The sequence below is a fragment of the Paraflavitalea sp. genome (assembly GCF_059502485.1).
In genome coordinates, this window is record NZ_JCACET010000004.1 from 1 (window position 1) to 230,686 (window position 230,686).

Genomic DNA, 230,686 nt, shown 5'->3' on the forward strand with positions numbered 1-230,686 from the left:
CAATAGCCCTGGAAGTAAAAACCGGGGACAAATAATCCATAATAAATAGTTATCCGTTATTCAGTTTAAGTCTAATACACTTCGCTCATAAAAAGAAGGAATCTCAGATCAACAGATGTGGTTGACCAATCAATTAGTATAATCCTGAATGTAGAATGAGTTGGTTGGGTAGGGGTACGAAGCAAGTTCGGAAACCTTACTTTTCAAGCTTAAAGCTCCTTCAAACTAAACGTTTGGCCGGATATAAAAAAACGTATAATCACGGTTTTTTCATCGGGATCACTTTCCTGGCCGGGGGCAAAAGAGGGTATAAGGATATAACTCTTGGTGAATGAATTAATTAGAGCTATTTCTTTTTGGATAAAGCATCAATTATTCCTTTCCTGTATTCGGGGTCTTTTTCGGGTAGAGAGATGGTTTTCGACGCTTCATCTATGTTCAGGAATAGCTCAGGGTTATCGTCATCGGTTGAGAAAAAGAGCTTGGATTGGGCCGCTATCCAGGTGCCAGGTTTAGAAGTATCTACCATGGCTTGAAGGTTTGTATAGGTAACGGTCGCGGAATCTATGAAGACAGGCCCATTGTGCACCAACCCATATATGTCGGCCAGCGACCTCAGGAAATTGTTGCTGGTATCTCCCATAGTTATAAATGTCGCTCCGTCTGAAACAAAGTGTTCTTTTTTACCGGCTCGTTTGAATTTCAGCCAAAAGCCTACAGGCTTTCCCTTGTAGATAGAAAGTATTTTATACCGGCTGTATTCTTTATTTGAATTATCAATGCTATCTATGTTTAACGTGATATCTCCATTTTCCACTATCATTTCGGGAGTGATTGCGGGTTGTGGAGGTGCAGTGTCCGGTTGTTTAGTTTCCGGACTGTTGCAGGAAATGATTGCTATCAGGATCAAGCCAAGAGTTAAAAGCTTTTTCATGCAACTAAAATAATATTTTAAGGCTTATTTTTCTAGTTCAAAAGTTCCTTCACCCTTGTTTTGATGTACCCATTTTGTAAATACTGGTACAGGTTCTTGCCGGGACAATCAGTTTGGGTAGAGTGATCTTTGTGTGAGGCAATCGTTTCGTAGGGGATGTTGTATTTTTTAGCGCTCCAGGCAATGAGTTTTGTAAGTGACTCCAGTTGTTTTTTAAGGCACCACCTGTTTTTCGAAATTACCTACACAGCAAATCAATAAGTGTCCGGAAGGATCGTATTCTGTAGCTGTTTCTCCTACAGTATTCACATTCCTGCCTTCATAGATCGTACCGTCAGGCGCAATGAGAAAGTGGTAAGGGATATCGATCCAGTTCCTGTCTTTACCCATCCCCCAGGTTTGTACATTTTTAATATGTTGTGTTGCATCTTTGGCAGAATCCCATTCTACGCCTTCGTGGTGTATGGTAATTCTTACAGGAGTTTGTTGTTTGAATGGCCTGGGTGCTGCTGCGTTCCATCCTGCACGGGGTAGGATGACCGGCGCATTGGCTGCTATCTTGATCGTGTTCTCTATTTCTTTGAAGGTGCTTTCATTGCCGGTTCGGTCAACAGCTGTGACTACTATATACGTTGGCATGTTTTTGTCGGCAGGCAATTCGAAGAGGGTTGAGCGATCGTTGCGGTTCAGTATTTTGTAACGCCAGCTGTAGTTGCCCGCATTGTCTTTGTATTTTCCATATACTACATAGTGGAATACATCTTTTTCGTTGGGATGTGTCCAGCTAACTTGTACAGCGTTGCCTAATTGATCGAGTGTTACAACAGGAGCTTCGGGCGCCTTGTCATCCAGCCAGGGGCTGGCTGGTATTAACGCCTGTTTTTTGTAGGGGCCATTGAGGATGCCATTGATCATGTTGGGATTTTTGGTGAGCTGTGATATGCTCCAATGGATGGCGCCTGTGCTGTTGGGTTGCATGCCACGGGTGGTCATGATCTGACCAATGATCTCATTGACATTCCTGATGCTGGTATCGGTGCCCACGCTTATGCCGGGCCATAGGTGACGGTTCATCGTGTTTTCGCCTGCCCACCAACCTAATAATATGGGAAAGCTTTGGAACTGGCGACTAATGGGCCAGTAGAGTTGGGGTGAGAAGTAATCTATCCATCCTTTGTTCAACCATAGTTTGGCATCCGCATAGAGTACATTGTACTGATCAAATCCTGCTACGTATTCAGGATAGCCGGGACGCCAGATGCCAAAGGGACTAAGTCCAAATTTCACGTGTTTCTTTTCTGTCTTGATCTCTTTGTATAAACGCTCGATGAATTTGTTGACGGCGTCGCGGCGCCAATCGGCTCTTTCGAGTTTGCCGCCACCAGCTTTGTAAACTGCATAGCTTGCACTATCCGGAAAGTCGGCTCCGTTGTTATAATCCGGGTATGGATAGAAGTAGTCGTCGAAATGTACACCGTCTATGTCGTAACGTTTTACGATATCCATTACTACTGCGGCTGAATGATCTTGCGTGCCTTTGAGGGCAGGATCGAACCACCAGTAGTTGCCTTGTTTGAGTTTCACTACCAGCTCGGGTCTTTTTTTGACGATGGAGCTATCTGTTACTTCTCCGCCTACCGTATGGTGTGCGCGGTAGGGATTGAGCCATACGTGCATTTCGAGCCCACGGTCATGTGCGGCATCTGTCCAGAATTGTAATGGATCATAATATGGATTGGGTGCTTTGCCTTGTGTGCCGGTAAGGTAATATGACCAGGGTTCTAATGAGCTTTGGTATAAGGCATCGGCCTGTGGGCGTACCTGAAAGACCACAGCATTGAAGTTGTTTGCTTTGAGGAAGTCGAGCAGGGTGATGGCTTCCTGTTTTTGTTGCTCGGTAGTAAGTCCGGGCTTGCTGGGCCAGTTGATATTGGCTACGGTGGCTACCCATGCTGCGCGAAATTCGCGGGCTGCTTTAGGTGTTGTAGTGGGTGACGGGAAGGGTTGTTGCACCGCTGTTTGTTTGGATGTGGTACATGCCTGCAATAAACAAATGGTGGCAATGGCTGTAGTAAGAGATAGTAGTTTGTTTGGCATGGGTTAAAGATACTGGTAGCAGTTGTTGTATGTTATGATGAGTATTAATTTCTCTTAAAAATGTGCTGTTATGTGCGGGATTTGGCGAGGGCAGGGTTGTGTGAAGAATGCTTTTAGTGGGTTGGGTTACAAGAACCGGCAATTGTATTGCAACCAGTAATGTAAATTAGTGTTTTGTTATGGCGAAAGAATCGGCTGAGATAAACCCTGCGGGTATTGTGCTTTCACGGCAATCTGATGTGCCGCTGTATTTGCAATTGTATGAATCGTTTCGCAGGATGATCATAGAAGGCAGGTTGCGGCCGGGCGACCGGTTGCCTGCAGGCCGTAACCTGGCTAAAGAGTTGGGCGTAGCGCGCGTGATCGTGAGTCAGGCTTACGAGCACCTCGTTTCGGAGGGTTATGTATTGGGCAAAACCGGTGCTGGTACTTTCGTGGCCGATCAGCTGCCCGATCATTTATTGAATGCCGGAAAGCGTAATGCTTCTTCCATAAAAAAGCCGGTTGCTCAAGCGGCTGCGGCTGTTGAACCTCCTGTGGATATGCAAGCCGGCAGCCGCATTGGCGCCACTGCTTTTCAGATGGGCATGCCTTCGCTCGATCAGTTTCCTTATAAGTTATGGCACCAGGTAGGTAATGAAGTGTTGAAGTCGCTGAAGCAGGCGCATCTTGGTTATGAAGATACGTTGGGCTATTGGAACCTGCGCAAAGCTATTGCCGCTTATCTGCGTATTTCACGTGCTGTTGTATGTGAGGCAGACCAGGTGATCGTAACTACTGGTTCGCAACAGGGGCTTAATCTTGTTGTGTCTTGTTTATTAGAACAGGGTGATCAGGTGTGGATGGAAGATCCGGGTTATCATGGCGCCCGTATCGCTTTTTCTACAGCAGGTGTTGTGCTGTGTCCGATACCCATTCAGCACGATGGATTAGATGTGGCGTATGGCGTTGAGTATTTTCCGGATGCGAAGCTGGCTTATGTAACGCCTTCTCATCAGTTTCCGATGGGATGTACTTTATCGGCTTCGAAACGTGAGCAGCTGCTAACATGGGCGCAGACACATAATAGCTGGATACTGGAAGATGATTATGACAGTGAGTTTCGGTATGAAGGCCGGCCTTTACCCAGTCTGCAAGGTATGGACACTGGTGGCCGCGTTATTTATTCCGGCACTTTCAGTAAGGTATTGTTTCCTGGTTTGCGACTTGCTTATATCGTGTTGCCTTCAGCCAGCCTGGTAAGCAGGTTTAAGAAAATAAAAGACAACCAGGACCGGCAATCACCGGTGATGGACCAGCTCATGTTGTGTGCTTTTATGGAAGGCGGCTATTTCGTGCGGCATATCCGCAAGATGCGGTTGTTGTATGCCGAACGGCAGCAACAGCTGATCAGCCTGCTGCAGTTGCATTGCAAGGATTATTTACGTATAAGTGTTGCTCCTTCCGGTATGCACCTGCTTTGCTGGTTGCCGGAGGGTATCGATATCGTAAAGTTCAAGGAGGCCATCCATCAACATCAGTTGATGGTGACTTTTGTAAACAGTTTTACGTTGCAGCATCACAAGTCTCCGGCTATCCTGCTTGGGTTTACGGCTTTTACAAAGTATAAGTTAAAGGTAGGCGTGGAAAAGCTATTGGCCTGCCTGGAAGGTTCAATGCCAGTTTGAGTGTCTGTTCTTTCCTATGCTTGCGTGAGTACTTCTTTCAGTTTATTCAGCATAAGCTCCCATGCATTTTTTGTACGGCTTACATAAGCTTCCCACTTCGGGTCCATTTCGTGAGTGAGTTCAATGAGGCAACCTTTTTCTGTAGGGGTAATGTCGATATAAACAATGCTTTCGTCTACTGATTCTCCTTCTATGCCCCAGGTAAATACCAGTTTGTTGTAGGGCTGTACTTCGAGGTAGGTTCCGATGTGGTTGATCTGCATTCCCTGCCGCTCTACGAGGAAGCTAAAATGACCTCCTTCGCGAGGGTCAGTTTTTAGATGTATGATCTTTTCATCGCGTATGGCAGGTCCATACATCCACTGTGAAAGTAGCTCTGGGTCGAGCCAGGCATTGAACACTTCTTCTGATGGTACGTGTATTTCGTTGGTGGCAGTAACTTTCAACCGGTTACCTGCATTGTTTGGCTGGTTCATATCGTTACTTTTTTTTGTGTTTTTTCTCCATAAAGGTTTTTAAAGAGCCGAGTCGTTCATTCCAGAATGTCTGGTAGGTGTTGACCCAGTTGGACACTTCTGCCAGTTTTTCCAGTTTGGCTTCGCAGTAGCGCTCACGACCTTCCTGTTCTATAATTACAAGGCCACACTCGGCCAATATTTTCATGTGTTTTGAAATAGCAGGCAGGCTCATATCGAAGTTGTTGGCCACTTCGCTCAGGGTTGACCTTTTTTGGGCCAACATATCAATGATGGTTCTCCGGGTGGGGTCGGCAATGGCCTGGAATACATCTCTTCTCATAAGGGGTGTTGTTTAATACTTAACCGATCGGTTTACAAATATAGTAAAGTAAACCATTCGGTTTAATGATTGGTAGGAATTTTTTTTAGACCCAGGTCCGGCGAATAGAGTTACTTGACTGCAAGTCAGGCCGCTCCAGGCGGCCAGACTGCATAATGGCCTTATTGGTTTTGGGAAAATGGACCTAATGGGGTAAGGGAGTGGCGATTAGTTTTGTTGCTGTAACGAATCAATCAAAAAAAGTATAGCCATGAAAATTGATCAGGTTCATCAATCAAATGCGGCAACATCCCTGGGCGATACGCCTATTATTGCCGCTACAGATCCTCATCCGCGTAAACGGGTGAAGGTGTTGGATACTGAAATGAGTTATGTGGATTCCGGCGAGGGAGAGCCCGTGGTTTTCCTGCACGGTAACCCTACTTCTTCTTACTTGTGGCGCAACATTATTCCCTGGTTGAGCAAGTATCGCCGCTGCCTCGCGCCTGACCTCGTGGGTATGGGGCAATCCGGTAAATCGCCTGGTGCAGCTTATCGTTTTGCCGATCATGTGGCTTATCTCGATGCATGGTTTGAGGCTGTAGGGCTGCGGGAGAACATCGTGCTTGTGTTGCACGACTGGGGTTCTGCACTTGGTTTTTACCGGGCCTTCCGTTTTCCTGATCAGATCAAGGGGGTCGCTTACATGGAGGCGATTGTGCAGCCAAGGCTGTGGAGTGATTTCCCTGCCGGCCGGGACGCTATCTTCCGGGCGCTACGTTCGGAAAAGGGCGAGCAAATGGTGCTGCAAGACAATTTCTTTATCGAAACAGTGTTGCTTAAGAGTATTATCCGCACACTTAGTGTTGAGGAAATGGATGCTTACCGGGCACCGTTTCAACACCCGGCAGACAGGCTGCCCACCCTGTTGTTTCCGCGTGAGATACCTATCGAGGGTGAGCCGCCGCATATTGTATCTATTGTAGAAGAGTATGGCAAATGGCTGGCCGGCAGCCAACTTCCGAAGTTGCTAATATCTGCGGCTCCCGGAGCGTTGCTGACCGGCCGGGCGCTTGACTTTTGCCGGAGCTGGCCTAATCAACAGGAAGTATCTGTGAAAGGGATTCATTATATTCAGGAAGATTCGCCGGCGGAGATTGGTGAAGCGGTAAGAGAATTTGTACTAAACATAGATTAATCGTTGTTATTATGGAAAGGAGATTGGATTATGCGCAGCTTTTTCTGCGGTTGGCTTTAGGTGTTACGTATCTTATTCCGGGGCTTGACAGGTTTGGGGTGTGGGGACCACCCGGTGGCAATCAGATTAGTTGGGGAGATTGGGCTCATTTTTCTACCTATGCACACCAGGTTATGGGCTTCTTACCTTCGGGTCTGGCCGAGTTGCTCGCGATTGTGGCATCGGTAAGTGAGATCATATTTGGTGTGCTGCTGCTGGTGGGTTTGTTGACGAGATGGGTGGCTTTGGGCAGTGGTGTATTGTTGTTGTGCTTTGCGTTGAGTATGGCTATTTCTTTTGGTATTACGGCTCCTGTCAATTATTCTGTGTTTACTGCCAGTGCGGCAAGTTTCCTGCTGACTTGCATTCCGGCATACCGGTGGAGTGTGGATGCGTGGCGTTCACTGCAAACAAAAACCAGTTAGTGTTATGTTCCTAAAGATCGCTCATAGCTATCGGGCATCGTTTTCCAACCTGAGCCGGGAGACCTGGTTACTGAGTTTTATCATTTTGATCAACCGGGCAGGCACGATGGTGGTGCCTTTTATGAGTATGTACGTGACGCAGAGCATAGGACGAAGTGTGGCTGATGCAGGCATCGTGATCACGTTGTTTGGTGTAGGGTCTGTGCTGGGTTCGGCAACCGGTGGATTTGTGATCGACAAGATCGGCTTCAGGCCGGTCCAGATCGTTGCTTCTATTACCGGTGGATTGTTGTTCATCCTGTTTGGCATGATCGACAACTTTGCCGTATTGTGTGTATTGACGGTGGCTGTTAGTTTTGTGGCCGAATCTTTCAGGCCGGCAAATATGACTGCCACTGCCGTGTATTCAACACCTGAAAATCTTACGCGGTCGTTTTCACTGAACCGGCTGGCTATGAATATTGGCTGGGCTGTGGGTAGTAGCATGGCGGGTGTACTGGCCGCTATCAATTATCACCTGATGTTTTGGGTAGAAGGTTGTGCCTATATCATTGTGGGCTTGCTGGTGATCGTGTTGTTGCCGCGCAGCAAACAGGTCGCTGCAAAAGCTACACCTGCCGACTCATTGAAGGCTACGTCGCCGTGGAAGGATAGTTTTGTTGTTCGTTTTTTAGTGCTGGCTACTATCTATATGACTTGTTTTACGCTCATGTTCCGGCTCGTGCCTGTTTTCTGGAAGGAGGAGTTGCATATTAATGAGTCTATGATCGGTTTGTTGCTGGGTTTGAATGGTGTGATCATTGCATTGTTTGAGATGGTGCTGGTACGCCGTTGGGAAGGAAGGCGGAAGCATTTGTATTATATCGTGGCTGGCGTGTTGCTTACCGGCGTGGGCTATTGTTGTTTGTTATTGCAATGGTTGCCTGGTGTGTTGATTGCTACGGGTGCGGTGTTGTTTCTGACTGTAGGGGAGATGATGGCCATGCCTTTTATCAACTCCATGATCATGCAAAGGGCTAATGATCTTAACCGGGGTAAGTATGCTGCTGTGAGTGCGTTGTCATGGTCAGTGGCCAATATTATTGGACCGCTGTTGGGCGCCTTGGTGGTGGTGCAAGGTAGTTATCTTTTGTTGTGGGGCATGCTGGCAGGGTTGTGTGTGGTATGTGCTTTTATTTTTAACCGGCTGCGGGACAGCAATACAGAGCGTGCTAATCAAGGTTAATGGAAGGGATAAATTACTTATCAGATAATAACGATATTCGGTCTTATGAAAATGTTTGCCGTTATCTTCTTCTTTTTCCTGGCCGTGATACCCTGCTCGGCCGTCCTCAAAGTGGCCTGTATTGGCGCCAGCATTACATATGGTCATGGTATCGATAACAGGGAGCAAAATTCTTTTCCTGCACAGCTGCAGGTGCTGCTGGGCAAGGAATATATGGTGAGTAATTATGGCGTGAGTGGCACTACGCTGTTGCGCAAAGGCGACCGGCCTTACTGGAATACTACTCAATACCAGGCTGCGCTGAATAGCCTGCCGGATATTGTTATCATCGACCTGGGTGGTAATGACAGTAAGATGATCAATCGTGTGCGCCTGGGTGAGTATGAAGCTGACTATGTTGCTTTTATTCAATCTTTCCGGCAATTGGCTGCTCATCCCCGCATTGTATTGTTGTTGCCTATTCCTTCCTGGCTTTCTGATACTGCGCAAATCTATGACCGGGTTATTGTAAAGGATATCATTCCCCGTATTCAGCGGGTGGCTTTTAATGAGAAGGTAGAAGTGGTGGATATGCATTCGCTGTTTGTTGACAAGGCTGATCTTGTGCCCGACAGGATACATCCCAATGCTGTAGGCGCCACCATTTATGCGAAGCGGCTGTTTGAATTGGTTAGTGCGAAGCGCGATACTGCTTTCGATATCTTTCCGCGTATTCCTATGCAAATAAAGGAGAGCAGTTTTTACGGGTATGCCTGTGCTGACTTCTCTTTTTTGAACAGAAACTGTAAAGTGGTGAAACCCAAGTGGACTGCATCCAATCGTCCCTGGGTGTGGCGGGCCAGGTTCTGGGGGCATGAGCCGCAGGCTGATATCGCTTTGCTGGAGCGTGGTTTTCATATCGTGTATTGTGATGTGGCAGAATTGTTTGGTAACCGGCAGGCTATTGCCACGTGGAACTCTTTTTATGCTTTGATGATAAAGCATGGCCTTGCAAAGAAGGTAGTGTTAGAAGGTATGAGTCGTGGCGGTGTGTATGCTTTCAACTGGGCTGCAGAAAATCCTACGCGTGTAGCAGGTGTGTATGTCGATAATCCCGTGCTTGATCTGAAGTCGTGGCCGGCAGGGTTGGGCAGGTTGCCTGCATATCCTAAGGAGGCTGCCTTGTTCAAAGCGGATTATGGATTGACGACCGATGAGCAAGTGAAGCAATTCAAAGGAAGCCCTATCGACAAAGTAGATAAGATCGTAAAAGGCCGGTATCCCATTTTTATTCTTTGTGCCGATGCTGATGAAGCGGTGGCGGTAGAAGAGAATACCATCCCGTTTGAAAAGAAGGTGAAAGAACAAAAAGGTGATATTACTGTGATCTATAAGCCAGGCGCTAAGCACCATCCGCATAGTTTGCCGAACCCGACGGTGATTGTAGAGTTTGTGCTGAAGGCGGTGAGGACTTTGCAAAAAAAGATTTAGTCAGGCCGCTCAAAGCGGCCAGACTACTCAAAGCCTCGCAGAGCAATTAACAAAAGTGGGTTTTCTTATTTCGTGGTACTTTCGTTGCTTAAAGATGACTGATGGCGAAAAAGAAAGCTGGCTCAACGACTTTTGCTGACCGGGTAATCGACTTTAACAAACATGTGCATTTTGAAGGGAAGCTTCCTCCGGGTATTCGCATTATGAATCCTTTCCGTGAGGATTCTACCATCATTCCTATTTCTTCTGCATTCTATAAAAAGTTCTACGACGATAATAATGTCCGTCACCTGATCCTCGGGATCAACCCCGGCCGGTTTGGCGGTGGGGTGACCGGTATTCCTTTCACCGATACCAAGCGTCTTAAAAGTGAATGTGGAATTCCCTACTCCGGTAAGGAAACGCATGAGCCTTCTTCTGTTTTCGTGTACGATGTGGTTAATGCTTTTGGGGGCGCCAAAGAATTTTACAGCAAGATCTATATCAACTCCATGAGTCCGCTGGGCTTTACTTCTATTGGTCCGAACGGGAAAGAGATCAACTATAATTACTACGACAGTAAGCCGCTCACCGATGCTGTTTATGATTTTATGGTGGATAATATCCGGAAACAGATTGATTTGGGAGTAAAGACGGAAGTGTGTTTTTGTTTTGGTACGGGCAAGAATGAAAAGTTCTTACAGCAGCTGAATGATAAGTTTAAGTTCTTTGGCAAGATCGTGGCGCTGGAGCATCCGCGGTTTATTATGCAGTATAAGCTTAAGAGTAAGCAAGTGTATATTGATAAGTATTTGAGGGCGTTTGGCGAAGCGATGGATTTATAAGTTACTCATCATCGAATCGTTTGAGGAGTTTGTCGAGTTCAGATTTGGAAAGGTGGATATCGAGGCCATCACCAGGTATAAAGTTCTTTTCTCTAAGTTGCTTGAGGGTGCGGTTAAGGCTTCTGACCGTGATGGCGAGGTAGTCGGCCAGGTCTTTCTTAGATAATGGCAAATCCTGGTAGGAGAATAGCGAGAGTAGTTTTAATAGTGTGTATTCTATCGGATAGAGCTGCTGATAGGATACCCTGATGGCCAGTTGACTCACACGTGTGGCCAGTTCTTTCAGGATGAGCTTATTTAATGTTGCATTGGTTTCCAGCAATTGTAAAAAGTGTGCACTGTCTGCTTTGTATACGATCAATTCGGTTACTGCCTCCACGGTACTCAATATCGACGAACCCGTCAACAGTTCCAGCTCTCCCATCACTTCTCCTTCGCCAAAGAATTCGAGTATGTAGTCTTTCGTATTATCTTCAGTAATATAGCATTTCACTATTCCCTGTTTGATAAAATAAAGGTGGCGGGCTTTCTCATCCTGCCTGAAAAGTTTCTGCCCCGGTTTAACGGAGTGTTGCTGCATGCCGGGCAGTTGTTCTATAAGCTGTAGTAATTCCTGGTTGGTTCTTATCATGTTAATGGGCTGGGACAAATGTCCTATCTTTTTTTGGAGTGTCCTGTATTTTGCGTGAAATTTTAGTAATGTATGTGGACCAGCCGAATCCTGATAACGGTTTTAATATCTCTTTGTATGTTAGCCTGTACTGAAAAACAGCAGACCGATGTGGCAACCTTGCCTAAGGTAGAACTGCATCACCACCTGGACTGCTCACTCAGTTTTGAAGTGGTGCAAAAGCTCAATCCTGCTATTAGTTACGATGTTTACCGGCGTGATTTTGTTGCTCCTGCCAGGTGTACGGACCTGGCTGATTACATCACCCGCGCTATCAAGGCGGTGGACCTGATGCAAACTGAAGAGCAGCTGCGCCTTGTAACGCTGGATGTTATCCGGCAATTAAAGAAGGATAATGTGATCTATGCCGAGCTGCGCTTTGCCCCGTTGCAACACTTGCAAAAAGGCCTTACGTCCGAGCAGGTAGTGAGGGTAGTGAATGATGCGGTAGAGGAGGGCGTGCGGCAGACTGGTGTACAGGTAGGTGTTATCCTTTGTACACTCAGGCATTATTCCCGAATGCAAAGTATGGAAACAGTGATGTTGGCAGAACGTTTTAAAGGCACACACATTGTGGGCTTTGATATAGCGGCTGATGAAGCTGGCTTCCCTATCGACAACCACACCAGTGCTTTCAACTATGCTCATGAAAAGGGTATTCCCTGCACGGCTCATGCCGGTGAAGCCAAGGGCGCTGCCAGTGTGTGGGAAACGCTGGAACATTTTCGTCCTTCACGGATTGGTCATGGGGTACGTAGTATGGAAGATCCTTCTTTGATCGCTTACCTGAAAAAGCATGGTATTCACCTCGAGGTTCGCCCGACCAGTAATATCCAGACGGCTATTTATGATAGCATTGCAAACCATACGGTTGATAAGATCTATCAATCGGGCGTGTCTATGAGTATCAATACAGATGCGCGCACCATATCAGATGTAAGCCTTGGTTCAGAGTACCAGTTGTTGGAGCGAGTGTTTGGCTGGGAGAAGGCGCATTTCCTGCGGTGTAATTTAGAAGCAATCGATCATGCGTTTACGAGTGAAGAGAATAAACGATTGTTGAAGGAGAAGTTGATCGTGGGATACAGATAGCGGGTTGGAAGCGATTTAGTCAGGCCGCTCAAAGCGGCCAGACTATGCGAACTAAATCCTACAAGTCTCATAAAACGATAGAACGCATTCCTTTACAGCCGGGTTGCGCTCTGCGAGGGTTTTAATCTCGCAGAGCGCAACCCGGCTGTTTTTTGTGGGGAGTTGATAAATGTCATAGGTTAGGTGGTGGGAAATAAACAATTTTGTGCCTGAATCATTATACTTTAAATGGTCTATATGAAAATTGAACAGATCTATACAGGTTGCCTGGCGCAGGGTGCTTATTATATCCAGAGTGGGAAGGAAGCGGCTATTATTGACCCGCTGCGGGAAGTTCGTCCTTATATAACGAAGGCGGCAGCGAATGGGGCCTCCATCAAGTATATTTTTGAAACGCACTTTCATGCCGACTTTGTATCGGGACACGTAGATCTTGCCAAAGCCACTGGCGCCACGATCGTTTATGGCCCGCTGGCCAATCCTTCTTTTGCGGCGCATATTGCTTCGGATAATGAAGTATTCAGGATCGGTGATGTAACCATCAAGGTGTTGCATACACCGGGCCATACTATGGAGTCTACTTGTTATTTACTGTATAACGAAGACGGCAATCCTCTTGCTTTGTTTTCGGGTGATACGCTTTTTATTGGTGATGTTGGCAGGCCCGACCTCGCACAGAAGGCGGCTCATATGACACAGGAAGAGCTGGCTGGTACCTTGTTCGACTCACTACGCAACAAGATCATGCCGCTGCCTGATGAGGTTATTGTTTATCCTGCCCATGGCGCCGGCTCTGCATGTGGCAAGAATATGGCGAAGGAAACCTCCGATACGCTGGGGCATCAAAAGCAATTTAATTATGCATTGCGTGCCAATATGTCCAGGGATGAATTCATTGCCGAAGTAACAGATGGCTTATTGCCTCCTCCTGCTTATTTCCCGCAGAATGTGCGCATGAATAAGGAGGGGTATGAGAATATCGACCAGGTGTTGAAGCAGGGTACTCAGCCACTGGGTGTAGATGCGTTTGAAGCTGCTGCCAATGAAACGGGAGCGCTCATGCTGGATACACGTGCGCCGGAAATCTTTGCACAAGGATTCATTCCCAACTCTATTAATATTGGTATCGACGGCAGCTTTGCTCCGTGGGTAGGTGCGCTGATCACAGATATTCATCAACCTATTCTCATTATTGCCGATGAAGGGCGTGAGGAAGAGGTGGTAACCAGGCTGGCGCGTGTGGGTTATGATAATTCCATCGGTTATTTAAAGGGTGGTATCAATGCCTGGAAGGATGCTGGTAAAGAGTTGGACCTGATTGAATCTATTACGCCTGCTGAACTGGCTGAACGATTGAAGCGTGATCCCAACGTGCTTATTGCTGATGTACGTAAGGAGAGTGAGTTTGCTACTGGCCATATTGCAGGGGCAGAGAATACGCCGTTGGATTTTATCAATGACCAAATTCAAAAGCTCGACAAGCAACAAACCTGCTATGTGCATTGTGCAGGTGGTTATCGGTCCATGGTCTTCAACTCTATTTTAAGGGCGCGGGGTTTCGATAAACTCATCGATGTGAAGGGGGGCTTTAAGGCGATCAAAGATTCGGGCTTGTTTTCGATCGGGGAAGGAGTTTCTCCCACTTCTATGCATTAATTTGCTCTGCATGAATAGTTTTATTGAGCTTATCAGGCAGCCCTGGCCCTGGTACGTATCGGGGCCGTTGATCGGGTTGACAGTACCGGCATTGTTGCTGCTCGGCAACAAGCATTTCGGTATTTCTGCCAACTTGCGTCATATCTGTGCTATGTGCTTTCCGGCTAATATTCCTTTTTTCAAGTACGATTGGAAAAAGGAGTGGTGGAATTTGTTTTTAGTAGCAGGGGTATTGTTGGGTGGTACTATTGCTTCCTGGTTATTATCAGATCCCAATCCGGTGCAGGTAAACCCTGCTCTTGCGAGTGAGTTGGCAGGTTATGGTATTCATAATTATCAAAGCCAGGTGCCGGTTGAATTGTTCAGCTGGGGCCAGTTGTTTACGGTACGTGGGTTGCTGATGATGGTGGGTGGTGGCTTCCTGATCGGGTTTGGTACCCGGTATGCCGGGGGCTGCACCAGTGGTCATGCTATTACCGGGCTGAGCATGCTGCAATGGCCTTCGCTGGTGGCTACTGTTTGTTTTATGGTGGGAGGGTTGGTCATGGCGAATTTTATTTTACCAATTATCTTATCCTTATAGGTTATGCAACCAATTGCCGATACTGATTTCGAAATGCGCTCGCAGGATACTATCTGCGTAAATGAATCGCAGCTTTCGCATAAGTGGTATCACCAGTTGAAATACCTGGTGATAGGAATATTGTTTGGTATTGTGCTGGTGAAGTCGGAAGTGGTAAGCTGGTTTCGCATTCAGGAAATGTTTCGCTTTCAGAGCTTTCACATGTACGGTGTTATCGGCTCGGCCGTAGTGGTGGGCATCATCTCTGTACTAATTATCAAGCGGTTTAAGATCAAAACCATCTATGGTGAACCGGTTCAGTTTCATAAAAAGCAATTTAATAAGGGGCAGGTTATTGGGGGATTGTTGTTTGGGCTTGGCTGGGCCGTTACCGGCGCTTGTCCGGGGCCGATATTCGCACAGATCGGCACGGGCGCCACTGTGGCGATCGTTGTGTTGCTCAGTGCGGTTGCCGGTACATGGGTGTATGGCAAGGTGAGAGACAAGTTACCGCATTAGAAATTCTTATATATGGGCAGCGTGGTTGTATTGTGTATATTAGGTGGATGCAAGTAAAACGTATTCCCGCTCTTGTTTTTCTCCTCTTTTTTATTGTTCCTGTTTTTGGTCAGGTATTGAATGACAGCATTGCGCTGGCTCGTATAGTTGCAGCCAGCAAGCGTAATAGTGCTGTTCCAGGGGCTATTACTTACCTGTCTGATGTGTATGGACCAAGGCTGCTGGGCACTGCTAATTACTATTCGGCAGCCCGCTGGGCAAAAGACAGGCTGGCTGCTTATGGCGCAGACTCCGTATTTTTTGAATCTTTCGATGCGCGTCACCGCGGATGGAATGTTACATCCTTTAATATGGAGATGACTGTTCCTACCTATATGCATTTACTTGCTTATCCGCTCGCTTATACAAGGAGCACCAAAGGCGTTGTGTCTGCTGAAGTTATTTATATAGAGCATACCGATAGCATCCGGAACCTGCGTGGAAAGCTGGCTGGTAAAATGGTATTGCTGGGTGATGGGTTTTCTTCTTTTAATGCTTTACAGCGTTTATCAGGTGAGCGGCTTTCAAAAGAGGTACTGCAACAGGCTGCTGCTAATCCCGATCCCAATGACTTGCTGATCGGCTACCATAGCAGGCGTTCTACGCAGGATGCTATCGCCTGGCAGGAACGCCGGAGAACAGATCTTCAACAGTTTTTTGAGTTTTGCGACCGGGAGGGTGTTGTGGCGCTTGCCGAAGCCAGCGATTATCCCTATGGTATTTTGCACAGTGATGGCAATCATCATGTGCCTTCTTATATAAAACAGGGAGATATCAATCCTGTTCCTTCTTTTGTGGTGGCCAATGAACATTTCGGCAGACTGGTGAGGATCATCAAAGCAGGTGTAAAGCCTGTGGTAAAACTACAGCTCTCCACTTCTTATAATTATACGCCGGCTTTTAATGTGAATGTAGTAGCCGATATCAGGGGAGCTGATAAGGCTTTGCAGGAGCAGCAGGTAATTATTGGCGCTCACCTGGATTCATGGCACGGTGGAACGGGTGCTGTTGATAATGCGGCCGGTTGTGCTGTGATGATGGAGGCGCTACGCCTATTGAAAGCGGCGGGGCTACAGCCGCGCCGTTCTGTGCGATTGTGTTTATGGGGCGGTGAGGAGCAGATATTTGCCGGTTCGCGTGTGTACGTAAAGAACCGTGTAGGCGATCTGCATCGTGATAATCCCGGACCCGACTATAATCGTATTTCCGCTTATTTCAATCTCGATAATGGCACTGGCAGGATACGTGGTATTTATGCGCAAGGGAATGGATTGGCAAAACCTATACTCGAGGAAATGCTGCAACCTTTTGCTTCTTCTAACTGCAATACAGTAACACTTCAGAATGCCAACCAGACCGATCATGAGTTATTCGATGCTTTGAATGTGCCGGCTTTTCAATTTATTCAGGACCCGTTGAATTATATCTCTGCTGTCCACCATACCAATATGGACGTGGCAGAATATGTACAGCAACAAGATCTTCAGGAAAGCGCTATCCTGGTTGCTTATTTGGTTTATAAGGTGGCCATGCGGGATGAGCTTTTGCCGCGCAGGGAGTTTATCAGTGTGGAGCCTTCGCTGAAAGGGAATACGTTGTTTTTCCTGGAAGGATTTAAGAATGCCCGATCGGTTAGTCTTGTAAGTGATTTCAATAACTGGAATATGTTTGGTACGCCGCTGGTTAAAACAGACAGTGGATGGATGTGCCGTCTTAACCTGAAGCCTGGCCGCTATTTGTTTAAGTATATAGTTGATGGTGATTGGACGGCTGATCCCAAAACGCCTGCAGATAAATTGTTGCGGGATGGAAAGGGGCATGCCGGGTTGACGGAGGTTATTGTTGAGTAGTTGATGTGTAGTTGAAAGGTTTATATGTTGATAAGTTGATAAGGTATGTGTTGTTTATATATTATAAGCTATCCGGGAGGGTAGCTTTTTTCTTTTATATAATTGATTGGTATTGGGGCAGTAGTGAAGGTTTTGTAATGGGTTGAAAATATTCTTTCTATTGAAGTGTAATATTCTTTCGTGGTTGTATACATGCGAATGGTTGCAAGTAATCTCAGAAAAATATTCTAATATTTCTGTTGTAACAATTGTTACGCACTACACACTGATGTAGCATAATGTTCGATTGAACACTTCTTTCAAGATGCTACTTTAATTATTACATAAACTCTTAGTTCCATGCTTAAAAGTTGGAAGCATCTGTTTGTGAAAACAGATGAACCTAAAGCTGGAAAGGATGAAGCTGCCGAAGCTTTTTCTTTCCCGGCCAGTGAACCTATTGCCCCTGCTGTTGCTGCAAACAGCTTTGCTTCTACGCCAACACCAGCGCCCGTGGGCGATCCGGTGGTGAATGAAGTAATAGAAGTGTATGAATCAGGATTAGAGTCTATCAACATGCCTGGTTATGACTTCTATGAATTTTACAAAGCGATCAGCAGTACCGGTCTTTCGGGCGAGCATACTTATCAGTTAGCTTACCAGATGGCCAGGTCGATGGACAAAACCATTACGGTGCAAAAGCTGATCAGTGACGCTGAATTCTATATCAGCAAGATAAATGAGGTGCACGGGCAGTATGTAAGTCAGGGGCAGGCTAAGCTGCGCTCACTGGAGGAAAAGAAGAAGGCTGAACACGGGCAGCTGCAGGGTGAGATCGATCAGGGCGCTACACGGATCGCGCAATTACGTGCGGAGCTTCAACAGTTGGAGTCGGCGGTGAATCAAAAGAAAGCTCTGTTGTCGAAGATCGACGAAGGCTTTCTGCCGCAGGAAAAGGCTATCCGGGAGAAGCTGGCTGCCAATGACACCGCGAAAACGGTAAGCATCCAAAAGCTGCAATCCATCCGGGAGAGTATTGCCCGGTTCATTAAACAGTAAACCAATAACAACCAATAATCATGTCAGTAGAAACTAACAAGGTGCTTGAACTGCCTATCCTCAAGCACTTCGAAAAAAGCCAGATCTCCTTCAATCCAAAGAATTGGCGAAAGGGAGAGAAGGGTATTGCCTGGGTGATAGGCCTTGTTCTGTTGGGTACGATAGCCTGGGGTTTGTACCAGTATGTTTTGCCCATTGTATTTACCTGGATCGGTCAGATGCTGGGCGCTATTGCAGCGGCTGTGCTGGTGATCGCTTTCTTCATCATGCTGCCAGTAATCGTGAAAGCGATGAAAAAGTTGTCGCGGTCTACGCACAAGATGCTTATTCGCCACGATCCCTTTGGAGAGCTGGAAGAGCAGAAGGAAAAGATGGTTCAGAACCGGGTACAGTTCAAAGAAGCAAAAGCCAAGATCAAAGCGATCAAAAATAACATGGAGGCTGAATCTGTCAAGGCGGAGAAGGAAGCGAAGGATTACCAGGATAAGGTGGTGGGCCTGCAATCGAAAGCAGCTACTACCAAACAGAAGATGCATGAACTGGAGCAGAAGAAGGGTGAAGCGGCGAAGGAACTCGACGAGTATGTGGACCTGCAAACGAATATGATGAAGACGCTGAGTGAAGCACAACGTGTAAGTCATATGCTGAACCAGAGCACTGGGCTTGTACGCAAGTACGGTAGCCGTGCCCACGTGATCGGTAAGCTCGACAGGAAACTGAATATGGTAGATACTGCCATGGAGATCAAGATAGCCGACTTCGAAGTGAGTATCGATATGCTGAAGAAAGAATATGCTTTTGCAGAGGCTGCCCGCAGTGCTACCGAGCAGGCAAAGAGCGCCATGCTGTTTACCAAGGGCTGGGAGCTGGAGTATGCGCTGGATGTAGTGACGAATACCATTGCTATCGACCTCGCTACTACACAGGAGAACCTGGTAGACCTCGATTCGCTGACGAGTCAGTATTCGCTGGACAGTGATGAACTGTATACGAAGCTTGACAAGCTGGCTGATCAGATCCGTACAGATAACTATGATATTCCTGAATCTAAAAAATATACTAATCCAAATTATAAGCTGTCGCCTGAAGACAGGCAGGAGAGCAAAGGATTTGGAGACATTTTCAACTAAAACCTTTAAATACTAAAACAATGAAATGGTCTAATCTCACTTTATTTTCCAAATCACTGATCGCCTTGGTAGTTGCCGGCGGCATCGGTGGTGCGGTTTATTTTCTCTCTCCCGGCTTGCGGGTGGATGAATCCAAAGCTGTGGAGAAACTAAATGTTTCTGATAAGGATGTCAATAATGTTGTTACCTCGGCCGAGTTGCCCGTGCCTGGTGAGGAAGCTTCTTCAACAGTGGCTTCGAAACCGGTGGTAAAAATAGCGGGGTATGCATGGAATGCTCAATCGGGTATTATCGTTGCGAACGGTGGACCTAAAACGACGCAGGGTTCTATCATGGAAAAGAATGGCGTGAATGTAGAGATCATTCGCCAGGACTGGTTGTCGGAGTTGAGGAACCTGCAGATGAAGTTCGTAGAGGAGTTTGATAAGGGTAATAGTTCTCCGAAAGAAGGTGCTGCTGGCATTATCATCATGGGTGATGGTGTGCCTTTCTATATCAGTTCGGCGCAGCAGGCGCTGGATGATAAGTATGGCGCGGGTAAATACCAATTGCAGGCCGTAGGTGCCGTTGGTTTGAGCTATGGCGAGGATAAGCTGATCGGGCCTCCGAGCTGGAAGATGAACCCGCAATCTATGAAGGGTGCGCTCGTATCGGCTGTTATCGGTGACGGTGACTGGGTGACGGCGGTGAACTATGCTTCTGCCAACGGTATCAAGATCAACCCTGATCCTTCCACTTATGATGCGGAAGCTGTGAACTTCCTGGCTTCTGCGAATGACGACTATATCGAATCGGCCAAGGAGCTGATCAAGTCTCAAACGCAGGGGTGGACTGTGCCACTGAAAGAAGTGAAGGCTGGCAAGCTGACGGGTAAAACCATCGACAAAAAAGTAGACGGTTGTGCTACCTGGACGCCTGGTGACAAGATGGTGTTTGACGCGCTGAATGGTTTTACAGACGTGGTATCTACCAAAGAATTCAATAACCAGATGGCTACGACCATTATTTTCCTGCGCCAGTGGGCGGAAGGTAATAAAGCGGTCGTGAGCAATATTCTTAAATCGGCTTACACTGCTTCAAACCAAATGAAGCAATATGATAGCTGGCGTAAGAAGGCTTCGCAAACGACTGCCAAAGCTTTCAACATGGAAACGCCTGAGTACTGGTACAACATGTTTAAAGGCCAGCAAGGTGAGAAGGGTGGTGTGTCTTATAATATGGGTGGTTCAAGGGTGTTTAACCTGGCTGATGCCAACCAGTATTATGGTATTACCGATGGTACGAATCGTTACAAGGCCGTGTATGACCAGGTTTCGCGTTACCTGAAGGACTTGAATCCTGCTGGGTTTAACCAGAACGTAAAGCGTATCGTGCCTTATGAAGAGGCTGTGAACCTATCGTTCCTGAAGGACGTGAAGGATATCGATGCAGGCGCTTCTTATACGGCCGACTATTCCAAGAAGGCTACCAGTGTGGTGGCTTCGGGTGAATGGCGCATCAACTTCGATCCGGGTCGTGCCACTATCCGTCCTGAAGGAAAAGATGTGCTGGAGCAGATCTATAACCTCCTGGTGCAGGCGGAAGATAGTAAGCTGGAGCTGGTTGGCCACACCGATAATACCGGTACGCAGGATGGTAACTATGCTTTGAGCACTGCGCGTGCAGAAGCTGTGAAGAGTTACCTGATCCAGAAGGGTATTCCTGCCAATCGTTTCCAAAAGATCGATGGTAAGGGTCAGGATGAGCCGATCGCTGATAACAGTACTGGTTCTGGTAAGGCGCAGAATAGGCGCGTAGTAATCAGCCTTCTTAAATAATAACAAATGGAAATAAAAAAATGGCTGCGGCCTTTCGAGTCGGTAGACAGGAAGCAGCAGTTGCTGATCGGTGGGATATGGCTGGTGCTGGTATTGGGTTATTGGTTTTTGTCTTCGGCGGGGAACAAGCATTTGTTCCCCACGCCGGGACAAGTATGGGATGGCTTTAAATCACTGTATAATGAAGGGCTGGTGGTGCATGTTTTTAGTTCGCTCGGCCTGTGCTTACAAGCCACGTTGCTTTCGATCGTGGTGTCGCTGGTGATCGTCTATTTGTCACCGCTGCCTGCATTGAAACCACTGGCCCATACTTTCAGTAAGCTGCGTTACCTGCCGCTCACCGGTATTACTTTTTACCTGGCAATCCTGGTAAGGGATGCGCGTACGATGCAGATCAGTGTATTGTTCATTTTTATGAGCCTGTATTTCATCACTTCCCTGCTGGCTGTATTGAAGGACATTCCTTCTTCGGAGATCGATCATGCGCGTTCGCTCAAATGTAGCCGCTGGGAAGTATTGTGGGAGGTAGTGATCAAGGGTCGTATAGATTATGTGATCGATGTGCTGCGCCAAAACCTGTCTATCACGTGGATGATGCTGGTAACAGTTGAATCTATCCTGGTGGCGGCCGGTGGGTTGGGTGTGCTGATCAAGAACAGCGATAAGTTCATGAACCATGGACGTATTGTGGCGCTTCAACTGGTGATTCTCGTTGTCGGTTTGCTGCTCGACCGAGCATTGCAGCTTGCCCGGAAAACATTTTTCAAGTATTCAACTTTTTAATGGATATGGCAATTCCTTACGAACAAAAAGATACTATTCTTCACGTAGAGAACCTTACTGTTGCTTACGGCGACAAGGTGATTCTGCAAGATGTAAACTTATTGGAGAAAGACACGATACGCGAGGGTAAATCGCAAGGGCAGGTGATTGCTGTGTTGGGACGATCAGGGAGGGGTAAATCAACTTTGTTCCGTACCCTCACAGGTTTAGAGAAACCTGGTTCGGGTAAGGTGCTCATCCCTGATTATTCCAAGCCTGCCGGCAATGGAAGGCAACCAGCCAAGCTGGTGCAGGAGGGTGATGTTGGTTTCGTTAACCAGCAATACACATTGTTCCGTCACAAAACGGTGTATCAGTCTCTGTGGTTTGCCTTGCGCAAGAGTACTATGTCGAAAGAGGAAAAGGAAACAGAGATCATGCACTACCTGAAGGAGTGGGGTCTGGAAAAGAACAAAGATCAGTACCCCAACTTTCTATCGGGTGGTCAGCGTCAGCGTACGGCCATCCTGGAGCAGTTGCTCAGCTCAGGTTATTACATGGTGTTGGATGAGCCTTTTTCGGGTCTGGACATTGGAAACATCATGAGCGTGAAGAAGGCATTTGAGCTGATCAGTCAGCGACATGACTTGAACACGATTATCTTCAGTACGCATGACATTGAGCTGGCAGTGGAGCTGGCCGACTCTATTTACATTCTCGGTTATCCAAAGGATGAAGGTGGCAATACTGTTCACGCAGGTACTGTATTAAAACATTTCGACCTGAAGCAGATAGGTCTTGCCTGGCATGAAGGGTTGACTACATCTCACCTCGAATGTGTGCAGATGATTAAGGAAATTATGTTGAGATCATAAGTAGGCAAATATTGAACCAATAAGAAGACATATTGGAATGATGACCGGAATGTCCTGAAATGACCGGTCATTTCAGGACATTTACGGCCATTTCGGTCACCGTTTTCACAAACAGCCCACTTCAATAGTAAATTTGCTAAGACAGAATAGCAGGACAGAAAAGTTGAATTGAAGAAGCCTATACCAAATCCTGAAGCAGCAGATGAGCCGGGGTTATACCGTACACAAGCCGTACTTAAGCCGTAGTAAAGCCGTACTAATCCCGTATTAATAGCACAACAAGTCAAAAAGAGCCATTTTCACTAAAAACGGCTGGGATGCTGGCGCCCCTGCCTGTTGTGAAATAGCACGCTCGTATTGTTATTGCTGCTTTTGTATGATCAAGCCCTGCTCAGGAACCCATTTGTCGTATTCCATGTACGTGGCAACGTTACGGGCGGCTTCCTGGCCACGTATTTTCGCTACGAGGTGTAAAGCGCCGTCGATGCCTGCAGAGATACCAGCAGTTGTAATAACCTTACCGTTATCAACAAACCGTACGTCCGACAATACTTTGGCCGAAGGCACAGCCTTCTTCAGGTTCTCGATGCTTGAGTGAAATGTTGTGACTGTCAGATTGTTCAATAGCTCTGCTTTACCCAATATAAATGCGCCGGTACAAACGGAGAAATAGTAGTCGGGCGTAGGTTGCCGCTTCAACCATTCTATTACTTTCGGATCATTGTAAGCATTGCCTGCATTACCACCGAAGAAAGCGATGATATCAGCTTTGGGAGCATCATCGATACTATAATCGGGAATTATTTTTAATATTCCCTGGGAGGTGATGGGTTCTTTGGTTTTGGAAACCGTAAAGACCTTAAACTGCGCATAGGAAAATACTTCCATAGGTCCTGCAAAGTCGAGTACTTCCACGCCATCCTGCAGGTAGAAGGCTACTGTTAATTTTTTGGCTTTCATGGTTTGTTTGCGTTCTTCAGGTGTTTGTTCAATGAGTTTCATACCGCAATGAGGACAGGTTCCGGCTGCTTTGAATTCAAGATTGTCGCAGTCGCTGTTGCAGGGTGGGCAATACCAGGCTTTCTGTTGTTGGGCTGTCAATGGAGTGCAGCCCAACAATGATAAAACAAGGATAAGAAAGTGGAGGATGTTCTCTTTCATGGCTATTATTCTTTGTGTAAAAGTAGTAGCAGCAGTTGTTGCAGACCGGGACAGGTTAGCGCAGTATCGGGACATTTTGAGTGCAGTGTCTGGAGTCGGGCGTTCAGAATCGTAGGACGCAGTTACTTTTTTCTCAGAAGCTGGCGGAGTTGGTTGGTGCTTTTGAGGCCACACTGGTTAGCAGTGGCCTGCATCGTATGGCCTTCTTTTATCAGCTGTTGAGCACGTTCTGCGCGGAGCTGGTCGAGATACTGGCTGATGGAGATGTTGGTTGTTTTGCGGAACAGGCGTGTGAGGTTACGGCCGCTCATGTGTACCTGTTCGGCCAGTTGTTCTATGTTCCATTTCTTTTCCAATGATTGAGACAGGAGGTCCTGGGCTTTGTGTATGCGTTCTTCCATGTGGTTACGATGCTGCATAAAGGCGCTTAGCTGTGGATCGGAAGGGTTCCTGCGTATGTATACCACTACTTCTTTGGCTATCTGCGTGGCAAAGTGGGAGCCGAAAAGTTTTTCCAGGAGGTACAAGGACAGGTCGATACCGGAAGCTACGCCCGCACTGGTGTATATGTTGTCCGACTGCACAAAGAGGCGGTTTTGTTGTAAGCGGGCTTGCGGATAACGTTGTGTAAATCGTTCGAGGTATTTCCAGTGGGTAGTGCATTCTTTGTCATCAAGCAGGCCGGCTTGCGCCAGCAGAAAGGCGCCGGTGCATACCGAGCAAATGATAACGCCTTTATGGTGTTGATCGATCATCCAGCGTTGGAAGGCCTTGGATGTTGTGGTGAGGAAACGATCGTCGAGCAGCAGGGTCGCGTCGAGGCCGGGTACAAATATGATATCGCCTTTATGTAACTGTAGTGTATGAAAGTCGGTAAGGTGCGCAAGCCATAACTGGCTGCTGCTTTCTATAGCAGTTTCTTCTGTATGGATGTTGCAGAACCAGGAGGTAACAGGCGCTCCGTAGCTCAGGGCTTCATAGAAAACGTGGGCAGGGCCGGTTATATCCAGCAGATGAACTTTGGGTGGTATAACAAATACGACTTGTACGGCTGCTTTATTGGCCTGTTGCATATAGTGCCATAAAGGTATAAACTTTACAGTATCTCTACACCAGCGGCCCTGTAGGGCGCCAACAGTTCGTGGGTTGGTTCCAGCTCGGTGATGAGGGTGTCCAGGTGGTTTACCGGGCAAAGCTGTACAGGTCTTACTGTATTTAGCTTTTCTGATTTGCACAGGCCTATTACTTTCTGGGAATTTTCAACCATGGCTTTTTTGATCTGTGCTATTTCCCAATCTATTTCACTGATACCGTTCTGGGCGTCGATGGCCTGTATATCAAGCAGGCATACATCTGCTTTTATCTGTTTTATTTTGGCAATGGCTTCGCTGCCTACGGTTAGTTTTCCATTCTTGGACACCTTATCGCCTATGATGATAACCTCGATGGAGGGGTGGCGGGTAAATTCAACAATGGCTTGTATGCTTCCTGATATGAAAGTGGCTTTGAGGTCTTCGGGCAGGCTGCGCGCCAACTGGGCAGTAGTGCTGCCACCACTGGTCATGATGAACATACCCCGGTGGATGAGTCTGATAGCTTTTTGAGCAATGAGTTTTTCGGGGAGAGCTATTCCATGGTCGGGCACTGCTTTTTCCTGTTCAGGCAGTGTCGTGGGCTCTTCGGTATAGTTAAGTGACAGCGCACCTCCGTGTACTTTGATCAGCTTGCCTTTTTCGGCCAGCTCCTGCAAGTCGCGGCGAATGGTATCTTCCGACACATTCATTTTTTGTGAGATATCGGCAGAGATCACTTTTTGGTGTTCGGTGATCTGTTGGAGAATGTAGGCTTGTCTTTCTTTTTTAAACATACTGCCTGAGTTGTATCGATTTTATAACTGAAGCTATGTGCAGTTTATTGTAATTGCCAGTCAGATTGAGCCATTTGCGGAGTGGATTGAGTAATCCGGGCTCCGGATGGACATTAATTTTTCCTGGGCTGTAATTTTTTTAACAGTAGTTCTTTCTTGCTGCGGGATACATCTACTGATGAGCCATCGCTCATGATAAGATTTCCTCCTTCGCCTTTAATGTATTTACGTATTTCGTTGAGGTTAACCAGATAGGAGTGGTGTACCCGCATGAACATGGCATCTTCGAGCATTTCTTCTATTTCTTTGAGTGTACGTGAAACGGTGATCTTTAATTTGTCTTTCAATGAAATGATAGTGTAGTTACTGCTGGAAGCGCAACTGATGATCGTATCCAGCGGAACCAGCTGCAACCCTTCCATAGTGGGGAGGGCCACCTGGTTGACCTGATGGGACGGCTGGTGTAGTTTCTGCAACAGTATCTGTAATTGCTGCGGCAAAGGGTGCTGCAGGCGGTTGACTGCTTTTCTTACTGCTACCTGCAGTTCACTGCGGTCGATAGGTTTTAACAGGTAATCGAGGGCGCTGAACTTAATGGCTTTAATAGCGTATTGATCGTAGCTGGTGGTAAATATGAGATCGAAATCTATACGTGGCAACCGCTCTAATAATTGAAAGCCATTCATGTGAGGCATTTCTATGTCGAGAAAAACCAGTTGCACAGGGTGGGTAGTGATGGCGGTAATGGCTTCTGCTGCTGACTGGCAAACGGCTTCGATGGTCACCTCAGGACAGTACTTTTCCAACAGGGTGCTGAGCACTTCGCAACAATAGGGTTCATCGTCTACTATGATGGCTTTGATCATGATGGTTTATCCAACTGTTTCCTGTGTAAATTCTTTGTACCTGATCTCTACTGTTACCCGGGTACCGGTTATATTACCTGTTTCTTCTATGACGTCTTCAATGCTATAAAAGGTTTGTACAGACCGGTCTTCGTTGAACAATGCCAGCCGGTCGGCGGTCAGCTTAATGCCCAATGATTTTATTTTTTCGGCTGATTTGCTTTTGATCTCGGCTGCCCGGGCTCTTCCTACTCCGTTGTCTTCAATAGTGCAATTTAGAATATTATTACGCATGCTAAATGATATGGATAGTTGCCCATGCCCTTCTTTATGCATAAGGCCGTGCCAGATGGCATTTTCACAGAAAGGTTGTAGTAACAATGGAGGCAGCAGGATATTGGATGGTTCGATATCGTTATTATAGATAATGCTATAATCAAATGTGTTCTTGAAACGCAGTTGCTCCATTTCGAGGTAGAGGCGCAGCATTTCTATTTCATCTTCCAATACAATAAGCGGCTTTTGAGAGTTGATGAGTACCAGGCGAATGAGCCGGGAAAACCGGGTAAGGTAATCGGAAGCTTTGTCGGGTTCGTTCTTAAGGATAAAGCGATTGATGGAGCTCAGGCAGTTGAAGATGAAGTGGGGGTTCATCTGAGCGCGAAGGGCCTGCATTTCCAGCTCGGTAGCGCGGTGCTCCAGGTCTTTGTGTATTTTTTCGTTCTGTAATTTTTCGTTCTTACGTTTCAGAGAGACATTTCCTAATATCACCAGGCTGAAGAAGGCCAACAGTAATAAGCCTCCTATAAGAATATTCCTTAATAGCTTGTTTCCTTTGAGTTTTTGTTCGCTGATTAGCTTCTCCTGTTCCAGCAATTTTATCTGGGCTACTTTTTTATCATCTTCTGCAATACGCCGGAACTCGAATAGTTTTCCCCTTAGCTGGTCGTTCAGGACCGCTTCCTTCATTTGAACATATTGCTTATAGTAATAGAATGCTTGCCCTGGCTGGCGTTCTTCTTCGAAGACGGTGTAGAGGAGCTGGCAGGCTTCGCGGATATTGAGGCGGGCATTTTTTTCCTGTGCTATATTCAGGGCTTCACGGGCATAGTGTTTCGCTTGCCTATAGTCTTTTTTAGCGAAGTATACTTTGCCCAATCCCAGCATGGAGTACATCAATATGTGTTTTTCTCCTCCTTGCTTCAGGATATTGTACAGGTAAGTGAACTCTGCCTGTGCTGAATCGTATTCTTTCCGAAGCAGGTAGTATTCTGCTATGCGCCATTTGGTCGACTTGCTGCCGGGGTTGCCGTTAAAGCTTTGCTGGTAGAAATAAAAAGCGGAATCGAATTTTTGCAGATCGCAATAGACGTCGCCCATGCATTGCGAAAGGTGTCTGTAAGCCCAGTGTATTTTGCCCGGCTTGTAGTCATAGGCTTTTTTGTAATATTCCAACGCGCTGGTATGATCACCAATGTTTCGATAGGATTTACCTATTTCCACAAGCGACAGGACAATGTTGGAGCCATCGTTGATCTCTTTGCTGAGTGCGAGTGCCTGCTGTGCTATTTCAAATGCTTTTTCATAATTACCCTGGTTGCCGTAGATGCTGCTCATGGTCATGACTGCATCTGATATCTCTCTCTTTTTATTGAGTTGCTTAAAGTAATGAATGGACAGGGTGATGGTTGATATAGCCTCGTCGAAATTGCCCTGGTACCAGAGGGCTTGCCCCATGCCTCTGTGTCCCAGGGCTATGAAGGTGTCGTTGCGGAGCTCTGTGGCGAGCTGTGTAGAGTGCCGGTATTTTTCAATTCCTTCTGTGGGCCTTGATAGTTGCAATAGCAGGTTGCCATACAGTTGAGTGGCTATGCATAGCCCCATTTTGTAGTTGTACTTCCTGGCGGCATCCTCAGCCTGTTGTGCATATATAATTCCGGAGTCGGATTTTATGACCCCGGCAAAGGTATAGCGGGCTGTAAGTCTGTTAAGCAAATCAACGCGTTCAATGCCGGTAGTAAAAGGCAGCTGCGCTTTCAGTTGTATCGTGCGTTCATCATCCTGCTGCTGGGCAGTTGTTTTGGTGGAAAGCCATGGTATGAATAATGCAAGTAATAACAGTTTTCTCATAAAGTATCCCGCGATGGTTTAAAGCTAACTATTTAATTGCGGGTTGGGGGTGCAGAATGAGCCGTTTGCGGCCGGTGGTCATAGTTGGTGCCAACGGGTGAGTTTCAGAGCGAAAGGAGGGCTGCTACGGGAGTATAATATGCAATATTGTTGCAAATATTGATAAATGCCTTATTTTTGGCTTCTAAACGGATGTATTATGAATAATGATTTATATGATGTGATCATTGTTGGAGGCAGTTATGCCGGGTTGTCTGCGGCCATGGCGTTGGGCAGATCGTTGCGCAAGGTGCTGGTGGTGGATAGCGGGCTGCCTTGTAACCGGTTTACGCCTCATTCGCACAACTTTATTACGCAGGATGGAGAGCAGCCCGCTGTAATAGCAGCGAAGGCGCGGGTGCAGGTGGAAGCGTATGACTCGGTGCAGTTTGTTCAGGGCCTGGTAAAGGATGCCTGGAGGGAAGGGGATCAATTTATCGTGCAAACTGCCAGTGGTGAAACGTATAGTGCCTTGCGATTACTTTTCGCAACAGGTATCACGGATATTATGCCGGCCAATCTGCCGGGCTTTGCGGAATGCTGGGGCATCTCTGTGGCGCATTGTCCTTATTGCCACGGGTATGAAGTAAGGGGTAAGAAGCTGGGTTTATTTGGCAATGGAGAGCTGGCGTTTGAGTTTACCCGTATGCTGTATCAGTGGAGTAAAGACCTTGTGTTGTTTACGAACGGACCTTCCACCTTAACGGCGGTTGATGACAGCAAGCTGCAGTCGCATAATATCTCCATTGTGACAACGCCGATAAAGCAATTGCTGCAGTCCAATGGTCATGTGCATGGTGTAGAGCTAACTGATGGCTTGGTAGTAAACGTGGAAGCTATTTTTGCTAAACCTGCTTTTCATCAACAATGTGATGTGCCTGCGAAGCTGGGTTGCAGGTTTACTGATCACGGGCATATTGAAACGGATGATTATGGCAAGACAAGCGTGCCGGGTGTATACGCGGCAGGTGATAACAGTAGTTTCTTCCGGTCGGTAGCAGGTGCTACGGCGGCTGGTAATAAAACAGGTGCCTGGATCAATAAGGAGTTGATAGAAGCTTATTTCTAATGATGGTGCATAGCCATGAAAAGTCATAAAACAAAAAGCGTCCCGCCAATTAGCGGGACGCTTTTCTTATGTAGAGAAGTCTCTTTATTATCTTCTGTCTGCCAGTTTAGCCAGCAGTTTCAGTATTTCGAGGTATAACCAAACGATGGTTACCATCAGGCCAAATGCGCCATACCATTCCATGAATTTAGGTGCTCCCTGGCGTGCTCCCTGCTCGATCATATCGAAGTCGAGGATCAGGTTGAGTGCGGCAATTGCCACAACAACGAGGGAGAATATGATGCCGATGGTGCTGCCTTCATGAATGAAAGGGATGGTAACTCCGAACAGGCGAAGCACCATTGATATAAGATAGAATACAGCGATACCTACAGTAGCTGTGATGACTACTGATTTGAATCTTTCTGTAGCGCGGATAACACGGAAGTGATAGAGTGCATACATGGATATTACCACACCAAAGGTGAGGCCTACAGCCTGCATGACAATATTGGGTGCTATTTTAGCAAAGGCAAAGTTGAAATAAGAAGAGATAGCTCCTAAGAAGAAACCTTCCAGTAATGCATAGATGGGTGCTGTGTAGCCGCCCCATTGTGGTTTAAAAGTGGTAACCAATGCAAGGATCAATCCTCCGATGGCTGCTCCTATCATATAAGGAACCACATTTACGCCAGAGGCTGCCATTTTCCAGGCAAGGCCTGCGGTTGCCAGGGCAAGAATCATGAGGATCCCAAACTTGTTGAGGGTGCCACGCACTGTCATTGAATCTGCGTGTGGTGTTGCAATCGTACGATCGAAGATCTTTTCACTTAACGCCGGATTGCTGGATTTGAAAAGGGCCATAATTGTTCTATTTTATTTGATCAAGATACAAAATTAGCAGAAATATGTGAAGCAACAAGTTTAAGGGGTTGAGTAGCAGGAATTAACATAGTTTTTTATACTATTTGAGCAGCATAACGGTCCCTTTGAGGGGAAGCACCTTTCCTTCGTTGCAAATGACCTCCGCTACATATACAAAAGCGCCGGATTCGGGCACCTGCCCTTTTACTTTACCATCCCACCCGGCATTTTTATCGTTGGGCGAAAAGTTCTCTCTGTTGAACACCATTTGTCCCCAGCGATTGAAAATACGCAGGCTTTTTATTTTCGAAAGGCCATATCCCTTGATGTAAAAGAAATCGTTGTTGTTGTCTCCGTTCGGTGTAAAGGCATTGGGGATATGTACTGATCCTTTACCACAGGTAACAAAGATTCTTATATCATCTGATGCCTGACAATTGTATTGGGTGCTTACGGTGAGGCGATAAGAAATCTCTTTGTCTGCAATGAGGCGGGGAGTACTGCAAGTATTACAGCTAAGCCCCGTAGATGGTTGCCAGTTGTAGCGGATCACATCAGTGCTGGTGGCTGGTCGCAGATCAACGATCTGTCCGGCTTCTACGGAGCGGTCGGGGCCGAGATCGACGGTGGGAATGTCGCCCACTATGACTTTAACAAAGCCCGTGTCGTTTGGACAGGTGTTGGTGCTATAACCTACAATCTGGTATAGGGTGGTTATCTGTGGCGAAGCCCAGGGAGAAGCGATTGTGTTATCGCTGAGACCAGTGGAAGGGGTCCATTCAAACTGACGGGCATTGCCTGTGGCAGAGAGGCGTGTGCGGTCGCCGCGACAAATGATGGCATCGTTGCTGTGCTGCAAACTTACTTTGCTGTCGGCATGGATCATAATGCTATCCTTTTGTACACAGCCAAAATTATTGGTAACCTCCACGTAGTAACGGGTACTGGTATTGGCCGTCGCTACCGGGCTGGACGATGCAGGATTTGTAAGATTGGTTTGCGGCCACCAGTTATACTGTATACCATCGCTGGCATGGAGAGGCACCAGGCTACCGATACAAACGGTAGTATCTTTTGGTGATGCCGCCGGAACAGGAAGTGGCCGAATGGTGATCGCCGTGTCGGTGGTTTCCTGACAACCATATTTCGTATTGACTGTGAAGGTCAGGAGGTGATTGCCGGCCTGCGGAAAGTAGTAATATACGCTGTCTTTATTACCGATGATTGTATTGTCGAGCTGCCAGGTGTAATTGATGATGCTGTCTTCTGAGTTAATGTTTGCGGTATAGGCGATACCTGTTTGGGCACACTTTTCAATGGCTCCCACAATATTGAAGATTGGTTTAGTATAGATCTTCACGGGTTGTGTTATGTTGAAGGTGTCCGTGCAGCCCGTATTGCTAAAAATAACCAGTGAAGTTGGGTAGGCGCCGGGAGTAGCATAGGTGTGCGTGGGGCTCGCAGTCGTATAGGATGTATTATCGCCCATATCCCACTTCCAGCCGGCAATGCCGAAATGAGCGGAGGAGCGATCCTGGAAAGGTATAGTCCTGTCATCACCGCACCGGATGGCATTACTGATCGTGTAATCGGCTACCAGTGAGTCGGTAATGATGCGATGTGCGGCAGAGTCCGTGCATCCATGAATAGTGGTGGCAGACAATGCGATGATATGTGTGCCTGCTGTAAGGGGACGGGATAGCTGTGCATTGTTACCTGCAAAGGAGCCATCGATATACCAGGCAAGTTGCGCAACAGGGTCTGCGCTACGAACCTGGCTGGTGAATGTTTTATCGCCGGGACTGCAATAGATGCTGTCGGCCTGGAAGTGTGCTTCGGGTTGCTGGCGAATGCTTACCCCATTGGGCATAGTAAGGGTGTCGATGCATCCATAGCGGCTTTCCACGATGAGTGATACGGTGTAGTCGCCATCAGTGGTGTATGTATGAGCGGGGCTCTCAGTGGTATTGGTTTGATTATCGCCAAACAACCACTTGTAGGATACTGTGCCAAACGCTGTTTGCGAAAGATTGGTAAACTGTATTGTTCTGTCGGTAAGACAGCGCAAGGGTCTGTCGATAGAAAATAAGGAACGTGCGGAATCGACGATAACCGTATCGGTAGCTTTGAGGGTGTAGGGACACCCTTCCGGACTTGTCAGGATTACGTTGGGCAAATACTTGCCTGCAATGGGATAGGTGTGCAGGACTGATGCGTCCTGTGAAGCCTGAACGGGCGTGCCATCGCCATAATCCCAGGCATAGGAGCTGATGTTGCTTCCGGTAACCTGCATGGGTAGCTGGTATGGGGTACAGCCAATGGCTGGCCCTACGGAAAGCTGGCCTATTGGTCCTTTGACCCGAATGACACGGGTAATGGTGTCAACGCATCCGCTCACTCCTTTGATCATCAGTGTGACCGGATAGAAGCCTGGAACGGCATAAATGTGTGGTGCAGGGTCTTTATCGGTAGAGCCTGTGCCGCCATCTCCAAAATCCCAGACATATTGGTTGGCGTAAAGTGAGCTGTCATAAAAGCTGATGGCGATGGGGGCGCATTTGCTGGTGTCGCCTGTGATGAAATCTGCTTTGGGCTTTACGAGTTTGATATAGGCAGCCGTGGTTGTGCTATCGGCGCAACCGTTTTCGTCTACAACTACCAGCTTGATGTCATATTCTCCATTGGTGCTGTAGGTATGAGAAGCGCTGTAGGTATTGGTTGATGTGCCATCTCCAAAATACCAGGTGTAGCTGGCGTTGTAGGCAGCGGATTGATTATACAGGTATACATTGGTGCTGCCACATTTCAGTGTATCGTAGCTAAAGAAGGCAGCTTTGGGTTGATAGCTTTTGACATAGTTGTTGTAAGTAGCCGTCGCTTCGCAACCGGCTGCATCTTTTATGTTGAGGGTAACGTGCCATGCACGGTAGTAGCTGTTGTTGGTGTAAGCATGGCTGATGGCCGTATCCTGTGTTGTTGTATAAGCAGGCGTTCCATCGCCGAAATTCCAGGTCCATTCAATGATTGGGGTTGTGCCATTTTGGACGGACGTATCCGTGAATATCGTAGTAATGTTTGCACCGCAGGTAGTAAGCGGGGTTCCCACAAAGCCAGGTAAAGGGCCTTTTACCCGGATCGGGATGGCATACTCCAGCGAATCGAAGCATCCCAGCTTGTCTTCTATAATAAGTTTTACATAGAACGTTCCAGTATCGGCATAGGTATGTGTGGTATTTCCATTAAGGTAGCGACCATAGTTAAGGAAATAATTCCTGTTGTTGATCGTGTAACGAGGGGTACCATCTCCAAAATCCCATGTATAGTTTTTGATGTTGGAAGAGTCGATGCCTATGGTAGCAAAATTGACGGTCTTATTGCGGCAGATATCGGTAATGGAAGGGACAAAGTTGGCTTTCTCATCTATGATGATGGCTCGTACCTGTGCTGTCGACACAATATTGGTGATCGTGTCGCGCCTGGTAATCGTGACAGTATATTTTTTGTCGGTAGTGGGAAAGGTATGTGTAACGGGATTCAACGGAGATGTTGTATACAAGGGCGAGCCATCACCAAAGTCCCAGCTAAGTGGTGTTGAATTGGTAACGGTATCTGTAAACACAACGGTGTACTTATCGTCACAGTCTTTACCCAGTGTGAAGCCACCTCCGCCTCCACCGCCGCCCCCATCAGAGCCATCGTCATCGCATAGGTCAATGACGCTTACCGGTTTAAGGGTGGAGCTATCGGTACAGCCTTGCTGGGTAATGATCCGGAGCCGGATATTATAAATGCCTGCTGCGGTATAGGTATGCGTGGCATTATCAACAGTAGTAACGAGAGGTGGCCCATCGCCAAAATTCCATACATAGCTCACAACAGGATCGGTGATGTTGCTGAGCCGTGCTGTTGCTTTCACTGGCAATGGCCGGCATCCATTGGGCGGGGTATAGGTAAAGTCTACAATTGGTTTTACGATACGGATGGTGTCCCGCTTTTGCATCACAGCCGTACAGCCTGTGAGTGTATCTGTGACAGTAAGCGTAACAGTATAGTAGCCGGGAAACCGGTAGGTATGAACAGGATCTAATACGGTAGCGCGTGGCGATCCATCTCCAAAATTCCAGTCATAGGTGAGGTTTGTTGTTGGCAGGGTAGTATTGGTGAATCGCACCGCAAAGGGTGTATCGCAGGCTATGGCTCTGTCGACTGTGAAGTTTGGCTGAGGGCCGGGCCTTACAGTAATGGTGTGCAGGGCTGTATCGTTGCAACCTGCATAGTTGAAGGCCACCATCGTTATTTGATAAGTGCCGGGTGTAGTAAAAGTATGTGCTGTATTCTGACCGTATTGGATGGCGCCATTATCCGGGAAAAGCCATTTGACTGTATAGATAAAAGCTGCCGGTGTAATGTTTGCTGCAAAGTTGGTAGTTGTATTGGCGCATACATTCGCAGGGGCCGTGATGGCTGCCGTGGGTTTTCCGGCAAGGATACCATTGTTGCCTGAACGGGTGTAAGTGCTCACACAGTTTGTGCCATTCCTGGCTGTAAGGGTTACTGTAAAAGCGCCGGTGCTGGTATAGGTGTGTGAAGGATTAGGATCAGTGGAAGTTTGTCCATCACCAAAGTCCCACTCATAGGTGATGCTACCACCTCCGGTAGAGGTATTGACAAAATTGGCTGTGAACGGCAGTTCGCAACTGCTGTTGTTGGGAATGGTAAAGGAGGCGTTTACTTTGGGATATACTTTGATGTATTGTGGCTTGATGGCTGCTTCGCTCTCACATCCCCAGCTATTGGTTACAATAAGCGATACATTGTAGTTGCCATTCACGTTGTAGGTAAAAGATGGATTTGGTTGGCTGCTGCCACCTGCTCCGAAATCCCACAAGTAGTTGGTGATGGAGCCGGTTTTGGTAGTGGCGGCATTGGTGAATTGTACAGCATGCGGAGAACAGCCTTCCGTTTCATTGGCTGAAAAGTCTGCTACAGGTTTGGGGTGTACAGTTATGATATCCTGTTTGGTTTTTACATCTCCATTGGCAAAAGTTACTGTAAGCGTGACGTTGAACACCCCATCGGTGAGGTAGTTGGTGCCTACCGTCGCAGCGCCATTATTGATGATGGTGCCGTTTCCGAGGTTCCAGTCGCGCCTGATAACGGTGCTGCCGGTAGAAGCATCAGTAAAATTGACACCACTGAGTGGGACACAGCCTGCTATTTTATTAATGGAGAAGTCCGCTGTGGTTTGGGAAAAGGAGGCTGCACCTATCAATAGCAGCCCCACGCATAGGATAATATGCATGAGCTGTTTACTGATACCGATAGATGCAACCTGGTTTCCCATGATCAATAGCTTAGCCTGGTGGGTTTATTGAATAATGAGTTTATCATAGAAGATGTTGTCTCCTTTTTGGTCTGTTGCTGACAGCACGTACATACCTTTTTGAATACCGTTGAGGTAAATAGTAGTGGTGGTAGTACCAGGGTTTATGTTGCCGGTCCATACGCGTTTGCCGATGGCGCTGGTAAGTGTCAGTTGTACCCTGGTTGTAAAAGGCTGTGTGATGGATAGGGTAACCTTATTCGATGCCGGATTGGGTGCAAAGCTGATGAGCGGCCTGCCAGTTCCATTTACAGTGATCGTAACGATGCGTGAATAGTCTGATCTGCCATCGAAATCAATTTGCTTCAACCGGTAATAATTGCGACCTGTAGTGAATTGACCCGTAGTATGGCTGTAGCGGGAAATACTGTTCGTATTTCCTTTGCCATCCACTTTCCCGATCTTATTAAAGTTGACGCCATCGGTGCTGTATTGTATTTCAAACTCTTTATTGTTCTGTTCCTGGGCTGTGGACCAGTCGAGGTGAATAAGCTCATTTCTATAGATGCCCGTAAAGCTGAGGATGCTCACGGGTAATGACGCCAGAGAATACATGGTCATAAATGTATAGGCCGTATCCATAGTCCCTGCCTCATCGGTTACATGCAGTGAAAAGCCCCGGGTTATAAAACTATCTGCATCAGCTTTGATAAGCTTATAGGGTACATTGTCTATGGTTACAGAGTCGCCGGTGTTGTTGAACTGCCAGGAGCCTTGATTGTTGCCAGTGCCTGTGTTTACAGTGTAGACGTTCTGTGCCTGAAAGTTGAATTGCAGCGCTGAGTAGTCGGTTTGGTTGCTGGTAGAATCTTTATGAAAAAGAGAGATATTGGTTGTCTGGTATACGGTATTGACTGCTTTTATTTTCCAGGTTTTGTTGAGCAGTGCCTGCTGTTGTGCCACGGTGGTGCTGCAGAGCAGGAACAGCGTGGCTATAATAGATGTTACTTGTTTCATGATGTATAAATAGGAGGTGGTAATTAGTTGTTTTGCTGGAAGGTTTTTTTGAGGCGGAGATCGATGTTCTTGAAGAGGATAGAGCCTACGACCACGTTGCCGATGGCATTCATGCGCCCGGCAATGTTAGGGCCACAATAGCTAATACCCGTGCCAAGTGTAACTACCTTTACTTTACCACATTCTTCTACGAGGTAGCGAAATACTTTGCCCGGATAAAGGAAGTGGCCAGGCTGCGTATAGTTGGTAAATGTTAGATTCTTGTCATCAGGAAATATCCATACCAGGTCATAAATGGGAGAGTTGAGTTTGTTGCCACACAACGTATTGTCGACCGTTGCGTCGTACAGTGCCCGGTCGTTGATCATAAAGGGGCTGTTGTATAAACGATAGGAACCGCAAGCTTGTACATCGGGTGGATTGATGGCCATTTGTTCTTCCATCCAATGTTCCCGGCTGTGGTTGTCGACCCACTCACTCACGAATGGTATTTTGGCATTATTAGGGGATACCTTGTTGAGAAGTGCGAGGGCCGGCGTGAGTACATCGGATATGTATTTGATGCCTCCCTGTGGATTGGTCTCGAAATTGGCGGGGTCCCACGCAGCTATTTTGTCTTGTACCACACTGGTAACGTAGTCTCTGTCCGTAGTGCTAAGAAAAGCAGGAGAAAGGTTGTCATATGGGAAATCGAGTGGTGTTGGCGCTGTAAGAGCCACGTTCGATTTCATGAGCTTGTAGATATACTGTGCGTTGCAGTTCTTGCCATTAGGCCCATCTTGTGAGCACAGTTCCGTTTCCAGCTTGTAAGCATGGTAATCCTGGCTTTGCGGTGTATAAAACTTAAGTGCGTCTTCTATAAAGTTGAGGCCCGGCTGGTTGCAGGAAGTATAGTTAACAGAGTCGATTGATAATGGATAATTTCTGCCAAGAGTGCTGCGCATGATACCGGCGCTGGTGGCTATCCACTGAATGGAATCTTTTTCCGATATGCCTCCATATATCTGGTTGGAGATAAGTGCTTGGTTTGCGGTTGTGTATAGCGTATAAGAATTGACGCTGTTTACAGGACCAGTGCCGCCATACACGATAAGGCCCTGGCTTGTACCAATAAATACCTGCCCAAGTTTGTTGCCCCAAATAGCATTGGGATTGAAGGTGGTGCCGGCCGGCAATATACAGGATAGGGTTTGGCTATTGAGGAAGATCCAGTTGGTACCTCTTCTAACGGCAAATCCTTTTCCTGCGCTGATGGTGGTCCATATATCGCCTTTAGGGGTTACATACAATCCGTTGAAGATGCCACCCTGCGGTATGCCAATGTCTGCAAAAGTGAATGCTGTGTTGCTATGGTTACCATGCAGGTCATATTTTATTAACCTGGCAGGGAATGAAGCACCGTTTTCTGCTGTGTAGGCTGCTACGTTTATCCATACTCCGTCAGTGTCTGATGCTACCGAGTATACGTTCCTTGCTTGTGGCGTTTCTGTAGGGCCGGGATTGCAGGTGGCTGCAGGGTAAGGAAACTCATAGGGTTCTATTCCGTTCCTGTAATCCTGCCAGGTTCCTTTGGAACGGAAGATGGTGTTATTGACCGCTTTGAAGGAAACGGTGCCAGGTGTGAGAATGTATTGGTCGCCTGTATTGATCTGGTGGTATTTGTGAGCGCTCCATACGCCACCGTTGACGTCTATGGCGAGTCCTGCGCTATTAAGCGTGCCGATGCCATCACGTTCGAGAAAATCGAAGCAGCGTGCATTTCTGTCAGGTGAATAATGTTGGAGGGCAAGGCTGTTGATGTCGATACGTTCTATTCCTCCCAATGACGCGGTAAGCCCACCCCTGCCATTATGGCCTACCCACATATTCCCTGCCTTATCTGCTGCAAGCGCCTGTATGTTGAACTGGCTGGTAGCGCCTATTTGTGAAAACTGTGCAGCAGGATTGCCTGCTTTGTTGAGCATGTATACACCAGTGCTGTTGCCTGCCCAGATATTGTAATTGGAATCGACGGCGATGCAGGTAAAGGATTGCCCCGGATTGTAGGTGGTGATCTGTGTCTGTGCAATAAACGGAATACAAAGAAGGATGAGTAAACAGGATCTCATGATTACGATTTGGGTGAAAAACAATTATTATGTCAATGGTTTTCACGGACCTCCCGTTGCTGGGTGGGCAGCATTTTAAAAGCGGGATTTCATAAGATGAATGAACTGGCGGGAAAGGGGGTGAAGGGTATTAGCAAAAAGCAAGCGGGTAATAAAGGCCAATAATCAATGTGCAACCTGATCTATAGTAGCGGGTGCATGCTGTGGTTGAATATTTTACTGACCGGTATTTTGAAAAGAAATGTTCGCGTTGCGTTGTAGTGAAGACGTGATGATTGGTTCATGGGTCGGGAATTAGTTTTGATACATGAGTGCGAAGATATATAAGTTTTTATCGGATGATGAATGCTGCGGGGATTAAATTATTCTAATCCATCATAAGAGGCGTTCATCAGATGTGTATGGGTGTCTACAGCTGGTTTATTTGCAGAAGTACATCGCGTATCTGGGTAAATTTCGTCCAGGGAATGAAGTGATTGCCGCCTGGGATGATGAGTTCGTCAATGTGTTTGGCGTTTATGAGTAACTTCTTCGCATAGGCCACATTGCCAGGTGGCACCCAGGTATCGGATGCTCCATGAATAAAGTAAACGGGGCAGCTGATGCCGGCAAACTCCTGTTGGAGTTGTACAAGGTCTTTTTTGAGGTACCAGAGTTCTTTGTTGGAGGGACGGAAGGCGCCGGGGACGAAGTAGTTTAATGGGGTTTTGTATAACCAGGGTCGCCATCTCTCTGGCTTTTCTTCTGCGGGGTCTACAGAGCCAGAGATCATCACGAGGCCCTTGATCAATACCGGATTATCAGCCGCCAGTTGGATGATCAATGGGCCTCCCAACGAATGGCCTGCGAGATAGACTGGCTTATCATTGTTGATCTTTTCCAGTACCGGGCTGATGAGCTCCGATTGGCGTGTGAGGTGTTCAGGTTGCCCGAAATCGCTGTACCCAAATCCTGGCCGGTCGATAGAGATCATGCGATAGTGTTGCAGTAATGCGCTATCCTGCATATAACCGGCAAATGCATCCCAGCTTCCAGGAGTACCGTGTATAAAAACGATGGTGGGCAGGGTGTCGTTTCCGGTAGTAGCAAAGTGTATATTCCTGCCTTCTACTTTTTGTGTGGTGAAGTGTAGTGGTACTCCTTTCTGCTGAAAGCGTTTTATCATTTCCTTATCAGCAGTCCGGAATGTCATGCATCCCTGGGCCACTACCAGCCATACGATGATAAGGATGGTAAGTACCATAACTGATCGCTTCATGAGACGTTTCATGCTTTTTCTACAGTAGGATGAAGATAATGAATTGCTGAAAAGCGACAGGCTGCCTGTTGGGGCAGCCTGTGGTATATGCATTACATCTAAACGATTAGTTTAGTTCTTTTTTTGTGGTGGGTTTGGATTGGGCGGACGTCGATCGTCTTTTTTAGGTTGTTGTTGCTGTTGACGATTGTCTCGCCGTTGCTGCTGTGGTGGTCGCTGCTGGTTGTTGCCCTGGCCGCCACCCTGACCTTGTTGAGGTCTTTGTTGTTGACCGCCTTGCTGGGGCTTTTGCTGCTGGCCTCCTTGTTGACCGGAGCCGCCACCTTGCTGCTTATGTTGTTGTCCACCTCCTTGTTGTTGACCGCCGCCTTGCTGTCTGTTCTGTTGGTTTTGTGGACGTTGTTGCTGTTGCTGGCGATTCTCTTTATGCTGGTGTTTCTTTTTCTTCTCGGCTCTTTCCAGGGTGCGCAAGCTGATCTGTCCTACCAGATCTGCATACTCTGGTTCTACCTCCTTGGGTTTGGAACTGGTGACCTCTACCGCTTCGAGCTGATCGGGTATAATGCCTTGTGCGTTGAGTTGTTTGATCTTACGCACTCTTTCTATCGTAACAGGATATTGCTTGTTGCTATCAGGCAATACATACCACATCAGGTTCTTGAAGATATCTTTTTTGATGAGCGTGGCGTTGCCTTTACCTACCTGGATCATATCTGCATTGTCCGGGAAATGCTGGAGTGCATCAAGATAGGTATCCAGTTCGTAATTGAGACAGCATTTCAAACGGCCGCATTGACCGCTGAGTTTGCTTTGATTAATAGAAAGGTTCTGGTAGCGGGCGGCAGTCGTATTGACTGATTTGAAATCAGTAAGCCAGGTGGAGCAACAGAGTTCGCGGCCACAGCTTCCGATGCCTCCTACTTTGGCGGCTTCCTGGCGGGCGCCTATCTGGCGCATTTCTACTTTTACTTTGAATTCCCGGGCAAGGATCTTGATCAGCTCCCGGAAATCGACCCGGTCATCGGCAATATAGAAGAAGGTGGCTTTACGGCCATCGGCCTGTATTTCCACTTCACTCATTTTCATGTCCAGGTTGAGCTGCTTGGTAATAGCCCGGGATTGTATGAGGGCGTCTTTTTCGCGGGCTTTATTCTGGTGCCAGATCTCGATGTCTTTATCGGAGGCGCGGCGCAGTACTTTTTTCAGGTCGGAATCGTACTCGCTAACGTTCCTTTTCTTCATTTGCATGCGGACAACTTCTCCTGTGAGGTTCACTTCTCCTACATCGAATCCGCTGATGCCTTCTACTGTTATCAGGTCTCCTTTTTCAAAGTGCTGGATAGTGGTATTGCGGAAGAAGTCTTTCCGGCTGCCCTGGTTAAAGCTTACCTCCATGACTTTGCAAACGGTATCCTGATCGCTGATTGGCAGGTTCATAAGCCAATCGTAAGCATTCATCCTATTACAACTGCCTGTGCTGCAACCTCCATTGCTTTTGCAGCCAGCCACTTTTCCTGTGGTTCCACATGAACTACATCCCATTCTATGAGTAATTACGATGAAAAAAATTGTTGACGGCTACCGGTAGCACATGTAGGGAGGTAGTATTGCAAGCGTTCATTTATAAGTGTATTGTATACTGCCCTTTGAACGACGGGTATACAATATTTGGGTCTGCCTGCCTTAAACCGGTAGTTGTTACCTGGCAGGAGAGACGTTACGCAAATTGCAACACAAAGTAATATAGCGAAGTAAGATAACCTGGTAAAACGCTCCTGTTACACAAATCCACCCGCTACAGCCACTCCCTGCAAATCCTTACACCTCAGGCCGATTTACAAATATAGGTGATTAAGTGTAAAACATTACATGAGCCGGGCGACCTGCTTTCGGGCGACTATATGGTATAGCTTGATGGTGAGGGCCAGGAAGAGCATTTTGGCGTTGGCATTGCGTTCTATGTAGTAAGCGGCCTTGTCCAGCTCCTCAATGATGGCCTCCATTTGCTCAAAACCGGCGATCTTATTGAGCCTTAATGCGAAATCCCGTTCATTATCAGGTAGATATACGCCATCTGTGCCGATTGCCTGCAATCTTATGGCCTGTTCGAGGAGGTGGGTGAAGTAGAGCAGGAACTGTTTTTGTTTTTCCCGGCCCAGTTTGCTGATCTCATCGATCCACTTGACCTGGGCGATGGGGCCGTTCTTAAGGATGGAGTTGAGCCACTCACGCAGGTGGGATTGCCAGTCTTCTCCGGCATGTTGTACAAGCTGGAGGGCCTCCCGGTAGTTGCCGGCAGCGATAGAGGCTACGGGCCTTGCCTGCTCGGGGGTACAATTGGCCCTGGCGATGAGGGCTTCCGTGATGGCCTCTGTTGCAATGGCCGGTATTTTGACCAGCTGGGTGCGTGACAGGATGGTGGCCAATATCTGGGATTCGTTTTCGGCTACCAGGATAAAGAGGGTGTCGGGTGGCGGTTCTTCAATGAGTTTCAACAACTTGTTGCCTTCATTGCCCAGGTATTCCGGCATCCAGAGTACCAATATTTTAAACCCGCTTTCAAAACTTTTGAGGTTGAGCTTGCGGATGATCTCGTTGCATTCGTAGGCGGTAATATTACCCTGTTTGTTCTCTGCGCCTATGTGCTGGAGCCAATCGTAGGCGTTGCCATAGGGTGTTTCGGTAAGGAATTCACGCCATTCTGTGATATAATCTGTGCTCACCGGTTTATCACCTGGTTTGCGGGGGATGACCGGATAGGAGAAATGAATATCAGGGTGCACCAGCTGGCTTGCCTTTTGACAAGAGGGGCAAGTGCCGCAGGCGTCTGTAAGTTGTACATTATCAGTTGGAAGTGGTTCTGGTTCACCGAAAAGGGAGGGGCCGGCGAGGGCTGCCTGTTTTTTGCCGTTTACCTTTTCACAAACGACATATTGGGCAAAGGCGATGGCCAGGGGCAGGGCGCCGCTGCCTTCTTTGCCGAGGAAAAGTAAGGCGTGGCTAAGGCGGTTTTGCTGTACCATTCCAGCCAGGTGTTCTTTGATCTCTTGCTGCCCGATGATATCCTTAAAAGACATGGGGCGAAGATAGGCGTAAAAAATAAACCGTTCGCAGTGGTAGCGAACGGTTTAAAAATCTTCCTAACGGAAACGACTTCAACAGAGGTCTTAAGTAGGATATCCCGGATTATCGTCGTGTGTTTGAGCTAAAATTCATTCTTGAGGGTCTTCGCTCCAGGATAGGGCTTTAGTCAATGGATATCAGGATTTCAGCGGTGGTTCCTTCATGGATATTTTCTTTTTCGTTCTTCCCAGGAATTGGATGTGGTCTTTCTTGGTTTTACCGGATCTGGTTTTTTCGCTGGTATTGGACCTTATTAGTTCTCTGGTCTATTGGACGTTTTGCCTTTCAGAGATATTGGATCGTTTCAGTGATGTAAAGTTGTTTAATTGTCAGGACAACAGTAAATCTATTCGGCGAGTGGATATTTTCCTACGATTTTTGGCCCTATTTGGCTGATGTTGCCACAGTGAAGCCGGTATCAGGCTCATTATCAGTGATTTGACAATAGTCAAACGAGCGGGGGTAAGTGGTGAGAATAGGGCCTAAAAGCAGGCGGCGGATACCATGTATCCGCCGCCTGTAAGTATATAATGAATGTAGAGAGCTTAGTTCAGGTACTTGGTCAGCTCTTCGCTCATCGGTTTTGTCCTGCTGGGGATCACGGCGATCAGCTTACCATTCTCATCAATCAGGAACTTGGTAAAGTTCCATTTGATGGGATCTTCAACGCCCAGCTTTTTAGCTTCGTCTGTCAGGTATTTAAACAGGGGGTGGATGTCTTCTCCTTTAACGGATACTTTTTCTGCCATGGGGAAGGTTACGCCATAGTTCTTTCTGCACACTTCTTCGATATCTGCAGCGGTACCGGGTTCCTGGTTAGCAAAGTTGTTGGCGGGGAATCCTATGATCACCAGCTTGTCTTTGTACTTGTCATAAAGTTGTTGCAACTCGGTATACTGGGGAGTAAGGCCGCATTTGGAAGCGGTATTTACCACCAATATTTTCTTGCCTTTGTATTTAGCGAAGTTGATAGGGTCTTTACCTTCAAGGGAAGGGACCTTAAAGTCATAAATAGAAGTAGCTGCAACCAGCAGCAGCGAACAAATCAGCAGGCGTATCATGATGTGAGGTTTTAATGATAATAATCTATACAAAGATGGTGCTTAATTGGTTGCTCGCCTTGAAAAATTTACGGCTAACTAATGAGATAGTATATTATTGTTTTTCATAACATCCGAGATCGGGGAGGCCGACCGGGCGGGGATTTCCATCGAGATCGATAATGGCTGATGAAGCTACTCCTTTGTTCAATGCTGGTGATCCATCTTTCAGGCGGAAGCTGTAGAATCTTTTTTGTGTATCGATGCTATCGAATGCCGGGGCTTCATTGGCGATGATATTGTTGGCTGTAATGTTGCCCGGATTGGTTTTTAGCTTCCACAGGCAGTTTTGAAAGCTTACGTTGAATGTACCATTGCCTTGTTTGGCGGTTATGACCTCATTCTCCACGGTGCTGTTATCGGCCCAGAAGATACAGTTGCTGAAGCTGGCAGTAAGATTGCCTGTTAAGACTGTATTGCCGTCCCGGATAAAATCTGTTACCTGCAATACAGGGTCTTTATGCTGAATGAAGTTATTGGAGTATGCTACTGATGTGCAATGATTGAAGTTGTAGGTGCCACCCAATGCCAGTATCATGTTTTTGCCGCAATTGCTGATGAGACAGTTTTGTGCCCTGATATCGGATTGCACGGCGAGTATGCCTGCATCGTAACAATTATCGATGATGGATTCGCTTATCGTGACTTTGGGATTGGCATTGGTAGAAGGACCGGTAGTGATAATGCCCTGGTAGGCGTTTTTAATGACGGTGTATTGGAGTTGGTTGTCTTTGCTTTCTCCTCTGAAGTAAATGCCTGGCCATGCGCCGGGATAATCGCGATAGGGATCGTCGAGGCGGTCACTGCGGAATATGATCTTTGTGCTATCGTATTTTTCGCCGATTGCTTTGAGGGTTCCATCAACGAGGAAGGGGGCATCTGCATGTAAGTAGATGCGACATCCCTGTTGCATGGTGAGGGTGACATTGGTATCTATCTGTATGCCTCCGAGGATAACATAGGGTTTATCGTTAGTCCAGGTTTCATTGGCAGCAATGAGTCTTGATCGCAGGAAGTGAGCATTTTGTCCCCAGGCTTCCAACTGTACCCATTTTTCCTGGTTGTTGTATTGTATGTGGATGCTGTCTTTTAATACGAACGGAAGGTTTTCTACTGTAGGATCTATTTTAACGGATACGAAGACGTATACGCTGTCATTGGCTTCGATCTCGATGTTGTTTACTGCAGGGCCAGGTGTTCCGTCTACATTGATCTTAAAGACTGAGTTGATCCCGCCGGCGATGGATACGTTCCGGAGCTTTAGTTTCTGGTCGTTGTCGTTAAAGATGCGGAAGTAGTGGGTGACTGATCCAACGCTTGTAAATACGGTATCAAAGTGTAAGGTATCGGCTGATGTGCTCAGGTTGGCGTTGCCGGTGATGAATGAATCCTTTTTGCAGGCGGTAGCGGCAATGGTGACGATCAATATTAAGGCCAATAGTTGCTTCATGCAGATTGCTAAAGTAATACTTCTTATGGTTTAACGTATATCCGGGGTATTAATTGTTGCCAGCTATCCGGTGGCAAAGGCCATGGTGGCAATACTGAGTTTTACCTCGCCTGCAGTCAGCAATGCCCGCCCACAGGCTTCAAGGGTAGCGCCCGTGGTTACCACATCATCTACTAATAACAGGTGTTTACCCATGATCGTGGCTGGTTTCATTACTGCGAATTTGCCTTCCATATTCTGCCATCGTTGTATCCTGCTCTTACGGGTTTGTGATTCGGTAAGTGTTGTTCTTGTAACAACATCTTTCCATACCGGAAGCTCCAGGACTTCAGCGATGCCTGCGCATAGCAGTTCTGCCTGATTGTAGCCCCGCTTTCTTTTCCGGACATCAAAAAGAGGTACTGGTACTAAAGCATCGGGCATGGTAAAATGACTGGACGTTTGCAGTGCTTCGCCTATGCGCCTGCCAAACCAGGCCCCAATGTTTTGCCTGTTGTTGTATTTAAACTGGTGCATGATTTCCTGCAGCATCGAATCTTTGGTAAAATACACGTAGCTGGTAGCGTCGATCAATGGTAACCTTCCCCTGAATTTTTGCTGTAAGGGGTTGTCTGCATATAAATGAAAATTGGTAACCGGCAGTTGGTTGATGCAAGGGAGACAAAGGATCTGTTGGTTGCTTAATACATCGGTGCCGCAGCCTACACAGCAATGAGGAAAGAAGAGATGCAGGAGCGATCTGGCGGTTTCGGTAAATTTCATAGCAATACAGGCTTCGACCTGCGAGCGACGAGCTTTGAGCAATAGTTCGTCGCTCGCGGTTTATCAACTTACGAAATAACTGCGCAACTGGTTTTAAGCTTGCGGTCTGAAGTTCACAACTTGTCCCGCCAGGCGGGAGCTTGCAGCTATCTTAAAACAGGTATTGGTATACTTCGTCCACCCGGCCCATGCTTATTACTTCGATGTTGAACTTCTGCAGGTTGAGGCCTTTCTGGTTATAGCGCGACACGACTATTTTTTCAAATCCCAGTTTTTCTGCTTCGGCAATACGTTGTTCTATTCGATTCACGGCCCTGATCTCACCGCTTAAGCCAACTTCTCCTGCGAAACAGATCAGATGAGGAAGGGGAACATCTTCATAAGAGCTTAACAGGGAGCATAGCACGGAGAGGTCGATGGAAGGATCTTCTACTTTGAGCCCTCCGGCTATGTTGAGGAATACATCTTTAACGCCAAAGTGAAAGCCTCCTCTTTTTTCCAGTACAGCCAGTAACAGTTGCAGGCGCCGAAGATCGAAGCCTGACACCGTGCGTTGTGGTGTGCCATACACTGATTGGGTAACGAGGGCCTGTACTTCTATCAATAAGGGACGCATGCCTTCAATAGTGGCTGCTATGGAAATACCGCTGAGGCGATCTTCTTTCTGTGATATCAGTATTTCACTGGGATTGTTGACGCCGCGCATGCCTTCGCCAGTCATTTCATAGATGCCAAGCTCTGCTGTTCCACCAAAGCGGTTTTTAATGGTGCGCAAGATGCGATAGGTGTAGTGTCTGTCGCCTTCAAATTGTAATACTGTATCGACCATGTGTTCCAGTATTTTTGGGCCTGCTATAGCGCCATCCTTGGTGATGTGCCCAATGAGGAACACGGGTATATTGGTTTCTTTGGCAAAGCGCTGAAACTCGGCTGCCGATTCCCGTATTTGTGAAATGCTACCGGGTGATGAGTCTATATAGGGTGATTGTATGGTTTGAATGGAGTCAACAATTACCAGTTGGGGTTTTAGTTTTTTTATCTCCTGAAAGATGGTTTGTGTGGAAGTTTCAGTAAGCAGGTAGAATTGATCGTTCTGAATCTTTAAGCGGTCTGCACGCATTTTGATCTGCTGATCGCTTTCTTCTCCACTTACATAGAGGATCGTGATATCTTTTAAGAGTAATCCTATCTGCAGGAACAGTGTTGATTTTCCTATACCTGGTTCTCCTGCTATCAATGTGATGCTTCCGGGAACTATTCCTCCTCCTAATACTCTGTTGAGTTCTGCATCTGGTGTGATGATTCTTTTTTGTTCGGGTGTAGTTACTGCATGCAGTGCTATTGTTTTAATTTCTTTCTTGTCGTCGTGAAAGTTTTTCCAGTTGTTCTCTTTTTGGGAAGTTTCTTTATGTATGACTTCTTGCACAAAAGAATTCCAGGTTCCACATGAAGGACATTTGCCGAGCCATTTTGCGCTTTCATATCCACAGTTAGTACAAAAGAATGCCGTTTTAACTTTACTCATGCGATAAAGTTAGTGGTATAAAAAGAATTGAATGTTTGATTAAAAAAAGTTGTGTGAAAAAGTGATCGTTGATGTGATGTTGTGAAGTAGTTTTTTATGCGCAAAAAAGATGTAAAAAAATGCGCGAAAAAAGTGTAGTTAACGATGCAGAATTTTTTAAAAGTAAAAGGGCCAACATTGCTGTTGACCCCTTACTTACTAACCCATTAAATTCTTGCACTAAATTACAAATAAGCGCCACATAACAAAATTATTTTTTAGGGTTGTGAATAAATTTTAACCCCCTTTTCAGGTATACGGGAACGATGTTCTGGAAGTGTGTAAGTTGATGATAATCAATATATAATAAACATATTAATATTTATGGGTAAGTCTTTGTGATAAAATGTCAGCAATTGTCTTTTATCAACTTTTGCGGTGACAAAATGCCCCTTTTTTGTGTGCTTAAACCGACAAAAAAACACCTCAAAATGGTTGGTAACCGTTTTGATGTACAGGTGTTATATAATATAAAATAGCACAAAAAATGACACCATCAATTCTGATTATTTCTTTGATTTTTTTAGGTATCAGTATGCTGGTTTCAGGGGTGCTGAAAAGCAAGTTTACGGCGTATAGCCGGGTACCTCTTTCTGCCGGTTTAACGGGCAGTCAGATAGCCCAAAAAATGCTTAAAGACAACGGCATATATGACGTGAAAGTGGTATCGGTTGACGGCTTTTTAAGCGACCACTATAACCCTGCAACCAAGACGGTAAATCTCAGTCCGGACGTATATAATGGTACCTCGATTGCGGCTGCGGCCGTAGCAGCGCACGAATGCGGTCACGCAGTACAGCATGCCACTGCTTATCAATGGCTTACGATGCGTAGCCGCCTGGTGCCGGTAGTGCAGTTCAGCTCCGGTATCGTACAGTGGATCCTGCTGGGTGGGGTATTGTTAATCAATGCTTTCCCTACCTTATTATTAGTAGGTATTATCCTTTTCGGGTTGACCACTTTGTTCTCTGTGATCACCCTACCTGTTGAATTTGACGCCAGCAAGAGGGCCCTGGCCTGGCTGGAGCGTACGAACGTCACCAATAGGCAGGAGTATCCCAAGGCAAAGGATGCGTTGAAGTGGGCTGCTATGACTTATGTGGTGGCTGCCGTGGCCTCCGTTGCTACCCTGGTGCAGTATATTCTCATCTTCCTGGGCGGTAGCCGGGACCGGGACTAATTCCGAAAAATTTTCTGAAACTTTTAGCAAATTGATAGAAAGCTGTGCAGCAACCTGCACAGCTTTCCTGTCTTGTTAGCGTGCTTGCGCCTTTCAGCCATAGGCGCCTACCTCCAAAATTTATAAAAAGAAGCTTTTTTCCGGCCTTCGGGCTTTTGTGAGCCCGCTCTGGTCACCATATCTAACTGCGCCGGGTTGAACCTGCTACGAGTCCCGGCTATCAATAACCAATGCTAACTGTGACGCTAACTCCGGCCTTCCTGCCGGAGTTTTTTTTATTTGTATTTGTCCCGGACTTATATGCGTGGTGAATACCGGGTTTTTTAATGAATTCAGGAGGCCAAATACCGTGTAAGGGAAGAAAAAGCTCAAAGTCGCTGCACACTTATTGCCCAAATCTGCACACTTACAGGCCAAATCTACACGGTTATAGGTTTGTAGTAGGAGGAATGATTGTCCGTACTTAATTTCACGACGACTTAATTGTCTGATTCCACGAGAGTTTCTGGTTCGCCTTTCTATAGTCTATCGGGTACTCCCTACGGTACCCGATTTTTTTTGCCAAACACTTATTACACGAATTTTATGAGTTGCACGAATTGAAACTATGCAGGCTATATGCTTACATAGATCGCGAAGCATTACTTGTTGGGGAGAGGATGGCTTGTAATAGATTAATTGTCGCGTAATGATCGCGATCAGTACAGATGCGTCTGTGTAATGGTTACAGTTTTATTTCTTCTTCGTGTTTATCGAAGAAGTGGAATTCTGTGAGGTGATAGTTGGTGTTTTCGATAACCTTGATCTTTTGCCCGTACTTCATGCGCCATTTCCATTGTTTTGAACGGAAGAGCCAGCCTCCTTTTGTAAGGTAAGCGTGCATGATGGGGTGAACTACCAGCGTAAGGTCTTTATGCTGGTGGGTAATGAGGTAGCTCATGTTCTTTTCTATTTCATCTTCGAGGAGCAGGGTAGATGAAATTTTACCAGTGCCGGCACAGGTAGGGCAAACTTCCTGTGTATTGATGTTCATCTCCGGCTTCATGCGTTGCCGGGTGATCTGCATGATACCAAATTTGGAAATTGGTAACACTGCATGCTTGGCTCTGTCGGGCTTCATGAATTCTTCCATGGCCTCCAGCAGCTTTCGCTTATTATCGGGCAGCTTCATATCGATAAAGTCTACCACGATAATGCCGCCCAGATCGCGCAGGCGAAGCTGGCGTGCTATTTCGGCTGCGGCTTCGAGGTTGGTTTCCAGGGCATTCAATTCCTGGTTGTTGCCAACGCTTTTGTATCCGCTGTTTACATCGATTACATGGAGTGCTTCTGTGTGCTCTATGATGAGATAGGCGCCACTTGGCAGGTTCACTGTTTTACCAAATGCTGCTTTCACTTGTTTGGTGATGCCAAACTGATCGAAGATGGGCAGGCCATTGTGGTAAAATGCAACGATATCGGCCTTTTCAGGAGCGATGCGTTGTATGTAGCTCCGGGTATCATTATAGATATTCCGGTCGTTGATCACGATCTTGTTGAAGTCCTCATTGAGCAGATCACGCAGGATGCTGGTGGTCTTTGTTTGCTCGCTGAGTATTTTGGCTGGTGCTACAGCTCCTTTGAGGTTGTGCTGTATAGCTTTCCAGGTTTCTACCAGCATGGAGAGGTCTTCATGCAGTTCTGCCGTGTTCTTTCCTTCTGCAGCTGTACGAACGATCACACCAAAGTTCTTTGGCTTGATGGCTTCGACGATCTTCTGCAGCCGTTTGCGTTCATCGGCTGAATGTATTTTCCGGGAAACTGCTACGATGTCGTTGAAAGGAGTGATGACCACAAATCTACCGGGCAGGGATATTTCGCAGCTAAGGCGTGGGCCTTTGGCGGCGATGGGCTCTTTAAGGATCTGCACCAGTATATTGGGCTTACCGCTTAATACCTCATTGATCTTGCCGGTCTTGATGATCTCGGGCTCTACCTGGAAGGTTCCGAAGTCGAAATCTTTACCGTTGTCATTGATGGCCTGCTGGGTGAATTTCAATAACGAGCGGGCGTATGGGCTAAGATCGGTATAGTGGAGGAATGCGTCTTTTTCGAAGCCTACGTCTACAAAGGCAGCATTGAGGCCAGGAATGAGTTTTTTCACCTTGCCGAGATAAAGGTCTCCCACGGCAAAACTGGCATCCGCTTTTTCGTGATGCAGTTCTACCAGCTTTTTATCCTCTAACAAGGCGATTTCTACGCCCTGAGGTGCAGCATTTATAATAAGTTCCTTATTCAAGCGTAACATCTTTATACCGTCTTACCAATCATCACACAAGGAAGGCGCTGAAGCGGAATTATTTGTCAAATATCCATTCGTTCAGGGATTGCAAGCAGCAGGTCTGTAAATAAATGACAAATAATAAATTCAGCTAAAGAAGGAAAGGGGCCCCGTGGTTACGGGACCCGTTGCAAGAAGATAAACGTTAGCGGTTTTTCTTCTTATGACGGTTCTTTCTCAGTCTCTTTTTACGCTTATGCGTCGCAATTTTATGACGCTTTCTTTTTTTACCACAAGGCATAGAACACCAATGATTTTTAATTAACTAATAAGTTTAAGCTTTGCCTTCATCTTATGGTGGGGATGAAGGGCTTTCGGAAAGGTTTTATTTCTTTAACGAGTTGATACGCTCGTCGATATCCTTTTCGAAGCCCGGGTCTTTGAGGAGTTTTTTACCAGCTGTATACCATTTGATGGCATTGGTTTTGTCTCCTTTCCGTTCGCAGGCATCTGCCAGCATCAATATAGCTTCCAGGTTAGTAGGCTCATGCTCTACTACATGGTTTAACCTTTCTATTGCTTTGTCCAATTGTCCGGAAACGAGACCTCCCACAGCCAGCATAAATTGAGCATAGGTATTATGCGGATCGCGGTCGGCTACTTCACGAATTAACTGAATTCCCTGCATCGGGTTGTCGCTAATGCCTCCGAAGAGGTAGCAACTTCCGAGTCCGATCTTAAGGGAATCGTTGGCCGGATTTAATTCTAAAGCCTTCTCAAACAACTCTTTAGCTTGTAAAGCCATCCACTTCTTCAGGGCGGGTTCTTCCTGTCGGCGAACACCGTCTAAATAGAATTGGGCAGCAAAGGTGAGGTTTTTTTGAGAATTTTCCAATTTAGCTGCATTCCCTGTATACCAGGCGTAGGGAAGCAGCAGGTGTGCGGAGTCTCTCCAGAAGTCTGCCAACTGCCGGAATACCTTTATCTGCTGTTCTTTCACGTCGCCGCGAACAACAGCAGATTCAAGCTTACTTACGTGAGCTTGCTGGGATGGAGTGAGCTTCTGGCGGGAGGCCGCCAGGATTGTCTCAATGTCCAATTGTCCCGCAGCAGCGGTAGCTGTTGCGGGCCTGGTGTTATCTTTAGGGGGGATGGTTCTGCCAAAGAAATAAAGCAGGCAGAGCAGCATTACGCCGCCGCCTACTAAGATCATCTGCTGCTTTTTCACAAATCAGTGTAATTTAATGAGCAGCAAATTTACATCTCATCATCGGGGTTTGGCTGATCTTCTTTGACGGATTGTAATTTTTTAACTTCTGCCACAAATTCTTTGGCAGGTTTGAATGCAGGAATGAAATGTTCAGGGATGTGTACCGCAATGTTTTTCTTAATGTTGCGGCCGATTTTAGCAGCTCGTTTTTTAGTAATAAAGCTGCCAAACCCACGAATGTAGATGTTTTCTCCTTGGGATAAGGTATCTTTCACTTCCTTGAACATGGTCTCCAGCGTAACCAAAACATCAACCTTGGGAATACCTGTTTTTTCAGATATTTGGTTAACGAGGTCTGCCTTTCTCATGTCGTTGAATTTTTAACGGGTTTTCAAAATATTATTTACTTTAAACGGCAATTGTCACTAAATCAATTCTTTACTCAAATTAAATGTTAATTCGCACATTTGCAAGAAAAGGTCTAAATAATTGATATTGAGGGGTATCAATTTTCATGCCGGGTTACAGTTAACCCCTCTCATTATCAGAATGTTATATATTCAATATTTACCATGAAACCAATATTCACTGAAAAGCTTTTAGCGTGGAATAAAGCCCAAAATACACGCTCCATGCCCTGGAAAGGGGAAAAGGATCCTTATAAAATATGGTTGAGTGAGATCATTTTACAGCAAACAAGAGTAGAGCAAGGACTGGCTTATTATGAGCGTTTTATTGATGCGTTTCCAACTATTAAAGATCTTGCTAAAGCACCTGAAAAGAAGGTATTCAAGTTGTGGGAAGGTCTTGGTTATTATACGCGTTGCAGAAATCTTATTGCTACTGCTCAGAAAGTTGTGCATGATTACAAAGGGAAATTTCCTTCTACTTATGATGAGATTAAAGAGTTAAAAGGTATTGGGCCTTATACCGCTGCTGCTATTTCTTCTTTCGCTTTTAATGAACCGAAAGCTGTTGTTGATGGTAATGTACAACGTGTGATAGCGCGCTATTTTGGTATTTCGACTCCTATCGATACTACATCGGGCAAGAAGATGTATCAGGAGCTGGCAACAGCCTTGCTTGACACTGAACAGCCGGGCATTTATAATCAGGCTATCATGGATTTCGGTGCTGTGATCTGTAAGCCGCAAAATCCATTGTGCACTGTTTGTCCGCAACAATCCGATTGTGAAGCATTTAAGCACAATTTAATAAAGCAGTTACCCGTCAAGGAAAAAAGCCTTGCCAAGAGGGAGCGTTGGTTCTATTATTTTGTTATTCAGTATCAGAACAAGCTGTATATCCGGCAGCGGACTGAGAAAGATATCTGGCAAGACCTGCATGAGTTCGTTCTGTATGAAGCCAGCAGCCCCGTTCAGGAAATGTTCCAGGAGCTGCCTTTCTTAAAAAAGCTGTTTGGCAAGCAGGCATATTCGGTCAGTCATATTAGTAAAGTTTATCATCAGCAGCTAACTCATCAACTTATACATGGGCAATTTGTTACTGTTACTGCGCTGAAGCCTGTAGCGGCATTAAAAGATTTCATACAGGTTGATAAAAAGCAATTAAAAAAGTATGCTTTTCCGCGTCTTATCAACACGTTCCTGGAGGAGAAAAGCTCGCTGGCACAGTTATTTTAATGTGTTGAGTATGATTTGAAAATGCTCCCCCGTATTAACACTTAGGGGGCCAAATAATTGGCATAATATCTATAAAAAAAATTAACTTTAAGAGTAAATAAAACCGGTAGACGATTTCTAACAATAAACTCATCTTTTATGAGAGGCGTTAACAGGGTTATGCTCATTGGCAATTTAGGAAGGGACCCGGATGTACAGTACCTGGAAGGTAATATCGCAGTAGCAAAGTTTCCCCTGGCGACCACTGAAACATTCAAAGACAGAGCTGGTAAGCTTATTTCTCAGACTGAATGGCACACGGTGGTACTATGGAGAGGATTGGCAGAGTTGGCCCAAAAATATCTTCATAAAGGAAGCCTGGTATACATTGAAGGCCGTTTGCGTACCAGGAGTTGGGAGGATAAGGAAGGCAATAAGAAGTTTGCTACCGAAGTGGTTGGTGACAACCTTATTATGCTGGATAAAAGAACTGATAGTTCAGGCCATCATGGACCTCATACCAATACACACGGTGAAAATATTGAAGGATTCAACGCTGATATTCCCCCGCTGGGTGAATCCTCGCAAGACCTACCTTTTTAATTGCGGACCCGGGATTAAAAGGATTCGCGGATTAAAAACCTTATAAAGTTGCCGGTAAATCCTTTTGATCGTTACAGCGCATCATAATATTTTTGCACAAAATTTGTTTATAAGGGGCAGGTTATTGACCTGCCTTTCTGATGCGGCCTGTAGACTAAACCGCCGGTCATGTTGATCGATCATTGTTAACAAAAACCAATTGCTTTGGATAACCCTTTCCGAGGTTTGTTATTAGGTGAAGCGTGGCAGCCTGTATTGCTGGCGGTCAACGTACAAGCCACTACTATATTGTCTGCCGTAGTACTGTTCCTGTTGCTGCTTTCTTTCTTTATATCGGGGGCCAAGGTTGCCTTTTTCTCACTGACATTCCGGGATGTGAACATGCTCAAAACCAAGCAGGATTCGGGCTGGAAGCGCATTGCCAATTTGCTGGAGGAGCCCCGGGCGCTGCAGGCTTCTCTCATGATCGCCAATACGCTGATCAATATTGCCATCATCATTCTCGCTAATTTTCTTATCGATCCCATATTTACTTTCAAGCAGGATAGCCTGGGTTTAGAGCTCTTTGTATATTTTATCAAAGTGCTGGTTATCTGTAGTGTGATCGTGTTGTTTGGAGAGGTCTTGCCCAAGGTGCGGGCCAACCAGAATAACCTACGTTCGGCTTATGAATCTTCTTTTCTGGTGGAGGTGATCTATTATCTTTTTAAGCGCCTGGCCGTTTGGCTTGTCAACTTTTCTGACCGGGTGGAAAAGGCGTTTGGAGGGAAGGCTTCCCGGGCCAATATACAGAAGCAGCTGGAGCAAGAGATCAGATCTACCATTCATGAGGAGGAAGAACAGCGTATTCTCGCGGGTATCTACAAGTTTGCCAATATTACGGTTAAACAGGTAATGCGTACCCGTCTGGATGTACATGGTATAGAGCATAATGCTTCTTTCAAACAACTGAAGAAAGCGGTGGAAGATCTGCATTACTCACGTCTGCCAGTGTATAGGGGGAGTCTGGATGATATTCTGGGGATCATTCATACCAAGGATCTGATCTCACATCTTAATGAGCCGGATAGTTTCGACTGGCAGAGTCTGTTGAGGCCTCCATATTTTGTACACGAGCAAAAGTATATAGAGGATCTATTGACGGAATTCCAAAGCAAGCGTATTCACTTTGCTGTGGTGGTGGATGAGTTTGGGGGTACGAGCGGCATTATTACGCTGGAAGATATTCTCGAAGAGATCATCGGGGAAATAAAGGATGAGTTTGATGAAGAGGAATCGGGCAATAAGAAGATCGATGATGCAACTTATATTTTTGAAGGCCGCACGATGATCTATGATGCCTGCGGTATTATGAATTTGCCGGCAGATACATTTGACCAGGTGAAAGGTGAAAGCGACTCTCTGGCGGGGCTAATCCTGGAGTTGGCGGGCGAGATCCCTAAAGCGGGAGATGTGGTGCCCATAGGAGATTTTGAGTTTACTATTCTTGAGGTGGACCGTAACCGGATCAAAAAGGTGAAGGTGACAATCAAGCCCGGGACAGTGTAATAGAACATTATAATAATCACTGATTAATAGTATGAAGAACAGATCCATTTGGTGCTTACTTGTTTTATGTATCCTGGTTGCCTGTAACAGTGATTATTCTATTAAGCGGCGTGGATATTATAAGATCGATTTCCCTCCTCATCAATATCAGTCATTCGACCAGCCCGGTTATCCTTATACTTTTGAATATCCCATTTATGCCAAGGTGATAAAGGATACTACTTTTTTTGAAGGTAAGCCTGAGAATGATTATTGGATAAATGTTGATTTCCCCCAGTTTAACGGAAAGATCTACATCAGTTATAAAGCGGTTGGTGCTAATAACCTTACAAAGCTGGTGGACGATGCGTTCAAAATGACGTATAAGCATACTTCTAAGGCAACTGAAATAACGGATTCCCTGATAAGAACCCCTAAGGGTATCAGTGGCCTGTTTTTCAATGTGGGTGGCAATGCTGCAACTGGTAAGCAGTTTTTTGTCACGGATTCTGTAAGGCACTTTTTGCGGGGTGCTCTGTATTTTGATGCTACTCCCAACGAGGACTCTCTGGGCATTGTATATGATTTTCTACAAACTGATATGAAGCACCTGATCAATTCACTGCAGTGGAAATAGCTGGCTGAAAGTCCTTTCTTGTGACAGAAACCTATTAATACGATTGCCTGCTTTCTTTTGGCATTCCGGCCAACTTATTTTATTTTTCGCTTTATCTGACACAACCAAAACTACGTACATGAAAAGTGTGTTCCTGTTACTGCTGGGACTTTGTATCGGCGCTACGCTCACAGCGCAAATGCCCCTCGAGGATAGTTTAAAACGTGGCCTGGCGCAGGCTACCAATGATCAGGATAGGATCAGCAACATGGCGGGGCTCGCTGTTTACTACATGGGGATCAATAACAAGCTGTCGGATAGTTTTGCCAATAAAATGCTGGAAATCGCTGAGGTAAGCCGTGACCGGAAGTTGATGGTCAAGGCTTACATCAATAATGCCCGCCGTTATTTGGATTTTGCCGGTACCAAAGAGGCTGCGGGCCGTGGGCTGGAGTTTTCTACCAAGGCGCTCGAGCTGGCTAAAAGCAGCGGTTTGGATGATTATACTGCTATAGCCTACGTTTCTCAATCAAGAGCATACCGGGTTACGGGTGAAATGGACAAGGCATTGAATGCAAGTAACCTGGCCGTTGCAACGGCAGCTAATAGTGATAATGATTCTGCAAAGGCTGTATCGTACATGTCGCTGGGTACTATTTATTTGCTGAAGAATGAGAAACTACTGGCCTTTCGTAATTATCTCGCAGCGCTCGATATTGCAGAAGAAAGCAAAAATTATTCACTGCTCCGCAACGCTTATTCCAATCTTTCTACTTTTTATACTACACTCAATGATTATGAAAAGGCTAAAGACTTTGAGTTTAAAAAGGTGGCTTTGCAACGGGCTAATAACCGGAAGTATGATCTGGTAGAAACTTATAACAGTATTGGGACTTTGTATAGAAGTGATAAGCAATATGACCTGGCAGAGAAGTATTATGAGAATGCTATTGCGCTTGCTGACAGTATAAAATTTGGGGTATATAAGTTGAATTCTTACCTGAATATTGTGAACTTATACCTGTTTAGTAATCAATATCAAAAGGGGTTGGATTATTTCCAGTCGCACCAGGAGTTAAAGGATTATATTCTTCGTGGCGGAATGGATTTCTTCCTTTACCAGGGATACGGCACGATGTACACTTTTTTGGATAAACTGGATTCGGCCAATTATTATTTTAAGTTGGCGGAACCTGGTTTTGAGACCCGTGCTACCAAGATCAATAAGTATCTTTTTTACGGTAATTATGGATTTTATTTCCGTAAGCGTGGTGATTATGATAATGCAATCTTATATTGGCAAAAGGCCAAACAAGTGGGTGATGAGGTAGGAAGTATCGATCTTCAACAACAGGCTGTCCGCAATCTTGATTCATTGTATCAATGGAAGGGTGATTTCAAGAATGCTCATGTTTATACGAATTTGTATTACGAGTATAAGGACAGTTTGCAAAAGCTGGCCAAGGAAAAGGATCTGTTATCGCTCGAGATCGATAATGAGAACAAGCGGAAGGAGCGGGAGGCGAAGCAAAAGGAGATCGAATTGACGCGCAAGCATAATATCCAGTATTTGGGCATGGTAGTGGCTATTGCTGTTATTTTCCTGTTGCTGGTGATGGCAGGTATTTTCCGGGTATCCAAGACCACCATCAAGGTGCTTGGGTTCTTTGCTTTTATTTTCCTGTTCGAGTTTATTATTCTGCTGGCTGATCACAAGATCCATGACCTGACGCACGGGGAGCCATGGAAGGTGATGTTGATCAAGATAATATTGATTGCCATGCTGTTGCCGCTGCACCACTGGCTGGAAGAGAAAGTGATCCATTACCTCACTTCGCAGCATTTGTTGCTGGTTAAAGGCAGAAACTTTTATGATAAGGTGTTCAGGAGGAAGAAAGGGCATGGTTCTTTGGAGAATGTGTGAGTGGCCCTGCTTCGTAATTTAGTTGTAAATTTGTACGGTAAAAACTAATTCTCTTGATAGCAGTCGATAATGTATTAATCAGTAATGAGGTGGTGGAAGCGCAGTTTGTGTGTGATCTCGTCAAGTGTAAAGGCGGGTGCTGCGAGGAAGGTGATGCGGGAGCGCCGCTGGAGGATGCCGAGCTGGACCTGATGATAGAGTTGTACGATAAGGTGAAGCCCTACCTTTCGAAGGAGTCAATAGCAGAGATCGAGCGGAAGGGTAAGTATGTTTACCACCGCGAGTTTGGCTGGGTAACGCCTACGCTGGGTAATGATAATGAGATCTGTGTGTATGGTCTCCGCGATTCCAAAGGGGTCATTAAGTGTGCCTTCGAACAGGCTTATAATGATGGCATTATCGGTTGGAAGAAGCCTATCAGTTGTCATTTTTTCCCCATTATACAGAAGAACGGTCGCAAGGGTGATTTCGACCGGATGAATTACGAGCCGAGGGAAGTGCTGTGTAAGCCTGCTTGCAGCCTCGGTAAGAAATTAAAGGTACCCGTGTACCAATTCCTTAAGGAGCCTATCATTCGCAAATATGGTGAAGACTTTTACCAGGCTTTGGACCAGGTAGCCAAAGATTATTTTGTAGCGAAGCAGGCAGAGTAACCATGTTTTTCACTCCATAACAGGCATCATGAGCGATATTGTTTCAACCTTCATGGCCAAAAGCACGGTAAAGGCAGCAGACCTGGAGCACCGGCGCAAGGTGAATTTCAACATCAGCAAGTATAATGCTACGGTACCGCTGGGTAAGCAGCAGTTCTCCAATGTGCACCTGGCGAGGGAGCGTGCCAAGAATATAAAGTGGCGTGCGATCGAGATGCTGGACGTGTACCTGGAAGAGTTTGAAGCTAATCTTATGAAGCGGGGTGGTAAGGTGATCTGGGCTGAAGATGCTAAGCAGGCGCTGGAAGAGATTGCCAAAATCTGTGAAGAGAAGAACTGTAAGACGATCGTGAAGAGCAAGAGTATGGTGACGGAAGAGATCCATCTCAATGATTTCCTGGAAAAGAAGGGGATTGAAAGTGTGGAGACTGACCTGGGTGAATATATTCAACAGCTTGATGGCGAGCCTCCTTATCATATCGTGACTCCGGCCATGCACAAGAGCAAGGAAGACGTTGCGAAGTTGTTTTACAATAAGCTGCACACGGCGCCTAATCTTACTCCCAGCCAGTTGACACTGGTAGCCAGAGAGAAGCTGCGCACGAAGTATGTAGAGGCTGAGATCGGTATTACCGGCGCTAATTTTATCATTGCTGATATTGGTGGTATTGCGGTTACGGAGAATGAAGGTAATGCCCGTTTGAGTTGTGCTTTTCCCAAAACGCATATTGCTATTGTAGGGATCGAGAAGATCATTCCGTCTATCAATGATCTTGGATTGTTCTGGCCTTTGCTGGCCACGTATGGTACAGGTCAGCAGGTTACTGTATATAATAGCATCGTGAGCGGCCCACGGCAGCCCGGTGAAACGGATGGCCCTGAGGAGATGTATGTGATCCTGCTGGATAACGGGCGTACGAATATTCTTGCTAACGAGAAGACAAGGGAGAGCCTCTACTGTATTCGCTGTGGCGCTTGCTTGAACGCCTGCCCGGTTTATAAGAATATTGGTGGCCATGCTTATGGCACTACTTATAGTGGTCCGATTGGTTCTGTTATCACTCCCCATCTTAAGAAGATAGATGAATGGAAGCATCTTAGTTATGCTTCTTCTCTGTGTGGTAATTGCACGGAGGTTTGTGCTGTCAAGATCAACCTGCATGAGTTATTGCTGGAGAACAGGCACGAAGCTGTGGAAGAAGGGGCGGCCGGATGGGCAGAGAAGATGGCGTGGAAGGCCTGGAAGATTGCCAGTCTAAACCGGAAGTGGATGAATAAAGGGAATGAGAAGATGAAGAACTGGATGGTGAATAAGGCATTCAAGGGTTGGACCGCTCACCGCGGGCCGCTGGATTTTGCCCCTAAAACTTTCAATGAGCAATGGCAGGAGCTTCATGGTCCTCCCAGTAAAAAATGACAATATTATTTAGCAGGAAGTCAACTTTATCGGTTGACTTTTTTATTTTGTGCAACGGATGCTGCTTTATTGCAATACTATCTCTCCCCGACTGCTATATATTGTCGACTTTTTCAGCAAGGAATTGTTTGAAGCGCCTATCTCCATTACAACAGAAAGCCTTGTTTTTGAGCAGTTCAATGGCCCTAAACTGAACTATTCTTCTCAGTCCTTACAGGGTGAGAGCTTGTGTATTCAGCCTACCGGATTGCTTTTTGAAAGTGGTATTCAACCTCAATCGATCCATTGTTTCAAGGTTAATGGTCGTACTGCTTTTTTTGCCACCACCGGGGATCTTCCTTTTGACATTTTCGCTGCTTCTTTTTATTTGCTCAGCCGGTATGAAGAATACCTGCCGCATGAGAAGGATGAATATGGCCGGTACGCACATATAAATTCGTTGGCTTTCCGGGAGGGTTTCCTGGACCAGCCATTGGTGAATTACTGGCTACTTTATTTTAAGGAGGTGCTGGCGCAAAAGTTTCCCGGGATCCTGTTTCGCAAGAAGAACTTCAAGTGTATTCTTTCTTATGATATCGATATTGCCTGGTCGTATTTGCATAAAGGGTTTGTGCGTACGGCAGGTGGTTTTGCACGCTCGATCCTGAAGGGCAGGTGGTCGGAAGTAAAGGACCGGTTGGATGTGTTGCGCAGGGTGAAGAAAGATCCTTATGATTGTTTTGAATGGCTGGATGCGCTGCATCTGTATTGCCGTTTACGGCCTTATTATTTTTTCCTGGTAGCCCGCAAGCAAGTAGGGTACGATAAAAATACTCCTACAGAGGTAAAGCCCTTTCGACAGCTCATTGAGTATTATGCCCGCACTTATAAAACTGGCATTCATCCTTCCTGGCAAAGTGGTGATGACGTCGATCTTTTGCGGGAAGAAAGGGAATGGCTGGAGGTGGTGGCTGATACGGAGATCATCCGCAGTCGTCAACACTATATACGGTTTACGTTGCCGGATACCTATCGTGAATTAATGAAGGTGGGTATTGAAAAGGATTTCTCTATGGGTTATGGCAGTATCAATGGTTTCCGTGCTTCTGTTTGTTCTTCTTTTGCCTGGTATGATCTGCAGCAGGAAGTAGCTACTTCTCTACTGATCTATCCGTTTTGTTTTATGGATGCCAATTCTTTTTATGAGCAAAAGGATTCTCCGCAAGTGGCTTACGCTGAGTTGATCAGGTATCATGAGCAGATACGTAAGCTGAATGGTATGATGATCTCTATTTGGCATAATTCTATTCTCGGCACTGATGTGAGTTTTGCCGGATGGCGGGAGATGTTTGAGTTGTTCATGCGAGAGACTGTGTACTGGGATGCTTATCAGGATTGATGAAAGTGTGAGAAGCCGGTTATTTGTTTTTTCTATAGGCCTGATTGATCAGGTGTACTCCTAATAAAGTAATAGCCCCACCTACGACGATGAATACGGTGAGTTTTTCATCAAAGATCAGTGATCCCAATACTACCGCTACTATTGGATTGATGTATGCATAGATAGACACCTGTTGTGTGGGCAGGTTTTGCAAAGCATAGAGGTAAGCAATGAATGAAATGACTGAGCCAAAGATGGCCAGGTAGGCTATAGCGGTCCATGACTGCCAGGGGATTTCCTGAATGGCTACTGTTTGACCGCTGGCTATCGCGATCACGCTTGTCAGGATGCCAGATATGAGCATTTGCAAGCCCAGGCTGAAGTAGGGATTGAAGGCGGCGGCTTGTTGCTTGGTGTAGAGTGTGCCGAAGGCCCATGTCCATGAAGCAGCAAGGGAAAGGAGGATGCCGAAGCGAAACTCGGGTTGCAGGAAATCGGCGAGGTGCTCATAGAAGATAACGCATACTCCTGTAAAGCCCAGTAGCAGTCCCATGACTGCCTTGCCTGGTATGCCTGAACGGACCGTAAACATATTGATGATAACAATCCATAAAGGAAATGTAGCGGCTATGATCGATCCCAGGCCTGCTGATATATATTTCACTCCCCATGTAGAGAGGCCATTGCTTAATGCAAAGTTCAACAGGCTTAGTATGATAATTGGTCCCCATTCTTTGCCGCGTGGTAATGTGCGCCCTTTTCCCAGGAAGAAGATCACATAGAGTAGTCCTCCGATAGATTGGCGAATGCCGGCCAGTTGTAATGCTGGCATGTGTTTGACGCCCTGCCTGGAGGCTATCCACGTAGTGCCCCAAAAAAAGCACACCATTCCTAACGCAAACAGGGCCTTGAATCGGGTGCCTTTTTGTTGTAGGAATGGTGTTTTATGGGTTGGGTCGGTCATTCAGGCTTTAGTGCTTGAAGTGGCGCATGGCGGTCATGACCATGGCCAGTTTGTTTTGCTGGCAATATTCAATGGAGTCTTTATCTCTCACTGAACCGCCGGGTTGTATAAAGGCTACGATCCCTGCAGCGTGGCTCATCTGTACGCAATCGTTGAAAGGGAAGAAGGCATCGCTGGCCAGTACTGCTCCGTTGAGATCGAATTTAAATTGGTTGGCTTTTTCAATGGCCTGGCGTAAGGAGTCGATACGGCTGGTTTGTCCGCATCCTTTTCCGATGAGTTGTTTGTTCTTTACCAGCGCAATGGCATTTGATTTAAGGTGCTTGCACACCAGGTTGGCAAAGGCCAGGTCGTCTTTTTCTGTGGCTGTAGTATCACGGCCGCCCACTTCTTTCCATTCTACATAGTTGCCTTTGTCGGCGCCTTGTACTAATACGCCATTGAGTACTGATTTGTATTCTTCTGCTTTGGTGAAGGGTGCTTTCTGTTGCAGCAGGATGCGGTTTTTCTTTGACTTCAGGATGGTCAGGGCATCTTCATTGTATGATGGGGCGATCAATACTTCAAAGAAGATCTCGTTGATGGCTTCTGCTGTTGCTTTGTCGATCGTACCGTTGCATACCAATACGCCGCCGAAAGCGCTCTCAGGGTCTCCTGCCAATGCAGCATCCCAGGTTTCTTTCACGGTGCCGCGGGAAGCGATGCCGCACACGTTGGTGTGTTTGATAATAGCGAAAGTGGGATTGCCACCGCCTTCAAATTCACTGATGAGCTGTACTGCTGCATCTACGTCTACAAGGTTATTGTAGGAGAGTTCTTTTCCGTTGAGCTGATCGAACAGTTGTTCGAGGTTGCCATAGAATACGCCTGTTTGGTGAGGGTTTTCACCGTAGCGCATTGTTTTGGGATTGGGAATGGACTCTACGAAATATAATGCGTTTTCGGGGTTGAAGTATTTGGCAATGGCCACATCATAGTGGGCCACGATCTCAAATGCTTTGGCTGCAAAGGCTCTGCGCTGTTCGATGGTGGTGGTGCCTTGCTGGTCTTTCAGCAGTTGTTCGAGGTGTGCATATTCGCTTTTAGCGGCGATAACGACCAGGTCTCTGAAGTTTTTAGCGGCTGCGCGAATCATGGATGGGCCGCCAATGTCGATCTTTTCAATGATCAGCTTTTCTTCGCTGGTGCTGGCCACTGTTTCTTCGAAGGGATAAAGGTCTACGATTACGAGGTCCAGCTCAGGAATGTTGTATTGCTTCATTTCCTGCAGGTCGGTTTCATTGTCGCGACGTCCGAGGATACCTCCAAATACTGAAGGGTGAAGTGTTTTAACCCGTCCGCCCAGGATGGAAGGGTATGTGGTGAGGTTTTCTACTGGTACTACAGGAATACCGAGCTTTTCAATAAAGCTTTGGGTGCCGCCGGTAGAGTATATAGTAATGCCCTGCTTGTGCAGCTGCTGTACTACGGGTTCCAATCCATCTTTGTAAAAAACTGAAATGAGGGCAGACTGTATCTTTTTTGTCATACAACTTAAATTTTCTAAGCGGGTTTTGTAGTGGGAGTGGTTCTCTACTACAAAATGGCCAGGTAAATGTTTTGAGAGGCGCAAAGGTAACTTAATGCCGGCTCAAAACAAAAGCGTCTCTGCCCGTCAGGAGGCACCTTGGTTGTGTATTTTATTGTTTATCAGTTTTATATAAATATGTTTGAGACCTAAATATTGACAATCTGCCATTGGACAGCTATGCCGGTGAGCAGGAATAGCCAAATGGCGCCCAATGCTGTAATGAGGGCAGTATTTCTTTTGTGTAATAGCCAGCTGGCGAATCCTCCGATGATAATATATAATAATATGGCCTGTGGCAGGTTGAGCTGTATATCGTTGGTTGTATTGTAGGGTATCCGGGTGACTGCTTCTATAAAACTGTTCAACAGGTTGATGAACCAGGTGAGTAGCCAGCCGATGGCTTTTGCTGCAAAGGGGATAAAGGACACAGCACACAACACAAGTTCACCAATCAGTATAATGCTTGAAAGCGGGACTGCCAGCAGGTTGGTGATGAGAAAGAGGTTGGGGAATTGATGAAAGTGGTAGATACTGACTGGCAGGGTAAGTATTTGTGCGGCGATGGTAATGGCTATCAGTTTCCATCCCTGGTCAAGGTACTTATTGCGAACATAGATGCTGTTGTATAGGGGCTTCATGAATACCAGGATGCTGAGAACGGCAGCATAGGAAAGCTGAAAGCCTACATCCCAGCAAAGCCAGGGATCATAACATAACAAGAGAAACGCCGATGCTGCTAATGAATTGTATACGGAGGAGGGGTGTGGCAGCTGGTTGCCAATAATGAGGCAGGTAAACATGATAGCTGAACGCAAGACGGATGGGGATGCCCCGGTCAGTAATGCGAATAGCCATAGGGCAACTATAAGGATAATGGGTTTAGTCCACCGTTGCATCCATCTTTTGTGGACCCGATTGAATAATAAAAGGAGGAGACCGTATATTATACCGAGGTGTAACCCTGAAACTGCAATCACATGTACGACGCCAGTGTTGATATAAGATTGTAAAAGCTGCTTGTCGAGGTCATTTCTATAACCAATTAGGATAGCTTCTGCTAATCCGGCTTGCTTTTTGTCAGGGATGTTTTCCCGGATGATATCGAGCACTTTTTTACGGGTATAGAACAGTACTTTTTTTACGGGGTTAATCTGCTTTTTTTCTGCAACTGTGTATTCCTTTTCACATAAATATATCTGGTGGTACATGCCTTTGTATGCGCAATATTGGGCATAGTTGAAGCCAGTTTTACTGCTGATGTTGCTAATGGGTGAAGGTGGTTTAACAAAGATTAGTTGATCTCCGTAGTTCAATCCGGCGGATAGTTTTTCCTTTTTTAGGTATAGCAACAGCCTGCCTTTTAATACATGTTGTTTGCCATCTTTTATGATGGCTTTTATAGTGGCTGTAGTGCTGTATGTTTTTGCTTTTTCTGTGAGGGGTTCTTCGATGGTTGCAACCAGGGTATCTCCTGCTGTGTAATGATGGGTGAACCATTGCGATTGGTGCCTTATATCTTTGTATAAGGTTAGTAATAATCCTGCTGCTAATAATAGTCCATTCAGGAGTATTCCAAAGAGGTAGCGGTATCTGAATTGCAGTGGTATGGAAAGGCGGGAAAGCTGCGCCAGGCCAACTATACAGCCTACAGCGAGGGACCAGTTGATGGCGGGAGACAGGTCGCTATACCATTGAATTAGAATACCTATTGTAAAGGGGGGAATAAATCGTAAAAAAGGGGCTTCTTTCCAGTCAAATAATCCGGGCGAACGCATACTAAATAAAGCTAAACTCTGTTTAGAAAAAGGGCATTATTGCCTTACTGGTATTGAGATGAGGAGAAGAAAAAAGCACCACTTCCACCGCCCAGGCGAAAAAAGAGGATAAGGTAATAATGGTAATGGAAAATATGGTAGTTGCGGTGCTTTAGAGTCAGGTTGGGAAGATCAGAATAAAATTTCCTCAAGTTATTGTCGTAACAAATGCCTTGAGGAAATCTGTCGGCTGGCTTTCACAGGAGTATTGGATTTTGAAAAACGGGATGATAGCAACTCTCCAGTATCTAATTTCAGACAAATAATTAATCTACCCATACAATCGGCTTTTTATTAATGACGGGATTTTGGGCAGTTGAATAGCGGGGGTGGCAACCCCGTTTTTTTACGGGGTCGGTATCCCGGGATTTGACGGTTTTATGTCTGCCTGTTTAACGGTTTTTTGCCGATGTTTTTCACGTGACTCCTTGAATTACTTCAATTTACGAATAATACTAATTTGTAATTATTTGGCTAATACCCTCTTGTAGCCGAAGAACTCCGTCGTGGCTGATTAATTTTACATCGTTATCAAAATCATTCATGTTTAAATCCCCCAAGCAATGACTACTATTGAAAAAAAATCCTTAAAGGTTGGTCGCTTTGTTGACACAAACCATGTAGACACCGTAATCCGGAATTACAAGAGAGAAAGATGGGTACACAATTCAGAGCATATTGGTAAGGAAGATTCCCTGAGTGTATGGTATAGTGTAGAAGATCTGGAAGCGTTCATTGAAAAGATAAAGACTCATGGTGGTGACGGTGTGAGAATGTATTTTGGCGCTTATCCCGAGAATTTCGATAAAAAGCCTGAATACAGCAGCCGCCAGACTATTGTAATGGTTGCTACGCGTAGCAAGGACACCGACGCAGGTATTGCCAACAAGGACCTGTATGTTAACCCCGGCCAGATCCTGGCTTATAACGTGGGTACTATTTGTCCTCCCACTTGTAACAATGGCGGTGGTACCAGCAAGCCTTCCGGCAGTCCTGACAGCCCAAGTGGCGATGACTGGGGCGGCATTGGTGTAACCATTGTTGACCGTGGTCCTAAAGGTTTGACGATTCTTTAATCGACATATTATAAAAGAAGAGCCTCCGGTATTCCCCACCGGAGGTTTTTCTTTTTAAGGGGGTGGTGAAATATGCTATATTGAGGTGCCATGAACTTTCCCGTAACTGTATATTTTGAATTCATCTGCCTGATGTTTTCGCTTACGCTTTACTTCCGAAGGGGCATACCGCTGTATCTGAAGCTTTTTCCTCCTTTTCTTGTTATTACAGTAACTATATAGATCATAGGCTGGATCCTAAGAGGGAAAGAGATAGATACTAGTTTGATGTATTTTCTTTTTATTGCTTTCGAGTTTGTGTTTTATCTCTATATGCTGTATTGTGTCATTCGAACGGCGAAGGCTAAAAAGGCCATTCTCTCTATGGTCTTTATTTATACTATTCTGGCGTTGTTGAGTATTTTCATTTTTGAGGTTAATGTATTTCCTTCTATATCTTATTCTGTGGGCTGTTTGCTTATAGTGGGGGTGTGTATCTATTATTTTTACGAGTTGTTTCATTACCCCTCTTCTGCGAGCTTGTTGCGGGTGCCGGCTTTCTGGATCTGTACCGGATTGTTGTTCTTCTACATTTGCAGTTTCCCGTTGTTTGGGTTGTATAAGCTTTTGTATTCTGCTTCAAGTACTATTATGAATAATATCAGTACGATCCTGGATGTGATGAATGTGTTTCTGTATACGTTCTTTACTACTGCTTTTTTGTGTGGCATCAGACTCAGGAGGGTATCTTTATAGGTAAGTATTTTTAACCGGTCATTACCGGGGGATTTATATTTTGTAATTTGCCGTCCTTCCATGCCTTCACGGGTATCGTTAACAGCTATAAGCACATGAATAACCAGGGCCAGGATCTTTTTATTATCATTATTATCGGCGGTATATTGGCTGTCGCTGTGGTGATTTTTATTATCACTATGGTGTTTTTATACCAACGCAGGCAGCATCGTCATGAGAAGGAACTGACCAAAATGAAAGACCAGTATGAGCAGGAGGTGTTGCGTTCTCAGCTGGAGATCCAGGAAGAAACTTTCAAGATGATCGGTCAGGAGTTGCATGACAATATTGGTCAGGTGTTATCTGTGGTTAAGCTGTCGCTGGCTATATTGCCTATCGATAAGGAGCATGAGGCGTATGAGCCTATTCTTAATTCGCGTCAGATATTGAATAAGGCGGCGATCGATCTATCGGACCTGACGAAAAGCTTGCATAGTGACCGGATCGCTCAAATAGGATTGGTGGAAGCTATCCGGTTTGAGCTGGAAAGTGTACGCAAGAGCGGGCTGATGGAGGTGGATTTTGGGGTTGAAGGTCCGGAGCTTCATTTTGACGGCCAGAAGTCGATCTTCCTTTTCCGGATGTTCCAGGAAATGTTGAACAATATTCTAAAGCATTCCCAGGCCAGTAAGGTAATGGTAAACCTTGATTTCCCAGAGGACGATAAATTTATTCTTACCCTGGCGGATAATGGCGTGGGTTTTGACGTAGAAGCCAAGAGAAATTCAGTGTCTTCTTCCTCCGGTGTTGGATTAAAGAGTATCTTCAACAGGGCAAAGCTGATTGGTGCTGACCTGGATATGAAAAGTACGCTGGGGAAGGGAACTACTGTTACCATTCGATTATCTTTGCCTCAAGAAAGTTAAGCACTCTCCCCATGACAGTTGGTAAACAAATACAGGTAGCGGTTGCAGATGATCATACTCTGATGCGTAAAGCATTGGCGAGGTTGATCAGCACCTTCGAGAATTACACTATATTATTTGAGGCTGATAATGGCTCGGATGTAAAGGATAAGATCAGCAGGCATATTATTCCGGACATTCTTTTGCTGGATGTGAATATGCCGGGTATGGATGGTTATGAGACCGTAAAATGGTTGTTCAAGAACCACCCGCACATTAAAGTGCTGGCTTTATCTATGTCGAGCGATGAAAGTACTATCATCCGCATGCTGCGGTTAGGCGCCAAGGGCTATATTATGAAGAATACGGAGCCTGAGGAACTGAAGATGGCGCTGGATTCGGTAATGGAAAAGAACTTCTATCTTTCTGAATATATCTCCGGCAAGATCATCAGTGGACTGCATAAGGATATCGATCAGCCTGATGAGCCTGTTTCTTTAACCGAGAAGGAAAAAGAGTTTCTTCAGTGGGTCTGTTCGGAGCTCACCTACAAAGACATCGCGGCTAAGATGTTTGTAAGCCCCCGTACGGTGGACGATTACCGTAATTCCCTGTTTGATAAGTTAAAGGTGAAGACGCGGGTAGGGTTGGTGTTGTATGCCATCAGGCATGGTATGGTGGAAGCTTAAGGGGTTATTCATCGCCATTCAACAACTTTTTTGCATAGGCTATCTGCCCAATGTGGTAGATGTTGTGTTGTATATATCCATGCAGCATATATCCTACATTGTACTTACGTCCTCTTACTGTTGATGAAAGGATCGTGTCATCCTTTTGGTTTAATAGCTCTATAATGCGTTTATTGGTGGCTTTGAATTCAGCCACTCCATTTTTCCAGGTATGGATAACTGGGTCTATCTCGCGCCAGTCGTTGACCTCGAACCAGGCGACCTCTTTTTCAGGGGTTCCTTCGAGGCTGTTTTGTACAAACTGTGCCCAGGTGATCATGTGGTATAAGAGTTCAATAAGGGCATGACCCTTTTCGTCGGGATTGACGAATACTGTGGTGGGGTCAACTTCTTTGAAGAGGCTATACAGGGAACGGCCAAACCAAGGTTCTCCATCGAGGGTTTCCTGCAGGTTGGTGATGATGTATTGTATTTCTTTATTCATAGTATTAGTTTGTCTAAAGTTAGCATTGTATAAAAATCATTCCAACAAAAAAGGTGAGTCGCTCTTAAACGACTCACCTTTTTTTGTTGGCAGTATATGTTGTTATTTTTTATCGAAGTTTTCTTTCAGCCACGCATCGAGGGTGCCCGCTTTGTCGGCGTCGATGGCTTTCTGGAGGTCTTTGTTTTTCTTTACGTCTCCACCGAGGTTGTAGGTATTGATCATGCTTTTGACGCCGGCGAGGTATCCTTTGTGTTCGTCTTTGTCATAGTTATTTTCCAGCACCCAACGTGCGTAGCCAGCCATGAAAATCAACATCAGGTTTGGGTTTTTGTCGGACAGCTTCATCACCAGTGGCCTTACGTTTACTGTTACAGTAGGGCTACCAGTTAGCCACATCATAACGAATGCGTTTACCTGGATGCGTTTGTCGTCTTTTTTATTGATGGGAGTGGATTCGAGCCATTTGGCTGCTTTGATAATATCCTGCTCATATTTAGTATGGTCGTCCTTTGTATCAAGTTTTACGTTTTCGGGTACTTCAAATTCCTGAGCAAATGCGGTGGTTGTAAGCAGGAGTGCGAGGCAACAGGTGAGGGTGATATACAATCGTTTCATTGTAAGGGTTTGTTGGTTTCAGGTAAGATACTGTTTCTGGTTAAAATACATAAAAAAAGAGGATATCTTTTTGGGATATCCTCTTACGTCATTCTATAGATGCCTGTGCTTATTTGCTCAGGTACATGCTTCTGTCTTTATACAACTGGCGGAAGTAAGGATCGCGCAGGTCTTTAATGAAGCGGATGGCTTCGCCGGTTGATTTCATTTCGGGACCTAACTCTTTGTTAACTCCGGGGAATTTTTCAAAGCTGAATACGGGTTCCTTGATCGCATAGCCTTTGAGGCGTTTCACCACTTTCAGGTCACGGAGCTTTTGTGCGCCGAGCATTACTTTGGTAGCGATGTTGAGGTATGGTATCTGGTAGGCTTTAGCGATGAATGGTGTGGTACGGGAAGCGCGCGGGTTGGCTTCGATCACATATACTTTACCATCCTTGATGGCAAATTGTATGTTGATGAGTCCCTTGATCTTAAGGGCGAAAGCGATCTTCTTGGCGTACTCTTCCATTGTTTCCACAATCAGGGGCGACAGGTTGAACTGGGGCAATACGGCGTTGCTATCACCGGAGTGGATACCTGCGGGCTCGATGTGTTCCATGAGGCCCATGATGTGTACGGTTTCTCCGTCGCAGATGGCATCGATCTCTGCTTCCTGACAACGATCGAGGAAGTGGTCGATGAGGATCTTATTGCCGGGGATGTGTTTCAACAGGCTTACTACCGCGCTTTCTACTTCATCGTCGTTGATCACGATCCGCATTCTTTGTCCACCCAATACGTAGCTGGGACGAACGAGTACAGGATAGCCTACTTTATTGGCTACTTCTATTGCCTCGTCTACATCGTAGGCTGTACCGTAATCGGGGTAAGGTATTTTGAGTTCTTTCAGCAGGTCGCTGAAGCGGCCACGATCTTCGGCAATGTCCATGCTGTCGAAGGAGGTTCCGATGATCTTAATGCCTTTTTCGTTCAGGCGTTCTGCCAATTTGAGGGCTGTTTGACCACCCAACTGTACGATCACGCCTTCTGGTTTTTCCAGTTCGATGATTTCCCAGAGGTGTTCCCAGAATACCGGTTCGAAGTAGAGCTTGTCGGCCATATCGAAGTCGGTGGAAACGGTCTCGGGGTTACAGTTGATCATGATGGCTTCGTAACCGCATTCTTTGAGGGCGAGGAGGCCGTGTACGCAGCAGTAGTCGAATTCGATACCCTGTCCGATACGGTTGGGGCCTGAGCCGAGTACTATTACTTTCTTTTTCTTGCTTGGTATGCTTTCGTTGGTGTTACCTGTTTCGAAAGTGGAATAGAAGTACGGGGTTTTGGCCTCGAACTCTGCGCTACAGGTGTCTACCATTTTGAATACGCGGGTGATGCCGGCGGCTTTTCTCTTCTCATAAACAGCTTCGTCGTTGCCATCCTGCATGATCAAAGAGATCTGTTGGTCGCTAAAGCCGAGGAATTTGGCATCTTTCAGCAGGGCTTCCGGCAGGGTAGCCATTTTGTATTTGGCTATTTCCTTCTCCATGTTCACGATCTTCTGGATCTCGTTCACAAACCAGCGGTCGATACCGGTGGCTTTGGAAATAGTGCCTACGGATACACCCAGCATGAGGGCATCTTTAATACGGAAGATGCGGTCCCATTTCGGGGTCTTGATGTATTCGATCAATTCTTCGGCATGCATACGGCTGTGGCCGTAATAACCGAGGCCCACAGCATTGTTCTCGAGGCTTTGACAGGCTTTCTGGATGGCTTCTGTAAAGCTTCTTCCGATGGCCATTACTTCGCCTACACTCTTCATCTGCAATCCGAGGGTATCATTGGCTCCTTTGAACTTGTCGAAGTTCCAACGGGGCATTTTCACAATCACATAATCGAGTGCGGGCTCAAAGTAGGCGGAGGTGGTTTGGGTGATCTGGTTTTTCAGCTCATCCAGGTTATATCCTATGGCCAGTTTGGCCGCTATTTTGGCGATGGGGTAACCGGTTGCTTTGGAGGCAAGGGCAGAAGAACGGCTTACGCGGGGGTTGATCTCTACAGCGATCAGGTCTTCTGTTGCGGGATCGAGGGCAAATTGTACGTTGCAACCGCCGGCGAAGTTGCCGAGGCTGCGCATCATTAGGATGGCTTTGTCGCGCATTTCCTGGAAGGCGGTATCGCTCAGGGTCATGGCGGGCGCTACAGTAATTGAGTCGCCGGTATGTACACCCATCGGGTCCACATTCTCTACCGTACAAATGATGGTTACGTTGTCGTTCTTATCGCGCAGGAGTTCCAGTTCGTATTCTTTCCATCCGAGTACGGCTTTCTCAACCAATACTTCATGGATGGGGGAGGCTTTAAGGCCTTTGTCGAGTGCTGCTTCGAGTTCAGACTTGTCGTGTACGAACCCGCCGCCTGTACCGCCGAGGGTAAAAGAAGGGCGAATTACGAGGGGGAATCCGATGGCCTGGGCAAACTCTTTTCCTTCGAGGAGGGAGTTAGCTACTCTGGAAGGAGCTACGGCCATGCCGATCTTTACCATGAGCTGGCGGAATTTCTCCCGGTCTTCTGCGGTATCGATGGCTGCAATGTCCACGCCGATCATGCGGCAGTGGTATTTCTCCCAAACGCCAAGCTCTGCGGCTTCCTTGGCCAGGTTGAGGGCTGTTTGTCCACCCATGGTAGGCAATACGGCATCAATCTGGTTTTCTTCCAGGATCTGTTCAATACTTTCTACTGTTAAGGGGAGCAGGTACACTTTATCGGCCATCATAGGATCGGTCATGATGGTGGCGGGGTTACTGTTGATAAGGATCACTTTGATCCCTTCTTCCCGAAGGCTGCGGGCAGCCTGGGAGCCGGAATAGTCAAATTCACAAGCTTGTCCGATGATAATGGGTCCTGAACCGATGATTAGTACTGACTTGATCGAGGTGTCTTTGGGCATCTTCTTTTACGCTGTTTTTTATCTTTTTTGAAAAAATTCCCGGTCTTACTGGCGGGATAAATTGCGCAAAAGTAAGGGGATGGAGGAAATAATGCGGATTATTTTTTAATTCATGGCAAAGTTGACGTTTTTTGAAGGAGAAAGAAAGGGGGAGATAAGTGATAGAAGAGATGGGCCTGGCATTGATCAAGAGGGGATGGGGGACGGGGCTGGTGAGGAGGGCTTGGGAAGCTAAGTCCGGACAATGTCCGGATAAGGTCCGGATAACCTCCGGAAAAGGTCCGGATAAGGGTCAATTCAAGTAGCCTTTTTGCAAGGCTGGCAAAAATGAACAATCAGCAGCGATGGGGCCAGTATGGGCATAAAAAAAGCCTCTACCACCGGCAGAGGCTATATTTTGCTGGTTGGAATTAATTTGAATGTGATCAGTTAGCATGAAAAGCAGCAATCTCGATATCGTCCAATGCTACACCACCCTGGCGAACGATTTTCTTTTCTTCTGCCAGATGACGCTTTTCCTCAAAACGACTCTTGATACGAAATACCCATTTCTGCTTTGCTTCTGTTCCCTTAAACATCCCGACTATGGACCCTACCGTTAATGCCAGTAGTAACACCGTCCTGTTACGTATCGTACTCATAAAACACAGGTTGTAGATTTATACTTTCATTTCCTATATACTTAGACAATTTATATACGCCAAAAGCTGTTCCAAGGTTCATAAAAAACCATACCACTAAGTGGGTATTTTTGAAACTTAACATACTTATAGCGATTGGTTGTCTCCTGTATGTTTATACCCATTGCCGTGCCGGGTAACCCGCTTGTTGAACTTTTAATATTAGTTTAATATTGGCTGCTCAAACAGGGCTTTTTACTAACTTAATTCTAATGCAATTAGTCGTTTTTTATTCATGTGTAGTAAACAAAACGAGTGGATGGTAGTCTATTTCCAGTGAACTGACTATTTCCTGATTTGGGATGTTGTGTTCCGGATTCTGGACGGTTTCGTTGTAGTTTTGCGCTCTACTACTAACTCATTAAATGATCAGACAGGATGCGTGTATTGGTTTTTGTTTTATGGTTGTGTTGTTCGCTGTGTTTGCAGGCCCAGGTTTTCCCTCCGACGAGTTACCCGCAGGGTTATTTCCGTAACCCCCTGGCGCTTCCCATGGACCTCAGCGGCAACTTTGGCGAGTTGCGGCCTAATCACTATCACATGGGGCTTGACCTGAAGACGCTGAAGGTCGAAAATCATCTTGTGTATGCAGCTGCAGATGGGTATATATCCCGGGTAAAGATCGAGCCGGGTGGTTTTGGCCGCGCCATTTACATCAATCACCCCAATGGTTTTACTACATTGTACGCTCACCTCAATGACTTCAACCCAAAATTGGAAAACTGGGTAAAGGAGCAACAGTATGCTCGTGAATCGTGGAATGTTTTTCTCGAATTAACGCCTGACCAATTCCCCGTAAAGAAAGGGGACTTCCTGGCCTATAGTGGCAATACCGGTGGCTCTCAGGCGCCGCACCTGCATTTCGAAATCAGGCGTACGGCGGATGATGTGAATGTAAACCCTATGTTGTTCGGTTTTCCACTTGCTGATAATACTGCTCCCCGGATATTGCGGTTGGCTGTATATGACCGGACTAAGAGTATATACGAACAATCGCCCCGCCTTATTCCTGTAAAGGCCAATGGTAATAACTACTCTACGACGCCTGGCTTGCTTTCGGTTGCTTCGCCCAAGGTAAGTTTTGCCATTACGGCTTTTGATACGCATACCGGTTCTTCGAATCTGAATGGTATTTATGAAGCGCTGTTATACGTAGACGACCAGGTAGTGACTGGTTTCCGGATGGATAACATCAGTTATAATGATACCCGCTATCTCAATGCTCATATCGATTACCGCACCAAATCGGCTGGTGGCGCCTGGTTGCAGCATTTAAGTGATCCACCCGGTTATATCAATTCGATTTATAAGGAGGTGAATGGGAACGGGGCTATCGATATCAGTGACGGAGGAGTGCACAAGGTGCATATTGTGGTAAAGGATGGTTATGGAAACACGGCTACGCTCGATTATTCGGTGCAGTACAACGGATCGCCCGTGGCGCCGGTTGTCAATGATGCCAAAATGTTCTACCCTTTTATGCTGGATGGTTTCGAGTCGGAGCATTGTGAGTTTTATATCGGTGAGCGTTGTTTGTATGATTCGGTACATATACGACATAGTGAGGGTGCCAATACGCATCCGCAGGGTGTATCCAATGTACATACCATCGGCGCTTCTACTATTCCTTTGCAGGAGGCGTTCCTGGTACGTATTCAACCAAGCCGTCCGTTAAGTGTTAGTGAGCAGCAGCATACTTTAATGCAATGGACCAGTGGCAGCTGGAATGGTGTGCAAAGGGTGGAATGGAAAAATGGCTGGGCTTCTGCCCGGTTCCGGGATTTTGGTTCTTTCCGGCTGGTGACGGATGATGTGCCTCCGCAGATCAATACGCCCGGCCTGACTGATGGGGCCAATCTTAGTAAGGCCAGCCGCATTGTTTTTTCGGTGACGGATAATATGGGCCAGGTGAAGAATGTGCGTACGTTGCTGGATGGTAAATGGCTCCGGTTTACTAATGATAAGGGGCGTTCTTTTATTTACCGGTTTGATGAAAAGTGCCTGGCGGGCCCGCATGAGTTGGTGATCAGGGCGGAGGACGAGGCAGGGAATAAAGTGGAGAAGGCGATCCGGTTTACGCGATAGGTGTTAGCATTTAGCTATTAGGTATTAGCTAAAGGCTAACAGCCAATGACTAATAGCTTTTTGATGGATAGAACATTTTCAATTGTCTAATTTTTCAATTAATGGTTACATTACAGGTAGGGGATAAGGCGCCCGCATTCAAGGGCAAGGATCAGAATGGGAAGGCTATTTCATTGGCTGACTTGAAAGGCAAAAAGGTTGTCTTGTATTTTTATCCTGAGGATGATACGCCTACCTGTACGGTGCAGGCATGTAACCTGCGTGATAATTACGGGCTGTTGAAGCAGGCGGGTTTTGAGGTGCTGGGTGTGAGCCCCGATGAAGAAAAGAAACATAAGAAGTTTGAGGCTAAGTATAATCTCCCTTTTACTTTACTGGCCGATCCTGAACACAAGATCATCGATAAGTATGGTGTTTGGGATGAGAAGCAATTGTATGGCCGTAAGTATATGGGCATTCTGCGCACTACTTTCGTATTGGATGAGAAGGGCATCATCCGTAAAATATTCCTTCGTCCCAAGAATAAGCAACATGCTGAGGAGATTATTGAAGCATGGAAATCTCTTAGTAAGTAATAACCGGCAATCGGCAGTCGACAATCGGCAATGCATTTGCTTCGATAATAGTATCCAATAGTACTTTTCTACTCTCCCCACTTTCAGTAACATATCGCACATCTTCGGCGATTGTACAGGCTTCTTGTGCAATGCATTTTTGCATTGTCATTGAGACAATTCCTATTAATCAATTATCAACAAGGTTAAACTTTCAATTATGAAGCAAGTACGATTTTTTTCCGGAATGTTATTAGCGGCTACTGTATTCGTGGCCAGTTGCAGTAAGGATGATGACGATTATAATGATCATCCTGCTCCCCCTCCTCCTGCTCCCAAGAGTACCGTGGTAAGTGCATCGGGTGATCTGACTGCTGCTCTTACGCAGTTCAGGACGCTGTTGGGCGATCCATTAAATGCCACTCCGGGCCAAACTGGCGGCCGCCGGGAGATCAACTGGGATGGCGTTCCTGCTGCCAATACGAATAACAATACTTTCCCTTTTGATTTCTTCAATAATAAGGATGCTGGTGGACCTGCCGGCCGCAAGCGTGGTCTTGAATATGCTACCAGTGTCGTGTTGCGTGTAGATAGTACTAATTATGCAGAGATCGATGCTTCTTATGCCAATGAGTTCAAGCCTTTCAGCGGTAAACGACTTTTTGCGCATGCCAATGGTACTACTAATGATGTGTTTTTTAAAGTGGCCGGTACTAATACAGATGCGTTTGTAAAGGGTTTTGGCGTGATATTCTCCGATGTGGATGATGCCAATAGTACTTCGCTGGAGTTTTTCAGTGGTAGTAAAAGTCTGGGTAAGTTCAAAGCGCCTGTGCGTACTGATGCGAATGGTTTTTCTTTCCTGGGTGTTTTCTTCCCGGATGATAAGGTCACTGCTGTAAGGATCGTGAGTGGTAATGGTGTGTTGGCGGCTGGCGCCAAGGATATATCTGCCGGCGGAACGAAGGACTTAGTGGTGATGGATGACTTCTTTTATTCGGAGCCGGTGGCTAAGAATTAATGAAAGGCATCGAGGCAACAAGGCATAAAGGCAACAAGTTATAAGTAGAAAGGCATTAGGATCAATAGTTTGGAACTATATTAATGATGTGCGTAGGTTTTGAAGGTTAGCCCTGTGGAATGGTCCCTCCGTTTTTGCGGAGGGACTTCCTTTTTTAAAGCGGTATCCCCACATGTGGGGATGCCGTTTCCCTTGTATGGGGATTGTAAATGGCTGTGTTGCGACGGACATTTGTACCCTTCAAAAACTAATGATAGCAACATGAAAAACAAAGGGTATTTATTTATTAAATCGGGCAGGTGGCTGGCTGCCGTGTTGTTGGTCGGCTTTTCATTGTCTGCCTGTGACAAGGATAAGGATGATGAGCAGGTAATCATCGTAAGTGGTTCGGGCGATATCCAGTCGAAGGTGGATAAGTTTCGCAGTGTTTTGGGCGGACAGCTTAATACTACACCTGGCGCTGTAGGTGGCTACCGTGAGATCAACTGGGATGCTGTTCCTGATGACCTGATAGGTAAGACTATGCCTAATGATTTTTTCAATACTACCGGAGAGGGCGTACCGGCCAGCCGCCAGCGGGGCCTTACGTACGAGCCAGGTACCGGCGAGTTCAGGGTGAGCGCTACCAACTTTATTGAGGTGAATAATACTACTGGTGGTGAGTTTGCTGCTTTCAGTGGTGATAAGACTTTTGCCAATGTAAGTGCTAATCTGTGGGTGATTGAACCTGAAGTGCCGGGTAAGCGGGAGGCTGCTACAGTCAAAGGGTTTGGTATTGTGTTCTCTGATGTGGATGCGGCTAATTCCACTTCACTGGAGTTTTTCAATGGCTCCAGAAGTCTCGGTAAATTTTTCGTTCCTGCTCATTCCAATGAAAGTAGTTTCTCTTTCCTCGGTGTTTATTTTAAAGATGAAAAAGTGACGTCTGTTCGGGTAAGTCATCAGGGACCTTTGTCGGCTGGCAAGGATGTTAGTGATGGTGGTGCTGCCGACCTGATGGTTTTGGACAACTTCCTTTATGATGAACCGGTTAAGAAGTAAATAATATTTAAGCTATTAAGCTTTGTCTTTTCAGGTAGGGGTTATATCGAGCCGCCGGCATGTCAACAGCATCCGGCGGTATTTTTGCTTTTTACGGGGCTATCCCGGTTTGGCCGGACTTCTGTATTTTTAAGGTGTTGACTCCGCTGTTCCAATTATGCAGTTTATGTGCCGAAAGTTTTTATTACTGCTCTTTTTATTGTCCTGCTGGTCTGCCTTGTCTGCTCAGTCGCCTTCGTTATATTTTGACAGGCTTACGATGCAGAATGGCCTGTCGAGCAATAAGGTCAACTGTATTATCCGGGACCACCGTGGTTTTATGTGGTTTGGTACTAATGACGGACTGAATCGTTATGACGGACGTAATTTTATGATCTTCCGGTATGAGGCCGGTAATTCTTCTACTATTTCGGGTAATATCATCAATGACATTCTTGAGGATGAAAATGGTGTGTTATGGATCGCCACAGCTGATGGCGGGTTGAGCCGTTATGATTACAGGTTGTCGCCCGACAAGCAGTTCAAACAGTTCCGGCATAAGACCGGTGACAGCAATTCAATTCCTGAAAATACGATCACTTCATTGTTGTTTGACAAGGCCGGTTATTTGTGGCTGGGCACCAGCAGCATGGCTGTTTTACGGTTTAACCGGTTTACTGAAAGGTTTGATCCTCCGTTGTTGCGCGGTGGTATAATGGATATGACGCTGGATAGCCGAGGTACGATCTGGGCGGGAAGAATGGGCGGTGGTATGTTGAAAGTTGATCCCCGGAATCTTCAATTTAAAATGGACGATGGCTACCGGGACTTGTATGCCAAGCTGCCTCATCAGGTGGTGACTGCTGTGTACGCCGACGAGCAATATGTATGGTTTGGTTCCTGGGATAAAGTATTGTATCGCCGTTCGCTGGCTGAAGGATCGGAAGTGACGTTGCAGAAAACAACTGACCCTTTTTCGTTTCAGAATGATGAGATATCCTGTTTTACCCGCGATGCGCAGGAGCGTTTGTGGATAGGGGGCAAGCTTGGTGGTTTGCATGTTTATGATCCCAGGGTTGGCACATTTTATAATTATCGTTATGACCCAGCCAGGGAGGGTACCATTTCTGATGATTGTATTAATGGGCTGTATACTGATTCGAAAGGAGTTATATGGATAGCTACGAACAGGGGTATCAGTATTCACCGGCCCAGCCAGCAACAGTTTCAACAGATCTTCTTGCCTGCTGCTGATAGTAAGTCAGGAGGCAATATTGTGATCTATGATTTTTATGAGCAAGGTGATGATCTGTGGATTGGCACGAGTGAGGGTATTTACATCAGGCGTGCCGGTGAACACCGGTTTTCCTGTGTTCCGGTTTTTTATAAGGGTAACCGTTTGAAGGTGACAAGGTTTTTTCGCGATGTGGATGGCACTATGTATATAGGTACAGATTACTCGCTTTTTGTATTGGATGAATATAGTTTCAAGGTGACGCTGTTGCCCAATACGGAGAAAGACAAGGTAATGGGCAAGATCATTGACTCGAGGGTGGTTTCTATTGTGCGGGATACGATCGATGGAAATCCTGCTTTGCTGGTAGCGCCTTATGGCCACTTCCTGGCTTATTATGACCTGGTTGAGAAAAGATGGATATCGCGTCGTGATTCGCTGAAGAATGTGATCACACGGTTCAATTTACAGGACAATAACCTGATCAGAAAATTGTATAAAGCCAATGATGGCCGGTTGTGGCTTACAACGACCAAGCATGGGCTGGCTGTACGGTCAATAAAGGATTCTCTGACCATGCAGTATCATTTTTCCGGCTCTTCCAAACCGGGTGATATGGCCAGTGACAATGTGTATGATTTCACGGAAGATGCTGCTGGTAATTTCTGGGTTAGTACTTACGGTGGCGGGCTTCATTCCTATAATCAGCAGTCCCGTCGTTTTACGCATATCAACGCTTCGAATAACCTGCTGGAGGGTATGAAGCTCGATAAGAAGGGTAATGTGTGGATGATCAGCAATGGTGATGTTCATAAGTATGACCCGTTACGCAAATCTTATATTTCTTTCCAGGTACCTGATATTGAGAAGTCGGGTGGCGTGAGGGGTGAACTCTTCTGTGATCGTGATGGGAATATGTATGCTGCCGGACGTAACTACTTCATTGTATTTAATCCCTTGCGTGTACAGGAAGAGCATTCGGTGCCGCAAGTGTTTTTTACCGACTTCAAGATCTTCAATGAGTCTTTCAACGAGTTGTTGCAAAATGACCAGATAAGACTGGCTTATGACCAGAATTATTTCACCGTGGAGTTTGCTGCGCCTGATCTGTCGGCCCGGCAGGATATACGTTATTCGTATATGCTGGAAGGCCGGGACGGACGCTGGATCGATATTGGCAGCCGTACCTCGCAGGAATTCTCGAACCTGGAGGCAAAGGATTATGTATTGAAGGTGCGGGCTGCGAATAATTCGGGTATCTGGAATGAAAAGGTGGCGACCATTCATATTACTATCATTCCTCCGTTTTGGCAGCGCTGGTGGTTTTATGGGTTATGTGCTCTCCTGATCGGTCTTATTATTTATACTATCTACCGGTACCGGATCGATCAGCTGTTGAAGCAGCAGGCTATCCGGAATAAGATTGCGCAGGACCTGCATGACAATGTGGGGTCTACGCTGAGTAGTATTTCTGTATATAGCCAGGTGGCCAAGATCTATAATGAGCAGGAGCGGCAGGGTGACCTGAAGCAAACGCTGGAAAAGATCAGCGATACTTCGGGTGAGATGATCTCGGAAATGAATGATATTGTATGGGCCATCAATCCACGGCATGATAGCATGGAGACGATCTTGCAGCGAATGGAATCTTTTGCCCGGCCCTTGCTGGCTTCTAAAGGTATCGTGTTTCATTTTAATGTGGAGCCTGCTATCAAGCAGGTGAACCTGGAGATGACGCCCCGCAAGAACTTTTACCTGATCTTCAAAGAGGCCGTTAATAACGCGCTGAAGTATTCGCAGTGTAAGAATCTATGGGTATCCATAAGCCTGAAGCATCACCACATTGAGCTATCGGTAAAGGATGACGGGGCAGGGTTTGACATGGAGAAAATCGAGTTGTATGCTTCGCAGTCATTATCGGGTAATGGCCTGCGTAACATGGAGATGCGTGCTGCCGAGATGAAGGGAACGTGGAAGATCAGCAGTAAGCCGGGTGAGGGAACGGTGGTCCATTTGCGGTTTCCTGCCGGGTAGGTACTCACCGGAAGTGGGGATAGGTGGGTAACGGCAAAAATGCGAATTTTGAGTAATACATTTTTATGAGTCTCCGTATCGCAATATTTGATGATAATAAGAATATCCGTGAAAGTATCAGCTTACTGCTCAGGACCGTGCCGTCTTTTGAGGTGGTGGGCTCGTTTTCTCATGTTCTAGACTGTGTGGAAGATGTTCAGGACTGCAAACCTGACATTGTGCTGATGGACATTGAAATGCCGGGTATGACCGGTATCGAAGCTGTAACTGCTATCCGGAAGGAATATCCCCATATACAGATCCTGATGCAGACTGTTTTTGAAGATGATGACCGTGTTTTCGATTCTATTTGTGCCGGCGCCTCGGGTTATATTCTCAAGAACCACCTGAACACCAAGCTGGTGGAAGCTATTATGGAGCTGCAGTATGGCGGCTCACCTATGTCGCCCTCTATTGCGCGCAAGGTATTGGGTAAACTTCAACAGATCCCTCAACATATCAAGCCGGAAGAAGCTCCGGACTATCATCTCACTCCCCGTGAAAAAGAAGTGCTGGCCTGTATCGTTGAAGGCCTTAGTTATAAGATGATCGCCGACCGGCTGTCGATCAGTTATGAAACTGTGCGCAGCCACGTAAAGAAGATCTATGAGAAGCTTCATGTTGCTTCTCTTACTGAGGCTGTGGCCAAGGCAATCAATCAGAAGATCGTTTAATTTTCGCTCCCCATATCTGGTTACTGTTTCTCTGGTTTTGGTGATTGTACAGTTTTAGCGGATAAGACAATTTTGTGTTCTCAATCCACAACTTTTCAATCATTCAATATTTAAAGCCATGAGTAAGCAAGTATTTTACCTGTTATGGGTGTTGTTGTTATTGGATACTGGTCTGCAGGCCCAGTCTGCGAGAAAGTTTGTTGTTTTTCCTGCCGTTCAAACGATCAAATTGAAAACCGGTGTCAGCCTGCAGTTTGTAGAGCAAGGTGACCCGCAAGGAACGCCGGTTGTGCTGTTGCACGGGATCACTGATTCCTGGCATTCTTATGAACTGGTGTTGCCTTATCTGCCCGCTTCGGTGCATGCTTTTGCTTTAACGCAAAGGGGGCATGGTGATTCGGAGAAACCTTTAAAAGGGTACGATCCCAAAGAGTTTGCAGCTGATGTAGCGGCGTTTCTCGAAGCACGTAAGCTCAAAGCAGCTGTTATCGTAGGGCATTCTATGGGCTCAGTGATCGCTCAACGTTTTGTGCTCGACTATCCTGAAAAATCATTGGGTACGGTGCTGGTGGGCAGTTTTGCCAGTTTTACGAATAACGAGGCTGTTCAGGGCTTTGCGCAGGTGCTGGACACTTTAAATGATCCCATTAGTGAACAGTTTGCTGCAGAGTTTCAGCAGAGTACAATTGCTAATCCCGTCCCGCCGTCCTTTTTGCAAACTGTAATCAAAGAAAGTCTGAAAGTGCCGGCACGTGTATGGAAGAGTATAGGTGCTGATCTGTTCAAGGCTGATTATGTGAGCCGACTGGGTGGGTATACTAAGCCTGCGCTGATCATATGGGGCGATAAGGATGTGTTTTCTCCAAAGGCTGACCAGGAGTTGTTGAACAACACTTTTAAGCGTTCGCAATTATTGATCTATAAAGGTACTGGTCACGCTGTGCATTGGGAAGATCCTGTGAGGTTTGCCGATGACCTTGTATCATTTGTTAAACAAATTAACCCTTCCAAGTAAGAACCGTTATGAAAAATATTTCGCTTTGTGCTATTGTATGTCTGCTGCTGAATAGCTGCAGGAAAGAAAAAAACTCCCGAGAACCAGAGAAAGAGAAGTCGGTTGTTGAATTGCTGACGCAAAAGAAATGGATCCTGACTGGTTATGGGTTCGATGATAATAATAATAAGCTGATCGACGAGAGTGAGAACCTGATCCAGGAGTGCCAGAAGGATAATTCTTATGAGTTTTTTACTGGTGGCTCCGGCGTTGTAAAGGAGAATGAGCAGGTATGTTCTGTCGGAAACCCCATTAATAATTTTCAGTGGGAGTTGGGTAATGGCAATAAGGACCTGTTGATCTCTTTCAATCCTGCAAGGATCGCAAAACTGGATGAATCGTCCATGGTATTGAGGCACTATGTTCCAGGACTCATTGACAGCCTTACTACTGTGTACAAACATTAAAATGATTAACCTGATGAAGCATTTGAGTTTTATACAACTTTTTTTCAGCCGCCGTCAATGGCTGAAGCATCTTTTGAATGATTTACCTACCCCCGACTTTAACCTGAAAATAGTCTTTTATGAAAAGTAATTTATTGGTTGGTTTTGCTATCAGCATTGTATCTGTGGCGGTGATGCTGGTAGCTTTCAAGTTAGCACCGCCTCCCAATCCTGAATGGCAAAAGAGTGGGCGTGTGATCTTTTGCGCTCCTTCTTTCGATGCTGATAAATTGAAAGCTGGCAAAGCGCCTTTGATAAAGGGTTTGGGCAAGCTTCATTATCGTATTACCACCCGGTCGAAAGAGGGACAGCAATATTTTGATCAGGGGCTTACGCTGGTATATGCTTTTAACCATGGCGAAGCCGGGCGTTCGTTCCTGCATGTTATTCAGCTTGATTCTACCTGTGCTATGGCCTGGTGGGGTATGGGCATGGTGCTGGGGCCTAATTATAATGCAGCTTTGAACCCTACCAGTCTGGGAGAGATCAATGATGCCATGGCAAAGGCTGTAAAATATTCTGCTAATGCATCGCCCAGGGAGAAGGCTTTGATCGCTGCATTGGCTAAACGTTTTCCCAAGGAGCCGGTGGCTGATATGTCGCCTTATAATGCGGCTTATGCAGCTGCGATGAAAGATGTTTATGATCGGTTTCCGGGTGATGCCGAAGTTGCTACGCTGTATGCAGACGCGTTGATGAACGAGCATCCCTGGAACCTGTATCTGAAGGATGGTACGCCTCAGCCGTGGACAAAGGCTATCGAGGAGCTGCTTGAGAAAACGATCGCTGCTTTTCCCGATCATCCTGGTTCGCTGCATTTATATCTGCATGCGGTAGAGGCTTCGCGTACAGCAGACCGAGGTCTGACTGCGGCTGGTAAGCTGCTGGATATGTTGCCGGCGGCGGGTCACCTGGTGCATATGCCTGCGCATATTTATATCCGCACCGGCTATTATCATGAGGGTGTGCTGGCTACTGAGAAGGCAAGGCTTTCTGATAGCAGTTATATCGATCAGTGTAAGGCTTCGGGTGCTTATCCATTGTTGCTTTATCCGCATAATATTCATTTTCTGGCTGCCTGTGCTTTCCTGGAGGGTAATAGTAAGAAGGCCATCGAGGCTGCCTGGGGCGTATCGCGCAATGCCGACAGAAAATATCTCGCTTCTTCGGGGACTGTACAGCATTATTATATTATTCCTTTTTATGTGCTGGTGCACCTGGGCAAGTGGGACGATATTTTGCAATTGCCTGTTCCCGGTGAATCGTTGAAGTACCCACGCGCCATCTGGCATTATGCCCGGGGGATGGCTTTTAATGGAAAGGGGAATGTGCAGGAAGCTCAACGGGAATTGAAGGCTTTACAGGCATATGCTGCCGATGAATCTTTGCGGTCTCATTTAGTATGGGAAACGAATAGTTCTCTTGACCTCATTACCATTGCAGCGCTCACGCTGGAAGGAGAGATACTGGCCGGCGTGCAGCAGTATAAGCAAGCCACTGCGTTGTTGAGGCAAGCGGTTGCTATCGAGGATAAACTGAATTACCAGGAGCCACCGGATTGGTTTTTCTCGGTGCGTCATACGCTGGGTGATGTATTGCTGCAGGCGGAGCAGTTTGCTGATGCTGAAAAGGTGTTCCGGGAAGACCTGGCGACGTTGCCGGAGAATGGCTGGGGGTTGATGGGGCTATATAATAGTTTGCAAGGGCAGCAAAAGACTGCCGAAGCAGCTGTTGTGAAGCACCGGTTTGAGCGGGCCTGGCAGTATGCCGATTTTATGATTGTTTCTTCGAGGAAATATTAATTACATAATGCAGGGTGAGCCGTCCCGTCAACGGACGGGAAGGGCGACCCACCCTGCATTCATCAATTTTTTGAAAGCCGATCCCTGTTTCGGGTGTTTAAGGAAACCCTCATTCCCTTATTGACGTATTGATAATATGAACCTGGAAGAAGGTGGTGGTTTCCGGTCGTTGCAGCGGATGACTTCTTTCATGGGTTATCATAAGTTCTAAGGGTTTGGTTCCCTGTCCTTTCCAGGACAGGGATTTTTTTTGAGGCAACCTTCATTATTAAATGCGCGTAAGAGTTATCACAGGAAATGCATTTATATGATGAAAAAAGTTCTTATCACTTTGTTTGTGTGCCTGGCCGTGTTTATAGGCTGTACCAATGATAAAGACGAATTGTTGAATCCTTTCAACGGCGATTGTACGGGTGTGAATGCCAGTTTTGCGAACGATGTATTACCGATCATCCAGGCAAATTGCCAGGGATGTCATGGCGCTGGCTCTACCAATGGTCCCGGTGCATTGACCAATTATGACCAGATTAAGAATGCTGCTGCGCGGATAAAGAATGCAGTTGTTTCCGGCTACATGCCTAAAGATGCCGGCCCCCTGCCTGCTGCCGAGATCAGGAAGATCAGGTGCTGGGTTGATTCCGGAACTCCCAATAATTAATTCATGCGAAAGAAACCGTTAATTATTACTGGTATCGTGCTGGTGCTTGGTGTGGTTGCTATATATGCTTACCGCGAATATAACCGTACGAATGTAAACCTGGTGGAAGTAGCTCCTGATTTTACGGTGGAGGCTACTGCCCTGGTGGATGAATTTTTGGCCAATGATTCGGTGGCGTATAATAAGTACCGCAATAAAATATTGGTTGTGCAGGGAATGGTGAAAGGGGTGGATAAGGTAGATGGCGACTGTACGGTGGTGTTGGGCGATACCGTTGAAATGTCCTCTTCTGTAAGATGTCTGCTGGATAGTGCGCACGTGGCTGCTGGTAGTGCTTACAAGCGTGGCAACCGGGTAACGATCAAAGGGGCTATAACAGGGTTCAAGAAGGATGATACGGGTTTGTTGGGATCGGATGTGGAATTGACGAGGTGTGTAGTGGGTGCAAAGTGAGATGTCGGCAATCGGCAGTGGGCAATCGGCAATACGTTTGCTTCGATAGCAGATTTCTCACTTCGCTGTCGCTCCGTTCGAAATGACAAAACAAAGTGTGTTCACAGTAGTAACGTAAGTGTTAAACTAAAATAGTATTGGAAATGAAAAAGCGGATTATAAGTCTGACAGGTGTATTGGTATTGTTATCGGTGCTGGCTTCTGCGCAGGATAAGTTTTTTACCAAGAATGGCAGGATATCTTTTGTATCCAAGGGCAATGTGGAAACCATCTCTGCCAAGCATAAAGGCATTACTTGTGTGCTCGACTCCAAGAGTGGGGCGATACAGTTTGCCGTGCTGATGAAGGGATTTGAATTTCCCAAGGCCCTGATGCAGGAGCATTTCAATGAGAATTATGTAGAGAGTGATAAATATCCCAAGGCCGATTTTAAAGGCCAGGTGGTGAATAATGGTGATGTGAAGTATGGTCAGGATGGAGTTTATAACACGAAAACCAAAGGCACGCTTACACTACATGGCGTGACCAAGGAGATCGAAGTGCCCGGCAAGATTACCGTGAAGGGTGGAAAGCCTCAGCTGAGTGCGGATTTCACGATCCTGTTATCGGATTATAATATCAAGATACCATCGCTGGTAAAGGAGAATATTTCAAACACCGTGTCTATTACGGTGGACTGTGCCCTGGAACCGTTAAAGAATTAATTGTTTTAATACTGCTGTTATGAAAAAGATATTGGTTGGTTGTTTATTGGTTTTGGCTGTAGTGTTGATTAGTAATGTTGGTTATGCGCAGGACCAGGACTTGCTAAAGGAACTGGGTACTGATTCGATAAAGAAGGAGTATGTAAAAAATGCTTTTAAATCGTCGAGGGTGATCCATAGTCATTCTATGGAGTTTCTTGGTAAGGGTGTGTTGGATGTGCGCATCTTACACCGTTTTGGAACGGTAGACAATGGTTTAAAGGACTTGTTTGGTCTGGACGAAGCTAATATGCGTTTTGGATTTGATTATGGGCTAAGTAATAATCTTACTGTCGGTATTGGCCGGAGTAATCTGAATAAGGAGCTGGATGGGTTTATCAAGTTCCGGCCGGTACAGCAATCCAAAGGGCCGGGCAGTGTTCCTTTTTCAGTAGTGTTGATCACCGGTATGTCTTTAAGAACGCAGGATTTCCCTGAACCGCAGGATGTATATAAGTTCAAGCACCGGTTGGCTTTCTATCAGGAGGCGATCATTGGGCGTAAGTTTAGTGAAGGGTTCAGTTTGCAGTTGAATCCTATTTACCTGCACCGCAACCTGGTGCCGGGCTCCAATGATGAAAACAATACCTGGGCGCTGGGTGTTGGCGGCAGGATGAAGCTGACGAAGCGTACTGCTTTTGTAGTGGATTATACGCCTATTCTTTCCGGACGCCAGGCGGGCACCAAAGATCCGCTGGCGGTAGGCTTCGATATAGAGACCGGTGGTCACGTATTCCAATTGCATTTCACCAATGCTACCGGTATGAATGAAAAGGCTTTCCTGACTTCTACTACTTCCGACTTCTGGAAGGGTGAGATTCGGTTTGGGTTCAATCTTTCGCGGGTGTTTACCATCCGGAAGAAAAAGGAGTAAAGGACGATCTTCCCATATTATAGCCTGAACAGGAGTCTTATGCCTGAAGGGATAGCCGGAACAATAGAGGACTTTTTATCCAGGTCATTAGCTAAGGTTCTGACGGCTCTGATATTGCTATTGGGTGGTAAGTCTGTATCATGCCATTTGGCTCTGATGCCTACTCCGGCATATATTTCAATCAGTAACCGGTCTTTAACGAGAAATTCCTGTGCGCCTGCTTTGATCTGTAACCCCAATACTCTTTTGGTAAGCTTGTACCGGGTATATTGTTCAAAGGCAGGCGTATTGTCTACCACATTTCTGTCTACCCATCCTTCCATGGTATATTCCACGTGTTTATAGTGGAGTTCTGCTTCATAGAAGCTGTTCAATTGCCTGCCATAATATTTCCTTACTGCAGGTCTGAAAATGTATCCTCTTGTTTGCTTTAGGTCTTCAATGCTGGCATCGAATATATAAGCGATATCGGCTGAGACCGCCCAGGCGGGTTTGAACCGGTATTCTGCTCCAATGGAAATATTGTGATCGTTGAAGTCCAGCAACCCCAAGGGGTTGAGGCGCAGCAACCATGTCTTTTCAGGTATTACTGTTATATTCTTCTTTTGTGCCCACAGTTGGCCTGTGCAGCCAAGGAAGCTGCAAATGAGTGCGAGAGCTTTAAGCTGCATCAATTAATTTTTGTAATAAGCTGTGGTGTGAAGGGATTGGAAATATCATACAGGATTACGCCAGTCCTGACCCAACAGATAAGGGTGTTGTTATAAGGGATCACATCTACGTAGGCGCCATCTTTCAGGCTGCCCACCTGTTTAAGTTCATAAGGCTTTTTGATATCAAATACCAGCAGGCTGTCTTTGTCGCAAACGTATAATGCGTCATCCTTGTAACCCAGCCCATAGGGTTCGGCAACCGGGAAAGCGAATTTTTGTACCGGATTGGTGATGTCCTTGATATCATATACCGCCAATATACTTTGTACTCCTCCGCAGGCTGCGTTGGTGCGCAACGTGGCAAATGCTACCGTGTCTTTTGCTACTACCGGATCGCACCGTCTTAATACAGTGGGTGAAATAGCTGTGCTTAGTTTCTGTGGCTGCTCCGGGTTTGTGATGGAGAAGATGTGTACTACACTGGTAGATCCTATAAACAGCTTGTCTTTGAACGGATAAATGGTTTCTATTTCAAATCCTACTGGCACTGTTGCTTTTGCTACCGGGTTGGCCGGATCACTGATGTTGTATACATGTAGTTTTTCATGGTCTACTGTATACAGGTAATTGCCAGCGATAGCAAAGCGGGCCAATGATCCTCCCTGACCTGTAGTGGCCATAAAAGAGCTATCTGAGTTTTTTGTGCATTGCAGTGAGGCGATGCAAATGCTCAGGAATAGTATGGGGTAAATATATTTTTTCAAGTGGTTGTTTTTATTGGTTATCGCCTGCAATTGGCTTTAGGTATTGTTTTGAGCACCCAATCCACTACGATTCCTTTAGAAGGATCGACGCATTCAAAGAATACATTAGAGAAGGGAGGATATTCCTGGTTGATTGCAGGGAATGCGTTTTTCAATCTCTTTACTACTGTGGGTTGTAGTGGATTGGCAATGTCGAATACCACTATATCGCTGACGCTATTGGTGTACAGGTAGTTTCCTTTTACAGCTACTTCTGTGCTGAAGGGAACTTTCAGGAAAGCTATTTTTTTCGGTTGCGCCTGTGAGCGATCTATAATATGTATGCCCTCGTACAATTCATTTTGAAAGATGTAATTGCCGTAGGCGTATATCTTTCCTGCTTTTGTGGTAGAACGTACGGTAGTAACCTCTATATTTTCCAAGGTGGTTGCATTGGCGTATACGGGTACGTAGGCTTCTACGTTTTCCCTGGGAGGGCTATCGACGCGGCCAAAGCAAGCGCCCAGCAGCACGGCGGCTACCAAAGTTGTAAGGGTTATCTTCATATTCTGCCTGATAGCATAGTCGCGTTAAACGTTGCACCCACCGCATGAATTTGACGTTTAACCGAAATACTATATCACCCATTCTATCTCGCCCACCTGGAAATACCTTTCGAGTGTGTCCATGGTTATCAGTTCGCCGGTTGGGGTAACTCCCTGTATGGTGGTTTCGAATACGCTGTTGCCTCTTTTTAGTTTCACGGATTCGCCTTTTTTGTAGAGTGCCTGGTGGTAATCGGCCAGTAGCTGTTCGGGGTTTTGAAGAGACTGGTAGCGTTTTTCGAGGTGGTGGCAGAGCTCGATGGCCAAGGCGTTGATATCGTAGGTTTTACCGGTTATCTGTTTGAGGGAAACGGGGCGCAGGGCTTCCGGGGCAAATTGTGTTTGGTTGATGTTGATGCCCATGCCGGCAATGGCGATTGTCCATTCAGGACTTCCCACCCGTGATTCTATCAATATCCCCCCTGCCTTTCTGTCACGCCAGTAGAGGTCGTTAGGCCATTTGATGCGGGTCTCGTCCCCGGCATAATTTTTAAAGAAATCATAACAGCCGAGGGCGATGGTTGCTGAGAGCAGGAATTGCTGGCTGGTTTTCAGTGGGTGAGGGTGTAGGACAACGCTCATCATGATATTTTCGCCAGTGGTGGTGAGCCAGGTTTTACCCCGCTGACCCTTGCCGGCCGTCTGTTCGAGGGCAAAATACACGGTTCCGTGCCCAGCCTCGCCTGTGGTTGCCTGCCCCATGGCATAGTTGTTGGTGCTGTCTATGGTTGGTAATATAATAAGGCGCTGGCCGATAGTGGGATGTGGCAAAAGATCACTATTTTTGAATTGTACGAAAATAGATATAACTGTTGAACGTTTAAGCTACTATGCTGTTATTGTTAAAGTAAGTGCATAGCGTGCAGGTAAACGGGATACAGATCCTAAATAAGGCAGCCTTTCCGCTATTCAGGATACCCAATTTGACCATTTAAAATGTTTTGATTATTGGAACAATTGTCAATGTTAGCTACTACCCGTCGTAAACGAAGCAGTGTAGCGAGGTTAACCAAGAACTCAAAGATCTACAAAGCTATCATCCACGCTATTCAGGAGAAAAAAGGTAGTCATATCACATCGCTTGATCTCCGGAAAATCCCCGAAGCTATTGCTGATTTTTTTATTGTTTGTGAGGCTGGCAGCACTACCCAGGTAAAGGCCATTGCCGATTTTGTGGAAACGCACGTCAAGGATGTAACGAAAGAGTCGCCATATCACCACGAAGGTCACAAGGAAGCACAATGGGTTCTTGTAGATTACGTTAATATCGTGGTTCACGTGATGTTGCCCGAGACCCGGAAATTCTACAAATTGGAAGAAATGTGGAGTGACGCTGAGGCCGAAGAGCATAAATAATTTGATTCTTAAGGCCGGATGTTTGATATTGTGTACCGGGAGTTGTCAGAAACCCTGCCATTTCTACAGGTTTTTCGAACAATTTGCCTTCTATAATCCTTAATTAGAAAAACAAGCTGAAGTAAGTACTATATGTCACAGGACGATTCAAGACAGAATGAACGCGGTTTTCCCCGCCTACGCCCGAGAGGTGATGACAATAATGGCCAGCGCAAAGGCCCGAAATTCAATATCTACTGGGTTTGGGCAATCATATTTGCTGTTCTGGTAGCATTTCAGTTATTCGGCTCTTTTACACCTGATGCTAAAGAGATCGATGAACTGGAGTTTTACAAGATGCTGGAACAAGGGGAGGTTAAAAGTTTAACCACCGTCACCAATAAGAACCTTATCAGGATTACCCTCACTCAAGCTGGTTTTCAGAAATACAAAGAGCGGCTGTCTCAAAAGTGGCCTGGCGTTTCTGAAAAAGGCCCTCACTTTGAATTCAAGGTTATCAAAGCCGAAGAGTTCAAAAAGGAGTTGAATGCCTGGTATAAGGATCATACCTCTATCCCCGAGGTCCCTAATAAACCCGCTACGGAAGGAGAATGGTTCACCGGTGTTATCCAGTTCTTATTGCCATTGGTAATTATTATCCTTATCTGGGTAATGCTGATGCGCAAGATGGGTGGAGGCGCAGGTGGTGGCAGCGGCCCCGGCGGTATTTTCAACATTGGTAAATCAAGGGCTACTCTTTTTGATAAAGGCACCAAGGTAAACATTAACTTCTCCGATGTAGCTGGTCTCGACGAAGCGAAAGTGGAAGTAATGGAGATCGTGGACTTCTTAAAGAATCCCAAGAAATATACTTCTCTGGGTGGTAAGATACCCAAGGGTGCTTTGCTGGTAGGTCCTCCGGGCACCGGTAAAACCCTGCTGGCCAAAGCGATGGCTGGTGAGGCGCAGGTTCCTTTCTTCTCTATGAGTGGTTCCGATTTCGTGGAACTGTTTGTAGGTGTGGGCGCCAGCCGTGTGCGTGACCTGTTCAAACAGGCGCGTGAAAAAGCTCCCTGTATCATATTCATCGATGAAATTGATGCTATTGGCCGTGCCCGTGGTAAAAATGCGATGATGAGTAATGACGAGCGGGAAAGCACGCTGAACCAATTGCTGGTGGAAATGGATGGTTTCAGTGGCGAGAGCGGCATCATCGTGCTGGCTGCTACCAACCGTCCTGACGTACTGGACTCTGCGCTGTTGCGCCCAGGCCGTTTCGACCGCCAGATCTCTATCGACAAACCCGATCTGAAGGGCCGCGAGCACATCTTTAAGGTGCACCTGAAGCCTATCAAGATCTCTGATAAAGTGGATATTCATAAGCTGGCTGAGCAGACGCCTGGTTTTGCCGGTGCTGATATTGCCAACATCTGTAATGAAGCTGCCCTGATCGCTGCCCGTAAAGGCAAGCAGTCGGTAGAAATGGAAGACTTCCAGGATGCAGTGGACAGGGTGATCGGTGGTTTGGAAAAGAAGAACAAGATCATTTCTCCCGACGAGAAGAAGATCATTGCTTATCACGAAGCCGGCCACGCTATTTGCGGTTGGTTCCTGGAGCATGCTTATCCGCTGTTGAAAGTAACGATCGTTCCGAGGGGTGTAGCTGCACTCGGTTACGCACAATACACGCCTAAAGAGCAATACCTGTATAATACAGACCAGCTGACTGACCAGATCTGCATGACGCTGGGTGGTCGTGCGAGTGAAGAGATTTTCTTCGGTAAGATATCTACGGGTGCGCAGAATGATCTGCAGCAGGTTACCCGCATTGCTTACTCCATGATCACCGTTTATGGTATGAATGAGAAAGTGGGTAATGTAAGTTTCTATGACCCGGCTGCTGAAAACTCTTTCACCAAGCCTTATTCTGAAGAGACTTCCCGCCTGATCGATGATGAGGTAAGGAAGCTGATCGAAGATGCTTACGTGAAGACCAAGGAGTTGCTGACTGAAAAGAAAGCGCAGGTAGAGAAGCTGGCTGAAGCATTGCTGGATAAGGAAGTATTGTTCCAAAGTGATGTAGAGTCACTGATTGGTAAGCGTCCATATGGTGAAAAGAAATTGCTGGATGTGGATGGTAATCCTGCTCATGGCGCCGAAGGTGGTACTATCAGCGAAGGCGTTCCACCTTACGATAGCAATGTGACGAATCATCCTGCTACCTCTTAATTGTAATTATGAAGATTTCTCCTGCAAGGGAAAGTATTCTAAAGAAAATACGGAAGGCGTTGACTCAGTCAACGCCTCTTCCTTTTCCGCAAAGTGAGGGCAACAGTTCTGTGTTCCAGCCTTCTCAGCAGGAACTGGAAGTGCAGTTTGCCGAGCAGTTCTCCAGGCTCCAGGGCAAGTTTGTTTTTTGTCTCAACCAACAGGAGCTGGCTGCGCAGTTGCAGCAGGTATTGGCCCATAATAAATGGGATAAGATCTATTGCCGGGAGGATAAGCTGAGGGGCGATCTTTCGGCCGGTGGTTTTACGTATTTCAATCATGGTGACGTAGCCAGTTGTGACGCAGCTATTACCACCTGTGAGTGGCTGGTGGCACGGACGGGCTCTATCGTCCTGAGTGCCGGGCAGCAAAGCGGACGTACGGTGAGTGTTTATGCGCCTGTGCATATATGCATTGCTTATACCAATCAGCTGGTGTACGATATCCGCGACGGTCTGCAGCAGGCCAAAGAAAAGTATGGCGCCAACCTCCCTTCCCTGATCACTTTTGCTACCGGGCCCAGCCGTACGGCCGACATCGAGAAAACGCTCGTGGTGGGGGTACATGGTCCCAAAGAAGTATACGTATTCCTGGTAGATCAATAACTCAAGTATAATGTCTTCTGAAATATATCAACTCTTTGTATATGGTTCCCTGCTCAGCGGGTTCCATCATCCTGCTTACGGCTACATAAGTCGCTATTTTACGTTGATCGGTCCTGCCAAAGTACAGGGCAAATTGTTTGACATGGGTGAGTACCCGGCCGCCATTCCTGTGAATGAGGATGCATGGATAACCGGCGAACTGTACCAGTTGAATAATAAAGAGGAGTTTGACTGGGCTTTCCACCAGCTGGACGATTATGAAGGTGTTTTCCCTGAAGATGGCGGAGCGCCTTTGTACAGAAGGGAGCCGGTGAACGTGGTGATCAATGAAAAGGATACGCTTGCCTGGATCTATTGGTACAACCAGGATGTGGCTAATAAGCCATTCATCGCTTCCGGCAGTGTGCTGGAGTATCGTGATCGTAAGGAAAGTAATGGTCAGTCTGGTTTCTTTTAGCAAATCTTTGAGGTTTATATAATGAATATTCCCGCTGGTAAAAAGGTATATTTTCTCTCCGATTTTCATCTTGGTGCGCCGGATGCGGCTGCGAGTTTAATACGGGAAAAACAGATCGTGGCTTTCCTCGATGAGATAAAGCAGGATGCTGCGGTGATCTTTATCGTGGGGGATATGTTTGATTTCTGGTATGAGTACCGGATGGTGGTGCCCAAGGGTTATGTGCGCCTGCTGGGTAAGCTGGCTGAGATCACTGATGCTGGCATCCCCGTGCATTTTTTTGTGGGCAATCATGATATGTGGATGACGGACTACTTTCAAAAGGAGCTGAATATCCCGGTATATTTTGAACCTAAAGAGTTTGAATTTAACGGGCAGCATTTCCTGGTGGGTCATGGGGATGGCCTGGGGCCTGGCGATCATGGTTACAAGTTCATTAAAAAGGTGTTCAGGAACCCCGTGTGCCGCTGGTTATTTGGCGCTCTGCCTCCTTATATAGGGATGGGCCTGGCCAATTATCTGAGCCGTCGCAGCAGGGCGATGACTGGCCAAACAGATGAGAAGTTCTTTGGTGAGGAGAATGAATGGCTGATCATTTACTGTAAGGAAGTGCTGCAAAAGAAGGCTTATAAATATCTTATTTTCGGTCACCGGCACCTGCCCATCGATTTTACGCTCAATAAGGATAGCCGGTATATCAATTTGGGTGACTGGATCCGTTATTATACGTATGCGGTGTTTGATGGTGAGGGGTTGACGCTTCAATCGAGGTATCCCGATTTAGAACATAAGATTATTCGCGGTCAATCGGCCAGCTAATGTTTATACGGTCTACGATACTATGTTTTTTTGTAATGGTGTGCATGGCGTGTGCTGCGCAAACTGGTGTGGTTCGTGTGGACACGAACCACGGCGGCAGTGTGCAGGATTCTTTTTTTGTGCTGCAACGTACGATACCCGGCGAATTCACCGACTTCACGGTTGACAATCTTGGTAATATTTATGTGCTGAACCAGACAGGGCAGCTGAAGAAGATGGGTCCTGCAGGTGATTCTATTGCTGTGTTCAACAACGTTCGGCAATATGGTAAGGTGCATTTTATCGATGTCACCAACCCACTGAAGGTGTTGTTGTATTTTAAAGATTTTGGTACGGTGGTCATCCTCGACCGCTTCCTGAATACAAGGTCCACGCTTGATTTGCGCCGCCAGCAATTGTTTCAGGTGAAGTCTATCGCTCAGGCGTACGACAATAATCTCTGGGCTTTTGATGAGCTGGAAAGTAAGCTGAAACGGGTGGGGGAAGATGGCCGGATCATTGACCAGAGCAGTGATTTCAGGCTTATTTTCGATTCCACGCCTTCGCCTTCTTTTATTGTAGATCAGAATAAACTCGTTTATCTCTACGATCCTGCGAAAGGTGTTTACCTGTTTGATTATTATGGTGCATTTAAAAATCGTATTCAACTGACTGGCTGGACGGACTTCTCCGTTATTAATAACACCATCTTTGGCCGGGATGCCAGCTTGTTGCACCGCTATGAGATCGGCACGTTGAACTGGCAGCAATACCCCATTCCCGCCAGTATGCAAAGCGCCCGGAAGATCAAGATCATGCCTGCGAACTTATACCTGCTGCGCGATAAGCAACTGGAGATATATACTTATCGTTAACTGCTGTTTTGTTTAAATTTGCAGCATGGACAGATTTCTGGATGGCGTTTTTCTCGATAATACGATCCGAAGCTATTTGCTGGTAGGTGGTTCTATACTGTTAGCCGTTCTCTTTAAACGTTACCTTTCACGCTACATTGCCGGTTTGATATACCGCATCATTCACCGGTTTGCCAGTGGTGTCGACAAGAAGTCTTTTGTGAACCTGGTCGTTTCTCCGCTCGAAACTTTCCTCCTGCTGCTCGTGTGTATTGTTTCGCTGGACAAGCTTACTTTCCCGAAGCTGTTTGATATTGGCTTGTATAAAATTAGGCTGCACGGTATGATCGATGGCGTTGCCATCATTGTGCTTATTCTAACTTTCATCTGGTTATTGCTGCGTATTATTGATTTTGTGGCGATGATCCTGCAGCACAAAGCAGACCTGACACCTGACCAGACGGACAATCAGCTCGTGGTGTTTTTTAAGGATTTCTTCAAGGCGTTGCTGGTGATCATCGGTGTGCTGATGGTGTTGAAGCTGGCTTTTCATTATCCCATTACCAACCTGATCACGGCCCTGAGTATCGGTGGCGCGGCCATCGCGCTGGCTACCCGGGAAAGCCTGGAAAACCTGATCGCTTCGTTCATTATATTTTTCGATAAACCTTTTATGGTGGGCGACCTGGTGAAGGTGCAATCCATCACTGGTACGGTGGAGAAGATCGGTTTGCGCAGCACGCGCATCCGTACCGACCAGAAGACGTATGTGACCATGCCCAACAAACAGATGGTAGATAGCATCATGGATAACCTTTCACTGCGTACGCAGCGCCGGGCTTTTATTCAACTGGAGTTGAGTAATGACACGCCGCATGATACAATAGATCAGTTTATCATGCGTATTCAGCATCTTTTGCAGGGGCGCAATCCTGTGGTGGAAAATTATACTGTGTTTCTATCTGATATTGTTAAGGATACTTATCTCATAAATGTGGAGTTCTTCACGGCTACTATACCTATTGCCGATTTCAATGCTTTACGGCAGGATACGAACCTCGCTATCATAGCGCTGATGCGGGAAATGAAGATCAAGCTGGCTTCTAAGGAGCCAGGTGTGATCATAACAAAGGAGTAGTTTACAACGACGCTTTTATCTCCAGTAAAAATTCTTTTACTTTTTGTAGCGACTGGATCATTTCAAAGCTTTCGCGGCCTTGTTTGTTCTTCTTCAGGAAGTCTTTGGCGCCTTCGATGGTGAGCTTGCGGCGGCGCAACAGGTCGTAGATGAGCTCCAGGTTCTTGATGTCTACTGGCCTGAAATGACGGTCACCTTTCCTGTTCTTACGCGGCTGGATAATGTCGAACTCGTTTTCCCAAAAGCGCAATAAGGATTGATTGACGCCGAACATTTCGGCTACTTCACCAATGGAGTAGTACTGACGCTGGAAGAGTTTCTCGTCGGCTGGAATGTTGACCAGGTCTGCTTCTGCGTCCAATGCCTTGAGGGATTTCCGGCCACGGGTAGATTTTTTAACTACCGGTTTGGCAGGTGTGGCAACAGCCACCTCCGGCTCAGGTATTGGCGCTGGCGCCTGCTTTTCTACGGGTGTTTCTGCAGACTTGAGGGACTTTACCCTTACGCCTACAGAGGCATTTTCCTGCGGTTGTCCTTCGGAAAAATCAAAGGTGATCTGGGAGAGGTTTTTTGAATCCATAGTTATTGAATGGGTCGCGGTTATTTCATAACAAATATCGTGCAGTAAAACTACGAAGGTTGAAAGAGGGGTAAAAAACGGGTCGGAAAGGTGGCCAAAAACGGGTGTTTCAAGGGTTCAAAAACAAGGCATTAAACGGTGAAAAAAGGTGCATAAAATGGCCCTCCAAAAGCGGCTAAAAGCCTTAATTTTCGTACATTTGCCGGAATCAACATTCTTAACTTACACAAGCATTTTCACAAGCATTTATGGCTACAGAAACCAATGAAATTCTTACCCCCGCCACCAATGGATATGGAGCAGATAGTATACAGGTGTTGGAGGGTTTGGAAGCGGTACGTAAGCGTCCTGCCATGTATATCGGCGATATTGGCGAAAAGGGCCTGCACCACCTGGTATATGAGGTCGTGGACAACTCGATTGATGAGGCGCTTGCCGGATACTGTAAAAATATTGTTGTAACGATTCATGAAGACAACTCTATTTCTGTAATAGATGATGGCCGTGGTATCCCTACGGGTATCAATAGCAAGGAAAAGAAAAGTGCGCTGGAAATTGTAATGACGGTGTTGCACGCCGGTGGTAAGTTCGATAAAGATACCTACAAAGTTTCCGGCGGTCTGCACGGTGTGGGTGTGAGTTGCGTAAACGCATTGAGCACACTCCTGCATGTAACCGTGCAACGTGAAGGAAAGATATTCGAGCAGGAATACCGTATCGGTGTTCCGCAATACGATGTACGGGAAATCGGCGTTTCCGATAAAACAGGTACTACTGTTCACTTCTGGCCCGATACCAGCATTTTCACAGTGGGTGTTTATAAGAAAGATATTCTCGAAGGCCGTTTGCGTGAGCTGGCTTACCTGAACAGGGGTATCAGCATCACCTTGAATGATCTCCGTGAAAAGGAGGAAACAGTAGATGGTGTGGAAGGTGCTACTTACTCCAAAACCTTCTATAGCGAAGGTGGTATCACCGAATTCGTTGCCATGCTGGACAAGAACGCCGGCAGGAACAACCTCATCCCACAGATCATCTACGTGGAAGGCCGCGATGAAAAGAGCAATGTAGCAGTAGAAGTAGCCCTTACTTACAACGACAGCTACAACGAGCATATTTACTCCTACGTAAACAACATCAATACCATCGAAGGTGGTACGCACGTTTCCGGTTTCCGTCGTGCGCTGACGCGTATGTTCAAATCATATGGCGACCGGGAGAACCTCTTCGAGAAGGCTAAGGTAGAGATCGAAGGCGATGACTTCCGCGAAGGTCTTAGCGCCATCATCTCTGTGAAGGTGCCTGAGCCTCAGTTTGAAGGTCAGACGAAGACCAAGCTGGGCAACAGTGATGTAATGGGTGTTGTGGACAGCACGGTATCCAAAGTGCTGGAGAAATACCTGGAAGAGAATCCCAAGGAAGCAAAGAATATCATATCGAAGGTGATCCTGGCGGCACAGGCCCGTGCTGCGGCGCGCAAGGCCCGTGAGCTGGTACAGCGTAAGAGCGTACTGAGCGGTGGCGGTCTGCCCGGTAAACTGGCCGACTGTTCTGACCGTGATCCTGAGCGTTGCGAGCTGTTCCTTGTCGAAGGTGACTCAGCGGGTGGTACTGCCAAGCAGGGCCGCGACCGCTCGTTCCAGGCCATCCTGCCGCTGCGTGGTAAGATCCTGAACGTTGAGAAGGCAATGGAGCACAAGATCTACGAGAACGAGGAAATCCGCAATATGTATACCGCCCTGGGTGTTACCGTAGGTACGCCTGAAGACCCCAAGGCGCTGAACCTGGCCAAGCTTCGCTACCACAAGCTCATCATCATGACCGATGCCGACGTGGACGGTAGCCACATCGCCACGCTGATCCTGACATTTATTTACCGCTATATGGCTCCCCTGGTAGAGCAAGGCTATGTATACATTGCTCAGCCGCCGCTGTACCTCGTGAAGAAGGGAAAGGATCAGGCTTACGCCTGGAATGAAGAGCAGCGTAAAGGATGGGTTACTAAATTCGGCGCCGGTAAAGAAGACAGCGTAAACATTCAGCGATACAAAGGTTTGGGTGAAATGAACGCTACCCAGCTGTGGGATACCACCATGAATCCTGACTCACGTACCCTGAAGCAAGTGACGATCGAGAGTGCTGCCGAGGCCGATCGTATCTTCAGCATGCTGATGGGAGATGAAGTAGCGCCCCGCCGCGAGTTCATCGAAAGCCACGCCAAATACGCCAAGCTGGATATCTAAGTATCTCAGCACTGGTTTAAAATACAAATCCCTCTCCGGACTATTGCCAGAGAGGGATTTTTTTGTTTAGCTGATTAAGTTCTGCTCAGAACTTGCCGATCACCTTGTCCATGGCCTGCACAATGTAATCGTTGTACAGGTTGCCGATGCTTCCTTCATGGGTGTGATGCAGTTGTTTCTTATAATCGAATGAGAATGTGCCTTTTTCAATGTCGTTGCCTACCTGCTTGTAAGCATCGCGGAAGGGAATGCCTTTATTGACCAGCTCATTTACCGCTTCCACGCTAAAGAGATATTTGTATTTCGCATCATCGAGGATGTTCTCTGTTACCGTCATATTCGACAACATGAGGCCCGTCATCTGCAGGCAATCTTTCAGTGTTTCAATAGCCGGGAACAGGATCTCCTTGGTGAGCTGGAGGTCGCGGTGGTAGCCGGAAGGCAGATTATTGACCAGCAGGGTGAGCTCGTTGGGCGTGCCTTGTATGCGGTTGCACTTGGCGCGGATGAGCTCAAACACGTCAGGGTTCTTTTTATGGGGCATAATGCTGCTGCCGGTAGTCAGCTCCGAAGGGAAGGAGATAAAACCGAAATTCTGGTTTATATACAGGCAGCAATCCATTGCCAGGCGGCTGAGGGTGGCGGCCACGGCGCTGATGCCGGTAGCTACTACACGTTCTGTTTTGCCGCGGCTCATTTGGGCGTACACGGAATTAGCGTTCAGAGCGCCAAAATGTAGCAGCTCGGTGGTGCGGGTACGGTTCAGGGGGAAGGAAGAACCATAGCCGGCGCCGCTGCCTAATGGGTTTTTATTGGCCACTGCGTAGGCGGCCGCCAACAGTTCCAGGTCATCCACCAAACCTTCAGCGTAGGCGCCTAACCACAGGCCAAACGATGAGGGCATGGCAATCTGGAGATGGGTATATCCCGGTAATAAGTGTTGTTTGAATTTTTCGCTTTGTGCGATGAGCAGGTCGAAGAGTTGCTTTACTTCCTCTTTCACTGCCAGCACTTCTGCACGCAGGTACAGTTTTATATCTACCGCCACCTGGTCATTACGGCTGCGGCCGCTGTGTATCATTTTGCCGGCTTCTCCAATGCGCTGGGTCAGCAGCAGCTCTACTTGCGAATGCACATCTTCAACGCCGTCTTCGATAACGAACTTGCCGTCTGCAATTTCCTGTTGTATCGTTTGCAAGCCTTTTACGGCTTTGGCTGCATCTTCTTTGCTCATCAGGCCTACTTCTCCCAGCATGGTTACATGGGCAATAGAACCTTCCACGTCATACTTCGCCAGCAGGATGTCGAATTCTTTATCTCTTCCTACAGTGAACTTTTCAATCTGTGCTGAAATAGCAGTGTTTTCTTTTTGCCAGAGCTTCATAATACCTGGTTTAAAAGTTGGATGTACAATTTAATGCCTTCCTTGATCTCGTCTACATAAATAAACTCATCTGCCGTGTGGCTGCGGGCGGAATCACCGGGACCCATCTTGAGTGTCTGGAAAGGCATGAGGGCTTTATCAGATGTGGTGGGTGAGCCGTAATATGACCTGTTGAGCGCGATACCTGCTTTGGTAAGCGGGTGGTCGAGCGCAATAGAGGTAGAGCGAAGGCGTGTGCTACGGGGCTGCACTTCGCACTGTACGTTGGCGCGGATCACTTCCAATACTTCTTCGAATGTATATAGTTCATTCACCCGCACGTCTACTACAAACTTACACTGGGCGGGCACTACGTTGTGTGCTTTGTTGTCGGTTTCGATAACAGTAACCGTCATTTTCACCGGCCCCAGCAGATCGGATACTTTGGGGAACTGGTAGTTACGGAACCATTCTATATCGGCGAGGGCTTTGTAGATGGCATTCTCGCCTTCATTGCGGGCTGCATGGCCAGCCTTGCCATGCGAAAGGCAATCCAGTACCATCAGGCCACGTTCGGCCACTGCCATCTGCATTTGAGTGGGCTCACCTACGATGCCACTGTCGATCACAATATGGCTTTGTGTTTCCTGTAAGGCTGGCAGCAATGCTTCGATGCCGTTCTTGCCGGATATCTCTTCTTCTGCAGAGAGAGCCAGCAGCAGGTTATATTTCAGATCGGTACGGTCGTTGTAATACAGGAAGGTGCTGATCAATGACACCAGTGGTCCGCCTGCATCATTACTGCCGAGGCCGAATAATTTACCATCCTTTTCGATGGGAGTAAATGGATCGAGTGTGTAGCCTTTGTTGGGTTTTACTGTATCGTGGTGTGAATTGAGTATGATGGTGCGTTTGGCCGGATCGAAGTGCTGATTAACAGCCCATACATTGTTGAGGTACCTGTTGGACTTGATAGTATGTTGCTGCAGGAATTGTTCCAGTATAGCAGCCGTTTGGTCTTCTTCTTTACTGAATGAAGGAGTAGCGATCAGTTGTTTGAGTAAAGCGATCGCGTTCTCCTGTAATATGGTTATTCGGTCACTACTCATTGATAATGGTTGTACCGGATGAGCCGGTTATTAATTGTTGTAGCTGCTCTGCTTTTCCGATGATCACTTTCTTCACGCCACTGTTGAGGGCAGCAAAGGCATTGTCCAGCTTGGGGATCATGCCTGCAAATATCTTTTGTTCAGCTTTCAGTTGCTGATAGTAGGATGGGTTGATAGAACCGATCACCGTGCTATCGTCGTTGGCGTCGAGCAGCACACCGCTTTTCTCAAAGGAGTAGATCAGCTGCACATCGAAGTGGCCGCTCAATCCTTTGGCGGTTTCCTGGGCAATGGTGTCGGCATTGGTGTTCAACAGCAATCCCTGCTTATCGTGGGTGATCGGCGCCAGTACAATAGCCAGGTTCTGATCGAACAGGGCTTTGAGCAGTGGGGCATTCACGCTGTCTACATCGCCTACAAAGCCATAGTCGAGGGTAGGGTGCACTCTTTTATGCGCCTGGATCACGTTGCCGTCGGCGCCACTGAGACCAATGGCGTTGGCGCCACGGGCCTGCAATTGGGCCACCACGTTTTTATTGATGTAGCCGGCATATACCATCGTCACGATCTTCAGCGTCTCCGCATCGGTAATGCGGCGGCCATCAACCATTTGCTGGGGAACTTTCATCTCTTCTGCCAGGCGAGTAGCCAGTTTGCCACCACCATGGATCAGTATCTTCTTTCCAGGCAGGGCTGCAAAGGAAGTAAGGAATGCAGCCAGCTTTGCTTCATCATCTATAATGTTACCACCAATCTTGACAACGAATAACTTTTCCAAAAGCGTTGTTTAATAGTTTGCTTTGAGGATTTCACTAAGTACGGCTTGTGCTGCCCACACGCGGTTGGAGGCTTCCTGTGTAACGATGCTGTTGGGGCCATCGAGGATCTCATCGCTCAGCTCCACGTTCCTTCTTACTGGCAAACAGTGCATCACTTTGGCATTGTTGGTAAGCGCCAGCTTCTGATTGGTGAGCATCCAGGCCGGATCGTTGGTATAGATGCGGCCGTATTCATGGTTGAAAGTGCTCCAGTTCTTCACGTATACGAAGTCGGCACCTTTCAGTGCCTCGTCCTGGTTGTGCGTGATGGTAGCGCCGTTGGTGAACTGGGTATCCAGCTCATAATCTTCGGGATGGGTGATCACGAAGTCGGCTTGCCCCCAGGCATTGATCCACTGTGAAAAGCTGTTGGCCACGCATTGTGGTAATGGCTTTACGTGGGGAGCCCAGGTGAGCACGATCTTAGGGCGCTTCGCAGGCGCCTGCTGACTGGTCAGTATTTCATTGATGGTGATAACGTCTGTAAGGCTCTGCAAGGGATGCAGGGTAGCGCTTTCCAGGCTTACGACCGGTATGCCAGCGTATTTGATGAATTGCTTAATGAACAACTCGCTGTAATCGTCTTCACGGTTCTTGAGGGAAGGGAAGGTGCGGATGGCGAGAACGTCGAAGTACTTGCCCATGATAGGCGCAGCGTCTTTCACGTGCTCTACCGTGCTGCCGCTCATGATGGCTTCTTCTTCAAACTCCAATGCCCAACCTTCCTGGCCTACGTTGAACACTATGGCTTCCATACCCAGGTTTTGTGCAGCGATCTGGGTACTAAGGCGGGTACGCATACTGGGATTGAGGAACAGCAAACCAATGCGTTTATGAGCGCCAAGCGATTTGTCTTTTAACGGATCTGCTTTGTAACTTAATGCCTTTGCTACGAGGTCTTTGATGTTGGCAACATCATGAACAGAAATAAAGTTTCTCATCCCGAGTCTGCGATTTTTAAAGTGTTAACGGCTGTATGTTTAGTGTGCGGGCGCCAATACTGCTACTTCTTCTTTCACGGCTTCGAGGAACTGATCGGCATCTTTCTTCGTCAATGCCAATGATGGCAGCAAACGGATCACATTGGGTTTTGCCTCACCAGTGAAGATCTTGTGCTTCCACAGCAGGTTCTTCTTCAGGTCCTTCAGTTCTTCCGGTACATCGAACCCGATCATCAGGCCATATCCTCTTACGTTCTTCAACTCGGGGATGGCTTTCAACTGCTCCATCAGGTAGTTGCCTACTTCAGCGGCGTTAGCGATCAGGTTCTCTTTTTCTATTACTTCCAGTACGGCCAGTGCTGCGGCGCAAGCCAGGTGGTTGCCACCGAAGGTGGTACCCAGCATGAAATGTTTGGCTTGTATTTTCGGAGCGATGATGATGCCTGCAACAGGGAAACCATTACCCATGCCTTTGGCCATGGAGTAGATATCGGCATTTACACCAGCGTAATCCTGGGAGAAGAATTTACCACTTCTGCCATAACCACACTGTACACTGTCGGCAATAAACACAGCATTATACTGATCACACAGCTGCCTGATCTTTTGCAGGAAGGAAACGGAGGCTACGTTGATGCCGCCTACGCCCTGTATGCCTTCGATGATCACAGAAGATATTTCATTGCCTTGTGCTTTGAAGCACGCTTCCAGTGAATCTTCATCATTGAAGGGCAGGAAGATCACGTTATTCGTTTGGTTCACCGGAGCAACGATCGACGGATTGTCGGTAGCAGCTACAGCGAGCGAAGTTCTTCCGTGGAATGCTTTCTTAAAAGCAATGATCTTCTTGCGGCCATTGTAGAAGGAGGCCAGCTTCAGTGCATTCTCATTGGCTTCGGCGCCGGAGTTGCACAGGAAGAGTTGATAATCTTCCTTACCGGAAACCTTGCCCAGCTTAGTGGCCAGTTCTTCCTGTAAAGGGATTCGTATAGAGTTGGAATAGAAACCTACTTTATTGAGTTGCTCGGTAAGTCGCTGAACGTAGTGAGGATGGGTATGGCCAATAGATATTACCGCATGACCGCCATACAGGTCAAGGTATTGTTCGCCATTTGCATCCCATACGTTGGAGCCCTGGGCTTTTACGATGGTGATGTCGTTGATAGGATAAACGTCAAATAACTTCATGGTCTACTACGTTTTGAGCTTGTATTTAGAAATAATTAGCCTTGAGTTTGAGCCCGGCGCATTCATCGAGACCAAAGAGCAGGTTCATGTTCTGCACGGCCTGTCCTGACGCACCTTTCAGCAGGTTGTCGATGATGGAATGCACCACCAGCTTGCTACCTACTTTCTCCAGCTGGATGATACACTTGTTGGTGTTCACCGCCTGCTTTAAGAAGATAGGTTGGCTGCTCACGATGGTAAATGGATGACCGCTGTAAAAATCCCTGTACAGGTCATTCAACTCTTGTTCGGTAAGGTCGCAATCCAGTTGTGAGCTGATGAAGATACCACGGGTAAAATCGCCTCTCCAGGGAACGAAGCTCACATCGATCTGGCCTTTGGGTTGCAGTTGCAGAAGCGACTCGCCAATCTCATTCAGGTGCTGATGGTTCAGCGTTTTATAAGCCTGGATGTTATTGGCTCTCCAGCTGAAGTGAGAAGTCGATGAAAGGCTTTGTCCAGCACCGGTGGAACCCGTGATGCCTGTGGTATACACATGATCCAGCAATCCTGCTTTGGCCAGTGGCAATAAGCCAAGCTGAATAGCAGTGGCAAAACAGCCTGGGTTGGCTACATTGGATGCAGTTCTGATCTTGTCCCGATTCAATTCAGGAAGTCCGTATACAAACTGCCGATTGTCGATTGCCGATTGCCGGCCCAGTCTAAAATCCTGTGACAGATCGATCACCTTGATCTTCGCATCGAATGGATTTTCTGCGAGGAACTTTTTGGCTTCGCCGTGGCCTACACACAGGAATATTACATCTACATCCTGGCTCAGTTCGCCGGTGAATTGCCAGTCAGTTTCGCCTACGAGGTCTTCATGTACGGAATAAACGGGCTTGCCGGCATTGCTGCGGCTATGAATAAAAGAAACAGCTACATACGGGTGATTAACCAACAAACGGATCAGTTCACCACCGGTATAACCTGCTCCTCCAACGATACCTACTTTTACTTGCTTGCTCATAATCTTACTTTTCTTCTATTTCTTATTCTCTTCCTTCACTGACGTCCAGATCGAAGTCTGGTTGCCGAATATCTTGCTGAACCCGCGAACATCTTCGCCGGTAAAGCCGGTATTCATCTCTCCATATTTGCCAAACTTGCTGCTCATCAGATCATAAGGTGATTCGATACCGATAACCTGGAAGCGGTAAGGCAACAGTTGTACATATACTTCGCCTGTTACATTTTGTTGTGCGTTTTCCAGGTAGGCTTCAATATCACGCATTACAGGGTCCATGATCTGTCCTTCGTGCAACCAGTTGCCATAGAACTGTGCCAGCTGATCTTTCCAGTTCAGCTGCCATTTGGTGAGCACGTGTTTTTCGAGGGCATGGTGTGCTTTCAGGATCACCATCGGTGCAGCGGCTTCAAAGCCTACGCGTCCCTTGATACCGATGATGGTGTCGCCTACGTGGATGTCGCGGCCTACACCGTATGGGCCTGCAATGGTTTGCAGGTATTGAATAGCTTCTGTAGGATGGCCGAATGATTTGCCGTTAACGGCTTTCAGTTCTCCTTTTACGAAGCTCAGTTTTACTTCTTCGCTACCGGTTTTGGTAACCTGTGTTGGCCATGCTTCTTCGGGCAACATGCCTTTGGATGAAAGGGTCTCTTTGCCTCCTACACTCGTTCCCCACAATCCTTTATTGATAGAGTACATCGCTTTGGCGAAGTTCATGTCCACGCCCTTTCCTTTCAGGTATTCGATCTCTGCTTCGCGGCTCAGCTTCAGGTCGCGGATAGGAGTGATGATCTCCACGCCGGGGATCATGATGTGGAAAATCATATCGAAACGTACCTGGTCGTTACCGGCGCCGGTGCTACCGTGTGCTACAGCATCCGCTTTCAGCTTTTGCACGTGCTCGGCAATATGTACTGCCTGGCTCAACCTTTCAGCACTTACGCTCAAAGGATATGTGTTGTTCTTCAATACATTCCCATAGATCAGGTACTTGATGATACGGTCGTAATAGGATTGAACGGCATTAACAGTCGTATGTGTTTTAACACCCAGTTTGTAAGCATGGGCTTCGATCTGCTTTAATTCTTCTTCACTGAAGCCACCGGTGTTAACGATGATGCTATGTACTTCATAACCTTTGTCTTCACCCAGGTACTTTACACAAAACGAAGTATCAAGTCCGCCGCTGAATCCTAAAACTATTTTTTTCATTGCTGATGTATGGGAGTTATGATTGATGATTATAAGTTGAAAAAGTAGTGCAGTAATGAACGCTTCCTGCTTACGGTTACCATTTTAGGGTTGTGGTCGTCCTTGTGATCTTTCTTCAGGAAAGGTTGCAGGAGTTTCCATTGCTTGATGCGCAGTAAGCGTTCCAGCATGCCTTTCTTCTCTTCGAAGAATTGTTTGGTTTCTTCTGGCTCGTAGTGATCTTTGGGATCATAGAGCATGGCGGTACACATACAGTTCTTCCTTTCCTTGCTCATCAGGATCTCGTAATTCACACAGCTTTTACAGCCGGCCCAGAAGGCTTCGTCCTGTGTAAGCTCGGAATAGGTAACCGGCTCATAGCCCAACTCACTGTTGATCTTCATAACTGCCAGACCAGTGGTAAGCCCGAATATCTTGGCTTCGGGGTATAGCTTGCGGCTCAGTTCGAAGATCTTCTTCTTGATCATCTTGGCTACACCACCTTTTCTGAAAACAGGCGACACGATGAGGCCGGAGTTGGCTACGTATTCGCCATGGCTCCAGGTTTCGATATAGCAAAAGCCTGCCCATATGCCATCCTGGTTAAAGGCGATTACCGCTTTCCCTTCGCGCATTTTCTGTTTGATATAATCCGGCGAGCGTTTGGCGATGCCGGTGCCACGTGCTTTGGCAGATGACTCCATCTCGTCGACAATAATCTGTGCGAAGTCGAGATGACTTTCATTGGCTACAAGTATCTGGAATTGATGTTGCGTTTCCATTGTTTTTGACAAGACTATAAGAATGTGAACAAATGCAGCGGACGACACTGCGAGAGACACGAACCCCCGGTTGGGGCATAGTTCCGAAAAAAATAGGGGATACTATGGTAAATGAGTATCAACGTCGTACCCTGACGGGAACAGGACGACTAACAAAAACTGTACGGAGTTGTACAGCAAAAACCCCACGCACTATAGTAATAACGCTTTGCGCTACTACATCAGCGAGTATTATGGTGAGATTTTTTTGCATTTCAAATGTGAATATGCTGTTGATTCAAATGCTTTTGACACCGCAAAGAAAAACATTTTTTACAATGTGGGGGGATTTTTACTGTAAAATTTTCGCTAAATACGTAAAAACCAGGGAACAAGCGTTCGTGTGCGCGTCGGGAGAGCCGCCTGGTATTGAGCCTGGGCGCTTGTTGAGCACGCAGTCAAATTCAGGTTTGAGATAATAGTCAGATAGTCAACCCGGTATCGCTCCATCCATGTGTGAACCATGTGTCAGGCATGTGTGCTTCATTGGGGAAAGGGCCCATTTGACACATGGTTGACACATGCCTGAGGCCACGTTTGCACATCATTGGCAGTCCTTTGCCGGAAGTCCCGGAGGATTATTTACTGGTTCCGATGGTAGTTGGCGTGCCGGGCAGGGGATTGAGTAAGATAGCACGCACAACGTCAGGCCGTTGCATGCGGATGAGGTGGCCGGCATTGGGCAGAAAGATGAAGTTGGCCGGCTTGCCTTGCAATACCTTTTTAGCATAATCGATGTTGGCCGGCTCGATAATATCGTCTGCGCCGCCCTGGACTACCGTAACCGGGATGGAAAGCTTTTGCCATTCGGGCGCCAGCAGTCTCAGTTCATTGGCGTGGGAGAACTTCTCGTCGGTAGCGCTTTTGAGGAAGCGGGGGAAGAAGATGTAAGGAAAGCCGCTTTGGACCCAGGGGTGAAACCACCAGAATTTTTCTATGTCAGGATCTATGGCGGCAGCCAGCATCACCAGGTGGTTGAACTCGCCAGGGTATAGCAACGCTACTTTAGCGGCAATGGGTGCTCCGTAAGAACTGCCCATGACCACGCCCTGCTGATGTGACCGGTTGAGGCGGAGCGCTTCGTGAATGATAGTAGCCTGGGTAGTAATGGAAGTAACAGACTTTCGCTTATTCCTGAAGCGCGACTTATGGTAACCGGGCCGGTCGACAGCGATGAGGTGAAATTTCTTTTGCAGAACCGGATCGTCGAGCAGGATGCGGCTGCCATACCAGGCGCCGGGCGCTCCATGGATCATCAACAGGGGAGGCAGGGTGTCGGAGCCTGTAGTAGCGCAAAACAACGAGGCCGAATCATTTTGTATGGTAAAGAAGGTAGGCTTAACGGGCTTGTTGGCGTAGTATTTTTTAACCTGCTTGTCCGTCATCACCCAACGGCGAAAACAGCCCGAGCAAAATAGCCAGGCTGTTAGCAGTATGAAAATGTATTTCGCAGATGCCATCATTCAAATCTAAACAAATGTGACTGGCTTCCGTTGATCGGGTCATTAAGTATTTCTAAAAAAACAATGCCTGCCTTTCATATTATCCTGTTTTATTATTCTCTGATCGACGGTTGTATTTTCAGCACCTGGTGAATGATGGTAGCGAGGTAATTGCCCAACAGTTCATACTTATAGATGTAATTGTTGTTTACTTCTTCCAGCATCTTTTCGAATAACCGGCGGATATGACTTCCCTGGGCTGGATTTAAAAAATACACCGGGCTGGTCCCTTTCTTGAACATCGGCAGTGATTGCAACATCTCGTGCATACCGGCAGAAAGAAAAGCCGGGTTAAAATAGCAGGCGAACCCGGCTTGTTTTTTGGGCAATGGTTCGCCTGCTAATGGCCCCTGCGGATTGCAAAAGCGCAATGTGCTCACTGCTCCCGGTGTATTACCTGCGATCAGGCTGATGGCGTGGTATCCCGTACGATGCTGGTGAAGGACTGCATTATCTATCTCTTCCAACCTGCACACATAGAATTGTCTTGCGGGGCTCATGCCTCAACTGCCTCATGTTCAAAAGCTGTTGACACGGTCACAGATTTCCATTCTTCCAGTTCCTGGCGAACAGAGTTGATCTTGTTGTACGCCATGTTGTATGCATCACTGCCGAGGAACAAATGCAAGGGAGGATTTTGAGATTCTGCTACCTGAATCATTGCCAACGCTGCTTTGTCGGGATCACCCAGCTGATTGCCATTGATGGTACTTTGGTGAAGCGCTTGTGATTCTCTTACTTCCTTATACGCTTCGATTGGATTTTCGGGAAGACCCAACGACTCGGATGAAAGGAATTGTGTTCTGAAATAACCGGGAGAAACGATGGTCGCTTTGAGGCCAAAAGACTTGATCTCTGTTGATAAAGATTCTGTCAATCCTTCTACAGCGAATTTGGTAGCGCAATAAATGCCAAAGCCGGGGAAGGTGCCGATGAATCCACCAATGGAAGAGATGTTGAAGATATGGCCCGACTGCTGTGCGCGTAAATAAGGCAACACTTTGCGGATCACGTTCAACGTACCAAATACGTTAACGTCGAAATTCTTTCTTGCTTCTGCATCTGAGAGTTCTTCCAAACCACCAACAAGGCCATAACCTGCGTTGTTTACCACAACATCTATCTGACCGAACTGGTTAACGGTTTCATCGATTCCTTTTTGAACGCTTGCTTCGCTGTTGAGGTCAACACCGAGGGGCAGAAAATTATTATTGTCGCCCACTGCTATTTTTAATGCTGACTTATCCCTGGAAGTGGCGGCTACGGTATAGCCTTTGGCCAGTAATTGTTGAACGAGTGCCAGGCCGAGTCCCTTGGAAGCGCCTGTAATAAACCATACTTTTTTCTGTTTCATGATCTGTTTTGTTTTGATAGAGCAAAGCTACGATGCACCAGGGCCCTTGCTATTACGCTATCCAAAGCAATACTTACGAAATTCAAACCGGGGTTCTGAAATTTATTTTCAGGGCTCGTATGTAATGTGTTTTGCCACGGCATCCATACTATAGAATATCCCTTTTCCACCAAATCGAAGTGCATGAGACGATTGCTACTCGTATCATTATTATTGCCGGTATTCGCTATAGCGCAGGACGTGAAGCCTGTGCTGTCGAAAGATTACCTGGACCTCATCAGCAAGGACAGCCTTCCCTGGAGTAAATCTATCATTACTGATTCTACCAATAACATCAACAGGGCTTTATTTCGCAGGAGTTATCATTATAACGGGCAGGAAAATGTTCGTAAGGTCATAGTCAGGAAAGATGGCATACATATAAAGCCTGCTTATACCAGGAGGCTGATGATCAGCGGTGGATTTAGCAGTATTGCTACTATCAAGCAGGCCAACCGTACGCCTGCACTGCAGTCGGATTATGTGCAGGGTCGTTCAGCAGGAGGCGCCTTACAATGGCGTGGACCTGAGACAAATGAAGCGTTTAGTTATGGACCTGCTGTGCGCGATCTTGAGTTTGATAACAGCAACTACGTATATGATGTGAACGGGAGGCTGGTGCCTGCGGGCTCCGGCAGTGGCAATAAAGCGAAGGTGTATGATAATAGCATTTTGCGCACCGGTTCTTTCTTTGAGCAAAGCCTGAATGTGAAAGGGAGGTACCTGGTAAATGGGTCAAGGGTGTTGACAGCCGTTGTTCGCCTGGGCCAGAGTACGGAGAACCTGGTGATCAGCAACAACAGGAATACAACGCAGAACTTTTCTACCTCGCTGGAGGCTTATGTAAAAAAGCTAATATTCACAGGCTCTTATACTACTATACGGGACAAATTTTCCAACAATAACCGGTATGGATTTTTGAACAGGACTTACCAGCAATCATTGCTTACCCCGGTGAGCTTCGATAATGGACAAGGTTATCTCTTAGGAGCGGGGCAACGTAGTTATAATTTGTACAATGACAATCCCTGGTTCCTGCTGAATGATAATGGCAATTCTTTTGGACAGCTGCATCAAACAGGCAGCCTGGGCGTGGAGAAGAAATTGGGTGATCTGAAGTTTAAGATGCTGCATTCTATAGAGTCGTTCCGGCAAAACAGTAATGAGTCATACAAAGTTGGTACTGCCGGATTTCAGGATGGTGTGGCAATTGCCCGTAGAAAGAATGATGCCAATTACCTGTTGAATGCAGAGGCCAGCATGATACTCCCCATTTATCCTTTTGATGGTACTGCCGGCCTGATCTATTTCTACGGCAATAATAAAACGCATATTGGCTATACGCCTGGTGATCAATATAACTACCAGCGTTCTTCGCATGATGTATCCATGTATTACCAGTTGCGGAATGATGATGGAGATGTTAGTTATGGCCTGAATGTGCTGAATAAGATCTATGCTTCCAATACCAGCACCCGCGATCATTTTTTCCTTCCCGGTGCTACTGCCTTTGTTCAAATATACGACCTGTTCGATGCGCGATCCCTGCGGCTGAAAGTAACGGGTTCTTATAACAGGATGGTGAGTGAGCTGCCCATCGATAAATCGCTTGCTGCCCTGAACTTGTTGCAATATTCTACGCAGCAAGCTTTGGGCTATCTACCAGTAACGGAGGCTGCAGGGTTTGATGGCTTAAAACCCATCGGCCATGATGAATGGACTGCCAAAATGGAATTGGATTATAAAGGGCTCCTATCATTGCAAGGAGAATTTTTTCTCCGGCATAACCGCGACGATATTTTCCCGGTATTTAGCAACGGACAGATGCAATTGATGAATATGGCCGATCATCGAAACCAGGGTGTTGAGTTGTCGTTGAGGGTTGGACCGGGTTTGTTGAAGGGCAAGACATTTTCAATCTATCATGAACTTTCCTTCTTTACTTACAACAATACGGTGACGCAAGTGCGCGATGGTTATGACTATACGCCAATTGCGGGTTTCAGCAATGTGCATAAAACAGTTGTTAAAGGTCAGGTGCTGGGCGCCATTGTTGGCAGCAGTTACCTGCGTGATGCCAATAACAATATTGTGATCGGCAATGATGGTTTCCCGCTCGTGAACCCTGATCCGGTGGTGGTGGGTAATCCCATTCCTGACTTTGTAATCAAGTTGAATAATAACCTTAGCTGGAAAAGATTCTTTGCAACGGTGGACCTGGAGTGGAAGAAGGGGGGTGATGTATGGAATGGCACGCAGGCTGTGCTGGATTATTATGGCCGTTCGGCTAATGCTGGCGCTTTGCGCACGGTCACTGATTATATTTTCCCTGGTGTATTGTCCAACAGTCATGTAAACGATATCCCTGTTAAATTCTACGATCCTGCCCAGCCGATTCAAAATAACCGGTGGGTGAGGTATGGCCAGGCTGGCGTGACGGAGGCTTATATTCAGCGGGGCGATTATATACGGCTTAACAATATCACAGTCGGCTACAAGGTCAAATGCAGAAGGTATCCTCAATCGATCACACTCTCTGCTTTTGCGGGCAATATCCTTCTCTGGACGCCGTACAAGGGTGGCGATCCCAGTCAGCTACTATATGATCAGCCACAAACTGACGGGTTGGATTTCTTCAACCTGCCTTCTATAAAGAACCTGGGTGTAACTGTTTCCGTTCAATTTTAACGCTATGAAAAGAATCATCAACTCCTATATTTCCTTGTTGGGCATAGTTTGTATGAGCCTGTTGCCGAAAACGGGTTTTGCACAGGAAGCTGATTATGGTGCAGCTAAAGAGAAAGTATACCTGCATACCAACCATGTATTCTTTAAGCCGGGTGAACAGGTTTTCTTCAAGCTATATGTGGTAGATGCCAAAAGCCAGACCCCTTCGGCGGTGAGCAAAGTAGTATATGTAGATGTTATTGATCCGTCGGGCAACACGTTGCAAAAGATGAATTACAAAGTGGAGCATGGTTATGCAGAAGGTTCCTGGGATTTCAGGGAAGAAGCGAAGGGCGGCGTGTATAAGTTCAGGGCCTATACCACCTGGATGCGCAATGAGCAGGATGCAACGTTCTTTACCAAAGAGGTCACCCTGCAAAAGGTGATTACGCCACGGGTGTTGCTGAAGCTCGACTTCCCCGGCAAAGGGTATGGTGCAGGTGATGAAGTGATGGCCGATTTCTCCATGAGAAACCTGCTTGATCAGCCCATCAGGAACCATAGCGGCACGTTTGTGGTTTCATTGGCTGGTGCAGCTGTTACCACAGCAGGATTCTCTACCAACAACGAGGGTAAAGCAAAAATAAAGTTTCGGCTTCCCGCCACGCTGAACACCAATGATGGATTGCTGAACGTAACTGTGCAATATGATTCCTACACTGAATCGATATCGAGGAGCATTCCCATTGTACTGAGTAAGATCGACCTGCAGTTTATGCCCGAAGGGGGAACCCTGGTGGCAGGTATTCCTACTCACATTGCTTTTAAGGCATTGAACGAAAATGGCAAGGCGGCAGATCTGAAAGGTGAAATACTGGACGATCAGGGAAAGAAAGTAGCTGCTTTTGAGAGCTATCATTTCGGTATGGGCAAGTTTGCCTTTACACCAGAACGTGGGATTGCTTACAAAGCGGTAATCACTTCGCCGGCCAACATCAGCCAGCAGTTTAGTTTACCAGTGGCCAAAGCATCAGGTATTGTGATGAATGTTGCCAAAGAGAACGGTAAAGTAGTGGTGTCGCTTAAATCAAGCGGCCAGGTGGCAGTAAAGCTGTTGGGCCAATCAAGAGGCGTTACTTATTATACCCGGGAGCTGACATTGGAGAAAGGTGAGCAAAGCCTTGCCGTCGATGATAAGCTGTTTCCGGTGGGCATCAACCGTTTTACCGTGTATGCTGCAGAGGAGTTGCCGGTAGCGGAACGGATCGTGTTTCTGCATGAAAACAAAAACCTGAAAGTCTCTATCACTACCGATAAGAATAGATACCTGCCGCGTGAGAAGGTGACAATGACATTGCAAACACTGGACGAGCAGGATAAACCCATTCCTTCCAACTTCTCACTGTCGGTGGTCGATGATAAGTTGTGGACGTTTGCAGATGATAAGCAGGACCATATCTTATCGTGGCTGCTGATGAGTTCGGAGCTGAAAGGAAAAGTGGAGGAACCTGTATTCTATTTCAAGAAAGAAGAAGTGAAGGCTGTTCCTGCACTCGACCTGGTAATGCTTACACATGGCTATCGGTACTTCGACTTTATCGAGTATGTTCAAAATGAAGGGAAGCTGCAGTTTTATTTCGACCAGGGCAATGTGTTGAGTGGCGTAGTGAACGACGATGAAAGTAATCCTTTGCAGTCGGATATCTACCTGGTGAATGTTCGCGACCAGCGTAATGCCATCCATTTTAAAACAGGTGAAAACGGCTTGTTCTTTTTTTCACAGCTTACTGCAGGGAATGATTATTATTTGTTGGCCAAGGCCAACAACAAACGCAGGAAAGCATATATCAAGATCATACAAAACGGTATTGGCTACAATCCTTTGCAGGCAGATAAGATCATGCTGCATGCTAACAGAAGCAAATATGTTTCAGAGGTGTTGCTGGCACAGGGATTAGCGAAGAAGAGAAGGATGGCCAATGACAATAAAGTGGATGATTTTGTTGGTATTGAGACGAATGCATTTAAACCCAATGCTCAATTGAATGAAGTGCTGGTGATTGGATATGGCACCGCCAAAAAGAAAGACCTGACAAGTTCTGTGACAGTAGTAGCCGCCAAAGACCTGTCGGCGCCATTGGTGCAGGCTTTGCAAGGCAGGGTAGCGGGACTTGCTGTCATCAACAACGGCAATGTATTCGATAATGCCATGGTAAGGATCAGAGGGCAGAACTCAATAGCTGGTACCAATGTTCCTTTATACGTAGTAGACGGAACGCCGGTAGAACAATTCAAACTCCATTCCCTGAACCCCAACGATATAGAAACGATCACGGTATTGAAAAACGCTTCGGCTACAGCCATTTATGGAAGCAGGGCAGTGAACGGTGTTATTATTATTGAAACCAAAAAGTTCACTACTGAAAAGATTGCCATCGATCTCTCTACCCAATATTATTACAGTACGCAGACCGTGCGTGCTGTAGGGGTAACTTATTCTGTAGCGAGACGGTTCTATGCGCCGCGTTACGAGACAACTGAAGTGAAAGAGAAAACCGATTTCCGGGAAACGATCTACTGGAACCCTGTTGTACAAACCGACAGGCAGGGAAAGGCCACCGTTGAATTTTACAATTCAGATGCTACTACCACATTCAGGGCTATTGCTGAAGGTATAGGCTATAATGGAAGCCTGGGAAGAACTGAAGCCACCTATGCCGTGCAGGATATGCTGACAGTGGATGCAAAAATACCTCCCTACTTAACGGTGGGTGATAAGGCGCTGATTCCGTTGGTGATCAAAAACAACAGCAAAAGTGAAATATCGATCTCTATACAGTTACAGTTTCCATCAGGTCTGAAACTGGGTCATTATGCAAGTCAGCTGCAACTGGCGCCGGATAGCTCAACACAGGTGCTGGTGCAAGTGGAGGCACTGAAACCTCTGCGTGATACGATACGCTTTAGTGTAATGAACGAGAAGCATCCTGTAACATTGGCGCTGCCTATTGTTGCCAGTGAAAAGGGATTCCCGGTGATCGCTACGTTTTCGGGTAACAAGTCGGGTACACACGATTTCAATATTCGTTCGGCGATACCGGGCAGTGTGCATAGTGAGTTGAAATTACTGCACAGTATTGAAGGGCAACTGCTGGATGGCATTGAGTCCATGCTGCGCGAGCCGGGTGGTTGTTTTGAGCAGACTTCCTCTTCTCTGTACCCCAATATTTTCATCCTGAAATACCTGAAGAGCAGTGGTAAGTCGAACGAGGCAATAGAGAAAAGAGCATTGGGTTACATCAGTAATGGGTATAAGCGACTGCTTGGTTTTGAAACGGTACAGCGCGGTTTTGAGTGGTTTGGCAAAACACCGCCACATGAAGCGCTGACAGCTTATGGCCTGCTGGAGTTTACCGATATGGCCGAGTTTATCGATGTAGACAAGCAAATGGTGCAACGTACCAAAGACTTCCTGCTAAGCCGACGTGATGGCAAAGGTGGATTCAAGCTGGCCACCGGCGGGTATGATCAATTCGCTTCCGTGCCTAATAAGATTGCACATCTCTATATTGTATATGCCCTGACGCAGGCTGGTATTGGTAATGAGATCAAGCCAGAATATGAAGCTGCTGTGAAGGAAGCGCTCGAAACCAAAGATGCTTATTTGATGGCGATGATGGCGCTGGCAGCCAGCAACATGAAGAATGACAAGGATTACAAACAATTGATGAATGCTTTGAATGAGCATTACAGTAAGACAGCCCTGGCTTCTGAAACAAGTGTCGTCAATTCAAGGGGGGTATCGCTGAAAGTGGAGACGCAGGCTTTTTATGCACTGGCATTGATGCGTCAGCCGCAACCCGACCTGGGACGGATAGCAGGGCTCCTGTCGCAACTGATGGCCAATAAATCCTATTATGGTTATGGATCTACACAGGCTACTGTGCTGGCGCTAAAAGCGATTGTAGAATATTCGAACCTTACCAGCGCTAATTTGAAGGATGCGAATGTGCTCTTCACCCTCAATGATAAAAAGACCGTGAACGGTAGTGATATCGGGACTGCTTTGCAGGAAGGTAAAAACAGTTTTTCGGTTGCTTATGATAAAGAAGGTAAAGGAGTTCCCTATAGTATGGAAGTCTCTTACAACACTTTCATACCTCCGAATAGTGAGAAGGCTGTGTTGCAGCTGGCTACCCATTTGAAGAATGCGAGCCCTGCCATCGGTGAAACTGTTCGAATGGAAATAGAAGCCACCAACAAGCAGAGCATGCTGCAGCCCATGAGTATTGCGAAGATCGGTATCCCCGCAGGTTTATCTGTTCAGCCCTGGCAATTGAAAGAATTGATGGATAAGAACCAGGTAGCGTATTATGAAATATTCGACAACTGGCTGGTGTTCTACTGGATGGGCTTTGCGCCCAATGAAACCAAAAAGATCAACCTCGATCTGAAAGCGGATATACCGGGCACTTACAGAGCTAAAGCGAGCAATATCTATTTATACTATACACCGGAAGACAAACATTGGAACGAAGGTGCTGAAGTAACGGTGCGGCCTTAAGTAGTGGTGGTTATAATAAAGAAGCGGCGTCTTGTTTGCATTGCAAATGAAGGACGCCGCTTCCTGTTTTCTTCTTATATCTAAATATTCCTGAAAGCGGAAGGAGTGAGTGCTACTTGCTTCTTGAAGAAGTTATTGAAATGAGAAGGTTCTTCAAAGCCGAGGCAATAGCTGATCTCTGATATGTTCCAGTTAGTATGTTTCAACAGCGCCTTGGCTTCGCTGGTGATCCTTTCCATAATGTGCTCGGTAGTGGTTTTGCCGGTCGTTTCTTTGATGGCCCTGTTGAGGTGGTTCACATGGATGGCCAGCTCTTTGGCAAAGTCGTTGGCCGAGCGCAGGGAAAAGCGTTGTGCCGGTGAATCGATGGGGAACTGGCGTTCGAGCAATTCCGTAAACACCGATGTAATACGCGATTTGGCATTGGTGTGCTGATGAATGCTTTCGGAAGGCTGCATCTTCAATGCATAGTGGATCATTTCCGTAACATAGTTTCTCAGCAGATCATACTTGTATACATAATCGGAGCCGATCTCTTCCAGCATCTTCAGGAAGATCTGGCTGATCTCTTTATCCTGCTCTTTGGTGAGTGAATAAGCTGGCTTGCCTCCGGGCGTGAACATGGGAAACTCGCTGAGGCTGCCGCGCATTTTTTCGCTGAAGAAACCTTCTTTGAAAATGCAGAAATAGCCGGTGTAATCTTCATAGGTGCCTTCCCAGGTGTAGGGCACTTTGGGGTTGAAGAATACCAGGGTAGAACCGGAAACAGGAACGCTCTTATCGGCGTAGTGAAAAATAAACTCACCGCGCATGAGGCTTACTTTGTAAAAGTCACGCCGGCTGTATTTCACGGGCGTGGAGCCGGGTCCGGAACAGTCTTCTGTCCTAAACACGTTAAAGTGGCCAATATCCTGCTTGAGGTTCTGTGGCAGGTAATTCATTTTCTTCTGGTAGAAGTCTTCAAGTGTTTCTGTCTTTTCCATAATCCCGAGTATTAGCAGTTATACGATGCGGAGTAACCTGTGTGAGATACAAAATTAGCGACTCCGGCTATCCTGAAAATTACGCTAATCAAACCGTCTATTGCAAAATTCAAACATTTAGGGTGTCGCTGTTGGGCCTTTAATTGGCCCGAAAGGTTCATTTTTAAAGGAAAGGAGCTATTTTTAAGGATACCCCATAACCCCCAACCCCATATGTTCTGGAAAAAGAAGAAAAAAGAAGAGCCTGCAACAGACCAGGTCATTCTCGGAATGGTATTGTTGCATGATGCACAGCCATTTAGCTTTAGCAGTGTTGTACAAGACCTGCGGGAGCATTATAATTTACAAATAGGAGAGACCTCCGGAGCAGAGGAAGTAGTTGTTTTTGATGTGGACGGGCAAATGGTGGCGCTCAGTTTTATGCCTATGCCGGTTCCCAGTGGCGATATTGAAGGGACTGCTCAATATGCTTATAACTGGAGAACGGCTGTTGAAGACCTGAAGGATCATAAAGGGCATATCATTGTCTCCGTTCTTAATGGGGATGGCGGTCCTGTAAAACGTTTTACTGCTTTCACACAGGTCATTTGTGCATTGCTGCGGACTACGAATGCTATAGGAATTTACCAGGGAAGTCAATCGTTACTAATACCCAAAGACGATTACCTGAAGCAGTCAGCTTCCTTGCAGAAAGACTCAATTCCGCTCGATATATGGATATATGTAGGATTTAGAAGTGTTGATGGAAAAAACTCCGCCTATACGTATGGGCTGAAGGCATTTGGTAAAACAGAGATGGAGATACTCAATTCCACTAATAGTATTAGATACGTTGGAGGATTTTTGATGTCTATAGCAGATTATGTGGTAACAAATGATGTAACCTTTAAAGACGGAGAAACCTGCGGGTTCTCAGCAGAGCAAAGGATTAAAATAACTTATTCCAAAGGACAGTTTGTAGAAGGAAAAACTTTCAAGCTGGCTTATTGATCGCCTCTCATGCTTTAAAACAATTATGATACCGTGTTTTTCACGGTGGTACTGCTATATGCCTGTCATAAATTAGAGAAACTCATTTTTTATGAAACAGGTATCATTAACTAATATTTTCTTGGCTGTCATTGCTTTCTGTCTTGTCTTTAATCTACTTGTCAATGGGAATTTGATTTCAAAAGCCCAGGCTCAACAGGTAAAATCCACTCAACCAATAGAGGTAATGATCGTAGGTGTAAAAAATAGTGCAGGCTCCCTACCTGTTTCTATTGATTATGGATCACGAAGGAGTCCAATAGCTGTTAATGTGTTACAGATAGACGGGAAATACCTAAAAGAAGCTCCTTCGATTAAGGTTGTACAACAACGTTGATATAGTATTACTTCAAAACATACAATAAATTTTTCCATTCATGGAAGCTGCGAAAAATTTTACCGATTACCTACAGGTATTGCTCCGGTATATTGCATCAGGTATTGTCACTGTTATGCTTATTGTTTATGTACATGATAAAAGTTTACAGTTTTGCAGTAATTATCTAGAAAAATCTCCTTGGGCGGTATTAGTTTTAGCCGGAACAATTGGCGTTTTAATTTATGCAATACATCATTCGGTATTAGATAAGTTATTTTACGCCCTATCCATCTTTATTTATAGATGCCGGCGCAAAGTTCCGGTAAGACTTATTGAAGCTGTAAAAACATATCATAAAGCTACAAGCAAAAGCAGGTTGCCGGCAAAAGGGAATGAGAATTACTGGAGATTGAAGTTCGCACTATTTACTCAGTGTTATTTGAGAAGAAGCTCCAAAGTTGATTTCATTGTTTCCATACAACAAGAAGTCGATAAAAAACTGGCGTTGTTGAATTTCCTTTATTGTTGTTTTTATTCCTTCTCCGGAATCGTAATAGCTTTTCTTTATAATTATTATTTCGATACTGCAGCAGCAGAAAAATTCAACAGTGAAAGAGTTTATCAAATCGCTATTGGTGCAGTTATCCTTCTTTTTGGAGCCGTGTGTTATGATTATGAGATAACTAAAAGGGAATTTTGGCTCATTGAAAACTGGTTTCAGGAAACTCCTCATCCCGATAAGGAAAAGCTTTTGGATGATACGCTCCCGCATAGACCGGAAGAGCAGGTCATTAACATTATTAATATAGAGCACGTATAAAACGTATGTCTAAGCAGGCCTTTAAATTGGACATTACGACGCCTTCACCGGCACTGAATGTATCGCTGCGCTCATTTCCTTGATCAGCGAAGCATCTTTCTCGATGGCATTGCCAATAACGATCACATCGGCGCCGGCCTTACAGTTACGGTAGGCCTTTTCGGGGTCGGTAATGCCGCCACCGATGACGAGGGGGGCTTCAATGACCTGTGATACTTTCTCGATCATACTTTCTGTGATGGCCCGGCGGGCGCCGCTGCCAGCATCCATATAGATCAGCTTCATGCCCAGCATTTCGCCGGCCATGGCAGTACACATGGCTATTTCGTTCTTGTCGGCCGGAATAGGGGCCGTATTGCTGATATAAGAAACCGTAGTAGGGGCGCCACCATCGATCACCATATAGCCGGTGGAAATGATCTCCAGTCCGCTCTGCTTGACAAACGGGGCCGATATCACGTGCTGACCGATCAATAATTCCGGATTTCTGCCTGATATTACGGAGAGGTATAATAATGCATCGGCATAGCGGGAAACCTGGGAAGGGCTGCCGGGAAAGAGGATCACGGGGATATCACAATTCTTTTTAACCTGTTGCACCACTTCGTCCAACTGGTTCGAAATAACCAGGCTGCCGCCAATAAACAGGTAGTCTACCCTTGCTTCCACTGCGAGGGTCGTCAGTTCATCTATTTTCGCCGCATTTACCTTGTCGGGATCAATGAGTACGGCAAACGACTTATGTCCTTTCGCTTTCTGAAGTAGCAGAGATTGGTATATACGATTCGTCATGCCTTAGCTATTGGATCGGTTACAAAAATGCGAAAAGTTTTTGGCTTTCACGCAGTTAATTAACGATGTGGATAATCCCTTATAAACGTACGTAAGTGGCTATTTGTACGATGTGGTTATTCGTAAAATCTTTGCCAGCTCTGTTAATATATTGGTTCATATAGCCAAGTTCTGCGTCGAATTTCTTGTGAAAGCGGTACCCAAAGGCTATATATGCCCGATTCTGGTCAAAGAACTCCCCATTAACGCCCGACTTATCGCCCACATTCACAAATACCTCGTTTTGCAGCGCCAGGAAGGGGGCTCTACCCTTTGCCGACCAGGTCTGGAGGGGTGTTATATTCCGGATGAAATACCGTAGCCGGTTGGAATATACGTTCCCATCATTCACAAACTCACTGCCCTGAGGATAGGATTTGGGTATAAAGCGCTGTTCTATGCGCAATCGGTGTGCCAGTGTGCCCTGAAGCTTACCTCCACCAAGCACCAATGGATGGGTGTATTGCAGTTGTTCGAAAATACGGCTCTCAGGCGCATAACCGGCTATACCCCCAGTCAGTACGCGACGATTAGGAATATATCCGTAACCGACTGTAAGTGTCAGCCTGCTATTGACATGATAATTGAGACCTGTTCTTAGCAGCAACGTTTGCAGGTGGTCCAGCTGATCGGTGCTTCTCAATTGCACCTCACCATGTATACTGAACTTGGTATTGATTTTGAATGTATTGAAGCTCGCAAACCAACCTGAAAATTGTGTCTGCGCCAAAACGCGATCCATACTAAGCAATAGCAATCCGATGATGACAATGTTCCTGTAGTTCATGCTTACAAATAAAACGATAAAATAGTAAAGCAATGCAGGCAAGGTAAAACACTAAATTAAAATGGCGTTAAGAAAATAGGCGAAATATACATGAGGATGTATCAAACTATGTTTTACAGAGGTTGTTGTTAATCACAGACTTTGATATTTTTTATCGTAAAATCATGATAGAAAAGGTACGCTTGAAAGATGGTGAAATTACGGTCTGTGGCCACTTTCAACATACTTTTTTTATCAGTGAATACCAAATAAAATTTGCCCCAAAACCTGCGTCAAAAATTCAATGAATCAAGAAATATAATGCCAGTGCGGAAACCAGTATCTTATCCACATTAAGGCATGCTGATGTTAATATTTACGCCATTGGAATTTCATACTAGGAAGATATTTTCGTCTCCTCCTACCCCTATCTGAAGACTCCGATAGCAATCATTTTTATTAATTGTAAACTTATTAATTACTAACCTTATGACTAATAAGAAGCAATCTCCAAAAGGCTTGCAGTTTAATCGCCGTTTCACCAAAGATGACGTCAGTGTGTTCGACCAGTTTGAGTATGATTATCGCTCGTCGGTGATCCGGAACCCAAGCGGGGAGGTTGTCTTCGAAATGACCAATGTAGAAGTACCTAAACAGTGGAGCCAGATTGCTACTGATATCCTTGCACAAAAATATTTCCGCAAAGCAGGTGTTCCCCAGGCTGATGGTTCTTTAGGTCGTGAGACTTCCGTTAAGCAGGTAGCTCACCGTATGGCCAATTGCTGGAGGGTATGGGGCGAGCGCTATGGCTATTTTGCTTCTGCCAAAGATGCTCAGGTTTTCTATGAAGAGTTAGTATACTGCATTATTAATCAAGCTTGTACTCCTAATAGTCCACAATGGTTCAATACCGGTTTGCATGAAAGCTATGGCATCACCGGCAAACCACAGGGACACTATTATGTAGATCCTGTAGACGGACAATTAAAGAAATCCACTTCAGCCTACGAACGCCCTCAGCCACATGCCTGCTTTATATTAAGCGTGAGCGATGACCTCGTAAACGATGGTGGTTTGATGGACCTGTGGGTACGTGAGGCACGTATCTTCAAATATGGTAGCGGTGTAGGTACCAACTTTTCCCAGGTGCGTGGAGAAGGAGAGAAGCTGAGTGGCGGTGGTACTTCCAGCGGCCTCATGAGCTTTCTGAAAATAGGTGACCGTGCAGCAGGCGCTATCAAGAGCGGTGGCACTACCCGCCGGGCCGCCAAGATGGTTTGTCTCGACCTCGATCACCCCGAGATCATGGACTTCATCAACTGGAAAGTAGAAGAAGAAAAGAAAGTAGGCGCCCTCATCGCTGCCGGCTATGCCAGTGATTATGAAGGAGAAGCTTATCGCACAGTGAGCGGACAAAATTCCAACAACTCCGTACGTATACCCAACGAGTTTTTTGAGAAACTGGAAGCTGATGCAGATTGGGAACTGAAGGCCAGGACCGACGGCCGCATCATGAAGCGCATTCCTGCTAAAGAAGTATGGAACCAGATCTCTTATGCCGCCTGGCGTTGCGCCGATCCCGGCACTCAATATGACACTACGATCAATGAATGGCATACCTGCCCGCAGGGTGGTCGCATCAATGCTTCCAATCCGTGCAGCGAGTATATGTTCCTCGATAATACGGCCTGTAACCTTGCCTCCGCAAACCTCCGTAAGTTCTATGATGAAGCTACCAACACCTTCGATGTAGAAGGCTTCGAGTACACTTGTCGCCTGTGGACAGTGGTGTTGGAAGTGTCCGTACTGATGGCACAATTCCCCTCCAAAGAAGTAGCACAGCTTAGCTACGATTACAGAACGCTGGGTCTTGGCTATGCCAACCTCGGTTCTATGTTGATGGTAATGGGAATTGCCTATGACAGCGAAGAAGCCCGTGGAATTGCCGGCGCTATCACGGCAATCATGACGGGTATTGCTTACAAAACTTCCGCAGAGCTGGCTTCTATCTTAGGGCCCTTTGCGAAGTATGAAGAGAATAAGCAGGACATGCTGCGTGTGATGCGCAACCACCGCCTGGCTGCTTATGATGCTGATGAGTATGAAGCGTTAAGCATTAAGCCCGTGGGTATTAAAGCGCGCTATTGCCCCGACTACCTGCTGAAAGCTGCTACCAAGGCCTGGGACGATGCAGTGAAACTGGGTGAGCAATACGGCTACCGCAATGCACAAACAACGGTGATCGCTCCTACCGGCACCATCGGCCTGGTAATGGATTGCGATACCACTGGTGTTGAGCCCGACTTCGCGCTGGTGAAATTCAAAAAACTGAGTGGTGGTGGCTACTTCAAGATCATCAACCAGTCAGTGCCCACCGCGCTGAAAAATCTTGGTTACAAAGCCAAAGAAATTGATGCTATTGTAAAATATGCAGTAGGCGCCGGAACGTTTGCCGGAGCTCCTCACATCAATCACCAGACACTGAGCGAAAAAGGATTTATTGCAGAAGAGATCAAGAAGCTGGATGCCGCTGTAGGTTCTGCTTTCGAGGTCGGTTTTGTATTCAACGTATATACGCTGGGTGAAGAATGTTTACAACGCCTTGGTTTCAAGCCCGAGCAATATTTCAACTTCGAGTGGAGCCTGCTGGAAGCACTGGGCTTCTCCGATGAGCAAATAGAAGCTGCCAACGATTATGTATGTGGTACCATGACAATAGAAGGTGCTCCTTACTTGAAAAATGAACACCTGCCTGTATTTGATTGCGCCAACAAGTGCGGTCAGAAAGGCGTGCGTTACATCCACGCACATGGCCACATCCGCATGATGGCTGGCACACAGCCTTTCCTGAGTGGCGCCATCTCCAAGACCATCAACCTGCCCAATGAGGCAAGCGTAGAAGAGATCGCCGATTCTTATATGATGAGCTGGCAGCTAGGTCTGAAAGCCTGCGCCCTGTATCGTGATGGTTCTAAACTGAGCCAGCCGCTGAGCAACAAGAGCGATAAGAAGAAAAAGGCCGACAGTCAGGAAGATGGAAAGGCTGAAGAGAATACGACAATAGCAGCTGCACCGGTTTCCAATATTGTAGACATGGGCAAGTTGACGATCGATGAGCTGTTGGAAGAAGTACAAAAGCGTGTACAATCTTCACCTGATACCAAACTGAAACGTGAATTGGCACGTATAGTAGAGAGAAGGACCTTGCCGGCCAAGCGTAGAGGATTTACCCAGAAGGCCAAGATCAATGGTCAGGCGATGTTCCTCCGTACCGGTGAATATGCTGATGGAACGGTAGGTGAGATCTTTATCGATATGGCGAAAGAAGGTGCTACTATGCGCAGCATGCTGAACTGCTTTGCTATTTCGATCTCTATCGGGTTACAATATGGTGTGCCGCTGGAAGAGTTTGTAGAGAAATTCGTGTTCACCCGCTTTGAGCCATCTGGCATGGTGGACCACCCGAATATCAAGAGCACTACCTCTATTGTAGACTTCATCTTCCGCGCACTGGCGTATGAATACCTTGGTCGTACCGACCTGGTGCATGTGCTGGACAAACCGGAAGTGATGAATACCGGAACGGATGACTGGGACGAAATTCCTACATCATTAGAATATGACCAAAAGCCCGAGCTGAGTGATGTACGCATCGTGGCGGGGCCTAAGAATACCAAGCCTGCAGATTCCGAGCCGGTAAAATCATCTTACCGCCCGGTGAAAGCAGAAGCCAGCCTGGATGCTGTGAATGCGGCCGCCAAGAGCATGCAAAGCGATGCACCGGCTTGTAACACCTGCGGTCACATCACCATCCGTAGTGGTACCTGCTACAAATGCTTGAACTGCGGCAACAGCATGGGTTGCAGCTAAACTAAAAACAATCGACCTGACCTGACTGGCTTTGGAAGCAGAACTGGTTATGGCTTACCAAAGCCGGTTGGTCACCTAAACATATTGGACGGTTTATTAAACATAAACTTCATCCGCTCATTTCCATGGGCGGATTCTTTTTTATGCTTACGCCGCTCTTCGGAGCTTGCAGCTCCGAAGGTCTATTTTGTTGCTTTTAGCAACATTGTACCCCGTTTTTAAAGCAATTTTTCCCAGACGCTTCCCACTGCGGGAATAAAATCCGGATTGGCATGGTTTGACGTATATCAAATAGGACGGTTGAACTATAAGAACGCCAGGTATTTAGGCATGCCGAAAGAGCCGAGCTAAAAATTGGCATTGTTTTACGATATCCGGTATACAGTTACGGTTTAATTGTTCGTTTAACCCTTGTTAAAAATTTCAATCTGGACGTTTATGAAACTTAAAACTATTCTTTCAATCGCAATCGTTACCATGATCTTCGCATCTTCTTGCAGCCGTTTTATTACTCCTTTTCAGGCGGCTAACGGAAAAGCTAAATGTGGACGTGGTTTACGCTAAAAAGAGGTTGCTATATCATTACATTTTTTTCAGTTACAAGCATCAAAGTACTAAGGCATATCCCATAGATTGGGGGATACTTTCAAACGGATATGCCAAAGAAGAAGCCCCGGTGGTATGCCGGGGCTTTTTATTGCAATTCGTGTAATTCGTTTTACTTCTTCTTCTCCACAAAGTCTTTCAGGTAGCTACAGGTAGTAAACGCTTCCTTATAAAAGGGAGTAGCGCTATAAGAGGTGGCCAGCATGGTAAAACGCTGATTCACCATGATGTCTTTATTGTATTGCAGCTGAGCTTTATTATAATCACCGTATTCCTTGTACTGTGACCAGGAAGGTACAGGTACTTGTTTCTGATCGCACTTTGTGACCATAAACAGGCAACGGGCCTTGAAGTTTTTGTCGCGGGACACGTTGAAGGCTTTCACATAGTATTCCTCTGCTCTATAAACACCATAATAATCCTTATCGCCGGGTTGTGTCTCATTAGCGCCACGCAAGCCATCATTGCCACTCCAGTCGTAATGGACCAGCATCCAGCTATTGCCCCAATAGCTCATATGGTATAAACCCTTGGCAATCTCATAATAAGCCTTGGCCTGCTGCTCCGGGTCTTTCAGGGTTTTGGCTTCCTGTTCCAGCTTCAACAACTTGCGGCAGAAGCTGAGTTTGGTGTACTTCTCCGTATCCTGCTTGGTAGGGGCATGCGTGTCAAGGATAAGATCGGCAAAAGGATTGGCGGCGAGGTAAGTGGTATAAGGTTCCTTTTGGTAATAGGCAGGGCTTACTTTGGCAAACCACTTTTCTGCCGCTGCAAAATTGAACTGGCGCAGCCAGGCGGTGCCTGCTACATCATTTACATCGTCTTTGGAAAAGGCGTTGTGGCTTACGAGATACTTTTCAAAGTCGGTCAGGGTCTTGGATTCCATCAGCTGGATCAATTGCTCTACCTGCTCGGCCGTCATTTCATAACGCAGCATACGCAGGGCATTGGGATCGTAATAGCCGCCCCAGCCATCTTTAACAAACTCCTTGCTGATCCAGTTGGCCACACCAATACTGAGAACACGTTTGGTATTATTGGTCTTTTGATACCGGTTACTGATGATGTCGCTAAAGATGCGGCGATAGAACCGGGCATATTCTCCATCTGCAGCAGCCTTCTTTTCCAGCCATTGCAGAGAAGGTAACAATTGCTTTTCAAAAGCAGCATCGATGGTTGCCTGGGTATTGATGGTAAGCAGTAGGTTGCTCATAGCCCATTGGTCCTGCAGCTTGGAAGATAGTTTGAGCTTCTTGCTTTCATCCAGCAACTTACGCGCGTTGGCATAGTCGCCGGAAATAATGGAGGTGTGAGCAGCCACAAGAGAATAGAGCCCTTGATTGTTCACAGCTTTATTGGCAGCTACCTGTTGGCAAAAGGCAGACAGGTCTTTCGTTTCATTGCGGTAAACGATAAATGCACTATCGGTAGGATTGATGCTTGTGTAACCAATATTACTTTCTTTTTTGCCTTGCTGAAATTGCAGGGCTGGTGTGAAGTAATATTCCTCCAGCTTGTTCACCTCACGGGTGGCGAGGATTTCCAGCAGCGCAGCATTGGGTGATAACTGGTATATCTTTTTGAGCGTATTGAGTTCATTGCGGTTACTGCCAAGGGCAAAGAGGCCCAATAGGTTGGCTTTGTCTTCATTGGTCTTGCAAAGCGCCTGCAAGGCATTACGGTTCTTTTCATCGAAGCGCTTTACACACCAGTCGAAACTCATATAGTTCGATACGCGCTTCAGCTCACTTTTGCTGAATAGCTGGCTGAACATAACGGCAGCTTCCGCTTTCCGGTCTGTACGCATCAGTGCACCGGCTTTCAGGCCAAGGCTGAGGTCGTGCAATATACTGGTGGTAGTATTGGGCTTTACCAACTCTTCATACCAGCGCAGACAATCCTCGTAGCGCTGGCTATAATGGGCCAGCCTGATCACCTGGTAAGCTAACCTTAATTTGATGGCATTGTTCTTTGCTACTGCATACAACTGCTGACCATTCTTGATGAGCTTGCCCATCTTCGCGGTATCCCGCTCGATAGGGGCCCAGGTGGTCCAGTCTCCGGTAACATTGGGCTCCACTTGTTTGGCATACAGGATATAACCCAACGCTTCCAAGTCCTTACTGTTCATAAACCATTTGGTCATGCCGTTATTCTTAACTGAATCAGGCACCTGTAAAGGCTGACTCTTTTCGAGGTGATAATACAGACTGGAAAGATCCTTACGCGCATAGCCCACCACAAAAGCGCGGGCATCATTGGCGGTAAAGCTGTTGTTGCCATACCCTACCCATTCAGCAGAAGTAAGGTCGGCCGTTTCCACGGGTTCCTTCTCCTGGTAGAGAAATTGGTAATTGGTATAATAGAAAGGTTCGTAACCTTTAGCATCCGAATTGTTTCTGTTGAAGAAAGAAACAAAATAATCATAAGGATCGGGTTCACCGCCGGCGCAGCCAATGATATTATAAGGCAAAGCGAGACAGGTGATATTAATGCAGACTATTAAAAACTTCTTCCAGCTCATAGGTTGAATACTTATGAAGGGTTAATGAATCAAGATGATAAAGTGCTACAGTAATCGATGGAGTAACCAGTTTTGATCTGAGTAACCGCGTGGCTTGAATGATCTCCTCAAAATTAGCATCTTCCTGCCGTATATGATCTCCTTTTTTCAACGAATAACCATTCAATAAAGTATCCTGCAAAACGGTGAAGGTATTGCTACTGGTTTTCCGGCATATGTTTGGTCGATCCAGCAAAGAATCGGGTAGGCCTTGTATTAATCCGGCATAAACCTGATCGCGGTACAGCACCTTCCAGTCGAACAGAGGCAGGGCAATGTCCAGTGGCAGTGGATATTCCTGCAGGTTGCCAATGTACTTTGCCAGCTCAGCCGCTTCAAGAATAGAGTTACGGGTTTGCTGGTTTTTTAGATTGCCCATATTGTAGCACATAAGCAACCCCCGATTTACAGGTGGCACACCGGTTCGCTCTTTATACTTGCATTGGTACAGACGGATGGTAGCCGAAAGTGTTTTCTGCTGAAAAAAAGACAATGTTTGAAGCTGCCTCAATAAAGAGAAATAATTATCCTTACTGGTGGCAGTCCAATCGCAATCCATTTGTATTTCCTGAATGTTAGCTATGTCTGGAAACAAGGCGGCAATGCCAGTAAGCAATTCATGCATGCGGCCAGCCAGCTCCGGAATAGCGGTGCTGTCGATAGATTGCATGCACTCGTTGGTAATAAATACAGTGGGGATAATGGCGATGTTGTGGTGCGGTAGCCAGGCTGCCACGCTGTCGCTAAGCTGGACTTTTGCTACCGGCAGCGGCCGTTGATGATTGGCATCCCACACCACATCGAAAAACTTGACGTACAGTTTTTTTACCTGCAACGTGTCGAGCGCCTGCTTTTCTGTGGCTGATAAAGTCAGCGTTGATTTCCAGTAATAAAATCCGCGCGTAATAACAGTAGGTTCATGTGGCTGCTGGCAGGCCGCCAGGAGCAAAGAAAATATTAACCCCCATTTAATACTGTTTTTCATGCCCGTCAAAATTATAGGAACTGTGGTATACGCCTATTCCTTATTTTTACGCCTTAACCTTGTAAGGAATGACGATTCAATTTGGCTATGATAAAAAAGAGGTGGTGCAGGCGTTGCGGTATCATTTTCTTTCCCGGCCCGAGATCAAAATACTGCTGGTTTTGGTGAACCTGTTTGCGATCCTTTCGGCTGTCATGTTCTATCTCAAATATATCCAGGCTGTGTCCTTCCTGCTATTTTCTATCCTGTGGTTTATCCTCATGCTCGTCATCTGGCGCATCCTGCCCGGCAGCATTTACCGGCGTTCCGCCACCTTCAAGGATCAATTCATTATGCATTTCCAGGACGATATGGTGGTGCTCGAAACGGAGCGTGGCTCTAAAGGATGGCCCTGGAATCTATTCAGCCATTTCGTGGAAAGCCATTATTTCTTTCATCTGTACTTCGATGCACGCTCCTTCTTCCTGGTGCCCAAAGATGCCTTCAAAGACATTACTGAACTGCAGCAGGTAAGAGAAATGTTCCGGCAAAAAATGGGGAAGAAGTAAGGTTACTTCGGTTTGTATTTACTCTCCTGGTAGATTTCCATCGCAGGCACTTGCAGCAAGGCAGACAGCTTCATATCAGCATGCTTATCCATATATTTCTTCACGATCTGCCAGCCGGTGAAAAGACCAATATAACCCGGAGAGCCTGCTCCCAACTCCTGTGTTTGAGGCGCTTCGCCCATATAATTTTTAAGCATGTCGGGATCATTGTTCAGCAGCAGGCTGTTGGTGAGGAAGAAGTTCCAGATCCTGCCTTCATTGCTATAGCATCCTTTAAGCTGTAGATCGGTATATCCAATTTTAAGTGTATCGGGGGTGCCGGGCATCAGGTTATCCAATACATACAGGCGCTTACCTTTTTCTACCATCTGCTCTACAAGCGTTTTACCGGCCAGCTTTTCGGGATAAATATCATCGATCACATTCTTCATGCAATTCACCGGGATGTATTCCGGCCCAAAGCGTCGTGAAATATAGGCAGGGTACAGAGAGCGGCCCATCTCACTGGTATAAAGACTGAAATCTTTACCTAAGTGTAATTGTAAGCCTACAGCCAATCCTCCGTTGGTAATAGCATCACCGTAGCTGCCAAGAGATGCCTGGTACAATGCATCCATGGGACCGATATAGAAAATGACGCGTTCCGGCGCCTTGTATTCCGGGAAATAATACTTCACAAATTGTAGCCCTTTCCTGATGTCCGCTTCAAAAGCACTGGTGGAGGGAAAGGTTTTATCTACTGCTTCTTTGATAGGCCGGTAGTCACGTAAAAATTGCCTGGTCAGTTGAGAGGCTTCATCACCACCATCGGTAAAAGGAGGAAGCCCTAATATATTTTGAAAATAGTCGGTAATAAAATGGGGGTATTGCTGGCCCAACTGTTGCAGCGAGGGCATCAGGTTATTGGTGTCGATGGCAAAGAAATCCTTGTCAAAACGTTGTGCAGTCAGCGTAACCTTGATGTTGGACACATCTGGCGCCTTTTTATCGCCACAGGCGAGTAAAGTGCATAACACGATGGCAATGAGGAGCGTTCTTTTCATGTGCAACAAACGTTTCAGTGAGAATAATGTTGTAAACATAAATCTAAAATTTTGTTATACATGATTAATTTGCAGCCTTTTGCGTTTAGACCCCGGGGACTTCAAAATCTTGTGTCTACCATTACATTCTGTAAATTTGTTGTATGAAGATCGCATTAGCCCAGCAGAATTATCATATCGGCAATTTCGAAGACAATACATGGAAAATAATAGGAGCTATACAACATGCTAAATTACGCGGAGCAGACCTGGTAGTGTTTTCTGAGCTAAGTGTATGCGGATATGCACCCCGTGATTTCCTGGAATTCAATGATTTCATCAATGAGTGCTACCGTGCCCTCGACATTATCAAAGAACACACAGAAGATATTGGCGTTATCGTAGGCAGCCCCCAACGCAACCCCGAAATAGCGGGTAAAGACCTGTTCAATGCCGCCTGGTTTTTGTACCAGAAGAAAGTGCATGGCATAGCCCAAAAGACTTTATTGCCCAACTATGATGTGTTTGACGAATACCGGTACTTCGAACCCGGTTACGAGCACAACGTAATTCCTTTCAAAGGAAAAAAGATAGCCCTGGTAATTTGTGAGGACATCTGGAACCTTGGCGATAACCCGCTGTACCGGATAGCGCCGATGGACGAGCTGATCAAACAGCAGCCAGACCTCATCATCAATATCTCTGCTTCTCCTTTCGATTACGACCACGATGTAGACCGTATCGAGGTCATCCGCGCCAATGTATTGAAGTATAAACTTCCCATGTTCTATTGCAACGCGGTGGGTTCACAAACTGAGATCATTTTCGATGGCGGTAGTTTGGTAATGGATGCTAATGGCAGGATCGTGAAAGAGATGAAGTATTTCGAAGAAGACTTTGCCACCTTCGATGAAGCAGATTATGGAGCAAAGCCGTCAGATGCCGCCTCGAAGACGGAGGATCTCAAGCCTCAGGCTACAGACTTCGACAAAGAAATGCGGGTGTCAAAAATAAACAACCCCGAACTGATCATCGATTACCTCACGGCCGAAAAGAACATCAAAGAAATACACCAGGCGCTGATATTAGGCATTCGCGACTACTTCCGTAAAATGGGTTTCAGCAAAGCCATCCTGGGTTCTTCCGGAGGTATCGACAGCGCAGTTACCCTGGCACTGGCTTGCGAAGCACTGGGGAAAGAAAATGTGCGCGCCATCCTGATGCCTTCGCAATATTCTACCGGTCATTCGGTGAGCGATGCAGAACAGCTGAGCAAAACGCTGGACAATCCCTATGATATTATCCCGATCAAAGATGTATATGATGCATTTCTTACCACGCTGAAGCCGGTATTTAAAGATCTTCCCTTCAGCCTGGCAGAAGAGAACATCCAAAGCCGCACAAGGGGTAACCTGCTGATGGCAATTGCCAATAAGTTTGGCTACATTTTACTCAATACTTCCAACAAGAGCGAACTGGCCACTGGTTATGGCACCTTGTACGGAGATATGGCGGGTGGCCTGAGCGTGCTGGGAGATGTATACAAAATGCAGGTATACGCACTGGCCAGGTACATCAACCGCAATGGAATAGTGATACCGGAAAATATTATTTACAAAGCACCTTCCGCCGAATTACGTCCCGATCAGAAGGATAGCGACAGCCTTCCTGAGTACCATGTGCTGGACAAAGTACTTTACCAATACATCGAAAAAAGACAGGGACCAAAGGAGATTGTTGCCAAAGGCATTGATGAAGCCCTGGTAAGCAGGATACTGAAGATGGTCAATACAAATGAATACAAACGAAATCAGTTTTGTCCCATCATCCGGGTAAGCTGTAAAGCCTTTGGTGTAGGTAGAAGAGTGCCCATTGTAGGGAAATACCTTTCATAAAATGTTATGCTTATAGCAGCCATATATAGGTGCAATAAAAAAGCCCATGCATTTGCATGGGCCTTTCTTTATCAGTAGAAAGTAACTTACTGTTTTACAAATACGGCCTTAGCTGTGCCGGATATGCCACCTTGAGAACCGCTTCCTTCAATAACGAGGGTCTTTCCATCAAAAGACTTAACGTCTCCTGAGTAACCATCGATATCGATATAATTACCATCCAGTTCCCAGGTAGATGAATAACTGGCGCCCTGGCCACATTTAGTGCCTTCATCATTTACCTGTACAGTGAAGTCTGCATTTAATTTATAAATATCGTCTCTCTGGCAGGCTTCGAGGTAGGTAGTGTACAAGTCAACAGGTTGACCTGCCACAATAAGCTTAAGCTCAGTAAGCTTGTAGCTGCCAAGCAAATTTTCCTTAGTTACAGAAACCGCTTCATCCTTGTCTTTCTTACAAGCACCGAATGTGATAGCAAATAATCCCAGTGCTAATACGAGGCGGATAGAGGTCTTTTTCATTTGTTGGATTTTGGTGAGAAAATATCATCTCCCGGTAAACGAAATTGGGGCTATTTTATTGCTTTTCAAGGCCCTTATTTGACCTTTTTAAAGCCTTTTAATAAGTTGGCAAGTAACTTGCATCGGCTTTGTTCGTATTTTCATGTTCCTATACTGATTATCAATCGTTCATAATAAACGCTCAATATGGTGGCTACAGCCGACGATATTCGTCAACTTAATGAAAAAATTCAATACCACAGCACGTTTATTGACCGCCTGCGCGATGAAACAGCCCGGGTGATCATTGGCCAGCATACCATGCTCGACAGGCTGTTGATTGGCCTGCTCAGCAATGGCCACGTATTGCTGGAAGGCGTGCCAGGACTGGCTAAAACACTGGCTATTAAATCGCTCGCACAGGCCATTCATGCCAAGTTCAGTCGTATACAATTTACGCCTGATCTGTTGCCGGCTGACCTGATCGGCACCATGATCTACAACCAGCCCAAGAATGAATTTATGGTGCGGAAAGGCCCCATTTTCGCCAACTTCATCCTGGCCGATGAGATCAACCGGGCCCCGGCAAAAGTGCAAAGTGCCCTGCTGGAAGCCATGCAGGAGCGGCAGGTAACGATTGGCGATACCACCTACAAATTGGATGAACCTTTCCTGGTACTGGCCACGCAGAACCCGCTGGAGCAGGAGGGAACGTATCCCCTGCCAGAGGCACAGCAGGACCGTTTTATCATGAAGGTGATCGTTGACTATCCCACCAAAGAAGAAGAACAAATTATCATACGTCAGAATGTACAGGGCCTCAGGCCACCGGAAGTAGGGCAGGTAGTGTCCATGCAGGAAATACTGCAGGCGCGCGACCTGGTACGTCAGGTATACCTCGACGAGAAAGTGGAGAACTATATCCTGGATATTGTTTTCGCTACCCGTTTCCCGGAGCGTTACCGGCTCGATAAATTGAAACCATTGATCGCCTATGGCGGCTCACCCCGTGCCAGCATCAACCTGGCGCTGGCAGCCAAAGCACAGGCATTCCTCAATAAACGTGGCTTCGTAGTACCGGAAGATGTACGCAGCATATCCAAAGATGTACTGCGCCATCGTCTGGGATTGACTTATGAAGCCGAAGCTGAAAACGTAAATGTAGAAGCTGTTATCGATGATATACTGCGCGTAATACCTGTTCCATGACATTAACGACAGCTGAAATATTAAAGAAAGTTCGCGAGCTGGAGATTAAAAGCAAGAAGCTCACCCGTCACATATTTACGGGCGAGTACCACAGTGCTTTTAAAGGAAGGGGTATGTTATTTAAAGAAGTGCGCGATTACCATGCAGGCGATGATATCCGGTTTATCGACTGGAACGTATCAGCCCGTTTTAATCATCCTTACAGCAAGGTCTTTGAAGAAGAGCGTGAGTTGACGGTGATGCTGATGGTAGATGTAAGCGCCAGCTCATTGATAGGAACCGTCCACGCACGCAAAAGAGATATGATCACGGAGATGGCGGCCGTACTGGCTTTTTCAGCCATCAGCAACAATGATAAAGTGGGGCTCATATTCTTTAGCGATGGCGTAGAGAAATTCATCCCGCCTAAAAAAGGGCGTGATCATGTGCTGTACATGGTGCGCACACTGCTCACCATGGAGCCATCGCGGAAAGCAACCAAAATAGGAGAGGCGCTGCGCCGTTTCAACAACACGACGAGGCAGAAATGCATAGCCTTCCTGCTTAGCGATTTCCTGGATGATGACTTCAACGACGACCTGAAAGTAGCCGGCAAAAAGCATGACCTGGTAGGCATTAAGGTATATGATAAAATAGATATGCAACTGCCTGATGCAGGATTGCTGGAGATACAGGATGCGGAGACCGGTGAAAGAAGATGGGTAGATACCAGCGACTTTAGCGTGCGGCAGCAATACCAGGCGGCATTCTTCCAGCATACCAATTATTGCAAGAGCGTGTTTACACATGCCGGCAGCGACCTGTTGCATATCCGCACGGATGAAGACTATGTGAAAGTATTACAGAAATTCTTTGTTGGCCGTAATAAGTAATGGATTTAAAACATACATGAGCCGGTTTGTACGATATATCATAGCAGGGATTTGTTTACTCGCCAGTACACTGCACGTAAATGCACAGGTATTGGTAAAGGCAGATATCGACCGCGATAAAATAATCGTTGGCGACAGCATTATACTTACACTGGATGTTCGTGCACCACTGGGCCAGGAGATGACCTGGTTCAACCTCGACACGATCCCGCACTTTGAATTCATCAATAAAGGAAAGATAGATACAGCCGACGGCGTAGATGGTAAGAAATGGGTGCAACAACTAACCATTACCAGCTACGATTCCGGTTCCTGGCAAATTCCCCAGCTGGCTATCAGGATAGGCGATAAAACCTATTACTCCGACTCGCTGAGTGTAGCAGTAAGTTACTCCAATGCAGACCTCTCACAGGATTATAAAGACATTAAGGAGATAGAAGACGTACCGAATACGGATACAAATTATATCCCCTGGATATTAGGCGCAGTGACCCTTGTTGCCCTTGGCATTATGGTATGGCTTTTTAGGCGAAAGAAAGTAGCGCCGGTTGCTGCTCCGGTAGCGGTTAAACTTACACCGTACGATGAAGCCCTGCAGGCATTGGAAGAACTGCGGAAGAAAGACTTGCCTGGTAAGGGAGAAATTAAGAAATACTATACAGGCCTGAATGATATCCTGCGGGTGTTTGTGCAGCGTAAGCTGAACATCGCTTCACTGGAAAAGACCAATGAGGAGTTGATCATCGAGCTGAAGAAGCAACGCATGAACGACGAGTATTTCAAGGAACTGTCGAATGCCTTGCGGATAGCAGACTTTGTAAAATTTGCCCGTTATGAACCGGGCGCCGCCGACAATGAAAAGAATTATGGAGTTATAGAATCGGCTATTAAAACACTAAATAATATCGCTTAAGCTTTGCTATACGATTGGTTTAAAAATATTGACTTTGCATATCCCTGGGCGTTCAGCTTATTCCTGCTGCTGCCCCTGATGATCTATTGGTATTTTACCCGCTATTCCAAACAGCAGGCCACCATCACAGTTTCTACTGTATCGCTGATAAAAAAGACCAGCTCCTGGAAACAAACCTTCCGGCATGCCATGCTGGTACTGCGGTTGCTGGCATTAAGCTGTTTGATCATTGCCCTGGCGCGCCCACAAACGCGTAATGATGAAGAACTGAAAATGGGAGAGGGTATCGATATCATCCTATGCCTGGACGTAAGTGGTAGTATGTCGGCGCAGGACCTGTTGCCCAACCGGCTGGAAGCCAGTAAAGCAGTGGCGGCAGAGTTTGTAGACCGTCGACCCACTGACCGTATAGGGGTAGTGATCTTTTCGGGCGAAAGCTTTACCCTCGTACCGCTGACTACCGATAAGCACATATTGAAATCACAGATCTACAGCATCCAGCGTGGCCTCCTCGAAGATGGTACGGCAATAGGCGATGGACTGGGGGTGAGCGTTGACCGCCTGAAAAGCTCACCTGCCAAATCGAAGATCATTATCCTGCTCACCGATGGAGAGAACCAGGGTGGGTTGATCGATCCGCTCACTGGTAAAGACCTTGCTAAAGCCCATAAAATAAGGGTCTACAGCATTGGCGTAGGAACCGAAGGATATGCACCTGTACCCTCCTCCGATGGCCGTGGAGGCGTTGTGGTGCGGCAGCAGAAAGTGAACATCGATGAGAAACTCATGCGCCTGATTGCTGAAGAAACAGGCGGCCTCTATTTCAGGGCCAGAGACAATGAAAGCCTCAAGAATATCTACGGTGAAATAGACAAGCTGGAGAAGTCTAAAATAGAAATAACTACCCTAAAACGCTTTACAGAGCGCTTCTTTCCATTTGCATTGGCCGCCGCTGCCTTACTTTTGCTGGAAATAATATTGCGGTATACCCTATTCAGGAAGTTCCCATAAGAACAGCTTTGAATATCCGGGTAAATCCTTCAAATCCAGGTTCAGACAGATGAAAGCATTGGTGTATAAATCAACAGGCAGCTGGTATGTGGTGAAAACCGAGACCGGACAGGTATTGAATGCCCGCATCAAAGGGATATTCAAGATCGACGGCATTACTTCTACCAATCCTATCGCGGTAGGCGATGAAGTGATGATCGACATGGAGAATGAAGTAGAAGGCAGCGCCATGATCAAAGACATACTGCCGCGCAAGAACTATGTTGCCCGTCAATCACCCTCACATAAAAAACAGCATCACATCGTAGCATCCAATCTCGACCAGTCGCTGCTGTTTGCCACACTTAAAGACCCGAGGACATCACAAGGCTTTATAGATCGTTTCCTCGTTTCCTGCGAAGCCTACCATATACCGGCATTGATCATCTTCAATAAGGCCGACTTGTACAGGAAAAAAGAACAAGAGCAATACGAAGCTTTGAAAGAAATGTACAATGCTGTGGGCTATACCACGGTGGCCATGTCTGTTCCCAAAGGAGAAGGGGTAGAGGAAGTGAAAAGTCTGTTGAAAGACAAAGTAACACTCATGAGCGGACATTCAGGCGTGGGTAAATCCACTTTCATCAATGCCATCTTTCCGGAGCTTAAACTCAAAACAAAAGACGTAAGCGGCTGGAGCGGTAAGGGTATGCACACCACCACCTTTGCCGAAATGTTCGACCTGCCGTTTGGCGGAAAGATCATCGACACGCCCGGCGTGCGGGAGTTTGGACTGGTAGATATATCGAAGCAGGAACTATCCCACTACTTTCCTGAAATGGCTAAGCTGATCAATGATTGTCAATTCAATAATTGCCTCCACATCGAAGAGCCGGGCTGCGCTGTAAAGAAAGCAGTAGAAGACGGCATCATCACCGAAGACCGCTTCTTTAGTTATTATAAAATACTCGAGTCGATCGAAGAAAAAGACTATTGATGCTCTGCGAGACTTGTAGTCTCGCAGCCCTATGCTTTGCTTGTAGCAACAGTAATAACTCCTGCTTAAAACAAAAAGAGACTGCCATAAAATAGCAGTCCCTGGTTTTGTTTCAGAAGTAAAACTGTATGGTAAGCCAACGCTTGCCGGCTATGAGCGCCGGCAGGTTTCAACTAAGGTGACAGATGGTAAACAATCGTTATAAAGAAGTTCTGCCAGCTGTAAATATTATGATACGAATTTCTTCGCCTTATGGATCATCAATTTATTCTCGAGGAAATTAGCAACCTCTATCACTGCATCATTATCCTTTCGCGGCGCTTCGCGAAACTTGAAAGGATAGATGGAAATGCCGGTGTAGATGTTGTAGTGAAGTGTAAGAATGTGGCCTTTGTACAGGAAGTTCCAGGTTAAAGTATCAAAGTCGTCCTGTTTTTGAGTGAAGCGGATGGACAAATTGTCGGAGAGAATGTTGGCCACTTCATAAAAGCGTTTTAGACCGCAATCGTCGTCGATGATGGCTTCGGTACAGCCGAAGTCAGTACGTAGCGTTAGGCTCATACAGTATGGATTTATTAGTTATCTAATGGGTACGAACAGAAACTTCGTAACGGAAATTAAGATCTGAACTTTCTCGCCTTCGGTACCTTCTCTCCACTCAGTATTCGTTCTGCGCCTACATTTTTACCATTCGAAGGACAGCCGGTTTTGGGTCCGAAAAGACTACAAGAGCTGCCACACAGGATGACCATTGAACAGGCTAAAACGATTACTAATTGATGGATTTTCATAACTGGATTGCAGTGGATTTTAAACGCTCTTTAAAACTATATATATTATTCGGTAGTTGCAAGCGTGGTTCTACTTTTCCTCATCCACCTGATCGCGAAACCAGTCGGCATACTTGATATAATTGTTTGCTATTCTGTCGATTTCGCCATGTATTTGAGATTGGTCAATTGTTTTTACACGCTTCGCTGGTACGCCTGCCCAGATCGTTCCCTCGGGTATTTGGGTACCCTCCAATACGACGGCGCCGGCTGCTATAATTGTATGACTGCCGATCTCTACATTGTCCATGATGATAGCACCCATACCAATGAGCACATTGTCGTGAATAGTGCAGCCGTGAATGATGGCATTGTGCCCGATGGAAACATTATTACCAACGATCGTCTTGGTTTTTTTATACGTACAATGAACAACAGCACCATCCTGCACATTCACTTTATTGCCCATGCGGATGCTGTTCACATCACCACGTATAACCGTATTGAACCAGATACTGCAATCATTACCCATCACCACATCGCCAACGATAGTAGCATTGGGAGCAATAAAAGTGTTATCTCCGAAAGTAGGGTATGTACCATCTACATGTAATATGACAGGCATAAGTTGAAGTTTAAAGTGGAAGATTTGGTTTACTAATTTGCGGCACTACAAATATACTAAACATAGAAACGGTAATCATTGTTGAAGAAGCTCATCCCTGTAATCTGAACTTGTAACTGGTGACCTGCAACCGCCAACCCCTATCTTTGCCTCATGAATCAACGGGAGTTATTTTTTCGCCATGTGGCACAAACATCCAACGCCCCCCTCGCATTGGAGATCGTGAAAGCTGAAGGGAGCTGCCTGTGGGATGCAGATGGAAAGGAATACATCGATCTCATTGCCGGCATCAGCGTGTGCAATGTGGGCCATCGCCATCCCCGGGTGGTAAAAGCCATTAAAAAACAGGTGGATGAGTACCTGCATTTATTGGTATATGGCGAGTTCATCCAATCACCCCAGATACAATATGCCAGGCTGATCACAGACCACTTGCCAGGCTCCCTCAATTCCGTCTATTTTACCAATTCAGGTGCCGAAGCCGTTGAAGGCGCCATGAAGCTGGCCAAGCGGGTTACTGGCCGCACGCAGGTCATTGCCTTCAACCAAAGCTACCACGGTTCCACCCAGGGCGCATTGAGCATTATTGGCGATGAATACTGGCGGCGTGCATTCCGGCCTTTATTGCCCGATATATTGCACCTGGAGCACAATTCCTTTGCTTCCCTCGACATGATTACCGAACGCACAGCTTGCGTTATTGCCGAGCCGGTACAGGCCGAGCGGGGCGTATACACACCTGCCAAAGAATGGATGCAGGCGTTAAGAAAGAAATGTACAGAAACAGGCACCTTGCTGGTGCTGGATGAAATACAAACCGGGTTTGGACGCACCGGCACACTATGGGGATTTGAACAATTCAGTATTACGCCCGACATCCTGCTGCTGGGCAAAGCCTTGGGCGGCGGTATGCCACTGGGCGCATTCATTGCCGGTCAAAACATCATGGGGCAGTTGACTGATAACCCGGTGCTGGGCCATATTACCACCTTTGGCGGGCATCCTGTATGCTGTGCGGCCGGCCTGGCAGCATTGAAAGTATTGCTGAAAGAAACATTGGTGCAGGAAGTAAAAAAGAAAGAAGAGCTCTTTATAAAACAATTACAGCATCCACTAATTAAAGAGGTTCGCTCAAATGGGTTGATGATAGCCGTGGAATTTGATAGCTACGAAACCAATAAAAGGATCATCGATGCCTGTATTGCAAACGGGGTATTGACCGACTGGTTCCTCTTTGCCGCCAACTGCATGCGCATCGTACCCCCACTCACCATATCTCCAAAGGAGATTAAAAAGGCTTGTAAAATAATTCTTGAAGCAATAGAAGGATAACTTCTTTAAGTTGTCATTTTGAAAGGAGTTCCCCTTGTTTTGTCATTTCGAACGAAGCGATAGCGCAGTGAGAAATCTGCTATCGAAGCAAACGCGCTACCGCGTTCGAATTGCCCGGTCCCTTTAGGGCCGGGACTAAAAAATCACCACACCCTTCTGGGCTTTAGCCCAATTTAGTTTTCAATCTCTACAATGACTTCCACCTCCACTGCAATATTCGACGGCAGCGAACCCATACCTACTGCAGAACGAGCATGCTTGCCTTTATCTCCAAACACTTCTACCATGAGGTCACTATAACCATTGATGACTTTGGGCTGATCGCCAAAACTATTCTCACAATTCACCATGCCCAGCACCTTCACAATGCGCTTCACTTTATTGAGACTGCCCAATTCAGCTTTGAGTACCGACAGGTGGTTGATGCCCACGAGACGGGCAGCCTGGTAACCTTGCTCGATAGTGAGGTCTTTACCCACCTTGCCGGTAATGTTGGTGCCATCGGCCTTAGTAGGACCTTTACCAGATAAATACAGCAGATTGCCTACCCTAACGGCATTTACATAATTGGCAATGGGCGCGGAAGGAATGGTGAGTACAATACCTTTCTCTTTCAACTTTTGCTCGATGTCCTGCGCCTGAATATCCATAACTATAGAGGAGATAATTAAAATGAGTAGAAGCTTTTTCATTCACTCAAGATAAAAAATATTTGAATACCATGGCTGCCAGCAGGGCACCAACGATAGGTCCTACAACAGGTATCCAGGCATAACTCCAGTCACTGTTTCTCTTTTGGGGAATAGGCAAAATAAAGTGAGCGATGCGCGGGCCAAGGTCACGGGCAGGGTTGATGGCATAACCGGTGGGACCACCCAGCGAAACACCGATGCCCAACACCAATAGTGACACAGGTAATGCATCAAGTGTACCAAGTGTGCTCTGAGGTTTGATGAATAACAAGGCCCCCAGCATAAGTACAAAAGTGCCGATGATCTCGGTAATGAGGTTATTGGGAGCGCTGCGGATGGCCGGACCAGTACAGAATACTGCCAGCTTGAGGTCGCCATCGGCAGTTTGTTGAAAATGCTGGCGATAGGCCAGCCAGGCAATGATGGCACCTGCAATAGCCCCGGTAAGCTGCGCGGCGATAAAAGTGCCTACGTTTTCCCATTTGAAATCACCGAGATAGGCCAGCGCAAGCGTTACAGCAGGATTGAGGTGACCGCCGCCGCCGAGTTTGGTGGAAGCATATACACCAACAAAAACGGCCATGGCCCAGCCAAAAGTGATCACGATGAGGCCGCCATTATGGCCTTTGGTTTTATTCAACAATACATTGGCTACAACACCACTTCCAAGAAGTATGAGTAGCATAGTGCCGATAAACTCTCCGGTAAATAAATTCATATTGGCAAGAATTAAGGATTTCCAGGTAAATAAGCTTTCGCTACTGCATTAAACGCTGTCAGCTGCTGCTCCACCCACTCCGGTCCCTGCTTCATCTCGGCAGCCATCAATTGAGCTACTACAGGCGCTGCTGCGATAGCGGCTTTGGCATCCAACAGCAAAGCCCTGGTGCGGCGGCTCAACGCATCTTCAATCGTCATACACATTTCCTGCTGCACGGCCCAGATTATGGTGGCCTTCGTATAAGGCAGGTCAGGATGCAGTAAAGACCCCAGCTCAGGTTTGTTGGCTATCAGCCCATCTACACCCACTTTATCGGTACCATAATAATAATCGGCGGTAGAATAATCCGAAGTAGGTTGAGCGCCGTGGATCGCCAGCTCTTTCGTCACAGGTTCCATATAAGCCAGCGAGCCTTGCACGGCAGCAATATTGATCACGTCGGCAGCCATCTTGCGATAAGTAGTCCATTTACCACCGAGGATACTCACCAGACCGCTGTCGGAAACGATGATGGAATGATCACGTGATATCTCGGCTGTTTTCTTGGCCGTGCTTTTCACCAAAGGACGCAGGCCGGCGAAAATACTTTTCACATCAGCACGCGAAGGATCTTTGGTAAGATACCGTGCCGCATGTTCCAGGATGAATTGGATCTCATCCTCCTGCGCCAGCGGTTCATCGGAAATATGATCGACAGAAGTATCGGTAGTACCTACAATGATCTTCTCATGCCAGGGAACGGCAAACAATACACGACCGTCATCCGTATGTGGTATCATGATAGCAGCCTCACCCGGTAAGAACTCTTTATTGAGCACTACGTGAATACCCTGACTGGGAGAAATGCTCACCGGCTTTTGCGGGTCATCCATTTGTTGCACACCATCGGAGAAAACACCGGTAGCGTTGATCACCACTTTGCCTTGCACTTCATATACTTTGCCGGAAAGTTCATCCTTCACCTGCACGCCGGCCATTTTATCCTGCGCTTTCAGCAGACCGGTTACTTTGAAATAATTAAGTACAACGCCACCTTGCTCTACAGCAGTTTGGGCAAGATTGATGGCCAGCCGGGCGTCATCAAACTGACCGTCATGATACAATACGCCACCACGCAATCCTTCCGCATCCAGTGTGGGCGCCAGTTGCAACACTTCTTCGGTCGATAACCACTCGGAAGTGCCCAGCCCCAGGCTGCCACTCATCCAGTCATATACCTTTAAACCCAGCCCATAATAAGGGCCTTCCCACCATTTATAATTGGGTACGATGAACGACTGATTCTTGACGAGGTGCGGCGCATTCTGTTTCATAATGCCCCTTTCTTTCAGCGCATCCATCACGAGCTTGATATTACCTTGTTGCAGGTAACGAACACCCCCATGTACCAGCTTGGTAGAACGCGAAGAGGTACCTTTCGCAAAATCAGCCTGCTCAAAAAGAATAGTACGATAACCACGGGCAGCTGCATCTACCGCAGCCCCCAGCCCGGTAGCCCCACCTCCAATTATAATAACATCCCACGGCCCTTTATTAACTTCGAACTGCTCTATTAACTTTGTACGATTCATCAGATACTCTTTTCCTTATTTATCATCAGCCCAGGCTATGGATGCCTTCACCGCACGGTGCCATCCTTTCAACAATTGTTGAACCTGTTCAGTCGGCATATTGGGATTGAACTTGGCATCCACCTGCCACTGCTTCTGCAATTCTTCCACACTGTCCCAATAACCCACAGCCAGCCCTGCGAGGTAAGCAGCGCCCAGCGCAGTGGTTTCATACACTTTGGGACGCAATACAGGTACCTGCAGCATATTACTCTGGAATTGCATGAGCGCATTGTTGATAGTTGCGCCACCATCCACACGCAACTCCATGATGGAAATACCTGCATCGGATTCCATCGCCTTCAACACATCGTTGGTTTGATAAGCGATACTTTCCAAAGCGGCACGGGCAATATGTGCGTCGGTAGTGCCGCGGGTAACACCAAACAAAGAACCACGAGCATGCTGGTTCCAGTGTGGTGCACCCAGGCCCGCAAAAGCAGGCACCATGTACACACCATTCGTATCGGTTACGCTGCCGGCCAATGCTTCCACATCAGACGAGTTGCGAATGATATGCAACCCATCACGCAACCATTGCACCACGGCGCCCGCAATGAAAATGCTGCCTTCCAATGCATACTCCACTTTATTATGGATCTTCCACGCAACCGTGGTCAACAAATTATTGGTAGATACAACCGCTTTCGAGCCGGTATTCATCAGCATAAAACAACCGGTTCCATAAGTATTCTTCACCATGCCGGGTTGTGTGCACATCTGTCCAAACAGGGCAGCCTGCTGGTCGCCGGCAATACCCGCAATAGGAATATTGGCATGCTTCACCACGGCCTCGGTTACCCCATATATTTTACTGGAAGGTTTCACTTCAGGCAACACACTGGCCGGAATATCAAACAACTTCAACAGCTCGGCATCCCACTCACAGGTATGAATATTCAGCAGCATGGTGCGCGAAGCATTCGTTACATCAGTGATGTGCAACTTGCCGCCGGTGAGCTTCCAAATTAGCCAGCTGTCTACCGTTCCAAAAGCCAGCTGACCCTTGTTGGCCTTCTCCCGCGCACCATCCACATTGTCCAGTATCCACTTCAGCTTGGTGGCGGAGAAATAAGCGTCGATGATCAGGCCGGTTTTCTGTTGAACAGAAGCACCGTGGCCGGAAGCTTTCAGATGATCACAATACTCAGCCGTTCTGCGGTCCTGCCACACGATAGCTTTACATATTGGCTTACCCGTTTGCTTATCCCATACGATAGTTGTTTCGCGTTGATTGGTAATACCGATTGCCGCCACCTGGTCGGTAGTGATGCTTTTCTTGGCCAGCACTTCGGCCATTACGCTGAACTGGGATGACCATATCTCTTCAGGATCATGCTCTACCCAGCCGGGTTGGGGATACCATTGTTTAAACTCTTTTTGGGCTACGGTAACGATGCTGCCGGCATGGTCAAAAAGGATGGCACGGGAGCTGGTAGTGCCCTGGTCGAGGGCGAGAATGTATTTCGCAGACATGCAATCTATTTAAAGCAAAAGATAAGAAAATAAATGCTTGACAAATCACCTGAGCAACCACTCATAATAATTAAAAATCCGATTGCGCACAGAGTTGTAATTTTCTGCACGTAAAGTCAAAAACTACAAGCCTTATGAGTATCTCCTTCTTAAAAAACCGCAACCGTGGACTGATCGCTGTGCCAGCTGTATTGCTGGCGGGCGCAGTGTTGGCAGCCGCTGGCAACAATACTGCCGTCACGATAGGGCGGAATGAAACACCTGCGGACACGACCCGCAAAGACACCGTGAAATACACGGAATACAAAAGCCTTCCCCTTAAGCCCGAACGTAAGATTGCCTTTGCTACCAACGAAGGTACATGGATGTCGGTAGATGTGAGCCCGGATGGACAATCGATTGCATTCGATTTAATGGGAGACATCTATACGATGCCGATCACCGGAGGCAAGGCCACACCGGTTACAAAAGGGTTGGCATTCGATACCCATCCGCGCTATAGTCCCGACGGAAAAAAGATACTCTTTACGTCCGATAGAAGCGGCTCTGAAAATATATGGTACATCGATACCGAAAAGCAAGACACGGTACAGCTTACCAAAGATGGCGACCAGAACTATCCCGGCGCCACCTGGATGCCCGATGGCAACTATGTCATCACGGCGCGTGGCCGCCTTGATATTAAACTATGGATGGTCCACAAAGATGCAGGCAGCGGTCTACAAGTAATAGATGCTCCGGGAATCAAGACCATTGATCCTGCTGTTAGCCCTGATGGCCGTTATATCTACTTCTCTTCCCGTAATGGCTTCTGGACCTACAATGCCCCGATGCCCCAATACCAGATCGGTGTATATGATCGCGAGAATGCACGTACATCTGTTATTACTTCACGCTACGGATCAGCCTTTACACCGGTCCTTTCCAAAGACGGCAAATGGCTCGTATATGGATCGAGGTTCGAAGACAAGACCGGCCTTGTGATCCGCAACATTACAAGTGGCGACGAAAAGTGGCTGGCATATCCTGTACAACGAGATGATCAGGAATCCATGGCCACCATGGGCGTATTGCCCGGCATGTCCTTTACGCCCGACAGCAAAGCGATCGTTGCTTCCTATGGCGGAAAGATCTACCGCATTCCTATCGAGGGCGGCAAGCCAACAGAAATACCATTCACCGCCAATATGGAGTTGGAGCTTGGGCCCAGGCTGGAATTCAAATACCCGGTGTCCGATACCTCCCACGCACTGGCTACGCAGATACGCGATGCTGTTCCTTCACCTGATGGAAAGAAACTGGCATTTACGGTACTGAACCGGTTATACGTAATGGATTTCCCCAGCGGTACGCCGAGAAGATTGACCACCCATGAATTCACAGAAGCAGAACCATCCTGGTCGCCCGATGGCAACTTCATCGTATTCACTACCTGGACGCCACAGGGTGGCAACCTGTTTAAGGTGAATGTAAATGGAAAAGCTACTGTTCAAAAGCTCACCAAAGATCCCGGCTATTACTCGTCAGCTATTTTCAATCCAAAGAACGACCGTATCGTTTTCATACGTGGCAAATTGGAAAGATACAGAGAAGCCATTGGACCAGGTGCTGATAACACAGAGAACGACTTATGCTGGATGAGCACCAATGGAGGAGATATTAATCTGATCTATCGTGCCAACTTCAGGAGCAACCCGCATTTCGTAAAAAGTGTAGAAGACCGTATCTATCTGAATAGGGGCGGTAGCCTTGTATCAATCCGTTGGGATGGTACTGATGAAAAAGTACATGCCAACGTAACGGGTATTACTACCTCCGGTATCAGCAACTTTAAAGACCCCGAGCACCTGCACGACCTGAATGCTACCGACTTCTGCCTGCTTACCGAAAAAGTAGCACAGGCTATGGAAGTGCAGATGCCTTCAGGCGCAGCGCAGGTCAACATATCACCTACAGGCGACCGCGCCCTGGCGTTGGTGAACAATGATATTTTCGTATTCACCTTGCCCAACACTGGCCGTCCGGCATCGATATCCCTCGCAAACCCAGCCGGCTCATCATTCCCTGCCCGTAAGCTCACAGAGTTGGGAGGTGAGTTTCCTGTCTGGGAAGCCGACGGTAAAAAAATACACTGGTCACTGGGCAACGCGCATTTTGTATACGATGTAGACAAGGCATTGGCACAGGAAGACAGTGTGAAGCAGGCTAAAAAAGCAGAAGCCAAAAGAAAAGCCGATTCACTGGCCAAAGCCATCACCGATGTAGTGAAAGTAAAAACCGATACTACTAAAAAGCTGATCGATACGCTGGCTAAGACAGTAGTAGAGAAGAAAGAAGAATTCAAATACAAACCGCAGGAAGTAGCGATTAAGCTATACTTCGAAAAGGACTTCCCGAAAACATCCGTACTGCTGAAAGGCGCGCGCATCGTTACGATGAACGGTAACGAAGTCATTGAGAACGGCGACATCCTGGTGGTGAACAACCGCATCAAAGCAGTAGGTGCAAGCGGAACATTACAGGTGCCTGCAAACACAAAAGTGATAGATGTGGCAGGCAAGACCATTGTGCCGGGATTTATCGACACCCACTCACACATGTGGCCACAATGGGGCATACACAAAAACCAGGTATGGATATATGCTGCTAACCTGGCCTATGGTGTAACCGCTACCCGCGATCCACAAACCGCCACTACCGACGTGCTTACTTATAGCGATATGGTGGATGCCGGTAAGATTGTAGGTCCCCGCGTTTATTCAACGGGTCCCGGCGTTGGCTTCTGGATGTACAATGTGCGCGACTCTGCACATGCCAGCAGCATCCTCCAGCAGTACAGCAAGTACTACAACACCAAGTATATTAAAATGTACCTCACAGGTCCCCGCCAGGTAAGGCAGTGGATCATCAAAGCCGCGAAGGCGCAGGGATTGATGCCTACTACAGAGGGCGGTTTGAACTACAAGCTCAATATGACCAACCTGTTTGATGGTTATCCCGGGCATGAACATACTATACCGATCTTCCCGCTGTACAAAGACGTGTACAAGTCCATCGCCGAATCGAAGATGGCTGTAACACCTACCCTCTTGGTGGCTTATGGTGGCCCTTGGGCAGAGAACTTCTACTATGAGACAGAGATGCCCTACAATGATAAGAAACTGCAAAACTTTACCCCTTACGATGAATTGGCGCCCAAAACCCGCCGCCGCAACAGTGGCTGGTTCATGCCCGAAGAACACGTGTTCCAGAAACACGCCAAATCTATGAAGTCGATGGTGGAAAGCGGCGCATTGGCAGGTATCGGTAGCCATGGTCAATTACAGGGATTGGGTTACCACTGGGAACTCTGGTCTATGCAAAGCGGTGGCATGAGCACCCACGATGCGTTAAAAACAGCTACTATATTGGGAGCACAGGCATTAGGATTGGATGGAGACATCGGTAGCATTCAGGCTGGCAAACTGGCCGACTTGATCATTATGGATAAGAATCCGCTTGAAAACATTCGCAACACCAATACCATCAACATGGTAATGAAAAATGGCCGTCTGTACAATGGCAGCACCATGGATGAGGTGTATCCCACTGTACGCAAGCTGGAACGTAGCGAATGGACATTTGAAAAACCAGTCAATACAACAGGAATTAAAGAGTAGGCGAACCCCGTAGAACCAACGAATTTATCCTGCAAAAAGGCCCCGCGCACAAGCGTGGGGCCTTTCCATGTAAACTTCATCCCGAATTAATTTTATCTTGTACTAATCGATTCGTTTCTTCGTTGTAGCAACTACCGTTATGAAAAGATCCCCCTTTACCTGCTTCCTGCTGCTGGCCCTGGCCATGCTGCCACTGACAATTTGTGCGCAACAACCCATACAAAACAAGCTATTATGGCGTATTTCCGGCAACGGACTCACCAAACCATCCTGGCTATATGGCACGATACACTTGACAGATAAGCGGGTATTCAACTTTGGCGATTCGCTATATGCAGCCCTGGAAGCCTGTGAGGGATATGCCATGGAGGTAGACCCGGATTCCATAATGAGTTCCGTGCTCAAAGACGGACTGGAAAACAGAGGCCTGCTGAAAAAAGCGGTGAGCGCAAAAGATTTCGAGCGGATGAAAAAGAAATTGCAGGAACGGTTGGGTAGAAACCCGGAAGTCATCACAGTAAATGAGTTCAGGAATTATTACTACAAGCTCACAAAAGGATCAGGAAAAGAACACATGCAGTCCTTCATGGACGCCTGGTTCTATGATGCTGCTAAACGTCAGGGTAAGTGGGTAGGAGGAATTGAAGATGTAGACGACCAAAAAGGATTGGCAGAAGAGATAGAGCCCCTTTCAGAATACGTGGAAGACTTTATCAATGACTATAAGAGTAGCAAGGCCATGCTGGAAAAGATGATCAATATCTATCTGGCGGAAGACCTTGAAGGATTGGAAGATATAGCGGCGGGAGGAGGTGAGGCTTTCGTCGACAAAGTCTTGCTGCGGCGTAACCGTAAAATGGCGCGGCGTATAGATAGCCTCGCACATATCAGAAGTACATTCTTCGCTGTAGGTAGTGGCCACCTGCCAGGCGATTCGGGCGTTGTGAATTATTTGCGAAGGCTGGGGTTCACGGTCCAGCCGGTAATTTCATCCAAACACATTGCTGCCAGCACCTATCAGTTTGCAGTAAAAAATGTGCCCTGGGTAACAGTTACCTCTCAAAACAAAGCCTTTACAGTTCAACTGCCCGGACAGCCACAGGACGCCGGAAAGCTCACCGCTAACATGGACATGAAAGTATACGTAGACATCGGCGCCAACCTGGTATACCTGGCCATGGGTGTTGAAGGCACAGAAGACCTGAACATCGATACTATGATCGTACAGATGGTAAAGAACATGAGTAAGCAGGCCCGGGTTACCGAAAACCGTAAGATTGAAAAAGACGGTATAAAAGGAACCGAAATGCTGGCCAAGGGACCCGAAGCAATCTATCGTGTACGTTGCTATGTACAACCACCGATGGTATACATGACCATGGTGAGCTCCTCGATAGACACCCTTGTCCGTTCTGCAAGTGCAGAACGTTTCTTTAGCTCGCTGGTCATGCATAAAAAAGCACTGTCCAACTATGTTCCCTGGTCAGTATACACCAGCAAACAACATGCATTTTCCCTGCGTTTTCCGGGAAAGCCAGCGGTGAAATTGAGTGACGATCAGGTGCCCAATGCGATTACAACCCTGTATTCTTCCATTGACCTCAAGAACAATGTATACTTCCAATGCATGATACAGGACATGAAGAAAGGATTTTATCTCGTAGGCGACACGAACACTTTTAATTACTACAGAGATTTCATAGACAGCAATGAAGACATGCATCTGTTGAGCAGTCGCCTCGATACAGTATTGCAATATCCGGCCATGTGGTTGAAGTTTAGTTCATCACAAGATAAAACTACCTACTACAACAAAGTGCTGAACCTGCACAGGGGCAACCGCATATATTACCTCTTTGCTACTTTCGAAGATTCGGTAAAGAATAAGCAGGCCATCGACAACTTCTTTTCTTCGTTTCAGCTTTTACCACACAAGGAAAGCCAGTGGAAACAACAATCAGCGCCGGATGGGAGCTTCTCCGTTTGGTCGGCCAGCCCCGTGAGCATATATTCCGATCCCGAAGAGCCCGCTGATAAACGGATAATATTTGAGATATATGATTCCGTGGCGCCCGCTACCTGGTACGTCAACAAAACACCCTATTCATCCAACTACTGGACAGATAGTGATACCTCTTTATTACGGCGTACAGCCGACGGTATACTGGACTACGATGATAGCCTGATCAGCTTTAAATGGGTCACCAACAGTGGCTACAAAGGAGCAGAAATAACAATCGATCTGGGCGATAACCACAACGTAAGGAAAACGCGTTTACTGATCGTAGGCGATACGCTCTTCGAGATCTATAGCTTTGGACCACCGGAGATCATGTCACAGGAAAATACCCGCAAGCTACTCGAAGAATTTAGGGTGAACCATCAAACTAAATCTACCATCTTTACATCGAAAGCAGTAGCATTACTGAAAGACCTCCACTCGAAAGACTCCACTATTTTTACAGAAGCGAAAGATCAGTTAAGTCGCGTACACTTCACCAAAGCAGACCTGCCTCTCTTGCATAAAGCCATGGTTGAAACGTACTTGGATGATTCACTGGATTATGCCAATACAAACAACATGCTATTTACGATAATAACCAATTTAAAAGACGAGACTACGCCGGAGGCTGTGAAGCAAGCCTGGAAACTGTTGCCGTCTGAAAAAGAAAGATTGCGTTATAATATGTTGGGCATACTGGCCAACCATGCCACAGCTTCATCATATCAGTTGGCGAAAGAGTTGCTGCTACAGCATACGCCACAAACTGGAAATCCCCTGGCGTTTTTTGGTTTGTTGAGTGATACATTACAATTAACGTCGACCATCTTACCGGAACTATTGCCTTTATTGAGCGATTCACTGGCCGGTCCTAATATGATATCCGCGGTAGAAGAGTTATTGGATAGCAGTCTGATAGATACCAGGTTAGTGCTGGAACACAAAGAGCGGTTGTTTAAGATGGCGGAAACGGCACTTAACAATACAAACAGGGAGGAGAATTACTCCTGGTATTATAATTTCCACTCGTTGATAAGGGTGCTGGCAAAGATGAAAGACCCTGCTGCTAACCAGTGGGTGCGTAAATTTCTGTCTCAAGCTAACCTCGATGTGAAGTATACAGCGGCTCTTGCTTTGCTCAAGGTGGGCCAGCCGGTACCGGCGGCAGAGATGTTGAAGCTGGCCGCCGATAGAGGGCAACGTTTTTACCTGTACAATGAGCTTAAAACAATTAATAAGCTGGCATTATTCCCCAAACAGCACCTTACCCAGCAGGCATTGGCAGAAAGCGAATTATATGCCTCTGCAAGCGAAGACAATGAAGTGAAGAAAATGACATTTATCGGAGAACGGATAATGGTGTACAAAGGAGTTCGTAAGAAATTTTACCTGTACAAAATAGATATGTCCTACGAAGACGAAAAGATAATCAACCTTGGCATTGCAGGCCCTTATTCATTAAAGCCCGCTGGTGTAATGACGGGGGCAGGAGCCATTGGGGTAAATTGGGATAAAGATTACAATGCAGCTACGATCGATGCCGACCTCAAAGCATACTTAAAAGAAGTAGAACAATACGATAAAGAACCATAATTCATTTACACACACTGTCATTTCAAACCTCCCTTGTTTTGTCATTTCGAACGGAGCGATAGCGGAGTGAGAAATCTGCCAACGAAGCAAAGGAACTTCTATTAAAAGGCTAACCTGAAACTGGCGAACACACCAAAGCGTTTCACCTTTTCCGGAGGCAATGGAGTAGGAGCCACACGCCATATAAAATCTACGCGGAACAGTTTGAAGATATTGTCAACACCAGTGCCAACCTCTACATAAGTTTTGCCATTCAGCGATTCAAACTTATAATCCGAGCCGGCTGGCATATTATAATCCCTGTTCTCGTCACTCAGGCTGCCAATCAGCGCCTTGACAGTCCAGAACTGGCGGAACTTCAGCTTCCGCGTCAGCGGGATAAAACGGAACAGGCCATTGCCGATATTATGCTCAACGTTGATGCCGGCATAACGGTCGTGCAGGTATTCAAACCGGTTCATAAGGTTGAAAGCATACTTGTTGTAGTAGTATATCTCATTACCCGGTGCCACATCCAGCAATGTATACGGCAGCTTGCCCCAGGTACGTCCGGCAAATACATTGAAATACAACGTACCAAAAGGCGGTATCTTGGAATAATCCGAAATACTGGCACTCAGCTTATGATAATCGTATTTGCCATTCAGCACACCATTCAATCCCCTTGTATAACGTATCTCACCAATAGGATAGTCACTCCCCAGGCTATACCGGTTAAAGGTAGTTTCAAGAAATTTTTCCAGGTAAGCATAGCGGATGCGGATAGAAGCTTCAGTGGTGCTGATAGAAGAATCTCCCTTGTCGTCCACAAATAGCTTTTTATATGGAATATTAGCTACGGGATTAAAGTTCTTATGATTACCACTGAGTGTAACAGAGAAACCCGATTTGGTGGAGCCAAACAGATCGACCTTGGTTTCTTCCACCATCAGGAACTTGATAGGCACGCCAGCCTTGCGGATGGCCAGCGCGAAGATATTATCCTGGGTAATCTCGTCGTAATACTGCTGGCCCCGGTCGAAGTCATACTTGTGAGAAATAAAGATATAGGTACGGGGATTCTTATTGAAAAGATACATCCCATCAAGCTGATACTTGAACTTCTCGTCTTTGAAACCATAAGCGAGATAACCATGAAACAGGAACTTTTTGCTGAAGTGCCGGTTAGTAGCCAGGTCAAAACGGGTTCTGAAACCCTCCTGCTGATTGCCGGTGATCCAGTTGAACCAGGGACCGATCTCATAATTGCCAATATTCATATACCCACTGCCGATAAAATTAAGCGTGCGGGCAGTTCGCTTGAAAGACGGCATCTTCAGCAGCGTATCGATGGTCTGGTAGATCTTCTGTTCCGTCGTAGTCAATTCTTCATGACGTGATTCTGCCCAGAAAGAATCAGGCGCCTGTCGGGCATTAAGAGGCAAAATAGTTTCTTCCAGCAGTTTGTTCTTGCTAAGCTCCGTCACTACCGAAGCATCATTCACTTTAATATTCCGGTAAGTAGTATTCTTTCTGCCAATGGCCGACAGTGCTTTCTCGCCCGCGAATGACAGATCTACTACAAATTTATCCCGTGTAAGGAACCAGGTGGTATCATCAATCAGTGAAAACTCCTGTATAAGACTCAGCTTATCGACGAAATTGATATTCGCATCCTTCGAAAGCCGCAGGTTCATCTTTTGGATAGCCCAGGTAGTATCATGCGCCCAGCAATCACCTTCAAAAGTATTTTCACCCTTTCGTTTAGGCGTAAAAGACATGTGGATCAGCCGGCGGCCATTCACCATTTGAGAATCCAGCACCTTGTAGCGGTAATAATTATCACCGTTATCGCTGATGGGGCTCACAAACGACTTATCGAATACAGGAATGAAGTTGCTGTAAAAATTGATGTTCTGGTCCATGCCACCCAGGAAACGCGAAACACTTTCATTGTTCATGCCCAGCGTCTTCGTGCCCTGAAACACCTCACGCCGCCTGCGGGGCGATTTCTGGTAATAATAATCAGAGATGGCCTCTGTAAGGTAAATAGGCAGGAACGTATTGCCCTCTTCAGTAGTGTCGATATTATTCAGTACGAAATTGAACTTCTTGACAAAAGGCAGGTTTTGCCATTTCTCCTTCTTGATATTCTTGATATCGACTTCCAGTTTGTTGTACAATTCATAGGAGAAATTGTCAAACCGGTAACGGTCATTCCGCGGCTTGTTGCGCACAATACGTTTCCACATCAGCAACCCACGATCGATCTTTTGCCGTACCACCACTTCAGACGTAAGCTTACCTCTCTCCAACAAAATACTCAGATCGATAATGTTGTCTTTAGCCCTTTTAACAAGGTTAGAGTCGATCACCAGGAAAAAATCCTGGTAACCTACATAAGTGATTTTAATAGTATCTGTAGGCCATTGATCAAAACGAAAGGAGAAAGAGCCGGCCGAATCACTTAGTTTACCGGTACCAGCTATCCGGAATTCCATGGAAGCGAAAGGGATACGTTCATCACTGTGGGCGTCTTTGATAACGCCCCGCAGGATCTTGGTTTGGCCTTGGGAGGCCTGAAACACTAATAAGCAGCAACAAAGCCAGGCTATACTCGATAAAAATTTCTTCACGCGCGCGATTTGTACACTAATGACCAAAAATACGATTAAGACCCCTATCGGATACTGTTAAAAACATCAAAAAACAGGGGTAACGCGAGAAAAGTTTGCAAATATGGATTATTTGCACCTACTTTGTACTACAAAGTGCTTTATATGGACCACCAACACCAACCATTAGAAACGCTACAGGACATAAAACGTATAATGGAGCGATCATCACGCTTTATCTCATTGAGCGGGTGGAGTGGTATCAGTGCGGGTATTTGCGCCCTGATAGGAGCATGGGCAGCCCACACAAGGTTGGGTAGCTTTGTTGTTCGCGATACAGGGGGGCTTGGCGAATACGAAAGAGGCGGCAGTACTGGTAGTAATACAGGTGATCTGTTTTTTGACCTGCTGCTGATAGCTATTGTCACTTTTGTGGCAGCTTTTATATCGGCTTTTTTCTTTACCTATATACGCAGCAGGCGCAACGGAGTACCCTTATGGGATCGTACAGTACAACGACTGGCCTGGAATACCATCATGCCGATGGTCGTGGGTGGCATCGTGATCCTGCGGGCGTTGCAATTTGGATATTATGAATTGGTAGCGCCCGGCTGCCTCATATTTTACGGCTTAGCCCTGGTCAATGCCTCCAAATACACGCTGGGCGAAGTAAGGTACCTTGGCTACGGACAAATAATATTGGGGATACTGAATCTCTGGATAATAAACGAGGGGTTGTATTTTTGGGCCGCAGGCTTTGGCGTACTGCATATTATATATGGCGCTATGATGTGGTGGAAATACGAACGCTAAAGGCTCGAAGAAAACGCATTGCCGGTATTGTCGACTGCCGATTGCCGGCGAAGCTAAAAAAGTGACGATGAAGAACCCGATTGGAAATCTTAATAAAATATTCGACAGCCGCATACGTCTGGGGGTCATGAGCATCCTCATGGTGAATGAGGAGGTGAGCTTTAATGACCTGAAGCAAATGATGGAAGTTACCGATGGTAACCTGGCCTCCCATATGGTAAACCTCGAAGAAAATGGGTTCATCAAAGTACATAAAGGATTCATCGGCAGGAAGACCAATACCACCTATTCTATTACCAAGGCAGGAGAAAAAGCATTCAAAGAGCACATTGAAGCACTGGAAAATATGATCAGGGGAGTAAAATAATATTTTTTTTGCCTTTTCACTTTGCAATACAAAGCACTTTATAATACGCCTTATATGAAACAATTCACTACAAAACTAAAAGATCAGCTATACATCGTTGGCTTGATAGTCATCGCCATCTCACTTCTTATGTTCTCGCTGCCCCTGCTTATGGACGTACCGGCAGATCGTGTAAGCGGCTACTTCGTAGTCAACTTTGGCTGCACCATCGGGTACTTCATCGCACTCTGTGCAAGCGGCAGGCTGCGGGAAGGACGCGAAGGCCTGATTCCTTTATTTATATTGTTCATCCTCTTTCTCATCGGCGCTTGGTCGCTTAACCGCGATATGACCCTTTTCGAAGAGCCGGTGGCCTGGTTCTCAGCATTGCAGGCCATCCTTTGTGTAAACTATATACTATTTAAGTTCTTCGACATACTCCCCCGTTGGGCAAAACATACCATGATAGCGTTGCTGGGTGTGGCGGTAGTGCTATTTACTTATATGTCCCTTTTCCTGATACCATACACGATCATGGGGATCGCACTGTTTTTTGTACTGGGCATATCACTCCATGCCTGTGTGCCCCTGCTCTTCCTCATATTCTCCATCAAGCTCATGCTGAAAGTAAGCCGTGAAGACAAAAAACTTTGGTACAGCTTTGCCAGTGGCGCCGGTGCAGTAGCGATAGTCGCTATAATATTTACGATACAATGGGCGAGCGTTACCCAAACCATCAACACCACCTATCGAAAAGCAGGCGTAGCCGAAAGCAATGGCGTGCCCCAATGGATAGCCGCAGCACAGCATACATCACATGGATATATCACCGAAAGAGCATTGAAAGCCGACTTGGTATATTCAACCGCTGCCAACGGCGGAGGAGACATGGGCGACCTCTTTTGGAGAATGCCTGCACGCAGAGGCTGGGAAACAAAGAAACATGATCCATTGGTGATGGTCGCTACCTTCTTTGCCAGCAAGCCCAACCTGCAGGATGAAGACCGCATCAAAATACTGGAATCAATCTACGACTCCCGCCACCAGGCACAGGAACGCCTGTGGGGTGGTGATGATCTCTACACGGAATATATTACCTCAGCCGTACAGGTATGGCCGCAGTTTGGATTAGCCTACACAGAGAAAGTGATCACTGTTACAAATGCTGCCATGACCCGTGGCTGGAACGATCAGCAGGAAGCCGTTTATACTTTCCGCTTGCCGGAAGGTGCAGTGATCACGGCCCTTTCCCTGTGGATAGAAGGACGCGAAGAAAAAGGGATACTGACATCCAAAGGCAAAGCAGATACAGCCTATAAAACAATTGTAGGACGTGAACGACGTGATCCATCCGTAGTGCACTGGCAGGAAGGTAACACCGTTTCCGTGCGCGTGTTCCCGGTGGTGGCAGGCCAAAGCCGCAAGTTTAAACTGGGCATCACGGCGCCATTGATTAAACAACAGGGCAAACTGGTATATCAAAACATCTGGTTCGATGGACCTGCATCGAACAATGCCACAGAAGAGGTGACACTGAATTTTGAGCAGGCGCCAAACGAGCTTGTTACCCCTGCCGTGTTCAGTAGCACGGGCCAGCGTACCTGGAAACGCTCCGGTAAATATGAGCCAGACTGGAAAATACAATTGAACGAACAGCCCCTCTCTACCAATGCTTTTAGCTTCGATGGGAAAACATATACAGTTCATCCTTACCATCCACAACGATTGGCTTTCGACGCACAGGCAGTTTACCTCGATGTCAACAAGTCATGGACAAGAGCAGAGTTTGAAATGATATACGACCTGGTAAAAGACAAGCCTGTGTTCGTATATAACAACGGCTTAGAGAAAGTGACGGCCGATAACAGGAAACAGCTGTTTGAACAATTACAGGAAACACAGTTCAGTCTGTTCCCCCTCTTTGAGATCAAAGATCCGGCAACAGCCTTGCTCATCACTAAAAACCCTGTTGAATCGCCCAACCTGAGTGATCTTGCTGACAGCCGTTATATGGAGCAGTTAAAAGGCTATCTCGCTGTCAATGGCAAAGTGCGCGTGTTCAATATCGGCAACCAATTATCCCCCTACCTGAAATCATTGAAAGAGTATCGCACATTTAATTATGAGCAGGGAGAAACAGCTTTGCTGAAAGAACTGCTGGAGAAAAAGATATTTGCCCAACCCATAGAAAATGATGAACAGATCGTCATCGACGATGCCGGCATGATCATCAGAGAGCAGGACGGAGCCTTGCCATCAGCTGCCCCCGATCACCTCATGCGCCTCTTTGCTTACAACCACGTGATGCAAAAGACAGGCAGTGGCCTGCTGACCAACAAGCCGGTAGAAGATTCCGTGGTACAGGAAGCAGTGAAAGCCTATGTAGTATCGCCGGTGTCGAGCCTGGTAGTGCTGGAAACGAAGAAAGATTACGAACGCTTTGGCATCGAAGAAGGTAAGAACAGTTTGCGCAACGCATCCCTGCAGTCAAAAGGAGCAGTACCCGAGCCACACGAATGGGCATTGATCATCATCGCAGTGCTGGTAGTGCTGACCATCAAATTCAAACCCGTATTCCAAAAGAATAGGTCATGATAGACAACAAGACAATGGGGCAATCACTCGCTCGCCTCCGGCGAGTGAGGCTATTGGCAAGCCTCCGGCTTGCAACTCCGAACCAGTCAGGCCGCTTCAGCCGGCCAGACCGTACGATCGGCTGGGCCTGTGCAGCCTTCCTGTTCTACGCAGTGCTGTTGATCTACGCGCTGCACACACACATCATGTGGAAGTCGGTAAACGTGTTGTTGGGCCTGATATCCTTGCCAGTAGTTACCACCATCCGCTATGGAAACAAAGGCTACACACGATACGCTTGGGCGGCCATGTCGATAGCTGTATTATGCATATGGTTACCGGTAAACACCCTTTTCTATATCGCGGCTGCATTGGCAGTGATGTTTGTGGTCGAAAACTTTATCGGCAAAACCAACCTCTTGCCATTGGTGGTGATCGGCATGATGAGCCCTATGTTCCAATACCTGGCCGATATATTCAGCTTCCCCATACGCCTGCAATTAACTGAAGTGGCAGGTAAGGCCATGCAGCTTATGGGCAGCGTTGTACAGGTAAAAGGCAACATGATCTATTATGGTCAAAATGAGTTTTCCGTAGACCCTGCCTGCATGGGATTGAATATGATGGTGACCTCACTCTTGTTGCAGGTGCTGCTGGTTGCAATCTATCAGAAAAAATATGGACGGACCGGTTCCTGGTGGCAGGTTATCCTGCTGCTGGGTCTGGTAGCCGGTTTAAATATAATATCCAACCTCATCCGCATAATAGCACTGGTGCAGTTCAATATAATGCCCGGTACTACGATGCACGAAGTGATGGGAATTATTTGCCTGCTGGTGTATGTGGTCTTGCCTGCGGTGTATGTTACAAAATGGGTGATCAGCCGGTTTGGCAAAACAACAGTGATCAGTATAGCAGCTGATGCTAAAACTGGCAAAGTAAAACAGATCGTTGTACACGCAGTATTGGCAGTGTTGATGATCGTTGCGGCAAGAGGAGTAGTACAACGCGATACTGCGACGAATAATGTGCTGACCACCACTCCAACAGTAGAGGGGTATCGCGTGCAAAGCATTACCGATGTGTTCAAACTGGAGAATAGCCAGTCATTGGTATACATCAAGCCGATCAAAGGATTTTATAGTGCCGACCACAATCCGATGATCTGCTGGCGGGGTAGTGGGTACGAATTTAGGAAAGTAGAAAAAGGCAACGTGAATGGGCAAAGCGTATACATGGCCTTGCTGCAGAAGGAGAAGGATACACTTTATACCGCCTGGTGGTACGACAACGGCACGAAGCAGACGATCGATCAGTTTACCTGGCGCTGGGATGCTTTGCAATACAATACCAAATATGCCCTGGTAAATGTAACAGCCGACAGCCGTGCAACACTGGAACAGGAAATACAAAACATACAACGACAGCAACGATTCAAAGAATTCTTAAAGAAGTATGCCCCATGAAAAGTAAAGGTAATCCCAACTCAGTCGCCAGCCTCTGGCTGGTGACGGGTATTTCAAAGCCTCTGGCTTTGTTGCAGTAAGAATTAGAGCCTGTACTTGACTCTTGAATCACAAAAAAGAAAGAACGATTGCCAGGCCGTCCTGGTAAAAAGGTAAAGCCTGGCAATCATTATCTGAACGCACAACAACAAACCAACCGTATGAACAAGAAAATATCACAATGGATACTGGTCATAGCCGGAGGCATATTGTTCAGCCTCGTATTCTGGCAGGAAAAACTGGGCATCAACACCATTTTCTTTGACACTTTTATATTGGCAGCAATCTTCTACTTATACGCCAACGCCAGGCAAAATGCTGTGGTGAGGTGGTTGGTATTTGGCCACCTCATCTGCCTGGCTATGATCATCCTGCACAATACACTACTTAGTAAAGTAGCTTTCATTACTACCTTACTATTGATCGTTGGTTTTACAGAATACGTCCACCGGTCGGTATGGTTTGCCGGCGGCTCTGTATTATTGAACATTGTTTTTTGCGTAGCATCGATCGGCGAACAATTCAAACAAAAGAAGACCACAGGAAAGAAACGTAGGAATATATCCCGGATCATCAGGTTTGCAATTATACCCGTACTGCTGGTCATTGTTTTTTTTATCATTTATTCATTGTCCAATAGTGTCTTCCAGGAGATCACAGCAAGGGTAGAACATTATATTGGCCAATTCTTTACATCTGTATTTGATGTATTCTCTCCCCAGCGATTGTTGTTCCTGGTATTCGGTATTTATGTAACAGGATGCCTCTTGCTGCGCAGCCGGCTCAATTATTTCTCCGGCAAGGAAAGCACGCGAAAAGATGATCTGCAGCGTACCCGCCTGCCCTGGAAGAAGCGGATACAAAAAACATCCTTTGCATTTGCTGAAACGGTGATGGGCCGTTTTGCACGGGGCATGCTGGCGTTGAAGAACGAAAATACTACCGGCGTGATCACCTTGCTCTTGTTGAACGCATTGCTATTAGTGATCAATATCATCGACGTCAGTTACCTGTGGTTCGATTTCGATTACATGGGAGATGTGTTCCTCTATAAGATGGTACACGAAGGAACAGAGTTGTTGATCATGTCCATTGTGTTGGCCATGTTGGTCGTACTGTTTTTCTTCAAAGGAAACCTCAACTTCTATCGTAAGAACAAGTGGCTGAAATTCGGTGCTTATGCATGGATCGTTCAAAACAGTGTGTTGGTGATCTCCGTATTGCTGCGCGACTATTATTACATAGCCCGGTACGGCCTTGCCTATAAAAGAATTGGCGTATTGTTCTTCTTGCTGATGGTGTTGATTGGCCTGGCTACTGTATTCATTAAGATATGGCAGAAGAGAACATCCTACTTCCTGTTCCGGGTAAATGCCTGGGCTGGTATAGTCTTGCTGGTCTTGGCTTCTACCATACACTGGGATGAATTCATCGCCAGCTACAACTTGCAGCGGAAAGACCGCGTACCATTAGATGCAGAATTCCTGCTCACCCTCTCCGACAAAACACTACCCCTGCTGGATGCCAACTTGGAGGCATTTAAAAAAGTGCAGGCAGCTACGCCCCGGCAATCGTCTGGTTCAGATAGCGAAACTGACTCCTGGAGCCGGAGCAAAAACTGTGATACCTGCTTCGTAGAACAGATACTGGCACGGAAAGACCTGTTCCTGCAGCAGCAATCACACCTGAGTTGGCTTTCCTGGAACTATGCAGATGCAGCAACAGCACGATATTTAAAAGATCATAATAACCATTAACCATTTATATGTCAACCCTGTCTTCCAGTTTTAGAATATGGGCGCTTACTGTTTCACTAAACGCTGTTTTTTTCACGCTGATACAATTTGGTACGGGAGATATGGAATTGGCAGTAGTATCAGCTATCATTTGCCTGGCAGGATACATTATAGGCATGCCTGGCTGGTTGCTGATTTGGTTGCTGATGGAATTTATTATGCGTTTCCCTTATTCCGCCAATGTACGGATTGTCTGGTTTGGCTGCATTGTGAGTGTATGTGTGGCTTTATTCTATGCATTTATGAGCTGGACTACTTCACGCGACTTTTCTCTACACGATCCGTGGCTGCAGTTGTTAACGGGAACAACAATTGCAGCGATGATAGTAACCCTGCTCCTGGACCGGGAGGCGTTTTCCGATGCAGTAAACAGTACTTCCATTGCTGATAACGAATAACTTAATAAATATGAAACCAGCACCATTTTCAATCAAGGCCAGAGCAAAGAGTTTTGGATATGCCTGGGAAGGTATCATAGCCTTTGTGCGGCGCGAACACAATGCCTGGCTCCATGCCATTGCAACAGTAGCTGTAGCAGTGCTGGCCTTTGTGGTGGACCTCACAAATACTGAAAAAATAGCGCTGGTATTTGCTGTTGGATTTGTGTGGGTAGCAGAGATGTTCAACACCTGCATCGAGCACACCATGGATTTTATTTCCACAGAGAAAAAGCCGGCAATCAAATTCATCAAAGACCTGTCAGCAGGCGCCGTACTGGTAGCAGCCATTACAGCACTGATAACCGGCAGCATTATTTTCATTCCTAAAATATTCTAATAAATCTAAAGTCGCCAGCCTCTGGCTGGTGACGGGTATTTCAAAGCCTCTGGCTTTGTCTAAACATTAAAAACATGAAGAACTTAGTAAGACCCTTGTGGCAGTACCGCCAATTGTTTTTGCGCAGCGAAGTAGATCGTATCATGACACTCTCCATGCTATTCGGTTCCCTGATGGTATTGGCAAGAGTAGTGTATACCGGCGAGCGCGATTTCCTGTTCCTGATCTGGAACCTCTTCCTGGCCTACATACCATATTTTATATCAGGCTGGTTGACGCGAACGCCATCCTGGGCCGCCTATTGGCGCAAATTCGTACCCGTATTTATAGTATGGATGCTGTTCATTCCCAACAGCTTTTATATCCTGACCGATCTCTTTCATTTAGGCGGCCACGATGGGGCGCCACTGTGGTTCGACCTCGCGTTGATTATTTCCTTTGCCTGGAACGGTTTGATGTTGGGTATCCTGTCTGTTCGGCAGATGGAAAAGATCATACAGCTCTACCTGCCCGGAAAAACCGATTGGGTATTCCTGTACCCCGTGATGGTGCTCAATGCATTTGGAGTATACATTGGTCGCTACCTGCGCTTCAATAGTTGGGATGTACTTACCAATCCATTTGCACTGGTGGCTGATATCGCACAGCTGATATGGCATCCGCTGCAGTACCGCGAAGCCTGGGCCATGGTCATCTGCTTTTCCATGCTGATGATCCTGGTATACACAACCCTCAAGAAAATTAGTAAGATGATCATGTAAACATTGCCCGTTATACCCTTCTACATAACGGTTGGTTTAAGTTGGACACGGCGCTGTATTCTTACAGCGCCATTTTTGTCTGAACCTCAAAACGCAAGAGGCTACCAATCTGGTAGCCTCTTGCGTTTATATTTTCCTCAAAATCCTTTAAATCAAGTAAATCATGGTTCAGATGGTTAAAAATCCACACCCATCGCAAAATGCAATACAGGCTTGCCCCTGAAGAACCCGCCCATTTCCCAGCCGGCATCGAGGCGAAGGAAATAACCCAGCAGCATACTGCGCACACCGAAACCATAACCGCCGGCAAAAGGACCGATACCACCAGCTTTGATCCTTACCGTTACAGTAGGATCGTTGGGGTCATCAGAATAAGTCTGTTGAGGACGCTCAAAGTTTTTGAAACCACCATCGAAAATGTCACCATTCCAGGTGTTACCCAGGTCGAAGAACTGAACCACCTGGAAGTTACGCAGGAATGCATTATTGATAGGACGATTGATCAGTGTGCTGAAAATCGGGAAGCGGAACTCACTATTCAGGATCAGCGAATTGTTGCCATTAGCAAGGTTCTGACGGAAGCCGCGCATGTTCACGGCCAGTGATTGATAAGCATAATCATTGGAAGGATCAGGGTTGGGCTGACTATTATACTTGGGGAACATCCAGCCATCTACACCACCGAGGTAGTAGATAACCTTCTGATTACCCCAGGAGAAATCGGCAGCAGCACGACCCGCCCAGATGAAGTTGCGGTAGATAGCGTGATAGTAACGGCCATCAAAACCTAAATTGAACATGTTACGGCCAGGCTTGATCAAACCTTCCCTTGGTTTATTGATCTGGGAATTGAAATCCATGAAGATCTTATAACGCACGCCATTCCAGATATTCATAGCCTTTTGAATGGCATTGTCATGAATATACTCGATGCGCGTTACAGCCCAGGTTTGCTTATTCAGATCGGGTGCTTTCAGCGTAATAGTATCGAACTGTGTACCACGCACCACCACACGGTCCAAACGCACACCGGCAGAGATACGGATACTGCGCACTTTATCCAATGGATATTTGATAACACCCTGATACAGGTTGCTGTACGATTTACCTTCATACACATTGATCACCGTACCATTTTGTGCCTGCACACCACCGATCTCCGTTTTACGGTAGTACACCAAAGAATAATCCATGCGTTTCTTCAGGTAATCGATACGGGCAAACCATTCGCCGCCACCATCAAATAAAGATTGGTTCACAGGCGTAAAGATGGTAGTGCCACCTGTGCCGATGCTGGCCCCGCCACCACCGCCACCAATGAGAGGCAAACGAATAGCGCCGGTGAAACGGATGTCTTCAAACAGGTCGAACACCGAAGCCTTCAACATACCATTGAAAGCACCGCCACTCTGCAGTTGGATAGGCAACGAGCCGGTAAATGGCTGGTAGCGGGTGATCAATACATCATTATTGAAACCACCGGAGAAATTATCCATGGAGAATTTCAACCGGTAAGGGAACAATTTAGCTTTTTGTGCCACAGTTTCTTTTACCTCCGCAGGTTCCTGGAAAGGATCGATCACTGAAGTAGGCTGCTGCTTTTTGGTAGTATCCGGTTTTTCCGGTTCAAAGCCAGTTTCAAAAAAGGCATCGGCCTTTTTCCGGGCACTGCTATCTCCTTGTATTATTGTCTCCTGGCTATGTCCGCCAGTGAGCCTCTCCGCTGCAATCAATCGGCGGCGATAATCAGTAGGCTTGGGAGTCACATTCCTGCGCTGCAAAGCCGTTTGATCCACACGCAGCCTGTACACCAGCTTCATGGTGCCTTCCTGCCTTACTTCACTTACCTGCCCATTGTCGCCGGCAGCCTTGGTTTCTACAAGACCACTTTGATAATTCGTAATGGGGAATACATAAGCTGAATCGTTCGTAACAGAGTACGCAAATACAGAATCAGGTGCAGGCTTGCCCCAGGCCTTCAGTGTAGAGTCAAGGTCTTCAGGAGTTGGGTTACGCAAGATCTCATCACCTACAAGATAAACACTGTCAAGACCAGCGCGGCGCGTAGTGAAGAAGCCGGCAAAGCGGTTGGCAATACCAGTTTCATCACTGATGAAAGTAAAGTGAGAAGTATTGTATTGCACCGGATAGCGGGCGTTGCCATACTTCATTTTACTCAGCTGCGTGATCTGACGGAACTCACTTTTATTATAAACGTCGGTCAGGAAAATATTATAACGGTTGGTAGAGATACCGGTATCGCGTCCCAGTGCAGTGGCATTGGGGCGGTTGGAGGCGAAAATGATACCCGTCTTATTGGGGAACGCCACAAAAGAAGCATCCAGGTCGGCATAAGAATCATTGGTCACCTGCTCATAAGTATCCTCTTCTATCTTGTAGATAAAGATATCCGGCTGTCCTTTACGAACGGCACTCATCAGGATGGTATTGGAATTCAGCATGAAACTGGCACTGGTGATCTGCTCGAAGTGAGAGATCTCCATTTTGATAGCCTTGTAGTGCTTCACCATGTCATACACAAACAATTTCACCTTGCCTTCTTCCCAATAAATACAACCAAGGCGCGTGCCCTTTCCATCCCAGAACAGGAGCGGATAGCTGGGGTTGATCTCATTTTCCATGGAGCGTACGCCGTTTTTCAACAGTACACGCCTGTCCACAAAGTTCTCATACAACACCACCTGGTTTTGGCCCTTTACAAACTCCACTACTGCATAAGTTTGGCTGCGCGGAGCAGGATTGGGAGTGAAACGGATATAATCACGGTTGTGTGTTACATCTTCGGTGAGGATCACGTTACCTTTGGGAGCATTCCTTCTTCCCTTAAGATCATTGTAGTACTTCTCGGCCGTTTGCTCCATAAAATCCTTCAACACATCCTTGAACTTCTTTTTACAGATACGTTGCGCAGCACTATTGAGGTTACGGTACACGCGGGCGAGGTACAGGAAATAAGTAACATTCTCCTTCTTATACTTCTCCTCGATATAATGCCAGAAAGCGTGACCAGCCAGCAGTGGTTTTTCAAAAGCAAACTGATAGAAATTCCGGAATTCAGCCGATAACATGGCCGATTTCAGTTTATCGTCAAGGTCGGTACTCCAGTTTTCAGCTACATAATCCACATACCCGTCCACCAGCCATTTGGGCAGGTCGAGTAGCGCCTGGTTGGCAGCAAATTCACCCAGGTCGTCACCAAACAGGATGTTGTCGACAAGAATACGGGCAATACCCTGACGCACCTGCCTGCGCAGGTCCGCATGGTCCCCGTTGAAGTAAACGATCATCTTATTGTTCACCAGCTTGGTGATACCGCCGGTAGTTTGCCAGTCGAGGTTGAGGCCGATATTCGACTGCTCCAGTTCATTGAAATTGTTATAAATGACAATGTTGGCGCGGCGTTGCAGGCCATATTCTACAAACTGTTCGATGGCAGGCAATTCCTCTTCAGCGATCTGCATAACATAGTTAGCGATCGTTTTGCCATTTTCGTAGAAGTAAGTGTTGAAATTGGTCGATTGGAAATATTCCCATTTGAATTTTCGGAATTGGACCCGGTTCTTACCAAACTCCACAGTGTTCACCTGAGCACTCACATCCAGGTGCAAAAGCAGTACGGAAACAATAAAACCTAAAAATACTTTTGCGGATGCCTTAATCTGTTGAAATTGCATATCCTGTCATTAATGTTTTAAAGTTAAAACAATACCAGATACCCGGGTTAAAAAAAATTCGATTGGCCTAATACTACCTATATGCTTAGAATAAAACAATTTACATTCAGTCCTGTCGAGGAAAATACCTACGTAATTTATGGCGAAAAGGACGAGTGTTGCATTGTTGATCCTGGTTGTTATTTTGGCAATGAACGCAATGAATTAAAAGAATTTATTCAGGAAACCGGCCTCTCCCCTAAATATTTGTTAAATACCCACTGTCACCTCGACCATGTATTCGGCAACAAGTTCGTTCATGATACCTGGGGGTTAACCCTACACCTGCACGAAAAAGAAAAAGTAGTACTGGATTATGCGCCGGTTTCAGGTATGAACTGGGGGCTTCCCTTCGATAATTACAAAGGCGACCTGATCTATTTACGGGAAGGAGATACGATTAGGTTGGGTGACGACAAATTCGATGTCCTCTTTACCCCAGGCCATTCCCCCGGTCACATCAGCTTCTACTGCGCTGCGCAAAACTTCATACTCAGTGGCGATGTCCTGTTCCGGGGAAGTATTGGTCGCACCGACCTGCCCGGAGGCAACTTTGACACCCTGGCCCAAAGCATCCGGGAGCAGCTGTACACCCTGCCCAACGAAACAGTAGTCTATTCAGGGCATGGCCCGGAAACAACAGTCGGAAAGGAAAAAAGGACGAACCCTTATGTACAAGAGCAGGCTAAATAGTGTTTTAGTAGGAGTGTCTTTTTGGCAGATTTATTCAGGGGAAATAGAAAACCAACCCACCCTCAGCTGTATGGATACTTCAGGTTTGCTGTATAGATACTGAAGGTTAAAGCTAAACCAAAACTAAACTAAAGCTAGACTTAAGCTAAACCAAAGCTAAGCGGACCACTTTTTGAACCCCGGTTGGGGGCAGGAAGAAGACGCGACAGGAGAATATGGTAGAACTGTTGAAAAGCATAATAGACATTCCTTAAACTTACGAAAAATATGCCAATTTGGCAAAAAAACTTGCTGGCTTTTTAACGCCTTTCCGTCTTCCCGGCTAAAAGTATTTGCCGATAAAAGGCATTTTCTTCAATTCCTTCCGCTCCACTTTCATGATAAGAAGGGTAAAAAGACCAAAGAAAAGGAGGGAAGTACCATAATATGTCAGGTAGGAAACAGTCGTCCAATCCATTTTTCTCTTGGGCACCAGGAAATGTACGATCAGGTATTCATGAATAATATAGAACAGCGTAACGATGACAAGGTAGGTAATGAGCTTTTTCCGGGCGTAGGGGATGGGGTAATACTTTTGTCCCTGTACATAGCTCACGATCATCATAAACCCGTAGCACAGGAAAGTAGCCCAGGCAGCACCAGTGTAATGATATAGAGGAATAAGGAAAATGTTCAGGATAATGGTGATCGCAGCGCCGCCCAGCGTAACCCAGGCGCCCATCATATTGCGGTTGGTGAGCTTGTACCAGATAGAAAGGTTATAGTATATGCCAAGGAAGATGCTGCCCATCGATAAGATAGGCACAATATGAATACCCTGTGCATATTCAGGATGCGTGGAAGCGATCAGTCCTTTCCAGATGTCAAGGAATAAAGCTACTACCAGGAACATAAAGCAGCAGGCGATCACGAATAGTTTCATCACCCGCGCATACATCTTCTGAGCCCCCTCACTACGCGATTGATTAAAGAAAAAAGGCTCCGCCGCCATCCGGAATATCTGGATAAAGATGGTGATCAGCACGGCCAGCTTATAGTTGGCCCCAAATACGCCCAGTTCAAACTCTGCCTGGCGTGCGCTTGCATCCAGCACCTTGCGGTAGATCACCCGGCTCAACATCTCATTGATCATGCCGCCAAAACCCACAATAATAAGCGGATAAGAATAATGCATCACCTCCTTCCATAGCCCCTTATCAAAGACAAACTTGAAAGAAGTAAACTCTTTATACAGCAACAACAGCGTGACGCCGCTGGCAATTACATTGGCAATGATAAAATACCCAATACCGATGCGGGGATTGTATAAGAGCGCCAGGAAAGAGTTTTCCCCGGCCTCATGCGCAGGTTTGGCTATATAGAAGAAGAACAGAACAATGAGGATATTCAGAACGATCGAAAAGACATTCACAAAAGCATACTTCCGCGGACGCTCTTCCAGCCGCAGCTTGGCCAGCGGAATCGTATACAGCGTATCGAAGAACACGATCAGGAGCATCCAGGTCACAAACTCCGGGTACTTCTCCATTTCGATGAAACTGGTGAGCGGCCCCTTGAAAATGAACAACAACAGCGTAAAAAGGATGGTCGTAACCCAGATCGAAATGTTCAGCGTATTAAATAATTTTTGCCGATCGTGGGTTTGCGCGAAACGAAAGAAGCTCGTTTCGAGTCCATATGTAAAGAGAACCGTCAGAAAAGGTATTACCGCGTATATCTGAGTGTAGGGATAAGAGCCATTAGGGTCGAACAACTGGAAACCCAACAGGCTGACGCCGAAATTGAGGAACCTGCTGACAATGCGGGGAATGCCATACCAGAGCGTTTGACCAGCTAATTTCTTAATGCTCAACTATACGTGATTTTGAATTGTAGTGCCAAAATTAAGGGATAGCGCCTCAAAGTGCTCGTTAAATAGCTGTTTTTGAAAGTAACATTTATGATCACTTAGCGACCCATAGTAAAGTTGTATAACGCCGGGTTGCAACGTTTATGCTTTAAAGTATCTTTAATATACCAAATAAACACCCTTGGCTCGTGGGAACACGGGCCAGAACCAAAAATCAAGCATCTATGCGTAGAATTTTACCCTTGCTGTTCGTACTGGCACTCACAGTATACAGCGTTCAGACCGATGCACAGGTAGTAGCTTCAGAAGGTAAAGTAGAACACACCAAAGGAGACAAGATAGCGGCTGTCATTGAACTACCTTACCCGGTAGAAGAAGTAGAGGCAGCCATTGCAGAGCATTTTTCCAAAAAAGGCGGCAAAAGCGATAAAAGCAAAGGATTCCAGATATTCCGCAGCATGAAGCTGACCGAAGAAGACATAGAACTGAATGACCTGCACTTCAAAGTAGAGCGCAAAAGCCGCAAAGAGAAAGATATTACCGTAGTATACCTGCTGGTAGGAAGACCCAGTGAGAACGTAGGTGTTCGCTCAGGTGTAGACCGTCACAAGATCAACGAGGCCAAAGAATTTTTAAACCAGTTGACACCCTCTGTTGAAGCCCATCACCTCGATGTGCAGATACTGGCGCAGGAAGACGTAATGAAGAAAACCACTAAGAAGAACCTGTCCCTGATCGACGAGCAAAAAGACCTCGAAGAAAAGATCAAGAACCTGCAGCAAAAGCTCGAGCAAAACAAGATCGATCAGGCAAAACAATCCGAAGAACTTACCCGCCAGCAAGGCGTCCTCGATGCCATGAAGGCAAGAAAGAAATCCTGATAATTTGCGTTTAACAGTCAGGCCGCTCAAAGCGGCCTGACTAAACGCGCTTATCTCACTGAGCAAACTCCGGACATTCCAATCTTAGATCCGCAACAGCCAACGGTTGATTGAGCAAATTGCAGTAATGATGATCCCTTCTGTTGCCACCATAATACCGGCAATTGTAGCACATGCGCTGTGTAGAAATGATAGTGGCCTGATTGAGCCGGTAGATCAGGTCTAATACAGAAGTCAGCAATAACTCCTTTTGAAGAGCCGGCAGTTCATCCACACCGGCATCGAGCGGGCTGGTAAAGTTTTCTGCCGCTGCAGCCAGCCCTTCACCCTTAGGTGTAAGCGAAAGAATGAAACTGCGTGAATCATTCACATCATTGCTCCGTTGAATGAGCCCTTTTTGTTCAAGCGCTTTTATCGAATCGGAAATCGTGGCCTTGGTCACATGAAACTCGCGCGCCATAAAGGCCGCCTTCCGCTGGTGAGGAGCAGGATGGAATTTGATAAAGAGCAACAACTGCAGCTGCGTTCCACTCAGGCCATGACGTTGCGCCTGCGTTTGCAGCAACACCCAAAATACCTCCGATAGTTTGGCAAGGGAGGCAATTACTTTACTGTTAATGTTGACTAAATGCTGTTCAGGGTCTAAAGATGACATATCAGAATAAGGTATACCCGGTTTGTAAACAGGTAACCGGTTAAAACTCTCCGGCGCGTATATAAGGGTACGTCATCAATACTGCTGTAAGCACAACCGCTTTGAACCATGCCTGGTGCATAGCTTCCACTTCCTCCGGTGCATGACCTTTGCTGGCCAGCAGTGGTTTGACAGTAACTGTGATAGGATATATGAATGCGGTGATATAGCGATAATGGACAATCGGCGGGGCCTCTACTTCATCCGTTTTATTCTTTTTCAGCTTATGGTGGCGCAGCCCTATTTCGTATTGGTAATTCAGCCAGGTCTGATCAAAAGGGCGAAGGCAAACATCTTTAACCCATTGGATGAAGCGCATTCTTACCGCTGTAAGATATTCCAGATTTGCCATATTATTTCTACTAAAATAATGCAACAGGTGAGGGTGGCTGCCGATCATCTCATACCAGATATCCATGATAGCGTCGGCCTTTTCTATTAATATCTCTCCTCCTTTGCGTAGGTTCTCTTCATCAGCCGGTGTAAACAACACTGTGGCTTTCAATAGTTCCAGGTCGTGTAATGTAACGGGTGATGTTCCTGCCTTACCATAATCATAACCTTTGATCTTTGTGTCTGTGCTGCCCATAATGTCCCGTTTTGCGTGGTGATCTAATAAGGAATCCTAATCAAACTTATTTAAGCAACAAACCCTACCCGGCATGCCGGTAGGGGATTCCCTTTACTTACGAAAACCACGTAATCAACAGATTAGCAAAAGGGCGATTATTTTATTAAAACAAGATTAAAGAAGAGGCATTAGCCGTTGGGTATTAGCTTTTAGCGATTGGGAAGGGAGGTTATCAGCAGACGGAGTAAAAGCGCTAACAGCTAAGCGCTAAAGACTAACAGCTGTTATTTATTATTCTTCTTCACCTTCAACCTTGTTGAGGCCAAGTTTGTCGATGGCGATGGCGGCGGCGATCTGGCTGGCGTCCTTCTTATTATACGCCTTGCCTTCGGCCAGGAGCGCACCATCCACTACGGCGCCAATGGTGAAGAGACGACGGCCACCCTCGATACGCTCATCCAGCGTTTCAAATTCGAGGTTCTTGCCATTTTTATTGGCCCAGCCGTACAGCTTATTCTTGTGGTTGATCTCCAGTGCCTCGAGATCTTCCATGTATAAGTGAGGGATGATGATACATTCCAGTACCCATTTCTTTGTCTTTACAAAACCCTTATCGAGATAGATGGCGCCTACCACAGCTTCCAGCGTGTTGCCGAAGATCTGGCTCATCTTAAGAGAATTGTCAAACTTATTATAGAAAGTGATCTTCTTTAAGCCCATCTTGATGGCGATCTCATTGAGCTTATTACGGTTCACCATCTTACTCCGCATCTCAGTGAGGAAGCCTTCTTCTTTGTAAGGATATTTCTTGAAGAGGAAATCGGCCACGATACCACTCAGGATGGCATCGCCAAGATATTCGAGGCGCTCATTATTTTCGTCTGCACTATCACGTACAGAGCGGTGCGTAAGAGCGGCCTGGTACAAAGCAGTTTTGCCGGGTGTAAACCCCAGCACATTACGAAGATTCTTCTTGAAAGCAATATTACTTTCCTTGCCAATAAATCGGTCCAGGATTCCCACGATCGTCAAGCTACATTTTTTTCTTTAAGCCAAAAAATTCAATATAGGTAAAGGGCTTCTGGTTTGGTACTACAATATACCAAACAACGAACAAGGTTGTAGAAAAATTATGCAGCGTGCTTTTTAGTACTTTTTAACAATCACACAAGCGTTGTGACCGCCAAAACCGAATGTATTACTTAAGGCAGCGCGCACAAGTCGTTTCTGAGGTTTTTCAAAGGTAAAATTAAGACGTGGATCTAATTCGGGATCGTCAGTGAAGTGGTTAATCGTAGGTGGTACCATGTCCTCTCTGACACTCATGATACAGGCAATAGCCTCTACCACGCCAGCTGCTCCCAGGCAGTGGCCGGTCATGGACTTTGTAGAACTGATATTGATTTTATAGGCGTGTTCACCAAAAACGTCGGTAATAGCTTTCACCTCGGCTACATCTCCCAGCGGGGTGGAAGTACCGTGAGTATTGATATAATCAATATCCTCGGGTTTCATACCTGCATCATCGAGGGCAGAAAGCATTACATTTTTAGCGCCTAAACCTTCAGGGTGAGGGGCTGTTACGTGGTGGGCATCGGCAGTAGCGCCGCAACCCGCAATTTCACAATAGATCTTGGCGCCGCGTGCAAGCGCGTGCTCCAGGTCTTCCAGTATCAGTGCGCCGGCAGCTTCTCCCATAATAAAACCGTCGCGGTCTTTATCATAAGGGCGGCTGGCCGTTTTAGGATCGTCATTTCGCTCACTCATCGCTTTCATGGCGTTGAAACCACCTACGCCCGACTCGCTGATCACCGCTTCTGAGCCACCGGCCAGAATAATATCAGCTTTGTTGAGACGAATGAGGTTGAACGCTTCCATAATAGCGTTGGTAGAAGAAGCGCAGGCGCTTACAACAGCGAAGTTGGGACCCCTGAAGCCATGGCGCATGGAAATATGACCAGCTGCAATGTCCAGGATCATTTTGGGAATGAAGAAGGGATTGTACCGGGGGGTACCATCGCCCTTGGCAAAGTTGATAACTTCTTCCTGGAAGGTGATAAGACCACCGATACCACTGGCGAAAACCACGCCGATACGATCGGGATTCATGGTCTCTTTATTAATACCGGCATCGGTTACAGCCTGGTCGCTGGAGGCGAGGGCGATCTGCGTAAAGCGGTCAAGCTTCCGGGCTTCCTTTTTATCGAGGTATTGTAACGGGTCAAACCCTTTCAGCTCACAAGCAAATCGGGTCTTGAATTTCGACGCATCAAATAAAGTAATGAAATCTGCACCGGATACGCCATTCATAAGGCCGTTCCAATAATCTTGTAAGCTGTTTCCTAATGGAGTCAATGCGCCAATACCTGTTACAACAACGCGTTTTAATTGCATAGGATTCTTGTCCGGAAGTTTGGAAGTTTTTTAAGTAACAAATCCGCCTTCGGGGCGTACATAGCTATCGAAGGGCGGATTTAATTTATTACACCTGAACAAAAGTCCAGATTACTTTGCATGCTCTTCTAAGTAAGCGATAGCCTGGCCAACAGTAGTGATGGTCTCAGCTTGCTCATCAGGGATGGAGATGTTGAATTCTTTTTCAAACTCCATGATCAGTTCTACGGTGTCCAGTGAATCGGCACCTAAATCATTGGTGAAAGAAGCCTCATTGGTAACCTCTGCTTCTTCTACACCTAACTTATCAACAATGATCTTTTTTACTCTGGTTGCAATGTCTGACATTTTTGTAAAGTTTAGTTACGGCTGCAAAAATATAGATTTTGGAATAATGACAATAAATCACTGGTTTTTAATTATGCTTCCGATATTTTTTAGTTTCAATGATTTGTAGTACTATCCGGCATCGATTTCCGGCAAATTCAATGCCCGCGGGCACTATAGTTATCTACTGACACCCTCCATCGATACAATATAATACGGTCTGGCCCGTCATTTATAATGATAGAAAACTGACTATCCCTTATCCTTAAATGACTGTTATCAGTTTAATTTTTAATATATAGGGACTGCTGTTAAAGGGTAAATCCTTATATTGCAGCGACCGAAACACCACTCAAATACGCTCGCATGGCTCTCAAAATCATTGATCACGGTACGAAAGAATACCAGCAAATGGTCCAATTGCGGAATGACATCCTCCGCAAACCACTTGGCCTTAGCTTTACCCCGGAAGAATTAGAAAAGGAAAAGACCGAAATTTTGATAGCCGCCTTTGAGGAGGAAAAAATACTGGGCTGTTGCATGCTCATTACCGAAGAACCCACTACCGTTCGGTTACGCCAGATGGCGGTATTGAACAACCTCCAGGGAAAAGGAATTGGCAAAGCACTGATGCAATTCGCTGAAAACATCGCCCGCGACCGTGGCTTCCGCAGAATAACCATGCACGCCCGCCAAACAGCCGTCGGCTTTTACGAAAAACTCGGCTACCAGATCAGCGGCGACCAGTTCGAAGAAGTTTCCATCCCACATTATATAATGGAGAAAGTGTTATAAAAACTGTCAGGCCGCTCCAGGCGGCCAGACTGGTTTTAAACAACCTATCACCCCACAGTCGCCAGCCTCTGGCTGGTGACGGGTATTTCAAAGCCTCTGGCTTTGCGCCCGAAAGGCGCCACATCTCACAGGTTTTCCCTTTCAACTCGTCAACCTTCCAACCTATCAACCCATTCTAAACGTCAGTGCCGCAAAATCCTGCACCGACAACTGTTCAGCCCGTTTATTGAATATTTCATCCTGTAACACCTCCGCGGAGAAGAGACCCTTCACGGCATTACGCAAGGTTTTACGGCGTTGATTAAAGCCCGCTTTCACCACTGCAAACAAGGCTTTTTCACTTTTCATGGCCACCGGCTCGGCCAGCGGTAGCAGGCGGATGACCGCACTCTTCACCTTGGGCGGCGGGTTAAAAGCCTGCTCATCCACCTCAAACAGATACTCCACTTTAAAAAATGCCTGTACCAGCACGCTGGTTACCCCATATACTTTGGAGCCTTCCTTCGCAGCTACCCGTTGCGCCACCTCTTTCTGGAACATGCCTGTCATGGATTCAATTTGTTCCTTCCAGTCGAGCATCTTGAAAAGGATCTGAGAAGAAATATTGTAGGGGAAATTACCCACCACGGTAAACTTACCTTCAAAAGGAGCAGCTATATCGAGGATGCTCTGGTGAATGATCTTGCCTTGCAACACAGGATACTGTTGCTGCAGCCAGGCTACCTTTTCATCGTCCAGCTCCACACATTTTAGATCGATACCTTGCAGCTCGATGAGGTATTTGGTAAGCGCTCCGCCACCCGGCCCTACCTCCAGCAGCTGCTGAAAAGGATGCTGCTGAAGCTCCTGCACGATCCTGCGGCTGATATTCTCATCCTTTAAAAAATGCTGGCCAAGTGACTTTTTGAGCGTATACATGCCGCAAAGGTAAGTTTCTTCGTACTTTAGCCGTTCTGAATCAAGAATTATGAATGCACCGCAACAAAAACCGGTAATCGGTATCTCTATCGGCGATCTGAATGGCATTGGAACTGAGCTGATCATAAAGACCTTCTCAGATCACCGTATCCTCGAACTGTGCACCCCTGTTATTTTTGCTTCCAATAAAGTCATCAATTTCTACCGCAAGGGCCTGCCCGACCTCAACTTCAATTACCAAAGCATAAAAGAGCTGAACCGCATTACCCCCAAGCAGGTCAATATCTTCAACTGCTGGGAAGAAGAAATAGGCATCAACCCCGGTCAGCTCTCCGATATAGGCGGCAAGTATGCCATCAAGTCGCTGACCATGGCCGTACAGGCACTCAAAGAAAATAAAATACAGGGACTGGTAACAGCTCCCATCCATAAGAAAAATACACAATCAGCCGAATTCCAGTTCACCGGCCACACGCCCTACCTCAAACATGTATATGGTGTGAACGACGTGGTGATGCTGATGGTGGCGGGCGATTTCCGCGTAGGGCTGGTTACTGAACATGTGCCCCTGCGCGAAGCAGCCCAGCACATTACCCGTGAGCGTATCGTATCCAAACTGAATATTCTCAACCAATCCTTGATCAAGGATTTTGGTATCGACAAGCCGAAGATCGCCGTACTGGGATTGAACCCCCATGCCGGCGACGAAGGACTGATCGGTAAAGAAGAAGAAGAGATCATCAAGCCCGCTATCAAAGACGCCAAGCGCAATATGATGGTGTTTGGGCCTTACAGCGCCGATGCGTTCTTTGCCCGCCGTCAGTATGCAAGATTCGATGCCGTGCTGGCCATGTATCATGACCAGGGATTAATACCTTTCAAATCACTGGCATTGGGCGAAGGCATAAACTATACAGCCGGACTGCCGGGCATCCGCACCTCTCCCGATCACGGAACTGCGTTTGATATTGCCGGTAAGAACAAAGCCGACCACTCATCCTTCCTCACAGCGATCTATGAGTGCATCGATATCATCAACCAGCGCCACGGATATGCCGAGTACCGCAAGAACCCGCTGAAGAAAATGACATCCGTGATCCTCGCCAATGCCGTTGACGAAGCAATCGAAATGTCCGAAACCGACGACGAATAACGAACCAGTCAGGCCGCTCAAAGCGGCCAGACTCTAACGAAAAGAGGCTGTCTCCCGTTTTTGCAAACATGGGAGACAGCCTTTTACTTTATTGGTAAAGGCAATAAGGTGAGGCAGAATCTTCATCAGGCAATTCTTCGTATGTTAACCGGGTCCCCTTGTCAAAAGATTGCTTGATAAATATGACAAAAGTAAAATCCAATAGTAAAAAGAGTAAACTCCATAACCAGCAGACCAATCAATATGACAAGATACTCCGTGAAAACCTGGAAGCTGCATTGCCGGGATTGATAAGAAACCTGCTGGGCATTCATGCCAGGTATACGGAAGAGCTGCCAGATGATATACAGCATACCAAGGAGAGAAAGCCGGATGTGCTTAAAAAAGTGACCGACACCAATGATGAAACCTTTGTACTGCATATTGAATTGCAGGTAAAGGACGAGCGGGAAATGGCCTTCCGGATGGCGGAATATTATATCATGCTGCTGCGGAAATACCAGCTTCGGGTACGGCAATATGTTATTTATATAGGCGCCACCCTGCCCCTTATGAAGGACCATATTCACTCAGAACAAATGAAATTCAAATACCGGCTGATAGCCCTATCGGCGGTTGATTATCATTTATTACTTAGCTCGGATAAGCCGGAGGAAAAAATGCTGGCCATTCTAGCGAACTTTGGAGAAGGAAACCATTCGCAGGCAATAGAAAGCATTGTAAAACAGGTCATTGACGCCTCGGAAGGAGACTTTTCAAAACAACGACATATACAGCAATTGCGCATATTAGCACAATTGCGTAACTTAGAACCAGAAATTGAAAGCATCATGGACAGCATTGCAGGACTTATAAAACCAGAAAACGACATTTTCTACAAGTATGGAGTGAAAAAAGGTAAAGAACCTTTTGTAAAATATCTTTTAGGCAATACCAAGTTTACAATAAGCAAAATTGCCAGTTTAGCTGAGGTTACAGAGGATTTTGTAAGGAAGGTGAAGAAGTCTTTAACAAAATAAGCGTTTACTCCCGTTCAAGGATAATATATTTGGCCCCTCAAAGGGGCCTTTTTTATTGGGCTCTTTTCTTTTTTGCCACCTTCTTAGCTACTTCCTTCACTGCTTTCTTTTTTACTACTTTCACCGGCTTCTCCGGTACATCTGTAGGCGCATCAACCCGCACTCACTACTTAAACACACTATCCGCAATCCCCTTATTCACTGCATAATTCGAGTAGCTGATCTCCAGCTTGCCCTTCTGCTCTTTATCAGTAGAAGCAGCCTGAGGTTTTTCCCCCATATCATAATCGAAGGCAAGGCCCTTGGGCAGTTTGTAATCTTTAGTATTGAAGCTGAACACCACTTTATCAGGCAATCCCCAGTTGGAGTACTTGCCATACATCATCTCCATTTCATAGGTGCCACCACTGCGACTGGTGATGACAGCCTTCCTGATCAGCGATTGCGTTTCATCGATATACAAGGTAGCTACTACCACATCACTCTTTTCATCGAGCGGCAGCAGCTTGATAACGCTGACTGCTACGCCTGCTACTGTATTCTTGCCAGCGGGTACTGCCGTGTAGTTATCATTCACAAACAGGCTTCCCAGGTTTACATTCGACCCACCCTTGGGCACGATGGCAATACCATCCTGCTTTTTCACCCTGAACTTGTCCGGGTGCTTATAATAGATCACCACTTTGGATTCGGGGATCTTAATAAACGACACATCCGTTTTCATGATCCCATCAGCCTGGTAATCCTTCACCGTAGCCAGTTTGTCCTTCACTTTTTTAATAACGGCATTTGCTTCCTGGGCAACGGAAAAGAAGGCGGTCAGGATAAGCGCTCCTGCCAACGCCAGCGGTTTGAGAATTGCTTGCATAGACCACAAAGTTAGTGATCAGTTGATAGGTTTAAAAGTTAAAAGGTTGATAAGGGGAACGTTCCCAACTTATCAACCTTTCAACCCGTTAACCTGTCAACTGCCAAGTCAACTCGTCAACTTATTAACTTTTCAACTAAAGAAAACTGTCCGACTCTCTGTAAGCCTTGATCAACGCAGTCTCACCATCCTTACCCGGCTTGGCATTACCATGCTCCATACCCAGGATGCCCTTATAACCCTTGGCGTGAATATGTTTAAAGATGTTCTTATAGTTCATCTCACCGGTAGTAGGCTCCTTACGGCCGGGGTTATCGCCAATCTGCAGATACCCGATCTCATCCCATGACCTATTGAGGTTATTGATAATATCGCCTTCATTACGCTGCATGTGATACATGTCGAACAGGAACTTGCAGCTGGGGCTGCCTACTGCCTGACAGATCATATACGTTTGATCCGAATGGCGCAGGAACAGATCAGGGTTATCGCTCAATGCTTCCAATACCATTACCAAGCCGTGAGGCTCGAGGATAGCGCTGGCCTTGCGCAAAGCGTTGATCACATTGGCAGTTTGGTATTCAAAAGAAAGACTGCGATCATAGTTGCCGGGTACTACAGTCACCCATTTGGCGCCACAGCGTTTGGCCACTTCTACTGTTTCTTTACAGTCCTTGATCATTCTGTCGATCCACTCCTGTTTGCCAGTAGTGAGCGACATTTTCCAGTGCCAGCTATCGGAGGTAACCACGAAAACACCCATACGCATACCGAGCGAAGCAAGTGTTTCACCGATCTTCTTTTGCATCTCCGGAGTCCGGCCCATCATACCATTATCTTCAATGGAGCGGAAGCCCATGCTGTGCGCAAACTTTATCTGATCAATGAAATCAGCACCACCAAGGTTCTTGAACATTCCATCATGGAAAGCATAGTCAAGGTTAAATGTTTTTTCAGCATTCGTTAGGGTATCCGTCTGCTCATCCGACTTACCCAATACAGTGGCAGATGCTGCCAGAGAGGCGCCGGTGAACAGGGAATTACGCATAAATTGTCGACGTTTCATGTTCTGAGTGTTTGGATAAATTTAACATCAATTACCTGTTGCATGGAAATTATTTTTGTGCAATCGATTTCTCTACCTGACAGATATAGTTTAGGAAGAGGGATGTAGGATTATTTTCTTATCTTTCGAGCACTTAAAACATATATAAGAGTGAAAAGACTGGTGTTATTCACTATTTCAGCTACAGCAACGATAGTAGCCTCCGCACAACAAGCAACTAATTTCGCGCCTTATGAAACGACGATCCCTGGTTCGTCTATCATGTTCAAAATGACGCCTATTGCCGAAGGCCAGTTCCTGATGGGCAGCCCCGCTGCAGAAAAAGGAAGATTGGCCGACGAAGGACCACAAAAGACAATTAAGGTGAGCGCATTCTGGATGGGCACGCACGAAGTAACATATGATGAATTCCTGTTGTTCTTTAACGACGAAAGCACCAGCCGTAATTCAGAAGTAGATGTGGTAACTAGGCCAACACCGCAGTACATCGACCTCAGCTGGGGCATGGGCAAGCAAGGCGGTTTCCCCGTCAATAGCATGTCGCATCGTACAGCCCTCATGTATTGCCGGTGGTTATATAAAAAAACAGGCATGTTTTACCGGTTGCCTACAGAAGCAGAGTGGGAGTACGCAGCCCGCGCCGGTAGCACTACAGCATATTATTTTGGAAATGACCCAAAACAACTAAAGGATTACGCCTGGTTAAACGTCAATAGTAAGAACAAGTACCAGAAAGTGGGGCAGAAGAAGCCCAACGCCTGGGGACTCTATGATATACTGGGCAATGTGGCCGAGTGGACCCTGGATCAATACGATGAGAAATTGCTGAGCACGCTGGCAGATGGTACAACCGACCCTTCTTCTGTAGCAGAAGATGTGTACCCTAAAACCGTGCGTGGCGGTGGATACCTCGACAAGCCGGAAGCATTGCGCAGCGCCAGCCGTGGCAAATCCGATCCTTCCTGGAACAAACGTGATCCACAGATACCCAAAAGCAAATGGTGGCTCACAGATGGGATGTCGGTAGGGTTCCGCCTCGTAAGGCCGCTGAAAGCGCCCACTGCCGAAGAAGCAGAAGCGTTCTATAAAAAATATCTTGGTAATTAGATTGCTCCATTTATAAAACAAACAACCATGCGTAAAGATGCACCCAACCAGTCTTCCCGGCGTGATTTTGTGAAACAGTCGTCGCTGATAGCCGGCGGATTGATCGCCGCACCTCTATTTTCCAAAGCCAATTATTTCTCCGGCGCTGATGATGTCATCAAAGTAGCGCTGGTAGGCTGTGGTGGCCGGGGTACCGGCGCCGCTATGCAAGCTTTGCTCACCAAACAAAATGTAAAACTGGTAGCGATGGCCGATGCCTTCAAAGACCGGTTGGACAAGTGTTATAATTCTTTGACAGCCACTTCCAAATCGGGCGATAAAAGCGTGAAAGACCGCGTAGACGTTCCCGAAGACAGGAAGTTTGTAGGCTTCGACGGATACCTGAAAGCCATTCCCCTGGCCGATGTGGTGATCCTGGCAACGCCTCCCGGCTTCAGGCCCATTCACTTTGAAGAAGCCGTTAAACAAGGCAAACACATATTCATGGAAAAACCGGTAGCAACCGATCCTGCCGGTGTACAGAAAGTACTGGCCGCTGCCGAACAGGCAAAAGCCAAGAAGCTGAACGTGGTAGTAGGCCTCCAACGTCACTACCAAACCAGCTACCGCGAGTTGTTTAAAAAGAAAGACCTCATCGGAGATATCACTTCAGCACAAGCCTGGTGGAACAACGATGGCGTATGGGTAAACAAACGCCAGCCCGGCCAAACCGAAATGGAATACCAGATGCGCAACTGGTACTACTTCGTATGGCTTTGCGGCGATCATATTGCAGAACAGCACATTCACAATATCGATGTGATCAACTGGTTCAAAGGAGGTTACCCCATTAAAGCCCAGGGTATGGGTGGTCGCCAGGTACGCAAAGGAAAAGACAATGGTGAGATCTTCGACCACCACTTTGTTGAGTTCCATTATGCCGACGGCTCTATCCTCAACAGCCAGTGCCGTCACATTCCCGGCACTATGAGTAAAGTTGATGAACTGTTGATCGGTACCAAAGGAAGCATCCAGACAGGTGCAGCCAACATCATCAATAAAAAAGGAAAAGTCCTCTTCCAGTTCGATAAAACGAAAGAGAACCAACCCTACCAGGCTGAGCACGATGAGCTGTTCGAAGCCATTGCCAACGGCCAATACAAATTTGCCGATGCTGAGAATGGCGCTAAGAGCACCATGACCTCCATCCTCGGCCGTATGGCTACCTACTCCGGCCAGGTAGTAGAGTGGGACAAAGCAATCAATTCAGGCCTCAACCTGATGCCCAAACAATTCGATTGGGCTGCCGCACCTCCCATTTTGCCTGATGCAGATGGCTTCTACCCCGTGGCAACACCCGGTGTGACCAAATACGGTTTTTAGTAGAACTCACTTATAAAAAGAGGGTGGGTCTCCTTCCAAAGGAGGCTCACCCTTTTTTATTGATCCCATAGGGGCACACTCCAGGAAAGTTGTCATTCACACAGCGCCTTTGTTTAATGAATAAGGCATTATGCTTATATAACGTTGAAATGACACTATTTTTAATTTCCATTTGATCACCAATTGCATAATTCAGTTACCTTTAGCGCAAACCTTTAAAACAAACTAAACCAACGACCTTGGCCAAGTTGAGCTATTGGATAGCCCTACCCTTTATATATCTTCTCTCTCTGCTACCTTTTCCGGCATTATACCTGCTGTCGGACTTCTTTTTCCTGTTGCTATACTACGTCATTGGCTACCGCAAGAAAGTCGTGTACACCAACCTGCGCAATTCATTTCCCGAGAAGTCGGAAGCAGAGATTGCCGCCATCCAAAAGCGCTTTTTTCGCTACTTCTGCGACCTTTTCCTGGAGACATTCAAAACACTCACCATTAGTCCCGCCTCCATGCTCAAACATTGCAGTATGGAACCGGCAGCCGAAAAACTGTTCAATGACTTTGCGGCAGAAAATAAGAGCCTCATCATCGTCATGGGGCACATGGGTAATTGGGAGTGGGCCGGTAACACCTTCAGCCTTAGGTGTAAGCATCAATTATACGTGATCTACCATCCCCTGGCTAATCAGCATTTTAACAGTTTAACCATAAAAATGCGCACGCGGTTTGGTACTAAGTTGATCGCCATGAAAGATACGTTCCGGGAGATGGTGCAGAACAGGAGTCATTTATCAGCTACTGCTTTTATTGCCGATCAAACGCCACAACCGGATAGAGCATACTGGATGCAGTTCCTCAACCAGGATACACCTGTTTTCTTCGGTACGGAAAAGATCGCACAAAAGATGAATTACCCGATCGTATATGTAACTGTTAAAAAAATAAAACGGGGATATTATACGTTAAGCGCAGATATACTGAAATTGCCGCCATTCAATGCCACACAGGAAGGAGAAATTACAGAGGCGCACACCAAAAGACTGGAAGCAGACATCATCAAAACACCGGACACCTGGCTATGGACACATCGCCGGTGGAAACATAAAAGACCTAATAACCAATCATCCAAAGTAAATCAATAAACATGCTGAGTGGAAAAGAGTTAATACTCGCAACCAAGCCGTTTGCCAAAGAGGACAGGAAGAAAAGCTGGTGGTATACGCTGTCGACACTTGGCCTGTGTATCGCTACACTGGCAGGAACGGTATTGCTGCCCTGGCTGGGAGCAAGAATTGCGTGCAGTATTATAGCCGGCCTGTCACTGGTGCGCATGTTTGTGATCTACCACGATCACCAGCACCATACCATTCTCCACAAATCGGCAGTGGGCGATGCGATCATGACGGTGTTTGGCATTTACATGCTGGCCCCCACCAGCATCTGGAAAAGGTCACACGATCATCACCATAAACACAACTCCAAATTATTCAGCGCCAGCATTGGTTCATTCCCTATCGCCACAAAGCAGAAATACCTGGGTATGGGCACCGGTGAAAGGATTGGTTACCTCGCTATCCGTCACCCGTTGACGATCGGATTGGGTTACTTCACCATGTTCCTGCTGGGCATGTGCGTAAGCTCGTTCCTCAGCAGCCCCCGCAAACACTTCGATGCATTGATCGCTCTGATACTACACATTGCAGCGGCAGTATGCATATTCATATTCATGGGTTGGGAAGCCTGGCTCCTGATGTTCTTTGTTCCTTTCCTCATCGCATTTGCATTGGGTTCTTACCTGTTCTATGCACAGCATAATTTCCCGGGCGTTACCTTTTGCAGCAACCAGGATTGGGCTTATGACAAAGCTGCCCTCGAATCATCCAGCTATATGCTGATGAACCCCGTAATGAATTATTTCACCGCCAACATTGGTTACCATCATATTCACCACCTCAACTCCAAAATACCTTTCTACCGTTTACCTGAGGTGATGGCCCATTTCCCCGAATTGCAAACCGCTAAAACAACTTCGCTAAGCCCCAAAGACATCTTTGCCTGCCTGCGCCTGAAAGTATGGGACCAGGAGAAAGGCCAAATGATCAGCCTGAAAGAGCTGGGCGTCAGCAGGCGTAAACGGAGTAAGTTGGCCGCTGCTTAATACATTACTACAACAGATTACGATAAAACATCCTTCCTTTTGAAGATATAGATCGCTGTGCCTACAAATGCCACAATATGGAATAGTAGGGTAGCAGCCGATTTGAATATACTTCCATACGGCACCGGATTATAGAAGAAACCCTTCCAGCCCAACATATGCGAAGTGAAGAGATACGGCTTCATAAGCGTGAACAACGGAAGATCAACTGTAGAGAGGATCGTAAATACAATTACAATACTCATAGTAGCTACGATAGGCCCGATGGAATTTTCAGCAAATAACGACAGGAAGAAAGAAAGCGCTGCCACGGAAGTCATAGCGATGGCTGCAAAGCCAAAGGCGGCAAAATAACGCCACATAACATCAGCCTCCCTGATAATAATGATCTCCTGACTTTTTGCCACCAACAGGTCGCCAGTGCCAAATGCCAGCATCGAGAGTACCAGAGACAGAAATGCCATCCACAAAAGCAATAACAACGTATAGATAGTACTGGCTAAGAACTTTGAAAAGAGCAACGTACTCCGGCTGATGGGTTTGCTGGCCAGCAGGCGCAGGGTGCCCATGTTCGCCTCTCCGGCAATCATATCGCCACCAATAAGCGCAATAAGCAGCGGCACATGGATCAGCAACGTTTGCAATACAAAATAGCATACGAAATATCCATTGGCAATATCACCTTCAACGGCATATTCGGACCTCACTGTTTGGAGCAGGAGGTCGATGTAAGTGTCAGAGTCCACATACAAGGCCAGCTGGATCAACAACACGATGGCGGCAATAGCAGCAAAGGCAATGTACGTACGCGGCCGTTTGAATATTTTATACAGCTCAATTTGTAAAAGAGTCCACATGTCTGTTGGCGGTTGTTAAAGCCAGGAAATAGGCTTCCAGTGAATGTTGAGGTTGCAGGGACGTAATAGCAGCTCCCATCTTTACGAGATCGGCAGCAAGAGCAGGCACTTGCTGCTCATCCATCTGAAAGCGTATATTATTTTGCTCCTGTTCTTGCAGGTAGCTTTTCCAGGAACTATTATTCAGCTGCTCCATAGTGTGGGCAATATTCGCCACACTCACCTGTATAATCATTTTCGTGGGATCGAACAATTCCTTCACACCTCCTTCCGCAACCTTCCTTCCCTTGTCGATGATGATCATCCGGTTAGCAGTCATTTCTATCTCATAAAGCAGGTGCGAAGAAACAAGAACAGTTTTGCCATACGCTTTACTCAGCTGCAGGATCAGGTGCCTTACATCGGCAATCCCCTGCGGATCGAGCCCGTTGGTAGGCTCATCTAATATTATGAGTTGCGGATCATGGATCAGCGCCACTGCAATACCCAGCCGCTGTTTCATGCCCTGTGAGAAAGTCTTCACTTTACTGTTTGCTCTGGCTGCTAAACCTACCTGTTCCAGTTGTTCCATCAGCTTTTGCCGGCTCACTTTAGCGCCGCTGATGCGGGCAAACTGAGAGAGGTTTTCGTAAGCCGTGAGGTATTTATATAAGTCGGGACGCTCGATAACAGCACCCACTTGCCTGAGAATTTCCTTGCGGTGCTTCTTCAGGTCCATCCCAAATAGTTCAATGCTCCCCGTTGTAGGTTCTATCAAGGTGAGCAACATACGAATAGTGGTAGATTTGCCGGCGCCATTCTGGCCAAGGAAGCCGTAAACATCTCCCTGGTTCACGGTAAATGAGATATCATCGACCGCTTTTAACTCCTTGTATTGCTTGCTGAGGTGGTTGACCTGTATGATGACAGACATAAAATAATTACATTACAAATTACAACTCAATTTGTTAGGAAACCATAAAAAAGTGACACTTAACCTATGTCAAGCCGGGAGATTAAAACATAAAAAAATCACTATAAAATACTTGCATATTCCGGCAACCCGTTATACTTTTGTTCTACAATTCCTCGCATCCTCTGATAATTCCGTTACCCGCAAGACCACACGAACATTCCTCTTGCGCAAATTCCAAAATCTTCCAAGTCTGTTTTGTATTTAACCTGTTTAAGGTTTGCCTATATAGTATTTCCAATAGCTATGTGAGCTCAGAGTGGGTTTCTATGCCCTCATTCGTATTCCCTTGATACCGTATTCTCCTTCCTTTGAATGCCTACCGATGAATGCATTTCATCACTGACTTACTTATTCTAAACTCTGAAACTTACACAAAAATGAAACGGAATTTTACTTCCCTTGTACTCTCATGCCTATTGGCTACCTCAATCGGAGCAAACGCTCAGGTAAACGAAAAATTCAACTCACGTCCCGGTGCTACACTCGCTCAGGTTAAAGGTTATCTGCAAGACCGTTGCTGGGTAATCAACGGATTCGATGTAAACAGTGGCTGGACACCTGGTATCGAAGGCGATGGTGCGATGGTATCTGTATCTACCAGCGCTACTGCTACACAAAATGTTGGTATCTACTCACAGATACTGGATTTGCCCGGTGAACTGACAGTTTCTTTCCGCTATAAGATCAGCGACCAGCTTCCTGCCGGCGCAAAACGTTGGATCGATATTTATTTAACTTCTCCCGACCTGATCAATGCAGGCCCTGCTATGGAGCGTATCGAGATCCCCAGCACGGCAGTACCTGGTCAGGAATATACTTTCAGCAAAAATTTGACTCCATGGGTTTCAGGTCCTTACAGGGTTTACCTGAATTACCAGGGCACAGGTGGAAATACAAGGCTCGCTATCGATAGCCTTTTAATTAATGTCCCGCTTTATTATCCAGGTGGTTGTAACCCAGCACCCGTTGCAAATAATGATAATTTCAACGGTGCTGCCAACCGCACGGCTTCTGGTGATGTATTGTTAAATGACACCGATCCTAACTTCGAATCATTTGACGCTTACCTCACACAACAGTCTCCCAACGGTACAGTAGTATTGCAACCCAACGGTTCATTCACTTTCACACCGAATGCTGGCTGGACTGGTTCTTCTACCACCTTCAAATACAAGATTTGTGACTTTGGATACTATCCTACTTGTTCTCAGGATGCCACAGTTACCATCGTGTTCACTAACGCTACATTGCCAGTAAGCCTGGTTGATTTCAAAGGTCTGTACCAGGATAAAGGCGACGTAGAACTGACATGGTCTACCAACTTCGAGCAGAACAGTGATCGCTTTGAAGTAGAAAGAAGCCTGGATGGTTTGAAATGGGATGTAGTAGGTACTGTTAAGACGGGTGCTAACTCAGCAGTAAAGAAAAATTACCAGTACATCGACGAGGTAGGTCGTAACACAGCAAACAAGAAAGATATCTACTACCGCCTGAAACAAGTTGACCTCGATGGTCGCGAATCACGCAGCAGGATCCTGATTGTAAGAGTGTACAACACACGCTCACTGAAGATGGTAAGTGTGAGCCCCAACCCTGCGAAGAATGATATCGCTGTAAACGTTCAACTCAATGAAGACTCTTATATCGTAATGAAAGTGATGAACTCGAATGGTGCAGAAGTATTACGTAAGAGTGCGAAGGCCGGCGCTGGCAACAACAGCTACCTCATGGAAGGCAGCAGCAGCCTCAAGCCTGGTATGTATGTCCTCGAAGTGACTATTAACAGCAAAGAACGCATGATCGTTAAGCTGATTAAAGAATAATTGGTTAGGTTTCAACAGAGGTAAGAAAAGCATCCCCCCGGCCGAAAGGTTTGGGGGGACTTTTTTATGTAAGCTGTCGCCCTGAGAAGTTGGTTGTCACCCTGAGTCTGTCGAAGGGTGTTTAGAAAGGGCTTCGACAAGCTCAGCCTGACATGGAATTACTTGTTTCCCGTCCCGAGATATGACTGTAAATTCTGAACGTATTCTTCAAAGGCCTTTACGCCAAGGGGAGTGATCTTGCAGGTAGTTTGCGGGTAGTTGTCTTTGAATTGTTTAATTACTTCGATATAGCCCGCCTCTTTCAATTTATTGATCTGTACACTCAGGTTGCCGGCAGTAGCGTTCGTTTTCTCCTTGATGAAGGTAAACTCCGCTTCCTTCACGCTGATGAGGAGTGAAACAACCGCCAGCCGTAGCTGTGAGTGTAGTATAGGATCTAATTCTTTGAATTCCATTACGCAATAATTCGATCTGATGACTGCATCTTTTTCTTGTAATCCGCCCTTAACATATATCCCGGGATGAGGTAACCTACCAGTACCGCCACCGCAGAGATCATCATATCGTATCGGAAACTATCGACCCAGAAAATAGCAAGCGCGCCAATCCAGTTTACCCATGCACCAACAATGAGTGGACGAAAACGAATAGCGCTGCCATGAATAAACATCCAGAAAGCATACAGAATATAGAAATAGCCAAATGAAAAGACACTTTGCGTGATATAGCTGGAAGCCACAATAGCAAAAAGGCTGATGAAAAAGCCACTCTCGATCTTATTCAGCAACTCGTGTACGTAACTGTGTACCTTTTCCTCCCGCTGTTTGCGCAGGTGCCCCCAGGCATAAACAACAAGCCCTACCGCCAGCATGCCCAGCCACAAATAGCCGATATACCTGCCCAGTTGCATATAGCTCATGACCACTGAACCAACAGAGGCGCCAAACAACAACCAACCCCAGATAAGCCAGCCATCCCCCTTTTCCCGGTGCTCATCTTTGGCCGTCTGTATCATGCGTTGTATCAGCAACAGGCTCTCTTCGCCCGAGAGTTTCTTTTCTTCCATAACTTATGCGTTTTCTTTTTTGTACCTGGCTTTCAATAAATAGCCCGGAATGATCCAGGCAATGATCACGGCCAGTGGCAACAGCAATAATTGATATTCATTCTTCACTTGCGGTGCAATAACCGAGAGTATCCAGCAGCAAACCCCGCCGATCCACAAAGGCTTGAACCGGAGGATAACGCCCGACAGGAAGGTGGGCATCCCATACAAAGCGAGGAAACCAGGGCTGATGAACTTGTAGTAGTCTTTTCCCATCACCTGACCAAATAGGAAACCAAAGAGGACCATCAATATGATAAAACAAAGCCACACATATCCAAGGATGTCATCCGTATAAGTTTGCACTTTGGATTTATTATTCCGGCGGCGCAGGTAGATGGTCTGGTAAATGACAACGATCCAGGTAGCAAACCACACCAGGTAGTGCTTTTCAAACTGGAAGAAATGTTGCAATACAAATTGAGCAAAAGCACAGATCAATACCGTCCAGCCCCAAAGCAAATACAAATGCCCGTTCTCACTGAAACGGTTCTTTGCCTTGTTGATCATCGATTGGATCAGTTCAAGACCCTCAGCCTGTGTAAATCCGGGTTCCTTTTCCATAGTAAATAATTGCGGTTGCTACCGTGGGTCAAATATAAAGTTGTCCACGGCAAATCTGCTGCAGGCAGGCCGTGGACAATGCACATGATATACACTATTTTATCTGCCCCAGGAAATACAGTACTTGCGACTTGCCCCACTGCGGGTGAATAGTTGATTCAGCTTTGTAACTATCGTACTTTTTCAGGGATTGCTCGAACAGCGCTTTAGCTTCTGTCTTGCTGCCGCCAAACTGCTCAGGCGTGTAGAATTTATCTTGACCTTCCAACAGGTAAACCCTTGGGTTTTCAGGATTCAGGGCTTTGGCTTTTTGCAATGCTTCAGCAGCCACTGGACCGTAGGTCATGTAGCGGTTCATGGGATCCGCCATCATACGCGTGGTCGCGATCATCTTTTTTACACAGTATATCTCTGAGTTTTCTTTCGTCAAAGCCTCTGCTTTGCTGATCAGTTCCTGCGCTTTGTCGGCCAATGGATCGATCTTGTCGGGAGTGGGAGCTGCCCCTGAAGAACCAGACATAAGACCACTCATTACATTACCAAGTGCAGCATAGTAGTAAGGCAACCATTGCGTTTTTTCGGCATCTGCAATACGTTGGAAAGTATTGGCAGCATCAGTCCATCCCTCGGCAGTGTGCAATGAATCGAGGTTGGCGATGGCAGCTTGCATGGCCTTGGTGTATTTCTCACTCTGAGCGGATGCAGCGGCCACTATCAAAAGGCAGGCGATCGATGTAAGTATATTTTTCATATTGCTGTTTTTATAATAATTGAAAAAATGAACTAATGATTGATTATTTCTTGTTACGCGTCAGTTTCTCGTATTCTTTCTCGGCATCGTTGCGCTCTGAGAATACAAAAGCACCCAGGAAATGGAAGGCTAAGCCGATACCCCATCCCAGCATGGGCCATACGGGCCAGGGCAGTCCATTGTGAGAATAATCCTCTTTACCGTTGACTGCCCATATTACCCAGAAAAAGGCATTGAACAGAACATAACTCAACAGGTGATATTTAAAGCTGGCGCGTCTTTTAGCAATTTCCCACAAGTGGGGGTCTTTTTCATTTTGCTTGTTGTCGTTTTGCATAAACTGATATTTTTTATTGTTTTGGTATTGGTTAAAGTATATCGAATTATAAATTGCTGTTGATAACATCCTCACTCCTGTCTACACCAAAGCTCAGGAAGCAGCCCAGGAAGAAGAAGCGCTTGGCAGTAGGAACGATTGCTTCCTTACGTCCATTGGCTGAATAATTGTAACCGAAAACCTGGTTATTGCCAATGACATTGTTGACAGAGAACACCCACACCGTAAAATTCTTAGTCTTTGTATTACCAATGGTGGGCAGGTAGTTCACACTAAAGCTCATACTGTGATAAGGAATAGTCTTGCCCTGATCGGCTATCACAAACTTAGCGCTGCCATTGTCATAACGGATATTGTAATAAGGTCTGCCGGAAGCAAAAGTGTAAGAACCATTGAATTGCGTTTTAAGCTTGGTTACAAACTTCTTTACTACGAGGCTCGCTGTATGTTTAGCTGCAAAGTTGGGTTGAATAGCCTGGGGGTAGTTCAGATAATCCCTTTTGGTGTCGAGGTAAGAATAAGAGATCCAGTAATCCACATTCTTTAATGATTTACGGTCTCTCCAGAAAAACTCGATACCCTTCGCATCGCCATAGCCACCGCCGCCCACACTATCGATTACATTGTTGCCTTTGCTGATGAAAGTCTTAGTCAACTCGTCGTACTTTTTGTAAAACGCTTCTACGCGCAGTGTGTAATCCTTGCTCACCTTTTGGTAGTTGGCAATGTAATGCGTTGCTTTTGTATAAGCGAGGTCATTGAAAGCATATCCCCGCAGGTAATAATCCTTCTCAGGTTTTTGGTAGAAGATACCGTACGCCAGTGAAGCCTGTGCTTTAGCCCCTACTTTATAAGCCAGCGATACACGGGGAGCAACATTAGCTTTGTCCAGTTGAGACGAATGCTCTAAACGACCACCCACTTTAGCTGCGAGATCGTTGGTGATATAAAGGTCAGTCTCTGCAAAAGCCGCTTTGAAATGATCGTCTGCATTGGCAATTGACTTGGGTACAAACTGGTTGGTGAAATCTGTGCGGTCTTTGAAGTACATATACTCGCCCCCGAAACGGATAGCGCTAAGACCGTACAACCTTCTTTCCAATACAGTCTTGATCGTTGCCAGGCTGCCGTAAGATTTTACCTGGAATTCTTTTCCACCATAAGGATCAACAGTTATTTGCTGAGGTTCGTTGCTCAGATTTTGTAATTGATTGTTGATCTTATCGGTGTTATCACTATACGAAGTACCCATGTACAGGTGCCATTTCTTACCGATCTTTTCTTTCCAGGAAAGGTTGGCGTACACGTTCAGGTTCTTCAATCCAAATGCGTTCTTCAGGCCTGCAGAGTCGATATCCGTTCTGCGTACGCCCAGGTGACTGTAGTTGAAATAGCCATAGAACTTGATCATACCAGTTTTGGAAGTCTTGATACGGAAGTTGAAGTCGGTATTGTGAAACTCAGGGTTCCTGAAGTTGTCTACCCGTTGCTTGATGAGCGCGAAATAAGCAAACAGGTTCGTGTAGCTATAATTGAAGCCCCAGCTGGCTTTCTTATTCTTCGAAAGCTCCTGGTAGCCTGCGTTGAGGCCTACAGTAGAAACGCCCACACTGGCAGAAGTTTGATCAGGAAGATCGATCGATTCAAGGATCAGGGCAGAAGACAATGCCTGTCCATACAAAGCAGAGTAACCGCCGGAACTGAACACGGTGCCTTTAAAGATAAAAGGAGAGAAGCGGCCACGCTGCGCGATATCAGGCACGCTGCTGAAGAAAAAGTTGTTGACGAGTGTACCATCGATAAACACTTTGGTTTCCTGTGCCGTACCACCCCTTACAAACAATCCTTCACTTTCACCCACTTGCTGAGCGCCGGGTAAGGTCTTGATGGCGCTGGTGATATCCGCATTGGCGCTGGCGGTAGTAACGATGTCGATGGGGTTGAGCACTGTTGTGCGCTTGGTATCGCTGGCCTCGAAAGAGCCGGCAGTGATCACCACTGCTGTTAATTCATTAGGTTCTTCTTTTAGTATTACGTCCACGGTGAGCGCACTGCCGGCGAGGTTGATCTTTTGCTCATAAAGCTTAAAACCGATGGAGGTCACCAACAAAGTTTGCTCCCCTTTTTCAGCGGTCTTGAACCGGTAGTTACCGGTTGAATCGGAAGTACCTCCATCGTAGCTGTCTTTAATGGCTATACTGGCGCCGTTCACAAGGCGGCCTTTATTATCACGCACTTTACCCGAAACGGTGGTCTGGGATGAACCGCAGATCCAGGTCAGTAACAGTAGTATTATGGGGATCAATTTTAACATGGCTGGTTGTTTGATAGACCAAAACTAAAGTAGTTTATAAAATAAACCAAATAATATTTTAAAGTTGTCTATCTCAAAAGGCATAGAACTACTGTTTAACCCTTTAAAGATGCCTAATCAACTGTATAAGAGATAAATAGATAGATTTGAGAATGTTTCATCTTTTAGGTACCCATGTACCAACCATGTGTCAGAGATGTGTGCTTCATTGGTAAACACCCCCATTTGACACATGGTTGGTACATGGATGACACAACCCTCACAGAAGCATAACGGCCCCGATTGGCCAAGGTAGCTGGGTATTTTCCGTATGGGGTTTTTACCTTGCAGAAGAAAAAAAATTGATCTATTCTTGTACTAACCCTTCTTCCGTAGAAGAAGACCTCGACCTAACCCACGAGGCAGTTTATACCCTAACCCAACCAACCGAAAAGGCTGAGGCAGCCTTTGTTACTAACCCCTGAACAGCCGTCAGGCTAACCATTATTATCAATTAATCCGGTACAAAAAATCTGTACTATGAAACACGTTTACGCTGTATCCAACAAGCGCGCCCATACCCGCCAGGGGCGCCACCGTCATTCCGCCATCTTCTGCAACCCGCTATTTTACCGGCGTAGCTGACAAACTAAATACCAGGCATAAACCTATGCGGCATGCACTATCGTGCACTTGCATGCTGAAGCGGCAGTATCTGTGCGCCAGGTATTTCTTTTGTCCAAACCCTGCATCGTAATGCTTAACCCCAAAGATTAAGCCTATGAAACCGATCCATTATTTAATTGCTTTACCCTTAATCAGCCTATCTACTACGATAAGCGCCCAGCAAACATTCAGCCGTGTACGCCTCTCTATCCCCGGAGAAGGATTGGCCTGGCTGCAGGATCAGGGCGTGGATTTTGATCATGGTGAGCTGAATAAAGAAGACAATACTTTCACCACTACGATTGATAATATCTCACTGGCCAACCTGAAGAAAACAGGCGCCCGTTATTCCATTATAATAGAAGATGAGGTCGCACATTTTAATCGATATGCCCGTAAGGAGAACTTCTACCAGCAGACTGATGCCATCATGCTGAATGGGAAGTTGAACTTCGAAAACCCCTGCGGTTCTCATTACACCAATATCACAGTGCCGGCAGGTTTTATTCCCGGTTCCTACAGAGGCTACTATACTTTCCAGGAAATGCAGCAGCGCATCGACTCCCTGGTGAACCACTATCCCGGCCTGGTACAGAAAATTGTTTTGCCTACTACCACGCTCGAAGGAAGACCGCTGATCGTGGTGAAGATATCCGACAATGTATCATTCGACGAAGCGGAGCCCGAAGCATTCTATACGGGCCTTCACCATGCACGCGAAGGCATGAGCATGATGAACCTCTTCTTCTTTATGCAATACCTGGTAGAAAATTATGCTACCGACAACCGCATTAGAGAACTGGTAGATAGCCGCGAGCTGTTCTTTATGCCCTGCGTAAATCCGGATGGCTACCGGTACAATGAAACCAGCCAGCCCAGCGGAGGCGGCATGTGGCGAAAGAACCGAAGAGTGAACGGTGGTAGCCAGTTTGGGGTGGACCTTAATCGTAATTACAATGTTGATTGGGGTGTCACTGGTTCCGGTATCAGCACTTCGCATAGTCCCAGCAACGATGCTTACGTAGGGCCTGGAGAGTTTTCTGAAGAGGAAACCCAGGCCATTCGTGCTTTTGCTGAAACACGGCATTTTGCCATTGCCATCGATCACCATGCCTATGGCAATTATTATGTAACGCCCTATGGCCGGCCGGCCAATCACAGCTTCTCTGCGGCTGATGTTTCTTTCTACAGTTATGCCTCTGCATTGATGGCCCGCTACAACGGTTACTTCGCCGGCGATGGCATGGCCACAGTAGGCTACTATGCAGTAGGCAATTCGCGCGATTGGCACATTACCGGCGATATAGGTCAGGGCACCAAACAAAAAACCTATGGATATACCGTTGAAATAGGCCCGGGCGATTATGGCTTTTGGCCATTGCCACAATACATCATCCCGATCGCTAAAAGCATGTTGTTTGCCAACCTGCAGATGGCTTACATGGCGGGCTCTTATTTCGAGCTGCAGGATATGAACACCGTGGCAGCCAACACCACTACAGGTAATTTTGCTTTCAGCCTGCGCCGCATAGGCATTACCAATGCGCCGGTAACAGTGTCCATCACTCCAATCGAAAATATTCAGTCGGTAGGCAGCGCCGTTACCATCAACAGCTTTGCCAACTATTTCGATTCCGTACAACGGAACATTGCCTATACATTGCCAACAGGATTATCTGCCGGCGCGCGTATACGGTTTGTTTACCAGATCAGCTCCGGTGGTATTAACCTGTATGATACCATCACCAAATTATATCAGCCGCAACCACTCTTTAGTGACAACATGGAGTGGACCTCCAGTAGCAACTGGACATTGAGCGGCTCTTGGGGCACCAGCACTACATCCGCTTACCAGGGAAGCAGGGCATTGAGTGAATCCCCAGCCGGCAATTATGGATCTAATGTTGCCTCTACTGCCACCTACAATGGCAGCTTCGACCTCTTCAACGCTACAGCAGCTTACCTGTCATTCTGGGTAAGGCACCGTGCCGAAAACTCCTATGATAAGCTGCAGGTGCAGATATCAACCGGTGGAGGTTATCAACCGGTGTGCGGCACCAATACGGTGTCGGAAGATGTCGGCACATTGGGCAGCCAGCCTGCTTTGACTGGTATGCGCGAAGCATGGACAAGAGAAGTGATCGATCTCCGCAATTACCTCGGCAATGCCACTGTGAACCTGCGCTTCCGGTTTACCTCCGATGGCGCCAACACCGCAGATGGTTTTTACATCGATAATATCGAAGTAGTGAAATCATCGCTGCAGTTGCTGGAACATAAACCTGTTATACCTGCGGAACTGATCACTAAGTACGGTATCAATGTTTATCCGAATCCTGTAGTGCAAACCCTGCATATGCGGTTCAGCTTGCATACAAAATCAAAATTGTTAATCACGATCACCGACATCGCGGGTAGGCTTACCTGGCGGCAGGAGGTGAGCGCCGATAAAGGTACCAGCAGCAGGCAGTTGGACGTAAGCCAGTGGCCGGCTCAGTTGTACCTCGTAAAGATCAGTAACCAGCAAACCGGCGAAGTGTCCGTGTTCAAGATGATAAAGAAATAGTTCTTAAAATCCATTCCAATGAAAACAAGATCTACTATCCTGATTGTATTGATCCTGTTACTGCTGCTGTGGGGTATGGCAGAGAAATCGCAGGCTCAAAGCGTCGACCTGAGTAAATCGGTGGCCAATATCACTACCAGTGGTAATGGTACCAGCGCGGCTGAAGGGCATGTGCTGGAATACACGATCATCGTGAAAAACCTCTCCACCGTCAACCTCACCAATTCAATGTTGTATGACAATATTCCTGCCGGCTGTATATATGTAGCTGGCACTACCACGCTGAATGGCGCGGCAGTTGCCGATGTGAGCGGTCGTATGCCCTATGCCAATACGGGCGGACTGATCAACTCACCCGCTGCTGGAACAGGCATATTGACAACAAATAATCCGGCTACCATTAAGTTCAGGGTGCGGATCACTGCCAACGGTGGTAACGTTTCCAACTTTGCCATGTTGGAATGTATCAGTCAGGGCACCAGTGTGGCGCAGAGCTCCAACACCGTGTTTACCAATCTGGCACCCGATCCGTTATGTACCATTGTTTACCAATCGACCGCTGAAACAACAGATGGCATTCCGCAATCGCCTTCCAATAAACCTTACCGCTATATTAAAACAGTGAACACAACAGATGGCACTGCAGGCCCAATGATCTATGATGGCGCCAGCGGTCTTTGCTACAACGCGTTGACCGGCGCTACGCTGCCCGTTGGTAGTGTGCTGACCTATGCTTCTGCACTGGCTTATGATAAAAACTCCAACCGTATTTATTTTGTAAACAATCATACTACCGCGCCGCAAGATCTTAGTTATATCGACCTCAATGCTTCACCCGTTTGTGCAAGAAGGTTTGTTGGTTATCCACTGGAGACCAATCTTTCCAGCGGCTGGAACATCAACCGGATGTCCTTTTGTTCGGATGGTTTCGGATATGCCGTTACACAAAATGGCCGTGATATTATCCGGTTCTCTATCAACCCGTCAACCGGAGTTCCCATCATTACAAGGCTCGGTGCGTTGATCAATGACCTGAACAATGGTTCCAACAATATTCTTTCAGAAAGCGGTGGTGATATTTTTGGTGATGGCTCTGGTAACCTGTACCTGATCGCCAACTCCAGTAACCTATATAAGATCAATCCCAATACCCGTATTGCAACATTCCTGGGTGCTATCAATCCTTTTCCAGGTACATCCAATTCTATGGCTGTTGACCCTGCAGGCAACGTGTACATTGGTGGTGCTTATCGAAATGTATTCAATGTAAACCTCGCATCTATGGCGGGCGCTTCTATCGTTACCGACTCGCTGAATAATGTGTGGAACAACGGTGACTTTACCAGTTGCGGCTTCCCGGTGCTATCGCCTGTGTTGATCGCTAACAAGACTTACCGCAATATCAATGGTAACCCCGTTGTAATAGGTGGTGATACCGTGGAATATGTTATCGAGGTAATGAATACCGGTAACCTGAATGCGGCGGGTGTAAAGCTGTACGATGGTATCCCGGCCAGTACTAATTATATTCCTGGCTCTACTACGCTGAATGGTGTGCCTGTTGCCGATGCTGGCGGCGTGATGCCTTTTTCTGTAGCAGGTGGCCGTTTGATCAGCTCTGCAGGTCAGGGCAATGGTATCATCAGGCCGGGTGTAGCTCACAAAGTAGTAATGACCTTCCGCGTGAAAACGGCGCCCAATACGTATGTATGTAATCAATCGAAAGTGATGCTGTTTGATATCAATGGCAATACTATCTTCATCAATACCAATGACCCTACACAGGGCGGTGGAGGTTTGCATCCTACCTGCTTTTTTGCCAATGGCGTATTGCCGGCCAATAACCTCTCCTTCAAAGCCAGCATCATCGATACAAGGTCTATCCTGCAATGGAGTGTGAAAGAAGAACACAACGTGGCTCATTTTGAAGTAGAGTATTCAACGGATGGCGTTAACTTTTCAACGCTTGGCAAAATATATAGCAAAGGCAACACGGCAGGCATTAACAGTTACCAGTTTACAGATGATGACAACAGTATTGCTGTCAACAGATACTACCGGTTGAAAGTAACGGGTACAAACGGTGCATATATGTATTCAAACGTCATCAGGCTCAACCTGCAAAACCTGCAGGTGACGCGCATTCAGCCCAATCCGTTCGATAAGGTGATTACTGTTCAATTGTACCTGCAACGTGCTGAACGCGTTCAGCTGCGGCTGGTAGATATGTATGGCCGGGTGGTGTATCATGCTGCAGAACAATTGAGTAAAGGAACCCATTCACTCACAGTGCAGGTGCCAGCAGGGCTTGCTGCCGGCACCTATGTAATGTCGCTGCTGGCCGGCACCGATGATCTTTACCAACAGAAGTTGTTAAAGCGATAATAAAAGTTTAACTTATGATCAGAAAGGGTAGCATCATTCGGTGCTGCCCTTATCCCGCCTTTTTTATCCTGCCCTGTAACAAATCGATTGGAAGTACTACTTATATAATATACTTTAAAACAATCGTTATGAGTCAGCAAAGCAGTTCATTTCTGGGAAGTGAGGAGCAGCCCTTGTCTACTCCTACGTCTGATGAACGTACCATGGCCATATTGTGCCATGTGTTATGTTTGGTGGTGAGCTTTATTGCACCACTGGTCATTTACCTCGTAAAGAAAGATGAATCGAAGTTTGTAGCAGAGCATGCCAAAGAATCGCTCAACTTCCAGATCACCTGTGTCATCATCTGTGTGGTATTGTTCATAACGATCATAGGCATATTCCTGCTTTGGTTGTTTGGCATCATTGCCACCATCCTTATAATCGTAGCTACCATTAGAGCCAGCGAAGGAAAAGTATACCGCTACCCCTTTAATATCCGGCTGATACGATAATAAAAAAGGGCGCCGCAGGCGCCCTTTTCATATAGTTGCAAGAACTTGTTTACAAGGTCTTCAATACGTCGTTCATACTTCTTACTGCATCCGCACTCTTGCTGAAAAGCGCCTGCTCGTCGGCATTCAAACCGAAGTCAAGGATCTTTTCCCAACCGTTGCGGCCAATGGTTACAGGCACACCCAGACAGATATCTTTTTGTCCATACTCACCATTCAGGGATACGCAGCAAGTGAAGAGTTTCTTTTCATCACGCACGATGCTTTCTACCAGAGCAGCACCGGCAGCACCGGGAGCATACCAGGCAGAAGTACCGATGAGCTTGGTAAGCGTAGCGCCACCAACCATAGTATCGGCAACGATCTGCTTTTGTTGTTCTTCGCTCAGGAACTTGGTTACAGGAACACTGTTCCAGGTAGCGAGGCGGATGAGAGGGATCATGGTAGTATCACCGTGACCGCCAACAACTACAGCATTCAGGTCGGCAGGGCTGCAACCGAGGTGCTGGCTGAGTTGATATTTGAAACGCGCACTGTCCAGGGTGCCGCCCATACCGATGATACGGTTTTTGGGAAGACCAGTAGCGGTGAGCGCCAGGTAGGTCATAGTATCCATAGGATTGCTGATCACGATGATGATCGCATCCGGAGAATATTTCAGAATGTTTTCGCAAACGCTTTTTACGATACCGGCATTGGTGCCAATCAGCTCTTCACGCGTCATACCCGGTTTGCGGGGAAGACCGGAAGTGATCACTACTACATCGGAGCCGGCAGTTTTAGAATAATCATTGGTGCTGCCTGTGATACGGGTGTCGAAGCCCAGCAGGGTAGCGGTCTGCATCATGTCCTGCGCCTTTCCTTCAGCAATACCTTCTTTAATGTCCAGCAATACCAGTTCAGTGGCCAGTTCTTTACGGGCAATATTATCGGCACAGGTAGCACCTACAGCGCCTGCACCCACAACGGTTACTTTCATCTGAAAACAATTTTATGAGGTTGATCAAACAATGATTAAATCCTGTCTATCCATGATTACGGATGAGGCAGGCGGGGCAAAGGTAGTAGAACCGGGCAGAAGATGCAATCTAAATCCGGAATTACTCCAAAGCTTTCAGTAAGGTCTCTACCGGCACATTACCCTGCCAGGTGTTGACAAGGGCGCCTTTTTTATTATAAACCGCCAGGTAAGGCAGACTTTGAATATGGTAAAAAGGAGGTAGTACAAACTTCGAGTCGCGGCCTACTTTGATATTGGAGTGTTTGGCCAGGTCATATGTCTTAATGAACTCCACCATTTCCTCAAAGGGCTGATAAGTAGCCAATATCCATTGCACATGCTTAAAATCGTTGATACGCTTCAGCATATCGCTTACCTGGTGCTGGCAATGGTCGCACGAAGGGCTGAAGAACATCAACAACACCGGGCCTTTTTTCAGGTTGTCTTTGGTGAGCACCGAGCTGTCGGCCTGCATCAGTGAAAAAGGCGGCACCGTGGGGAACCTTTTATAGGGATAAGCTGTATCTGCTTGTGCTACAGTAACTAAGACAAACAAAACCGGCGCTAACGTAAGAAGCCATTTCTTCATGAGATAATAAATTTTCAGTGCGGGGTTACGTCAACAAAAATAGCTGTAAACCCTTTTAGCCGGTAATGATAAGTTTCTTTTAACAAAAAAGGTAATAAAATAATTGGAGCTACTACGATATTGTCGTAGGTTTACGAAAATATCGTAAAGATGGAAAAGTTAACGCCGCAGGAAGAAGAAGCCATGATGGCTGTGTGGAAGGCCGGTGAAGGCAACGTAAAAGTATTTCTCGATCTGATGGAAGAGCCCAGACCGCCTTACACTACGCTGGCTTCTACGATCAAGAACCTGGAACGTAAGAATATGCTGCATAGCAGGCTGGTGGGCAATGCCTACCTGTATAAACCCGCCATATCCGAAGAAGATTATAAGAAAGTCTTCATGAGCGGGGTGGTAAAGAACTACTTCGATAATAGTTATAAAGAGCTGGTCAACTTTTTCGTGGAGCAGAATAAACTGAGTCCCGAAGAGTTGCAGGAAATCATTAACATGATTGAAGGAAAGAAGCCTTAATACCATGCAGTATCTATTGAAATTGTCTATTGCGTTGCCGGTGGTATACCTGTTCTACTGGTTGCTGTTGAGGAAGCTTACCTTCTACAACTGGAACCGCTGGTACCTGCTGGCGTATACTATGCTCTGCTTTATTATTCCACTGATCGATGTGGTGAGCCTGTTGCAGCAACGCGGTTGGCAGGATGCGGCCGTGGTTAGCTACATTCCGGCCATTACGGCGGCGAATGGGGTAGAAGCGGGAGCTGGCATTAACTGGTGGACAGTTTTAATACTTGTCGTGGCAGCAGGCAGCCTGCTGATGTTGGGACGTTTGTTGATCCAGTTCCTGTCGCTGAAGAGATTACAGTCGTCGGCAGTATTGCTGTCCGATGGTGATGTAAAACTGTACCATGTCGATCAGAAGATCATTCCCTTTTCTACCCACTCAGCCATTTATATCAATCGTCATCTTCATGAAGAAGGTGAATTGAAAGAGATCATACACCACGAATTTATCCACGTAAAGCAGCGTCACTCATTGGACCTGTGGTGGAGTGAAATACTTTGCATTCTTAACTGGTACAATCCTTTCGCATGGCTTATCCGGAAAGCCATACGACAGAACCTGGAGTTCATCGCTGATCATCAGGTATTGCAAAGTGGATTGGACCGTAAGCAGTATCAATACCTACTGTTGAAGGTAACGGGCATTGCGCCATTCAGTATTGCCCCGAAATTTAATTTCTCATCATTAAAAAAACGTATCGTCATGATGAACAAGAGTAAAAGCGCCAACATCAATGTGACGCGCTTCCTGTTTATACTGCCTTTACTGGTAGTAGTGCTACTGGCCTTCCGGAGCGTAGCAACCGTTAACAATCATTATCCGGAGAAGATAAATATCATTGATACTGTACCTGCCCCTTCGCCAAAGATCACGGGAAAGGCAATCGTTACGAAAGACGACCTGCTCAAACAAAAAGGAGTGAGAGAGATCCTTGTCAAAACAAAAAACAATGAATCAACAGCCCGTGTTACGCTCACAGATGGAACAGTGAAAACATTCAACCTCAATGATCCTGAAGAAAAAGAAGCCTTTGAGCGTGCATATGGTGATCTCACACCGCCAACGCCACCCACGCCGGTTGCTCCTGCTCATGCACCCCGCGCTGTTGCTGCCCCCACAAAAGCTATCCCTGCAAAGCCTGCTGCTCCGGTAGCAACGCCCGATGAAATAGAGATAGCAGAGCCGGTAGCTGTGCCCGCTGCACCGAAAGCTCCTAAGGCACCTGCTGCTCCGAAGAAAGCAGATGTACAGATTCGTGGTACAGGTACTGTTACATATGAAGTGCCTGCAACAGTAACCAGCAGTGTAAAGACAGGCACGGAAGATGAAAAAGTTGTCTTCATAGAGACGCCTGTTGTTACTCAGACAAAAAAGGTTGATATCGTAGCAACAGGTACTGTTACGTTTAAGCCTGCTGAAATGGTAGAAGTGCGGAACGTAACCCCCGTTACAGAATCGAAAAATGTTACTTTGACACTTGCCAAGCCAGGTGAAGCTGCGAAGGCTACTACAACTACTGGCGAAGTGATAGAGGTAAAAACTGTGCAGCCCATCAAGCTACAGCTGAAACCGGCTCAAACGAAAACGTCTAATTAATTGAACCTGGTAAAACAATAGATTATGCCATACATAGCCCAGTACTTACTTAAGTTGTCGATCAGCCTTGCCGTGGTGTACTTGTTCTATGCACTTGTGTTAAGACGGTTGACCTTCCATACCTGGAACCGCTGGTACTTACTGGGCTATTCTTTGTTGGCATTCTTTATCCCTTTCATCAATATATCGCCCATGCTGGAGCGGGGCGCCTGGAATGAGAATACCATGGTGCAACTGATACCGGTGATGGGTAATTACGAAGCGGTCGCCAAACCTGCCAATACTATAGACGGTTGGATGGTATGCTTACTGATGCTGATAGTGGGTGTCGCGTTCATGCTGGTGCGCCTGCTCCTTCAGTACCTTTCCTTCCGGTATATCCGTAAGTCCTCAAAATTGATATCGGATGGTAGCGTTAAGATCTACCAGGTAGATAAACAGATCATTCCCTTTTCGTTTGGTCGCTCCATTTTCATTAACCAGGACCAGCACAGCGAGCATGAGCTGAAAGAGATCATCCGCCATGAATTTATTCACGTAAAGCAAAGGCATACAACCGACATTCTGTGGAGCGAGGTAGTGTGTATGCTCAACTGGTACAATCCCTTCGCCTGGTTGATCCGCCAGGCCATCCGGCAAAACCTTGAGTTCATTGCCGACCACCAGGTATTGAAAGCAGGCCTTGATCGCCGGCAATACCAATACCTGTTGCTGAAAGTAGTAGGAGTACCGGCCTTTGCGATTGCCAACCAATTTAATTTTTCATCGCTTAAAAAGAGGATAGCCATGATGAATAAAATGCGTAGTGCCAAAGTGCATTTGATCAAGTTCTTGTTTGTGTTGCCATTGGTAACCATTCTCCTGCTGGCCTTCCGGAGCGTAGCCATCGACAGGGCAGTAGTCGAGGAAGCAGAAAAAGCAGCTGCTATTGAAGAGATCATTAATGATATAACCAGTCAGCCTGCTCCGGTTGTTCCGGTAAAAGACACGGTGCCTGTTACAAATTCTGTAAAAGGAAAAATTACAGCAGTACGTACCGATTCGGCTCGCACAATAACCATTGTCGGTCGGTATGGTTATGATTCCACCCGGTATGTTATCGATGCCAGCCTGGAAGGTCCGGGTAATCCATACAGGGCCCGGAGACAATACCCCGATGTGCTGTACGTAATAGATGGCGTTGTACAGGAAAAAGGAGATGAGGCTTTGAATAATATCAATCCCGATAATATTTCAAGTATTAACGTTTTAAAAGGCGCTTCAGCAGAAGCATTGTATGGTGAAAAAGGAAAGGATGGCGTAATAGTGATCACTTCCAAAAGCAAAACACCAGTTTCGATAAAAGCAACAACATTGCCGGCTGTAATAGATACAGTGCCTGCCCGGCAGCCGGCTGCAAGGATCAAGATCAATGGTGAGGAGGTGCGCCTTGGAGCTGGCAACTTTAAAGGAGTTTTTATTATCGATGGCAAAATACAGGATTCAGTCGCTTTACACGAATTGAACCCGGCAGATATTGAAAGGATCGATGTACTCAAAGGCCCCGGAGCTGTAGCTGAATATGGAGAAAAGGCGCACGAAGGAGTCATTAAGGTCACGACAAAGAAAAAGAAAGATGATAAGATTACTATAGCACCAGCGCCGGAACCTGTACGAAGGACCAGCTTGACAGAGGAAGAAATGAAGACAATACGGGAAGAAGCACAGGCCAATAACCAGCTCTTTATTGGTCTTGAAAACCAGGTGCCCGCCAGTTTTAAAGATGTGCCGGCAGAAGAACGGGTAGTGTCCACCAACCAGGGGCATATTCAGCTCAAAGGAAACTTTGTGATGGTGAAGCCAATACATCCGGGAAAAATTGAATTGACCTTTGGCCGCCAGAAGGGATTTAATGCTCCTGTGCAGGTGCTGGAAAAGCGTACATATGAAGCCATATTCCTGCCGTCGCGTAAAGGATATGCAATGCGCCGTAATTTGATCACCGGTACGGTAAATTATACCGATAAAGACCTGTTGAAGATCGACGCCCGGCTGGACCCCAGTAAACTGGAACCCTGGTAATCCCTACTCCTTATAGCTTTTTACCCGCCGGCCCCTATTTTCGGGGCCGGCTTTTTTTATGGCGCCAGTCCCTGATATACACCGGGGTATAGGCCGATTTTGATCTAATTACTTCCCTTTTGTGTGGTGACAATTTTGCCGTAATTTTGCTGCCCCCGCTGCCCGGTTTTAGTCCGCCGGCAGCAACAGGGGTAAAATTTGTAATCAATAAATTATCAGCTTTTTTATGGCAAGTACCTCAGATATCAGCCGCGGTATGATCATTAAACTGGATGGCAGTTTGTATTCCATCGTGGAATTCGGGGAAAATAAGACTGCCCGTGCAGCCGCTAAGGTTTGGGCTAAACTGAAAGGTGTAGACAACAAGCGCAGTATTGAAAAGACCTGGAACTCAGGTGATACCATCTACCCCGTGCGCGTTGAAAGAAAAGACTACCAGTTCCTGTATAAAGATGACAGCGGATACAACTTCATGGAACAGGAGACTTTCGAGCAGATCGCTTTGGGCGAAGAACTGATCGACGCTCCACAGTTTTTGAAAGATGGCCAGGAAGTATCCATGCTCATCAACACAGAAACTGAGCAACCCATGAGTGTGGAGCTGCCCGACAAGATCGTGTTGAAAGTAACTTACTCCGAGCCCGGCGTAAAAGGCGATACGGCTACCCGTACCCTGAAGCCCGCTACCGTTGAAACAGGTGCTACTGTAAACGTGCCCTTGTTTGTGAACGAAGGAGAACTGATCCGCGTCAACACAAAGACCGGTGACTACGTAGAACGCGTGAAAGAATAAGAGCCAGAACCTTGATTTATTGGATTTCAGGGATTGAATTGAAATCCTCAATTTGATAAAAAGCCCGAAATACTTCGGGTTTTTCTATTAAAAAGCAGGCTTTTATCCCTTGAATCATTTAAATCCTTAAAAATCATGGTTCAGACTTTTACCTTATCTTAGCCGCCTGTTTTGCCCGAACTAACCGTCAACATAAACAATTAAACAGATGGATTTTAAACAAATTCAGGAGTTGATCAAAATGATCAACAAGTCCAACATCGGTGAAGTGACCATAGAAGAAAAGGGATTCAAACTAACCATCAAACAAAAAGAAGAACCTGCTCAAAACGTAATTGCCGCTCCTGTACATGCGCCCATAAGTATGCCTGCGTATGCACAACCCCAGGCAGCTCCTGCTGCTGCGGCCCAGGCTCCTGCGGACAAACCCAAAGCTGCCGAACCTGCTGCTGATAACCTGATCACCATAAAAAGCCCCATGATCGGTACATTCTACCGTAGTTCTGCACCGGGTAAGCCCGTTTTTGTAGAACCAGGCGACGAAGTACTGCCGGGTAAAGTGGTATGCATCATAGAAGCCATGAAACTCTTCAACGAGATCGAAAGCGAAGTAAAAGGCCGTATCGTAAAAGTGCTGGTAGAAGACGCTTCGCCTGTAGAATACGACCAGCCTTTATTCCTGGTAGAACCTAATTAATAGGAGAATGTGACAATTTGAAAGTTTGAGAATGGTTTCCATTTTCAAAAGCAGGATACACCCTGGTTTATTTCAAATACGTACATTTTCGAAACTTGTCTCGCCCTGCGGGATGATTAATTTAATTCAATGTTCAAGAAGATATTAATTGCCAATCGTGGAGAGATTGCCCTACGGGTAATCCGTACCTGTCGCGAGATGGGTATTAAAACAGTAGCTGTATACTCCACGGCTGATAAAGATAGCCTGCACGTAAAATTTGCAGACGAAGCCGTTTGTATTGGTCGTGCGGCCAGCTCCGATTCCTACCTCAACATTCCCCACATTATGGCGGCAGCCGAGATCACCAATGCGGATGGTATCCATCCAGGGTATGGTTTTCTGGCCGAAAATGCCCGTTTCGCAGAAATATGTGGCGAACATAATATTAAATTCATCGGACCCACGCCCGATCAGATCCGTTCCATGGGTGATAAGATCACTGCCAAGGAAACGATGATCAAGGCCGGCGTACCTGTAGTGCCGGGTGGCGAAGGATTGCTGGAAAGTCTGGAGCAGGCCAAAAGCCTCGCAAAAGAAGTAGGCTATCCTGTCATCCTGAAAGCTACTGCTGGTGGTGGTGGTAAAGGGATGCGCGTAGTATGGGCCGAGGATGAAATGGAGAAAAACTACAACACGGCCAAAGTAGAAGCCGGAGCAGCTTTCAAGAATGACGGTATCTACATGGAGAAATTCGTGGAAGAGCCCCGTCACATCGAGATACAGATAGCGGGCGACCGTTACGGTAAAGTATGTCACCTCAGCGAGCGTGACTGCTCTATCCAGCGCCGTCACCAGAAGCTGGTGGAAGAATCTCCTTCCCCTTTCATGACACCCGAGCTGCGCCACCGCATGGGTGAAGCTGCTATCAAAGCCGCTTCTGCCATCGGTTATGAAAGCGTAGGTACCATCGAATTCCTGGTCGACAAGCACCGCAACTTCTACTTCATGGAAATGAACACCCGTATCCAGGTAGAACATTGCGTAACGGAAGAGGTAACCAACTTCGATCTTATCAAAGAACAGATCAAGATAGCCATGGGCGAGGCCATCAGCGGCCTGAACTACGAACCCCAGATGCATGCCATCGAGTGCCGTATCAACGCTGAAGATCCCTATAATGATTTCAGGCCAAGTCCCGGAAAGATCACCGTACTGAACCAGCCGGGCGGACATGGCATCCGTATCGATTCCCACGTATATGCCGGGTATGTGATACCTCCTTACTACGATTCCATGATCGCCAAGATCATTGCCGTAGCACGCACACGCGAAGAGGCCATCAATACCATGAGCCGCGCGTTGAATGAATATGTTATTGAAGGAGTGAAGACCACCATTCCTTTCCACCTGCAATTGATGAAGAACGAAGACTTCATCAAGGGCAACTTCAATACCAAGTTCCTCGATACATTCAAATTAGTATAATCAGGAAACTGATATAAAACGGACAGAGGTGACACCTTTTCAAAAGGTGTCACCTCTGTCCGTTTTTGGGAACCCCCCTGCTTACAAACCAGGCGTCTTATAATTTCACAAACCTCAACGGCTGCATGACTCCCTCCAGACCTGCTACAGTAATCACATATGTTCCGGCAGGTAGCATGGCAGCAGGAATAAGTATAGTATTGTTGCCTCTATCTAAATACACAGGTATTGTCTGTATTATCCGCCCTGCCATATTAGAGACTATTACTGTAACGCGTGCCTTCTTTTTCGCGTTAAGAACCAGCCTTGTGTTGGTAGTGGTAATGGTTGGCGCCACCATGCCTGTAATGATAGGAGAGTGGTTAAGGCGCGGATGTCGCTCCAATAGCAAAGGATTGAAACTGGCTGTTGTACTGGCAAGCGTAAAGTAATTGTTAGAGGTGCCAAAGGATTGCAACGGGTTGCTGACGACAAACCCATTGGAGCCCGGAGTTCCCAGGCAGCTGGCATTGCCTGCATTGACCCAGGTGCTGCCACTTAGCTGGACTACACGCAATGCAGCGAGATCGGTAACACCGCCACTATTTGGGTCGTTAAACGATAACTTCACCTGCGCTTGAGGCGTGGGGGAAGCGTCTGCCATGATCGTCCAGTGTTCGATAGATGAAATATGATGTATACTACTTTGATAAGAGCTGCTCATCAACCGGGGGCTGCTCCTGAAAAACTCTACGGTGTAATTACCAGTGGCATTGACAAGCGATAACCATCGGTGACTATTACCTTTTCCTACAGGAAACAGGAATTGACTGGACGCTATCAAACCTTCTTTCTTCAATGGGCCATCGATGAAGCTGACAGAAGATAAAGTGTCTACCGAAAGCGTACAGGCTGCTTGTAACGTCAAAAGATTATTGGCAGTTGTAATTACCTGGCCATTTATGAGTTCCAGTTTGTAAGGTAGGGAGAGCGGAGTTTGTAAAGCAATACCAGCAGCATTGTTTACTTTGAAGGTAATACTGTTACTGATACCGTTGGCGGTGGTGATATGCTGCCTGCTGGTACCATTCATTTCAATAACAGGAAACCTGTTGTTGTTTTCGGTAATGACACCTTTAGTCTGCGTGAAGTGCTTACCAATTTGTAACACGGTATTATGGGTACTGCTGTTAAGGTTGAGCGTGCCACCATGCTGCTCATAATTGCCCTGCACAACAACTGAATTGTTCAGGTTGATATTGAAATTTACATGATCGCCAATGATAAGATCACCGCGGATGGTGGCAGGGCCATTGCCATTGGCAGTATAAGTCCTGGGGACTCCCGCTGTGGTAGCAGACAAAACAAGCGTACCAAAGATTCGATTCGTAAAGGAGATGATTGGAGCATTAGTTCCGGGGATGTCAAACTCGAATACGCCCGTAGCAGTACCAGGCGCTGTAGCAAGTACTGACACAATTTCTACATGCGACCTTGACGAATTATGAATGTAGCGACCATTATTTCCTATCCATATCGTTCCTGCAATATCTATAGGAGCGCCCGAGCCAGCTCCTGAAGCATTCCTGAAAATACCTCCGCTATTGATGGTTAATCCCACTCCGGAGCTTGTTAAAGTAAATCCCGGCGCTGCTGTATTGGTAGCAGGTAATAGGGCTGTGATATGGTTGCCTGCAGCTGGCGTGATAGTCAATGACCTGATGATAACATTTGTGTTTCCTGTTGGCAAGGTGACAGTATAGCTTCCTGTTATGAACGAGTTGTCGAGTAGTACATCATTGCTGGCGGCAGGAACCGCGTTCCCCGACCAGTTGGCAGGCGTAGACCATAGGCCATCTCCACCCTGGCCGTCCCAGCGTACCTGGCTGGTAGCATTCAAAAAAGCAATGATGAAAAAGAGCAGTAGCAAAGATTTGGTTAATGGCATGCACGTACGTACGAAAAAAAATCCTTCTGCGATTGCGCAGAAGGATTTTCGTATGTAGGTGCCAGTTTTTATTGCTTAATAAAGCGGATAGTACTGGTTTTCTCGCCTGTTGACAAATAACCTGTCACCTGGTAAGTGCCGGTAGGCAGGTTGCCCAGGTTCATCCAGATCTCCTGGTTGCCGTTGGTGAGGCCATTCACTTGTTGCTTCACAGAGCGGCCATAGATATCAGTTACTATGAATTGAACGGAAACTTTTTCAGATGAACTGATATTGAGAAGCGCCCTGTCGGTAACGAGGGTTGGCATCATAGAAGTGATCAGCACACCCTTACTGCCATTCATAACAGCGATCACCTTGGTAAGCTCGGCAGATCCATCGATATCGATCATGCGCAGCCTGTAATAAACAGTTCCGGTGGGGAGCGCATTATCGGTGAAATCGTAAGTCAGTTTTCTTTCAACACCGGCTACGCTGCCGATCTGGGTGAAGTTGCCACCTGTAGTTGAACGAAGGATCTCAAACCTTTGTGGAGTACTGTTCTCTGTAATGGTCCAGCTCAGTTTAGCAGCATTGCCTTCCTTGCGACCAGTAAAGTTCAGCAGATAGATAGGCAGGGCTGATTGAGAAGTAAAAGCAAAGGTGAAAGGACTGAAAGAAGTTAGTTCGGCTGATTCTACACTGCCGGTAGTGCTGTTGCCGGGATCCAGCGTGGTGCCACGTGCATCAGTCCAGCTTCCGCCCGTATAGTGTGCCACTACCAGTGTATCAGTAGCGCTGGCGCCGGTTACAGCACCCGCAAGCGTGAGGCGAACTTTAGCAGCATCGCTGCCTATCGTGCGATCGATGTTCCAGTATTCCTGGCTGGAGATACCCGTAAGCGGTGCAGTTACGTTTGAACTGCTATAAGCGGTATTGAAGTATTCTGCTTCAAATTCTGCAGCAGTTGCAGTAGAAGGCAACACTTCAACCTCACGCAGCACACCACTCTTGCCGGTTGGGAACTTGTAATAAGTAGTAGTGTTAGTGGCTGTTTTTCTTCTCACAGGACCATTTACATAACCGCTATTAGAAGCGCCATTTACTACCAGCGCATCAGCGATGTCGGTATTGTTAATGGTCAATATATTGGTAGTCGTGGTAGTGATGTTGCCTTTGCTGGCAGAGTTCCAGCTGATCTTGCCAACAGCCAAAGGAGTTAATAAAGTTGCGCCGGCTGCATTGTTGAGGCGCAATGTTACCTGGTTAGCAGCATTAGTGATCGTGCCGGATGAAACCGATACGTTTTGATTGGCTGCTCCATTCAATTCTACTACGAATAATTCTGTAGTAGTGCTGGTGGTAGTGCTGAGATTGCCAAAAGTGCCCGCTGATTGGGTGAAGCTGCCCTTCACTTGTAATGTGGTAGGCTCTATAGCTCCAACCACTGCATTGCGTAGGTAAAAGCTGCCGCCGGTTTGAACGAAGTTGCCATTCACCTGCATACTGTAAGTATTTGCTACAGTAGAGCCACCCAGTGTTATATTGGCGGTAGGATTGATCTCGAGGTTTCCTTGCACTGTATAGCTGGCAGTTGTACTACCGCCCGTAGATCCTAATGCAAGATTCACATTATTGGTGCTTTGACAACGGATGGTACCATTAACGATCAGGCCGTTTGGCAAATTGACTGTGGTAGCAGAAGCAAGGTTTGGACAGTTGATGAACAAGCTGCCAATACCTAGACCGGTAGCTGGCAACCCAAAGTTGCCGATACCGTTTGCTGTCAGACCGGTGATCGTGATGAGAGAGTTGTTGGACCAGGTAGCCCTTGGAATAACACCCGCATTCCGGTTGTGCCAGAAAGTGGATCCACTGGCAAAGCTCAAATACTCAGGAACAGAACATTCAATATGCGCTCCGTTATTGGCCATTTTAATAGTACCGTTTACGGTCAGCAAATTACCAAGACCTGTGGTAGCAGGTAACGAGGTATAAGAGGCCGCTCCGGTAGTTCCCATAAAAGACCAGGTACCATTGACCCTTCCAATGGCGCCATTGCCATAGTTGACAATGAATGCCTGGCCCAGACCTCCACAACTGTCTTCCAGCGTACTGCCGGCATTGACAAGTACGGCAGGGTTGCCGGTGCTGGTACTGTTCAGTGTAATGGTAGAACTGACGCCGCTGGCCGTGAATAGCCGCGCGGTGACACTACCTGTTACAGAAAGAGAATTTAGAGAGATAGTGGTAAGGTCTACATTCACCACCACATTTTTATCAAGAATCACATCATAAGCTCCATTAGGTACATCGCCGCTACTTCCTCCGCTGGTGGAGGCCGACCAATTGGCGGTATTATTCCAGCTGCCTCCTGTAAGAGGACCGATCCAGTACCTTGGCGTTTGTGCATGAGTGGTGGCGCAGTATAGGCATACCGCTAAAGCGAGGTAGAGTTGCTTCATAACAATTGAATAGTTTACAGGCTTTGAAAAATGTTACAGGAAAATGGTGCGCACAGGAGCGTTGGATTTCAGAGGTTTAGTAGCGTCGGTGGTTAAAGGGAAACAATATAGGCAATAATTCAATTTCGTACAACTTCTTAGTTTCTTGACATTCAAATGATTAATTATCGCATATGTCCCTGAAAGCACATAGTGACAGGATAAGTACGAATAAAAAAGCCTCCCCGGTTGGGGAGGCCTATGCAAATAATATATGCCGGCAGGGCCGGGAACTACTATTTTTAGTGCTTTGTAGCTGTATCGCCAGCGGGCTTAAGGCTATCAGCTTTCAGCGTAGCTGAATCTGGAGTAGCGGTTGCGCTGTCACCTGTAGGAGCAGTAGCTGTAGGAGTAGCAGTAGCAGAATCACCTTTTGTTTCTGCGGCAGTACCACCGTCGCTACAAGCAGTTAAAAAACCAGCAACAGCTAAAATTGCGAATAATTTTTTCATTTGGAATTGCTTTTTGAGTTTTTAATGAGATGGGCGCAAAAGTAGCATCTTTTTACTATTATGCAAATATTTTGCTAATTGTCATTAAATTTTGATTTACTTCATGTTAGCAGCCCTTGTTCAGCCCTACTTTTTGCGGAAAAACAGGCGTACCGGCACCCCTTTAAAGTTGAAATGCTGCCTCAGTTGATTCTCCAGATAATTCTTATATGGTTGTTTTACCTCATCTGGATAATTACAGAAGAAAGCAAAAGAAGGTACACGGGTAGGTAATTGCGTAACGAATTTGATCTTTATGGAGTTGCCACGCACTACCGGCGGGTGGTAAGATTCGATGGCCTTCAGCATTACCTCGTTCAACTGTGAGGTAGGTATTTTGCGCTGCTTGCCTTCAAATACCTCCAGGGCCACTTCGATGGCTTTATGAATACGCAGTTTGTCTTTGGCTGAAATGAAAAGGATCGGCACATCATTGAAAGGAGCGAGGCGCTTTTTCAGTTCTTCTTCATAATCCCGGGCAGTATTCGTTGCCTTTTCCACGAGGTCCCACTTATTCACCAGTACAACGATGCCTTTACCCTTGCGGCCTGCCAGGCTGTAAATGCTCAGGTCCTGCGCTGTAATACCTTTTTCGGCATCCAGCAACAACAGACACACATCCGCTTCATCCATGGCCTTGATAGCCCTGATCACAGAATAAAACTCAAGGTCTTCATGCACCTTGGTCTTACGGCGGATACCCGCAGTATCGATCAGTACAAACTCCTTTTGGAAAAGATTATAGTGCGTGTGGATGGTATCACGGGTAGTACCGGCAATATCACTTACAATCGTGCGCTCCTGACCGATCAGGGCATTCAGTAAAGAAGATTTACCTACGTTGGGTTGCCCGATGATAGCAAACTTGGGAATCTCAGGTACAGCAGGTTTTTCTTCAGCATCATCACCCGGATCTTCATCCGATTCGGTAGCAGGCTCTTCAGGGATCAGCGCTGTAATAGCATCCAGCAGTTCACCACTGCCGCTGCCCGACATGGAAGAGATAAAGAAAACATTGTCGAAACCCAGGCTATAGAACTCGGTAGCCTCCAGCATACGCTCGGGGTTATCTACCTTATTAACGGCAAGAAATACAGGTTTGGAAGTACGGCGCAGTACACCGGCCATGGCTTCATCAAGATCGGTAATGCCGGTAGCGGCATCACCCATAAATATCAGGGCATTGGCTTCTTCCAAAGCGATCATTACCTGCTTGCGGATCTCCCGCTCAAAAACATCTTCACTTTGTGGTACGAATCCACCGGTATCGATCACGTTGAACGATTTACCGTTCCAGTCGGCCACACCATACTGGCGGTCGCGGGTAACGCCACTCACGTCATCCACAATTGCTTTGCGTTGTTCCAGCAAGCGGTTGAAAAATGTACTCTTCCCAACATTGGGTCTTCCTACTATTGCTACCGTAAAACCGGCCATATCTGATACTTATTTATTAATGATAACCATATTCCTTCAGCATGAAATCATTGTCCCTCCACTTGGGCTTCACCTTCACAAACAACTCCAGGAACACCTTTTGCCCTATGAACTGCTCTATATCTTTCCGGGCATCGGTTCCCAGTTGCCTGATCATCTTACCACCTTCGCCCAGCAGAATGCCTTTTTGTGATTCACGCTGCACAACGATGTCGGCTACGATCTTTACCAGGGTCGTCTTTTCTTTAAACTCCCGCACGATCACCGTTGTATGATAAGGTATCTCGTCTTTGAACAGGTAAAATATTTTCTCCCGGATCATTTCCGCTACAAAAAAGCGGGTAGGCAGGTCGGTCATCTCATCCTCTGCAAAGAAAGGCTCCCCTTCAGGCAGGTACTTCACGATGGCCTTCAACAGGTCATCTACTTGAGTGCCCTTTAGCGCAGAAATACCTACTACCTCCTTGCAATAAGGTTTGCTGCTGAAGAATTGGATAGCCCCTTCCTTTTTAGTGGCATTGGCGGTGTCCAGCTTATTGATCACCACGATGGCAGGCGCTTTCACCTTCAGCGATTCGAAGAGCGTATTGGCCTCTTCAAGATTTTCGTTGATGTCTACCAGCAACACGGCTACGTCGGTATCTTCCTGCGCCTGTTGTACGGCCTGCATCATTTTCTCCTGCAGCTTGTACTTGGGCTCAATGATGCCGGGCGTATCCGAAAAAATGATCTGGTATTCCGGGGTAGTGATAATGCCTTTGATCCTATGGCGGGTCGTTTGCACTTTGGGGGATACAATAGCCAGCTTCTCACCCATCAGGGCGTTCAGGAGCGTGCTCTTTCCTGCGTTAGGACGTCCAAATATGCTTACAAACCCTGATTTCATAACGAGTGCAAAGGTAATGAAAGGTATCCGTGGTATAACAGTGAGCCACTGGAATCCAATTACTGTGCCTTACCAAAATAAAAAAAGGGATCAGCGATCAGCTAATCCCTTGATTCTGTTGCGAAGCCAGGGATCGAACCTGGGACCTTCGGGTTATGAGCCCGACGAGCTACCGCTGCTCTACTTCGCGATGTGGGTTGCAAATGTACACTTTTTCAGATTCCCTCCAAAATTGATTTACTTTTTTTACAAATCGTATTTTCAGGGTTATGAATAAGATACCATATGTTGCTGCAATAATCATGCTGGTGGCCTGTTCCGCCAAAACAAAACAACAACAGGATAAACTGTATTCCCGTCATCTGCAACGCTCTGTAGAGTTGACGATCATCAATACACTGCTGCCCGATGATAAATCAGGCCTTAATCTGCTGCTGCTGAACGACGGACAGGATGTGGAAAAATGGCGCGTGCAGCCAATTTTGGACAGCCTCTACAAAGCCAAAGCCATTGGGCCGGTAGTGGTGGTGGCTATCCATGCGGGCGACCGTATGCAGGAATACGGCGTGGCCGGCAAGCCCGATTATGAAAAACGTGGCAGTAAAGCCGACCATTACGATGAGTTCGTGAACAATGAACTGTATCCTTTCATCAAAAAGAAAACCGGTGTACGAAAATTCAACTCAGTAGTAATAGCCGGCGCTTCCCTGGGCGGTCTGTCGGCCTTCGATATTGGCTGGACCCATGCCGATAAGATCGATAAGATAGGCGTGTTCTCCGGTTCCTTCTGGTGGCGCGATAAAGACACGAAAGACAGCACCTATAACGATGACGATAACCGCATCATGATAGCGCGGCTGAAGGCTTCCCGCAAAAAGCCCAACCAGCAATACTGGTTCTACGCGGGTGGGGCAGAAGAAAATTCCGACAGAGATAAAGACGGTATCATTGACGTGATAGACGATACCAAAGATGTAATAGCCCTCGTACAAAAACGGGTAACCACACCCGGGGTTGTTGTTTATAAAGAGGTGGCAGATGGCCATCATGACTGGCCTTATTGGAGCGCAGTACTGCCAGAGTTTATGATATGGGCCTTCGGAACGAAATAATAAAAAAAGCGTTAGGTGAAAACCTAACGCTTGTGTACCCTAATATATGTGAAAACTAAAAAGCAAAAATAAGTATTATCCCCTTCTCGATACATTGCTGGCGCCACTTGTTTTGAGATCGCGGATAACGCCATCTCCCTTATAATGTACCCCGCTTGCGCCAGAAGCACGGGCATTTAGTTCCTTATTAACGGTTACCTTCACGTCGGAGGCGCCGCTGGCTTCTACACTACAGTTGTCGGCTACAAGATCATAACCTTTGAAATCACTGGCACCGTTAGCATCCACTACCAGTTTGCTAACTTTGCCCTCTACCACTGCGTCGGAAGCACCACTCAGGTTTACGTCGAGTAAATTGGCTTCAATCGTTCCCTTGAAATCACTGGCGCCGCCCATAGAGAGTACCAGTGTTTCGGTTTTCAGCGTGCCATCCACTACCACATCACTGGCGCCAACAGCCGTAAGCTTATCGAGCGTTTTGAAAGATACATACACGCGAAGTTTCTTATTCCCTTTCCACCACTTGCCATCATCATCGTAAGATATCTTCAACACACCTTCCTCTACTACCGTTTTGATGCGGTCACGAAACTCTGGCTTGATAGCACTAACAGCCAGCGCTTCTTCGTCGGATTGAGAAAGGAACAGGTCTATAGCATTGCTCACTCTGATGGCATGGAAACTACCTACGGTACGGGGGGCTGCATTCTCATCCTTGATCACCTGCTTTTGCGCCATCATGGCTACCGGCAACAACAGCAGCAACAAAACACTTATCTTCTTCATGGGTTTACTCTTTTTATATACAGTAATCTATATTATGCAAGTTACTTTTTTCTTGATACACCACCACCGCTGCTGGTCCTGATATTGCGGATAACGCCTTCACCTTTGTAAGACACATGACCACCACTGCTGGCTTCTGCATTCATTTCCTTGTTCACTGTGATCTGCGCACCGGCGCCACTGCTTACATCCGCATCACAAGTACCAACAGCAAGATCATAACCATTGAACATGCTGCCGCTGCTACCGTCTACCTTCAGGGAAGTCGCAGTGCCGGAGATTTTTACAACTGACCCACTGCTCTGGTCCACATCTACCGTAGCGAAATCTATAGCTCCGCTGAAAACAGCGCCACTGGATGCATCGAGGTCCAGCTTGCTGCCCTTGATGGTGCCGTCTACTACCACGCTGGCGCCTGAGCTGATGTCCAGTCCATCCAGGTCATCCACAGATACATAAGCCACTGGGTTTCTGCCTTTGGTAGTGATATTCTTCCAGAACTTCAGCGTTTCCTGCTCGTAATAAATTCTCAATACACCATTCTCCACTTTGGTAACGATTTTATCGCGGTACTCTTCTTTGGAAGCACTTACAGCTACAGCTTCAGTGCCGCCCTGGTTGAGGTATAATTTAATACCGGTAGCTACTTTAATGGCGTGGAAGCTCGATACTTTTCTCTCCTGGGCCAGCGGATCATTCACTTGTTTCTGCGCCAGCAGTATCAATGAAAAAAGCATACTTACACTAAACAATCCGATCTTTTTCATAATTAGCATTTTAGGAATAGACTGAGTAAATTTTTGAATGTTGCATCCGTCTGTGAACAGATGAGTTGGCTATACTTATTATACAGGTGTGACGGTTGAGCAGATCGGAATGTTACAAAAATTTAAAAAAAGTTTTTTTGCCTGTATCTTTGCGCTCTCTTTGGCCAAAGAGGTTTTCTTTCAGATTCCCGGGGTGCTTTTCCCGTATGCCTTGAATAGGAGGCGGTAAAGGCTGAGATTATACCCGTAGAACCTGACCAGGGTAATGCCTGCGCAGGGAAGGTAGGGCTCCTCATATCGTGTCTACACTTCGCTTTCGCAGCATTTTCTCTTAAATCATTTTTTCACTAAAAATCTTCATGCAAGATGAAAAAAATGTTTTTGGGGATTTGCTACTTATTGATTTCCCATGGGTTATCCGCTCAGCAGATTGCGGGCCAGGTAACCGACGCATCTACCGGCAGCCCCGTAGCATCGGCTTCCGTAGAACTGTCCAACATTGCCACTATTACCACCAATGAATCCGGACAATTTGCCTTTCAGAAAGTTAAACAAGGACGTTATTCACTCCGCATCACCAGCGTTGGGTACAAAGGATTGGATACCACAGTGGCGCCCGGTGCAGCCATCACCATCCGCCTCACCCGGCTCAACCTGTTTATGCAACCCGTAGAGGTGCGCGCCATCCGCGCCGGTGAAAAAGCGCCCTTTGCTAAAACCGATCTCTCTAAAAAGGATATTGAAAAACTCAATACCGGACAAGATCTGCCTATGCTCCTGAACCAAACACCTTCGGCGGTGGTGAGTTCAGATGCAGGTAATGGCGTAGGCTATACCGGCATTCGCATCCGCGGAACGGACGGCACCCGTATCAACGTTACGCTGAATGGTATACCTTACAATGATGTGGAATCACAAGGCAGTTTCTTTGTAAACATGCCCGACTTCACTTCTTCTGTAAACAACATACAGATACAGCGTGGAGTAGGCACCTCTTCCAATGGTGCCGGTGCATTTGGCGCTACCATCAACTTAAGTACCAATGAGGTGAACACTACTGCCTACGGAGAAGTGAATAATAGCTATGGTTCTTTCAACACCTGGAAGCATACACTCAAAGCAGGTAGTGGCTTGATCGGTGATCACTTCACCATCGATGCCCGCCTGTCGAAGATCCAAAGCGATGGATATGTAGACCGCGGTTCAAGTGATCTCCGCTCTTTCTATCTCAGCGGTGCTTACCTCGGTGAAAAAACTTCCGTAAGGTTGAATGTTATTGGCGGTAAGGAAAAAACATTTCAGGCTTGGAATGGAGTGCCGGAAGCTAAGCTGAACAATGACCAGGATAAACTGCTGGAACATTATTACAACAATCTCGGCACCTTGTATTTTACGCCGCAGGATTCTGTTAACCTGTTTAAGTCTGACCCACGTAAGTACAACTATTTCACTTACGACAATCAAACAGATAATTACCAGCAAGACCATTACCAATTGTTCATCAATCACGAATTCTCTTCGAGACTTACTGCCAATGCAGCATTCTTCCTCACCAAAGGAAAAGGGTATTATGAAGAATACAAGCCGCAGGAAGAATATGCCGATTACGGCTTGCCCAATTACACAGTAGGTGGCAGCACCTTTACAAAGACCGACCTGATCAGGCAGCTATGGCTGGACAATGATTTCTATGGCGCAGTTTATTCATTGCAGTATAAGAACATTGCAGATCAGTTTACCATCGGTGGTGGTTGGAACCGGTATGATGGCCGTCACTTCGGTGAGATATTGTGGGCACAGGCCGGCGGCATTGACAACAAATTCCGCTGGTACAACCTGGAGGCGTATAAAACAGATGTGAATACCTATGCTAAATACCAGCATAAATTCACTTCCAACCTCGAAGTATTTGTAGACATGCAGTATCGCCGGGTGCTGTACAACATCGGCGGCTTCCGCAAAAATCCAGGTCTGCTGGTGCGCAACACGTTCGACTTCTTCAATCCTAAAGCAGGTATCACTTATACCAACAATGGGCTGATGGCCTACCTGTCTTATGCACAAGGCAACAAAGAACCCAACCGCGATGATTTTGAAGCGGGCCTTGAACAACAACCCAAGCCGGAGAAACTCCATGATTTTGAAGCAGGCGTTTCTAAAAGAGACAATATGTATGAGGTAAGCGCTAACCTGTATTACATGCTCTACAAAAACCAGCTGGTGCAAACCGGTAAGATCAATGATGTGGGTGGATATACCCGTACGAATGTGGACAATAGTTTCCGCATGGGTATAGAACTCCAGGCGGGCATAAAACCCACACAATGGTTGCGGGTCGCAGCTAACCTCACATTGAGCAAAAACCGCATCAAAGATTTTACAGAGTACTACGATAACTACGATGATCCGAGTGGCAAACAGGTCGCTGTGCAACATGGCAATACTGACATTGCATTTTCTCCGGCAGTCATTGCAGGTGGTTCAGTAAGTTTTCTGCCTGTAAAAGATTTGGAGATCAGCCTGCCGGCTAAGTATGTGGGCCGTCAGTACATGGACAACACCTCCAACAAAGCGCGTAGCATTAGCGCTTATTATGCACAGGATGCAAAAGTGATCTATACACTGCGCAATGTATTGACGAAAGAAATAGCGCTGATAGGGCAGGTTAACAACGTATTCAGCCGCAAATACAATTCCAGCGGATACACGTACACCTATCAGTATGGTACAGCCATCACAGAAAATTTCTTCTTCCCGATGGCAGGCACCAACTTCATGATAGCCCTGAACGTGAAGCTATAAAGCATTCATATAACCAATTTGCCGCATGCCACAGTTTAATCCCGTCCGGGAAAGAACTGTGGCATTTTTCTGTACATTTATGTCTTATCATTCTTGCACATGAAAACATTGGTTATAGGCATCTTGCTCCTGTGGTTCAGCAATACCGTATCCGCGCAGACAGCTCCGTTCAGCATCGAGGTAAAAGCCGGAAAATATCCACGCTATCAAACACCCGTACAGGTAAACCTGCCCCGGCCATTGCCTGTAAACACAGTGTACAGCGTTAAGAATACTAAGACAGGTAAGTCGACAGTGGCTGAGTTGCTCGACAGTGTGACTCTGGTATTTATCCTGCCTGATAGTATTGAGCCGGGAGGTTGGCAAACATATGCTGTATCAAAAATAGCCAACAACAAAGCGCCGCGTCCGGCAGTTACCATTGCACAAAAGAAAGGAGGACTCCAGGTAAGTATTAAAAACAAACCTGTCTTCTTTTATCATACACAGGAGGCGATACCACCGGCAGATAGTCCGGCATACTATCGCCGCAGTGGTTTCATCCATCCGTTATACAGCCCCGGTGGTCAGGTGCTCACCGACGATTTTCCCGTGGGCCATGCACACCAGCACGCTATTTTCAATGCATGGACCAATACTACCTTCCGCAAAGAATTTATCGACTTCTGGAACCAGCAACATAAACGAGGCACGGTAGAACACATTGAAGTAAGTAAGATCAAAGAAGGACCTGTAGTTACAGAATTAAGAGTAAAGCTGCGTCATAAAAGCCTGTTGCATGGAGAAGTGCTCCGCGAAATGTGGGTCATCAGGGTATATCCATTCAGCGATTATTATCTCTTCGACCTGATCTCTGAAGAACGCAATGTAACGACCGACACACTTTTCCTGAATAAGTACCATTACGGCGGAATGGGTTTCCGTGGCAGCAGCCAATGGAACGAAGTTGATAAAAAGCATTTCAAGAGCCGTTGGCAGGTCCTTACCAGCGAAGGCATTCGCGATTCGGCTGCCAACCACACCCACGCCCGCTGGGTAGATGCTTCCGGTCTCATCAACGGACAGGCCGCCGGCGCCACGGTATTCGATCACCCTGTCAACTTCCGGTACCCACAACCCATTCGGGTTCACCCCACGATGCCCTACTGGGTATATTCGCCGGTAGTGGATGGAGCCTTTACCATCAATCCGGGTACCTGGTACCGTTCGCAATATCGCTACTATGTACACCAGCAAATAGCCGATGTACCTGCACTCGAAAGAATAGAGAAAGATTGGGTAGTACCACCCGATGTAAAAGTGACCGGACTGTAATTACTTTTTGCGTAATAAATGTTTCAACCGGCTGAAAGTTTCAGGTTTAATATTAAGATAGGAAGCCAGGATCTTTTGCGGCACCCGCTGCAGCATATGCGGGTGGTTGGTCACGTAGGCCAGGAAACGCTCGCGGGTCGTCATCTGCAACTGGTCAAAATAACGCGCATCCTTCTTGATGAACATCTGCGTCACCATGGCGCGGCCCAGCCGCTCGGCACAAGGCACTTTGCGCAAAGCCTGCTGCATGTTTATGTAGCTGATAGAGATCACAACAGTGGTCTCCAGCGTTTCCAGGATCACATCCGAAGGCTTGCGGGTATGAAAAGATATTTCGGACTGCACAATATGTCCTTCAGTAGCCAATTGGAGCGTGGCCTCTCCCTTTTTCGTGAGGATGTACTTGCGGATCATGCCCTTCATCACAATATTCAGGTAGTCGTCCACCTGACCCTGTGCCAGCAATACCATCTTCTTGTCAAAAACACGCAATTCAAGGAAAGGTGCTAATTGATCGAATTCCTGGCGGCTTAGCTCCATAAACCGCTGGAGATAAGCAAATACATGTTCCAGGTAGCTTTTGATATCTAACTTTCTTTCTCGCATGGAGTGGGGTTAGTTTGCAGTAGAAGTCTCTGCAATCCTTTTAGATAAATGATGCTTTAACCGGCTAAAAGTTTCGGGTTTAATGTTCAGGTAGGAAGCGAGGTATTTCTGCGGTACGCGACGAAAAAGGTCTGTATTCTCCAGTACAAACCGTACAAAACGCTCTTTTGTATCATACCGGGTTTTATCCAGCTCCCAGTATTCTTTTTGCAGGAAGAGGTCAGTGATCAGTAAGCGGCCCAGGGTTTCCATTTTAGGATATTGCGTATATAAATTCTCCAGCTCTTTTTTATGCAGGGAGAGCAGGATGGATTGCTCGATAGTTTCAACAACGTAGGTAGAAGGCTGACCGGAAAAGAAAGATACCGACGAACAGATCAATTCCCCCTCCCTGGCCAGTTGAGTGATGACCTCCTGGCTGCCCTTATAGAAATACTTTCGCAGCAGCCCTTTGGAAATGAAATGCAGGTATTCCTCCGTCTGACCAGGCTCTATCAGGCGCACTTTTTTGTCATAAGAACGTACTTCCATTACCTTCGTAAGGACCGCCAGTTCTTCAGGAGTCAGAGTTAGGAATCGGCCGATATACTTTTCCAACATATTCAGCATACTTGCAAGTTAAACTTTATCATATATACTATAAACGGATGGCCGCCAAGTTGTACCTGTTTCCGGAAAAAATACGTGTAATTACGTAATGACTTTGGCCCGAATAACCATACTGCACCTACCTGCATGCCAGAATATGACACAAATGTGCTTTGTGTAATTTCAGCATTTGCTGTAGGTTTGCAACTCTTAAATAGCTTAAACATTCAGCACATGGCAAAAAAAATTAAAGTAGCAAATCCTGTGGTTGAACTGGATGGTGACGAAATGACACGCATCATCTGGAAGTTCATCAAAGATAAATTGATCCTGCCCTACATAGATGTTGATATTAAATACTATGACCTGGGCGTTGAATACCGCGATCAAACCAACGACCAGGTAACCATCGATGCAGCCAATGCCATCAAACAGTACGGCGTGGGTATCAAATGCGCTACCATTACTCCCGACGAGGCCCGTGTAAAAGAATTTAACCTGAAACAGATGTGGAAGAGCCCCAACGGCACCATTCGGAATATTCTGGACGGAACCGTTTTCCGCGAGCCCATCGTTATCAATAATATTCCCCGCCTGGTAACCAACTGGACTGCCCCCATCATTGTAGGCCGTCACGCTTTTGGCGACCAGTATCGCGCTACAGACACCGTTATCAAAGGTAAAGGCAAACTGACCATGACCTTTACCCCCGAAGGTGGTGGTGAACCCCAGACATTTGAGGTATACAACTTCAAAGGCGATGGTGTGGCCATGACCATGTACAATACAGACGAAAGCATCATCGGGTTTGCCCGCAGCTGCTTCAACATGGCCCTCAGCAAAAAATGGCCCCTGTACCTGAGCACCAAAAACACCATCCTCAAGAAATACGATGGCCGTTTCAAAGACATCTTTGAAGACATTTATCAAAGCGAGTTCAAGGCTAAGTTCGATGCAGCAGGTATCGTATACGAGCACCGCCTCATCGATGACATGGTGGCCAGCGCCCTGAAATGGAATGGTAACTTTGTATGGGCTTGTAAGAACTATGATGGCGACGTACAAAGTGACACCGTGGCGCAAGGTTTCGGCTCACTGGGTCTGATGACTTCCGTACTGATTACGCCTGATGGCAAGACCATGGAAGCAGAAGCTGCCCACGGTACCGTTACCCGTCACTACCGCGACCACCAGGCTGGTAAACCAACCAGCACCAATCCCATCGCTTCCATCTTCGCATGGACAAGAGGATTGGCCTTTCGTGGTAAACTGGACGGCAACCAGGAACTGATCGACTTCTGCAACGCTATCGAAGCAGTTTGTATCGAAACAGTAGAAAGCGGCAAGATGACAAAAGACCTCGCCGTTTGCGTTCATGGCAATAAAGTAAAACACGGAGAACACTTCCTCTACACAGAAGAGTTCCTCGAAGCCATCGACGAGAACCTGAAGAAGAAAGTAGGTATCTAAGAGTTATAAATATTGAGCATTCAATGATAGGCGTCCCGCGCAGCGGGACGCTTTTTTATTATATTTGAGAAACCACCCGGACCACTATGCTCAAACGGAAAATTCTAATACTGATCCCTTTACTGTTGATTCTTTATATACTCGTTGATACCTGGTTGCAGGCAATGGGAGTGATAGGTGAGCAATTCGCACCTGCTGTAAGACATTATCTGGCCCTTATCTTGTTTGTTCCATTGGTCTGGTATTTTTGGAAAGACATTAAACGTTGTATTGTTTATACCGGCATATACCTTGTGTTGACTACATTCCAATTAATTGCTATCACACCCTATACTGTCACTTCCAATTGGGTAGGAATTGCATCCCTTAAAATACCACTCCCTCCTACGAATGGATGGATGCTTCTTATTCTGCTACTTTACTCGATCCTTCATTTTGATGTATTGACCAATTACTACCTCGACTACAAAGAAGAAAAAGAGAAAAAGAAGACCCAACAGTAATTCATGTTATGAAAACATATCTTGAGCAATTGGAAAAAGAAGGTTATACTGTAATAAGTGATATTTTCAATCATCAGGAAGTTGAAAATATTATACAAGCTATCGAAGTAGCCGATCAAACCAATCCAACCTTTCGCAGAACAGCCGACCTGTTCGCCATCCGGCAGTTTCTTAAAGAAGTACCTACTGTATCATCATTTGTTTTAACGGAACGATTAAACACCCTGATACAATCTCTGTTCGGTGACGGCTACTTTGTCGTAAAGTCCATTTACTTCGACAAGCCCGAACAATCCAATTGGTTTGTGGCTTACCACCAGG

The 230,686-nt window shown here is 46.6% G+C and carries 190 protein-coding genes, 1 tRNA gene and 1 riboswitch (1 of these 192 cut by a window edge); of the genes, 99 read left to right on the top strand and 92 right to left on the bottom strand.

Annotated elements, in window-relative coordinates; translation table 11 throughout:
- Positions 1 to 346 precede the first annotated feature (346 nt).
- From AC5JBY_RS00055 to AC5JBY_RS00065, 3 genes are read right to left on the bottom strand one after another with little or no spacing between them, the layout of a single operon-like run.
- On the bottom strand, positions 347 to 934 hold the full coding sequence (locus AC5JBY_RS00055) for a hypothetical protein (protein WP_495902486.1): 588 nt from the start codon (positions 932 to 934) through the stop codon (positions 347 to 349).
- Positions 935 to 966: 32 nt separating this feature from the next.
- Complete coding sequence (locus AC5JBY_RS00060) at positions 967 to 1,173, bottom strand: N-acetylmuramoyl-L-alanine amidase (protein WP_495902989.1); 207 nt, start codon at positions 1,171 to 1,173, stop codon at positions 967 to 969.
- Positions 1,148 to 3,031 (bottom strand): family 10 glycosylhydrolase, encoded by a 1,884-nt coding sequence (locus AC5JBY_RS00065; protein ID WP_495902487.1) that lies wholly within the window; start codon positions 3,029 to 3,031, stop codon positions 1,148 to 1,150. The genes AC5JBY_RS00060 and AC5JBY_RS00065 overlap by 26 nt, the downstream gene beginning before the upstream one ends.
- A gap of 179 nt (positions 3,032 to 3,210) precedes the next feature.
- Here AC5JBY_RS00065 and pdxR point away from each other — a divergent pair, with 179 nt between their 5' ends.
- Positions 3,211 to 4,698: a MocR-like pyridoxine biosynthesis transcription factor PdxR gene (gene pdxR, locus AC5JBY_RS00070; protein ID WP_495902488.1), complete on the top strand. Its 1,488-nt coding sequence runs from the start codon at positions 3,211 to 3,213 to the stop codon at positions 4,696 to 4,698.
- Positions 4,699 to 4,712: 14 nt separating this feature from the next.
- Here the strand turns inward: pdxR and AC5JBY_RS00075 are convergent, their stop codons facing one another.
- Both AC5JBY_RS00075 and AC5JBY_RS00080 read right to left on the bottom strand, forming a co-directional pair.
- Positions 4,713 to 5,174 (bottom strand): SRPBCC family protein, encoded by a 462-nt coding sequence (locus AC5JBY_RS00075; protein ID WP_495902489.1) that lies wholly within the window; start codon positions 5,172 to 5,174, stop codon positions 4,713 to 4,715.
- 4 nt (positions 5,175 to 5,178) lie between these two features.
- Positions 5,179 to 5,496, bottom strand: a complete 318-nt coding sequence (locus AC5JBY_RS00080; protein WP_495902490.1) for an ArsR/SmtB family transcription factor — start codon at positions 5,494 to 5,496, stop codon at positions 5,179 to 5,181.
- 250 nt (positions 5,497 to 5,746) lie between these two features.
- Here AC5JBY_RS00080 and AC5JBY_RS00085 point away from each other — a divergent pair, with 250 nt between their 5' ends.
- The 5 genes from AC5JBY_RS00085 (at position 5,747) to AC5JBY_RS00105 (ending at position 10,656) form a co-directional block, all read left to right on the top strand.
- Entirely contained in the window at positions 5,747 to 6,673 is a 927-nt protein-coding gene (locus AC5JBY_RS00085; RefSeq protein WP_495902491.1) for a haloalkane dehalogenase, read from the top strand.
- Positions 6,674 to 6,684: 11 nt separating this feature from the next.
- The gene (locus AC5JBY_RS00090) at positions 6,685 to 7,137 is read left to right on the top strand and encodes a DoxX family membrane protein (protein WP_495902492.1); all 453 of its coding nucleotides are present in this window, start codon (positions 6,685 to 6,687) and stop codon (positions 7,135 to 7,137) included.
- A gap of 4 nt (positions 7,138 to 7,141) precedes the next feature.
- Positions 7,142 to 8,362 (top strand): MFS transporter, encoded by a 1,221-nt coding sequence (locus tag AC5JBY_RS00095; RefSeq protein WP_495902493.1) that lies wholly within the window; start codon positions 7,142 to 7,144, stop codon positions 8,360 to 8,362.
- A 45-nt stretch (positions 8,363 to 8,407) separates the two neighbouring features.
- A complete protein-coding gene (locus AC5JBY_RS00100) occupies positions 8,408 to 9,832 on the top strand; it encodes a GDSL-type esterase/lipase family protein (protein WP_495902494.1) in 1,425 nt (474 codons plus the stop codon).
- A 101-nt stretch (positions 9,833 to 9,933) separates the two neighbouring features.
- The gene (locus AC5JBY_RS00105; protein WP_495902495.1) at positions 9,934 to 10,656 is read left to right on the top strand and encodes a uracil-DNA glycosylase family protein; all 723 of its coding nucleotides are present in this window, start codon (positions 9,934 to 9,936) and stop codon (positions 10,654 to 10,656) included.
- A gap of 1 nt (position 10,657) precedes the next feature.
- Here AC5JBY_RS00105 and AC5JBY_RS00110 read toward each other — a convergent pair whose 3' ends face one another.
- Entirely contained in the window at positions 10,658 to 11,287 is a 630-nt protein-coding gene (locus AC5JBY_RS00110; RefSeq protein WP_495902496.1) for a Crp/Fnr family transcriptional regulator, read from the bottom strand.
- Positions 11,288 to 11,404: 117 nt separating this feature from the next.
- Between AC5JBY_RS00110 and add the strand changes: the two genes are divergently transcribed.
- From add to AC5JBY_RS00160, 10 genes are all read left to right on the top strand, one after another.
- Entirely contained in the window at positions 11,405 to 12,418 is a 1,014-nt protein-coding gene (gene add, locus AC5JBY_RS00115; protein WP_495902497.1) for an adenosine deaminase, read from the top strand.
- Between the two features lie 237 nt (positions 12,419 to 12,655).
- A complete protein-coding gene (locus tag AC5JBY_RS00120; RefSeq protein WP_495902498.1) occupies positions 12,656 to 14,074 on the top strand; it encodes an MBL fold metallo-hydrolase in 1,419 nt (472 codons plus the stop codon).
- 10 nt (positions 14,075 to 14,084) lie between these two features.
- Positions 14,085 to 14,657, top strand: a complete 573-nt coding sequence (locus tag AC5JBY_RS00125; protein WP_495902499.1) for a YeeE/YedE family protein — start codon at positions 14,085 to 14,087, stop codon at positions 14,655 to 14,657.
- A 3-nt stretch (positions 14,658 to 14,660) separates the two neighbouring features.
- On the top strand, positions 14,661 to 15,155 hold the full coding sequence (locus tag AC5JBY_RS00130; RefSeq protein ID WP_495902500.1) for a YeeE/YedE family protein: 495 nt from the start codon (positions 14,661 to 14,663) through the stop codon (positions 15,153 to 15,155).
- A gap of 47 nt (positions 15,156 to 15,202) precedes the next feature.
- Positions 15,203 to 17,044: a M20/M25/M40 family metallo-hydrolase gene (locus AC5JBY_RS00135; RefSeq protein WP_495902501.1), complete on the top strand. Its 1,842-nt coding sequence runs from the start codon at positions 15,203 to 15,205 to the stop codon at positions 17,042 to 17,044.
- 339 nt (positions 17,045 to 17,383) lie between these two features.
- The gene (locus AC5JBY_RS00140) at positions 17,384 to 18,082 is read left to right on the top strand and encodes a hypothetical protein (RefSeq protein ID WP_495902502.1); all 699 of its coding nucleotides are present in this window, start codon (positions 17,384 to 17,386) and stop codon (positions 18,080 to 18,082) included.
- Between the two features lie 20 nt (positions 18,083 to 18,102).
- On the top strand, positions 18,103 to 19,212 hold the full coding sequence (locus AC5JBY_RS00145; RefSeq protein ID WP_495902503.1) for a hypothetical protein: 1,110 nt from the start codon (positions 18,103 to 18,105) through the stop codon (positions 19,210 to 19,212).
- 20 nt (positions 19,213 to 19,232) lie between these two features.
- A complete protein-coding gene (locus tag AC5JBY_RS00150) occupies positions 19,233 to 21,029 on the top strand; it encodes an OmpA family protein (protein ID WP_495902504.1) in 1,797 nt (598 codons plus the stop codon).
- Positions 21,030 to 21,035: 6 nt separating this feature from the next.
- A complete protein-coding gene (locus AC5JBY_RS00155) occupies positions 21,036 to 21,812 on the top strand; it encodes an ABC transporter permease (RefSeq protein ID WP_495902505.1) in 777 nt (258 codons plus the stop codon).
- 5 nt (positions 21,813 to 21,817) lie between these two features.
- Positions 21,818 to 22,666: an ATP-binding cassette domain-containing protein gene (locus AC5JBY_RS00160; RefSeq protein WP_495902506.1), complete on the top strand. Its 849-nt coding sequence runs from the start codon at positions 21,818 to 21,820 to the stop codon at positions 22,664 to 22,666.
- 360 nt (positions 22,667 to 23,026) lie between these two features.
- Here AC5JBY_RS00160 and AC5JBY_RS00165 read toward each other — a convergent pair whose 3' ends face one another.
- The 5 genes from AC5JBY_RS00165 to AC5JBY_RS00185 all read right to left on the bottom strand — a co-directional run bounded on the left by AC5JBY_RS00165 (position 23,027) and on the right by AC5JBY_RS00185 (position 28,669).
- A complete protein-coding gene (locus AC5JBY_RS00165; protein ID WP_495902507.1) occupies positions 23,027 to 23,902 on the bottom strand; it encodes a DJ-1/PfpI family protein in 876 nt (291 codons plus the stop codon).
- A 47-nt stretch (positions 23,903 to 23,949) separates the two neighbouring features.
- A complete protein-coding gene (locus tag AC5JBY_RS00170) occupies positions 23,950 to 24,900 on the bottom strand; it encodes a GlxA family transcriptional regulator (protein WP_495902508.1) in 951 nt (316 codons plus the stop codon).
- 23 nt (positions 24,901 to 24,923) lie between these two features.
- On the bottom strand, positions 24,924 to 25,694 hold the full coding sequence (locus AC5JBY_RS00175; protein WP_495902509.1) for a DeoR/GlpR family DNA-binding transcription regulator: 771 nt from the start codon (positions 25,692 to 25,694) through the stop codon (positions 24,924 to 24,926).
- A gap of 113 nt (positions 25,695 to 25,807) precedes the next feature.
- Positions 25,808 to 26,560: a LytR/AlgR family response regulator transcription factor gene (locus tag AC5JBY_RS00180; RefSeq protein WP_495902510.1), complete on the bottom strand. Its 753-nt coding sequence runs from the start codon at positions 26,558 to 26,560 to the stop codon at positions 25,808 to 25,810.
- A 6-nt stretch (positions 26,561 to 26,566) separates the two neighbouring features.
- Positions 26,567 to 28,669 (bottom strand): tetratricopeptide repeat-containing sensor histidine kinase, encoded by a 2,103-nt coding sequence (locus tag AC5JBY_RS00185; RefSeq protein WP_495902511.1) that lies wholly within the window; start codon positions 28,667 to 28,669, stop codon positions 26,567 to 26,569.
- A 199-nt stretch (positions 28,670 to 28,868) separates the two neighbouring features.
- Between AC5JBY_RS00185 and AC5JBY_RS00190 the strand changes: the two genes are divergently transcribed.
- Positions 28,869 to 29,777 (top strand): NAD(P)/FAD-dependent oxidoreductase, encoded by a 909-nt coding sequence (locus AC5JBY_RS00190; RefSeq protein WP_495902512.1) that lies wholly within the window; start codon positions 28,869 to 28,871, stop codon positions 29,775 to 29,777.
- An 87-nt stretch (positions 29,778 to 29,864) separates the two neighbouring features.
- On the opposite strand, the gene AC5JBY_RS00195 is transcribed toward AC5JBY_RS00190, so the two are convergent.
- The 11 genes from AC5JBY_RS00195 to radA form a co-directional block, all read right to left on the bottom strand.
- Positions 29,865 to 30,620: a Bax inhibitor-1/YccA family protein gene (locus tag AC5JBY_RS00195; RefSeq protein WP_495902513.1), complete on the bottom strand. Its 756-nt coding sequence runs from the start codon at positions 30,618 to 30,620 to the stop codon at positions 29,865 to 29,867.
- Positions 30,621 to 30,720: 100 nt separating this feature from the next.
- The gene (locus tag AC5JBY_RS00200; protein ID WP_495902514.1) at positions 30,721 to 35,964 is read right to left on the bottom strand and encodes a PKD domain-containing protein; all 5,244 of its coding nucleotides are present in this window, start codon (positions 35,962 to 35,964) and stop codon (positions 30,721 to 30,723) included.
- A 24-nt stretch (positions 35,965 to 35,988) separates the two neighbouring features.
- Positions 35,989 to 36,960, bottom strand: coding sequence for a T9SS type A sorting domain-containing protein (locus tag AC5JBY_RS00205; RefSeq protein ID WP_495902515.1), 972 nt, complete (start codon positions 36,958 to 36,960; stop codon positions 35,989 to 35,991).
- Between the two features lie 23 nt (positions 36,961 to 36,983).
- Positions 36,984 to 39,068, bottom strand: a complete 2,085-nt coding sequence (locus AC5JBY_RS00210) for a ligand-binding sensor domain-containing protein (protein ID WP_495902516.1) — start codon at positions 39,066 to 39,068, stop codon at positions 36,984 to 36,986.
- 409 nt (positions 39,069 to 39,477) lie between these two features.
- A complete protein-coding gene (locus tag AC5JBY_RS00215; RefSeq protein ID WP_495902517.1) occupies positions 39,478 to 40,326 on the bottom strand; it encodes an alpha/beta fold hydrolase in 849 nt (282 codons plus the stop codon).
- Positions 40,327 to 40,437: 111 nt separating this feature from the next.
- Positions 40,438 to 41,763: a PSP1 domain-containing protein gene (locus tag AC5JBY_RS00220; protein WP_495902518.1), complete on the bottom strand. Its 1,326-nt coding sequence runs from the start codon at positions 41,761 to 41,763 to the stop codon at positions 40,438 to 40,440.
- A gap of 428 nt (positions 41,764 to 42,191) precedes the next feature.
- Entirely contained in the window at positions 42,192 to 43,403 is a 1,212-nt protein-coding gene (locus AC5JBY_RS00225) for a DNA polymerase III subunit (RefSeq protein WP_495902519.1), read from the bottom strand.
- Between the two features lie 591 nt (positions 43,404 to 43,994).
- A complete protein-coding gene (locus AC5JBY_RS00230; RefSeq protein WP_495902520.1) occupies positions 43,995 to 44,510 on the bottom strand; it encodes a glutathione peroxidase in 516 nt (171 codons plus the stop codon).
- A 94-nt stretch (positions 44,511 to 44,604) separates the two neighbouring features.
- On the bottom strand, positions 44,605 to 45,999 hold the full coding sequence (locus AC5JBY_RS00235) for a choice-of-anchor Q domain-containing protein (RefSeq protein ID WP_495902521.1): 1,395 nt from the start codon (positions 45,997 to 45,999) through the stop codon (positions 44,605 to 44,607).
- Between the two features lie 63 nt (positions 46,000 to 46,062).
- Positions 46,063 to 46,761, bottom strand: coding sequence for a ComF family protein (locus AC5JBY_RS00240; RefSeq protein ID WP_495902522.1), 699 nt, complete (start codon positions 46,759 to 46,761; stop codon positions 46,063 to 46,065).
- 151 nt (positions 46,762 to 46,912) lie between these two features.
- Positions 46,913 to 48,286: a DNA repair protein RadA gene (gene radA / locus AC5JBY_RS00245; protein WP_495902523.1), complete on the bottom strand. Its 1,374-nt coding sequence runs from the start codon at positions 48,284 to 48,286 to the stop codon at positions 46,913 to 46,915.
- 526 nt (positions 48,287 to 48,812) lie between these two features.
- On the opposite strand from radA, the gene AC5JBY_RS00250 reads away from it, so the two are divergent.
- Positions 48,813 to 49,505, top strand: coding sequence for a zinc metallopeptidase (locus AC5JBY_RS00250; protein ID WP_495902524.1), 693 nt, complete (start codon positions 48,813 to 48,815; stop codon positions 49,503 to 49,505).
- Positions 49,506 to 50,229: 724 nt separating this feature from the next.
- Here AC5JBY_RS00250 and AC5JBY_RS00255 read toward each other — a convergent pair.
- The 3 genes from AC5JBY_RS00255 to AC5JBY_RS00265 form a co-directional block, all read right to left on the bottom strand.
- Complete coding sequence (locus AC5JBY_RS00255; protein WP_495902525.1) at positions 50,230 to 51,783, bottom strand: Rne/Rng family ribonuclease; 1,554 nt, start codon at positions 51,781 to 51,783, stop codon at positions 50,230 to 50,232.
- Positions 51,784 to 52,150: 367 nt separating this feature from the next.
- Positions 52,151 to 52,993 carry a tetratricopeptide repeat protein gene (locus tag AC5JBY_RS00260; protein ID WP_495902526.1) on the bottom strand — a complete coding sequence of 281 codons (843 nt, stop codon included), beginning with the start codon at positions 52,991 to 52,993 and terminating at the stop codon, positions 52,151 to 52,153.
- Between the two features lie 29 nt (positions 52,994 to 53,022).
- Entirely contained in the window at positions 53,023 to 53,343 is a 321-nt protein-coding gene (locus AC5JBY_RS00265; protein ID WP_081145882.1) for an HU family DNA-binding protein, read from the bottom strand.
- Positions 53,344 to 53,547: 204 nt separating this feature from the next.
- Between AC5JBY_RS00265 and mutY the strand changes: the two genes are divergently transcribed.
- The 8 genes from mutY to AC5JBY_RS00305 all read left to right on the top strand — a co-directional run bounded on the left by mutY (position 53,548) and on the right by AC5JBY_RS00305 (position 62,715).
- The gene (mutY, locus tag AC5JBY_RS00270) at positions 53,548 to 54,618 is read left to right on the top strand and encodes an A/G-specific adenine glycosylase (protein ID WP_495902527.1); all 1,071 of its coding nucleotides are present in this window, start codon (positions 53,548 to 53,550) and stop codon (positions 54,616 to 54,618) included.
- A 138-nt stretch (positions 54,619 to 54,756) separates the two neighbouring features.
- Positions 54,757 to 55,200: a single-stranded DNA-binding protein gene (locus AC5JBY_RS00275; protein ID WP_495902528.1), complete on the top strand. Its 444-nt coding sequence runs from the start codon at positions 54,757 to 54,759 to the stop codon at positions 55,198 to 55,200.
- A 204-nt stretch (positions 55,201 to 55,404) separates the two neighbouring features.
- Entirely contained in the window at positions 55,405 to 56,748 is a 1,344-nt protein-coding gene (gene gldE, locus AC5JBY_RS00280) for a gliding motility-associated protein GldE (protein WP_495902529.1), read from the top strand.
- Positions 56,749 to 56,779: 31 nt separating this feature from the next.
- Positions 56,780 to 57,364 (top strand): gliding motility lipoprotein GldD, encoded by a 585-nt coding sequence (gene gldD, locus AC5JBY_RS00285; protein WP_495902530.1) that lies wholly within the window; start codon positions 56,780 to 56,782, stop codon positions 57,362 to 57,364.
- A 118-nt stretch (positions 57,365 to 57,482) separates the two neighbouring features.
- On the top strand, positions 57,483 to 59,267 hold the full coding sequence (locus tag AC5JBY_RS00290; protein ID WP_495902531.1) for a tetratricopeptide repeat protein: 1,785 nt from the start codon (positions 57,483 to 57,485) through the stop codon (positions 59,265 to 59,267).
- Positions 59,268 to 59,320: 53 nt separating this feature from the next.
- Positions 59,321 to 59,920: a DUF3109 family protein gene (locus AC5JBY_RS00295; RefSeq protein WP_495902532.1), complete on the top strand. Its 600-nt coding sequence runs from the start codon at positions 59,321 to 59,323 to the stop codon at positions 59,918 to 59,920.
- A gap of 28 nt (positions 59,921 to 59,948) precedes the next feature.
- Entirely contained in the window at positions 59,949 to 61,337 is a 1,389-nt protein-coding gene (locus AC5JBY_RS00300) for a LutB/LldF family L-lactate oxidation iron-sulfur protein (protein WP_495902533.1), read from the top strand.
- Between the two features lie 58 nt (positions 61,338 to 61,395).
- Positions 61,396 to 62,715 carry a polysaccharide deacetylase family protein gene (locus tag AC5JBY_RS00305; RefSeq protein ID WP_495902534.1) on the top strand — a complete coding sequence of 440 codons (1,320 nt, stop codon included), beginning with the start codon at positions 61,396 to 61,398 and terminating at the stop codon, positions 62,713 to 62,715.
- A gap of 19 nt (positions 62,716 to 62,734) precedes the next feature.
- Here AC5JBY_RS00305 and AC5JBY_RS00310 read toward each other — a convergent pair whose 3' ends face one another.
- From AC5JBY_RS00310 to AC5JBY_RS00320, 3 genes are all read right to left on the bottom strand, one after another.
- Positions 62,735 to 63,661, bottom strand: a complete 927-nt coding sequence (locus tag AC5JBY_RS00310; RefSeq protein WP_495902535.1) for a DMT family transporter — start codon at positions 63,659 to 63,661, stop codon at positions 62,735 to 62,737.
- A 7-nt stretch (positions 63,662 to 63,668) separates the two neighbouring features.
- Positions 63,669 to 65,189: a bifunctional phosphoribosylaminoimidazolecarboxamide formyltransferase/IMP cyclohydrolase gene (gene purH / locus AC5JBY_RS00315; RefSeq protein WP_495902536.1), complete on the bottom strand. Its 1,521-nt coding sequence runs from the start codon at positions 65,187 to 65,189 to the stop codon at positions 63,669 to 63,671.
- Positions 65,190 to 65,377: 188 nt separating this feature from the next.
- Positions 65,378 to 67,006 carry a ComEC/Rec2 family competence protein gene (locus AC5JBY_RS00320; protein ID WP_495902537.1) on the bottom strand — a complete coding sequence of 543 codons (1,629 nt, stop codon included), beginning with the start codon at positions 67,004 to 67,006 and terminating at the stop codon, positions 65,378 to 65,380.
- A gap of 602 nt (positions 67,007 to 67,608) precedes the next feature.
- Here AC5JBY_RS00320 and AC5JBY_RS00325 point away from each other — a divergent pair.
- The 3 genes from AC5JBY_RS00325 to AC5JBY_RS00335 all read left to right on the top strand — a co-directional run bounded on the left by AC5JBY_RS00325 (position 67,609) and on the right by AC5JBY_RS00335 (position 70,429).
- Positions 67,609 to 68,121: a hypothetical protein gene (locus AC5JBY_RS00325; RefSeq protein ID WP_495902538.1), complete on the top strand. Its 513-nt coding sequence runs from the start codon at positions 67,609 to 67,611 to the stop codon at positions 68,119 to 68,121.
- 830 nt (positions 68,122 to 68,951) lie between these two features.
- Positions 68,952 to 69,761, top strand: a complete 810-nt coding sequence (locus AC5JBY_RS00330) for a sensor histidine kinase (protein ID WP_495902539.1) — start codon at positions 68,952 to 68,954, stop codon at positions 69,759 to 69,761.
- Positions 69,762 to 69,772: 11 nt separating this feature from the next.
- The gene (locus tag AC5JBY_RS00335; RefSeq protein ID WP_495902540.1) at positions 69,773 to 70,429 is read left to right on the top strand and encodes a response regulator; all 657 of its coding nucleotides are present in this window, start codon (positions 69,773 to 69,775) and stop codon (positions 70,427 to 70,429) included.
- 4 nt (positions 70,430 to 70,433) lie between these two features.
- On the opposite strand, the gene AC5JBY_RS00340 is transcribed toward AC5JBY_RS00335, so the two are convergent.
- The 4 genes from AC5JBY_RS00340 to AC5JBY_RS00355 form a co-directional block, all read right to left on the bottom strand.
- Positions 70,434 to 70,913: a DinB family protein gene (locus AC5JBY_RS00340; RefSeq protein WP_495902541.1), complete on the bottom strand. Its 480-nt coding sequence runs from the start codon at positions 70,911 to 70,913 to the stop codon at positions 70,434 to 70,436.
- Positions 70,914 to 71,015: 102 nt separating this feature from the next.
- On the bottom strand, positions 71,016 to 71,531 hold the full coding sequence (locus AC5JBY_RS00345) for a hypothetical protein (RefSeq protein WP_495902542.1): 516 nt from the start codon (positions 71,529 to 71,531) through the stop codon (positions 71,016 to 71,018).
- 109 nt (positions 71,532 to 71,640) lie between these two features.
- A complete protein-coding gene (gene carB, locus AC5JBY_RS00350) occupies positions 71,641 to 74,463 on the bottom strand; it encodes a carbamoyl-phosphate synthase large subunit (RefSeq protein WP_495902543.1) in 2,823 nt (940 codons plus the stop codon).
- A 425-nt stretch (positions 74,464 to 74,888) separates the two neighbouring features.
- Positions 74,889 to 75,104: a hypothetical protein gene (locus AC5JBY_RS00355; protein ID WP_495902544.1), complete on the bottom strand. Its 216-nt coding sequence runs from the start codon at positions 75,102 to 75,104 to the stop codon at positions 74,889 to 74,891.
- A gap of 417 nt (positions 75,105 to 75,521) precedes the next feature.
- Between AC5JBY_RS00355 and AC5JBY_RS00360 the strand changes: the two genes are divergently transcribed.
- The 13 genes from AC5JBY_RS00360 to AC5JBY_RS00420 all read left to right on the top strand — a co-directional run bounded on the left by AC5JBY_RS00360 (position 75,522) and on the right by AC5JBY_RS00420 (position 89,834).
- Entirely contained in the window at positions 75,522 to 77,228 is a 1,707-nt protein-coding gene (locus tag AC5JBY_RS00360; protein WP_495902545.1) for a peptidoglycan DD-metalloendopeptidase family protein, read from the top strand.
- A gap of 101 nt (positions 77,229 to 77,329) precedes the next feature.
- A complete protein-coding gene (gene bcp, locus AC5JBY_RS00365) occupies positions 77,330 to 77,803 on the top strand; it encodes a thioredoxin-dependent thiol peroxidase (protein WP_495902546.1) in 474 nt (157 codons plus the stop codon).
- 199 nt (positions 77,804 to 78,002) lie between these two features.
- Positions 78,003 to 78,803, top strand: coding sequence for a hypothetical protein (locus AC5JBY_RS00370; RefSeq protein WP_495902547.1), 801 nt, complete (start codon positions 78,003 to 78,005; stop codon positions 78,801 to 78,803).
- Between the two features lie 261 nt (positions 78,804 to 79,064).
- On the top strand, positions 79,065 to 79,844 hold the full coding sequence (locus AC5JBY_RS00375; protein ID WP_495902548.1) for a hypothetical protein: 780 nt from the start codon (positions 79,065 to 79,067) through the stop codon (positions 79,842 to 79,844).
- A 166-nt stretch (positions 79,845 to 80,010) separates the two neighbouring features.
- Entirely contained in the window at positions 80,011 to 83,091 is a 3,081-nt protein-coding gene (locus AC5JBY_RS00380; protein ID WP_495902549.1) for a sensor histidine kinase, read from the top strand.
- 65 nt (positions 83,092 to 83,156) lie between these two features.
- Positions 83,157 to 83,804, top strand: a complete 648-nt coding sequence (locus tag AC5JBY_RS00385; protein WP_495902550.1) for a response regulator — start codon at positions 83,157 to 83,159, stop codon at positions 83,802 to 83,804.
- Between the two features lie 118 nt (positions 83,805 to 83,922).
- Positions 83,923 to 84,819 (top strand): alpha/beta fold hydrolase, encoded by an 897-nt coding sequence (locus tag AC5JBY_RS00390; RefSeq protein ID WP_495902551.1) that lies wholly within the window; start codon positions 83,923 to 83,925, stop codon positions 84,817 to 84,819.
- Positions 84,820 to 84,827: 8 nt separating this feature from the next.
- On the top strand, positions 84,828 to 85,265 hold the full coding sequence (locus AC5JBY_RS00395) for a hypothetical protein (RefSeq protein ID WP_495902552.1): 438 nt from the start codon (positions 84,828 to 84,830) through the stop codon (positions 85,263 to 85,265).
- A 119-nt stretch (positions 85,266 to 85,384) separates the two neighbouring features.
- Positions 85,385 to 87,106: a hypothetical protein gene (locus tag AC5JBY_RS00400; RefSeq protein ID WP_495902553.1), complete on the top strand. Its 1,722-nt coding sequence runs from the start codon at positions 85,385 to 85,387 to the stop codon at positions 87,104 to 87,106.
- A gap of 307 nt (positions 87,107 to 87,413) precedes the next feature.
- Complete coding sequence (locus AC5JBY_RS00405) at positions 87,414 to 87,764, top strand: c-type cytochrome (RefSeq protein WP_495902554.1); 351 nt, start codon at positions 87,414 to 87,416, stop codon at positions 87,762 to 87,764.
- 3 nt (positions 87,765 to 87,767) lie between these two features.
- Positions 87,768 to 88,217, top strand: coding sequence for an OB-fold protein (locus AC5JBY_RS00410; RefSeq protein WP_495902555.1), 450 nt, complete (start codon positions 87,768 to 87,770; stop codon positions 88,215 to 88,217).
- 143 nt (positions 88,218 to 88,360) lie between these two features.
- Positions 88,361 to 88,921: a YceI family protein gene (locus AC5JBY_RS00415; protein WP_495902556.1), complete on the top strand. Its 561-nt coding sequence runs from the start codon at positions 88,361 to 88,363 to the stop codon at positions 88,919 to 88,921.
- Between the two features lie 19 nt (positions 88,922 to 88,940).
- Entirely contained in the window at positions 88,941 to 89,834 is an 894-nt protein-coding gene (locus AC5JBY_RS00420; protein ID WP_495902557.1) for a DUF5777 family beta-barrel protein, read from the top strand.
- A 17-nt stretch (positions 89,835 to 89,851) separates the two neighbouring features.
- Here AC5JBY_RS00420 and AC5JBY_RS00425 read toward each other — a convergent pair whose 3' ends face one another.
- The 4 genes from AC5JBY_RS00425 to AC5JBY_RS00440 all read right to left on the bottom strand — a co-directional run bounded on the left by AC5JBY_RS00425 (position 89,852) and on the right by AC5JBY_RS00440 (position 92,606).
- On the bottom strand, positions 89,852 to 90,505 hold the full coding sequence (locus tag AC5JBY_RS00425; protein ID WP_495902558.1) for a hypothetical protein: 654 nt from the start codon (positions 90,503 to 90,505) through the stop codon (positions 89,852 to 89,854).
- On the bottom strand, positions 90,505 to 91,251 hold the full coding sequence (locus AC5JBY_RS00430; protein ID WP_495902559.1) for an LVIVD repeat-containing protein: 747 nt from the start codon (positions 91,249 to 91,251) through the stop codon (positions 90,505 to 90,507). The genes AC5JBY_RS00425 and AC5JBY_RS00430 overlap by 1 nt, the downstream gene beginning before the upstream one ends.
- Positions 91,252 to 91,268: 17 nt before the next feature.
- Positions 91,269 to 91,796, bottom strand: coding sequence for a hypothetical protein (locus AC5JBY_RS00435; RefSeq protein ID WP_495902560.1), 528 nt, complete (start codon positions 91,794 to 91,796; stop codon positions 91,269 to 91,271).
- 69 nt (positions 91,797 to 91,865) lie between these two features.
- Positions 91,866 to 92,606, bottom strand: a complete 741-nt coding sequence (locus AC5JBY_RS00440; protein WP_495902561.1) for a biotin--[acetyl-CoA-carboxylase] ligase — start codon at positions 92,604 to 92,606, stop codon at positions 91,866 to 91,868.
- Between the two features lie 192 nt (positions 92,607 to 92,798).
- Here AC5JBY_RS00440 and rsfS point away from each other — a divergent pair, with 192 nt between their 5' ends.
- The 7 genes from rsfS to AC5JBY_RS00475 all read left to right on the top strand — a co-directional run bounded on the left by rsfS (position 92,799) and on the right by AC5JBY_RS00475 (position 99,290).
- Positions 92,799 to 93,191, top strand: coding sequence for a ribosome silencing factor (rsfS, locus tag AC5JBY_RS00445; RefSeq protein ID WP_495902990.1), 393 nt, complete (start codon positions 92,799 to 92,801; stop codon positions 93,189 to 93,191).
- Between the two features lie 132 nt (positions 93,192 to 93,323).
- Entirely contained in the window at positions 93,324 to 95,399 is a 2,076-nt protein-coding gene (gene ftsH, locus AC5JBY_RS00450) for an ATP-dependent zinc metalloprotease FtsH (RefSeq protein WP_495902562.1), read from the top strand.
- Between the two features lie 8 nt (positions 95,400 to 95,407).
- A complete protein-coding gene (locus AC5JBY_RS00455; RefSeq protein WP_495902563.1) occupies positions 95,408 to 96,043 on the top strand; it encodes a LutC/YkgG family protein in 636 nt (211 codons plus the stop codon).
- Positions 96,044 to 96,053: 10 nt separating this feature from the next.
- Complete coding sequence (locus AC5JBY_RS00460; RefSeq protein WP_495902564.1) at positions 96,054 to 96,500, top strand: gamma-glutamylcyclotransferase family protein; 447 nt, start codon at positions 96,054 to 96,056, stop codon at positions 96,498 to 96,500.
- A gap of 21 nt (positions 96,501 to 96,521) precedes the next feature.
- Positions 96,522 to 97,319 carry a UDP-2,3-diacylglucosamine diphosphatase gene (locus AC5JBY_RS00465; RefSeq protein WP_495902565.1) on the top strand — a complete coding sequence of 266 codons (798 nt, stop codon included), beginning with the start codon at positions 96,522 to 96,524 and terminating at the stop codon, positions 97,317 to 97,319.
- Between the two features lie 77 nt (positions 97,320 to 97,396).
- Complete coding sequence (locus tag AC5JBY_RS00470) at positions 97,397 to 98,173, top strand: hypothetical protein (protein ID WP_495902566.1); 777 nt, start codon at positions 97,397 to 97,399, stop codon at positions 98,171 to 98,173.
- A gap of 25 nt (positions 98,174 to 98,198) precedes the next feature.
- Positions 98,199 to 99,290, top strand: a complete 1,092-nt coding sequence (locus AC5JBY_RS00475) for a mechanosensitive ion channel family protein (RefSeq protein ID WP_495902567.1) — start codon at positions 98,199 to 98,201, stop codon at positions 99,288 to 99,290.
- Position 99,291: 1 nt separating this feature from the next.
- Here AC5JBY_RS00475 and AC5JBY_RS00480 read toward each other — a convergent pair whose 3' ends face one another.
- Entirely contained in the window at positions 99,292 to 99,870 is a 579-nt protein-coding gene (locus tag AC5JBY_RS00480; RefSeq protein ID WP_495902568.1) for a MerR family transcriptional regulator, read from the bottom strand.
- 248 nt (positions 99,871 to 100,118) lie between these two features.
- On the opposite strand from AC5JBY_RS00480, the gene gyrB reads away from it, so the two are divergent.
- Positions 100,119 to 102,113 (top strand): DNA topoisomerase (ATP-hydrolyzing) subunit B, encoded by a 1,995-nt coding sequence (gene gyrB, locus AC5JBY_RS00485; RefSeq protein ID WP_495902569.1) that lies wholly within the window; start codon positions 100,119 to 100,121, stop codon positions 102,111 to 102,113.
- Positions 102,114 to 102,198: 85 nt separating this feature from the next.
- Here the strand turns inward: gyrB and argH are convergent, their stop codons facing one another.
- The 11 genes from argH to AC5JBY_RS00540 all read right to left on the bottom strand — a co-directional run bounded on the left by argH (position 102,199) and on the right by AC5JBY_RS00540 (position 113,409).
- Positions 102,199 to 103,497 carry an argininosuccinate lyase gene (gene argH, locus AC5JBY_RS00490; protein WP_495902570.1) on the bottom strand — a complete coding sequence of 433 codons (1,299 nt, stop codon included), beginning with the start codon at positions 103,495 to 103,497 and terminating at the stop codon, positions 102,199 to 102,201.
- Positions 103,494 to 104,585 (bottom strand): M20 family metallo-hydrolase, encoded by a 1,092-nt coding sequence (locus AC5JBY_RS00495; protein ID WP_495902571.1) that lies wholly within the window; start codon positions 104,583 to 104,585, stop codon positions 103,494 to 103,496. The genes argH and AC5JBY_RS00495 overlap by 4 nt, the downstream gene beginning before the upstream one ends.
- Positions 104,578 to 105,363 (bottom strand): acetylglutamate kinase, encoded by a 786-nt coding sequence (gene argB, locus AC5JBY_RS00500; RefSeq protein ID WP_495902572.1) that lies wholly within the window; start codon positions 105,361 to 105,363, stop codon positions 104,578 to 104,580. The genes AC5JBY_RS00495 and argB overlap by 8 nt, the downstream gene beginning before the upstream one ends.
- 9 nt (positions 105,364 to 105,372) lie before the next feature.
- Entirely contained in the window at positions 105,373 to 106,344 is a 972-nt protein-coding gene (locus AC5JBY_RS00505) for a Rossmann-fold NAD(P)-binding domain-containing protein (protein ID WP_495902573.1), read from the bottom strand.
- A gap of 39 nt (positions 106,345 to 106,383) precedes the next feature.
- Positions 106,384 to 107,532: an aspartate aminotransferase family protein gene (locus AC5JBY_RS00510; protein ID WP_495902574.1), complete on the bottom strand. Its 1,149-nt coding sequence runs from the start codon at positions 107,530 to 107,532 to the stop codon at positions 106,384 to 106,386.
- A 25-nt stretch (positions 107,533 to 107,557) separates the two neighbouring features.
- Positions 107,558 to 108,541, bottom strand: a complete 984-nt coding sequence (argC, locus tag AC5JBY_RS00515; RefSeq protein WP_495902575.1) for an N-acetyl-gamma-glutamyl-phosphate reductase — start codon at positions 108,539 to 108,541, stop codon at positions 107,558 to 107,560.
- A 15-nt stretch (positions 108,542 to 108,556) separates the two neighbouring features.
- A complete protein-coding gene (locus AC5JBY_RS00520) occupies positions 108,557 to 109,753 on the bottom strand; it encodes an argininosuccinate synthase (protein ID WP_495902576.1) in 1,197 nt (398 codons plus the stop codon).
- A 29-nt stretch (positions 109,754 to 109,782) separates the two neighbouring features.
- The gene (locus AC5JBY_RS00525; protein WP_495902577.1) at positions 109,783 to 110,514 is read right to left on the bottom strand and encodes a GNAT family N-acetyltransferase; all 732 of its coding nucleotides are present in this window, start codon (positions 110,512 to 110,514) and stop codon (positions 109,783 to 109,785) included.
- A gap of 617 nt (positions 110,515 to 111,131) precedes the next feature.
- Entirely contained in the window at positions 111,132 to 111,938 is an 807-nt protein-coding gene (locus AC5JBY_RS00530) for an alpha/beta fold hydrolase (RefSeq protein WP_495902578.1), read from the bottom strand.
- Positions 111,939 to 112,108: 170 nt separating this feature from the next.
- A complete protein-coding gene (locus tag AC5JBY_RS00535) occupies positions 112,109 to 112,555 on the bottom strand; it encodes a hypothetical protein (RefSeq protein WP_495902579.1) in 447 nt (148 codons plus the stop codon).
- On the bottom strand, positions 112,552 to 113,409 hold the full coding sequence (locus AC5JBY_RS00540) for an oxidoreductase (RefSeq protein ID WP_495902580.1): 858 nt from the start codon (positions 113,407 to 113,409) through the stop codon (positions 112,552 to 112,554). Before AC5JBY_RS00540 ends, AC5JBY_RS00535 begins: the two co-directional genes overlap by 4 nt.
- Before the next feature lie 183 nt (positions 113,410 to 113,592).
- Here AC5JBY_RS00540 and AC5JBY_RS00545 point away from each other — a divergent pair, with 183 nt between their 5' ends.
- Positions 113,593 to 116,136: a hypothetical protein gene (locus AC5JBY_RS00545; protein WP_495902581.1), complete on the top strand. Its 2,544-nt coding sequence runs from the start codon at positions 113,593 to 113,595 to the stop codon at positions 116,134 to 116,136.
- Between the two features lie 4 nt (positions 116,137 to 116,140).
- Complete coding sequence (locus AC5JBY_RS00550) at positions 116,141 to 120,679, top strand: TonB-dependent receptor plug domain-containing protein (protein ID WP_495902582.1); 4,539 nt, start codon at positions 116,141 to 116,143, stop codon at positions 120,677 to 120,679.
- An 80-nt stretch (positions 120,680 to 120,759) separates the two neighbouring features.
- Here the strand turns inward: AC5JBY_RS00550 and AC5JBY_RS00555 are convergent, their stop codons facing one another.
- A complete protein-coding gene (locus tag AC5JBY_RS00555) occupies positions 120,760 to 121,662 on the bottom strand; it encodes a helix-turn-helix domain-containing protein (protein WP_495902583.1) in 903 nt (300 codons plus the stop codon).
- 213 nt (positions 121,663 to 121,875) lie between these two features.
- Here AC5JBY_RS00555 and AC5JBY_RS00560 point away from each other — a divergent pair, with 213 nt between their 5' ends.
- From AC5JBY_RS00560 to AC5JBY_RS00570, 3 genes are all read left to right on the top strand, one after another.
- Positions 121,876 to 122,652 (top strand): DUF4261 domain-containing protein, encoded by a 777-nt coding sequence (locus AC5JBY_RS00560; RefSeq protein WP_495902584.1) that lies wholly within the window; start codon positions 121,876 to 121,878, stop codon positions 122,650 to 122,652.
- A 91-nt stretch (positions 122,653 to 122,743) separates the two neighbouring features.
- The gene (locus AC5JBY_RS00565) at positions 122,744 to 123,028 is read left to right on the top strand and encodes a hypothetical protein (protein ID WP_495902585.1); all 285 of its coding nucleotides are present in this window, start codon (positions 122,744 to 122,746) and stop codon (positions 123,026 to 123,028) included.
- Between the two features lie 40 nt (positions 123,029 to 123,068).
- Entirely contained in the window at positions 123,069 to 123,830 is a 762-nt protein-coding gene (locus AC5JBY_RS00570) for a hypothetical protein (RefSeq protein WP_495902586.1), read from the top strand.
- A gap of 33 nt (positions 123,831 to 123,863) precedes the next feature.
- Here the strand turns inward: AC5JBY_RS00570 and AC5JBY_RS00575 are convergent, their stop codons facing one another.
- Together AC5JBY_RS00575 and AC5JBY_RS00580 are read right to left on the bottom strand one after the other, a co-directional pair.
- Complete coding sequence (locus AC5JBY_RS00575) at positions 123,864 to 124,622, bottom strand: phosphoglycerol geranylgeranyltransferase (protein ID WP_495902587.1); 759 nt, start codon at positions 124,620 to 124,622, stop codon at positions 123,864 to 123,866.
- A 79-nt stretch (positions 124,623 to 124,701) separates the two neighbouring features.
- Positions 124,702 to 125,448: a DUF2490 domain-containing protein gene (locus AC5JBY_RS00580; RefSeq protein WP_495902588.1), complete on the bottom strand. Its 747-nt coding sequence runs from the start codon at positions 125,446 to 125,448 to the stop codon at positions 124,702 to 124,704.
- A gap of 468 nt (positions 125,449 to 125,916) precedes the next feature.
- Here AC5JBY_RS00580 and AC5JBY_RS00585 point away from each other — a divergent pair, with 468 nt between their 5' ends.
- Complete coding sequence (locus tag AC5JBY_RS00585; RefSeq protein ID WP_495902589.1) at positions 125,917 to 129,297, top strand: vitamin B12-dependent ribonucleotide reductase; 3,381 nt, start codon at positions 125,917 to 125,919, stop codon at positions 129,295 to 129,297.
- A 718-nt stretch (positions 129,298 to 130,015) separates the two neighbouring features.
- On the opposite strand, the gene AC5JBY_RS00590 is transcribed toward AC5JBY_RS00585, so the two are convergent.
- A complete protein-coding gene (locus AC5JBY_RS00590; protein WP_495902590.1) occupies positions 130,016 to 132,427 on the bottom strand; it encodes a hypothetical protein in 2,412 nt (803 codons plus the stop codon).
- A complete protein-coding gene (locus tag AC5JBY_RS00595; RefSeq protein ID WP_495902591.1) occupies positions 132,393 to 133,451 on the bottom strand; it encodes a hypothetical protein in 1,059 nt (352 codons plus the stop codon). Before AC5JBY_RS00595 ends, AC5JBY_RS00590 begins: the two co-directional genes overlap by 35 nt.
- A gap of 68 nt (positions 133,452 to 133,519) precedes the next feature.
- Here AC5JBY_RS00595 and AC5JBY_RS00600 point away from each other — a divergent pair, with 68 nt between their 5' ends.
- Entirely contained in the window at positions 133,520 to 133,999 is a 480-nt protein-coding gene (locus AC5JBY_RS00600) for a YcxB family protein (RefSeq protein WP_495902592.1), read from the top strand.
- A 2-nt stretch (positions 134,000 to 134,001) separates the two neighbouring features.
- Here AC5JBY_RS00600 and gldB read toward each other — a convergent pair whose 3' ends face one another.
- Positions 134,002 to 135,081 (bottom strand): gliding motility lipoprotein GldB, encoded by a 1,080-nt coding sequence (gene gldB, locus AC5JBY_RS00605; protein ID WP_495902593.1) that lies wholly within the window; start codon positions 135,079 to 135,081, stop codon positions 134,002 to 134,004.
- 104 nt (positions 135,082 to 135,185) lie between these two features.
- Here gldB and AC5JBY_RS00610 point away from each other — a divergent pair, with 104 nt between their 5' ends.
- Positions 135,186 to 136,916 carry an NAD+ synthase gene (locus AC5JBY_RS00610; protein ID WP_495902594.1) on the top strand — a complete coding sequence of 577 codons (1,731 nt, stop codon included), beginning with the start codon at positions 135,186 to 135,188 and terminating at the stop codon, positions 136,914 to 136,916.
- 86 nt (positions 136,917 to 137,002) lie between these two features.
- On the opposite strand, the gene AC5JBY_RS00615 is transcribed toward AC5JBY_RS00610, so the two are convergent.
- Positions 137,003 to 137,437 carry a lipocalin-like domain-containing protein gene (locus AC5JBY_RS00615; protein ID WP_495902595.1) on the bottom strand — a complete coding sequence of 145 codons (435 nt, stop codon included), beginning with the start codon at positions 137,435 to 137,437 and terminating at the stop codon, positions 137,003 to 137,005.
- Between the two features lie 186 nt (positions 137,438 to 137,623).
- On the opposite strand from AC5JBY_RS00615, the gene AC5JBY_RS00620 reads away from it, so the two are divergent.
- Genes AC5JBY_RS00620 through rsgA form a run of 5 tightly spaced genes read left to right on the top strand, consistent with a single transcriptional unit; the run spans position 137,624 to position 142,397 of the window.
- Entirely contained in the window at positions 137,624 to 138,625 is a 1,002-nt protein-coding gene (locus tag AC5JBY_RS00620) for an AAA family ATPase (protein WP_495902596.1), read from the top strand.
- The gene (locus AC5JBY_RS00625) at positions 138,622 to 139,497 is read left to right on the top strand and encodes a DUF58 domain-containing protein (protein WP_495902597.1); all 876 of its coding nucleotides are present in this window, start codon (positions 138,622 to 138,624) and stop codon (positions 139,495 to 139,497) included. Before AC5JBY_RS00620 ends, AC5JBY_RS00625 begins: the two co-directional genes overlap by 4 nt.
- Before the next feature lie 16 nt (positions 139,498 to 139,513).
- Positions 139,514 to 140,410: a hypothetical protein gene (locus AC5JBY_RS00630; protein WP_495902598.1), complete on the top strand. Its 897-nt coding sequence runs from the start codon at positions 139,514 to 139,516 to the stop codon at positions 140,408 to 140,410.
- Positions 140,411 to 140,413: 3 nt separating this feature from the next.
- On the top strand, positions 140,414 to 141,421 hold the full coding sequence (locus AC5JBY_RS00635; protein ID WP_495902599.1) for a vWA domain-containing protein: 1,008 nt from the start codon (positions 140,414 to 140,416) through the stop codon (positions 141,419 to 141,421).
- Between the two features lie 49 nt (positions 141,422 to 141,470).
- Positions 141,471 to 142,397: a ribosome small subunit-dependent GTPase A gene (gene rsgA, locus AC5JBY_RS00640; RefSeq protein ID WP_495902600.1), complete on the top strand. Its 927-nt coding sequence runs from the start codon at positions 141,471 to 141,473 to the stop codon at positions 142,395 to 142,397.
- 228 nt (positions 142,398 to 142,625) lie between these two features.
- On the opposite strand, the gene AC5JBY_RS00645 is transcribed toward rsgA, so the two are convergent.
- Together AC5JBY_RS00645 and AC5JBY_RS00650 are read right to left on the bottom strand one after the other, a co-directional pair.
- Positions 142,626 to 142,958: a DUF3630 family protein gene (locus AC5JBY_RS00645; protein WP_495902601.1), complete on the bottom strand. Its 333-nt coding sequence runs from the start codon at positions 142,956 to 142,958 to the stop codon at positions 142,626 to 142,628.
- Between the two features lie 300 nt (positions 142,959 to 143,258).
- Positions 143,259 to 143,792: a gamma carbonic anhydrase family protein gene (locus AC5JBY_RS00650; RefSeq protein WP_495902602.1), complete on the bottom strand. Its 534-nt coding sequence runs from the start codon at positions 143,790 to 143,792 to the stop codon at positions 143,259 to 143,261.
- 153 nt (positions 143,793 to 143,945) lie between these two features.
- Here AC5JBY_RS00650 and AC5JBY_RS00655 point away from each other — a divergent pair, with 153 nt between their 5' ends.
- Positions 143,946 to 145,124: an aspartate aminotransferase family protein gene (locus AC5JBY_RS00655; protein ID WP_495902603.1), complete on the top strand. Its 1,179-nt coding sequence runs from the start codon at positions 143,946 to 143,948 to the stop codon at positions 145,122 to 145,124.
- A 173-nt stretch (positions 145,125 to 145,297) separates the two neighbouring features.
- On the opposite strand, the gene AC5JBY_RS00660 is transcribed toward AC5JBY_RS00655, so the two are convergent.
- From AC5JBY_RS00660 to glpK, 4 genes are read right to left on the bottom strand one after another with little or no spacing between them, the layout of a single operon-like run.
- Positions 145,298 to 145,816, bottom strand: a complete 519-nt coding sequence (locus tag AC5JBY_RS00660) for a RidA family protein (RefSeq protein WP_495902604.1) — start codon at positions 145,814 to 145,816, stop codon at positions 145,298 to 145,300.
- A 4-nt stretch (positions 145,817 to 145,820) separates the two neighbouring features.
- Positions 145,821 to 146,534, bottom strand: a complete 714-nt coding sequence (locus tag AC5JBY_RS00665) for an MIP/aquaporin family protein (RefSeq protein WP_495902605.1) — start codon at positions 146,532 to 146,534, stop codon at positions 145,821 to 145,823.
- Between the two features lie 11 nt (positions 146,535 to 146,545).
- Positions 146,546 to 148,108 carry a glycerol-3-phosphate dehydrogenase/oxidase gene (locus AC5JBY_RS00670; RefSeq protein ID WP_495902606.1) on the bottom strand — a complete coding sequence of 521 codons (1,563 nt, stop codon included), beginning with the start codon at positions 148,106 to 148,108 and terminating at the stop codon, positions 146,546 to 146,548.
- A gap of 15 nt (positions 148,109 to 148,123) precedes the next feature.
- Positions 148,124 to 149,623 carry a glycerol kinase GlpK gene (glpK, locus tag AC5JBY_RS00675; protein WP_495902607.1) on the bottom strand — a complete coding sequence of 500 codons (1,500 nt, stop codon included), beginning with the start codon at positions 149,621 to 149,623 and terminating at the stop codon, positions 148,124 to 148,126.
- Positions 149,624 to 149,757: 134 nt separating this feature from the next.
- On the opposite strand from glpK, the gene AC5JBY_RS00680 reads away from it, so the two are divergent.
- Together AC5JBY_RS00680 and AC5JBY_RS00685 are read left to right on the top strand one after the other, a co-directional pair.
- Positions 149,758 to 153,282 carry an amidohydrolase family protein gene (locus AC5JBY_RS00680; protein ID WP_495902608.1) on the top strand — a complete coding sequence of 1,175 codons (3,525 nt, stop codon included), beginning with the start codon at positions 149,758 to 149,760 and terminating at the stop codon, positions 153,280 to 153,282.
- Positions 153,283 to 153,421: 139 nt separating this feature from the next.
- The gene (locus AC5JBY_RS00685; protein ID WP_495902609.1) at positions 153,422 to 156,877 is read left to right on the top strand and encodes a TraB/GumN family protein; all 3,456 of its coding nucleotides are present in this window, start codon (positions 153,422 to 153,424) and stop codon (positions 156,875 to 156,877) included.
- A gap of 101 nt (positions 156,878 to 156,978) precedes the next feature.
- Here the strand turns inward: AC5JBY_RS00685 and AC5JBY_RS00690 are convergent, their stop codons facing one another.
- Entirely contained in the window at positions 156,979 to 159,492 is a 2,514-nt protein-coding gene (locus AC5JBY_RS00690; protein ID WP_495902610.1) for a DUF5686 family protein, read from the bottom strand.
- Between the two features lie 144 nt (positions 159,493 to 159,636).
- Here AC5JBY_RS00690 and AC5JBY_RS00695 point away from each other — a divergent pair, with 144 nt between their 5' ends.
- The 8 genes from AC5JBY_RS00695 to AC5JBY_RS00730 all read left to right on the top strand — a co-directional run bounded on the left by AC5JBY_RS00695 (position 159,637) and on the right by AC5JBY_RS00730 (position 168,043).
- On the top strand, positions 159,637 to 160,284 hold the full coding sequence (locus tag AC5JBY_RS00695) for a hypothetical protein (RefSeq protein WP_495902611.1): 648 nt from the start codon (positions 159,637 to 159,639) through the stop codon (positions 160,282 to 160,284).
- Between the two features lie 67 nt (positions 160,285 to 160,351).
- Positions 160,352 to 160,651: a winged helix-turn-helix domain-containing protein gene (locus AC5JBY_RS00700; protein ID WP_495902612.1), complete on the top strand. Its 300-nt coding sequence runs from the start codon at positions 160,352 to 160,354 to the stop codon at positions 160,649 to 160,651.
- A gap of 54 nt (positions 160,652 to 160,705) precedes the next feature.
- Positions 160,706 to 163,225 (top strand): XrtN system VIT domain-containing protein, encoded by a 2,520-nt coding sequence (locus AC5JBY_RS00705; RefSeq protein ID WP_495902613.1) that lies wholly within the window; start codon positions 160,706 to 160,708, stop codon positions 163,223 to 163,225.
- Complete coding sequence (xrtN, locus tag AC5JBY_RS00710) at positions 163,222 to 164,670, top strand: exosortase N (RefSeq protein ID WP_495902614.1); 1,449 nt, start codon at positions 163,222 to 163,224, stop codon at positions 164,668 to 164,670. The genes AC5JBY_RS00705 and xrtN overlap by 4 nt, the downstream gene beginning before the upstream one ends.
- A 200-nt stretch (positions 164,671 to 164,870) precedes the next feature.
- Entirely contained in the window at positions 164,871 to 166,466 is a 1,596-nt protein-coding gene (locus AC5JBY_RS00715; RefSeq protein ID WP_495902615.1) for a DUF4153 domain-containing protein, read from the top strand.
- 8 nt (positions 166,467 to 166,474) lie between these two features.
- Positions 166,475 to 166,903 carry a hypothetical protein gene (locus AC5JBY_RS00720; protein ID WP_495902616.1) on the top strand — a complete coding sequence of 143 codons (429 nt, stop codon included), beginning with the start codon at positions 166,475 to 166,477 and terminating at the stop codon, positions 166,901 to 166,903.
- 10 nt (positions 166,904 to 166,913) lie between these two features.
- Positions 166,914 to 167,282, top strand: a complete 369-nt coding sequence (locus AC5JBY_RS00725) for a diacylglycerol kinase (protein ID WP_495902617.1) — start codon at positions 166,914 to 166,916, stop codon at positions 167,280 to 167,282.
- Between the two features lie 74 nt (positions 167,283 to 167,356).
- Positions 167,357 to 168,043: a DUF1361 domain-containing protein gene (locus tag AC5JBY_RS00730; RefSeq protein WP_495902618.1), complete on the top strand. Its 687-nt coding sequence runs from the start codon at positions 167,357 to 167,359 to the stop codon at positions 168,041 to 168,043.
- 176 nt (positions 168,044 to 168,219) lie between these two features.
- Here the strand turns inward: AC5JBY_RS00730 and AC5JBY_RS00735 are convergent, their stop codons facing one another.
- Positions 168,220 to 171,738 carry a hypothetical protein gene (locus AC5JBY_RS00735; RefSeq protein WP_495902619.1) on the bottom strand — a complete coding sequence of 1,173 codons (3,519 nt, stop codon included), beginning with the start codon at positions 171,736 to 171,738 and terminating at the stop codon, positions 168,220 to 168,222.
- A gap of 81 nt (positions 171,739 to 171,819) precedes the next feature.
- Between AC5JBY_RS00735 and AC5JBY_RS00740 the strand changes: the two genes are divergently transcribed.
- Positions 171,820 to 172,470, top strand: coding sequence for an MBL fold metallo-hydrolase (locus AC5JBY_RS00740; protein WP_495902620.1), 651 nt, complete (start codon positions 171,820 to 171,822; stop codon positions 172,468 to 172,470).
- Between the two features lie 322 nt (positions 172,471 to 172,792).
- Here AC5JBY_RS00740 and AC5JBY_RS00745 read toward each other — a convergent pair whose 3' ends face one another.
- Positions 172,793 to 174,322 carry a lipopolysaccharide biosynthesis protein gene (locus tag AC5JBY_RS00745; RefSeq protein ID WP_495902621.1) on the bottom strand — a complete coding sequence of 510 codons (1,530 nt, stop codon included), beginning with the start codon at positions 174,320 to 174,322 and terminating at the stop codon, positions 172,793 to 172,795.
- A gap of 221 nt (positions 174,323 to 174,543) precedes the next feature.
- Here AC5JBY_RS00745 and AC5JBY_RS00750 point away from each other — a divergent pair, with 221 nt between their 5' ends.
- The gene (locus AC5JBY_RS00750) at positions 174,544 to 175,200 is read left to right on the top strand and encodes a hypothetical protein (protein ID WP_495902622.1); all 657 of its coding nucleotides are present in this window, start codon (positions 174,544 to 174,546) and stop codon (positions 175,198 to 175,200) included.
- Positions 175,201 to 175,255: 55 nt separating this feature from the next.
- Here AC5JBY_RS00750 and AC5JBY_RS00755 read toward each other — a convergent pair whose 3' ends face one another.
- The 5 genes from AC5JBY_RS00755 to AC5JBY_RS00775 form a co-directional block, all read right to left on the bottom strand.
- On the bottom strand, positions 175,256 to 175,855 hold the full coding sequence (locus tag AC5JBY_RS00755) for a MarR family winged helix-turn-helix transcriptional regulator (RefSeq protein ID WP_495902623.1): 600 nt from the start codon (positions 175,853 to 175,855) through the stop codon (positions 175,256 to 175,258).
- Positions 175,856 to 175,895: 40 nt separating this feature from the next.
- Complete coding sequence (locus tag AC5JBY_RS00760; RefSeq protein ID WP_495902624.1) at positions 175,896 to 176,483, bottom strand: protoglobin domain-containing protein; 588 nt, start codon at positions 176,481 to 176,483, stop codon at positions 175,896 to 175,898.
- A gap of 273 nt (positions 176,484 to 176,756) precedes the next feature.
- Positions 176,757 to 177,488 carry a ribonuclease III family protein gene (locus AC5JBY_RS00765; RefSeq protein WP_495902991.1) on the bottom strand — a complete coding sequence of 244 codons (732 nt, stop codon included), beginning with the start codon at positions 177,486 to 177,488 and terminating at the stop codon, positions 176,757 to 176,759.
- Positions 177,489 to 177,611: 123 nt separating this feature from the next.
- Entirely contained in the window at positions 177,612 to 178,859 is a 1,248-nt protein-coding gene (gene fabF / locus AC5JBY_RS00770; RefSeq protein ID WP_495902625.1) for a beta-ketoacyl-ACP synthase II, read from the bottom strand.
- 111 nt (positions 178,860 to 178,970) lie between these two features.
- A complete protein-coding gene (locus tag AC5JBY_RS00775; protein ID WP_038103191.1) occupies positions 178,971 to 179,207 on the bottom strand; it encodes an acyl carrier protein in 237 nt (78 codons plus the stop codon).
- 345 nt (positions 179,208 to 179,552) lie between these two features.
- On the opposite strand from AC5JBY_RS00775, the gene AC5JBY_RS00780 reads away from it, so the two are divergent.
- Complete coding sequence (locus AC5JBY_RS00780) at positions 179,553 to 179,981, top strand: GNAT family N-acetyltransferase (RefSeq protein ID WP_495902626.1); 429 nt, start codon at positions 179,553 to 179,555, stop codon at positions 179,979 to 179,981.
- 165 nt (positions 179,982 to 180,146) lie between these two features.
- Here AC5JBY_RS00780 and rsmA read toward each other — a convergent pair whose 3' ends face one another.
- Complete coding sequence (gene rsmA / locus AC5JBY_RS00785) at positions 180,147 to 180,899, bottom strand: 16S rRNA (adenine(1518)-N(6)/adenine(1519)-N(6))-dimethyltransferase RsmA (protein ID WP_495902627.1); 753 nt, start codon at positions 180,897 to 180,899, stop codon at positions 180,147 to 180,149.
- 49 nt (positions 180,900 to 180,948) lie between these two features.
- On the opposite strand from rsmA, the gene pdxA reads away from it, so the two are divergent.
- Complete coding sequence (pdxA, locus tag AC5JBY_RS00790; RefSeq protein WP_495902628.1) at positions 180,949 to 182,052, top strand: 4-hydroxythreonine-4-phosphate dehydrogenase PdxA; 1,104 nt, start codon at positions 180,949 to 180,951, stop codon at positions 182,050 to 182,052.
- Between the two features lie 182 nt (positions 182,053 to 182,234).
- Positions 182,235 to 183,071 carry a hypothetical protein gene (locus AC5JBY_RS00795; protein WP_495902629.1) on the top strand — a complete coding sequence of 279 codons (837 nt, stop codon included), beginning with the start codon at positions 182,235 to 182,237 and terminating at the stop codon, positions 183,069 to 183,071.
- A gap of 166 nt (positions 183,072 to 183,237) precedes the next feature.
- On the opposite strand, the gene AC5JBY_RS00800 is transcribed toward AC5JBY_RS00795, so the two are convergent.
- Positions 183,238 to 183,939, bottom strand: coding sequence for a LolA family protein (locus AC5JBY_RS00800; protein WP_495902630.1), 702 nt, complete (start codon positions 183,937 to 183,939; stop codon positions 183,238 to 183,240).
- A gap of 136 nt (positions 183,940 to 184,075) precedes the next feature.
- Entirely contained in the window at positions 184,076 to 185,005 is a 930-nt protein-coding gene (locus tag AC5JBY_RS00805; protein WP_495902631.1) for a hydroxypyruvate isomerase family protein, read from the bottom strand.
- Positions 185,006 to 185,155: 150 nt separating this feature from the next.
- On the opposite strand from AC5JBY_RS00805, the gene AC5JBY_RS00810 reads away from it, so the two are divergent.
- The 4 genes from AC5JBY_RS00810 to AC5JBY_RS00825 all read left to right on the top strand — a co-directional run bounded on the left by AC5JBY_RS00810 (position 185,156) and on the right by AC5JBY_RS00825 (position 189,632).
- Positions 185,156 to 186,112, top strand: coding sequence for a formylglycine-generating enzyme family protein (locus AC5JBY_RS00810; RefSeq protein WP_495902632.1), 957 nt, complete (start codon positions 185,156 to 185,158; stop codon positions 186,110 to 186,112).
- A gap of 27 nt (positions 186,113 to 186,139) precedes the next feature.
- Complete coding sequence (locus tag AC5JBY_RS00815; RefSeq protein ID WP_495902633.1) at positions 186,140 to 187,474, top strand: Gfo/Idh/MocA family protein; 1,335 nt, start codon at positions 186,140 to 186,142, stop codon at positions 187,472 to 187,474.
- Between the two features lie 239 nt (positions 187,475 to 187,713).
- Complete coding sequence (locus AC5JBY_RS00820) at positions 187,714 to 188,616, top strand: lysophospholipid acyltransferase family protein (protein WP_495902634.1); 903 nt, start codon at positions 187,714 to 187,716, stop codon at positions 188,614 to 188,616.
- 2 nt (positions 188,617 to 188,618) lie between these two features.
- Positions 188,619 to 189,632, top strand: a complete 1,014-nt coding sequence (locus tag AC5JBY_RS00825) for a fatty acid desaturase family protein (protein ID WP_495902635.1) — start codon at positions 188,619 to 188,621, stop codon at positions 189,630 to 189,632.
- Between the two features lie 17 nt (positions 189,633 to 189,649).
- Here the strand turns inward: AC5JBY_RS00825 and AC5JBY_RS00830 are convergent, their stop codons facing one another.
- Both AC5JBY_RS00830 and AC5JBY_RS00835 read right to left on the bottom strand, forming a co-directional pair.
- Positions 189,650 to 190,489 (bottom strand): ABC transporter permease, encoded by an 840-nt coding sequence (locus AC5JBY_RS00830; protein WP_495902636.1) that lies wholly within the window; start codon positions 190,487 to 190,489, stop codon positions 189,650 to 189,652.
- On the bottom strand, positions 190,467 to 191,402 hold the full coding sequence (locus tag AC5JBY_RS00835; RefSeq protein WP_495902637.1) for an ABC transporter ATP-binding protein: 936 nt from the start codon (positions 191,400 to 191,402) through the stop codon (positions 190,467 to 190,469). The genes AC5JBY_RS00830 and AC5JBY_RS00835 overlap by 23 nt, the downstream gene beginning before the upstream one ends.
- A gap of 419 nt (positions 191,403 to 191,821) precedes the next feature.
- On the opposite strand from AC5JBY_RS00835, the gene AC5JBY_RS00840 reads away from it, so the two are divergent.
- Complete coding sequence (locus AC5JBY_RS00840) at positions 191,822 to 193,267, top strand: Ig-like domain-containing protein (RefSeq protein WP_495902638.1); 1,446 nt, start codon at positions 191,822 to 191,824, stop codon at positions 193,265 to 193,267.
- 158 nt (positions 193,268 to 193,425) lie between these two features.
- On the opposite strand, the gene AC5JBY_RS00845 is transcribed toward AC5JBY_RS00840, so the two are convergent.
- The 6 genes from AC5JBY_RS00845 to AC5JBY_RS00870 all read right to left on the bottom strand — a co-directional run bounded on the left by AC5JBY_RS00845 (position 193,426) and on the right by AC5JBY_RS00870 (position 198,338).
- Positions 193,426 to 193,722, bottom strand: a complete 297-nt coding sequence (locus tag AC5JBY_RS00845; protein ID WP_495902639.1) for a winged helix-turn-helix domain-containing protein — start codon at positions 193,720 to 193,722, stop codon at positions 193,426 to 193,428.
- Positions 193,722 to 194,333 carry a hypothetical protein gene (locus tag AC5JBY_RS00850; protein WP_495902640.1) on the bottom strand — a complete coding sequence of 204 codons (612 nt, stop codon included), beginning with the start codon at positions 194,331 to 194,333 and terminating at the stop codon, positions 193,722 to 193,724. Before AC5JBY_RS00850 ends, AC5JBY_RS00845 begins: the two co-directional genes overlap by 1 nt.
- A gap of 3 nt (positions 194,334 to 194,336) precedes the next feature.
- Positions 194,337 to 194,936: a hypothetical protein gene (locus AC5JBY_RS00855; RefSeq protein ID WP_495902641.1), complete on the bottom strand. Its 600-nt coding sequence runs from the start codon at positions 194,934 to 194,936 to the stop codon at positions 194,337 to 194,339.
- Positions 194,937 to 195,030: 94 nt separating this feature from the next.
- On the bottom strand, positions 195,031 to 195,687 hold the full coding sequence (locus AC5JBY_RS00860) for a hypothetical protein (RefSeq protein ID WP_495902642.1): 657 nt from the start codon (positions 195,685 to 195,687) through the stop codon (positions 195,031 to 195,033).
- 43 nt (positions 195,688 to 195,730) lie between these two features.
- A complete protein-coding gene (locus AC5JBY_RS00865; RefSeq protein WP_495902643.1) occupies positions 195,731 to 196,024 on the bottom strand; it encodes a 2TM domain-containing protein in 294 nt (97 codons plus the stop codon).
- A 46-nt stretch (positions 196,025 to 196,070) separates the two neighbouring features.
- Positions 196,071 to 198,338 (bottom strand): TonB-dependent receptor, encoded by a 2,268-nt coding sequence (locus AC5JBY_RS00870; RefSeq protein ID WP_495902644.1) that lies wholly within the window; start codon positions 198,336 to 198,338, stop codon positions 196,071 to 196,073.
- A 760-nt stretch (positions 198,339 to 199,098) separates the two neighbouring features.
- Between AC5JBY_RS00870 and AC5JBY_RS00875 the strand changes: the two genes are divergently transcribed.
- From AC5JBY_RS00875 to AC5JBY_RS00885, 3 genes are all read left to right on the top strand, one after another.
- A complete protein-coding gene (locus tag AC5JBY_RS00875; protein ID WP_495902645.1) occupies positions 199,099 to 201,549 on the top strand; it encodes a M14 family metallopeptidase in 2,451 nt (816 codons plus the stop codon).
- Between the two features lie 18 nt (positions 201,550 to 201,567).
- Positions 201,568 to 203,934, top strand: coding sequence for a T9SS type A sorting domain-containing protein (locus tag AC5JBY_RS00880; protein ID WP_495902646.1), 2,367 nt, complete (start codon positions 201,568 to 201,570; stop codon positions 203,932 to 203,934).
- Between the two features lie 128 nt (positions 203,935 to 204,062).
- On the top strand, positions 204,063 to 204,428 hold the full coding sequence (locus AC5JBY_RS00885) for a DUF4870 domain-containing protein (protein WP_495902647.1): 366 nt from the start codon (positions 204,063 to 204,065) through the stop codon (positions 204,426 to 204,428).
- 49 nt (positions 204,429 to 204,477) lie between these two features.
- Here AC5JBY_RS00885 and mdh read toward each other — a convergent pair whose 3' ends face one another.
- Both mdh and AC5JBY_RS00895 read right to left on the bottom strand, forming a co-directional pair.
- Complete coding sequence (mdh, locus tag AC5JBY_RS00890; RefSeq protein WP_495902648.1) at positions 204,478 to 205,407, bottom strand: malate dehydrogenase; 930 nt, start codon at positions 205,405 to 205,407, stop codon at positions 204,478 to 204,480.
- Between the two features lie 121 nt (positions 205,408 to 205,528).
- Entirely contained in the window at positions 205,529 to 206,017 is a 489-nt protein-coding gene (locus AC5JBY_RS00895; protein ID WP_495902649.1) for a TlpA family protein disulfide reductase, read from the bottom strand.
- Between the two features lie 150 nt (positions 206,018 to 206,167).
- Here AC5JBY_RS00895 and AC5JBY_RS00900 point away from each other — a divergent pair, with 150 nt between their 5' ends.
- From AC5JBY_RS00900 to accC, 6 genes are all read left to right on the top strand, one after another.
- Positions 206,168 to 206,530: a BlaI/MecI/CopY family transcriptional regulator gene (locus tag AC5JBY_RS00900; RefSeq protein WP_495902650.1), complete on the top strand. Its 363-nt coding sequence runs from the start codon at positions 206,168 to 206,170 to the stop codon at positions 206,528 to 206,530.
- A 4-nt stretch (positions 206,531 to 206,534) separates the two neighbouring features.
- Positions 206,535 to 208,175, top strand: a complete 1,641-nt coding sequence (locus tag AC5JBY_RS00905; RefSeq protein ID WP_495902651.1) for a M56 family metallopeptidase — start codon at positions 206,535 to 206,537, stop codon at positions 208,173 to 208,175.
- Positions 208,176 to 208,199: 24 nt separating this feature from the next.
- Positions 208,200 to 210,236, top strand: coding sequence for a M56 family metallopeptidase (locus AC5JBY_RS00910; protein WP_495902652.1), 2,037 nt, complete (start codon positions 208,200 to 208,202; stop codon positions 210,234 to 210,236).
- Between the two features lie 226 nt (positions 210,237 to 210,462).
- Entirely contained in the window at positions 210,463 to 211,029 is a 567-nt protein-coding gene (gene efp, locus AC5JBY_RS00915) for an elongation factor P (RefSeq protein WP_495902653.1), read from the top strand.
- 208 nt (positions 211,030 to 211,237) lie between these two features.
- Positions 211,238 to 211,726: an acetyl-CoA carboxylase biotin carboxyl carrier protein gene (gene accB / locus AC5JBY_RS00920; RefSeq protein WP_495902654.1), complete on the top strand. Its 489-nt coding sequence runs from the start codon at positions 211,238 to 211,240 to the stop codon at positions 211,724 to 211,726.
- A 129-nt stretch (positions 211,727 to 211,855) separates the two neighbouring features.
- The gene (gene accC / locus AC5JBY_RS00925) at positions 211,856 to 213,193 is read left to right on the top strand and encodes an acetyl-CoA carboxylase biotin carboxylase subunit (protein WP_495902655.1); all 1,338 of its coding nucleotides are present in this window, start codon (positions 211,856 to 211,858) and stop codon (positions 213,191 to 213,193) included.
- 97 nt (positions 213,194 to 213,290) lie between these two features.
- Here the strand turns inward: accC and AC5JBY_RS00930 are convergent, their stop codons facing one another.
- The 6 genes from AC5JBY_RS00930 to AC5JBY_RS00955 all read right to left on the bottom strand — a co-directional run bounded on the left by AC5JBY_RS00930 (position 213,291) and on the right by AC5JBY_RS00955 (position 220,607).
- Positions 213,291 to 215,102, bottom strand: a complete 1,812-nt coding sequence (locus AC5JBY_RS00930) for a hypothetical protein (RefSeq protein WP_495902656.1) — start codon at positions 215,100 to 215,102, stop codon at positions 213,291 to 213,293.
- Positions 215,103 to 215,188: 86 nt separating this feature from the next.
- The gene (locus AC5JBY_RS00935) at positions 215,189 to 217,564 is read right to left on the bottom strand and encodes a T9SS type A sorting domain-containing protein (RefSeq protein WP_495902657.1); all 2,376 of its coding nucleotides are present in this window, start codon (positions 217,562 to 217,564) and stop codon (positions 215,189 to 215,191) included.
- Positions 217,565 to 217,845: 281 nt separating this feature from the next.
- On the bottom strand, positions 217,846 to 218,055 hold the full coding sequence (locus AC5JBY_RS00940; protein WP_495902658.1) for a hypothetical protein: 210 nt from the start codon (positions 218,053 to 218,055) through the stop codon (positions 217,846 to 217,848).
- Positions 218,056 to 218,181: 126 nt separating this feature from the next.
- Positions 218,182 to 219,531 (bottom strand): ribosome biogenesis GTPase Der, encoded by a 1,350-nt coding sequence (der, locus tag AC5JBY_RS00945; protein WP_495902659.1) that lies wholly within the window; start codon positions 219,529 to 219,531, stop codon positions 218,182 to 218,184.
- Between the two features lie 16 nt (positions 219,532 to 219,547).
- A complete protein-coding gene (era, locus tag AC5JBY_RS00950) occupies positions 219,548 to 220,417 on the bottom strand; it encodes a GTPase Era (protein ID WP_495902660.1) in 870 nt (289 codons plus the stop codon).
- 118 nt (positions 220,418 to 220,535) lie between these two features.
- A tRNA-Met gene (locus tag AC5JBY_RS00955) sits at positions 220,536 to 220,607 on the bottom strand.
- Between the two features lie 79 nt (positions 220,608 to 220,686).
- Between AC5JBY_RS00955 and AC5JBY_RS00960 the strand changes: the two genes are divergently transcribed.
- Positions 220,687 to 221,529 (top strand): alpha/beta hydrolase, encoded by an 843-nt coding sequence (locus AC5JBY_RS00960; RefSeq protein ID WP_495902661.1) that lies wholly within the window; start codon positions 220,687 to 220,689, stop codon positions 221,527 to 221,529.
- Between the two features lie 75 nt (positions 221,530 to 221,604).
- Here AC5JBY_RS00960 and AC5JBY_RS00965 read toward each other — a convergent pair whose 3' ends face one another.
- Both AC5JBY_RS00965 and AC5JBY_RS00970 read right to left on the bottom strand, forming a co-directional pair.
- Positions 221,605 to 222,315: a head GIN domain-containing protein gene (locus tag AC5JBY_RS00965; protein ID WP_495902662.1), complete on the bottom strand. Its 711-nt coding sequence runs from the start codon at positions 222,313 to 222,315 to the stop codon at positions 221,605 to 221,607.
- A 41-nt stretch (positions 222,316 to 222,356) separates the two neighbouring features.
- Positions 222,357 to 223,082, bottom strand: coding sequence for a head GIN domain-containing protein (locus AC5JBY_RS00970; protein WP_495902663.1), 726 nt, complete (start codon positions 223,080 to 223,082; stop codon positions 222,357 to 222,359).
- 179 nt (positions 223,083 to 223,261) lie between these two features.
- A riboswitch (TPP riboswitch) is annotated at positions 223,262 to 223,380 on the top strand.
- 68 nt (positions 223,381 to 223,448) lie between these two features.
- On the opposite strand from AC5JBY_RS00970, the gene AC5JBY_RS00975 reads away from it, so the two are divergent.
- Together AC5JBY_RS00975 and AC5JBY_RS00980 are read left to right on the top strand one after the other, a co-directional pair.
- Entirely contained in the window at positions 223,449 to 225,884 is a 2,436-nt protein-coding gene (locus AC5JBY_RS00975) for a TonB-dependent receptor (RefSeq protein ID WP_495902664.1), read from the top strand.
- 99 nt (positions 225,885 to 225,983) lie between these two features.
- The gene (locus tag AC5JBY_RS00980; protein WP_495902665.1) at positions 225,984 to 227,198 is read left to right on the top strand and encodes a DUF6807 domain-containing protein; all 1,215 of its coding nucleotides are present in this window, start codon (positions 225,984 to 225,986) and stop codon (positions 227,196 to 227,198) included.
- On the opposite strand, the gene AC5JBY_RS00985 is transcribed toward AC5JBY_RS00980, so the two are convergent.
- Together AC5JBY_RS00985 and AC5JBY_RS00990 are read right to left on the bottom strand one after the other, a co-directional pair.
- Positions 227,199 to 227,804 (bottom strand): Crp/Fnr family transcriptional regulator, encoded by a 606-nt coding sequence (locus AC5JBY_RS00985; protein WP_495902666.1) that lies wholly within the window; start codon positions 227,802 to 227,804, stop codon positions 227,199 to 227,201.
- A gap of 9 nt (positions 227,805 to 227,813) precedes the next feature.
- Positions 227,814 to 228,413, bottom strand: a complete 600-nt coding sequence (locus AC5JBY_RS00990; protein ID WP_495902667.1) for a Crp/Fnr family transcriptional regulator — start codon at positions 228,411 to 228,413, stop codon at positions 227,814 to 227,816.
- 213 nt (positions 228,414 to 228,626) lie between these two features.
- Between AC5JBY_RS00990 and AC5JBY_RS00995 the strand changes: the two genes are divergently transcribed.
- From AC5JBY_RS00995 to AC5JBY_RS01005, 3 genes are all read left to right on the top strand, one after another.
- Positions 228,627 to 229,862, top strand: a complete 1,236-nt coding sequence (locus AC5JBY_RS00995) for an isocitrate dehydrogenase (NADP(+)) (protein ID WP_495902668.1) — start codon at positions 228,627 to 228,629, stop codon at positions 229,860 to 229,862.
- A gap of 86 nt (positions 229,863 to 229,948) precedes the next feature.
- Complete coding sequence (locus AC5JBY_RS01000) at positions 229,949 to 230,365, top strand: hypothetical protein (protein ID WP_495902669.1); 417 nt, start codon at positions 229,949 to 229,951, stop codon at positions 230,363 to 230,365.
- 8 nt (positions 230,366 to 230,373) lie between these two features.
- Positions 230,374 to 230,686, top strand: the 5' end (the start) of a protein-coding gene (locus tag AC5JBY_RS01005) for a phytanoyl-CoA dioxygenase family protein (protein ID WP_495902670.1). It continues 395 nt past the right edge of the window; only the first 313 of its 708 coding nucleotides appear in the window; its start codon is at positions 230,374 to 230,376; the stop codon falls past the right edge of the window.

Excerpts from the sequence above, each read along its gene's own strand:
- AC5JBY_RS00290 (WP_495902531.1), top strand. The coding sequence starts at position 57,483 with ATGAAAAGTGTGTTCCTGTTACTGCTGGGACTTTGTATCGGCGCTACG.
- AC5JBY_RS00880 (WP_495902646.1), top strand. The coding sequence starts at position 201,568 with ATGAAAACAAGATCTACTATCCTGATTGTATTGATCCTGTTACTGCTG.
- rsmA (WP_495902627.1), bottom strand. The coding sequence starts at position 180,899 with ATGTATACGCTCAAAAAGTCACTTGGCCAGCATTTTTTAAAGGATGAG.
- AC5JBY_RS00800 (WP_495902630.1), bottom strand. The coding sequence starts at position 183,939 with ATGCAAGCAATTCTCAAACCGCTGGCGTTGGCAGGAGCGCTTATCCTG.
- AC5JBY_RS00150 (WP_495902504.1), top strand. The coding sequence starts at position 19,233 with ATGAAATGGTCTAATCTCACTTTATTTTCCAAATCACTGATCGCCTTG.
- AC5JBY_RS00345 (WP_495902542.1), bottom strand. The coding sequence starts at position 71,531 with ATGAAACGATTGTATATCACCCTCACCTGTTGCCTCGCACTCCTGCTT.
- AC5JBY_RS00240 (WP_495902522.1), bottom strand. The coding sequence starts at position 46,761 with ATGAAATTTACCGAAACCGCCAGATCGCTCCTGCATCTCTTCTTTCCT.
- AC5JBY_RS00530 (WP_495902578.1), bottom strand. The coding sequence starts at position 111,938 with ATGACGGACAAGCAGGTTAAAAAATACTACGCCAACAAGCCCGTTAAG.
- accB (WP_495902654.1), top strand. The coding sequence starts at position 211,238 with ATGGATTTTAAACAAATTCAGGAGTTGATCAAAATGATCAACAAGTCC.
- AC5JBY_RS00940 (WP_495902658.1), bottom strand. The coding sequence starts at position 218,055 with ATGAAAAAATTATTCGCAATTTTAGCTGTTGCTGGTTTTTTAACTGCT.
- AC5JBY_RS00225 (WP_495902519.1), bottom strand. The coding sequence starts at position 43,403 with ATGTCTTTTAAGGATATCATCGGGCAGCAAGAGATCAAAGAACACCTG.
- gyrB (WP_495902569.1), top strand. The coding sequence starts at position 100,119 with ATGGCTACAGAAACCAATGAAATTCTTACCCCCGCCACCAATGGATAT.
- era (WP_495902660.1), bottom strand. The coding sequence starts at position 220,417 with ATGAAATCAGGGTTTGTAAGCATATTTGGACGTCCTAACGCAGGAAAG.
- AC5JBY_RS00155 (WP_495902505.1), top strand. The coding sequence starts at position 21,036 with ATGGAAATAAAAAAATGGCTGCGGCCTTTCGAGTCGGTAGACAGGAAG.
- AC5JBY_RS00105 (WP_495902495.1), top strand. The coding sequence starts at position 9,934 with ATGGCGAAAAAGAAAGCTGGCTCAACGACTTTTGCTGACCGGGTAATC.
- AC5JBY_RS00575 (WP_495902587.1), bottom strand. The coding sequence starts at position 124,622 with ATGACGAATCGTATATACCAATCTCTGCTACTTCAGAAAGCGAAAGGA.
- AC5JBY_RS00855 (WP_495902641.1), bottom strand. The coding sequence starts at position 194,936 with ATGGAAAAGGAACCCGGATTTACACAGGCTGAGGGTCTTGAACTGATC.
- AC5JBY_RS00700 (WP_495902612.1), top strand. The coding sequence starts at position 160,352 with ATGAAGAACCCGATTGGAAATCTTAATAAAATATTCGACAGCCGCATA.
- AC5JBY_RS00475 (WP_495902567.1), top strand. The coding sequence starts at position 98,199 with ATGGACAGATTTCTGGATGGCGTTTTTCTCGATAATACGATCCGAAGC.
- AC5JBY_RS00395 (WP_495902552.1), top strand. The coding sequence starts at position 84,828 with ATGAAAAATATTTCGCTTTGTGCTATTGTATGTCTGCTGCTGAATAGC.
- AC5JBY_RS00400 (WP_495902553.1), top strand. The coding sequence starts at position 85,385 with ATGAAAAGTAATTTATTGGTTGGTTTTGCTATCAGCATTGTATCTGTG.
- AC5JBY_RS00065 (WP_495902487.1), bottom strand. The coding sequence starts at position 3,031 with ATGCCAAACAAACTACTATCTCTTACTACAGCCATTGCCACCATTTGT.
- gldB (WP_495902593.1), bottom strand. The coding sequence starts at position 135,081 with ATGTTTACAACATTATTCTCACTGAAACGTTTGTTGCACATGAAAAGA.
- AC5JBY_RS00620 (WP_495902596.1), top strand. The coding sequence starts at position 137,624 with ATGGTGGCTACAGCCGACGATATTCGTCAACTTAATGAAAAAATTCAA.
- AC5JBY_RS00385 (WP_495902550.1), top strand. The coding sequence starts at position 83,157 with ATGAGTCTCCGTATCGCAATATTTGATGATAATAAGAATATCCGTGAA.
- AC5JBY_RS00780 (WP_495902626.1), top strand. The coding sequence starts at position 179,553 with ATGGCTCTCAAAATCATTGATCACGGTACGAAAGAATACCAGCAAATG.
- AC5JBY_RS00190 (WP_495902512.1), top strand. The coding sequence starts at position 28,869 with ATGAATAATGATTTATATGATGTGATCATTGTTGGAGGCAGTTATGCC.
- AC5JBY_RS00435 (WP_495902560.1), bottom strand. The coding sequence starts at position 91,796 with ATGAAGATAACCCTTACAACTTTGGTAGCCGCCGTGCTGCTGGGCGCT.
- AC5JBY_RS00120 (WP_495902498.1), top strand. The coding sequence starts at position 12,656 with ATGAAAATTGAACAGATCTATACAGGTTGCCTGGCGCAGGGTGCTTAT.
- AC5JBY_RS00680 (WP_495902608.1), top strand. The coding sequence starts at position 149,758 with ATGAGTATCTCCTTCTTAAAAAACCGCAACCGTGGACTGATCGCTGTG.
- AC5JBY_RS00090 (WP_495902492.1), top strand. The coding sequence starts at position 6,685 with ATGGAAAGGAGATTGGATTATGCGCAGCTTTTTCTGCGGTTGGCTTTA.
- add (WP_495902497.1), top strand. The coding sequence starts at position 11,405 with ATGTTAGCCTGTACTGAAAAACAGCAGACCGATGTGGCAACCTTGCCT.
- argC (WP_495902575.1), bottom strand. The coding sequence starts at position 108,541 with ATGAGCAAGCAAGTAAAAGTAGGTATCGTTGGAGGAGCAGGTTATACC.
- AC5JBY_RS00805 (WP_495902631.1), bottom strand. The coding sequence starts at position 185,005 with ATGAAACGTCGACAATTTATGCGTAATTCCCTGTTCACCGGCGCCTCT.
- AC5JBY_RS00075 (WP_495902489.1), bottom strand. The coding sequence starts at position 5,174 with ATGAACCAGCCAAACAATGCAGGTAACCGGTTGAAAGTTACTGCCACC.
- AC5JBY_RS00370 (WP_495902547.1), top strand. The coding sequence starts at position 78,003 with ATGAAGCAAGTACGATTTTTTTCCGGAATGTTATTAGCGGCTACTGTA.
- glpK (WP_495902607.1), bottom strand. The coding sequence starts at position 149,623 with ATGTCTGCGAAATACATTCTCGCCCTCGACCAGGGCACTACCAGCTCC.
- AC5JBY_RS00110 (WP_495902496.1), bottom strand. The coding sequence starts at position 11,287 with ATGATAAGAACCAACCAGGAATTACTACAGCTTATAGAACAACTGCCC.
- AC5JBY_RS00170 (WP_495902508.1), bottom strand. The coding sequence starts at position 24,900 with ATGCAACAGGCCAATAAAGCAGCCGTACAAGTCGTATTTGTTATACCA.
- rsfS (WP_495902990.1), top strand. The coding sequence starts at position 92,799 with ATGTTAGCTACTACCCGTCGTAAACGAAGCAGTGTAGCGAGGTTAACC.
- AC5JBY_RS00125 (WP_495902499.1), top strand. The coding sequence starts at position 14,085 with ATGAATAGTTTTATTGAGCTTATCAGGCAGCCCTGGCCCTGGTACGTA.
- AC5JBY_RS00425 (WP_495902558.1), bottom strand. The coding sequence starts at position 90,505 with ATGCAGCTTAAAGCTCTCGCACTCATTTGCAGCTTCCTTGGCTGCACA.
- AC5JBY_RS00695 (WP_495902611.1), top strand. The coding sequence starts at position 159,637 with ATGGACCACCAACACCAACCATTAGAAACGCTACAGGACATAAAACGT.
- AC5JBY_RS00160 (WP_495902506.1), top strand. The coding sequence starts at position 21,818 with ATGGCAATTCCTTACGAACAAAAAGATACTATTCTTCACGTAGAGAAC.
- AC5JBY_RS00760 (WP_495902624.1), bottom strand. The coding sequence starts at position 176,483 with ATGGGCAGCACAGACACAAAGATCAAAGGTTATGATTATGGTAAGGCA.
- AC5JBY_RS00140 (WP_495902502.1), top strand. The coding sequence starts at position 17,384 with ATGCTTAAAAGTTGGAAGCATCTGTTTGTGAAAACAGATGAACCTAAA.
- AC5JBY_RS00215 (WP_495902517.1), bottom strand. The coding sequence starts at position 40,326 with ATGAAGCGATCAGTTATGGTACTTACCATCCTTATCATCGTATGGCTG.
- AC5JBY_RS00380 (WP_495902549.1), top strand. The coding sequence starts at position 80,011 with ATGTGCCGAAAGTTTTTATTACTGCTCTTTTTATTGTCCTGCTGGTCT.
- AC5JBY_RS00415 (WP_495902556.1), top strand. The coding sequence starts at position 88,361 with ATGAAAAAGCGGATTATAAGTCTGACAGGTGTATTGGTATTGTTATCG.
- AC5JBY_RS00650 (WP_495902602.1), bottom strand. The coding sequence starts at position 143,792 with ATGCCTGTCATATTACATGTAGATGGTACATACCCTACTTTCGGAGAT.
- AC5JBY_RS00185 (WP_495902511.1), bottom strand. The coding sequence starts at position 28,669 with ATGAGAAAACTGTTATTACTTGCATTATTCATACCATGGCTTTCCACC.
- AC5JBY_RS00990 (WP_495902667.1), bottom strand. The coding sequence starts at position 228,413 with ATGCTGAATATGTTGGAAAAGTATATCGGCCGATTCCTAACTCTGACT.
- AC5JBY_RS00420 (WP_495902557.1), top strand. The coding sequence starts at position 88,941 with ATGAAAAAGATATTGGTTGGTTGTTTATTGGTTTTGGCTGTAGTGTTG.
- pdxR (WP_495902488.1), top strand. The coding sequence starts at position 3,211 with ATGGCGAAAGAATCGGCTGAGATAAACCCTGCGGGTATTGTGCTTTCA.
- AC5JBY_RS00145 (WP_495902503.1), top strand. The coding sequence starts at position 18,103 with ATGTCAGTAGAAACTAACAAGGTGCTTGAACTGCCTATCCTCAAGCAC.
- AC5JBY_RS00465 (WP_495902565.1), top strand. The coding sequence starts at position 96,522 with ATGAATATTCCCGCTGGTAAAAAGGTATATTTTCTCTCCGATTTTCAT.
- AC5JBY_RS00860 (WP_495902642.1), bottom strand. The coding sequence starts at position 195,687 with ATGAAAAATATACTTACATCGATCGCCTGCCTTTTGATAGTGGCCGCT.
- AC5JBY_RS00540 (WP_495902580.1), bottom strand. The coding sequence starts at position 113,409 with ATGAAACAGAAAAAAGTATGGTTTATTACAGGCGCTTCCAAGGGACTC.
- AC5JBY_RS00630 (WP_495902598.1), top strand. The coding sequence starts at position 139,514 with ATGAGCCGGTTTGTACGATATATCATAGCAGGGATTTGTTTACTCGCC.
- AC5JBY_RS00360 (WP_495902545.1), top strand. The coding sequence starts at position 75,522 with ATGCGTGTATTGGTTTTTGTTTTATGGTTGTGTTGTTCGCTGTGTTTG.
- AC5JBY_RS00730 (WP_495902618.1), top strand. The coding sequence starts at position 167,357 with ATGAAGAACTTAGTAAGACCCTTGTGGCAGTACCGCCAATTGTTTTTG.
- AC5JBY_RS00865 (WP_495902643.1), bottom strand. The coding sequence starts at position 196,024 with ATGCAAAACGACAACAAGCAAAATGAAAAAGACCCCCACTTGTGGGAA.
- AC5JBY_RS00525 (WP_495902577.1), bottom strand. The coding sequence starts at position 110,514 with ATGGAAACGCAACATCAATTCCAGATACTTGTAGCCAATGAAAGTCAT.
- carB (WP_495902543.1), bottom strand. The coding sequence starts at position 74,463 with ATGCCCAAAGACACCTCGATCAAGTCAGTACTAATCATCGGTTCAGGA.
- ftsH (WP_495902562.1), top strand. The coding sequence starts at position 93,324 with ATGTCACAGGACGATTCAAGACAGAATGAACGCGGTTTTCCCCGCCTA.
- AC5JBY_RS00300 (WP_495902533.1), top strand. The coding sequence starts at position 59,949 with ATGAGCGATATTGTTTCAACCTTCATGGCCAAAAGCACGGTAAAGGCA.
- AC5JBY_RS00900 (WP_495902650.1), top strand. The coding sequence starts at position 206,168 with ATGGAAAAGTTAACGCCGCAGGAAGAAGAAGCCATGATGGCTGTGTGG.
- AC5JBY_RS00410 (WP_495902555.1), top strand. The coding sequence starts at position 87,768 with ATGCGAAAGAAACCGTTAATTATTACTGGTATCGTGCTGGTGCTTGGT.
- AC5JBY_RS00265 (WP_081145882.1), bottom strand. The coding sequence starts at position 53,343 with ATGAGAAAGGCAGACCTCGTTAACCAAATATCTGAAAAAACAGGTATT.
- AC5JBY_RS00455 (WP_495902563.1), top strand. The coding sequence starts at position 95,408 with ATGAAGATTTCTCCTGCAAGGGAAAGTATTCTAAAGAAAATACGGAAG.
- AC5JBY_RS00960 (WP_495902661.1), top strand. The coding sequence starts at position 220,687 with ATGAATAAGATACCATATGTTGCTGCAATAATCATGCTGGTGGCCTGT.
- AC5JBY_RS00085 (WP_495902491.1), top strand. The coding sequence starts at position 5,747 with ATGAAAATTGATCAGGTTCATCAATCAAATGCGGCAACATCCCTGGGC.
- AC5JBY_RS00825 (WP_495902635.1), top strand. The coding sequence starts at position 188,619 with ATGCTGAGTGGAAAAGAGTTAATACTCGCAACCAAGCCGTTTGCCAAA.
- AC5JBY_RS00250 (WP_495902524.1), top strand. The coding sequence starts at position 48,813 with ATGACACCATCAATTCTGATTATTTCTTTGATTTTTTTAGGTATCAGT.
- AC5JBY_RS00375 (WP_495902548.1), top strand. The coding sequence starts at position 79,065 with ATGAAAAACAAAGGGTATTTATTTATTAAATCGGGCAGGTGGCTGGCT.
- AC5JBY_RS00750 (WP_495902622.1), top strand. The coding sequence starts at position 174,544 with ATGCGTAGAATTTTACCCTTGCTGTTCGTACTGGCACTCACAGTATAC.
- AC5JBY_RS00130 (WP_495902500.1), top strand. The coding sequence starts at position 14,661 with ATGCAACCAATTGCCGATACTGATTTCGAAATGCGCTCGCAGGATACT.
- efp (WP_495902653.1), top strand. The coding sequence starts at position 210,463 with ATGGCAAGTACCTCAGATATCAGCCGCGGTATGATCATTAAACTGGAT.
- accC (WP_495902655.1), top strand. The coding sequence starts at position 211,856 with ATGTTCAAGAAGATATTAATTGCCAATCGTGGAGAGATTGCCCTACGG.
- AC5JBY_RS00195 (WP_495902513.1), bottom strand. The coding sequence starts at position 30,620 with ATGGCCCTTTTCAAATCCAGCAATCCGGCGTTAAGTGAAAAGATCTTC.
- AC5JBY_RS00135 (WP_495902501.1), top strand. The coding sequence starts at position 15,203 with ATGCAAGTAAAACGTATTCCCGCTCTTGTTTTTCTCCTCTTTTTTATT.
- AC5JBY_RS00910 (WP_495902652.1), top strand. The coding sequence starts at position 208,200 with ATGCCATACATAGCCCAGTACTTACTTAAGTTGTCGATCAGCCTTGCC.
- der (WP_495902659.1), bottom strand. The coding sequence starts at position 219,531 with ATGGCCGGTTTTACGGTAGCAATAGTAGGAAGACCCAATGTTGGGAAG.
- AC5JBY_RS00545 (WP_495902581.1), top strand. The coding sequence starts at position 113,593 with ATGAGACGATTGCTACTCGTATCATTATTATTGCCGGTATTCGCTATA.
- AC5JBY_RS00565 (WP_495902585.1), top strand. The coding sequence starts at position 122,744 with ATGAAACAGGTATCATTAACTAATATTTTCTTGGCTGTCATTGCTTTC.
- AC5JBY_RS00965 (WP_495902662.1), bottom strand. The coding sequence starts at position 222,315 with ATGAAGAAGATAAGTGTTTTGTTGCTGCTGTTGTTGCCGGTAGCCATG.
- AC5JBY_RS00660 (WP_495902604.1), bottom strand. The coding sequence starts at position 145,816 with ATGAAAAAGCTTCTACTCATTTTAATTATCTCCTCTATAGTTATGGAT.
- AC5JBY_RS00755 (WP_495902623.1), bottom strand. The coding sequence starts at position 175,855 with ATGTCATCTTTAGACCCTGAACAGCATTTAGTCAACATTAACAGTAAA.
- gldD (WP_495902530.1), top strand. The coding sequence starts at position 56,780 with ATGAAGAACAGATCCATTTGGTGCTTACTTGTTTTATGTATCCTGGTT.
- AC5JBY_RS00735 (WP_495902619.1), bottom strand. The coding sequence starts at position 171,738 with ATGCAATTTCAACAGATTAAGGCATCCGCAAAAGTATTTTTAGGTTTT.
- bcp (WP_495902546.1), top strand. The coding sequence starts at position 77,330 with ATGGTTACATTACAGGTAGGGGATAAGGCGCCCGCATTCAAGGGCAAG.
- AC5JBY_RS00665 (WP_495902605.1), bottom strand. The coding sequence starts at position 146,534 with ATGAATTTATTTACCGGAGAGTTTATCGGCACTATGCTACTCATACTT.
- AC5JBY_RS00235 (WP_495902521.1), bottom strand. The coding sequence starts at position 45,999 with ATGAAGCAACTATTGGCCTTAATATTGATCGTCACCATTGCCGCTACC.
- AC5JBY_RS00100 (WP_495902494.1), top strand. The coding sequence starts at position 8,408 with ATGAAAATGTTTGCCGTTATCTTCTTCTTTTTCCTGGCCGTGATACCC.
- AC5JBY_RS00885 (WP_495902647.1), top strand. The coding sequence starts at position 204,063 with ATGAGTCAGCAAAGCAGTTCATTTCTGGGAAGTGAGGAGCAGCCCTTG.
- AC5JBY_RS00715 (WP_495902615.1), top strand. The coding sequence starts at position 164,871 with ATGAACAAGAAAATATCACAATGGATACTGGTCATAGCCGGAGGCATA.
- AC5JBY_RS00830 (WP_495902636.1), bottom strand. The coding sequence starts at position 190,489 with ATGTGGACTCTTTTACAAATTGAGCTGTATAAAATATTCAAACGGCCG.
- AC5JBY_RS00510 (WP_495902574.1), bottom strand. The coding sequence starts at position 107,532 with ATGAAGTTATTTGACGTTTATCCTATCAACGACATCACCATCGTAAAA.
- radA (WP_495902523.1), bottom strand. The coding sequence starts at position 48,286 with ATGAGTAAAGTTAAAACGGCATTCTTTTGTACTAACTGTGGATATGAA.
- AC5JBY_RS00520 (WP_495902576.1), bottom strand. The coding sequence starts at position 109,753 with ATGAAAAAAATAGTTTTAGGATTCAGCGGCGGACTTGATACTTCGTTT.
- AC5JBY_RS00720 (WP_495902616.1), top strand. The coding sequence starts at position 166,475 with ATGTCAACCCTGTCTTCCAGTTTTAGAATATGGGCGCTTACTGTTTCA.
- AC5JBY_RS00340 (WP_495902541.1), bottom strand. The coding sequence starts at position 70,913 with ATGAATAAAGAAATACAATACATCATCACCAACCTGCAGGAAACCCTC.
- AC5JBY_RS00305 (WP_495902534.1), top strand. The coding sequence starts at position 61,396 with ATGCTGCTTTATTGCAATACTATCTCTCCCCGACTGCTATATATTGTC.
- AC5JBY_RS00560 (WP_495902584.1), top strand. The coding sequence starts at position 121,876 with ATGTTCTGGAAAAAGAAGAAAAAAGAAGAGCCTGCAACAGACCAGGTC.
- purH (WP_495902536.1), bottom strand. The coding sequence starts at position 65,189 with ATGACAAAAAAGATACAGTCTGCCCTCATTTCAGTTTTTTACAAAGAT.
- AC5JBY_RS00095 (WP_495902493.1), top strand. The coding sequence starts at position 7,142 with ATGTTCCTAAAGATCGCTCATAGCTATCGGGCATCGTTTTCCAACCTG.
- AC5JBY_RS00495 (WP_495902571.1), bottom strand. The coding sequence starts at position 104,585 with ATGAGTAGTGACCGAATAACCATATTACAGGAGAACGCGATCGCTTTA.
- AC5JBY_RS00580 (WP_495902588.1), bottom strand. The coding sequence starts at position 125,448 with ATGAACTACAGGAACATTGTCATCATCGGATTGCTATTGCTTAGTATG.
- AC5JBY_RS00875 (WP_495902645.1), top strand. The coding sequence starts at position 199,099 with ATGAAACCGATCCATTATTTAATTGCTTTACCCTTAATCAGCCTATCT.
- AC5JBY_RS00405 (WP_495902554.1), top strand. The coding sequence starts at position 87,414 with ATGATGAAAAAAGTTCTTATCACTTTGTTTGTGTGCCTGGCCGTGTTT.
- AC5JBY_RS00585 (WP_495902589.1), top strand. The coding sequence starts at position 125,917 with ATGACTAATAAGAAGCAATCTCCAAAAGGCTTGCAGTTTAATCGCCGT.
- AC5JBY_RS00980 (WP_495902665.1), top strand. The coding sequence starts at position 225,984 with ATGAAAACATTGGTTATAGGCATCTTGCTCCTGTGGTTCAGCAATACC.
- AC5JBY_RS00230 (WP_495902520.1), bottom strand. The coding sequence starts at position 44,510 with ATGATACGCCTGCTGATTTGTTCGCTGCTGCTGGTTGCAGCTACTTCT.
- AC5JBY_RS00275 (WP_495902528.1), top strand. The coding sequence starts at position 54,757 with ATGAGAGGCGTTAACAGGGTTATGCTCATTGGCAATTTAGGAAGGGAC.
- AC5JBY_RS00625 (WP_495902597.1), top strand. The coding sequence starts at position 138,622 with ATGACATTAACGACAGCTGAAATATTAAAGAAAGTTCGCGAGCTGGAG.
- argH (WP_495902570.1), bottom strand. The coding sequence starts at position 103,497 with ATGAAGCTCTGGCAAAAAGAAAACACTGCTATTTCAGCACAGATTGAA.
- AC5JBY_RS00905 (WP_495902651.1), top strand. The coding sequence starts at position 206,535 with ATGCAGTATCTATTGAAATTGTCTATTGCGTTGCCGGTGGTATACCTG.
- AC5JBY_RS00895 (WP_495902649.1), bottom strand. The coding sequence starts at position 206,017 with ATGAAGAAATGGCTTCTTACGTTAGCGCCGGTTTTGTTTGTCTTAGTT.
- AC5JBY_RS00985 (WP_495902666.1), bottom strand. The coding sequence starts at position 227,804 with ATGCGAGAAAGAAAGTTAGATATCAAAAGCTACCTGGAACATGTATTT.
- AC5JBY_RS00210 (WP_495902516.1), bottom strand. The coding sequence starts at position 39,068 with ATGAGATCCTGTTTACTCATCCTTCTTTGTATTCCGTTTATTGCACAG.
- AC5JBY_RS00935 (WP_495902657.1), bottom strand. The coding sequence starts at position 217,564 with ATGAAGCAACTCTACCTCGCTTTAGCGGTATGCCTATACTGCGCCACC.
- AC5JBY_RS00995 (WP_495902668.1), top strand. The coding sequence starts at position 228,627 with ATGGCAAAAAAAATTAAAGTAGCAAATCCTGTGGTTGAACTGGATGGT.
- AC5JBY_RS00325 (WP_495902538.1), top strand. The coding sequence starts at position 67,609 with ATGACTACTATTGAAAAAAAATCCTTAAAGGTTGGTCGCTTTGTTGAC.
- pdxA (WP_495902628.1), top strand. The coding sequence starts at position 180,949 with ATGAATGCACCGCAACAAAAACCGGTAATCGGTATCTCTATCGGCGAT.
- AC5JBY_RS00175 (WP_495902509.1), bottom strand. The coding sequence starts at position 25,694 with ATGTTTAAAAAAGAAAGACAAGCCTACATTCTCCAACAGATCACCGAA.
- AC5JBY_RS00200 (WP_495902514.1), bottom strand. The coding sequence starts at position 35,964 with ATGGGAAACCAGGTTGCATCTATCGGTATCAGTAAACAGCTCATGCAT.
- AC5JBY_RS00670 (WP_495902606.1), bottom strand. The coding sequence starts at position 148,108 with ATGAATCGTACAAAGTTAATAGAGCAGTTCGAAGTTAATAAAGGGCCG.
- AC5JBY_RS00590 (WP_495902590.1), bottom strand. The coding sequence starts at position 132,427 with ATGAGCTGGAAGAAGTTTTTAATAGTCTGCATTAATATCACCTGTCTC.
- AC5JBY_RS00480 (WP_495902568.1), bottom strand. The coding sequence starts at position 99,870 with ATGGATTCAAAAAACCTCTCCCAGATCACCTTTGATTTTTCCGAAGGA.
- AC5JBY_RS00080 (WP_495902490.1), bottom strand. The coding sequence starts at position 5,496 with ATGAGAAGAGATGTATTCCAGGCCATTGCCGACCCCACCCGGAGAACC.
- AC5JBY_RS00335 (WP_495902540.1), top strand. The coding sequence starts at position 69,773 with ATGACAGTTGGTAAACAAATACAGGTAGCGGTTGCAGATGATCATACT.
- AC5JBY_RS00205 (WP_495902515.1), bottom strand. The coding sequence starts at position 36,960 with ATGAAACAAGTAACATCTATTATAGCCACGCTGTTCCTGCTCTGCAGC.
- AC5JBY_RS00870 (WP_495902644.1), bottom strand. The coding sequence starts at position 198,338 with ATGTTAAAATTGATCCCCATAATACTACTGTTACTGACCTGGATCTGC.
- AC5JBY_RS00355 (WP_495902544.1), bottom strand. The coding sequence starts at position 75,104 with ATGAGTACGATACGTAACAGGACGGTGTTACTACTGGCATTAACGGTA.
- AC5JBY_RS00595 (WP_495902591.1), bottom strand. The coding sequence starts at position 133,451 with ATGAAAAACAGTATTAAATGGGGGTTAATATTTTCTTTGCTCCTGGCG.
- AC5JBY_RS00840 (WP_495902638.1), top strand. The coding sequence starts at position 191,822 with ATGAAACGGAATTTTACTTCCCTTGTACTCTCATGCCTATTGGCTACC.
- AC5JBY_RS00555 (WP_495902583.1), bottom strand. The coding sequence starts at position 121,662 with ATGGAAAAGACAGAAACACTTGAAGACTTCTACCAGAAGAAAATGAAT.
- AC5JBY_RS00645 (WP_495902601.1), bottom strand. The coding sequence starts at position 142,958 with ATGAGCCTAACGCTACGTACTGACTTCGGCTGTACCGAAGCCATCATC.
- AC5JBY_RS00815 (WP_495902633.1), top strand. The coding sequence starts at position 186,140 with ATGCGTAAAGATGCACCCAACCAGTCTTCCCGGCGTGATTTTGTGAAA.
- rsgA (WP_495902600.1), top strand. The coding sequence starts at position 141,471 with ATGAAAGCATTGGTGTATAAATCAACAGGCAGCTGGTATGTGGTGAAA.
- AC5JBY_RS00570 (WP_495902586.1), top strand. The coding sequence starts at position 123,069 with ATGGAAGCTGCGAAAAATTTTACCGATTACCTACAGGTATTGCTCCGG.
- AC5JBY_RS00725 (WP_495902617.1), top strand. The coding sequence starts at position 166,914 with ATGAAACCAGCACCATTTTCAATCAAGGCCAGAGCAAAGAGTTTTGGA.
- xrtN (WP_495902614.1), top strand. The coding sequence starts at position 163,222 with ATGATAGACAACAAGACAATGGGGCAATCACTCGCTCGCCTCCGGCGA.
- AC5JBY_RS00320 (WP_495902537.1), bottom strand. The coding sequence starts at position 67,006 with ATGCGTTCGCCCGGATTATTTGACTGGAAAGAAGCCCCTTTTTTACGA.
- AC5JBY_RS00390 (WP_495902551.1), top strand. The coding sequence starts at position 83,923 with ATGAGTAAGCAAGTATTTTACCTGTTATGGGTGTTGTTGTTATTGGAT.
- AC5JBY_RS00180 (WP_495902510.1), bottom strand. The coding sequence starts at position 26,560 with ATGATCAAAGCCATCATAGTAGACGATGAACCCTATTGTTGCGAAGTG.
- mutY (WP_495902527.1), top strand. The coding sequence starts at position 53,548 with ATGAAACCAATATTCACTGAAAAGCTTTTAGCGTGGAATAAAGCCCAA.
- AC5JBY_RS00685 (WP_495902609.1), top strand. The coding sequence starts at position 153,422 with ATGAAAAGATCCCCCTTTACCTGCTTCCTGCTGCTGGCCCTGGCCATG.
- AC5JBY_RS00835 (WP_495902637.1), bottom strand. The coding sequence starts at position 191,402 with ATGTCTGTCATCATACAGGTCAACCACCTCAGCAAGCAATACAAGGAG.
- AC5JBY_RS00975 (WP_495902664.1), top strand. The coding sequence starts at position 223,449 with ATGAAAAAAATGTTTTTGGGGATTTGCTACTTATTGATTTCCCATGGG.
- AC5JBY_RS00055 (WP_495902486.1), bottom strand. The coding sequence starts at position 934 with ATGAAAAAGCTTTTAACTCTTGGCTTGATCCTGATAGCAATCATTTCC.
- AC5JBY_RS00795 (WP_495902629.1), top strand. The coding sequence starts at position 182,235 with ATGACAAAAGTAAAATCCAATAGTAAAAAGAGTAAACTCCATAACCAG.
- AC5JBY_RS00505 (WP_495902573.1), bottom strand. The coding sequence starts at position 106,344 with ATGAGAAACTTTATTTCTGTTCATGATGTTGCCAACATCAAAGACCTC.
- AC5JBY_RS00610 (WP_495902594.1), top strand. The coding sequence starts at position 135,186 with ATGAAGATCGCATTAGCCCAGCAGAATTATCATATCGGCAATTTCGAA.
- AC5JBY_RS00655 (WP_495902603.1), top strand. The coding sequence starts at position 143,946 with ATGAATCAACGGGAGTTATTTTTTCGCCATGTGGCACAAACATCCAAC.
- AC5JBY_RS00740 (WP_495902620.1), top strand. The coding sequence starts at position 171,820 with ATGCTTAGAATAAAACAATTTACATTCAGTCCTGTCGAGGAAAATACC.
- AC5JBY_RS00845 (WP_495902639.1), bottom strand. The coding sequence starts at position 193,722 with ATGGAATTCAAAGAATTAGATCCTATACTACACTCACAGCTACGGCTG.
- AC5JBY_RS00220 (WP_495902518.1), bottom strand. The coding sequence starts at position 41,763 with ATGAACCTGCCAATCAGCGATCAGGATACCGTTTGCAAAGTCATGGAG.
- AC5JBY_RS00460 (WP_495902564.1), top strand. The coding sequence starts at position 96,054 with ATGTCTTCTGAAATATATCAACTCTTTGTATATGGTTCCCTGCTCAGC.
- AC5JBY_RS00775 (WP_038103191.1), bottom strand. The coding sequence starts at position 179,207 with ATGTCAGACATTGCAACCAGAGTAAAAAAGATCATTGTTGATAAGTTA.
- AC5JBY_RS00970 (WP_495902663.1), bottom strand. The coding sequence starts at position 223,082 with ATGAAAAAGATCGGATTGTTTAGTGTAAGTATGCTTTTTTCATTGATA.
- AC5JBY_RS00330 (WP_495902539.1), top strand. The coding sequence starts at position 68,952 with ATGAATAACCAGGGCCAGGATCTTTTTATTATCATTATTATCGGCGGT.
- AC5JBY_RS01000 (WP_495902669.1), top strand. The coding sequence starts at position 229,949 with ATGCTCAAACGGAAAATTCTAATACTGATCCCTTTACTGTTGATTCTT.
- AC5JBY_RS00535 (WP_495902579.1), bottom strand. The coding sequence starts at position 112,555 with ATGAGCCCCGCAAGACAATTCTATGTGTGCAGGTTGGAAGAGATAGAT.
- AC5JBY_RS00705 (WP_495902613.1), top strand. The coding sequence starts at position 160,706 with ATGAAACAATTCACTACAAAACTAAAAGATCAGCTATACATCGTTGGC.
- AC5JBY_RS00165 (WP_495902507.1), bottom strand. The coding sequence starts at position 23,902 with ATGTCCCGATACTGCGCTAACCTGTCCCGGTCTGCAACAACTGCTGCT.
- mdh (WP_495902648.1), bottom strand. The coding sequence starts at position 205,407 with ATGAAAGTAACCGTTGTGGGTGCAGGCGCTGTAGGTGCTACCTGTGCC.
- AC5JBY_RS00600 (WP_495902592.1), top strand. The coding sequence starts at position 133,520 with ATGACGATTCAATTTGGCTATGATAAAAAAGAGGTGGTGCAGGCGTTG.
- AC5JBY_RS00550 (WP_495902582.1), top strand. The coding sequence starts at position 116,141 with ATGAAAAGAATCATCAACTCCTATATTTCCTTGTTGGGCATAGTTTGT.
- AC5JBY_RS00310 (WP_495902535.1), bottom strand. The coding sequence starts at position 63,661 with ATGACCGACCCAACCCATAAAACACCATTCCTACAACAAAAAGGCACC.
- fabF (WP_495902625.1), bottom strand. The coding sequence starts at position 178,859 with ATGCAATTAAAACGCGTTGTTGTAACAGGTATTGGCGCATTGACTCCA.
- AC5JBY_RS00850 (WP_495902640.1), bottom strand. The coding sequence starts at position 194,333 with ATGGAAGAAAAGAAACTCTCGGGCGAAGAGAGCCTGTTGCTGATACAA.
- AC5JBY_RS00615 (WP_495902595.1), bottom strand. The coding sequence starts at position 137,437 with ATGAAAAAGACCTCTATCCGCCTCGTATTAGCACTGGGATTATTTGCT.